Origin of the sequence: Pelotomaculum terephthalicicum JT, assembly GCF_022410535.1 — a bacterium.
Lineage (GTDB): Bacteria > Bacillota > Desulfotomaculia > Desulfotomaculales > Pelotomaculaceae > Pelotomaculum_D > Pelotomaculum_D terephthalicicum.
The window spans coordinates 1-230,686 of record NZ_JAKNBL010000001.1 but is presented as its reverse complement, the minus strand read 5'-3'; the positions used below and the strand labels follow the sequence as shown (position 1 = coordinate 230,686).

General features: G+C 47.8%; 211 protein-coding genes, 1 tRNA gene, 3 pseudogenes and 2 riboswitches (1 of these 217 cut by a window edge). Of the genes and pseudogenes, 174 read left to right on the top strand and 41 right to left on the bottom strand.

Annotation, left to right across the window (positions count from 1 at the left end; all coding sequences use genetic code 11):
• From L9W92_RS01070 to miaB, 37 genes and pseudogenes are all read left to right on the top strand, one after another.
• Positions 1 to 980: the 3' portion of a class I SAM-dependent methyltransferase gene (locus tag L9W92_RS01070; protein ID WP_240081912.1), read on the top strand. The gene continues 412 nt to the left of window position 1, outside the view; only the last 980 of its 1,392 coding nucleotides appear in the window; its start codon lies off the left edge, out of view; it ends in the stop codon at positions 978 to 980.
• 59 nt (positions 981 to 1,039) lie between these two features.
• Positions 1,040 to 3,610 (top strand): sulfatase-like hydrolase/transferase, encoded by a 2,571-nt coding sequence (locus L9W92_RS01065; RefSeq protein WP_240081911.1) that lies wholly within the window; start codon positions 1,040 to 1,042, stop codon positions 3,608 to 3,610.
• Positions 3,611 to 3,655: 45 nt separating this feature from the next.
• Positions 3,656 to 4,477 (top strand): ABC transporter permease, encoded by an 822-nt coding sequence (locus L9W92_RS01060; protein ID WP_240081910.1) that lies wholly within the window; start codon positions 3,656 to 3,658, stop codon positions 4,475 to 4,477.
• Complete coding sequence (locus L9W92_RS01055; protein ID WP_240081909.1) at positions 4,467 to 5,864, top strand: ABC transporter ATP-binding protein; 1,398 nt, start codon at positions 4,467 to 4,469, stop codon at positions 5,862 to 5,864. Before L9W92_RS01060 ends, L9W92_RS01055 begins: the two co-directional genes overlap by 11 nt.
• 124 nt (positions 5,865 to 5,988) lie before the next feature.
• Positions 5,989 to 6,768 (top strand): class I SAM-dependent methyltransferase, encoded by a 780-nt coding sequence (locus L9W92_RS01050; protein ID WP_240081908.1) that lies wholly within the window; start codon positions 5,989 to 5,991, stop codon positions 6,766 to 6,768.
• 72 nt (positions 6,769 to 6,840) lie between these two features.
• Positions 6,841 to 8,085, top strand: coding sequence for a class I SAM-dependent methyltransferase (locus L9W92_RS01045; protein WP_240081907.1), 1,245 nt, complete (start codon positions 6,841 to 6,843; stop codon positions 8,083 to 8,085).
• 13 nt (positions 8,086 to 8,098) lie between these two features.
• The gene (locus tag L9W92_RS01040) at positions 8,099 to 9,658 is read left to right on the top strand and encodes a glycosyltransferase family 4 protein (RefSeq protein ID WP_240081906.1); all 1,560 of its coding nucleotides are present in this window, start codon (positions 8,099 to 8,101) and stop codon (positions 9,656 to 9,658) included.
• 4 nt (positions 9,659 to 9,662) lie between these two features.
• Positions 9,663 to 10,562 carry a glycosyltransferase family 2 protein gene (locus tag L9W92_RS01035; protein WP_240081905.1) on the top strand — a complete coding sequence of 300 codons (900 nt, stop codon included), beginning with the start codon at positions 9,663 to 9,665 and terminating at the stop codon, positions 10,560 to 10,562.
• Positions 10,559 to 11,713, top strand: a complete 1,155-nt coding sequence (locus L9W92_RS01030; RefSeq protein ID WP_240081904.1) for a glycosyltransferase family 4 protein — start codon at positions 10,559 to 10,561, stop codon at positions 11,711 to 11,713. The genes L9W92_RS01035 and L9W92_RS01030 overlap by 4 nt, the downstream gene beginning before the upstream one ends.
• Before the next feature lie 37 nt (positions 11,714 to 11,750).
• On the top strand, positions 11,751 to 12,680 hold the full coding sequence (locus tag L9W92_RS01025) for a glycosyltransferase family 2 protein (protein WP_240081903.1): 930 nt from the start codon (positions 11,751 to 11,753) through the stop codon (positions 12,678 to 12,680).
• On the top strand, positions 12,667 to 13,608 hold the full coding sequence (locus L9W92_RS01020; protein ID WP_240081902.1) for a GDP-L-fucose synthase family protein: 942 nt from the start codon (positions 12,667 to 12,669) through the stop codon (positions 13,606 to 13,608). Before L9W92_RS01025 ends, L9W92_RS01020 begins: the two co-directional genes overlap by 14 nt.
• A gap of 30 nt (positions 13,609 to 13,638) precedes the next feature.
• The gene (gene gmd / locus L9W92_RS01015) at positions 13,639 to 14,619 is read left to right on the top strand and encodes a GDP-mannose 4,6-dehydratase (protein ID WP_240081901.1); all 981 of its coding nucleotides are present in this window, start codon (positions 13,639 to 13,641) and stop codon (positions 14,617 to 14,619) included.
• The gene (locus L9W92_RS01010; RefSeq protein WP_240081900.1) at positions 14,607 to 15,566 is read left to right on the top strand and encodes a GDP-mannose 4,6-dehydratase; all 960 of its coding nucleotides are present in this window, start codon (positions 14,607 to 14,609) and stop codon (positions 15,564 to 15,566) included. The genes gmd and L9W92_RS01010 overlap by 13 nt, the downstream gene beginning before the upstream one ends.
• A gap of 5 nt (positions 15,567 to 15,571) precedes the next feature.
• Entirely contained in the window at positions 15,572 to 16,276 is a 705-nt protein-coding gene (locus L9W92_RS01005) for a glycosyltransferase family 2 protein (RefSeq protein ID WP_240081899.1), read from the top strand.
• 39 nt (positions 16,277 to 16,315) lie between these two features.
• Positions 16,316 to 17,626 carry a protoporphyrinogen/coproporphyrinogen oxidase gene (locus L9W92_RS01000; protein WP_240081898.1) on the top strand — a complete coding sequence of 437 codons (1,311 nt, stop codon included), beginning with the start codon at positions 16,316 to 16,318 and terminating at the stop codon, positions 17,624 to 17,626.
• A gap of 67 nt (positions 17,627 to 17,693) precedes the next feature.
• Positions 17,694 to 18,674 carry a GDP-mannose 4,6-dehydratase gene (locus tag L9W92_RS00995; RefSeq protein WP_240081897.1) on the top strand — a complete coding sequence of 327 codons (981 nt, stop codon included), beginning with the start codon at positions 17,694 to 17,696 and terminating at the stop codon, positions 18,672 to 18,674.
• Between the two features lie 13 nt (positions 18,675 to 18,687).
• A complete protein-coding gene (locus tag L9W92_RS00990; RefSeq protein WP_240081896.1) occupies positions 18,688 to 19,587 on the top strand; it encodes an NAD-dependent epimerase/dehydratase family protein in 900 nt (299 codons plus the stop codon).
• The gene (locus L9W92_RS00985; RefSeq protein WP_240081895.1) at positions 19,581 to 20,909 is read left to right on the top strand and encodes an HAD-IIIA family hydrolase; all 1,329 of its coding nucleotides are present in this window, start codon (positions 19,581 to 19,583) and stop codon (positions 20,907 to 20,909) included. The genes L9W92_RS00990 and L9W92_RS00985 overlap by 7 nt, the downstream gene beginning before the upstream one ends.
• Before the next feature lie 55 nt (positions 20,910 to 20,964).
• On the top strand, positions 20,965 to 21,924 hold the full coding sequence (locus tag L9W92_RS00980; protein ID WP_312038044.1) for a GHMP family kinase ATP-binding protein: 960 nt from the start codon (positions 20,965 to 20,967) through the stop codon (positions 21,922 to 21,924).
• Between the two features lie 17 nt (positions 21,925 to 21,941).
• Complete coding sequence (locus tag L9W92_RS00975) at positions 21,942 to 22,538, top strand: D-sedoheptulose-7-phosphate isomerase (RefSeq protein ID WP_240081893.1); 597 nt, start codon at positions 21,942 to 21,944, stop codon at positions 22,536 to 22,538.
• Complete coding sequence (locus L9W92_RS00970; protein WP_240081892.1) at positions 22,528 to 23,571, top strand: lysylphosphatidylglycerol synthase transmembrane domain-containing protein; 1,044 nt, start codon at positions 22,528 to 22,530, stop codon at positions 23,569 to 23,571. Before L9W92_RS00975 ends, L9W92_RS00970 begins: the two co-directional genes overlap by 11 nt.
• A 48-nt stretch (positions 23,572 to 23,619) precedes the next feature.
• Complete coding sequence (locus tag L9W92_RS00965; protein WP_240081891.1) at positions 23,620 to 25,842, top strand: hypothetical protein; 2,223 nt, start codon at positions 23,620 to 23,622, stop codon at positions 25,840 to 25,842.
• A gap of 354 nt (positions 25,843 to 26,196) precedes the next feature.
• The gene (locus tag L9W92_RS00960) at positions 26,197 to 27,297 is read left to right on the top strand and encodes a glycosyltransferase family 4 protein (RefSeq protein WP_240081890.1); all 1,101 of its coding nucleotides are present in this window, start codon (positions 26,197 to 26,199) and stop codon (positions 27,295 to 27,297) included.
• Between the two features lie 20 nt (positions 27,298 to 27,317).
• Positions 27,318 to 28,445, top strand: coding sequence for a glycosyltransferase family 4 protein (locus tag L9W92_RS00955; protein WP_240081889.1), 1,128 nt, complete (start codon positions 27,318 to 27,320; stop codon positions 28,443 to 28,445).
• A 34-nt stretch (positions 28,446 to 28,479) separates the two neighbouring features.
• On the top strand, positions 28,480 to 29,622 hold the full coding sequence (locus L9W92_RS00950; RefSeq protein ID WP_240081888.1) for a glycosyltransferase family 4 protein: 1,143 nt from the start codon (positions 28,480 to 28,482) through the stop codon (positions 29,620 to 29,622).
• A gap of 58 nt (positions 29,623 to 29,680) precedes the next feature.
• The gene (locus tag L9W92_RS00945; protein WP_240081887.1) at positions 29,681 to 31,099 is read left to right on the top strand and encodes a sugar transferase; all 1,419 of its coding nucleotides are present in this window, start codon (positions 29,681 to 29,683) and stop codon (positions 31,097 to 31,099) included.
• Positions 31,100 to 31,255: 156 nt separating this feature from the next.
• Positions 31,256 to 31,489 carry a DUF433 domain-containing protein gene (locus L9W92_RS00940; RefSeq protein ID WP_240082155.1) on the top strand — a complete coding sequence of 78 codons (234 nt, stop codon included), beginning with the start codon at positions 31,256 to 31,258 and terminating at the stop codon, positions 31,487 to 31,489.
• Positions 31,486 to 31,839 carry a DUF5615 family PIN-like protein gene (locus L9W92_RS00935; protein WP_240081886.1) on the top strand — a complete coding sequence of 118 codons (354 nt, stop codon included), beginning with the start codon at positions 31,486 to 31,488 and terminating at the stop codon, positions 31,837 to 31,839. The genes L9W92_RS00940 and L9W92_RS00935 overlap by 4 nt, the downstream gene beginning before the upstream one ends.
• Before the next feature lie 150 nt (positions 31,840 to 31,989).
• On the top strand, positions 31,990 to 32,511 hold the full coding sequence (purE, locus tag L9W92_RS00930; protein WP_240081885.1) for a 5-(carboxyamino)imidazole ribonucleotide mutase: 522 nt from the start codon (positions 31,990 to 31,992) through the stop codon (positions 32,509 to 32,511).
• Between the two features lie 32 nt (positions 32,512 to 32,543).
• Positions 32,544 to 33,839, top strand: coding sequence for an adenylosuccinate lyase (gene purB / locus L9W92_RS00925; RefSeq protein ID WP_240081884.1), 1,296 nt, complete (start codon positions 32,544 to 32,546; stop codon positions 33,837 to 33,839).
• A 28-nt stretch (positions 33,840 to 33,867) separates the two neighbouring features.
• A complete protein-coding gene (locus tag L9W92_RS00920) occupies positions 33,868 to 35,166 on the top strand; it encodes a phosphoribosylaminoimidazolesuccinocarboxamide synthase (RefSeq protein ID WP_240081883.1) in 1,299 nt (432 codons plus the stop codon).
• Between the two features lie 151 nt (positions 35,167 to 35,317).
• Positions 35,318 to 36,751, top strand: a complete 1,434-nt coding sequence (gene purF, locus L9W92_RS00915) for an amidophosphoribosyltransferase (RefSeq protein WP_240081882.1) — start codon at positions 35,318 to 35,320, stop codon at positions 36,749 to 36,751.
• Between the two features lie 38 nt (positions 36,752 to 36,789).
• Positions 36,790 to 37,833 (top strand): phosphoribosylformylglycinamidine cyclo-ligase, encoded by a 1,044-nt coding sequence (purM, locus tag L9W92_RS00910; RefSeq protein ID WP_240081881.1) that lies wholly within the window; start codon positions 36,790 to 36,792, stop codon positions 37,831 to 37,833.
• 12 nt (positions 37,834 to 37,845) lie between these two features.
• Complete coding sequence (purN, locus tag L9W92_RS00905; protein ID WP_240081880.1) at positions 37,846 to 38,463, top strand: phosphoribosylglycinamide formyltransferase; 618 nt, start codon at positions 37,846 to 37,848, stop codon at positions 38,461 to 38,463.
• Between the two features lie 86 nt (positions 38,464 to 38,549).
• Positions 38,550 to 39,125, top strand: a pseudogene (purH, locus tag L9W92_RS00900) (bifunctional phosphoribosylaminoimidazolecarboxamide formyltransferase/IMP cyclohydrolase); the annotation flags it as partial.
• Positions 39,126 to 39,147: 22 nt separating this feature from the next.
• A complete protein-coding gene (gene purD / locus L9W92_RS00895) occupies positions 39,148 to 40,407 on the top strand; it encodes a phosphoribosylamine--glycine ligase (protein ID WP_240081879.1) in 1,260 nt (419 codons plus the stop codon).
• 128 nt (positions 40,408 to 40,535) lie between these two features.
• On the top strand, positions 40,536 to 41,885 hold the full coding sequence (gene miaB / locus L9W92_RS00890) for a tRNA (N6-isopentenyl adenosine(37)-C2)-methylthiotransferase MiaB (protein WP_240081878.1): 1,350 nt from the start codon (positions 40,536 to 40,538) through the stop codon (positions 41,883 to 41,885).
• On the opposite strand, the gene L9W92_RS00885 is transcribed toward miaB, so the two are convergent.
• Positions 41,874 to 42,077: a TOBE domain-containing protein gene (locus L9W92_RS00885; RefSeq protein ID WP_240081877.1), complete on the bottom strand. Its 204-nt coding sequence runs from the start codon at positions 42,075 to 42,077 to the stop codon at positions 41,874 to 41,876. The genes miaB and L9W92_RS00885 overlap by 12 nt on opposite strands.
• A 107-nt stretch (positions 42,078 to 42,184) precedes the next feature.
• Here L9W92_RS00885 and mobB point away from each other — a divergent pair, with 107 nt between their 5' ends.
• Both mobB and L9W92_RS00875 read left to right on the top strand, forming a co-directional pair.
• A complete protein-coding gene (gene mobB / locus L9W92_RS00880; RefSeq protein ID WP_240081876.1) occupies positions 42,185 to 42,688 on the top strand; it encodes a molybdopterin-guanine dinucleotide biosynthesis protein B in 504 nt (167 codons plus the stop codon).
• 808 nt (positions 42,689 to 43,496) lie between these two features.
• Entirely contained in the window at positions 43,497 to 45,560 is a 2,064-nt protein-coding gene (locus L9W92_RS00875) for a molybdopterin-containing oxidoreductase family protein (RefSeq protein WP_240081875.1), read from the top strand.
• Between the two features lie 181 nt (positions 45,561 to 45,741).
• Here the strand turns inward: L9W92_RS00875 and L9W92_RS00870 are convergent, their stop codons facing one another.
• Entirely contained in the window at positions 45,742 to 46,377 is a 636-nt protein-coding gene (locus L9W92_RS00870) for a TetR/AcrR family transcriptional regulator (protein WP_240081874.1), read from the bottom strand.
• A gap of 246 nt (positions 46,378 to 46,623) precedes the next feature.
• Here L9W92_RS00870 and L9W92_RS00865 point away from each other — a divergent pair, with 246 nt between their 5' ends.
• The 3 genes from L9W92_RS00865 to fdhD are packed head-to-tail and all read left to right on the top strand — an operon-like array spanning position 46,624 to position 49,737.
• Positions 46,624 to 47,655, top strand: a complete 1,032-nt coding sequence (locus L9W92_RS00865) for a molybdopterin-binding protein (RefSeq protein ID WP_240081873.1) — start codon at positions 46,624 to 46,626, stop codon at positions 47,653 to 47,655.
• 22 nt (positions 47,656 to 47,677) lie between these two features.
• Positions 47,678 to 48,901 (top strand): molybdopterin molybdotransferase MoeA, encoded by a 1,224-nt coding sequence (locus L9W92_RS00860; protein WP_240081872.1) that lies wholly within the window; start codon positions 47,678 to 47,680, stop codon positions 48,899 to 48,901.
• A 20-nt stretch (positions 48,902 to 48,921) separates the two neighbouring features.
• The gene (fdhD, locus tag L9W92_RS00855) at positions 48,922 to 49,737 is read left to right on the top strand and encodes a formate dehydrogenase accessory sulfurtransferase FdhD (RefSeq protein ID WP_240081871.1); all 816 of its coding nucleotides are present in this window, start codon (positions 48,922 to 48,924) and stop codon (positions 49,735 to 49,737) included.
• A gap of 12 nt (positions 49,738 to 49,749) precedes the next feature.
• On the opposite strand, the gene L9W92_RS00850 is transcribed toward fdhD, so the two are convergent.
• Positions 49,750 to 50,706, bottom strand: coding sequence for a substrate-binding domain-containing protein (locus tag L9W92_RS00850; RefSeq protein ID WP_240081870.1), 957 nt, complete (start codon positions 50,704 to 50,706; stop codon positions 49,750 to 49,752).
• Between the two features lie 394 nt (positions 50,707 to 51,100).
• Here L9W92_RS00850 and L9W92_RS00845 point away from each other — a divergent pair, with 394 nt between their 5' ends.
• The 7 genes from L9W92_RS00845 (at position 51,101) to L9W92_RS00815 (ending at position 56,449) form a co-directional block, all read left to right on the top strand.
• Positions 51,101 to 51,265, top strand: coding sequence for a hypothetical protein (locus tag L9W92_RS00845; RefSeq protein ID WP_240081869.1), 165 nt, complete (start codon positions 51,101 to 51,103; stop codon positions 51,263 to 51,265).
• Between the two features lie 269 nt (positions 51,266 to 51,534).
• Complete coding sequence (gene modA, locus L9W92_RS00840; RefSeq protein WP_240081868.1) at positions 51,535 to 52,302, top strand: molybdate ABC transporter substrate-binding protein; 768 nt, start codon at positions 51,535 to 51,537, stop codon at positions 52,300 to 52,302.
• 15 nt (positions 52,303 to 52,317) lie between these two features.
• Complete coding sequence (modB, locus tag L9W92_RS00835; RefSeq protein ID WP_240081867.1) at positions 52,318 to 52,989, top strand: molybdate ABC transporter permease subunit; 672 nt, start codon at positions 52,318 to 52,320, stop codon at positions 52,987 to 52,989.
• Between the two features lie 18 nt (positions 52,990 to 53,007).
• Positions 53,008 to 53,676: an ATP-binding cassette domain-containing protein gene (locus tag L9W92_RS00830; protein ID WP_240081866.1), complete on the top strand. Its 669-nt coding sequence runs from the start codon at positions 53,008 to 53,010 to the stop codon at positions 53,674 to 53,676.
• Between the two features lie 42 nt (positions 53,677 to 53,718).
• Positions 53,719 to 54,534, top strand: coding sequence for a molybdate ABC transporter substrate-binding protein (gene modA / locus L9W92_RS00825; RefSeq protein WP_240081865.1), 816 nt, complete (start codon positions 53,719 to 53,721; stop codon positions 54,532 to 54,534).
• A 25-nt stretch (positions 54,535 to 54,559) separates the two neighbouring features.
• Positions 54,560 to 55,354: an ABC transporter permease gene (locus tag L9W92_RS00820; RefSeq protein ID WP_240081864.1), complete on the top strand. Its 795-nt coding sequence runs from the start codon at positions 54,560 to 54,562 to the stop codon at positions 55,352 to 55,354.
• The gene (locus L9W92_RS00815) at positions 55,355 to 56,449 is read left to right on the top strand and encodes an ABC transporter ATP-binding protein (protein ID WP_240081863.1); all 1,095 of its coding nucleotides are present in this window, start codon (positions 55,355 to 55,357) and stop codon (positions 56,447 to 56,449) included. It begins immediately after the preceding gene.
• Between the two features lie 58 nt (positions 56,450 to 56,507).
• On the opposite strand, the gene L9W92_RS00810 is transcribed toward L9W92_RS00815, so the two are convergent.
• Positions 56,508 to 56,987, bottom strand: coding sequence for a DUF2179 domain-containing protein (locus L9W92_RS00810; RefSeq protein ID WP_240081862.1), 480 nt, complete (start codon positions 56,985 to 56,987; stop codon positions 56,508 to 56,510).
• 405 nt (positions 56,988 to 57,392) lie between these two features.
• On the opposite strand from L9W92_RS00810, the gene mutS reads away from it, so the two are divergent.
• The 8 genes and pseudogenes from mutS to L9W92_RS00770 form a co-directional block, all read left to right on the top strand.
• Entirely contained in the window at positions 57,393 to 60,002 is a 2,610-nt protein-coding gene (mutS, locus tag L9W92_RS00805) for a DNA mismatch repair protein MutS (protein WP_240082154.1), read from the top strand.
• A 57-nt stretch (positions 60,003 to 60,059) separates the two neighbouring features.
• Complete coding sequence (locus L9W92_RS00800) at positions 60,060 to 61,736, top strand: hydantoinase/oxoprolinase family protein (protein WP_240081861.1); 1,677 nt, start codon at positions 60,060 to 60,062, stop codon at positions 61,734 to 61,736.
• Positions 61,737 to 61,738: 2 nt separating this feature from the next.
• Positions 61,739 to 63,106, top strand: coding sequence for a histone deacetylase family protein (locus L9W92_RS00795; RefSeq protein ID WP_240081860.1), 1,368 nt, complete (start codon positions 61,739 to 61,741; stop codon positions 63,104 to 63,106).
• A 184-nt stretch (positions 63,107 to 63,290) separates the two neighbouring features.
• Positions 63,291 to 65,168 carry a DNA mismatch repair endonuclease MutL gene (mutL, locus tag L9W92_RS00790; protein WP_240081859.1) on the top strand — a complete coding sequence of 626 codons (1,878 nt, stop codon included), beginning with the start codon at positions 63,291 to 63,293 and terminating at the stop codon, positions 65,166 to 65,168.
• 4 nt (positions 65,169 to 65,172) lie between these two features.
• Positions 65,173 to 65,970 carry a class I SAM-dependent methyltransferase gene (locus L9W92_RS00785; protein WP_240081858.1) on the top strand — a complete coding sequence of 266 codons (798 nt, stop codon included), beginning with the start codon at positions 65,173 to 65,175 and terminating at the stop codon, positions 65,968 to 65,970.
• Position 65,971: 1 nt separating this feature from the next.
• Entirely contained in the window at positions 65,972 to 66,925 is a 954-nt protein-coding gene (miaA, locus tag L9W92_RS00780; protein ID WP_240081857.1) for a tRNA (adenosine(37)-N6)-dimethylallyltransferase MiaA, read from the top strand.
• Between the two features lie 45 nt (positions 66,926 to 66,970).
• On the top strand, positions 66,971 to 67,216 hold the full coding sequence (gene hfq, locus L9W92_RS00775; RefSeq protein WP_240081856.1) for an RNA chaperone Hfq: 246 nt from the start codon (positions 66,971 to 66,973) through the stop codon (positions 67,214 to 67,216).
• 204 nt (positions 67,217 to 67,420) lie between these two features.
• Positions 67,421 to 67,906, top strand: a pseudogene (locus L9W92_RS00770) (AAA family ATPase); the annotation flags it as partial.
• A 1,233-nt stretch (positions 67,907 to 69,139) separates the two neighbouring features.
• Here L9W92_RS00770 and L9W92_RS00765 read toward each other — a convergent pair.
• The 3 genes from L9W92_RS00765 to L9W92_RS00755 all read right to left on the bottom strand — a co-directional run bounded on the left by L9W92_RS00765 (position 69,140) and on the right by L9W92_RS00755 (position 72,542).
• Positions 69,140 to 70,657, bottom strand: a complete 1,518-nt coding sequence (locus L9W92_RS00765; RefSeq protein WP_240081855.1) for a multicopper oxidase domain-containing protein — start codon at positions 70,655 to 70,657, stop codon at positions 69,140 to 69,142.
• A 159-nt stretch (positions 70,658 to 70,816) separates the two neighbouring features.
• The gene (locus L9W92_RS00760) at positions 70,817 to 71,272 is read right to left on the bottom strand and encodes a ParB/RepB/Spo0J family partition protein (RefSeq protein ID WP_240081854.1); all 456 of its coding nucleotides are present in this window, start codon (positions 71,270 to 71,272) and stop codon (positions 70,817 to 70,819) included.
• 85 nt (positions 71,273 to 71,357) lie between these two features.
• Complete coding sequence (locus L9W92_RS00755) at positions 71,358 to 72,542, bottom strand: MFS transporter (protein ID WP_502687922.1); 1,185 nt, start codon at positions 72,540 to 72,542, stop codon at positions 71,358 to 71,360.
• A 132-nt stretch (positions 72,543 to 72,674) separates the two neighbouring features.
• On the opposite strand from L9W92_RS00755, the gene L9W92_RS00750 reads away from it, so the two are divergent.
• The gene (locus tag L9W92_RS00750; protein WP_240081853.1) at positions 72,675 to 72,845 is read left to right on the top strand and encodes a hypothetical protein; all 171 of its coding nucleotides are present in this window, start codon (positions 72,675 to 72,677) and stop codon (positions 72,843 to 72,845) included.
• A gap of 140 nt (positions 72,846 to 72,985) precedes the next feature.
• On the opposite strand, the gene L9W92_RS00745 is transcribed toward L9W92_RS00750, so the two are convergent.
• Together L9W92_RS00745 and L9W92_RS00740 are read right to left on the bottom strand one after the other, a co-directional pair.
• Positions 72,986 to 73,375 carry a type II toxin-antitoxin system VapC family toxin gene (locus L9W92_RS00745; protein ID WP_240081852.1) on the bottom strand — a complete coding sequence of 130 codons (390 nt, stop codon included), beginning with the start codon at positions 73,373 to 73,375 and terminating at the stop codon, positions 72,986 to 72,988.
• Entirely contained in the window at positions 73,365 to 73,640 is a 276-nt protein-coding gene (locus tag L9W92_RS00740) for a YlcI/YnfO family protein (protein WP_240081851.1), read from the bottom strand. The genes L9W92_RS00745 and L9W92_RS00740 overlap by 11 nt, the downstream gene beginning before the upstream one ends.
• Before the next feature lie 158 nt (positions 73,641 to 73,798).
• Between L9W92_RS00740 and L9W92_RS19255 the strand changes: the two genes are divergently transcribed.
• The 13 genes from L9W92_RS19255 to L9W92_RS00675 all read left to right on the top strand — a co-directional run bounded on the left by L9W92_RS19255 (position 73,799) and on the right by L9W92_RS00675 (position 88,793).
• A complete protein-coding gene (locus tag L9W92_RS19255; RefSeq protein WP_376741764.1) occupies positions 73,799 to 74,032 on the top strand; it encodes an NAD(P)-binding protein in 234 nt (77 codons plus the stop codon).
• 22 nt (positions 74,033 to 74,054) lie between these two features.
• Positions 74,055 to 75,797 carry a histidine kinase N-terminal 7TM domain-containing protein gene (locus L9W92_RS00730; RefSeq protein WP_312038043.1) on the top strand — a complete coding sequence of 581 codons (1,743 nt, stop codon included), beginning with the start codon at positions 74,055 to 74,057 and terminating at the stop codon, positions 75,795 to 75,797.
• Positions 75,769 to 76,440, top strand: coding sequence for a response regulator transcription factor (locus tag L9W92_RS00725; protein ID WP_240081849.1), 672 nt, complete (start codon positions 75,769 to 75,771; stop codon positions 76,438 to 76,440). Before L9W92_RS00730 ends, L9W92_RS00725 begins: the two co-directional genes overlap by 29 nt.
• 237 nt (positions 76,441 to 76,677) lie before the next feature.
• Positions 76,678 to 77,247 carry a sigma-70 family RNA polymerase sigma factor gene (locus L9W92_RS00720; protein ID WP_240081848.1) on the top strand — a complete coding sequence of 190 codons (570 nt, stop codon included), beginning with the start codon at positions 76,678 to 76,680 and terminating at the stop codon, positions 77,245 to 77,247.
• Between the two features lie 3 nt (positions 77,248 to 77,250).
• Positions 77,251 to 77,649 carry a hypothetical protein gene (locus tag L9W92_RS00715; RefSeq protein ID WP_240081847.1) on the top strand — a complete coding sequence of 133 codons (399 nt, stop codon included), beginning with the start codon at positions 77,251 to 77,253 and terminating at the stop codon, positions 77,647 to 77,649.
• Positions 77,650 to 77,653: 4 nt separating this feature from the next.
• Positions 77,654 to 78,763: an ABC transporter substrate-binding protein gene (locus L9W92_RS00710; RefSeq protein WP_240081846.1), complete on the top strand. Its 1,110-nt coding sequence runs from the start codon at positions 77,654 to 77,656 to the stop codon at positions 78,761 to 78,763.
• 34 nt (positions 78,764 to 78,797) lie between these two features.
• Positions 78,798 to 79,742, top strand: a complete 945-nt coding sequence (locus L9W92_RS00705; RefSeq protein ID WP_240081845.1) for an ABC transporter substrate-binding protein — start codon at positions 78,798 to 78,800, stop codon at positions 79,740 to 79,742.
• Positions 79,739 to 81,040: a dicarboxylate/amino acid:cation symporter gene (locus tag L9W92_RS00700; protein WP_240081844.1), complete on the top strand. Its 1,302-nt coding sequence runs from the start codon at positions 79,739 to 79,741 to the stop codon at positions 81,038 to 81,040. The genes L9W92_RS00705 and L9W92_RS00700 overlap by 4 nt, the downstream gene beginning before the upstream one ends.
• 30 nt (positions 81,041 to 81,070) lie before the next feature.
• Positions 81,071 to 82,462, top strand: a complete 1,392-nt coding sequence (locus tag L9W92_RS00695; RefSeq protein WP_240081843.1) for an NHLP bacteriocin system secretion protein — start codon at positions 81,071 to 81,073, stop codon at positions 82,460 to 82,462.
• Positions 82,463 to 82,488: 26 nt separating this feature from the next.
• Positions 82,489 to 84,654, top strand: a complete 2,166-nt coding sequence (locus L9W92_RS00690; protein WP_240081842.1) for an NHLP family bacteriocin export ABC transporter peptidase/permease/ATPase subunit — start codon at positions 82,489 to 82,491, stop codon at positions 84,652 to 84,654.
• Between the two features lie 28 nt (positions 84,655 to 84,682).
• Positions 84,683 to 87,394 carry an NHLP bacteriocin export ABC transporter permease/ATPase subunit gene (locus L9W92_RS00685; protein WP_312038042.1) on the top strand — a complete coding sequence of 904 codons (2,712 nt, stop codon included), beginning with the start codon at positions 84,683 to 84,685 and terminating at the stop codon, positions 87,392 to 87,394.
• A gap of 31 nt (positions 87,395 to 87,425) precedes the next feature.
• Complete coding sequence (locus tag L9W92_RS00680) at positions 87,426 to 88,502, top strand: DUF7005 family protein (RefSeq protein ID WP_240081841.1); 1,077 nt, start codon at positions 87,426 to 87,428, stop codon at positions 88,500 to 88,502.
• A gap of 69 nt (positions 88,503 to 88,571) precedes the next feature.
• Positions 88,572 to 88,793 carry a Nif11-like leader peptide family natural product precursor gene (locus L9W92_RS00675; RefSeq protein ID WP_240081840.1) on the top strand — a complete coding sequence of 74 codons (222 nt, stop codon included), beginning with the start codon at positions 88,572 to 88,574 and terminating at the stop codon, positions 88,791 to 88,793.
• A 103-nt stretch (positions 88,794 to 88,896) separates the two neighbouring features.
• Here the strand turns inward: L9W92_RS00675 and nlpM are convergent, their stop codons facing one another.
• Positions 88,897 to 90,288: a nif11-like peptide radical SAM maturase gene (nlpM, locus tag L9W92_RS00670; RefSeq protein WP_240081839.1), complete on the bottom strand. Its 1,392-nt coding sequence runs from the start codon at positions 90,286 to 90,288 to the stop codon at positions 88,897 to 88,899.
• A gap of 228 nt (positions 90,289 to 90,516) precedes the next feature.
• On the opposite strand from nlpM, the gene L9W92_RS00665 reads away from it, so the two are divergent.
• A complete protein-coding gene (locus tag L9W92_RS00665; RefSeq protein WP_240081838.1) occupies positions 90,517 to 92,616 on the top strand; it encodes a RiPP maturation radical SAM C-methyltransferase in 2,100 nt (699 codons plus the stop codon).
• Positions 92,617 to 92,814: 198 nt separating this feature from the next.
• On the opposite strand, the gene L9W92_RS00660 is transcribed toward L9W92_RS00665, so the two are convergent.
• On the bottom strand, positions 92,815 to 93,150 hold the full coding sequence (locus L9W92_RS00660; protein WP_240081837.1) for a nucleotidyltransferase domain-containing protein: 336 nt from the start codon (positions 93,148 to 93,150) through the stop codon (positions 92,815 to 92,817).
• Positions 93,126 to 93,509, bottom strand: a complete 384-nt coding sequence (locus L9W92_RS00655; RefSeq protein WP_240081836.1) for a HEPN domain-containing protein — start codon at positions 93,507 to 93,509, stop codon at positions 93,126 to 93,128. The genes L9W92_RS00660 and L9W92_RS00655 overlap by 25 nt, the downstream gene beginning before the upstream one ends.
• Before the next feature lie 169 nt (positions 93,510 to 93,678).
• Between L9W92_RS00655 and L9W92_RS00650 the strand changes: the two genes are divergently transcribed.
• From L9W92_RS00650 to L9W92_RS00630, 5 genes and pseudogenes are all read left to right on the top strand, one after another.
• Positions 93,679 to 93,903, top strand: a complete 225-nt coding sequence (locus L9W92_RS00650; protein ID WP_240081835.1) for a hypothetical protein — start codon at positions 93,679 to 93,681, stop codon at positions 93,901 to 93,903.
• Between the two features lie 13 nt (positions 93,904 to 93,916).
• A complete protein-coding gene (locus L9W92_RS00645) occupies positions 93,917 to 95,614 on the top strand; it encodes a recombinase family protein (protein ID WP_312038041.1) in 1,698 nt (565 codons plus the stop codon).
• Positions 95,586 to 95,984, top strand: a pseudogene (locus L9W92_RS00640) (stage V sporulation protein K); the annotation flags it as partial. The gene L9W92_RS00645 and the pseudogene L9W92_RS00640, both read left to right, overlap by 29 nt.
• 1 nt (position 95,985) lies before the next feature.
• A complete protein-coding gene (locus tag L9W92_RS00635) occupies positions 95,986 to 97,233 on the top strand; it encodes a methionine gamma-lyase family protein (protein ID WP_240081834.1) in 1,248 nt (415 codons plus the stop codon).
• A 120-nt stretch (positions 97,234 to 97,353) separates the two neighbouring features.
• Positions 97,354 to 98,304: a selenium metabolism-associated LysR family transcriptional regulator gene (locus L9W92_RS00630; protein ID WP_240081833.1), complete on the top strand. Its 951-nt coding sequence runs from the start codon at positions 97,354 to 97,356 to the stop codon at positions 98,302 to 98,304.
• A gap of 26 nt (positions 98,305 to 98,330) precedes the next feature.
• Here the strand turns inward: L9W92_RS00630 and lexA are convergent, their stop codons facing one another.
• Complete coding sequence (gene lexA, locus L9W92_RS00625; protein WP_240081832.1) at positions 98,331 to 98,942, bottom strand: transcriptional repressor LexA; 612 nt, start codon at positions 98,940 to 98,942, stop codon at positions 98,331 to 98,333.
• A gap of 508 nt (positions 98,943 to 99,450) precedes the next feature.
• Between lexA and L9W92_RS00620 the strand changes: the two genes are divergently transcribed.
• The 11 genes from L9W92_RS00620 (at position 99,451) to L9W92_RS00570 (ending at position 108,816) form a co-directional block, all read left to right on the top strand.
• Positions 99,451 to 100,293, top strand: coding sequence for a fumarate hydratase (locus tag L9W92_RS00620; RefSeq protein WP_240082150.1), 843 nt, complete (start codon positions 99,451 to 99,453; stop codon positions 100,291 to 100,293).
• 134 nt (positions 100,294 to 100,427) lie between these two features.
• Positions 100,428 to 101,000, top strand: coding sequence for a Fe-S-containing hydro-lyase (locus L9W92_RS00615; RefSeq protein ID WP_240081831.1), 573 nt, complete (start codon positions 100,428 to 100,430; stop codon positions 100,998 to 101,000).
• Between the two features lie 394 nt (positions 101,001 to 101,394).
• On the top strand, positions 101,395 to 102,927 hold the full coding sequence (locus L9W92_RS00610) for an acyl-CoA carboxylase subunit beta (RefSeq protein WP_240081830.1): 1,533 nt from the start codon (positions 101,395 to 101,397) through the stop codon (positions 102,925 to 102,927).
• Between the two features lie 30 nt (positions 102,928 to 102,957).
• Positions 102,958 to 103,173, top strand: coding sequence for a hypothetical protein (locus tag L9W92_RS00605; RefSeq protein WP_240081829.1), 216 nt, complete (start codon positions 102,958 to 102,960; stop codon positions 103,171 to 103,173).
• Positions 103,170 to 103,580 (top strand): biotin/lipoyl-containing protein, encoded by a 411-nt coding sequence (locus L9W92_RS19105; protein WP_240081828.1) that lies wholly within the window; start codon positions 103,170 to 103,172, stop codon positions 103,578 to 103,580. The genes L9W92_RS00605 and L9W92_RS19105 overlap by 4 nt, the downstream gene beginning before the upstream one ends.
• A gap of 45 nt (positions 103,581 to 103,625) precedes the next feature.
• The gene (locus L9W92_RS00595; RefSeq protein WP_240081827.1) at positions 103,626 to 105,014 is read left to right on the top strand and encodes a pyruvate carboxylase subunit B; all 1,389 of its coding nucleotides are present in this window, start codon (positions 103,626 to 103,628) and stop codon (positions 105,012 to 105,014) included.
• 141 nt (positions 105,015 to 105,155) lie between these two features.
• Positions 105,156 to 106,247, top strand: a complete 1,092-nt coding sequence (locus tag L9W92_RS00590; RefSeq protein ID WP_240081826.1) for a ferredoxin oxidoreductase — start codon at positions 105,156 to 105,158, stop codon at positions 106,245 to 106,247.
• Between the two features lie 64 nt (positions 106,248 to 106,311).
• A complete protein-coding gene (locus tag L9W92_RS00585) occupies positions 106,312 to 107,097 on the top strand; it encodes a thiamine pyrophosphate-dependent enzyme (protein ID WP_248285791.1) in 786 nt (261 codons plus the stop codon).
• Complete coding sequence (locus L9W92_RS00580) at positions 107,090 to 107,656, top strand: 2-oxoacid:ferredoxin oxidoreductase subunit gamma family protein (protein ID WP_240081825.1); 567 nt, start codon at positions 107,090 to 107,092, stop codon at positions 107,654 to 107,656. The genes L9W92_RS00585 and L9W92_RS00580 overlap by 8 nt, the downstream gene beginning before the upstream one ends.
• Positions 107,657 to 107,672: 16 nt before the next feature.
• Positions 107,673 to 107,921: a 4Fe-4S binding protein gene (locus L9W92_RS00575; RefSeq protein ID WP_240081824.1), complete on the top strand. Its 249-nt coding sequence runs from the start codon at positions 107,673 to 107,675 to the stop codon at positions 107,919 to 107,921.
• Between the two features lie 220 nt (positions 107,922 to 108,141).
• Positions 108,142 to 108,816: a zinc dependent phospholipase C family protein gene (locus tag L9W92_RS00570; protein WP_240081823.1), complete on the top strand. Its 675-nt coding sequence runs from the start codon at positions 108,142 to 108,144 to the stop codon at positions 108,814 to 108,816.
• A 29-nt stretch (positions 108,817 to 108,845) separates the two neighbouring features.
• Here the strand turns inward: L9W92_RS00570 and L9W92_RS00565 are convergent, their stop codons facing one another.
• The 7 genes from L9W92_RS00565 to L9W92_RS00535 all read right to left on the bottom strand — a co-directional run bounded on the left by L9W92_RS00565 (position 108,846) and on the right by L9W92_RS00535 (position 119,086).
• Entirely contained in the window at positions 108,846 to 110,951 is a 2,106-nt protein-coding gene (locus L9W92_RS00565; RefSeq protein ID WP_240081822.1) for an acetate--CoA ligase family protein, read from the bottom strand.
• A gap of 268 nt (positions 110,952 to 111,219) precedes the next feature.
• Positions 111,220 to 112,956 (bottom strand): VWA domain-containing protein, encoded by a 1,737-nt coding sequence (locus L9W92_RS00560; RefSeq protein WP_240081821.1) that lies wholly within the window; start codon positions 112,954 to 112,956, stop codon positions 111,220 to 111,222.
• Between the two features lie 2 nt (positions 112,957 to 112,958).
• On the bottom strand, positions 112,959 to 114,263 hold the full coding sequence (locus L9W92_RS00555) for an AAA family ATPase (protein WP_240081820.1): 1,305 nt from the start codon (positions 114,261 to 114,263) through the stop codon (positions 112,959 to 112,961).
• Positions 114,256 to 115,059 carry a selenium-dependent molybdenum cofactor biosynthesis protein YqeB gene (gene yqeB, locus L9W92_RS00550; protein ID WP_240081819.1) on the bottom strand — a complete coding sequence of 268 codons (804 nt, stop codon included), beginning with the start codon at positions 115,057 to 115,059 and terminating at the stop codon, positions 114,256 to 114,258. The genes L9W92_RS00555 and yqeB overlap by 8 nt, the downstream gene beginning before the upstream one ends.
• A gap of 66 nt (positions 115,060 to 115,125) precedes the next feature.
• A complete protein-coding gene (locus L9W92_RS00545) occupies positions 115,126 to 116,151 on the bottom strand; it encodes a molybdopterin-binding protein (protein WP_240081818.1) in 1,026 nt (341 codons plus the stop codon).
• A gap of 109 nt (positions 116,152 to 116,260) precedes the next feature.
• The gene (yqeC, locus tag L9W92_RS00540) at positions 116,261 to 117,022 is read right to left on the bottom strand and encodes a selenium cofactor biosynthesis protein YqeC (protein ID WP_240081817.1); all 762 of its coding nucleotides are present in this window, start codon (positions 117,020 to 117,022) and stop codon (positions 116,261 to 116,263) included.
• Positions 117,023 to 117,145: 123 nt separating this feature from the next.
• Positions 117,146 to 119,086 carry a XylR N-terminal domain-containing protein gene (locus L9W92_RS00535; RefSeq protein ID WP_240081816.1) on the bottom strand — a complete coding sequence of 647 codons (1,941 nt, stop codon included), beginning with the start codon at positions 119,084 to 119,086 and terminating at the stop codon, positions 117,146 to 117,148.
• 284 nt (positions 119,087 to 119,370) lie between these two features.
• On the opposite strand from L9W92_RS00535, the gene L9W92_RS00530 reads away from it, so the two are divergent.
• From L9W92_RS00530 to L9W92_RS00450, 17 genes are all read left to right on the top strand, one after another.
• Entirely contained in the window at positions 119,371 to 119,649 is a 279-nt protein-coding gene (locus L9W92_RS00530) for a hypothetical protein (protein WP_240081815.1), read from the top strand.
• Positions 119,639 to 120,703 (top strand): phenylacetate--CoA ligase family protein, encoded by a 1,065-nt coding sequence (locus tag L9W92_RS00525; protein ID WP_240081814.1) that lies wholly within the window; start codon positions 119,639 to 119,641, stop codon positions 120,701 to 120,703. Before L9W92_RS00530 ends, L9W92_RS00525 begins: the two co-directional genes overlap by 11 nt.
• 15 nt (positions 120,704 to 120,718) lie before the next feature.
• The gene (locus L9W92_RS00520) at positions 120,719 to 120,904 is read left to right on the top strand and encodes a hypothetical protein (protein WP_240081813.1); all 186 of its coding nucleotides are present in this window, start codon (positions 120,719 to 120,721) and stop codon (positions 120,902 to 120,904) included.
• A gap of 179 nt (positions 120,905 to 121,083) precedes the next feature.
• The gene (locus L9W92_RS00515) at positions 121,084 to 121,953 is read left to right on the top strand and encodes an FAD binding domain-containing protein (protein WP_240081812.1); all 870 of its coding nucleotides are present in this window, start codon (positions 121,084 to 121,086) and stop codon (positions 121,951 to 121,953) included.
• A 21-nt stretch (positions 121,954 to 121,974) separates the two neighbouring features.
• Positions 121,975 to 122,469: a (2Fe-2S)-binding protein gene (locus L9W92_RS00510; RefSeq protein ID WP_240081811.1), complete on the top strand. Its 495-nt coding sequence runs from the start codon at positions 121,975 to 121,977 to the stop codon at positions 122,467 to 122,469.
• A gap of 15 nt (positions 122,470 to 122,484) precedes the next feature.
• Positions 122,485 to 124,854 carry a 4-hydroxybenzoyl-CoA reductase subunit alpha gene (gene hcrA / locus L9W92_RS00505; RefSeq protein ID WP_240081810.1) on the top strand — a complete coding sequence of 790 codons (2,370 nt, stop codon included), beginning with the start codon at positions 122,485 to 122,487 and terminating at the stop codon, positions 124,852 to 124,854.
• A gap of 302 nt (positions 124,855 to 125,156) precedes the next feature.
• Positions 125,157 to 126,578: a non-oxidative hydroxyarylic acid decarboxylases subunit C gene (locus tag L9W92_RS00500; RefSeq protein WP_240081809.1), complete on the top strand. Its 1,422-nt coding sequence runs from the start codon at positions 125,157 to 125,159 to the stop codon at positions 126,576 to 126,578.
• A 55-nt stretch (positions 126,579 to 126,633) separates the two neighbouring features.
• Positions 126,634 to 126,861 (top strand): non-oxidative hydroxyarylic acid decarboxylases subunit D, encoded by a 228-nt coding sequence (locus L9W92_RS00495; protein ID WP_240081808.1) that lies wholly within the window; start codon positions 126,634 to 126,636, stop codon positions 126,859 to 126,861.
• A 193-nt stretch (positions 126,862 to 127,054) separates the two neighbouring features.
• Positions 127,055 to 127,615, top strand: a complete 561-nt coding sequence (locus L9W92_RS00490) for a UbiX family flavin prenyltransferase (RefSeq protein ID WP_240081807.1) — start codon at positions 127,055 to 127,057, stop codon at positions 127,613 to 127,615.
• Between the two features lie 103 nt (positions 127,616 to 127,718).
• Positions 127,719 to 127,916: a hypothetical protein gene (locus L9W92_RS00485; RefSeq protein ID WP_240081806.1), complete on the top strand. Its 198-nt coding sequence runs from the start codon at positions 127,719 to 127,721 to the stop codon at positions 127,914 to 127,916.
• Between the two features lie 167 nt (positions 127,917 to 128,083).
• Entirely contained in the window at positions 128,084 to 129,202 is a 1,119-nt protein-coding gene (locus tag L9W92_RS00480; protein ID WP_240081805.1) for an XdhC family protein, read from the top strand.
• Between the two features lie 195 nt (positions 129,203 to 129,397).
• Positions 129,398 to 129,985, top strand: a complete 588-nt coding sequence (mocA, locus tag L9W92_RS00475) for a molybdenum cofactor cytidylyltransferase (RefSeq protein ID WP_240081804.1) — start codon at positions 129,398 to 129,400, stop codon at positions 129,983 to 129,985.
• A 52-nt stretch (positions 129,986 to 130,037) separates the two neighbouring features.
• A complete protein-coding gene (locus tag L9W92_RS00470) occupies positions 130,038 to 130,877 on the top strand; it encodes an amidohydrolase family protein (RefSeq protein WP_248285774.1) in 840 nt (279 codons plus the stop codon).
• Positions 130,878 to 131,156: 279 nt separating this feature from the next.
• On the top strand, positions 131,157 to 132,419 hold the full coding sequence (locus tag L9W92_RS00465) for an NAD(P)-dependent malic enzyme (RefSeq protein ID WP_446676299.1): 1,263 nt from the start codon (positions 131,157 to 131,159) through the stop codon (positions 132,417 to 132,419).
• Between the two features lie 133 nt (positions 132,420 to 132,552).
• Positions 132,553 to 133,131 carry a UbiX family flavin prenyltransferase gene (locus L9W92_RS00460; protein WP_240081802.1) on the top strand — a complete coding sequence of 193 codons (579 nt, stop codon included), beginning with the start codon at positions 132,553 to 132,555 and terminating at the stop codon, positions 133,129 to 133,131.
• A gap of 183 nt (positions 133,132 to 133,314) precedes the next feature.
• Positions 133,315 to 134,481 carry a 2-hydroxyacyl-CoA dehydratase subunit D gene (locus L9W92_RS00455; RefSeq protein WP_240081801.1) on the top strand — a complete coding sequence of 389 codons (1,167 nt, stop codon included), beginning with the start codon at positions 133,315 to 133,317 and terminating at the stop codon, positions 134,479 to 134,481.
• On the top strand, positions 134,482 to 135,690 hold the full coding sequence (locus tag L9W92_RS00450; RefSeq protein ID WP_240081800.1) for a 2-hydroxyacyl-CoA dehydratase subunit D: 1,209 nt from the start codon (positions 134,482 to 134,484) through the stop codon (positions 135,688 to 135,690).
• A 158-nt stretch (positions 135,691 to 135,848) separates the two neighbouring features.
• Here the strand turns inward: L9W92_RS00450 and L9W92_RS18730 are convergent, their stop codons facing one another.
• Positions 135,849 to 135,971, bottom strand: a complete 123-nt coding sequence (locus L9W92_RS18730; RefSeq protein ID WP_282442257.1) for a hypothetical protein — start codon at positions 135,969 to 135,971, stop codon at positions 135,849 to 135,851.
• Positions 135,972 to 136,398: 427 nt separating this feature from the next.
• On the opposite strand from L9W92_RS18730, the gene iorA reads away from it, so the two are divergent.
• The 3 genes from iorA (at position 136,399) to L9W92_RS00435 (ending at position 139,489) form a co-directional block, all read left to right on the top strand.
• Entirely contained in the window at positions 136,399 to 138,144 is a 1,746-nt protein-coding gene (iorA, locus tag L9W92_RS00445; RefSeq protein WP_240081799.1) for an indolepyruvate ferredoxin oxidoreductase subunit alpha, read from the top strand.
• A gap of 13 nt (positions 138,145 to 138,157) precedes the next feature.
• On the top strand, positions 138,158 to 138,748 hold the full coding sequence (locus L9W92_RS00440) for an indolepyruvate oxidoreductase subunit beta (RefSeq protein WP_240081798.1): 591 nt from the start codon (positions 138,158 to 138,160) through the stop codon (positions 138,746 to 138,748).
• A 186-nt stretch (positions 138,749 to 138,934) separates the two neighbouring features.
• On the top strand, positions 138,935 to 139,489 hold the full coding sequence (locus tag L9W92_RS00435) for a gamma carbonic anhydrase family protein (protein ID WP_240081797.1): 555 nt from the start codon (positions 138,935 to 138,937) through the stop codon (positions 139,487 to 139,489).
• Here L9W92_RS00435 and L9W92_RS00430 read toward each other — a convergent pair.
• Both L9W92_RS00430 and L9W92_RS00425 read right to left on the bottom strand, forming a co-directional pair.
• Entirely contained in the window at positions 139,486 to 140,160 is a 675-nt protein-coding gene (locus L9W92_RS00430; RefSeq protein WP_240081796.1) for a response regulator, read from the bottom strand. The genes L9W92_RS00435 and L9W92_RS00430 overlap by 4 nt on opposite strands.
• A gap of 12 nt (positions 140,161 to 140,172) precedes the next feature.
• Positions 140,173 to 141,855: a GAF domain-containing sensor histidine kinase gene (locus tag L9W92_RS00425; RefSeq protein ID WP_240081795.1), complete on the bottom strand. Its 1,683-nt coding sequence runs from the start codon at positions 141,853 to 141,855 to the stop codon at positions 140,173 to 140,175.
• 403 nt (positions 141,856 to 142,258) lie between these two features.
• Here L9W92_RS00425 and L9W92_RS00420 point away from each other — a divergent pair, with 403 nt between their 5' ends.
• The 18 genes from L9W92_RS00420 to L9W92_RS00335 all read left to right on the top strand — a co-directional run bounded on the left by L9W92_RS00420 (position 142,259) and on the right by L9W92_RS00335 (position 163,450).
• Positions 142,259 to 143,020, top strand: a complete 762-nt coding sequence (locus L9W92_RS00420) for an SDR family NAD(P)-dependent oxidoreductase (protein WP_240081794.1) — start codon at positions 142,259 to 142,261, stop codon at positions 143,018 to 143,020.
• A gap of 59 nt (positions 143,021 to 143,079) precedes the next feature.
• Entirely contained in the window at positions 143,080 to 144,234 is a 1,155-nt protein-coding gene (locus tag L9W92_RS00415) for a thiolase C-terminal domain-containing protein (RefSeq protein ID WP_240081793.1), read from the top strand.
• A 5-nt stretch (positions 144,235 to 144,239) separates the two neighbouring features.
• A complete protein-coding gene (locus L9W92_RS00410; protein ID WP_240081792.1) occupies positions 144,240 to 144,650 on the top strand; it encodes a Zn-ribbon domain-containing OB-fold protein in 411 nt (136 codons plus the stop codon).
• Between the two features lie 165 nt (positions 144,651 to 144,815).
• Positions 144,816 to 145,958: a 6-oxocyclohex-1-ene-1-carbonyl-CoA hydratase gene (oah, locus tag L9W92_RS00405; protein WP_312038050.1), complete on the top strand. Its 1,143-nt coding sequence runs from the start codon at positions 144,816 to 144,818 to the stop codon at positions 145,956 to 145,958.
• A gap of 102 nt (positions 145,959 to 146,060) precedes the next feature.
• The gene (locus L9W92_RS00400) at positions 146,061 to 146,825 is read left to right on the top strand and encodes an enoyl-CoA hydratase/isomerase family protein (RefSeq protein ID WP_240081790.1); all 765 of its coding nucleotides are present in this window, start codon (positions 146,061 to 146,063) and stop codon (positions 146,823 to 146,825) included.
• A 90-nt stretch (positions 146,826 to 146,915) separates the two neighbouring features.
• Positions 146,916 to 147,983 (top strand): 6-hydroxycyclohex-1-ene-1-carbonyl-CoA dehydrogenase, encoded by a 1,068-nt coding sequence (gene had / locus L9W92_RS00395; RefSeq protein WP_240081789.1) that lies wholly within the window; start codon positions 146,916 to 146,918, stop codon positions 147,981 to 147,983.
• Between the two features lie 255 nt (positions 147,984 to 148,238).
• Positions 148,239 to 149,399, top strand: coding sequence for a glutaryl-CoA dehydrogenase Acd (acd, locus tag L9W92_RS00390; protein WP_248285773.1), 1,161 nt, complete (start codon positions 148,239 to 148,241; stop codon positions 149,397 to 149,399).
• Positions 149,400 to 149,445: 46 nt separating this feature from the next.
• Entirely contained in the window at positions 149,446 to 150,993 is a 1,548-nt protein-coding gene (locus L9W92_RS00385) for an acyl-CoA carboxylase subunit beta (protein ID WP_240081788.1), read from the top strand.
• A 199-nt stretch (positions 150,994 to 151,192) separates the two neighbouring features.
• Positions 151,193 to 153,331 (top strand): sigma-54-dependent Fis family transcriptional regulator, encoded by a 2,139-nt coding sequence (locus tag L9W92_RS00380; protein WP_240081787.1) that lies wholly within the window; start codon positions 151,193 to 151,195, stop codon positions 153,329 to 153,331.
• 225 nt (positions 153,332 to 153,556) lie between these two features.
• Positions 153,557 to 154,315, top strand: coding sequence for an electron transfer flavoprotein subunit beta/FixA family protein (locus tag L9W92_RS00375; RefSeq protein ID WP_240081786.1), 759 nt, complete (start codon positions 153,557 to 153,559; stop codon positions 154,313 to 154,315).
• Positions 154,316 to 154,330: 15 nt separating this feature from the next.
• A complete protein-coding gene (locus tag L9W92_RS00370) occupies positions 154,331 to 155,314 on the top strand; it encodes an electron transfer flavoprotein subunit alpha/FixB family protein (RefSeq protein ID WP_240081785.1) in 984 nt (327 codons plus the stop codon).
• Between the two features lie 170 nt (positions 155,315 to 155,484).
• Positions 155,485 to 156,669 (top strand): acetyl-CoA C-acetyltransferase, encoded by a 1,185-nt coding sequence (locus L9W92_RS00365; RefSeq protein ID WP_240081784.1) that lies wholly within the window; start codon positions 155,485 to 155,487, stop codon positions 156,667 to 156,669.
• 95 nt (positions 156,670 to 156,764) lie between these two features.
• Entirely contained in the window at positions 156,765 to 157,613 is an 849-nt protein-coding gene (locus L9W92_RS00360) for a 3-hydroxybutyryl-CoA dehydrogenase (RefSeq protein ID WP_240081783.1), read from the top strand.
• A gap of 18 nt (positions 157,614 to 157,631) precedes the next feature.
• Entirely contained in the window at positions 157,632 to 158,414 is a 783-nt protein-coding gene (locus tag L9W92_RS00355) for an enoyl-CoA hydratase-related protein (protein WP_240081782.1), read from the top strand.
• Between the two features lie 121 nt (positions 158,415 to 158,535).
• Positions 158,536 to 159,693: an acyl-CoA dehydrogenase family protein gene (locus L9W92_RS00350; RefSeq protein WP_240081781.1), complete on the top strand. Its 1,158-nt coding sequence runs from the start codon at positions 158,536 to 158,538 to the stop codon at positions 159,691 to 159,693.
• 413 nt (positions 159,694 to 160,106) lie between these two features.
• Positions 160,107 to 160,991, top strand: a complete 885-nt coding sequence (locus L9W92_RS00345) for an AAA family ATPase (RefSeq protein ID WP_240081780.1) — start codon at positions 160,107 to 160,109, stop codon at positions 160,989 to 160,991.
• A 6-nt stretch (positions 160,992 to 160,997) separates the two neighbouring features.
• The gene (locus tag L9W92_RS00340; protein ID WP_240081779.1) at positions 160,998 to 162,200 is read left to right on the top strand and encodes a vWA domain-containing protein; all 1,203 of its coding nucleotides are present in this window, start codon (positions 160,998 to 161,000) and stop codon (positions 162,198 to 162,200) included.
• Between the two features lie 35 nt (positions 162,201 to 162,235).
• Positions 162,236 to 163,450, top strand: a complete 1,215-nt coding sequence (locus L9W92_RS00335) for a vWA domain-containing protein (protein ID WP_240081778.1) — start codon at positions 162,236 to 162,238, stop codon at positions 163,448 to 163,450.
• 11 nt (positions 163,451 to 163,461) lie between these two features.
• On the opposite strand, the gene L9W92_RS00330 is transcribed toward L9W92_RS00335, so the two are convergent.
• Positions 163,462 to 164,148, bottom strand: a complete 687-nt coding sequence (locus L9W92_RS00330) for a protein-L-isoaspartate(D-aspartate) O-methyltransferase (RefSeq protein WP_240081777.1) — start codon at positions 164,146 to 164,148, stop codon at positions 163,462 to 163,464.
• Positions 164,149 to 164,233: 85 nt separating this feature from the next.
• Positions 164,234 to 165,319: a GNAT family N-acetyltransferase gene (locus L9W92_RS00325; RefSeq protein ID WP_240081776.1), complete on the bottom strand. Its 1,086-nt coding sequence runs from the start codon at positions 165,317 to 165,319 to the stop codon at positions 164,234 to 164,236.
• A gap of 285 nt (positions 165,320 to 165,604) precedes the next feature.
• Here L9W92_RS00325 and L9W92_RS00320 point away from each other — a divergent pair, with 285 nt between their 5' ends.
• From L9W92_RS00320 to L9W92_RS00300, 5 genes are read left to right on the top strand one after another with little or no spacing between them, the layout of a single operon-like run.
• Positions 165,605 to 166,588 (top strand): HlyD family secretion protein, encoded by a 984-nt coding sequence (locus L9W92_RS00320; RefSeq protein ID WP_240081775.1) that lies wholly within the window; start codon positions 165,605 to 165,607, stop codon positions 166,586 to 166,588.
• A 29-nt stretch (positions 166,589 to 166,617) separates the two neighbouring features.
• Positions 166,618 to 167,496, top strand: a complete 879-nt coding sequence (locus tag L9W92_RS00315) for an ABC transporter ATP-binding protein (protein ID WP_240082146.1) — start codon at positions 166,618 to 166,620, stop codon at positions 167,494 to 167,496.
• Positions 167,496 to 168,413: an ABC transporter ATP-binding protein gene (locus L9W92_RS00310; RefSeq protein ID WP_240081774.1), complete on the top strand. Its 918-nt coding sequence runs from the start codon at positions 167,496 to 167,498 to the stop codon at positions 168,411 to 168,413. The genes L9W92_RS00315 and L9W92_RS00310 overlap by 1 nt, the downstream gene beginning before the upstream one ends.
• Positions 168,414 to 169,523, top strand: coding sequence for an ABC transporter permease (locus tag L9W92_RS00305; protein ID WP_240081773.1), 1,110 nt, complete (start codon positions 168,414 to 168,416; stop codon positions 169,521 to 169,523).
• Positions 169,524 to 169,548: 25 nt separating this feature from the next.
• Complete coding sequence (locus L9W92_RS00300) at positions 169,549 to 170,112, top strand: TetR/AcrR family transcriptional regulator (protein WP_240081772.1); 564 nt, start codon at positions 169,549 to 169,551, stop codon at positions 170,110 to 170,112.
• Positions 170,113 to 170,119: 7 nt separating this feature from the next.
• On the opposite strand, the gene L9W92_RS00295 is transcribed toward L9W92_RS00300, so the two are convergent.
• Positions 170,120 to 171,445 carry a DUF2225 domain-containing protein gene (locus L9W92_RS00295; protein ID WP_240082145.1) on the bottom strand — a complete coding sequence of 442 codons (1,326 nt, stop codon included), beginning with the start codon at positions 171,443 to 171,445 and terminating at the stop codon, positions 170,120 to 170,122.
• A 477-nt stretch (positions 171,446 to 171,922) separates the two neighbouring features.
• Complete coding sequence (locus L9W92_RS00290; RefSeq protein WP_240081771.1) at positions 171,923 to 172,159, bottom strand: hypothetical protein; 237 nt, start codon at positions 172,157 to 172,159, stop codon at positions 171,923 to 171,925.
• Positions 172,160 to 172,196: 37 nt separating this feature from the next.
• A riboswitch (cyclic di-GMP riboswitch) is annotated at positions 172,197 to 172,280 on the bottom strand.
• Positions 172,281 to 172,602: 322 nt separating this feature from the next.
• Here L9W92_RS00290 and L9W92_RS00285 point away from each other — a divergent pair.
• Positions 172,603 to 172,677: transfer RNA gene (locus L9W92_RS00285), tRNA-Thr, on the top strand.
• A 267-nt stretch (positions 172,678 to 172,944) separates the two neighbouring features.
• Positions 172,945 to 173,238 (top strand): hypothetical protein, encoded by a 294-nt coding sequence (locus L9W92_RS00280; RefSeq protein WP_240081770.1) that lies wholly within the window; start codon positions 172,945 to 172,947, stop codon positions 173,236 to 173,238.
• Positions 173,239 to 173,436: 198 nt separating this feature from the next.
• Here L9W92_RS00280 and L9W92_RS00275 read toward each other — a convergent pair whose 3' ends face one another.
• Entirely contained in the window at positions 173,437 to 173,967 is a 531-nt protein-coding gene (locus L9W92_RS00275; RefSeq protein ID WP_240081769.1) for a hypothetical protein, read from the bottom strand.
• A 636-nt stretch (positions 173,968 to 174,603) separates the two neighbouring features.
• On the opposite strand from L9W92_RS00275, the gene L9W92_RS00270 reads away from it, so the two are divergent.
• A complete protein-coding gene (locus tag L9W92_RS00270) occupies positions 174,604 to 174,753 on the top strand; it encodes a hypothetical protein (RefSeq protein ID WP_240081768.1) in 150 nt (49 codons plus the stop codon).
• 290 nt (positions 174,754 to 175,043) lie between these two features.
• Positions 175,044 to 176,393 carry an aminotransferase class V-fold PLP-dependent enzyme gene (locus L9W92_RS00265; RefSeq protein WP_240081767.1) on the top strand — a complete coding sequence of 450 codons (1,350 nt, stop codon included), beginning with the start codon at positions 175,044 to 175,046 and terminating at the stop codon, positions 176,391 to 176,393.
• A gap of 315 nt (positions 176,394 to 176,708) precedes the next feature.
• On the opposite strand, the gene L9W92_RS00260 is transcribed toward L9W92_RS00265, so the two are convergent.
• A complete protein-coding gene (locus tag L9W92_RS00260; RefSeq protein WP_240081766.1) occupies positions 176,709 to 176,963 on the bottom strand; it encodes an AbrB/MazE/SpoVT family DNA-binding domain-containing protein in 255 nt (84 codons plus the stop codon).
• Positions 176,964 to 177,245: 282 nt separating this feature from the next.
• Here L9W92_RS00260 and L9W92_RS00255 point away from each other — a divergent pair, with 282 nt between their 5' ends.
• The 6 genes from L9W92_RS00255 to L9W92_RS00230 all read left to right on the top strand — a co-directional run bounded on the left by L9W92_RS00255 (position 177,246) and on the right by L9W92_RS00230 (position 181,567).
• The gene (locus L9W92_RS00255) at positions 177,246 to 177,671 is read left to right on the top strand and encodes a ribonuclease HI family protein (RefSeq protein WP_240081765.1); all 426 of its coding nucleotides are present in this window, start codon (positions 177,246 to 177,248) and stop codon (positions 177,669 to 177,671) included.
• Between the two features lie 122 nt (positions 177,672 to 177,793).
• Positions 177,794 to 178,174, top strand: coding sequence for a zinc-ribbon domain-containing protein (locus L9W92_RS00250; protein WP_240081764.1), 381 nt, complete (start codon positions 177,794 to 177,796; stop codon positions 178,172 to 178,174).
• A 64-nt stretch (positions 178,175 to 178,238) separates the two neighbouring features.
• Positions 178,239 to 178,610, top strand: a complete 372-nt coding sequence (locus L9W92_RS00245) for a DUF2512 family protein (protein WP_240081763.1) — start codon at positions 178,239 to 178,241, stop codon at positions 178,608 to 178,610.
• A 59-nt stretch (positions 178,611 to 178,669) separates the two neighbouring features.
• Positions 178,670 to 178,839, top strand: a riboswitch (cyclic di-AMP (ydaO/yuaA leader).
• Complete coding sequence (locus tag L9W92_RS00240; RefSeq protein ID WP_240081762.1) at positions 178,840 to 179,646, top strand: cell wall hydrolase; 807 nt, start codon at positions 178,840 to 178,842, stop codon at positions 179,644 to 179,646.
• 215 nt (positions 179,647 to 179,861) lie between these two features.
• Positions 179,862 to 180,494, top strand: coding sequence for a 5' nucleotidase, NT5C type (locus L9W92_RS00235; protein ID WP_240081761.1), 633 nt, complete (start codon positions 179,862 to 179,864; stop codon positions 180,492 to 180,494).
• Positions 180,491 to 181,567: a tetratricopeptide repeat protein gene (locus L9W92_RS00230; protein WP_240081760.1), complete on the top strand. Its 1,077-nt coding sequence runs from the start codon at positions 180,491 to 180,493 to the stop codon at positions 181,565 to 181,567. The genes L9W92_RS00235 and L9W92_RS00230 overlap by 4 nt, the downstream gene beginning before the upstream one ends.
• Before the next feature lie 23 nt (positions 181,568 to 181,590).
• Here the strand turns inward: L9W92_RS00230 and L9W92_RS00225 are convergent, their stop codons facing one another.
• Positions 181,591 to 181,788 carry a hypothetical protein gene (locus L9W92_RS00225; RefSeq protein WP_240081759.1) on the bottom strand — a complete coding sequence of 66 codons (198 nt, stop codon included), beginning with the start codon at positions 181,786 to 181,788 and terminating at the stop codon, positions 181,591 to 181,593.
• A 101-nt stretch (positions 181,789 to 181,889) separates the two neighbouring features.
• Between L9W92_RS00225 and L9W92_RS00220 the strand changes: the two genes are divergently transcribed.
• The 3 genes from L9W92_RS00220 to L9W92_RS00210 all read left to right on the top strand — a co-directional run bounded on the left by L9W92_RS00220 (position 181,890) and on the right by L9W92_RS00210 (position 183,291).
• Positions 181,890 to 182,177 carry a TIGR04076 family protein gene (locus L9W92_RS00220; protein WP_240081758.1) on the top strand — a complete coding sequence of 96 codons (288 nt, stop codon included), beginning with the start codon at positions 181,890 to 181,892 and terminating at the stop codon, positions 182,175 to 182,177.
• A 115-nt stretch (positions 182,178 to 182,292) separates the two neighbouring features.
• Positions 182,293 to 182,544, top strand: coding sequence for an FmdB family zinc ribbon protein (locus L9W92_RS00215; RefSeq protein WP_240081757.1), 252 nt, complete (start codon positions 182,293 to 182,295; stop codon positions 182,542 to 182,544).
• 102 nt (positions 182,545 to 182,646) lie between these two features.
• Positions 182,647 to 183,291, top strand: a complete 645-nt coding sequence (locus tag L9W92_RS00210) for a redox-sensing transcriptional repressor Rex (RefSeq protein ID WP_240081756.1) — start codon at positions 182,647 to 182,649, stop codon at positions 183,289 to 183,291.
• A gap of 4 nt (positions 183,292 to 183,295) precedes the next feature.
• On the opposite strand, the gene L9W92_RS00205 is transcribed toward L9W92_RS00210, so the two are convergent.
• From L9W92_RS00205 to L9W92_RS00195, 3 genes are all read right to left on the bottom strand, one after another.
• Complete coding sequence (locus L9W92_RS00205; protein ID WP_240081755.1) at positions 183,296 to 184,261, bottom strand: patatin-like phospholipase family protein; 966 nt, start codon at positions 184,259 to 184,261, stop codon at positions 183,296 to 183,298.
• A 184-nt stretch (positions 184,262 to 184,445) separates the two neighbouring features.
• Positions 184,446 to 185,099 (bottom strand): response regulator, encoded by a 654-nt coding sequence (locus L9W92_RS00200; protein ID WP_240081754.1) that lies wholly within the window; start codon positions 185,097 to 185,099, stop codon positions 184,446 to 184,448.
• A 34-nt stretch (positions 185,100 to 185,133) separates the two neighbouring features.
• Entirely contained in the window at positions 185,134 to 186,324 is a 1,191-nt protein-coding gene (locus L9W92_RS00195; protein ID WP_240081753.1) for a sensor histidine kinase, read from the bottom strand.
• Between the two features lie 104 nt (positions 186,325 to 186,428).
• On the opposite strand from L9W92_RS00195, the gene L9W92_RS00190 reads away from it, so the two are divergent.
• The 10 genes from L9W92_RS00190 to L9W92_RS00145 all read left to right on the top strand — a co-directional run bounded on the left by L9W92_RS00190 (position 186,429) and on the right by L9W92_RS00145 (position 194,984).
• The gene (locus L9W92_RS00190) at positions 186,429 to 186,617 is read left to right on the top strand and encodes a ferredoxin (RefSeq protein WP_240081752.1); all 189 of its coding nucleotides are present in this window, start codon (positions 186,429 to 186,431) and stop codon (positions 186,615 to 186,617) included.
• A 341-nt stretch (positions 186,618 to 186,958) separates the two neighbouring features.
• Positions 186,959 to 187,339, top strand: a complete 381-nt coding sequence (speD, locus tag L9W92_RS00185) for an adenosylmethionine decarboxylase (protein WP_240081751.1) — start codon at positions 186,959 to 186,961, stop codon at positions 187,337 to 187,339.
• Between the two features lie 187 nt (positions 187,340 to 187,526).
• Entirely contained in the window at positions 187,527 to 188,306 is a 780-nt protein-coding gene (locus L9W92_RS00180) for a polyprenyl synthetase family protein (RefSeq protein ID WP_240081750.1), read from the top strand.
• A gap of 16 nt (positions 188,307 to 188,322) precedes the next feature.
• The gene (locus L9W92_RS00175) at positions 188,323 to 189,051 is read left to right on the top strand and encodes a demethylmenaquinone methyltransferase (protein ID WP_240081749.1); all 729 of its coding nucleotides are present in this window, start codon (positions 188,323 to 188,325) and stop codon (positions 189,049 to 189,051) included.
• Positions 189,041 to 190,492, top strand: a complete 1,452-nt coding sequence (locus L9W92_RS00170; protein ID WP_240082144.1) for a menaquinone biosynthesis decarboxylase — start codon at positions 189,041 to 189,043, stop codon at positions 190,490 to 190,492. The genes L9W92_RS00175 and L9W92_RS00170 overlap by 11 nt, the downstream gene beginning before the upstream one ends.
• Entirely contained in the window at positions 190,482 to 191,351 is an 870-nt protein-coding gene (locus L9W92_RS00165; RefSeq protein WP_240081748.1) for a UbiA-like polyprenyltransferase, read from the top strand. The genes L9W92_RS00170 and L9W92_RS00165 overlap by 11 nt, the downstream gene beginning before the upstream one ends.
• A 62-nt stretch (positions 191,352 to 191,413) precedes the next feature.
• Positions 191,414 to 192,514, top strand: a complete 1,101-nt coding sequence (gene mqnE, locus L9W92_RS00160) for an aminofutalosine synthase MqnE (RefSeq protein WP_240081747.1) — start codon at positions 191,414 to 191,416, stop codon at positions 192,512 to 192,514.
• On the top strand, positions 192,515 to 193,363 hold the full coding sequence (locus tag L9W92_RS00155) for a menaquinone biosynthetic enzyme MqnA/MqnD family protein (protein ID WP_240081746.1): 849 nt from the start codon (positions 192,515 to 192,517) through the stop codon (positions 193,361 to 193,363). It begins immediately after the preceding gene.
• Positions 193,347 to 194,426 carry a cyclic dehypoxanthinyl futalosine synthase gene (gene mqnC / locus L9W92_RS00150; RefSeq protein WP_240081745.1) on the top strand — a complete coding sequence of 360 codons (1,080 nt, stop codon included), beginning with the start codon at positions 193,347 to 193,349 and terminating at the stop codon, positions 194,424 to 194,426. Before L9W92_RS00155 ends, mqnC begins: the two co-directional genes overlap by 17 nt.
• A gap of 30 nt (positions 194,427 to 194,456) precedes the next feature.
• Positions 194,457 to 194,984 (top strand): coiled-coil domain-containing protein, encoded by a 528-nt coding sequence (locus tag L9W92_RS00145; protein WP_240081744.1) that lies wholly within the window; start codon positions 194,457 to 194,459, stop codon positions 194,982 to 194,984.
• A gap of 48 nt (positions 194,985 to 195,032) precedes the next feature.
• Here L9W92_RS00145 and L9W92_RS00140 read toward each other — a convergent pair whose 3' ends face one another.
• Positions 195,033 to 195,695: a L,D-transpeptidase family protein gene (locus L9W92_RS00140; protein WP_240081743.1), complete on the bottom strand. Its 663-nt coding sequence runs from the start codon at positions 195,693 to 195,695 to the stop codon at positions 195,033 to 195,035.
• 220 nt (positions 195,696 to 195,915) lie between these two features.
• Here L9W92_RS00140 and L9W92_RS00135 point away from each other — a divergent pair, with 220 nt between their 5' ends.
• From L9W92_RS00135 to L9W92_RS00115, 5 genes are all read left to right on the top strand, one after another.
• Positions 195,916 to 196,710: a hypothetical protein gene (locus L9W92_RS00135; protein WP_240081742.1), complete on the top strand. Its 795-nt coding sequence runs from the start codon at positions 195,916 to 195,918 to the stop codon at positions 196,708 to 196,710.
• A 3-nt stretch (positions 196,711 to 196,713) separates the two neighbouring features.
• Positions 196,714 to 197,925, top strand: coding sequence for a BREX system ATP-binding domain-containing protein (locus L9W92_RS00130; RefSeq protein WP_240081741.1), 1,212 nt, complete (start codon positions 196,714 to 196,716; stop codon positions 197,923 to 197,925).
• Entirely contained in the window at positions 197,882 to 199,141 is a 1,260-nt protein-coding gene (locus L9W92_RS00125; RefSeq protein ID WP_240081740.1) for a BREX system ATP-binding domain-containing protein, read from the top strand. The genes L9W92_RS00130 and L9W92_RS00125 overlap by 44 nt, the downstream gene beginning before the upstream one ends.
• Positions 199,142 to 199,151: 10 nt before the next feature.
• The gene (locus tag L9W92_RS00120) at positions 199,152 to 201,755 is read left to right on the top strand and encodes a DEAD/DEAH box helicase (protein ID WP_240081739.1); all 2,604 of its coding nucleotides are present in this window, start codon (positions 199,152 to 199,154) and stop codon (positions 201,753 to 201,755) included.
• A 228-nt stretch (positions 201,756 to 201,983) separates the two neighbouring features.
• Complete coding sequence (locus L9W92_RS00115; protein ID WP_240081738.1) at positions 201,984 to 203,360, top strand: citrate/2-methylcitrate synthase; 1,377 nt, start codon at positions 201,984 to 201,986, stop codon at positions 203,358 to 203,360.
• Positions 203,361 to 203,607: 247 nt separating this feature from the next.
• Here the strand turns inward: L9W92_RS00115 and purQ are convergent, their stop codons facing one another.
• Positions 203,608 to 204,390 (bottom strand): phosphoribosylformylglycinamidine synthase I, encoded by a 783-nt coding sequence (gene purQ / locus L9W92_RS00110; RefSeq protein ID WP_240081737.1) that lies wholly within the window; start codon positions 204,388 to 204,390, stop codon positions 203,608 to 203,610.
• The gene (locus L9W92_RS00105; RefSeq protein WP_240081736.1) at positions 204,387 to 207,227 is read right to left on the bottom strand and encodes a phosphoribosylformylglycinamidine synthase subunit PurS; all 2,841 of its coding nucleotides are present in this window, start codon (positions 207,225 to 207,227) and stop codon (positions 204,387 to 204,389) included. Before L9W92_RS00105 ends, purQ begins: the two co-directional genes overlap by 4 nt.
• 485 nt (positions 207,228 to 207,712) lie before the next feature.
• Here L9W92_RS00105 and selA point away from each other — a divergent pair, with 485 nt between their 5' ends.
• The 6 genes from selA (at position 207,713) to L9W92_RS00075 (ending at position 214,999) form a co-directional block, all read left to right on the top strand.
• On the top strand, positions 207,713 to 209,128 hold the full coding sequence (gene selA, locus L9W92_RS00100) for an L-seryl-tRNA(Sec) selenium transferase (RefSeq protein ID WP_240081735.1): 1,416 nt from the start codon (positions 207,713 to 207,715) through the stop codon (positions 209,126 to 209,128).
• A gap of 1 nt (position 209,129) precedes the next feature.
• Positions 209,130 to 211,049, top strand: a complete 1,920-nt coding sequence (gene selB, locus L9W92_RS00095; protein ID WP_240081734.1) for a selenocysteine-specific translation elongation factor — start codon at positions 209,130 to 209,132, stop codon at positions 211,047 to 211,049.
• Positions 211,050 to 211,256: 207 nt separating this feature from the next.
• A complete protein-coding gene (locus tag L9W92_RS00090; protein ID WP_240081733.1) occupies positions 211,257 to 211,994 on the top strand; it encodes a WecB/TagA/CpsF family glycosyltransferase in 738 nt (245 codons plus the stop codon).
• Positions 211,995 to 212,046: 52 nt separating this feature from the next.
• Entirely contained in the window at positions 212,047 to 213,144 is a 1,098-nt protein-coding gene (gene csaB, locus L9W92_RS00085; RefSeq protein WP_240081732.1) for a polysaccharide pyruvyl transferase CsaB, read from the top strand.
• Between the two features lie 92 nt (positions 213,145 to 213,236).
• A complete protein-coding gene (locus L9W92_RS00080) occupies positions 213,237 to 213,644 on the top strand; it encodes a hypothetical protein (RefSeq protein ID WP_240081731.1) in 408 nt (135 codons plus the stop codon).
• A gap of 86 nt (positions 213,645 to 213,730) precedes the next feature.
• Complete coding sequence (locus L9W92_RS00075) at positions 213,731 to 214,999, top strand: LCP family protein (RefSeq protein ID WP_240081730.1); 1,269 nt, start codon at positions 213,731 to 213,733, stop codon at positions 214,997 to 214,999.
• 136 nt (positions 215,000 to 215,135) lie between these two features.
• On the opposite strand, the gene L9W92_RS00070 is transcribed toward L9W92_RS00075, so the two are convergent.
• From L9W92_RS00070 to L9W92_RS00060, 3 genes are all read right to left on the bottom strand, one after another.
• The gene (locus L9W92_RS00070; RefSeq protein ID WP_240081729.1) at positions 215,136 to 215,618 is read right to left on the bottom strand and encodes a DUF4330 domain-containing protein; all 483 of its coding nucleotides are present in this window, start codon (positions 215,616 to 215,618) and stop codon (positions 215,136 to 215,138) included.
• The gene (locus L9W92_RS00065; RefSeq protein WP_240081728.1) at positions 215,611 to 217,203 is read right to left on the bottom strand and encodes an O-antigen ligase family protein; all 1,593 of its coding nucleotides are present in this window, start codon (positions 217,201 to 217,203) and stop codon (positions 215,611 to 215,613) included. Before L9W92_RS00065 ends, L9W92_RS00070 begins: the two co-directional genes overlap by 8 nt.
• Before the next feature lie 132 nt (positions 217,204 to 217,335).
• Entirely contained in the window at positions 217,336 to 218,535 is a 1,200-nt protein-coding gene (locus tag L9W92_RS00060; RefSeq protein WP_240081727.1) for a glycosyltransferase, read from the bottom strand.
• Between the two features lie 282 nt (positions 218,536 to 218,817).
• Between L9W92_RS00060 and murJ the strand changes: the two genes are divergently transcribed.
• The 8 genes from murJ to galU all read left to right on the top strand — a co-directional run bounded on the left by murJ (position 218,818) and on the right by galU (position 229,082).
• Positions 218,818 to 220,395: a murein biosynthesis integral membrane protein MurJ gene (gene murJ, locus L9W92_RS00055; RefSeq protein WP_240081726.1), complete on the top strand. Its 1,578-nt coding sequence runs from the start codon at positions 218,818 to 218,820 to the stop codon at positions 220,393 to 220,395.
• Positions 220,392 to 221,345, top strand: coding sequence for a polysaccharide deacetylase family protein (locus L9W92_RS00050; RefSeq protein WP_240081725.1), 954 nt, complete (start codon positions 220,392 to 220,394; stop codon positions 221,343 to 221,345). The genes murJ and L9W92_RS00050 overlap by 4 nt, the downstream gene beginning before the upstream one ends.
• A gap of 388 nt (positions 221,346 to 221,733) precedes the next feature.
• A complete protein-coding gene (locus tag L9W92_RS00045; protein ID WP_240081724.1) occupies positions 221,734 to 223,962 on the top strand; it encodes an S-layer homology domain-containing protein in 2,229 nt (742 codons plus the stop codon).
• Position 223,963: 1 nt separating this feature from the next.
• Positions 223,964 to 225,091 (top strand): glycosyltransferase, encoded by a 1,128-nt coding sequence (locus L9W92_RS00040; RefSeq protein ID WP_240081723.1) that lies wholly within the window; start codon positions 223,964 to 223,966, stop codon positions 225,089 to 225,091.
• A gap of 116 nt (positions 225,092 to 225,207) precedes the next feature.
• Complete coding sequence (locus L9W92_RS00035; RefSeq protein WP_240081722.1) at positions 225,208 to 226,356, top strand: glycosyltransferase family 4 protein; 1,149 nt, start codon at positions 225,208 to 225,210, stop codon at positions 226,354 to 226,356.
• 90 nt (positions 226,357 to 226,446) lie between these two features.
• Positions 226,447 to 226,881, top strand: coding sequence for a 3-hydroxyacyl-ACP dehydratase FabZ (gene fabZ / locus L9W92_RS00030; RefSeq protein ID WP_240081721.1), 435 nt, complete (start codon positions 226,447 to 226,449; stop codon positions 226,879 to 226,881).
• A gap of 203 nt (positions 226,882 to 227,084) precedes the next feature.
• The gene (locus L9W92_RS00025) at positions 227,085 to 228,179 is read left to right on the top strand and encodes an MraY family glycosyltransferase (RefSeq protein ID WP_376741763.1); all 1,095 of its coding nucleotides are present in this window, start codon (positions 227,085 to 227,087) and stop codon (positions 228,177 to 228,179) included.
• Positions 228,180 to 228,212: 33 nt separating this feature from the next.
• Entirely contained in the window at positions 228,213 to 229,082 is an 870-nt protein-coding gene (galU, locus tag L9W92_RS00020) for a UTP--glucose-1-phosphate uridylyltransferase GalU (RefSeq protein ID WP_240081720.1), read from the top strand.
• A 20-nt stretch (positions 229,083 to 229,102) separates the two neighbouring features.
• Here the strand turns inward: galU and L9W92_RS00015 are convergent, their stop codons facing one another.
• Complete coding sequence (locus L9W92_RS00015) at positions 229,103 to 229,243, bottom strand: hypothetical protein (protein ID WP_240081719.1); 141 nt, start codon at positions 229,241 to 229,243, stop codon at positions 229,103 to 229,105.
• 118 nt (positions 229,244 to 229,361) lie between these two features.
• Here L9W92_RS00015 and L9W92_RS00010 point away from each other — a divergent pair, with 118 nt between their 5' ends.
• The gene (locus L9W92_RS00010) at positions 229,362 to 230,099 is read left to right on the top strand and encodes a YetF domain-containing protein (RefSeq protein ID WP_240081718.1); all 738 of its coding nucleotides are present in this window, start codon (positions 229,362 to 229,364) and stop codon (positions 230,097 to 230,099) included.
• Between the two features lie 5 nt (positions 230,100 to 230,104).
• On the opposite strand, the gene L9W92_RS00005 is transcribed toward L9W92_RS00010, so the two are convergent.
• Positions 230,105 to 230,686 (bottom strand): ABC transporter permease (locus L9W92_RS00005; protein WP_240081717.1); only part of this gene is annotated, 582 nt, incomplete at its 5' end.

Genomic DNA, 230,686 nt, shown 5'->3' with positions numbered 1-230,686 from the left:
ATACACTCTCGTTTGAAAAGTATCGTGAAGGAGAACCTTGGGTAGCTTATAGACAGTTTTGCCAGCACTTTTTAGGGCCGCTCGCATTAATGAGCTATACCGATGTCCGGTTGAACCAATTACTAAGAATATATATAGATGGAATTCCTGTTGATTTAACTAGTATCTTGCTTCCTTTTAAAACCTGGTTAAATTTTTCCTTGTTGTCAAACATCCATCTTCATGCCGCAACCCAGAAAAAATATGAAGATAAACCCGTCAGGGCTGCAAACAAAAAAATGAGCCGGATTGGGTTGCAAGCCATAATTGACAACTTGGAATCTACTGTAAAGAAATTGCAGTGGAAACCGCAAGGTACTGAATGGGGAGAATATTACAGCGATACCAACTATACTGAAGAAGCCGGTAATCATAAAAAACAATTCATAATCGAATGTCTGGAATTAATTAACCCAAAGAATGTTTGGGATATGGGGGCCAATACCGGCCTGTATAGCAGGCTTGCCAGCGATAGAGGCATACCTACTATATCATTTGATATAGATCCGGCTGCCATTGAAAAGAATTACCTTACATGTGTGAAAAACAAAGAACAAAATATGCTTCCTCTTCTACTGGACTTAACGAATCCAAGCCCTAGCATCGGGTGGGGAAATACAGAAAGAATGTCCATGTTACAGCGCGGGCCGGCCGATATGATTTTTGCTCTCGCACTAATTCACCACTTGGCTATTTCTAATAACGTTCCGTTAAATAAAATTGTCGAGCTTTTTAGTAAACTATGCAATTTTCTTATTATTGAGTTTGTTCCCAAAAGCGATTCTCAAGTGCAAAGACTGTTAGCGACGAGAGAAGATATTTTTACGGATTATACGCAGCAATTTTTCGAAGATGAATTTAAGGAATATTTTACGATAAACCGGTTTGCCAAAATTAAGGACTCTGAGAGAGTACTATATTTATTTCAGAGGAAAGTATAGCAAGGGATGAAAAATATCATATAAACAAAATTAGCTGGAAAGGAAAAACGCTTCTAAAAATGAATATTGAATTTCGGGAAAAACTTATTACAACCTTGTGTGCGGCGTCATTGTTTTCCCTAACACTCTTATTTTTTGGGCCATTATATTTATATTTTACTAATATATTAGAGTTTCCTTATCTTTTATCTGATGTTTGGTATTTGTTTGCATCTATTTCTTTGCTTAGCATATTGGTAATCTCAGTAGTTTTATTGCCCTTAAAACCTTCCGTACACTGTAAGGTTGTTTCATTATTATTTGCTATTGCGGTTTTATTGTGGATTCAAGGGAATATACTTGTTTGTAAATATGGAGTATTGGACGGTAAGGAAATCAATTGGAGTGTTTATAAAGTTTATGGATTTATTGATATAGCAGTATGGTTGTTTTTTATTATTATAGCATTTTTCAAAAATATATTAGTTTACAATACAATTAAGAAAGTAAGTTTGATTTTAATTCTAGTACAAATAATTGCAGTTTCTTTTGTCTACTTTAAAGCTCCCACTCAGCCTGAGTGGAAAATGTATTCTATTAATAATGAATCGAAATATTCTTTTTCTAAAGAAAAAAATGTAATAATTCTTATTCTCGATGGTTTTCAAACAGATGTATTTTATGAATTAATTAACGAACATCCAGAATATCAGGATGATTTTAAGGGATTTACATATTTTCGCAACACGGTTGGAGGGTTCCCAACTACTTATCCATCAGTACCCTTGATTTTAACAGGTTGCTATTATGATAATACTGTTCCTATGCAGGAATTTATAAAAGACGCATATTCTTCAGCTTCGATTCCATTAATCTTAAAACAGAACGATTATCAAGTAGATTTATATCCACAGATTATGCAACCAATTTATTGTAATGAAAATATTGCATCGAATTTAGTAAATACATCAAGATTAATTAATAGGAAAAATGTAATAACTAGTATGTATAATTTAGTACTGTTCAGATATGTACCTCATTTTGCAAAAAAATATTTTTCCTTAGAAGGAGACTTGGAAGGAGATTTAGAGGGTGGCGATAGCTCAGTTCAGAAAGATTTAGATTTTGCGAATAAGATGATATCTCAATCTAATGCTGACAGTGAAAAATGCACATTTAAGTTTATTCACTTGCGGGGTACGCATCCTCCGTTTAAACTCAACGAGAATTTAGAATGGGAAGAATCAGAATATGGTTATATCGGGTATAAGAAACAAGCACGGGCTGCATTGGAAATAACAAGGAAATTTTTAACGGCTTTAAATTACATTGGAGTATACGATAATTCCATGATATTTATTGTGGGAGATCATGGAATAGGTTTGAGTGATAATATTCAAGCGGTTGAACATACCAAAGACAAGAAAGTAGTAAATGTTACTTCTTCTGTTACTATTGCGTCAGGGATTCCATTGATATTAATGAAACCATTTGGCTCTATGACAGATATGAAGATATCTGACGCTCCTGTATCCTTGTCGGATATACCAAAAACAGTAATTTCAGAACTTGGATTAAAGAATGATCTTCCGGGTTGTTCTATGTTGGAAATTAAAGAATCTGATTCTCGGGAACGACGATTTTTATTCTATAAGTGGGAAAGTGAGTATTGGAATAAAGAATATCTTCCTGCGATGGATGAGTATATAGTTAATGGTTTTAGTTGGTTAAACCAATCATGGCAGCCAACATATAGAAGATTTACTTCAGAGGGAATTGTTGATATTAAACCACCCGTTTATGAATATGGCTCGCAGATTCAATTTGGGAATGGAGGAAATGCCGAACAGTACCAAGGGCAGGGATGGAGCGGACCCGAAGGGGGGTTCACCTGGACAGATGGAAAAAACGCTACGCTTGTAATACCGGTAAACCAGCCGCAAACCGACCTTACCTTAAGTGCCTCGTTATTTCCTTTCATTGCAGGCGAAGCTATTAAACAGAAAGTTTATATTAATGTAAATGGCAAAAGGTTAGGTGAATGGGATGTTGCGGCTGATGGTGAGTATAAAATTAAGATACCTAAGGAATATATTAAGAATTCCTTATCGGAAGTAAGTTTTGAGATGCCAGGAGCAGTGTCTCCGCAGGAATTAAACATAAGTAACGATGCACGTAGTCTTGGAGTCGCAATGCGATCAATTATACTATCCCAACAGCAAATTTACGAATACGGCTCACAGATTCAATTTGGGAATGGAGGAAATGCCGAACAATATCAAGGGCAGGGATGGAGCGGACCCGAAGGGGGGTTCACCTGGACAGACGGAAAAAGCGCTTCGCTTGTAATACCAGTAAACCAGCCGCAAGCTGATCTTACCTTAAGTGCTTCTTTATCTCCTTTTATTGCGGGTGAAGTTATTAAGCAAAATGTTTATATTAATGTGAATAGTAAGAGGTTAGGTGAATGGGATGTTGCGGTTGATGGTGAGTATAGAATTAAGATACCCAAGGAGTATATAACTAAATCTTCGCTGGATATATGTTTTGAGTTGCAGGACGCAGTTGCTCCATCAGAATTGAATATAAGTGACGATACACGTATCCTTGGCATTGCAATGAAATCAATTGAGGTGCTGGAAAAAAATTAAGGATGACGTTCGCTATGGGTTCTATTATATGAGAGGTTTAAATATATGAATTTTAAGCAATTAATGAACCCTATTTTTATATTTTGGAATCTATGGAGGCAAAGAGAATTAATAGTTCAATTAACTAAACGTGATATAATAGGTCGCTATAAAGGATCGTGCTTTGGCATTTTATGGTCCTTTATTACCCCGATTTTTATGCTTATTGTATATACGTTTGTATTTAGCGTAGTTTTTAAGGCAAAATGGGGTGTCGGCAGCGATAGTAAGGTAGAATTTGCTATGGTCTTATTTTGTGGGTTAAATGCCTATAATATTTTTTCAGAATGTATAAACCGGGCACCCGGATTAATTTTAAATAATGCTAACTTTGTTAAGAAGGTAGTATTTCCCCTGGAAATACTACCGATTGTTGTGATTGGTTCAGCGCTAATTAATGGATGCATTGGTTTTTTGGTCTTAATGGCCGGGGTAGTATTTTTTATGGGTATATTAAACTGGACGGTTTTATTTTTACCCCTGGTGCTCTTGCCATTGTTGCTTCTTACTCTGGGATTATCATGGTTTCTAGCTTCACTTGGGGTGTTTTTAAGAGATATTGGACAAGTTGTTACTGTTTTAATTAGCGCTTTGCTTTTTGCAAGTCCTATCTTTTATCCGATAACCGCAATTCCTGAAGAATTGCAAAAATTATTTTATTTAAACCCTATTAGTTATATCGTTCAAGACTTGCGTCGTATCTTCATTTGGGGGCAGATGCCGGATTGGGACTGGTTATTGGCGGGTATTACGATAGGAATTTTTGTTACCGCATTAGGTCACGCTTGGTTTCAGAAAACGCGGGGAGGTTTTGCGGATGTTCTGTGACGCAGGCGATGTTTTGATCTCGGTCAAGGGTGTAGGTAAACGATACTATTTATACGAACATCCGCAGGATCGTTTAAAAGATCATTTATTATGGCGATTTGGTAAAAGTTACGGTAGGGAATTCTGGGCGCTTCGAGAAATGTCATTTGATGTGCGGCGCGGGGAAACGATAGGTATCATTGGACGTAACGGGAGTGGTAAAAGCACAATTCTCCAGATTATAGCAGGTATTTTGAAGCCTACCATGGGTGAGGTGCAAATTAACGGTAGAGTTGCGGCATTGTTGGAGTTAGGAAGTGGTTTTAATCCGGAGTTTACCGGGCGCGAAAATGTTTTTCTTAACGGAGCTATTTTAGGCATCTCACATGAAGAAATGGAAAAGAGATTCGATGAGATTGTCTCTTTTGCAGATATTGGAGATTTTATAGACCAGCCGGTGAAGTTATATTCGAGCGGGATGTTTGTTCGTCTGGCATTTGCCGTAACGACCAGTATTGACGCTGATGTATTACTGGTTGATGAAGCTCTGGCGGTTGGTGATGTATTCTTTCGGCAGAAATGTTACAGGCGTTTAGAAGAACTGCGTAAGCGCGGTGTGGCTATAGTTCTGGTTTCACATGCAATGATGGATGTAGAGCAGTTTTGCCAAAGGGCATTATTGCTTGACCGAGGTAATGTTATATTTAGAGGAAGTTCATCCGAAGCCGTAAAACGATATTATTTGATTCGACAAGAGGAGCGAGTTAAAGAGCTTGATTTTGAATATACTACAGAAACAAAAATAAGAAAAAATGATAAATTTGACATACAAAATTTTCACTTTTCTAATGAAGATTTTTGGCCGTCCAGTGAAGCATTTTTTGATCTTTCACAAGTAGCTGAAGTTTCCAATGGGTGGGCTCGTTGTACTGGTGTGGCACTGTGCAATAGTAAAGGTGAGTCTTGTAGAATTTTTCAACAAGGTGAGCAGGCAAGTTTTTTCTATGAGTTTGAGGTTCTTCAGGATATCGAGGTACCGATTGGAGGATTAGTAATTTATAATGAAAAAAATGTGATTATACATGGAAAAAGTACTCTAGAATACAATACAAAAGTTCCGTCTTCTGTAACATGTGGAAGCAAGTTTCGTTTGAGACAGGATATTTCTCTGGAATTAGCAACAGGAGAGTATACATTTGAAATAGGTTTGGCAACTATAGGTGCTGTAGATTATGATTACCGTACTGATTTTGTATATCAGGATTTGAATTCAAGAATCACCAGAGTATGTCATCTTCCTGCAGCAGGTTCTTTTTCTATAATATTCCCAGAAAAAAGGGAATCGGTACAACTTCTTCATCATGGCTTATGTAACTTATCAGGTGATTGTAAGGCTTACTTGATTTGAATATACAATTAATATTATTTGTTTTTAAATGTGAGTTATGAAATAGAGGCTGAGTTTAATGTGCAAAGACATATGTTTAAAACAACACCTATTGAGTACTAAAGAAATATTGGATGGGTACCAAGTGGTCAGTAAATTATACCCGCATATCCCGCCTATGACGATGTGGCGAGCTTGGGAATATGCTGCCTATAAACATTATAACTTAACCGAACCAGTTTTAGATATTGGATGTGGTGATGGGCAATTTTTTCGGTTGGTATGGCCGGAAATACGGGATGTTATCGGTGTAGATATTGAACCAGGGGTTGTGAAAGCAGCTAAAGAAACGGGTTTTTACCGTGATGTTTATATTATTCCCGCTCATGATATGCCATTTGCTCCAGGGAGTTTCGCATCAGTATTTGCCAATTGCTCTCTAGAGCATATGGACCACTTACCTGAAGTACTTGAATGTATTGCTCGAGTGTTGCATTCAGGTGGTACATTTCTACTTAGTGTGGCGACGGATAAATTTCTTGAATGGGCATCATTGCCTTTACTTATTAGTTGTGTGGGAGTTCCTGAACGGGCAGTATTTCTACAAGATGAGTATATATCTTTTCATCATTTGGTGAATCCGTTATCACCTCAGAAATGGGTGGGACAACTAGAATCTGCTGGTTTTGAGGTATTGGAATATATGCCCATATTACCTGAGTTAAATGGTCGCATCTTTTTATTTATTGATAATTTATGGCATGTTAAGTTAGGTATGAAAGAAATAGGAGGATTTCTAGAAGAATATTTCGCAACCTTACCAAATTTTCCGATAGCCTTTGGTGAAATAATGCATGGTTTGTTAAATGCAGAAAAGATTTGGCAAATAGGTTGCGGTGCTGTATTTTATGTACGAAAGACATAGCTAGTTAGTATTAATTAAGAGGTTATATCCTCATATAGGTTAATAATAGATTTAAAATTTGGTGAGTATTTAATGCCTAAGTTCATTAATATAACTAAATGCTGGTGTGGTTCCGAAAAAATCATATCTTTTTCTGAACATTATTTAATATGTGAAAATTGTCGTACCCTGATAGCCAGTCCGCGGCTCTCGGATGAGTTCTATAATTCAGGAAAAAATAAACCAAATTTCTATGGGAAAGATTATTGGACAAGTTACATAGAAAAAGATTATGGCTTACCAGATATATATGAACGATCCAGATCCGATCTCAGCGATAGATGTTTGTACTGGCTTAAATATATATTAAAATATAAATTACCACCCGCAAGAACGCTTGAGTTAGGCTGTGCTCACGGTGGATTAGTTCATTTAATGAAATTAGTAGGATATGATTCTTGTGGAACCGAAATGAGTCCCTGGATTTGTGATTATGCATCGGTAACTTTTAATATTTCCATGGAATGCGGTTGTATTGAAGACTTATCAATTGCGCCAAAGAGCCTAGATATTATTATTTTGATGGATGTATTGGAGCATATGACTGATCCCGAAGGGAGTTTAAATGTCATAGCAAGAGTTTTGAAAGATGATGGGATTTTTGTTATACAAACTCCATGCTTCAGAAATATAAAGCAGACATATAGATATTTGAAAGAAACTAATAATGTTTTCTTAAGAATGTTGAGGGAAAAGGAACATTTGTATCTGTTCAATATTAAATCCATTGAGCAGATATTAAGAGAAGTTGGTTTTAAATACATTTACTTTGAACCACAATATTTCCCTTACGATATGTTTTTATTTGCCAGTAAGACTAAACCTGTTAAACATTCAGAGGATGATATTACTGAGTTATTATTAAAGACGCCTGATGGTCGTTCTGTTCTCGCGATGATAGATCTTTTTAATCAGAAAAACAGTTTGTTATCAAAACTAGAGGAAAGCGAAAAAGACCGCGGGGAACGGTTGAAACTAATCAATGAGCTAGGCAAGAAGTTGGAAGAGAGCGAGGCGGACCGTGAAGCCCGATTGATAGTAATTAATAAGTTGAGTAAGAAGCTGGAAGAGAGCGAGGAAGACCGTGAGGCTCGATTGAAAGTAATTAATGAATTGAGCAAGAAACTGCGAGAGAGCGAAATGATACAAAAGGAGCAAATGAAAGATATTAGGGGACTTGAACAAAAACTAAACGAAAACAAAGAGTTAATAAATAAGTTAAACATGGAGCTAGACCAAATAAAAAAACATTGGATATATCGTTTTATAAAAAGGTAGGAGAATCGCTATAATGAAAGTTGCAGTTGATGTTACCCCTATCCTGCCTGGTGGTGAAGGGGGAGGGGCTAAACAGTTGGTTCTTGAGCTTTTAAAGGGCCTAGGTATGCGTCAAGGTAGTGAAAAATACATTCTTTTAACTTCAGACAAAAACCACAATGTATTTGCTGAGTTTGAGAAATTAGGTATGAAGCGCATTTGCATCGTTAGAACAGAAATTAATACAAAACCATCAATATGGAATAGAATCCTCAACAGATTTAAAAGGGAGTTTTATACTTACCGCTTTCCTGGTATTTTGAAACGGGAAGGGGTTTCTTTACTATTTTGTCCAATGACCGCTCCTAGTTTTTGCGAAGCAGGCATTCCGACTGTTAGTTTAGTATACGATTTGCAACATGTATTTTACCCCTATTTTTTTACTGAGGAAGAATTGGCTCATAGAAACAATTTTTATAATCAACTAGAAAATAAAGCGGATTTTATAATTTGTATTTCGTCCTTCACCAGAGATACTGTCATTGAAAAATTGCAGATACCTCCCGAAAGGGTAATTTCGATCCCGATCTGTGTTCATAATCGTTTAAATCGACCAGGTAAGGATATTATGTTAGATACACTAAGAAAATATAAACTTCAAGAAATGAAATATTTCATTTACCCTGCTAATTTCTGGCCTCATAAAAATCATAAAATGCTACTCACTGCCTTTAATATATTTTCGCATAATTGCGCAGAACATGATTTTCATTTGGTGTTTACTGGTGCAACTATCGATGACAATGCAAGAGTTATTGAAGATGCAGTAAAGCAAATGGCTATAGCGGATAAGGTACATCTTCTTGGTTATCTTTCGGAAGAGGAGTTGGCCTCAATATGGTCTGGTGCTTACTCTCTGATATTCCCAAGTCTATTTGAAGGCTTCGGTATACCGCTCCTTGAAGCCATGTTTTTTGAAAAGCCCATATTATGTAGCAATTCTACGAGTCTGCCGGAGGTTGGTGGAGATGCTGTTATTTATTTTGATCCCAGACGGCCAGATGAAATTGCAGCGGCCATGGAGTCTATTTTAATTGATAAAAGATTATATGATACACTTGTTCTAAAAGGAAAAGAGCGAATTGAAAAATTTAGCTTTGAACATATGGTTGATAATTATATGTCTGTTTTTAATGATGTATCACTAGTGGATAATAAAAAAGACTATTATGATATCCATGGTATTTATGGTGATGGCTGGGCGGGTAAAGCCATACTTATCTCTTTTGGAGCTTCAAATTCCCTAAGATTGATGGATTTGGAATTGTTTATGCCTGATTGGCATCCTAAACTCAATGGTAATATTATTGTTAAATTTAATGGAAATAATTTAAAGAAGTATTGCATAAACAGAGGGGAGACAATTAAAATACAAAAAGAACTTCCCCAAAAAGGAGGTTCAATGCAATTAGATATTTCAAGCGTATTTATACCAGATAATGGAGATGTTCGCGCACTGACTTTAATGGTCAATAATTTAGTTATTAAAGATAAAGAGGATTTTAATAATATAATTTATAACCATGGGGAATAAACTGATGTTCAATTCAATTTTTACCATAATAACTCCATCATTTAATCAAGGACAATACATTGAACGAACAATTAAGAGTGTATTGTCACAAGGTATCTCTGAGTTAGAATACTTAATTTTTGATGGCGGAAGTAAAGATGAAACAGTGAGTGTACTTAAATCATTTGGTAACTCTATTAGCTGGGTTTCAGAAAAAGATTTCGGACAGGCTGATGCTGTAAATAAAGGATTGAAAATTGCGCGAGGAGAGATTATAGGCTGGCTTAATTCTGATGATATTTATTACCCTAATGTACTGAGTACAGTGATAGATATTTTTAAAAACAAAGAGATAGATGTAGTTTATGGAATGGCTGATCATATCGATGAAAACGAAAATATAATTGAACCTTATTATACCCAACATTGGGATTATGAAATACTAAAAAATGTATGCTTTATTTGTCAACCGGCGGTGTTTTTCCGCCGTTCAATAATAGAGAAGTATGGAATGCTAAATGATAAACTGCGCTATTGTATGGATTATGAGTACTGGCTTAGAATTGGCAAGGACAAGCCTTTTTATTATTTGCAAGAAAAAATAGCCGGTTCCAGACTATATCCAGAGACAAAAACATTAGGTTCTAAAGTTGCTGTACATGAAGAGATATTACTGATGTTTAAAGAAATATTTCACTATATTCCGAGTAGATGGATTTATAACTATGTTCATGCTTTATTGGATAATTCCGGCTTCAAGAGAGATCTACCCAGGGAAAATCTTATTTATGTAAACAAAATGATTCGGCTTTGTTTGATGAATTTCTTAAAATTTAAGCACTATATCCCTATGTCAGATATAAAATTAATGACTGGTTGGTATACCAATGCGCTAAAAAGATCTAGGGAGACTAGAACAGTATGAGAATCGGATTTGATGTAAGCCAAACCGCTGAAAACAAGGCCGGCTGTGGTTTTCTGGCTGATCAATTAATCAGATATTTATTAAAACATGATCGGGATAATGAATATTTGTTATACCCAACTTTCTATTCATACAGGCATCACAATTATAAGAAAGCAACAAGTGTTGATGTTCCTAACTGTAATGTGAGCTTTAGAAATCTTTCTTTCAGGGAAATGGTTAATGAATGGGATACAACAGCGGACGATCGAACACAATGGTTAGGACATCCTGATATTATCCATTCAAATAATTTCTCATGCAAAAAGGATCACAGCGCCAGAATTGTTTATACTTTATATGATGTAGCTCCGCTTGTTTATCCTCAATTTACTACTGAGGAAAATAGAATTGTATGTTTTAACGGTCTTTTTGAAGCAAGTCTATATGCTGATCATTGTATTGCCATTTCAGAATATACAAAGGCATCGTTTCTACATTTCTTTCCACATTATCCCGAAGACAGGATAACGATAATACCGTTGGGAGTACGAGAAAACATTGTTGCCATTACTGATCGTGAAATAATAAAAAAACGTTTGGAACGTTTTAACCTGCCCGAGGAGTTCTGGCTTGGTGTTGGTACTTTAGAGCCGAGAAAAAACTATTCGCTTCTTATCGACTCTTATATGGAAATAAAAGATAACCGTCCGCTGGTTATAGCTGGAGGTAAAGGCTGGCTTGAATCTGATATAATAAATAAATTGAATAAATTTGATAATAAAGAAAAGGTCAAGTTTTTAGGTTATGTTTCGGATGATGAGTTGTCAGCGTTATATTCAACTTGTTTTGCTTTCGTTTATCCTTCATATTATGAGGGTTTCGGTTTGCCTATATTGGAGGCAATGCATTGTGGAGCTACAGTAATTACCAGTAAGACAAGCAGTTTGCCTGAAGTAGGTGGAGATGCGGTTTTATATATAGACCCGGACTCAAAAGAAAGTCTGATAGAAAAAATGTACATGCTAATAACAAATTCCAAAATAAAAGACCTGTTAAAAAGTAAGGCACGAGAACGAGCAGCTATGTTTTCATGGGATGATGCTGCTAAAATTACAATAGATGTTTACGGTAAAGTGATAGAAAACAGGGCATGGATGGAAGATAAATAAGTTACTATATTTCTAATGGAGATGTAAAAAAATAGACATGTTTAACAAACACTTAGATTATCTTCCTTTGGTAACAATAGTGACACCTTCCTTAAACCAGGGTAGATTTATCAAGGACACAATTGAAAGTGTACTTGAACAGAACTACTCAAAGATTGAGTATATAATTATAGATGGTGGCTCTACGGATAACACAATAAGTATTCTTAGAGAATATGACGATCGAATAAAATGGATATCTGAAAAAGATAAAGGACAGACCGAGGCTATTAATAAAGGTTGGAGAATGGGTAAAGGGCAAATATTGGCATGGCTTAACTCCGATGATATTTATTTGCCCGGTGCTATAACCCATGCCGTAGATTATTTAAATAGTAATCAAAATGTAATTATGGTATATGGTGAAGGTTGGCACATAAAGGAAAATGGAGAAATTATTGATAGGTATCCTTCCGAGCCATTTAATTTAATGCGATTGGCTGAGACTTGTTATATCTGTCAGCCTACTGTGTTTTTTCGTAAGGAATTACTTGATAAAATAGGTTACTTGAATGAAGATCTCAATTACTGTATGGATTATGATTTTTGGATTAGAACTGCTAAAAAGTATTCGATAGGCTATACTAACAAATATTTAGCTAAAAGTAGGCTTTATGCTGAAACAAAAACTCTTGGACATCAAGTTGAAGTCTGTAAAGAAGTAATGGATACAATGCATAATCATTTTGGTTCTGTTGCATTGCCTTGGATACATTCATACTGTATTGCATTAATAGGGAAGAATTGTCAAAGTAATACCATTGGTGAATTACGCTATATCCTTTTTTTTGCATATTTATTTCTCATTAATTATTTAAAATACAATAAAAAGCTAACTAGGAGTGTATTTTCTTACTGTAGTAATATGATAAGGAAGTATTTTGCTAGTCTATGGAATAGAGGAGGAAATTTCCATGTCTTTTTTTAAAAACAAAAGAGTAGTTGTAACCGGTGGTAACGGATTTTTGGGATCATTTGTCGTGGACAATTTAAAAAAAAGAGGTTGTGATAAAATATATGTCCCCCGTAGTAAAGAATTTAATTTAGTTGAGGGGGAATATGTAAAAAATCTTTATAAAGTTTTTAAGCCGGATATAGTAATTCATTTAGCAGCTGTTGTAGGGGGAATTGGTGCGAATAGTAAGAATCCAGGTAAGTTTTTTTATGATAATTTAATGATGGGAGTGCAACTTATGGAACAAGCACGCCTTTCAGGTATAGAAAAATTTGTAGCTATAGGTACAATTTGTTCTTATCCAAAATATACATCTATTCCCTTCAAAGAAGTAGATCTTTGGAATGGTTACCCCGAAGAAACTAATGCACCATATGGACTTGCTAAGAAAATGATGCTCGTTCAGGCACAGGCTTATCGTCAGCAGTATGGGTTTAATTCGATTTATTTATTACCTGTTAACTTATACGGTCCCGGGGATAATTTTGATCCAGAAACATCGCATGTTATTCCGGCTCTGCTAAAGAAATGTTTTGATGCTATAAGAAATAATGATAATGAGATTGTTATTTGGGGAACGGGAAAAGCAACAAGAGAGTTCTTGTACGTAGAGGATTGTGCTGAAGGAATAGTTCTTGCAACTGAAAAATACAACAAGCCTGAACCGATAAATATAGGCGCCGGTTTTGAAATATCAATTAAAGAACTTGTCGAGCTTATTGTTGAATTGACCGGCTTTAATGGAAAGATAACCTGGGATACCATAAAACCTGACGGCCAGCCAAGGAGATGCCTTGATACAACAAAAGCCGAGAGAGAATTTGGATTTAAGGCGAATACGAAATTTGAAGAAGGATTAAAAAGAACAATTGAGTGGTATAAAGAGAACTACTTAAGTTAGTTATAAGAATAATTAGGGGGGAGTAAACAGTTGTCTAAGAAAGCGCTTATTACCGGTATTACGGGCCAGGACGGCGCCTATTTATCTCGTTTTCTTTTAGAAAAAGGTTATAATGTTTATGGTGCCTTTCGCCGCACAAGTATAATAAATCTTGATAGACTTGAAAGTTTGGGTATAAAAGATCAATTGGAACTTATTCCGATGGACTTAACTGACCAGGGGAATATAGTTAGAGTATTGCAGAAGGTGAAGCCTGATGAAATATATAACCTGGCTGCCCAGAGTTTTGTCGCAGTATCTTTTGAACAACCTGTGACTACAGGAGAAATTACAGGTCTTGGAACGGCTAACCTTTTAGAAGCGATAAGGGCAGTAAATCCAGAAATAAAATTTTATCAGGCGTCAACCAGTGAAATGTTTGGTAAAGTACAAACCATACCTCAAAATGAGGAAACACCTTTTTATCCACGCAGTCCGTATTCAGTTGCTAAACTTTATGCACACTGGATGACAGTTAATTATCGTGAAGCGTATGGTATATTTACATGTTCCGGGATACTCTTTAACCATGAATCACCTTTGCGTGGTTTAGAGTTTGTGACCAGAAAGATTACACATAGTGTTGCCAGAATTAAACTAGGTCTTGAGGGGGAACTCCGTCTCGGCAATATGGAAGCAAAACGGGACTGGGGTTATGCACCGGAGTTTGTAAAGGCTATGTGGCTGATGCTCCAGCACAGTAAACCCGATAATTATGTTGTTGCCACCGGTGAAACACATAGTGTTAAGGAATTCGTGGAAGAAGCTTTCTCTCATGTCGGACTTGATTGGCATGATTATGTAGTAGTTGATCCGTCTTTTTACCGCCCAGCCGAAGTTGAACTTTTAGTGGGTGATTATACTAAAGCCAGGGAAAAATTAGGGTGGCAACCGAAAACTACTTTCAGGGAATTGGTAAAGCTTATGGTAGAGGCGGATATGGAAAGGGTTGGCCGTGAATGCGCGCATTAGTCACTGGGGCTACTGGCTTTGTGGGTCGCTATATGGCAAGGTTGTTACTTAATCATGGTTATAATGTATGTGGAACTTACTATCATGTGCCTTTAAGTTGTAGTGATCTAATCGGAGTGCATTTGGAAAAGATAGACATTACCGATAAATCATCGGTGAAACGCATAATAAGTAATTTCATGCCTGATGAAATTTATCACCTTGCGGGTGTTGCTGTCACAAGTGGTGTAAATAAAGAAATATATTACACGACTAATTTCGGTGGTACCATTATCTTGCTAGATGTTGTACATGAAGTAGTCCCGAATTGTAGGGTTCTCGTGGTAGGTTCATCGATTTCTTATGGCCAGGTACCTAAGGAATGTCAACCTATACAAGAGGATCAAGAACTGCGACCTATTAATCATTATGCTGCTTCTAAAGCAGCTGCCGATATGGCAGCTTGTGCTTATGCTGCTGAAGAGCTACATGTGGTGAGGGCGAGACCATTTAATCATACCGGTCCGGGGCAGAGTACAGGTTTTGTATGCTCCCGTCTGGCAAAACTGGTGGCAGAGGTAGCATTAGGTAAGAAAGACCCGGTTATTGAGGTGGGAAACATAGAATCCGCCAGGGATTTTACTGATGTGCGTGATGTTGTTAAGGCATACTATCTATTACTGTTGAAAGGTCGAGCCGGAGAAGCTTACAATGTTTGTAAACAAAAAGCGTATTCAATAAAAGAGATAATTTCTATCTTGACTAACTTTGCTGGAGTGGACATCCAAATTAAACATAATCAAGAATTGCTACGCAAATCGGATATACCAATACTTTTAGGAAGTCGAAAAAAAATCTTAGCAGATACGTGCTGGGAACCAGATATCTTATTTGAAAAAACGTTGTTTGATATATTTAGTTACTGGAAACAAGTTATGAGTTGTGGCGGTACAAAAAGAAAAGAGTGATATTTATGAATGAACCTATAACATTAGTAATTCTTGTTCATAATGAGGCGGATGTCATAGAGCGTGTTATTCGAGATTTTATGGATAAGGTAATAAATAAAATACCTGATTCGGAATTTATTGTAGCTGAAGATGGTAGTACTGATGGCACAAAAGAAATACTGGCACGATTAGTTGAAGAATATCCTTCTTTAAAATGGGTCGAAGGTAAAGAGAGATTGGGCTATGTGCGTGCCTATAAAAGAGCAATGAGCCTCGCCAAAAACAAATTAATTCTTTTTTGTGATTCGGGAGGTAAACATGATCCAAATGACTTTTGGAAGATGTATCCTCTTATGAATAAATATGATATGGTAATTGGATATAAGGTGAAGCGAAGAGATCCATTTTATCGCATTATTATAACGAAGATGTTTAATTTTTTAATTAATACATATTTTGGGGTATCTTTTAGAGATATTGATTGCCCATTACGTTTAATTAAAAAAAGCGCCTATGATAATATAGCAAAGGATGAATGGTTAGAAAAATTTCTTGTAAATTATGAACTAGTGATTCGTATGGTCTATGCAGGATATAGGGTTACGGAAGTTCCTGTAATACATTTTAATAGAGAAAGTGGGTCTTCACGTGGCTTACCATTAAACAAAATACCAAGAGTAATTTTAAGTACAATTAGTATAATGCCAAAGATAAAGAAGAAAATTTAGTAGATCTAATAACCCCGGTATTAGACGAGGAGGTTCTTAATGCAACGATTAGCTATTCTTGGAGGAGGTCTGGCTGGTCTATCATTAGCTTATTTCTTAACAAAAAACATGAAGGATATATATTTAGATATTTTTGAAAAGGAATCTGTGGTTGGTGGCTTATGTCGCAGTTTTAAGACAAGTAATATTTATTGGGATATTGGGCCACATATAATATTTTCAAAAAATAAAGAAATTCTGAGCTTGATGGTTGAATTATTAGGAGACAATGTTTTGAGGGTGAAACGATCAAATCAAATATTTTATAATAAAAAGTTTATTAAATACCCCTTTGAAAACAACCTTCATCAACTTCCAGAAGAAGACTGTGAATATTGTTTAAATACATTTCTTAATAACTCTTATAAGAATTACAGTCCTCACAATATGTTGGCATTTTTTTTAAAAACATTTGGTGAGGGTATTACAAGCTGTTATCTGGAACCATACAATAAAAAAATATGGGAATTTAATCCGGTTTTTATGAATACATTAATGGTTGAAAGGATTCCCTCCCCCCCACCTGAGGATATTATTGCAGGTGCAAGAAGAAATGCAAAAGAAGGTTATGTACACCAATTATATTTTTATTACCCAAAGAATGGTGGTATTGCTTCTCTTATTAATAATATATGTGATCTCATCCCAAAGGAAAGAGCAAAGTTTTTTACTAACTCTGAAGTCGTTGGCATTAATCAGAATAATGAAGGGAATTGGCAAATATCATTATCTACAGGAGAAAATTATACCAATTATAATAAGATAGTATCTACGATTCCAATGACTGAATTAATTAGAGTTCTTCCGAATGTTCCTCAGGAAGTAACAGTAGCTTCAAATGCTTTGATGAATAATTCAATTGCAGTTATTTTTTTAAAAGTAAGTTCAGACAACATTGGTAACAATTTTAGTATTACAATTCCGGATAAAGATGTATTAGCACATAGAATAAGCAAATTAGATTTTTTAGGACCAATAAATAGTAACGAAACAAACTTATTAGTTGAAGTAACATTTAGGGATAAAGATATTATAAGTGAAATGAGTGATGAAAAATTATTAGAGTTGATTGACCTGGATTTAAAACGCATTGGATTACTCAATGAATCAACAATAATATTAGATGCAGAGATAAGGCGAGTTCCTTATGCCTATGTAATATATGATCTTAATTATCAAAATAATACTGATATAATAAAGAAGTATCTTAAGTTGTTAGGTATTACTATTCATGGCAGGTTTGGTACCTTCGAATACTTGAATATGGATCAAGTAATTGCCAATAGTAAAGAGCTTTCTGAACAGTTATAATTCATGTTTTAGTGATGATAAAGTATATTTATGTTTTATTGAATTTTTAATAATTGAGAGGTGGACTATGAGAAAACGAATATTAATAACTGGTGTAACGGGATTTGTCGGTAGTTGGCTGGCAGAATTATTAGTAAATAAGAATGAAAGTGAGATTTTTGGCGTGAGGCGAGTAAATTCACGATTAAGAAATATTAAGCACTTAAATAATATAAAACTCTTAGTCGGGGATTTAACAGATATTGTCTCAATGATTGAACTAATGAAGGAGGTTAAACCTGATCAAATATATCATCTTGGTGCTTTATCATGGGTAACTCCTTCGTGGTCACAGCCTGTTTCCTACATGTATACTAACGCTATCGGAACTATCAATCTCTTTGAAGCGATGCGTCTTACTAATGTAAAGGCAAGAGTTCTCGTTAGTTGCACACCTGAGGAGTTTGGTGATGTTAGACCTGAAAAGCTGCCAATAACAGAAAAAACTGAGATTCACCCGGTTAATCCTTATGCGGCTAGTAAGGTAGCACAGGACGCTGTGTGTATGTCATATGCTGCTTCATATGGTTTTGAGATAATTAGGACTCGTGCTTTTAATCATGAGGGACCGAGGCGTGATATCCACGGAGCACTTGCCAGTTTTGCCTATCAAATCGCCTGTATAGAAGCCAGTCTACAGGAACCTGTAATTAAAGTGGGTAATTTAAGTGCGAAACGTTCTTTTACTGATGTACGGGATTGTGTAAATGCATATTATACTGCGATGGAAAAATGTGTTCCCGGAGAGTTATATCTAATCGGAACTGAAAGGGTCCATACAATTAAAGAATGTCTTGAGATGTTAATAAAGCTTTCCAGTAATAAGGATATTAAATATGAAATTGAGCCCGCCCGTGTAAGACCCACGGAGCTACATTATCTGATCGGTGATTGTAAGAAGTTTCGTGATGCTACTGGTTGGGAACCTAAGATACCATTTGAAGAGACACTTGTTTCTATCCTGGACTATTGGCGCGGATTTGTTAGGGATAGGAATAATGTTATCTAAAAGAGGGATTTAAATGATAAAAAAAATTCTTGTTACTGGTTGTTCAGGTTTCATTGGACAGGCTCTTTGTATAGATTTAATTAATTCTGGCTTTCGGGTTATAGGGTATGGCAAAACACCTCCAAGATTTGATCAAATAGAATTTATCCATGGGGATATTTTAGACTGTGATGTGCTAAAATCTGCCGCTAAGGAAGTTGATGCAATTATTCATCTTGCTGCGGTTACAGCACATAATGAGATAGTTAATTACCCCCTTAAAACGCTAAATGTTAATTTGCAAGGAACCGTTAACATAGCTGAGGCCTTTCTCTTATCTGAAGCTAAGGTACTTATTTATTCATCAACAGGTAAGGTATATGGTTATCCATCATATTTACCTTATAATGAGGAGCACCCAACGCGACCAAGTACTATCCTTGGTAAAACCAAGCTTTTATCAGAAAATGTTCTTGAATTCTGTTCTTTCCTGGAGCCAAATAAGTCTGTGAATGTGTTGAGGATTTTTCAGGTATATGGAAAAGGGCAACGTGCTAATTTTTTAATTCCTACGATATTGTCACAACTTAACAAGACAAGCATAACGCTTGGGGATATTGATGCAAAAAGAGATTATATTTTTCTTGATGATGTGGTGGAAGCGTTCAATGCTGTTTTGAAAAAAGCCATACCAGGATTTAATTTGTATAACTTAGGCTCAGGTAAGTCTTATAGCGCGAAAGAGATAGTATACATTATTTCTAAGATCATTAACTCACCGATAGAAATTGAGGTTGATTTATCGCGTTTTCGTAAAGGAGAATATGATGATGAACGAACTGACACCGGGAAGCTGGAACGGCTTGGCTGGCAATGTCGTACATCTATTGAAATGGGCCTACGTTATCTTCTGACAGACGAGGGTAGGTGTTAATAGTGACTCTGAAAGCTGTCATTTTAGCGGGTGGCAGGGGAACTCGTTTATCATCAATGACAAAAGATATTATACCAAAAGTATTGGTTCAGGTTGCAGGCAAACCAGTAATCGTCAGGCAAATGGAATTGTTAACTAAACACGGGGTAAAAGAAATTATTGTAACCACCGGATATCTTTCAGAAGTATTATTCAACTACCTAGGGAACGATTTTCACGGTACCAAAATTGTGTATGCCAAAGAGGAGCAACCATTAGGGACAGCTGGTGGTCTTTCAGCATTAAAAGGGCAGCTTGATGATGATTTTTTTCTTCTTTATGGTGATGTCGTCTGTGATATGAATCTAACCCGTTTGATGGAGTATCACCGAAATCGAAAAGGTTCTGGTACCTTGGTTGTGCATCCAAATGATCATCCCTTTGACTCTGATTTGATTGCTACAGACCACCAGGGAAGGATATGTAAATTTCTACCTGAGACCGAAAGAGGGGATGGTTGGTATCGCAATCTGGTTAACGCAGCAGTTTACGTGTTTTCCCCAAAAATATTCAATTACATATTAGATAATGTTAAACAGGATTTTGTTAAAGATGTGTTCCCCCGAGTAATTGCCGATGGTCAATTACTATGGGCTTATGAGACAACCGAATACCTTAAAGACATGGGTACCTATGAGAGATTGGCTCGTGTTGAGATTGATTATAACTACAGAATACCTGAGCTCTTGCGTTTAAGCAATTATAGACCGGCTGTATTTATTGATAGAGACGGAGTTTTGAATCGCGAGGTTGACAATCTGTGTTGCGCTGAAGATTTAGAGCTTATTCCTGGGGTGGCTCTAGCTATCCGTCATCTAAATAAGGCTGGTTATTTAGTTATTATTGTAACAAATCAGCCCATGATCGCAAAAGGTTTTCTCAATGAAGAGGAATTGGCACGTATTCATGCTAAACTTGAAACCTTGCTGGGTTACCAAGGGGCATTTATTGACAAAATTTACTACTGTCCACATCACCCTGAAAAAGGGCATTATGGTGAAGTTACTCATTTAAAGATTGATTGCGAATGCCGCAAGCCAAAAGCAGGCATGTTTTTCAAAGCATTTAAAGAATTTTCTATTGATAAATCAAAATCATTAATGATTGGTGATTCATGGCGTGACGCTGCAGCCGCTCAAGCTGCAGGTTTGCGGTTTTATGGTGTCAGAAGCGGTTGGGGATGTCGTAACATGCCTCAGGAACTTAAACCACTAGAAATATTTGAGGATCTTGCTAGCGCAGTCGATCACTTAATTGAATCTTGTTCGTCGAGGAGGCTATAAGATGATTATCACATGTGCTCCCTTTCGAATTAGCTTTACCGGAGGGGGGTCTGATTTGGCTGCTTATTATGAAAGACGTAAAGGGGCCGTTCTTTCTACAACAATAGATAAGTATGTATATGTTTCAGTGCATCCCTATTTTAATAGAAAAAAAACTGTATGTAAGTACTCAAAAACGGAAATTGTAGACGATATTGCATCAATTAAGCACCCTGTTTTTAGGGTGGTACTGGAAAAGTTATGGCCATCAGGAGGAATAGAAGTTACATCAAATGCCGATATCCCAAGTGGTACGGGTCTGGGATCGTCCAGTTCTTTCACAGTTGCTTTATTGAATTCAATATATTCATATCGAGGTACTTTTACGTCTAAAGGGCGTCTTGCCAGAGAAGCATGCAGCATTGAAATTAAAGAATTAAAAGAACCAATTGGCAAACAGGATCAGTATGCCGCAGCCTATGGGGGCCTTAATGTAATAGAGTTTAATCCAGATGGATCAGTTAATGTCCAGCCACTTATGCTAAGCAAGGAAATAGTATCAAGACTCCAGGAAAACCTACTTATGTTTTATACATATGACCAGAGGGACGCGCGAAGTATTCTTGCTGAGCAAAAGGAAGAGACAAGAAAAGAAGATAAGTTTAAAATATTATCAAAAATGGTTGATTTGGTATATGAAGCCCGGGATTCATTACTTATGGGAGATTTAAATTCCTTTGGCTTATGTCTCCATAAGGGTTGGCAATATAAATGTCAGCTTTCAGACAAGATTTCCAATCCGACGATTCAAAAATATTATGAGAGAGCTTTAGAATATGGAGCTATAGGAGGTAAGTTGCTTGGAGCGGGAGGTGGAGGTTTCCTGTTGTTCTACTGCGAAAAAGAAAACCAGAACAATTTGCGTAAAGCTCTTTTTGATCTACCTGAGTTACCCTTTCGATTTGATTGGCAGGGTGCTAAAATAATTTACGTCGGTGATAAATATGTTGAAGAAGGGTTTTTTGAGATAAGTTAAAACTTGGGGTGGTATCAATGAATTATATTATATCAATTAATCAATATCTAAATGAACTAATAAAAATCATTCAAAGCTTAGATACAAAATCTCTTGATTGTTTCTTAAGCATTTTGAACAATGCCAGGCATAAAGGGAATACCATATATGTTTTTGGTAATGGTGGTTCTGGCGCTACGGCATCACATATGACAGGGGACTTTAATAAAGGAGTAAGTTATGGCCATAAGATAAGATTTAAAATGATCTGTCTTAATGATAATATACCTACAATGCTTGCATATGGTAATGACGTCAACTTTTCTGATATATTCGTGGAACAATTGCGGAATTTTGTTAAAAAAGATGATGTAGTAATCGGTATTTCTGGATCGGGTAATTCTGAAAATGTGATAAAAGGAATTGATTTAGCTAATAAAGTTGGTGCTATTACTGTTGGTTTATGTGGTTATTCGGGGGGGCTACTAAAGGATAAAGTTACCCTGGCGATTTATATAAATGTTAATGATATGCAAAAGGTTGAGGACTTACATATGATAATTGTACATTTAGCTATGCAAATACTATCAAAAGATAAAAGTTTTTCTTGTGGAGGATACGAATTTGAGTTGTGAAAAAATAGTGGTTATGGAAGAGGTGCTTGAAAAGAAATACCGTAAAAACTATCTTGTTTCTTTGGTGGGTATACTGATAAGCGCACTGTTAATAGTCTTTGCTATAAAAAAAGTAGATTTAAGTATAACTTGGATTTATATAAAAAAAGCTGACTATTATTATTTTTTATTAGCCGTAGTTGTTTATGTTATTGGTTTTATTCCCCGGGGATTACGATGGAAGCTCATGCTAAAACCTATAAAAATAATTCCTATGTCTGTAATTACAAGTAGTATTTTAATTGGTTATATGGCAAATAACATTTTACCAGCTAGATTGGGAGAATTAATTCGTGCATATACATTGGGTAAATATGAAAATATATCAAAAACAATGGCTATTGCTTCAATAGGAATAGAAAGAATATTTGATGGGTTGGTGATAGTTGGTATTTTAATTGTAACTATATTGTATCACCCATTTGATGGAGAACAATCTCTAATCATTAACAAAGTAAGATATGTATCTTTAATTATCTTTTTATCGGCATTAATATTTATATTAATTGGCCGGTTATTTTGTAATTATCTAAAGAGAGGCTTTCAAAAAAATAACCTTTTGACCAGCAGCAACTTAAAAAGATGTTTAATGAATAATATCATTAATATAATTGAATCTCTGAAGTTTATTAGATTCGATACTTATTTACTGATAATAATTCTTTTGAGTGTGATCGTTTGGATTTTTGATGGTTTAACATTTTATATAATGCTAAAAGCTATGGGATTATACTGGGATCCGGTAATGGCATTTTTTTGTATGGCATTCGTAAATCTTGGACTTATCGTCCCATCTGCCCCCGGTTATTTTGGTGTTTATCATGGCCTTGTTATTATTTCATTAAGCTTTTTTGGGATTACTACAGAACAAGCTCTAGCTTATGGAAGTATAGTTCATATAGGACAATATTTTAGTATAATGTTTATTGGTATTATAGCATTGAATTTTCTTAAGAGAAAATTGATTGTTACAATATCTCTAAAAGCTAACTAATGTACTATTAATTATGTTGTTGGTTTATGTGCCTCGGGGAGGATTATTATGAGTAATTTTATTCTTATTGTTACATATTTAACAATATGTTTAATTTGTTTAGTTTCGGGTTTTGGTGTTACAATATTGTTATGGCCTAAGAAGTGGTATGATGAAATGATAATTGTATGTCCGATAATAGGGGCAGGTTTGCTTATCATATTAACGACAGCTCTAAATTGCTTAGGCCTACCAGTTCGTATATTTAGTTTAAAACTAATTATTTTATTGGCAGGATTTGGTTTATGTTTATTACTTCTTAAGCCATGTAGAGAAAGTCTAGTAGCTTTTTATAAGAATAAAAGATTAATTTATACATTTTTGCCGGTCATAATTAGCTTTATTTCTGGCTTATTTGTTATGCTTCCATTGTTTCTATATAAAGGATTTAATCCATACAACGATACTTTTACATATATCGCTATTGCGGATTATGTGTTAGATAATGGTTTTTTGAAACATATTCAAATTGATAATTTGCATCCCGTATTAAGTCAGGTATTACTTTATCAAAAAAACCTATTTAGAATGGGCGCTCAGTATTATTTGTCTTTAATGACAGCTATCTTTAATTGTAATTTATCGATTAGTGTTTATATGCCTGTAGCCGCATCATTTATTTTCTTATTTAGTATATCTATCTGGATATTTTGTAAAATTGGTTTGGGATTAATAAATATAATATCATTAGTGGCCATTATTTTTACTTCAATTCATCTCAGTTTTCCTATAGGACATATCCTTATAGGATTTTTTCCGCAGACTATTGGTATGGCATTTTCTATAGTAGTATTGTCGATTTGGATTAGAAATGATATAGAAAAAAAGTTAACAATTTATTTATTAATAGGTATATTAATTGCTGCATTAATAATAAGCTATTCCGAAATTAGTCCATTTGTTTTTGTTGCTTCTTTTGTTGTAATTATTTGTAGGGTAATAAAAGGCAAGCAAAATATAACAAATGCAATAATAAATTATTTTATTCCAATTAGTATAGGGTCAGTTTTGAGTCACCTTTTTTTCTATGGTATGTGCAAAAATTTAAATATGCTAAGTCAGGTTGTAGTTGGGTGGGATGTTAAATATACGTTATGGGACTATGTATTAATGTTTTACTCATTCGTTCCGTTAAATTATGGGAAACCTGTGGAAGCACTAATGCATCCTTTTGTGAATATTGCATTAAACTTTACAGCTTCTTTTTTTGTATTTATCCTGTTGAAAGAATTTCTATTTGCTGCTGAATTTAAAAATATATTGACAAGATTAGGTAAAATATTAATACCATTCATGGTAGTTTTAATATATTTTATGTTTTTTAAGCAAAATCCATGGAACCAGTTGGAAATGGGACAAAGTTGGAGTATTTATAAAACAATTCAATATGGATTTTTTCTTTTTCCACCGATGTTTGCAGTTGCTTGGCATAAAGCGATATATCATAGATCGAAAATTATCAAATACCTTACTGTACTTTCTTCGTGTATTTATATGGTAGCTGGAATAGGAATAAATATAGGTTATGCACATACTACTGCTAATATAATGGCAAAATATACAGGAAATTATGAAAATCCTTTTTTTGAATACTTCAAATTAAAGGAAGAAGTTATGAAATTGAATAATAGTATGCCGATTAATTTAGAAATACCCAGTACGGCTCAAAAACATAGGCAACTGGTAGCATATTTTTTAAAAGAAATACCTTTAAAAGCTGATTGGCGTGGAGATTCGTATATATATAACTATTTAGACAAAAATGATAATGAACTATTAAAAAATAGACCTAGTTTGGTTTATCAACCTAATGGTGGAGATAAAGTCATAGCAGCTAACATGGCGTTTATAAATTTGGAAGGTGTAATATGGAATTATAATAAGGATTGGTATAATCTTGAACAAGATGATTCGGGTAGCTGGTGTTGGTCATCTGGTGAAAGCTCAATTAGAATAGATAATCAAGGTGAATTTGTTAGTATCGATTTATTATGTATGGTTGCCTCTGACAGACCAGGATATAAGGAAATTGATATTTATACTGATAAGGGAGAAAAAATCGCTAACTTGAATGTTGAAGTTGGCGGATGGAGACCATTTAATCTTACTTTAAAGGTTCCTAGCGATATAATTGATTTAAGATTCAAATATAATGCTCAGGCAGTTCGATTTAGAAATGATCCACGAGAATTAGCTTTCGCTATAAAAAATTTAAAAATAACTAATAAGTAAAGATATATTTTATAATTAATTGGAATAACTAAATTTTTAGCCCATGTAAGTATGAATTAAAATCTGAACAAAATTCGTTGTCAATTCGAGGGGTTTTTCAGGGGTCAAATTAAAATTTATACCCGCCTAATTTTACCTGGATGATTCCTGGAGCATTTTATAAAGCTCTTGGTCTACTTTGTAAAAATAGAGAAGGTATTGAGTTTGATTTATTCGAGTATAGGTAAAATAAAAAATACAATAATTGATCAACAAATACAATTACTATTTTTTAAAAAAGATCTGTATTTAGGAATATAGAGTTTATAAGGATTAGAAATTATGCATATATTTTATGACGCACGACCTCTTTCAATGAATAAAGCTGGAATAGGTAAATATGCAGAATCATTATTAGAAAATGTAGTTAAAAAATCAAACATAAATGTTTTACTTTGTTCTAATAAAAAAGTTGTATTTGACAAAGAAATATATGTTGAAATTATCAATTCAAGAAACTTATTAGGGAAAGTCAATTCAAATTTATGGTTTCAGTTGATACTACCATCAATTATTAAAAAATATAGGATTGATTTGTTCCATGGAACTATGTCTATAACACCCATTCTATCTGATGTACCATCGGTGGTAACTATATATGATTTAGTTTTAGAGATTTTTCCAAAAACAATGCATTGGAAGAATTGGTTACCTCTAAAAATCTTAATGAAAAATTCGGCCAACAAGGCATCCAGAATTATAGCCATATCCGAAAACACTAAAAAAGATATAATAAAATATTTTGGTATCTCTCCAGATAAAATAAAAGTAATTTATCTTGGCGTTGATAAAAATTTTTCTTCTCAAAAAAATAAAAATGATGAAAATATACTTATTAGATATAATCTATTACCAGGTTATATTTTAACAGTAGGCACACTGGAGCCAAGAAAAAATTTAATTCGTCTCCTTAATGCATATAAAATGATCGTGGTGAGTGAAGATTCAATTCCAAAATTGGTTATAGTTGGTGGACAGGGTTGGCTTAAGGAAGATATTAATAAGGTAATAGATACCCTAGGGTTAACAGAAAAAGTTGTATTGACCGGATATGTTTCGGATTCGGATTTACCTGCTTTATACCGCAACGCAAGCGTATTTGTGTACCCTTCATTGTATGAGGGCTTTGGTCTTCCTCCTTTGGAAGCGATGGCCTGCGGAACGCCTGTGATTTCATCTAATGTTTCATCAATTCCGGAAGTAGTAGGAGATGCTGGTCTCTTAATAGATCCCTATCGCCCTGAGGAAGTTGCAAGAGCGATTACCTTGGTTTTAAAAGATAATGGGTTAAGGGTACGATTGAATCGTACCGGACTGAATCGTGCTGGCTTATTTACTTGGGATAAAACAGCGCGAGAAACAATTAAATTATATCAAGAAGTGATTGAAGAAAATAATCATCGAAGGAACAAATGATAAATGTCCGAGGTGGAACATTGCGTATAGGTATTAATGCTTTGCAGCTTACAGCTAGAAATTCAGGTATAGGACAGTATATCTATAACATGATTTCTTCTTTAATTTCATTGAACATTAATGAATATTATCTATATCTAAGCCGTGGGAATGCACGTCCGGAATGGTTGGGACAGCGAGGTGTGGATATTAAAGAAATACCTTTTTGCAAGGAACAGGTTATTCTTAGAAATTTGTACGAACTTTTTTATTTGGGTCAAGATTTAAGTAGGGATGACTTGTCGGTCTATTGGTCACCGGATACGAAGATCCCATTATTAATTCCTAAAAACATTCCTTTTGTTGTTACAGTCCATGATCTGGCCATAATAAAGGAACCGGAAACTTACAAGTACTCAAGGGTTGTATACTGGCGCAGGCTATTTCAACATGCAATTCAAAAATCCTCTTATGTAGTGGCAATATCACAGACTACCCGAAACGATCTAATCGAATTGATGGATGTTTCCCCTGAAAAAATTAAGGTTGTATATAACGGTGTAAGTGCTCAATTTAAACCTGTAGAGAATACTAATATTTTGATGCGAGTTGCAAAAAAATATTGCCTCCCTGAAAAATTTTTATTGTTTGTAGGCCTATTTTCTCCACGTAAGAACATTGCTGGTATTTTGAGGGCTTTTTCCATTCTTAAAAATGAATACCAGATTCCACACCGCCTGGTAATGGTTGGGGAGAAAGGCTGGCGGTATCGGGCGGATCTTGAGCTTGTACAATCATTTGGTCTGGAAAAGCAAGTTTTTTTCCCTGGTTTTGTTGAAGACGAAGATTTGCCGGCGGTTTATAATCTCGCGGATGTTTTTGTTTTTCCTTCACTTTATGAGGGTTTCGGGTTGCCTGTATTGGAAGCCATGGCTTGCGGCATACCTGTGGTTACATCAAATATATCTGCTCTTCCTGAAGTGGTAGGTAAGGCAGGTATTCTTGTGAATCCGCATGAACCTGAAGAGATTGCAACAGGAATACACCGCTTAATATCCAATAAAAAGCTTTCATCTGAATTAGCTAAGGCTGGGTTAAAGAGGTCCAGGCATTTTCTTTGGGAAAATGCGGCCAGGGAATTACTGAAGGTGTTTCGTGAAATAGCGTAAAATGATATTTGCCTCGAAGAGTTAGGTGATATTTATGAACCCGGTCAAAGTGTTACTAATTGTTACTCTTTCCGAGTTGGGTGGTGCGCAGAAAGTAGTTTACCATATCGCGGCAGGGCTGGAGCGCGACTTGTTTGATGTAACCTTGGCCTGCGCGCCGGGTGGAGAATTGGTTAGATGGATGCGGCAACTGCCGCAAAACGTAAGAGTTGTTGAAATACCGGAACTTAAACGCAATATTTCACCTATTTTTGATTTCATGGCCCTTTACCGGCTTTACCAGCTAATCCGGCGGGAAAGATTTGATATTGTCCACTGCCACAGTTCCAAGGCCGGCATCTTAGGCAGATTGGCCGCCTGGTTAGCCGGCGTGCCGAAGATTTATTTCACCGCGCACGGGTGGGGGATAAACGAGTACCAGAGCCGGTCCGTCCGTTGCTGCTACAAATGGGCGGAGCGGCTGGCCGGAGCGGTCAGCACCAAGGTTGTCTGTGTATCTGAAAGCGACTTGGCCAAGGGCTGGAGTTTAAGGCTCGCGGCTGCCGATAAGTTTACGGTCATTTATAACGGTCTGCCTGAACCCCAAAAACGGGAAGGGGTTTTACGTTCTGAACTTAATATTGATGAAAAGAACATTGTTATTGGGACGGTAGCCCGCCTTGCGCCTCAGAAAGCCCCGCTGTTTTTACTGGAATTGGCCAGGCAAATGATCTCTTGTCCTGACAAAAGTTCGAGTGAGGGACAAATCTATTTTATTATTATCGGCGACGGTCCGTTGAGGTCTGAGTGTGGGGCTTTCATTGATGGCAAGGGTCTGAAAGGGCGTGTGTTTTTATTGGGCACAAGAGAAGAAGCGGCGGAATTAATATGGGATTTCGATATTTTCGTCCTGTTTTCCAGATGGGAAGGCCTACCTTTGACCATAATCGAGGCGATGCGGGCGGGATGTCCGGTTGTGGCCAACGCGGTGGGCGGTGTGGGCGAGTTGGTAGTAGACGGAGAAACGGGTTATTTGATCAATGAGCTTGACATAAAAGCGGCGGAAAAGGCTCTCCGCCAGTTGGTTTCCAGTAGAGACAAGCGTCTCTCGATGGGAGAAAAGGGACGGCAAAGAGCCGCTAATTTGTTCAGTATAAATGAGATGAGAAAAAAGTACATAGAACTATATCTATCATGAGTTCGGGTAGAAATGCTATAATGAGAATAATTTATCGGTAGTTAAAAGGAAAATGGAAATGCAAAAGGATAAAATACTTTTTCTTACAGGACTTGCGCTGGTTGATCTTGTCCTGATTAATCTGGGTTACCTGCTGGCATTCTTAATTAAATTCCGTGGGCATATTCCGGAATACAACCTGACTTCCTATCTTACCACCTGGCCTTGGCTTACTGCAACCGCGCTTGTCCTTTTTTATTTCTACAAGCTATATGGCAGTTACCGGTGGCGCTGGGCTGAGGTTTTTGCTTCATTGATTTGTGTTGTGTTCTTTCAAGCCTTGGCCGGTATGGCTTTATCCTTCCTTTTTCGTGGTTTCACCTTCCCGCGTTCGGTCCTGTTGGCCGCGCCGTTTATTCAATTGGCACTACTCAGCCTCTGGAGAAGAGCGGCCTGGCATCTGGAAAGGGGTTTGCAGGGCACCAGAAGGGTTGTCGTGGTAGGACAACCTTTGGAAGCAGTCGCCTTGGCTGAAAAATTGGAATCAGCGGCGGGCGGGGTGATCAAGGTGTCCGGTCTTGTTCTTGGGGCTCAGCCTGATTCTGACTATCCGGTATCAGATGGCCATGAGTTGAGAGAGGAAGGCGGCGAATGTTTTTCCTTTGCTGTGAACCGCTGGCCGATGCTGGGGGGGCTGCCGGAATTTTGCCAATGCCTTGACGCCGTGGAACCCGATCAGGTTTTTATCTGTTCGAATCTCTCCCAGGAACATAAAGCCAGGGTTATTGACGCCTGCGTGGCGAAAGACATAAAGGTGTTCCTGGTACCTGATTTATACGAGATTATGTTAACCCAGGCTAGGCTGGACCAGGTTGACGACGTGCCCATATTTGCCGTGGGCTGTTTGAAGATACCGGAAGGATCCATGATTTTGAAAAGGTTGATTGACATCAGTCTTTCCTTTATTGCGCTGGTGGCTGCCGCACCCCTATGCATCCTGGTGGGTATCGCTGTTAAATTGGACTCTCCGGGGCCTGTTTTGTACCGGCAGAAGCGTCTTACCATGCAGGAAAAACCTTTTTACCTTTTCAAGTTTCGCACCATGGTGGTAAATGCTGAACGGGAGAGCGGGCCGGTGCTGGCGTTGGAGAATGATCCGCGGGTTACCAGGGTGGGCCGCTTGCTGCGGGCGGCCCGGATCGACGAGATCCCGCAGCTGTTGAATGTTCTGAAGGGTGATATGAGCATCGTGGGACCGCGGCCGGAAAGACCTTTTTTCGTCAACGAGTTGGTGAAACAGACGCCGGAATATGTCTACCGGATGAATGTAAAGTCGGGTATCACCGGCCTGGCTCAGATTGCCGGGCGGTACAGCACAAGCCCGGAGAATAAATTAAAATATGACTTGCTTTACACCAAATCGTACTCACTGGCCAGGGATCTGGCTATTTTGCTGCAGACTGTAAAAGTAATACTGATGAAAGACAGGGCTTCTTGATGTCTCTCATGGCTGAAGTATGATTAAATTTGCTCTGATGAAAAGGAAATATACACTTTGAATGCATTCTGCTATAATTATTATTAAGCTAATGTTTATATGACGACAATTCTGGCATGATAAATTGCAAATCGTTTTTAGAGCGGGGGTGTTTTGATGATCGACCGTATATTAATAGACCCGGCTATTTGTCATGGTCAGGCCTGTGTCAAAGGTACCCGTATCCCCGTACATCAGATTATTAAGATGTTGGCCAATGGGGATACCATTGAAGTACTATTAGGTGAATATCCATCTCTTGAAAGAGAAGATATTCTTGCCTGTCTTTATTACGCTGCCTTGCTTGCCGAAGAAAGCTTTTCACCCATTGAGGCTACGAACAGAATATGAATATCTATGTGGATGAAAATATTCCCTTAGTGACTGTTCAAGCATTACGGAGAATTGGACATAACGTTTTTGATAACCGGGGAACATCAAAAGAAGGCATGTCTGATGAGAAACTATGGAGAGTCGTCCAGCGTCGTAAGTGTTTATTTATCACCACAGACAGAGGATTTGCAGGTTATCGGTATGAACAACATTATGGTATTTTAATAGTGTGTCTACGACAGCCTAACAAACAAAAAATTCATGAGCGCGTAATGATATCTATTAATCAATTTGCTGTTGATGAGTGGCCGGGGCAATTGGTTATGATGAGGGATAATGTGAAAAGCGTGTGGTCAGGTGAGCGGTAACATATTGACATTTTTCGTAGTGATTTGTTAATATAAGTTTAAGTTCAGGTTAGTTTTAAGCCCGTCATTTGCGAACGGGCGTTATTACTTTTTTCGACCGCGTTTTTATTTTCACAAGAATAGTCTTAAGAATATTAAGGGGTAACGCGTATGCCGGAAACATTAGTCGGAATTGTTATGGGCAGTGACTCCGACCTGCCTGTTATGAAGGATGCAGCCGCTGTTCTGGACGAACTGGGTGTTGCCAGCGAGGTTGTGATATCTTCCGCCCACCGGGTGCCGGACAAAACGGCGGATTACGCCCGGACGGCCGCGGAGCGGGGGCTGGCGGTGATTATCGCCGGCGCGGGCGGGGCCGCCCACCTGCCGGGAGTTATTGCCGCGCACACTCCTTTGCCGGTGATCGGTGTGCCGGTTAAATCGGGCGCGTTGAACGGGGTTGACGCTCTTTACGCCATCGTCCAGATGCCTTCCGGGGTGCCGGTGGCGACTGTGGGCATCAACGGCGCGAAAAACGCCGGGATCCTGGCGGCGCAGATTATCGGCGCCACCAACCCTGATGTTCGCCTGCGCGTGGCTGCTTACAAAGAAAAACTCGCCCGCCAGGTCAAGGAGAAAGACGCGCTTTTAGCTGAGCTGGGAATAGAGGAATACCTGAAGAGGTTAGGGTAGGTTACTCCTAATAAATTATGGGGGCTGTTAGAATGATTGAACGTTACACGCTGCCGGAAATGGCGCGGATATGGTCGGAAGAAAATAAGTTCCGCAAGTGGCTCGACGTGGAGATTTATGCCTGTGAGGCTATGGCTGAACTGGGGCAGATTCCCGCGGAAGCGCTGGCGGAAATCAAGGATAAGGCTGATTTCAACGTGCAGCGCATCGCGGAGATCGAAGCCGTGGTGGATCACGACATGATTGCTTTTACCACCAACGTGGGCGAGTATGTCGGCGAGGCGTCCAAGTACATCCACCTGGGGCTGACTTCCTCGGACGTGCTGGACACGTCCATGGCCGTTCTGATGAAAGAAGCGGGCCTGCATATCGTGGGCAGGCTGAAGCAACTGCGGGAAGCGCTGCTGGAAAAAGCCAGGGAGCACCGGAACACGATCATGATCGGGCGCACGCACGGCATCCACGCCGAGCCGATTACTTTCGGCCTGAAGATGCTGCTCTGGGTGGCCGAAACTGACCGCAACATCCAGCGGATGGAGCGGGCGGTGGAGAATATCAGCGTGGGCAAGATCTCCGGCGCGGTCGGGACGTACGCCAACATCAGCCCGCGGGTGGAGGAGCATGTCTGCGCCCGCCTGGGCCTGCGGCCGGCCATGGTGTCCACCCAGGTGCTGCAGCGGGACCGCCACGCGGAGTACCTGACCACCATCGCGGTGATCGGCAGCTCCCTGGACAAGTTCGCCACCGAACTGCGCAGCCTCCAGCGCACCGACATCCTGGAAGTGGAGGAATTTTTCAAAAAGGGCCAAAAGGGCTCCTCGGCCATGCCGCACAAGCGCAACCCGATCACCGGGGAGCGCGTCTCCGGGCTGGCCCGCCTCCTGCGCGGCAACGCGCTGGCGGCCATGGAAAACGTGCCGCTCTGGAACGAGCGGGATATCTCCCACTCTTCGGTGGAGCGGGTGATTGTTCCCGACAGCACCATCACGCTGGACTACATGCTGGTGAAGCTCACCGGCATCATCACCAACCTGCTGGTCTATCCGGAAAACATGCTGCGCAATGTCGAGCGCACGCACGGGCTGATCTTTTCCCAGCGTGTCCTGCTGGCCCTGGTGGAAGAAAAGGGCGTCAGCCGGGAGCGCGCCTACGAGCTGGTGCAGCGCAACGCCATGCAGTCCTGGCGCACCGGGGCGAGTTTCCGCGATTTGCTGCTGAAAGACGGCGAAGTAACCGCCCTGCTCACTGAAAAGGAGATAGACGAACTGTTCGACTATAACTACCACTTGAAGCATGTGGATGATGTCTATCGGCGGTTTGGTTTGTGAGAATATATACTTGGGGTGAATGATTCCGATGAGTGAAAGGACTGTGATTGATTTATCCAAACTGCGCCAGCCGGACTACAACGGTTCGGTGCAGGAGCTGTATTTTTTGGAAGAGCATCCGGAGTGGATGGTTTGCAAGACCATGCCGGGCGGTTCGGTGTTTGATGTCGGCACTATTTTTTCCATTCCGCACAGCGACATCTGCCGGACGGCGTTAAGGCACAAAATATATTCCCTGCTGGAAACGCCTGAGGAATGGGAAAACATATACGGGCATATCTGCCGGAAGTATGCGCAGGACAAGGAATTCCTGGCATTTTTATGTGAAGGCCCGCTGGAGGATTTCCGGCTGAACGGGGCGGACACGCACCACCTGGGCATGATTGACCAGAATACCGGTGCAGTGTACGCTAAATCATTTCCCCCGCATCCGAGCCAGTATGTTTTAGTCAAGAAGTATAAAATTATCAAGCCAGGGCGCGTTTCGTACAACGATAATCATTTATGGGACTACAGCGGGTATTACGGCGCGGACAAGTATGTCGTCCCTCTGGAAAATATCGTGCGTATCGGCGTTACCTCGGGATCTTCCATTTATAGAAATTACGTGAATATGAACGGTGAAGAGAGAAAAAATTATCTTAAAGAGCTTGGGCTGCAGGAAGAGCTGGTGCCCTGGACGCTGTTCGCAAAACCGGTGGTGGACTTTACCACCAAGTATGAGCCCGAGGACAGGAGTTTGAAATTGCAGGAAGCCCTGCATATCAGCGGAAGCAACGGCAAAAGCCTGTTGGATATCATTAAAATGTGTATTCTGGGCGGGATTTTGGTGGCGGAATTCTTTAACAAACTCGGCTTGTTCTTATGGGATCTCAAGTGGGAAATCGCGCGGGACGGCGGCAAGCTGGTTTTCGTCGACACCATTGACACCGACTCGATCAGGGTGACCACTAAAGCGAATTATAATAATAAGTATTACTTTGTCAACTTTAATAAACAGTCTATGAGGGATTATTATAAGATTATGCATTCCGGCTGGTTCGAGGCCACGAAATCGGCGAAAGCGGCGGCCTTGAAGTCCGGCAGGTCTTTCCTCGAGCATTTGCGGGCCGGGCAGGCGGAAGGCTATTATCCGGGAACGCCGCAAGTCGACCGGAAATTTATCGATATTCAAGAAGATAAATTCAACACTTTGATCGCCTATATTTATGGCCAGGCCACGCTTGACCGCACTATTGAAAAGTATAATGAGATAGGCTTGAAAGAAATCGGCTACTACGACGCGAACGGTGTGTTGGGCGAGTATGACAAGCTGAACGGAATGTAGAGCAGGAGTCAGAATTCAGGAGTCAGGAGTCAGGGAACTGGGAGACAGGAGCCAAAAGACAGGAGACAGGGAACAGAGGGCAGGAGTCAGAGCCGGGAATGGGAGAATGCTCCCGACTCCTGAATACTTGAATATTATGGGGGAGAGGAAAATGGAGGGATACAAGAACGACCCGGGTGAAGCCCTGGAAGGGGATAAACCCAGGGAAGAGTGCGGCATCTTCGGTATCTACGGCCCCGGCCTGGACGTGGCCAGGCTCACTTACTACGGCTTGTATGCCCTGCAGCACCGGGGGCAGGAAAGCGCCGGCATAGCCGTGGCCGACGGGAGGAAGATTCATCTGCAAAAAGACATGGGCCTGGTTTCCGAAGTGTTCAACCATGAAAAACTGAACAATTTCCAGGGACATTTGGCCATTGGACATGTGCGCTATTCCACCACCGGCACCAACAGCCCGCTTAACGCCCAGCCGTTCGTTTTTCATTCTTCGAGAGGCATGCTCGGGCTGGCCCACAACGGCAACCTGACCAATACGACCGAGCTCCGCTCCCTGTTGTATTCCGCCGGGTCGGTGTTTCAATCCACCACCGACAGCGAAACCATTGTCAACCTGATCGCCAGGTACAGCCAGGACAGCCTTGTCGATGCCATAAAGAAGAGCATGGCCGACATCAAGGGCGCGTATTCACTGTTGATCCTTACCGAGAAAAAACTGATTGGCGTCCGCGACCCGAACGGCATCCGGCCTTTGTGCCTGGGCCGGCGCGGCAACGCGTATGTACTGGCGTCCGAGTCCTGTGCCCTGGATACTGTCGGAGCGGAGATGATCCGGGACGTGAAGCCCGGTGAAATCATCGTTGTTGACGAGAACGGCCTGAGCAGCCACATGGCCTTTCAGGACGGCAAAAGGGCGCACTGTATCTTTGAGTACATCTACTTTGCCCGGGCCGACAGCTGTATGGACAGGTTCAATATCAACAAGGTGCGCCGGGATATGGGCCGCCAGCTTGCCAGGGAGTATCCGGTCGAGGCCGACATGGTCATTCCCGTACCCGATTCAGGTATCGCCGCCGCCAGGGGTTTCGCAGCCGAATCGGGTATTCCTTTTGAAGAGGGCCTGATGAAAAACCGGTACATCGGGCGCACCTTCATTCAGCCCAGCCAGAGCATCCGTGACCTGGGGGTGAGGCTCAAGCTGAATCCCATCCGGGACGTGCTGGACGGCAAGCGGGTGGTCATGGTGGACGACTCAATCGTCCGGGGCACTACCAGCGGCAAAATTGTCAACATGCTGCGGGAGTGCGGCGTGAAAGTAGTCCACTTCTGCATCAGTTCGCCGCCGGTGATCAAGCCTTGTTTTTACGGTATAGACATCTCGAAAGAGGATGAATTGATTGCCTGCCGGAAGCCCCTGCGCGGGATCAGGGAGTTTATCGGCGCCGACGGTCTTCATTACCTGAGCCTGGAAGGACTGCTGAATGTTTTCGGAGAGAAAAGGGGAAATTTTTGCACCGGCTGTTTCAGCGGCGACTACCCCGTGGAAATCCCGAAGACTTGTGAGCGGGACAAGTTTATTCTTGAATGAACATAGATTATTTCTGAACTTAATTTAGGAGGTTTTTTATGGCTGAGCAGAAGACAGGCCTGACCTACGCGGACGCGGGGGTGGATATCAAAGCCGGCGACGAGGCGGTGCGCCTGATGCGCGGCGCCGTGCGGAGCACTTTCCGGCCGGAGGTGCTGGCCGACATCGGCAGCTTCGGCGGCCTGTTTGCCTTGAATACCGCCAAGTACCGCGAGCCGGTGCTCGTCTCCGGTACGGACGGGGTCGGCACGAAGCTCAGGGTGGCCATGCTGACCGGCCGGCACAACACCATCGGCATCGACGCGGTGGCCATGTGTGTCAACGATATCCTGGCCCAGGGCGCCGAGCCGCTTTTCTTTCTGGACTACCTGGCTGTCGGCCGGCTGGTGCCGGAGAAGGTGGCGGACATCGTGGCCGGGGTGGCGGAGGGCTGCCGGCAGGCCGGCTGCTCCCTGATCGGGGGGGAGACGGCGGAAATGCCCGGGTTTTACGGACCGGAAGAGTATGACGTGGCGGGGTTCGCGGTGGGAGTGGTTGAGCGCGGCAGGATCATTGACGGCCGCGGCATTGTCCCCGGCGACAAGCTGATCGGCATCCCTTCGTCGGGTCTGCACAGCAACGGGTACTCGCTGGCGCGGAAGGCGCTGCTAGACATTGCCGGTCATGGTGTGGATACCCGGCTGGAAGCGCTGGGCCGCACTGTCGGTGAAGAAATGCTGGAGCCCACCAGGATTTACGCGCGCGCGGTTTTGCCTTTACTGGAACGTTTCGGGGTCAAGGGGCTGGCGCACATTACCGGGGGCGGGCTTACTGAGAATATCCCCCGGATTTTGCCAGGCGGCACGGCGGTGCGGATCAGGATGGGCGCCTGGCCGGCGCCTCCGGTGTTTGAGCTGATTGAGACAGCCGGCGGGGTGGAGAAAGTGGAAATGCTGCGCACCTTCAACATGGGCGTGGGCATGGTGGCCGTCGTTTCCGAAGGAGAGGCCGGCGCGGTGATGGATGACCTGGCGGCCCGGGGAGAGAAGAGTTATTTGATTGGCGAAGTGGTGGAGGGTGAAGGTGGAGTAAGGTATATTTGAGGAGGGAGAAATTTGGGCAAGTTGCGCCTGGGTGTGCTGGCCTCCGGGCGGGGGTCCAATCTTCAGGCTATCATGGACGCGGCCGCCGCCGGCAGGATAGACGCGGAGGTGGCGGTCGTAATAAGTGACCACAGCGATGCGTACGCCCTGGAACGGGCGCGGCAGCGAGGCATTCCGGCCGAGTTCGTCGATCTGAAAAGTTACGGCTCAAAGGAAGAGTACGAAAAAGTAATCGTTGAGCTATTGCAGAGGCACGGGGTTGAACTGGTGTGCCTGGCCGGCTACATGCGCGTTGTCGGCGCTGTAATGCTTAATGCTTTTCCGGATAAAATCCTGAACATTCACCCGGCGCTGTTGCCTGCTTTCCAGGGGCTGCACGGGCAGGAGCAGGCTTGGGCGTACGGGGTGAAATTCAGCGGCTGCACTGTTCACTTTGTGGACGAGGGCGTCGACACCGGCCCGATTATCATTCAGGCGGTGGTGCCGGTGCTGGACGACGACACGGCTGACACGCTGGCCGCCCGCATCCTTGAGCAGGAGCACGTGATCTACCCGGAGGCTATTCAACGGTACGCCGAAGGCCGGCTGAAGATTGCGGGCAGGAAAGTATTCACGAAAGAGATTAAGTAGCAAAAACATTCTTTTGTCTTAAAATATTCTGAATTCTGACTCTTGAATTCTGATTACCTAAATTTTTAATCACAGGAGGACCTAATATGCCTGTTAGACGAGCATTGGTTAGCGTTTCCGATAAAGCCGGGGTGGTTGATTTCGCCCGGGGGCTGGCGGACCTGGGAATAGAAATCGTGTCGACCGGGGGCACGTTGAAAACACTCCGGGAGGCGGGCGTCCCGGTTACATATATTTCCGACGTTACTGGCTTCCCGGAAATCCTTGACGGACGGGTGAAGACACTGCACCCCAACGTGCACGGCGGCATCCTGGCCTTGCGTAACGAGGATCACCTCGGCCAGCTGAAAAAGCACGGGATTGCTCCGATCGACCTGGTGGCGGTAAATCTCTACCCCTTCCGTGAAACTGTCGCCAAGCCCGGCGTCACCCTGGAAGAAGCGATTGAAAATATTGATATCGGCGGTCCGACCATGGTCCGCTCGGCGGCTAAAAACTACCGGCATGTTTTAATCGTGGTCAACCCGGAACGCTATGGCGAAGTCCTCAACGCCCTGCGCCGGGGCGAGCCCGGCGCGGATTTGAGAATGGCTCTGGCCCTGGAGGCGTTTTCCCATACGGCTGCTTATGACGCCGCTATTACCGCTTACCTGGAAGGGCTGGGGGCAAAGGAGTGAAAATGATATGAAAGTACTGGTCGTCGGCGGCGGCGGGCGCGAGCACGTCCTGGTCTGGAAGCTCAGGCAGAGCCCGCGTGTCTCGGAAATATACTGTGCGCCGGGGAACGCCGGCATTGCCCGCCAGGCCGCTTGCGTGAATATTGGCGCCGAGGATATTCCGTCCCTGCTGGCTTTTGCCCGGGAAAAGGCCATTGACCTGACTCTGGTGGGCCCGGAGGCGCCCTTGACCGCCGGGATTGTGGACCAGTTCCAGGCGGCCGGCTTGAAAATATTCGGACCGTCCCGGGCTGCGGCGGAAATTGAGGGCAGCAAGGTTTTCGCCAAGGATATTATGGCGAAGTACAACATACCGACCGCCGGCTACGCTGTTTTTACGGACCCGGCTGAAGCCGCCGCTTATATCGAAAAAGCCGGTGTGCCGTGTGTGCTTAAAGCGGACGGGCTGGCTGCCGGCAAGGGTGTTATTATCGCTAATGACCTGCGGACGGCCCGGTCCGCCGTGCGCTCAATCATGGTGGACCGGGATTTCGGGGAGGCGGGCGCGCGGCTGGTGGTGGAGGAGTGCCTGACCGGCGAGGAAGTCAGCATTCTCGCTTTTACGGACGGCGAGACGGTTGTACCGATGGTTTCCTCACAGGACCACAAGCGGGCCTTCGACAACGATGAGGGGCCGAACACCGGCGGCATGGGAGCCTACGCCCCGGCGCCGGTCTATACGCCGGAAGTGGCTAAGCGCTCCATGGAAGAGATCCTTGTGCCGATGATCCGCGCGCTTAAAGCCGAGGGGCGGACCTACCGGGGAGTTATCTACGCCGGGTTGATGGTTAGCGATGGAAAGCCGAAGGTGCTCGAATTCAACGTCCGCTTCGGCGACCCGGAGGCACAGCCGGTGCTGAGCCTGCTGGAAACCGACCTGGTGGAGATCATGGAAGCCGTGTTGGAAAACCGCCTGGCTCAGATCGAAATCAAGTGGAAACCCCAGGCCTCAGTCTGCGTGGTGCTAGCCTCCGGCGGCTATCCCGGCTCTTACGAAAAGGGGAAGGCTATTGGCGGGCTTGATGTAGTGCCGGACGATATCATGGTATTTCACGCCGGGACGGCGGAAAAAGACGGGCGGATCGTCACCTCCGGGGGCAGGGTGCTGGGCGTGACCGCCACCGGTCCGGATATTCCCGCGGCTATAAGCAAGGCTTATGAAGCTGTGGAGAAGATCTGGTTTGACGGCATGCACTGCCGGCGTGACATCGGCCGCAAGGCGCTGTAAGTAAATGGGGTCAGGCTTTACTTTGTGAGATTCTAGAATCTCACAAAGTAAAGCCTGACCCCGTTTATTGCTGTTAAATGTCCGCGTCATGGGTTATAATTTAAAAGAATCAAGCAAGGAGATAAGCAATGGCCGAATTCTATCACCCGCAAACATATCATATAATTACTTTTGGCTGCCAGATGAATGAGCACGACTCGGAAGTGCTGGCCGGCATGCTGGAAAGCATGGGTTTTACTCAGGCTGACGAGGTTGACGGCGCAGACATCGTGCTTTTAAATACCTGCTGCGTCCGGGAAACCGCTGAGAACAAAGTCTTTTCGCTGCTGGGGCGCCTGCGGCGCCTGAAGAAAGAAAAACCTGGCATGATTATCGGTGTGAGCGGCTGCATGTCCCAGCAGGAAGGCATGGCTGCGAAAATAAGGCGTGGTTTTCCGCATGTCGACCTGATTCTTGGAACAGGCGGCGCCCACGAACTTCCTGATTTGATCGGGAGAGTGATCGGGCGCGGGAGCCCTGTTTTGGCAGTCCGGCCCGGTATTGGCGGGATTGCGGAAAATCTCCCGGTGAAAAGAAAAGAAGGCGTTCGCGCCTGGGTGGCGATAATGTACGGTTGCGATAATTTTTGCACGTATTGCATTGTCCCTTATGTGCGCGGGCGGGAGCGGAGCCGCCGTCCGGAGGATATCCTGAAAGAAGTTGCCGGACTGGGACGGGAAGGCTGCAGAGAAGTGGTCTTGCTTGGCCAGAATGTCAATTCCTACGGCAAAGACCTTGAGCGAGCGATGGACTTTGCCGGTTTGCTGGAAAAATTGGATAAGCATGGCGGGGAAAACGGTATTTGCCGGATACGCTATATGACCTCCCACCCGCGTGACTTTTCCGACCGGCTTATCGAAACGATCGCCGCGTCGGATACGGTGTGCGAGCATTTCCACCTGCCTGTGCAGGCGGGGAGCGACCGCGTATTGAAGAAGATGAACCGGGGGTACACCAGGGAAAGGTATCTGGAGCTTGTGGGGAAAATAAAAGCTCTTATTCCACACGCCGCTATCACCACGGACATCATGGTCGGGTTTCCCGGCGAGGATGAAAATGACTTTAACGATACGCTTGAGCTTGTCCGGCGGGCCAGGTTTGATAGTGCGTACACCTTTATCTACAACACCCGGCCGGGCACTCCGGCGGCGTCCCTGGAGGGGCAGGTCCCGGAGGAAGTGAAAAAGGCGCGCATTCAGACATTGATCAAACTGCAGAACAAGATCAGCCTGGAAAGAAACCGGGAAGAAGTGGGGCGGGAGCAGGCGGTGCTGGTTGAGGGAGAAAGCAAAACCGGGCCGGGCCTGCTGGCCGGGAAGAACAGGGGCAATAAAACGGTTGTCTTCCCGGGTGGCAGGGAACTCATCGGCCGCACCGTCCGGGTGCAAATTACCGAGTCGCATTTAGCCCACCTGACAGGCCGGCCATTATTTCATTAGCATTACTGAACTGGCCTTGATGACGGCTGTGATTTCATCACCCGCTTTAATGCCAAGTTTTTTTACCGAGTCGGCGGTAATGTTGGCGCACATTTCCTGCCCGCCGACATCAAGCGTTACTTCCGCTGAAATGTCATTTGACTTGACGTTCTTGACATGGGCTGTTAATTGATTGCGTGCGCTGAGATCCATGGATAAAACCCTCCTTTTTTGTATTATTCTGGTCAAAAAAGGATCTATTTATGCAAACGGGCATCAAAATCAAAGCAATTTTCGACTGTTGAATAGGAGCGATATACATGGAAACGTCTATCCCGGTAATCGGCCTGGCCGGTTACTCTAATTCCGGCAAGACAACCTTTCTGGAAAAGCTGATCGCTGAACTGAAACGCCGCGGCTACCGGGTGGGAATTATTAAACACACGCATCACCCGGTGGAATTTGATCAGCCGGCTAAGGATACCTGGCGGCACGCCCGGGCCGGCGCGGACGTTGTTGCCCTGGCGGCGCCGGGCGGCGTGTCCCTGATCAAAAAATTTGACCATGAACCCGTTGCGGAGAAAGTAATTTCTATGATTGACGGGGTAGATGTGATTGTAATCGAAGGATACAAGAAAGGTAAATGGCCCAAGATAGAAATTTTTCAGCAGGGAGTAACTGAACGGCCGGTAATCCCCGCGGAGGAACTTCTTGCCGTGGTGAGCAACGTGCCGCAAAGTGCCGGGGTTCCGTGCTTTGGATTGAACGACGCAGTGGGAACAGCCGATTTGATTGAACGGGTGATTATAAAGAAAGAAATATAGGTTGCCGGGCCGATAGGGTATAAAAACATAAATCACTTCATTTGAGGCAATATAAATTATGGAAGATGTTCCGATGTTTGTATTGCCTTTTTTGTCTTTTTATCATACAGTGTGTGACTTTCATACATAGTTCGGATGAATCTCTGATGAATATCCTGCCGTAAAGATAGGGTTTCTCTTGCATGCAAGTTCGGAGGTTGATTGGCATAAGAATTACATATAACCCGGTAAAACTGGCAAGGAGGGATTGCCTGCAAATATTGAATCAATAGCTCTATAGCCAAGGCCACGGCAGTGGCGTCAATACCTGAAGGACAAGATTACTTCTTAAGGAACGGTAATTCATGTTTAATCGCAGTTGTAGGCGGTCAATCAATGGTTGACAATACTGATTAATATATGAAAGAAGCCTTACGTTGACAAAGTATAATTGCTACCTATCTATTGACAATCCAAATGGTTAATGTTATACTTCAACCGATTAATTAATGTTCATTAATTAATCAATTTGCGACTAACTCTCCTTTATCCGTCCATACCGGATCATGCAGTTTTTTATCCACTGATACAAAAGTAATAGCAGCAGGAACCGGCTGAAAATAGTAGGTGTTCAAAGGGGGTGCGGCATTAAACAAAGCCGTTTCACTATTGTTCAGGTATCAGTAGAGGCGCTGCGAGTGAATGCTACTCGCTAAAGGGTGTTTAATGTGACGTCGATAAATTTGGATTTCGTAAAGGTGGTAAAATTTTGCTGGTGAGTTAGTGGTCGTTTATTCAAATCGAATAATAAATCTTGGAGGTTAAGAAAATGCAAAAGATTCAAACTGACTGTGCCTTGTGCATTAACTGCTGCGGCATTGATTGCTACGTGGAAGATGGCAAGTTGGTCAAGGTCGAGGGCACACCCGATCACTGGCTGAACAAAGGTGAAATATGCGCCAAGGCCAAATTTCTAGTGGAAGGAACATATTCCCCGAACCGCTTGAAATACCCCATGAAGAAAGTCAACGGGAAATTCGAGAGAATTTCATGGGATCAGGCAACGACTGAAATTGCTAATAAATTAGCAGAACTGAAGGAAAAATACGGCGCCCACACCCTGGCTACCTGGACCGGTTCAGTTGGTGTCGAGCACTTCGAAATGGCTGCATTTAACCAGCGCTTTGCCAAAGCTTACGGCTCGCCGAACTTCTTTAACCCGGAAGGAATTTGTTTCCGCACCCGGATCCTGGCCCGCCAGATTACCTTTGGCCGCTACCCGGTGGAACAGCCCCGCAATGCCAAATTGATTATTCTCTGGGGACACAACCCTGAGGATAGTTACTTCCCGATTGGCAAGGACATCCGGGAAAGACTCGAGAAGGGTGAGTTAGAACTAGTCGTTATTGACGTGCGCAAGATTCCGCTGGCAAAACAAGCCCTCTATCTGCAGCCCCGCCCGGGCACCGACTGCGCCATCGCCCTGGCCATGATGAATACCATTATTACTGAAGACCTTTATGACCATGAATTCGTTGAAAAATGGTGCGAAGGTTTTGATAAACTGACAGAGCATGTCAAGAAATATACACCGGAAAGAGCTGAGGAAATCAGCGGCGTGTCGGCCGCGGACATCAGGCGGGTTGCGCGGATGTTCGCAAATACCAAAGAAGCCGCCATTTTGGAAGGCGTGGGCCACCTGAACCAGTATCAAAACGGCCTCCAGACTGAAAGAGCTTTTAACATCTTAATCGCCATTTGCGGCAAAGTCGACCGCCCTGGCGGATGGGTGACCTGCCCGCAAATCCGCCTGGCCGACCTGCGTGTGCCGATTGAGGAGAAAAACCTTGGATACGATGAATACCCGGTATTCCACCAGTTCAACAAACGCACTCCCCCATACGGTTCCGCATCAATGATGACAGAGGCAATGATCTCTGAAAAGCCGTATCCGATCAAGGCCTTCATCAGCTCGGGCAGCAACCCGGCTCTGACCTTCCCGGATAGCAACCGCTTCTTAGAGGCTTTAAAGCATCTAGAGTTATTTGTAAGCATCGACCCGTACATGACCGAAACCAGCCAATTGGCCGACTATGCGCTACCTGCCTGCACCTTCCTGGAAGAGACGGGCATCGGCGGCTTCCCCTATGCCATCTCGCACTGCGTGCCCTATATCATGCTGCGCAAGAAAGTCATCGAGCCGCTTTACGAGAGCAAACCGATCTGGTGGATCTGGAGCCAATTTGGTCATAAGATTGGCTTGGGCGAATATTTCCCATGGAAGACAGACGAAGAGGTTGCGGAGCACATGTTCTCAACAACCGGTGTTACTTATCAGCAGTTGGTCGATAACCCGGCGGGCATGTATTTCGGCGAGATCGAATATGAGCTCTTTAACAGAGTCGGCTTTGCCACTAACAGTCGTAAAGTAGAACTATACTCCAAAGAGATGGAAAGGTTGGGCGCGGATCCCATGCCCGAGCACGTCGAGCCGGAACAAAGCTATGTTGCCAATCCTGAGTTGGCCAATCTATATCCGGAAACACTGCTCACCGGCGCCAGGAATCAGGAATACATCGGCGCCCAGATGCATGACGTACCCGGACTGCGGGCGTTAATGGGCGAGCCCTACGCAATGATCCACCCGGTCACCGCCAAGAAATATGACATCATCGACGGTGAAATGATGGGTGTGGAAACACAGCGCGGCCGGATCAAGATCAAAGCCAGAGTAACCGAAGATATCAGACCGGGCGCAGTGTCCATCCCGCACGGCTGGCCACAGGCCAACGTCAACCTCCTGCTTGACTCCAGGGTTAGAGACAGAGTGTCCGGCTATATTACCATGAGAGGAAATGCCTGCCGCCTCGTCAAAATAGATCCAAGCAGATAAGGCAGAAGGATAACACAGTTTCTTTCTTTTTAGACCTGAGACCTTTACTTGCAACTAATAACGCCAGCACCATTCCTAAGTTGTTAGAGATAAGTAGCATACAAGCAAATCCCCCACAAAACCCAAGATTTTGTGGGGGACAAAATTTTACAGGTTGACTAATTGTCCAAGGTTTTAAGAATCAGGCATTCCTTTTGGGCGGATTCGCATCGTCGGCCTTAATGCCCCTGTAAGCGAAGTTAAACATGATATCACTGACTTCGTCCACGGATAATCTTCCTTTCATCGAGAACCAGACGCTGCTCCGGACAATTATGGATGCGATGAGATAGCCGGCAACCTTAACATCCGTGGTGGCAAAGTAGCCGGCGTCAATACCCCGTTGGATGACTTTATGCAGGATGCTGTCGTAGATGTCGCGCAGCCTGATGATTTCTTTCCGGTGCTCGCGGGATAAATATTTCATTCCTGTGTCGGATATCATTACGTTTGACTGTTTCAGACTGGCCAGGAAGCCGAAATGGCTCTTAATCAGTGACCGTAACTGTTCAACCGGGTTTATTTCTTGATCTTTTTCCAGGTATAGAATGGAGGAAACGCCCTGTTCGGTGATGCTCCTGATTACCTCGTACAGGATGTCTTCTTTGTTTTTAAAATAATTGTAAAAGTTGGCGGGTCTGCAGTTGCAGGCGTTGGCAATGTCTTTCATGCTTGTGTTGTGATATCCTTTTTGCCAGAAGAGCACTCCCGCCTTTTCAAGAATCCAGCTTTTCTTAATTGAAGTCTGCATTTCTTTACGTTGTTTTGTCCGGATCAACTTTCTGTCAAGCTCCCTTCATGCACTCTTAATATGGGACGTGGGTGAATTGTCGGTAATTAATTAGGATGGGCAGAAAGATAATATCACATAACCCGGATATTGTCAAAGCGCGGGCGAGAAGGGCGCTGCGGATGCCATACGGAGATAAATTGCATATTTGAAAGATTGGTGTTCCGTTTGATGAGCACAGAGCGATTATCAGATTTGCGCCGTGAAAATCAAGAAAATCTAGGAGGTTATTACATGCTGAAGGTGCCTGTAGCCGAATCGGTGGGCATGGTTCTCTGCCACGATATTACCAGAATTATCCCCGGACGCAAAAAAGAACGGGCCTTCCGGAAGGGTCAGCTCATTACGTCCGGAGATATTCCTAAACTCCTGGACTTGGGTAAAGCGCACATTTATGTTTGGGAACCGGCAAACGATTTAGTCCACGAAGACGAAGCGGCCCTGCGTCTGGCCAGGCTTGCCGCAGGGCCGGGCCTGATCTGGAATGAGCCCAGTCAGGGCAAGGTAAGCCTGCGGGCCGCCCACGACGGCCTTCTGAAAGTGCGGGGCGGCCGGTTGAACCGCCTCAACAGCCTGGACGGGGTGGTCCTGGCGACTGCGCACAACAACCGGGTGGTCTTTAAAGGGCAAATTGTCGCCGGCACCAGGGTGATCCCGCTGACGATCCAGCGTCATATCCTGGAGGAAGCGGACGAAATCTGCTCCGGGCCGGAGCCGTTGCTGTCTGTAAAATCTTTTCAGCCGCTTCGGGTTGGGATTGTAACTACCGGCAGCGAGGTTTACACGGGGCGCATCGAGGACGGCTTTTACAGTGTTGTCCGGGAAAAAGCCGAGTCCTTCGGCGCACTGATGCACGGCCATGTGATCGTGCCCGATGACCCGAACTGGATCGCCGCGGAAATACGCAGGATGATCGGTGAAGGTGTAGAATTAGTAATAGTAACCGGAGGCATGTCGGTAGACCCGGATGACGTTACCCCCACCGGGATCAAGGCTGCCGGGGCCGATGTCGTCTCTTACGGGGCGCCGGTGCTCCCGGGCTCCATGTTTATGCTGGCTTATCTGGGGGATGTGCCGGTGTGCGGCCTGCCGGGCTGCGTGATGTTTAACAAAACTACCGTTTTTGACCTTGTCCTGCCGCGTGTTTTCGCCGGTGAGCGGTTGAGCAAGGCAGATATTGTCGCCCTGGGACAGGGCGGGCTCTGTGAAGAATGCGAGGTTTGCCGCTATCCGGCGTGTTCATTCGGCAAGGCGGCAGAAATCTAATAGTAAGGGCGGGAGAAGTAGAGTGCTTGAAAATGTGGAATTGGAAAAGGCGCGGGAGTTGATCTTGAGCCGTGTCACGCTTTTGCCGGGGGAGACTGTTCCCCTGCTGCAGGCGTTGGGCTGTGTTATTTCGGAAGACATATATGCGGACCATGACCTGCCCCAATACCCGCAGGCTGCGGTAGACGGCTATGCCGTGCCCGCGGAAGGCGGGAGCGACCACACGCGCTTTGAGGTGAAAGAACGCCTCCTGCCGGGTGAAACTCCCCGCTCGGAGATCGGCCCCGGCCAAACTGTCGCAGTTGTTACGGGCGGTCCTTTACCTGCCGGCGCGGCGGCGGTTATTCCGCAAGAGGCTGCTGAACCGGAGGGCGAATACATTACTTTTCGAGGAAAGATCCCGCCTGGCGGCAACATTAAAGTGCAGGGAGAGGACTTTCACGCTGGAGATCGGTTTGCCCGCCAAGGCACCGTCCTTAATCCCGGGTTGGCCGGCGTGCTGGCGGCTTATGGGAAAACGGAGGTGGACGTGTTCAGGCGCCCGCGAGTCGCTATTTTAGGTTTGGGACCGGATATCGTTTCCTGCAGTGAAACACCGCGGCCGGGCCAGATGCGGGACAGCAACGGCTTGCTCCTGGCCGCGCTGGTGACGCGCGACGGAGGGCGGGTGACCAGCGTTGAATTGGCCGGCGCTGAAAGCTCCACGGAAATAAGACAACGGCTGGAGAAGCTGCTTCAGATGTCCGACCTCGTGCTCACTACCGGCGGGACGGCTTACGGGGTTGGTGATCAGGCTGTTTCCGTATTTAAACAAAGTGGAGCGGACTTGTTGTACTGGGGCCTCAAAGTAAAACCGGGCGGTCACGGCAGCGCTGCCGTCCGCGAAAACAAGCTGATCATTTCACTTTCCGGAAATCCGTCGGCGTGCGCGGTGGGGTATTACTTGCTGGCGGTGCCGGTTTTGCGCGCTTTGCAGGGGCTTGACCCCGGCCAAGTTCGCCTTGCGGCGGTTTGCGCCGATGCTTTTCCCAAAAGAGGCGGCCCCCGCCGTTTTCTGCAGGCAGTCGCGTTCTGCGGTCAAGCGGGATGGGAAGCGACCATATTGCCCGGCCAAAAATCCAGCATGATGCGGGCTTTAACCAGGGATTGCAACGCGTTGATTGATCTTCCGGCGGGGCACCCGCCTGTTGAAAGAGGCGCGAAGGTATCCATTATCCTTCTTAAACCTGCCCTAATCGGGAAATAAAATGAGATAAGCTGATCGAAATGATGAAAGGAGCTGAGCGCGAAGTGACTCAAAAGCAGCTTTATCAAGATCGTGAGATAATCGCTTATAAGCATGGTGAAGTAAAACCAGGCAGCGCCTCAATTGTTGAGGAGATACCGCTTACAATATATGTAAACGATGTTGAGCTGGCTACTTTAGTCTGTTCGTCGGGTGGGCACAAGGAACTGGCGGTAGGTTTCATGCTTAGTGAAGGAATGATTCAAAATCATGAGGAGATAAAGGATATTACCCTTAATGAAAGTGACGGGCTGCTGTGGATAGAAACCGCTTCCCCAGTGAAGCAGGTCGACAGTTTTTTGAAGCGGCAAATTACCAGCTGCTGTGGCAAGGGACGGGCGTCCCTCTACTTCGTCAATGATGTTTGTAACTTGCAGCCGGTGCAGTCATCAAAACAGTTCGCCGCCTCCCACCTGTTGAAAATGATCGGCGCGCTGGAGGAGGGCTCCGCTACTTTCCGCAAAACCGGCGGCGTGCATAGCGCGGCTTTGGCCGATAATACAGGGTTGCTGGCCATGTACGAGGATATCGGCCGCCATAACGCCGTGGACAAGGTTTTAGGCTATGCCGTTCTGAACCGTTTAGCGCCGGACGACAAGTTTTTGCTGCTGAGCGGGCGTGTGTCCTCGGAGATTTTAATTAAAGCCGGCCACAGCCATATACCCCTTGTGTTGTCACGCTCCGCCCCCACCTGCCTGGCAGTGGATTTGGCCGATCAGTTCGGCATCGCTTTGGTAGGATTTGCGCGCGGCGACGCAATGAGTGTATACAGCCACCCCGAGAAAGTGATTATGTAAAAGGGTGGCTGGTTATGTCTCAGCGATTATTCTCCCTGTTTCAGTCAAATCATAATCACCCAGTCCCCCAATCTCCGTTTTAAATTCACTGGATTGGAGTATTTCAAGCACCGCCTGAAACAGGGGTTTTTCCAAGTATTCTTTTTTTATAGCCAATTCGTAACGCTCTTTTTGCAGTGGGACAAAATCAATATTACGAACCTGAAAGGACGCCTTTTGGTTTCCTAAAGCCACATCGGCCTCTCCCCGGCCGACGGTGCTGGCCACGGCGAGGTGGGAAAACTCTTCTCTTTCATAACCGGAAATCAATCGCCTGTCCACACCCAATTTGTGCAGCCGTTCATCCAGCAGGACTCGCGTGCCGCTCCCTTTTTCCCGGTTTATAAAACGGAGGCCGGGTTGGGTCAAGTCGTTCCAGTCCATTATTTTTTTAGGGTTTTCCTTGGCCACGTAGAATCCCTGCATCCGGCAGGCCAAATGAATGATTATCATCGGGATGCCGGGGAGCAGGCGGCGCACATACGGAATGTTATATGTCCCGGTGTCTTCGTCCCAAAGATGAATCGCGGTCATATGAGCTTTCCCCTGGTAAACGGCTGATAGGCCGTCAAAACTGCCGATGTATGACCGGAAGGTGCGGGTTCCGTGCGGGTGCTGCTCAATATGGAGGGCCAGTATATCCAATAGAATATCCTGACCGCAGATCACCACCCCTTGGGAACATGGAGTTATCTGCGCTTTCATCTGCAAAGGATGAGACTCGTTTAACTGCAGGGTGTTTGAGTACGGCCGTTCCATTTTCTTGCCCTGATTTTTGTAGGTCTCAACGTCACGTATGTCAACCCGGTATTTGCGGCCTATCCGGTAGGCCGCGAGATCTCCCCGCTTGATTAATTCGTAAACCGTATTCTTGGCAATCTTCAGTATGCTTGCGACTTCTTCGGGAGTTAAAGAAGATTCTTCTCTCACACATGTTCCTCCCTTCACCAATTATGAATATTATTATATCCCATTTTTTTGTTTTTGGTAATCATCTTTGGGTATCTTTGTGGTATCTGATTAAGTTGGCAGGATAAATTGAGCAGTCTGATTGGTCATGGGACTCTGGACGGGTATTGTCAAGGATTTCTTAAAGGAGCCCATCTGTTTTTTCTTCTTCTTGTATTGACATTACACCGGGTGTGTGCTTATTATAAAGGCATGTCATCTTGAATTAATTAATGTTCGTTTATCATGTTGTTCATGGGTTTTATAGTTTATTTTTATGATATTTGATTTTGTTTTGTGTTTTATGAGAAATTGAAACAGGCTGCTGTTTTAAGCCTGGGACCTGAACTGGGGCCCGAACTAAGAGTAATATTGAATGGAGCCGGACAGAGAATTGGTAGAAGCAAGACAGCGCAAAGAAATGCAGACTTCAATTAAGAGCGGCATCTGGTTATCGGTGAAAGGAAGATTATCCGTGGACGAAGTCAGTGGTATCATGTTTAACTTTGCTTACAATAGCATTAGGGCCGGCCGACGATGATATCATATATTATGTAGGTTTTCATGAAGGCTCTTTAGTAGAGAACAAAAAACAATAATACGTAATTCAACTATATATATATTGACAACTATAGCAAGTTGTTTTATTATTTTTAGTACAATTATATATAGTTATGTCAAGTGCTGCGATTATTGACAGTATTGCAATTATTGCAAAGAGAGGGGATGTCCTACAGGGATGCGATAAGGAGGATGATAGCTTTTACTATGTAGCCTGAAAAATGTATCAATTGGGGAGAGAAGGAAGTAATGAAAAAAATATTTGTTTTTTTGACACTAATGCTGTTTGTCGTGGGGGCCGTTGCGGGCTGCGGAGGCGCCAAGGAGAAGGTAGAATTAACTGTTTCGGCAGCGGCCAGCCTGCAGGACGTCACGGGAGAATTAAAGGAAATTTATGAAAAGCAACATTCCGGCGTGACAATTACCTATAATCTAGCCTCTTCCGGGGCCCTGCAGCAGCAAATTGAACAAGGCGCCCCGGCCGACTTGTTTATATCCGCCGGCAAGTCCCAAATGGACGCCCTGGCTGGAAAAGGTCTGATAGTGGACTCTTCCCGCAAAGACCTGCTGGGCAACGAACTGGTGCTGGTGGCCGGGAAAGACAGCGCGCTCACGGGATTCGAGGGCTTGACCGACGCCAGCGTTAAAAGGATAAGTACTGGTGATCCTGATACTGTGCCCGCCGGCCAATATGCCAAAGAAACATTGACCAGCCTCAAGCTCTGGGACCAGCTTCAGCCCAAGATGGTTCCGGCCAAAGATGTACGCCAGGTGCTTACCTATGTGGAAACCGGCGATGTGGAGGCGGGCCTCGTTTACCGCACCGATGCTGCCATTAGCAAGGACGTTAAAATCGTGGCGGCTGCCCCGGCCGGCTCCAACAAGCCCATTGTTTACCCCATGGCCGTGATCAAGAGCACCAAGAACCAGAAGGAAGCAGAGGCGTTTGCCGCTTTCCTGCAGAGTGACGACGCAGTAAAGGTGTTCGAAAAATATGGCTTTAAAGTACTCAAGTAGTGCTATGGAGTTGAGATGTTCGCACAATTAACTGACTGGTACCCGGTGCTCCTTTCTGTCCGGGTGGCAGTCATCGCAACAGTGGTTGTTACCTGTCTCGGCTTGCCTGTGTCCCGGTTGCTGGCGCGGGGAGAGTTTTTCGGCAAAGACGTGCTGGAAGCGGTGATTACCTTGCCGCTCGTGCTGCCGCCTTCTGTCGTAGGCTATGGACTGCTCATTTTGATTGGTAAAAACGGCTTGCTGGGCAAAATGCTGGCTGAACTGGGTGTTACCTTGATATTCACCTGGTGGGCGGCCGTCATTGCTTCCACCGTGGTGGCTTTCCCGCTGATGTACCAGAGCGCCAAGGCAGCTTTTAAGAGCGTGGATATCAACTTTGAAAAAGCGGCCAGGACTCTGGGGGCCAGTGAACTGAGGATTTTTTTTACGATTACGCTGCCCCTGGCCTGGCCGGGCATTCTCGCGGGTCTGGTGCTGACCTTCGCCCGCGCGCTGGGTGAATTTGGCGCCACTTTGATGGTGGCGGGCAATATTCCCGGACAGACTCAGACTATTCCACTGGCTATTTATTTTGCCGTGGGAGCGGGGAAAAATGAAATGGCCAGAACGCTGGTCGCCGTTATTACAGTGTTTAGCTTTATAGTTATCTATTGGGTAAATCGTTGGGCAAAAAAGCATCAAAATTAATATTTGGTGATAAAAATAATGCTGGAAGTCAGGATTTCTAAAAAACTGTGGCACTTTAACCTGGAATTGGAAGTAAAAATTGATAATCAAATCCTGGTGCTGTGGGGTCCCTCCGGCGCCGGCAAGACTACAACTTTACATTGTCTGGCCGGCTTGCTGAAACCAAGCGACGGATTTATCAAGCTCAACGCTCAGGTTCTTTTTTCTTCTGACGAAAAGATCGATGTTCCCACCCGTCTGAGAAATGTCGGCTATCTTTTTCAGAATTACGCACTTTTCCCCCACATGACTGTGCGGCAAAATGTTTTATACGGACTGCGGGGGAAAAGGCGGGCGGGCACCAGTGGTGTGGATGCTGTTGAACTGCTGAATTCCTTTGGCGTGGGGCATCTCATTGAGCGATATCCCGGCCAGCTTTCCGGCGGGGAGAGGCAGCGGGTGGCCCTGGCCAGGGCGCTGGTTGTCCAGCCGCAGCTGCTCTTGCTGGATGAGCCGTTCAGCGCTCTTGATAAAAGCACTAGGGAGAGCTTAAGGCAAGAAGTGAAAAAGCTGCACCGGCAGTGGAAGATACCCTTTGTTTTGGTTTCCCATGACGAGGAGGACGCCCAATTTCTTGGTGATTTAATCGTTTCGCTGGAAAACGGGCGGTTTAGGGGCGATTCCCTGCAGGCAGTTTCAGTGCAATAGCCCCATTAAACAAGGGGCGTTGTTATGAGGAGATGACTGGTTTTGAAGAAAAAGCACAGGCAAATTTTAAAGATCGGGTTTTTGACGCTGTTGGTGTTGCTCTTGATTGCCGGGTGCGGCAAATCTTCCAGCCAGCCGGCGGGAGAGTCAAATACTCCGCCGGCGCAGGGGAAAGCGCCGTTATTCGCCTATGTCGGCGCCAACCTGAAAGATCCGGTCAGTGAGTTGGCGCAAGTTTATGAGCAAAGAACTGGAGTCAAGGTCGAGCTGACTTTTAATAACGCGGGGTCATTGCTGAACCAACTGGAAACGACGAAAAAGGGTGATATCTACATGCCGGGAGGCATGCCTTTTGTGGAGACGGCGAAACAAAAAGGCTGCATAGCCGAGATGGTTGGGCCGATTGCCTACCACACTCCGGTAATCATTACGCCGAAAGGCAATCCGGCTAAAATCAGCAAAGTGCAGGATCTGGCCCGGCCCGGCTTGAAGTTGGTTATTCCTGATAAAGAGGCTACCGCCATTGGTAAAACTGTTTTTAAAACATTTGACAAGCTGGGCATTACCGGGGAGATCGAGAAAAACGCACTGACTTATGTAGAGACGCCCGCAAAGGTTATCGCCACGCTGGGGATGGGCCAGGGAGACGCGGGTATTGTGGAATACAGCAACACATACCAAAACCTGGATAAGCTGGATGTGGTGGAAATCGATCCTTCGGTAAATATTGTTGATCAAATTCCCTGCACCATGCTTAGTTATAGTGATCAGCAAGAGCAGGCAAAAAATTTTCTTGAATTTATGAAAGAGGAAGGTCCGGCGGTTTTCAAAAAATACGGTTTTAAAACGGAAGCTTAATAGGGCAAAAGTCAGGTAATTTTATATGTTAACTACTCGTATAAATATTTTTCAGGGAGTTTTCTGGCTGATTTTTATCCTGATTACAATATTTTTGGTGGTGCTGGTCGGCGGCCTGTTGTTTTACGGGAAATGGGCCGCTTTTGTTTCCGTAATTCATCACCCGGAATTTCATTTCGCGGTCGTATTTACTCTGTGGACGTCACTTCTCGCCACTGCTTTGGCAGCCGTCGTCGCCGTTCCATGCGGTTTTATTCTATCCCGCTATAGTTTTCCGGGGAAAGTTTTAATCGACACATTGATGGACATACCAATCGTATTGCCGCCCCTGGTCAGCGGAATCGCCTTATTGATTCTGTTCGGCCCTGTTTTGGGGGATGCGCTTGCCCGCCTCGGCATGGACATTGTGTTTTCCACCCGTGGAGTTGTGGTTGCTCAGTGGTTTATCGCCACTCCTTTTGCCATCAGAACATTTAAACAAGCTTTTGACTCAATTGATCCCAGAATGGAGAATGTGGCGCGCACGCTTGGCTACTCCCCCGCGGGTGTGTTCGTGCGGGTGACCGTGCCGCTGGCAAAGGGGGGCATCCTGGGCGGGCTGACGATGGCATGGGCCAGGGCGCTGGGTGAATTCGGGGCGACCGCCATGCTGGCCGGCATAACCCGGCTGAAGACGGAAACTCTATCGGTGGCAATTTTTTTAAATATGTCCATCGGCGATATCCAGTTTGCCATGGCGACCGCAGTCATAATGCTGCTGGTGGCGCTGCTCCTGATGATTGCTTTCAAAGTTTTTGCCGGAACGGGGGTGCGTTTATAAATGAACCAGGACCTGCTTGAGGCATGTGCCCTGACCGTCAATGTCGGCAAATTTTCCCTCAAAAATATCGGGTTTTCAATGGGGCCGGATGATTATGTCGTTATTTTAGGGCCGACCGGCTGCGGCAAAACGGTTCTTCTTGAGTCGATTGCCGGGCTCCGGCTGCTGAACGGCGGAGCTTTGTTCTTAAGCGGCAAAGAAATCACTCATTTGCCGCCGGAGCGCAGACGTCTCGGGTTTGCCTACCAGGACAGCCTGTTGTATCCGTTCCTGACTGTCCAAGAAAACATTTTATTCGGCGCGAGGGCCAGGGGGCTGAAAGAAGCTCCTGAAATGAGGCGGCGGATGGCATACCTGGCTGAGACAATGAATATCACGCATCTTCTCGGCCGTTACCCGCGATTTTTGAGCGGGGGAGAAAGACAACGTGTTTCGCTGGCCAGGGCAATTTTGACCAAGCCTCCTTTGCTGCTGCTGGATGAGCCGCTTTCTTCACTTGACCGGCAGACCCGCCATGCCACGCAGGAACTGCTGAGGGAGATTCATCTTGCGGAAGGTATTGGAATCATTCACGTGACTCATGATTTTTCTGAGGCGCTGCAGTTGGGCAGCCATATGCTCATGCTGCATAATGGCCAGGTCGAGCAGGCCGGCAAGCCGCGGGATATCTTTTTTCACCCGGCTACCGAGTTTGCGGCGAAATTTTTGCATGGCGAGAACCTGATTCCGGGTAAAGTCGTCGGGCGGGAGGGTAAGCTGTGGTTTGAGCATGGCGGGGATATTCTCCTGGGGCCGCTGCCGGAATGCTGCCTGCCGAAAGGTTTAAGCCCCGCAGGCAATTCTTTAACTATGTTCATCAGGGCCGGCAGTATCCGCCTGAGCCGGGCCGGCGAGGCGCCTGCCGCAAACAGTTGGTCAGCGTTAATCAGTGATGTGATTATCAATTCAACACATGTCGATGTTTACTGTCACGGAAATGGCAGCAGTTGGCAATCCAGCTTGTCCCTGGCCGAGTGGCAGGGACTTGATTTGAGCAGGGGCGAACGGGTAAGACTATCGGTTGACCCGGAATATCTTCATGTTATTCCTCAATAAATAAGCCGCATTAGAGGCGAATCCGACAGGGCGACTTACGGCGACTTACCTGGGTGTTTTAAGGCCTGCGCCGGGGGAAGACTCCTCCGTGGATGGAGCGGATATCGGATATATTAAAGAAGGTATCCGGCTCAACCTCATCTATAGTTTTTAGGATATTGGCAAGGTTTTTCCTTTTTGCGGTGACGATCAGCACTCTCCGCATACCTGACCTGCCTTCTCCGGCAATTTTGGTGACACCGTAGTTTTCCTTCCTCAGCCGGGCAATCATTTCGCCGCTGGATGACATTGTCGGAAACACATGAATGATCACGTAGCCAAAGGCCATTTTTTCCTCAATAAAAGCCCCCACGATGTTCCCGGTGGCAAACCCTCCCGAGTAAGCGATTATTTTCAGGGGATCACTTATGCCGCCGGATATAACCGTACCTAAAACCAGCACAAAAACGGCCACCTCGAAAAATCCAATGACTGCCGCTGTTAAATAATAACCTCTTGTCAGCATCAAAAGCCGAAAGACATCAAGTGAGACATCCACTACTCTGGCGGCGAAAATTAAAAAATAGCCGTAAACGGGGTTTGTAAAGATGGTTTCCAGAATTTCCTCACCCTTCGATAAATATTTCGGTGATGCTCTTGTCGGTTTCCTATTGACAAGGCATTTTAATCATTTTTCCCTTAAACAAGAAGTCCAATACTTCGTTATACGGGGATTACGCTAAATTATGAGTTGCTTATTCTCTGGTTGGCATAATACCGTTGACGTCAAGTCATATGGATAGGCGTGGAATTTAATGATATTAATGCTATAATTAACTGTGCGGATGAACAAATTTGGCGGTGTATCGAATGCTCAATAGGAACGTCCGGGTGATCTAACTTTGTTCTGCGCAGGTATGTGTTATAATTAACGGCAGGAGGGATTCCGGTGAGTTATACGCCGATGATCAGGCAATACCTTGAGATCAAGAAACAATACCCCGATGCCGTTCTTTTTTTCCGCCTGGGCGATTTCTATGAAATGTTTTTTGAGGACGCGCACCTTGCTTCACGCGAGTTGGAGATAACCCTGACCGGCCGGGACGGGGGTGCCGGCGAGCGTGTTCCCATGTGCGGTGTCCCGTATCATGCCGCTGAAGGTTATATTGCCAAGCTGATCGATAAAGGGCACCGGGTAGCCATCTGCGAGCAGGTCGAAGACCCGTCTGCCGCCAAAGGTATCGTGCGGCGGGAAGTCACCCGGGTGATTACGCCCGGCACGGTCATGGAGAGCCAGCTTCTTGAGGATAAAAATAATAACTACCTGGTATGCGTGGCCCCGGTGCTGGAAGGATTCGGCCTCGCTGTTGCGGACATCAGCACGGGCACCTTTATGATTGCTTCATTTTCCGGTGTAAAGGCCCGGCTGGCGTTAACCGAGGAACTCGCCCGGCTCAGGCCGGCGGAAGTGATTGTTCCCCGGTCCCAGAGAGAGGTTCTTGCGGAAGACATGCGATTGATCGGCATGCCTGTTGTTAGCGGCTTCCGGGAAGACGCTTTTTCCCCGGTGCTGGCCGGACAGGCACTGGAAGCGCAATTTGGCCCGTCTTTTCGCGATCAGTGCGGGATATCCGACTTGGATTACCTGACGCCGGCGGCCGGCGCCCTGCTTATTTACCTGAAAGAAACGCAAAAAAGGGAACTATCTCACCTGAATAGATTTCAATTTTACCAGCCGGGCCGGTTCATGGTGCTGGACGCGGCCACCAGGCGCAATTTGGAGCTGACCAGGTCCATCGCGGACGGCTCCCGGCGAAACACCTTGCTTCATGTGCTGGATCACACTGTCACCGCCATGGGCGGCCGGTTGATGAAAAACTGGATCGAGCGGCCCCTCCTGGACAGCGATGAAATAGAGGCGCGGCTGGAGGCTGTCGCGGAACTGGCTGAAGAAGTTTTTTTGCGCCATGACTTGCGGGAAGGGCTAAAAAATATTTACGACCTGGAAAGGCTGTCCGGCCGGATATCTTTCGGCACGGCAAATGCCAGGGATCTGGTGGCCTTGAAAAAATCCCTGGCGCAGCTGCCGCAGATAAAGTCCTTGTTGGAGCAGGCAGATGCTTCCCTGCTGCGGGCAACCGGCAACGCCGTGGACTTGCTGGACGACGCCAGGACGCTTCTGGAGTCGGCTATAGAAGATGACCCGCCTTTGTCGCTGCGGGACGGCGGGATTATTAAAACCGGGTTTGACCCGGAGGTGGACCGGCTGCGTTTTGCCGGCCGGGACGGGAAATCGCTGCTGGCCGGTTTGGAAGAGCGGGAGCGGGCGCGTTCCGGCATTAAATCGCTAAAAGTCGGCTACAACAGGGTGTTCGGCTACTACATCGAGGTCACCAAATCCCACCTGCCGCTGGTTCCGGAGGATTATCAGCGCAGACAGACGCTGGCCAACGCCGAGCGGTTCATCACCCCGGAACTGAAGGAATATGAGGATATGATCCTGGGCGCTGAGGAACGGCTGGTGCAGTTGGAATACCATCTCTTTAACGAGATAAGGGAAAAGATATCCGCCATGAGCAGCCGCATCCAGACTACCGCCGGGGCGGTCGCCGGGACCGACGTCTTGCTGTCGCTGGGTGAGACCGCTGTCATGGATAATTATACCCGGCCGGTGATCAACAATGAGGGCAAAATTACGATCAGGGACGGACGTCATCCTGTACTGGAGAACGTGCTCGGACCCGGTCAGTTTGTTCCCAACGATACTGTCATGGACGACCTTGACAGCCGCCTGTTTCTCATCACCGGCCCGAACATGGCCGGAAAAAGCACTTACATGCGTCAGGTGGCCCTGATCGTCTTAATGGCCCAGATTGGCAGTTTCGTTCCGGCTTCGTTTGCCGGGACTTGCCTGGTGGACCGGATCTTTACCAGGGTGGGGGCTGCGGACGACCTGTCCGGCGGGCAGAGCACTTTCATGGTGGAGATGAACGAGTGCCGCGCCATTGTGACGGGCGCGACAAAGAGAAGCCTGATCATCATGGATGAGGTGGGGCGCGGCACCAGCACTTACGACGGCATCAGCATCGCCCGGGCGCTGGTGGAATATATTCACCGGCGGGTGGGTGCGAAAACTTTGTTTTCAACGCACTACCACGAGCTGACCGATCTTGATAATTTGCCGGGTATCGTCAATTATAACGTGGCTGTGGATGAGAGAGGGGAAGATATTGTTTTTTTGCGCAAGGTTGTGCCGGGAAAAGCCGACCGCAGTTACGGCATTCACGTGGCCAGGCTGGCCGGTTTGCCCGGTGAGATTATCCGCCGCTCGGCTGAAGTACTGGAAAGTTTGGAATCGGTAAAAGAACCGGCCCGGCAGGTGGCTGCCGCCGCGGAACCCGCGGAGAGCCTTGCCCCGGAGGAACATCCGGTTTTGCAGGAAGTGCGGCGTCTGGACGTGCTGCGGATGACGCCGCTTGAAGCCATTAACAAGCTTTGCCAATTGCAGAACGAGCTTAAGGAGTCAGGAGTCAGAATCAGGAATCAGGAGCAAGAAGTCAGGAATCAGGATTAGTAGTTAAATGAGAGAATGGTTTATCTGTAACGACTAAAGCTTGCAGGGGGGAGAACAATGTTTGTTGGTGTTGATGTGGGCGGAACTTATACCGACGCGGTGCTCCTTGATCATGAAGCTGTTCGCGCCACTGCCAAAATACCGACCAGGGCGGATTTGCTTGAGTCCGTTCTGGAAGCGCTCGATATTGTGCTGAAAGATGTGGACAACAAGGACCTGAAAAGGATCGTCATCAGCACGACAGTAATCACCAACCTCATCGCCGGGCGCAAGTACGATAAGGTGGCCCTTTTATTAATCCCCGGACCCGGTCTGAGTCACCGGTATTATGATTTCAAAACGAAGACAATCATCCTGACCGGCGCGATTGATTACCGCGGCCGGGAAATCGTGCCTTTGGACGAAAAGGAAATCGTGGCGGCGCTCTCGGAACTGGCTGCGGAGGGCTATAAAAAGGTGGGGGTGGCCGGTAAATTTTCACCCCGGAACAGTGCCCACGAGAAGCAGGTGGCGGCGATTATTCAAGAAAAATATCCGGATTGGCAGGTGGAATTGGGATTCCGCGCCGGTCCCCAGCTGAACTTCCCCAGGCGTGCGGCGACAACTTACCTGACCTGCGCCACCAGGGAGCCGTACCGTAATTTCGTCAACTCCGTCCGCCAAGCGCTGGAGAAGAGAAAGATAAGTGCCGAGGTGTTTATCTTGAAGGCGGACGGCGGCACGATGCCGCTGGATAAGTCCGTAGAACAGCCGGTGGAAACCATCTTTTCGGGTCCGGCGGCGAGCACGCTGGGAGTGCAGGCGCTGACTCCCCCCGACGAAACTGAGGTGGTCGTCGATATCGGCGGCACCACCACGGATATCGCCTTGATTCTGAACGGGCAGCCGCTGCTGTCGGCAAAGGGCGCCCGGGTTAACGAACAGCTGACCCAGGTGCATACCCTGGCCGTTAGATCGGTGCCTGTCGGCGGCGACAGCCTGCTGGAGCTTGCGGGGGATGAAATTGTTTTTCGCCCGGAAAGACTTGGGCCGGCTTATTGCATGGGCGGGCCGGCGCCGACGCCTACCGACGCGCTCAGAGTGCTTGGCCTGACCGCGCTGGGTGAGGAGGCCAAGGCCGAGGTAGCCATGGAGAAGCTTGGGGCGCCTCTCGGCTTGTCCGCCGCCGAGACAGCCGGGCGGGTAATCGATTTGATTGCGGACAGCATCACGGCGGAGGTGGAAAAAATGTTCCTGGAATGGGAACAGGAGCCTGCTTACCGTATTTGGGAACTGCTGCAGAAAAGAAAGGTGCGTCCCTCCATTGTCGCCGGCGTGGGCGGCGGAGCGGACGGCTTGATTCCCCAAATTGCCGCCAAACTGGGATGCGACCCGGTCATCCCTCCATACGCCCCGGTTGCGAACGCCGTGGGGGCGGCGGTGGCCAGGCCCACCCTTCAGGTGAGTCTGCGGGCTGACACCGAGCAAGGATATTACCAGATTCGGGAAGAAGGTTTTCAGGGTAAGATCGACAAGCGGTCATTCAACGAGCAAAAAGCGCTGGCGCTGGCCAGGGAAAAACTGCTCGAAAGAGCCGCCGATTACGGCTTGGCGGTAACGCCGGACGAGATCGAGGTAACTTACCGGGAAGTGTTCAATATGATCAGGGGCTGGGATACCTCCGGCCGCTTGTATGATTTTACTGTCCAGACTCCCAGGGGGATAACCTGCCGGATTGAGAAGGGGGGTAAATGAGTATGTCTAATGCCAGTGAAAAACCGACCGGTTTGATTTTTTTCCCGGCCTTTGACTGGGCTATTTCTCCCACCCACCCGGAAAGGGAGGAGCGTTTGCTTTACACCCGCGACCAAATTTTTGAGGAAGGGATAATGGATCTCCCGCAGGTATCGGAATATACTCCCGTCCTGGCAACCACCCATGATATTGCCATGACGCATTTCTGCGTGCCGCGCGTGGAGGACCAAGTCACCGAGGCGCACCTGATCGCGGCCGGCGCGGCCATTTTATTGGCCGACGAGATTGTTTCCGGCCAGATCAAAAACGGCTTTGCCCTGGTCAGGCCCCCCGGCCATCACTCCATGCGGGTGGTGCACGGCAACCGCGGTTTTTGCAACATCAACAACGAAGCGATCATGGTGAATTACCTGCGGCGGCGCAAGGGGATTAAGCGCGTGGCCATTATTGATTCGGATGTCCACCATGGCGACGGCACCCAGGACATCTTCTGGCACGATCCGGACGTTCTGTTTATCTCTTTCCACCAGGACGGACGCACCATCTTTCCGGGCACGGGGTTTACCAACGAACTGGGCGGCCCCGGGGCTTACGCCCGCACCATCAATATTCCGCTGCCCCCCGGAGCGACAGATGAGAGCCTGCTGTACATTGTTGACAACCTGATCCTGCCGGTTCTCAGTGACTTCAAGCCGGATTTCATCGTGAACTCGGCCGGCCAGGACAATCATTTCACCGACCCGCTCGGCAGCATGCGCTTTACCGCCCAGGGGTACGCCAGGCTGACCGAGAAATTGCGGCCGGACCTGGCCGTGCTGGAAGGCGGCTATGCCATTGAAACGGCATTGCCATACGTGAATATGGGGATCATTCTGGCGCTGGCGGGGCTTGACTACTCCGCAGTGCTTGAGCCCGACTACCAGAAGTTCAGGGAAAGCGCTGATTTAGCCGGACAGGTCCGCCGAATGGTCGACCAGCTATTGCAGCGGTGGGCTAAGCGTGACCAGGTATCGATCAGTCAAAGCGATATGACCGGCAACTATTTTCAACATACGAAAAGGATATATTACGATACTGATAACATTCAGGAAAACCAGCTTGAGAAGCTCAGACTTTGCGACAACTGCCCAGGCTATCTGTCAATTGAAACTAAAGCGAACCACGGCTACGGGCAGACCGGCGGAAAGGCCTTGTGCCTGTCAATTCCCATTGACGCCTGTGCCTCCTGCCGGACAGAGGCCGCGGATTTATATGAAAAGGCAAAAAAGGCAAGGACATACTCGTATGTATATTTGCAAGATAAGTCAGCCGATCTTTTCCTGGGTTACGATACCGCTAACGGCAAGGAGTGGCGTTCGGAAGGTAGCTAAGTTTGATTGGTTGCAAATATTGTACCTTACCTTATAAGAGAGTGCTAAGAGGCTTTGCTTGTAAAATGAGGCTCAACAGCCGGATAATTGCCGATTGTTGAGCCTTAACAATATCCAGGCAGCACCAAAGAATAAATCACCGCTTCCAGGGTTTTTCTTTTGGATCGCGCCGGCGCGTGTTATAATGAACAGCAGGTACATAAAAATGCCTGTGTTGCTAAGTTCTAGACTTTACCCGGGGCAAATAATGTCCGGGATAGAATGGCGGGGTGCGGTATTGGCGGGCATAGTTATCCTGGATGAATTCACAGCCGGCCAGATTGCTGCCGGTGAAGTGGTTGAGCGGCCGGTGTCGGCAGTGAAAGAACTGGTGGAAAACGCCCTGGATGCGGGCGCTACCAGGATCGCCGTTGATCTTGCGGAAGGCGGCCTGTCTCGGATCACTGTTTCAGACAACGGTTGCGGGATGTCCGGGGAAGATGTCCGGCTGGCTTTCCTGCGCCATGCCACCAGCAAGATTAGAAGCGCCGCTGATTTGCGCCGGGTGAACACGCTCGGCTTCCGCGGGGAGGCGCTGCCCAGTATTGCGGCGGTCGCCAGAGTGGCCATGACCACCCGCGTGCCTGGCTCGGTGGCGGGGACGCGCGCTGAGTTACAGGGGGGGGCACTTGCCGCTGTGAGTCCGGCCGGGTGCGCGCCGGGCACTACTGTTGAAGTTAATGACTTGTTCTATAATACGCCGGCCAGGCGCAAAGCGATGAAAAGCCCTGCCGCTGAAGGCGCGTTGTGCGGGGAGTTGGTATCTAAGATGGCCCTGGCCAGGCCTGGTGTCCGTTTTGAACTGTTGACCCAGGGCAGGCGTGTTTTTTATACACCCGGCACCGGCAGGCTGATTGACGCCGTGACAGCCGTTTACGGTCCGGGGCAGGCCAAGGAAATGATTGCGGTGAGTGCGGCGGATGGGGACCTGGGCATCGACGGTTATGCCGGGAAGCCATCACTAAGCCGCAGCACGCGCAGTCACCTGACCGTTATTATCAATGGCCGTTACGTGCGCTGCCCGGCTGTCGCCGCGGCGGTTGAAAACGCTTACCGCGGCCTGCTGTTCCCGGGACGCAGGCCGGTGGCTGTCCTGTCTTTAATTGTGGCGCCGGAACAGCTGGATGTGAATGTGCACCCGGCAAAATCGGAAGTGCGCCTCTTGGAGGAAAAGAGGGTTGCCGCCCTGGTTGCCGGAGCGCTGAGGAGCGTGCTGCGCGGGGACTCGGTTATTCCTTCCGCAATTGCTGAACGAACTAATCCGTACCATTACAAAGAGCCGGTCAAAACTGCTTTCGAGCAGGTGCCGGCGATATTTCCGCCGGAGGCAAGACGTGAGCGGCCGGTTGCCGGGCCGGAGCCAACGGAGCCGTTTGAAATAGTTGCAAAAAAAGGTAGCGAGGTTGTAAACAACCGGCTCGAAAAATCCGTTTTGCCGCTGGAACGAAAAAAATTTCCTATTCTTCACCCGCTGGCCCAATTGCTCCCGACGTATATTCTAGCAGGGGGGGAAGACGGTCTTTATATCATTGACCAGCACGCCGCCCACGAGAGGGTTCTCTACGAGGAATGCCTGGCCGGTCAGGGCAATTATCCCAGTCAGCTGCTTCTTGTTCCGGAAACGCTGGAGCTTGAATACGGCGAAACCTCGATTATCGTTGAATTGCTGCCCCGGTTTAGCGAAGCAGGCTTTGTCATTGAACATTTCGGCGGCAAAACGTTCTTGCTCAGGGGAGCGCCGTCCTACCTGCCGGCAGGCCGGGGGAAGGAGCTATTCCTGGACATGGTTGATTTCCTCAAGGAAAAAGGTTTTGTTCCGGAGCAAGCTGAATTTTTAAAACGGCTTGCTTCCTCGATTGCTTGCAAGGGAGCGATAAAAGCCGGGGAAAAAATGCCGTTTAGCGCTATGGAAGCTTTACTGGAAAGGTTGGCCCGGGCGGAGAATCCATTTACTTGCCCGCACGGCAGACCCACGATTATCCATCTTTCCAACCGTGATCTGGAAACCCGTTTCAAGAGGTAGCGTAATGAAACCGCTTAGATTTGCTGTCACGACATCGCATAAGCAGACGTCAGATTTGGTGGACGGCGCCAAACAGATCGCCGGGGAATTGGCAGCGCGGTACGTGGAAAGAAACAAGCGGTCTCTGGGGACTCTGTCGGAGGACCTCGGTGTGGCGGGCATGTTGGTGGTTGCATCCAAAAAAATATCATTTGTGTCCCGCGCGGGGGAATTTTTTTTCCACCCGGGTCTGGCCGGGTTGCGTATAAATGAACTAAAAAATGGGAAAACTGACCAGATGATTGACGCCATGTCCATCGACGCGGGCGACAGTGTTTTGGATTGTACACTGGGTCTGGGGACAGATGCCGTTGTAGCCAGTTATGCTGTCGGCAACAACGGCCGGGTAGTCGGATTGGAAAATTCGCCGGTTATAGCGTATCTGGTGAAATCCGGTCTTGCTTCTTACCCGGAAGCTGATGGAGACACTGCCGCCGCCATGCGCAGAGTGGAGGTGGTTCAGGCGGATCACCGTGATTACCTGCGGAAGCTGCCGGCAGGCAGTTTCGATGTGGTGTATTTTGATCCCATGTTCCGCCTGCCCGGGCGGCGGTCGCCGGCTATAAACGCCTTGCGCGTCCTGGCTGATTCCGAACCGCTTGGCCGGGAAACAATCAACCTCGCTGTAAAAATAGCGAACAAGCGGGTGGTGGTCAAAGAAAGGCGGGACAGCGCGGAATTCGGGCGCTTGGGCTTTGAAAAAATACACGGGGGGAGGTATGCCCCAGTAGTATACGGGGTAATAAACTGTCAAGGTCTATAATATGTGTGAGAAAAAGAATTATTTGCCGCCCCTGCTGGTGATTGCCGGGCCGACGGCGACGGGGAAAAGCGAAATGGCGGTAGATGTGGCCGGAGCAATCGGCGGTGAAGTCGTGTCGGCGGACTCCATGCTGGTTTACCGGCAGATGGATATCGGCACCGCGAAACCGACGAGAGAGGCAATGCGCGGTATAACACACCACCTGATTGATATAGTAAATCCCGATGAAGAATACAGCGTGGCGGTTTACCAAAAGCAAGCCAGGGAGATAATCGCGGATATCCGGGCCAGGGGCGGAGTACCTGTGCTGGCCGGCGGCACCGGGCTATATATCAGATCAGTCATTGACCGCTACGATTTTACCGGTGCGTGCCGCGATGAATCGTTGCGGCTGAAGCTGTTAAATGAAGCCCGGGACAATGGTTTCGAGTCGCTTCACCAGCGGCTGGCTGAAGTCGACAGGCAATCGGCGGTTAAACTGCACCCCAGGGATGTGCGGCGGGTAATTCGTGCGCTAGAAGTATATTACCTCACAGGGAAGCCGCTTTCCAGCTACCGTAAACTGGAAAAACGCGCCGACCCATTATATAATTTGGTTTTTATTGGTTTAACAATGGCCAGGGAGAAACTCTACCGGCGGATTGAGCAAAGAGTGGAAGCAATGATTGAAGCGGGACTGGTGGGTGAAGTGCAAAGGCTTCTTAACGCCGGATATAGTCCCGGGCTTACTTCAATGCAAGGATTGGGCTATAAGGAAATAATTGCCCATCTGACAGGGGAAGTTTCTTTACCGGAGGCGGTTGCACTGTTAAAGAGGAATACCAGGCGTTTCGCCAAAAGACAACTGACCTGGTTCCGGCGTGACGAACGGATCAAGTGGCTGGAGATAAATCCTGCAGAGGGATTGCAGACGGCCGCAAAAGAAATTATCAGTAATATTGAAGGAGTATTTTAAGATTTATAGAAACTTAAAAGAAAATTTCCAACGGAGGGATCTCCTATGACCAAACCACAAATTAATCTACAAGACGCTTTTTTAAACCAGTGCCGGAAGGAGAATATCCCCGTTACCATTTTCCTCGTCAATGGTTTTCAGCTAAAAGGCATGGTAAGGGGCTTTGATAACTTTACAGTAATCCTGGAAAGCGACGGGAAGCAGAAAATGGTTTATAAACATGCCATCTCCACGGTTGAACCCTTTAAACCTGTTAATACAACTTTTACGGAAACAAAGAGCGCTTATTAAAATTTACCTGGACTGAACACAACGACCCCTCTGCCGAGGGGCTTGCTTTTTTGGTCGTAATAGTCCGGCTCGGGCGTATAATGTTAATGATAAAGCCCGAGAGGTGGCTGAAGCACGGTGAAGGTAATAAAAAAATGGGACATCCGGGAACTTGGAGGGGGCGGAGGGCAAGGCGGCCGGAACAAGAAAAGGAACGTCCTGACCCTGCAGACTGCCGCCAAGTCTGCTCATGCCGGGGATGAACAATGCCTTCGTCAAAACACCGGAGATGTTATGCAGGAATTGTATAACCTGGTTGGCCTGCAAGAAGTGAAAAAGTTAATAGAAGAAATTTATGCGTTTGTGGAGATCCAAAGGCGGAGACAAAAAGAAAAGCTGGCTGCGGAGCCTCTTGCGCTGCATATGATTTTCAAGGGCAACCCCGGCACGGGCAAAACCACTGTGGCCAGAATACTGGGCAAGCTGTTCAAAGAGATTGGCGTGTTGCCCAAAGGGCATCTTGTTGAAGTGGAAAGGGCCGACCTGGTGGGTGAGTTTATTGGTCATACCGCCCTGAAAACAAGAGAGCAGATCAAAAAGGCGCTGGGAGGCATCTTGTTTGTAGACGAGGCATATGCGTTGGCCAGGGGCGGTGAAAAGGACTTCGGCAAAGAGGCCATCGACACCATGGTCAACACGATGGCAAACAATACTATGTACTTTATGGCCATGATATACCAAGACCTCAGAAGACTTTCGAAACTATGACAGATGCCCTTGCTAACAGGGTGGACGAGTTTGAACAACTGTATAAAGTTGAGAATATGACAATCCAAGAAATTGCAGAGCGGGCTGGTGTGGATTGGTGGGCAATAAACATCTGTGCTCAGACACATGGACCGAGCTTTGGGCCGCTTCATGGACATCATGGTAGTGATTACTACAAGAGACAAATCACACGGTATTTTAGGAAAGATTATTGACGCGATAATTTCAAGAAGTTACTCATATTCCTGCTCCCATTCGCATCATCACCGTCACCATCGTAGTTCATGGTCTTAAAGTTTAATAAAACCAGTATGAAAAAAGCAAGCTCGCAAGCATCAGCCAGAGAGCTTGTTATTGAAACAACCTGTCTGGAGATTTAGATGGAGCACGAAAGGATACCTAAAATCTTAAATACTATAGCTTTTACGATATATGGAATAATACCGCAACAACCAGTAATAAAGCTAACCAGCAGTGAGAACGGGAAAACGGCTTCTGCCTAATCGCGAATGTTGCCAGTATTACTACAACCAACAATCCCAACCAGCTTATTACTCCAGTCAGCATGTCAATTCTCAAAAATTTGCCCCAATGCCAACTGCCCCTCCCAATAAGTGCGAGTATCCCGTGGGTAGTTAAGACTACTAAGCTGGTTATGGCAAGTGAATGGTGATAACGAGCAAAATATATTGCTACAGAACTTGATCGTTTTAAACGGCGAACAAAGTAGGGAACTAGAGTGCTGGCAAAAAGGAGGAAGCCGACCCAACCAAACAACTCGGTTATATTAATCACCTCATTTAACAGTACCTTTTTATAAATTTTACCATAAGTCCCTACGCAAAAACAGTGCACAGATAATAAAAGCGTGGTGGGGTTATATTGACTATATCTTTAGGAAATGCAGAGCTTTACTTTGCCACAAAAGTCCTTCATAATGACGAATGGGTTCAGGCTGATGCTTCTCAAAAACAATGTGCTTTAAACGCTGCCACAGAGCAGCTTGCCTCCTAAAAAGGAGCTGTTTCAAAAGTCGCTTTAGTGGATTAAAGTGGGCATAAAACACCTCGTTCCACTATGCAAGTGGAGCGAGGTGTTAGAATTAATAGCTATTTTAACATGTTCAGTAAGGGCTGATTTTCAAAAATATGACTTTTAAAACAGGCCCTTGGTTGGTTAATCATCATTGTCGTCGACTTCATAGACGTTATTATCTATTGGAGGAGCGTCTATTTGCATCAAGATTAGTTGACCACCGGGATAGGTACCATCATTAGTCACCTTGTAATCATCATGGTTATGGGCAGGATAAAATTGTGGAAAGAAATTGTCCTCCCCTTGTGTTCCAGCACAAATATTTAAATAATTGACCACATTAGGTGTTGGACAATTGACAGGTTCCGTAGGAATGTCAAAGATCGGAGAGCGGTCGACAAGCTCCGGATGGGTGATGGCAAAATTCTGCAGTTCCACCATTTGCGAGCAAAGAGACGGAAAACCGTCCTGGCCTTTAATGATATATTTTTGGTATTGAGGACGCTTATCATCGGCAACTAGAAGCAGGTCATAAGATTCACCGGAACCGATAGCGACAGTAAAGTTTTCATTCTTTATTCCATGCAATTCATGAATATTATCGCAATCCTCCTCTGCAAACAAGGCGGCAATCTTCAGAAATGGACTGGGGTGAGTATCCTTGCCAACGACTGTGAAGTGCCAACCATGAATATGCCATGGAACAACCTGATAGCCCAGGTTCATCATTCTAAGAAGAAATTTGTCACCTGTTTTTACGTGAACGTAAGATTCATAATTTATTTGAGTAAGATTAGGATTGGCTGTTGGTGGTGCAGTCAGTGGATGCGGTAATAAGGTATCTGGGAAAGCACGGCCGTTAACCAGCCAGAAGTTTGGTTTATAATTTACGGCGTTAAAATTCGGGTCATTTGTCAGGACCGCAGTATGCCATGTCTCGTCGATATCGGACAAGAGCATTACCCATTCGCTGTCGAAATACGTATTAATGTCATCGTAAGCAAAGTTCCGATTCGTGGCACTCCTTGGAATTTGAGGCTGTCTTTCCCCATGGAGGAGCCAATCACCTTTTCTGTTTTGCCTAATGCCTGCCATCCTTAGACTTTTTACGGACGGATAAATTATTAGGGCACCATACATACCCATTTGAACGTGTTCAGAAGCTTCAATATGGCAGTGATAAAAATAGGTTCCAGGATGATCCGGCTCAAAGTAATACGTAGCTACCGGCGGAGCATAATCCGGAACCTGTTCTGGAGGCAGCATACTCCATATAGGAACGCCAAAAGAAGTCTCTGGGAAACCATCCAACTGGGTAGCCACGTGGGCTCCATGCATATGAACAGTGTGGAAATCCAAAAGGTCAGGGCGTTCATTCATACCCAAATTAATTAACGTTACATAGATTCGGTCTTGCACTTCGCCCCAAATTAATGGAGACGGAATGGTGGCAGTACCTTTCATCGCTTGTAAAGCCGGCCAGTTATCTGAGTTTTGCCAATTAAGAACCGGATTTATGACCTTGTTGTCAACTTTATAAAGCCCTCCAACGAAACCAAAAACATAAACTTTTCGGCGAGTATCTGTACAGACATCCGGTTCAAGCGGAAGTTCAACAAAACCGTCTGTTGCCAGCAGCACATAATGTCTTATAGCCAACGCATATTCACTCCTTTTATGCATTACCATGATATCCTAATACTATATTTTATGTTAATAAATAAAAATTGTTCTTGAACCTATACAGCATAACAGGAGTAATAAGTCCTCATGTTCTTAGTTGTAAAATTTCTACACACTAAACCTCGAATTTTTTCATCAGCTCGATAAACACTTTTTTCCTGTAATTTGGAATATATCTTGAATTGGTTTGAAGATATTATATAGAGACAGACCGAGGGTATTTGGGAAGGGGTATATCCTCTCCTGCCGTCCGCAAAGGTGGGTCAACCAGACCACAAAGGGGTCACTCCCTGCGCAAGACTTGAGAAAGCCCGTACAGGGTATGTGGAATGGTGATAGTAATTTGCCGTTCCAGTAGTTGGCATACTCCCTGTATCCCTTGAAGATGAAACCGACGTGGTGCTCCATGGGGAGTATGTAGGCCGGGAGTTGCTTCACACCATGCCGGTACGCTTTCTCAAGGCGATGATGGCCGTCAATAAGGCTGTAGCCCCGTGCCAACTCGATGTATTCATCATTAGGGCCGTTCTCTTTACGCCAATCAGATACGGCAACACAGACTTGCAGCAACTCATTCTTGTGTTTAGCCACACAGCATCTTACCATATTTCGGGCAGAAAGGGCATGCCTTAGAATGAATTCATGTGCATAGCACAAATTCATTCTAAGGAGGTCGTCATCTAGCTCTTTTCCTGTAAAATCCAAACATTAGTATCGTAGCGATTAACGCCATTGCCGAACCGAAGTAAAAAGGAGCTCGATTGTCAACCTTGTCATATAATACACCAGCTATAACGCTTGCAGGAAGCAGCGTAATACCGATAAGTGAATTGTATATACCAAGACCCGTACCTCTCTTTCCTTTATCTATAATATCTGTAACCAATGCTTTCTGCACACCATCTGTTGCTGCACTATAAAGTCCATATAATGCAAAAAGCAGAATTATTACCACCTTATCGTTTGTCCTTCCAAACCCGAAGTATATGATAGAATAAAGTAAATATCCGAAGATAATAAGTCTTTCGCGGCCAATTCTATCGGAAAGCATACCAGCAGGGATAGCAAAAATTACCGAGACAGAATTGAATATCAGGTATACAAGAGGCAAAAATAAGGCTTGTATACCGATGTCACTGGCTTTTACTAACAGTAGGGCATCAGTTGAGTTGCCCAGGGTAAATATGAACGCAATCCCCAGGAAAATATAGTATCTGATTGGAAATTCCTTAAGCTTAATTTCCCCAAGAAATTCAGCTTTGCTCTTCTTAGCCTCCCTGACAAAAAGAATTATAACAAGTAATCCCATTATGCCCGGTACTGCTGAAAACAGGAATACCTTGCGATAATCACCCGGAAACACTGCCAAGACTGCTACGGCCAGTAGCGGTCCCATTATTGCTCCGCTGTTGTCCATAGCTTTATGAAAGCCAAAACCTCTACCTTTATTACACTCACTTGATGATCCGGCTATAAGGCTGTCTCTGGGTGCAGTTCTTATTCCCTTTCCAACCCTCTCGGCAAATCTGATTGTTAGAACCTGCAAGGGCGAAGTTACTATTGAAAATAATGGAGATAAAAGAGCTGTAATTGCATAGCCTATAACCATAAAAGGTTTGTTTTTACCGATTTTATCACTCCACCAGCCTGACAAAGCCTTAAGAATCGACGCTGTACTCTCTGCAACACCCTCAATAAGAGAGAGCTCTATCTTTGATGCTCCTATAGATAGCAAAAAAAGCGGCATAATAGCATAGATCATTTTTGTTGTTGTATCAGTTAAAAAGCTGGTTATACCTGTAAAAAATATGTTCCATTCAAGGCCTAAAATCATTTTCTGCTTTTCCTTGTCGACACTCACATCTATTCCCCCTATAAGTGCCATTTTAATACTATTTTGGACGCCGCGATCAGAATAGTTCTTTAAATTCACGATCATACTTTGCCTGTCTCATTTGAATGCCTCCCGTTAATAATTATAGGGGCATTCCTAATGTCTATCAAACCTGGGCAAGGTCAAATGGAAGGACAGGCCGTAGCGCGTGCTAAAGGAAAGCATATGGGCAGGCCAAAGTGTAAGGTACCATCGAATTTCCAGGAGATATGCAAAGAGCGGAGGGAAGGAAAAATGACCGCTATGGAAGCCATGCGTAGATGGGGATGAAGAAGACGAGCTTTTATAAGGCTGTGAAGGGTAAAGCATAGCTTTAAGAGGTACAATGGCTTGACTCCGGTGTCCAGGTGATGGTCAAGCGTAGCAGCATGGACGTGACTTTATCGATTTATAGTAAAGTATATTTAATGTTAAGAATGTTCAATGATACTTAAATCTTTCATGGGAAAGTGACGTACATTTTTAGTAACTAAAGTAAGTGAATAATCGACAGCGGTTGCAGCGATAAGGGCATCGGATATGCTAAGGGTAATCCCCTTTTTTTGAAAATCCCGCTTGTACAGACCGGCCCTTTTTGCTGTCCTATAATCGATGGCACAGTAATTCATGGCTTCAAAAAATACTTCAACCTTAGACATTTCTTGAGGGCGGACACCCGAAAATATTTCTGACACCACTATGGGGCATACAAAGAGAGAGCCTTCTTGTGATAATTTGTCAAGAAAAACAATAGCCTCCTGCCGGCCCCGAAACAAATCTATGAGGATGGTAGTGTCCAAAAGAAAGCCGTTACTCTCCAAAGAGCTCTCTCCTCCTGGTTTCAGATTCCTCTCTCAGTTTTCTTACCCAGTTAGAAATGTCTTCCGTGGTTTTAAATTCAGGATAGTTTTTATCGTTAAAAACACCTGCCACGTTATGTATAGCTTTTCTTTGTTTTACTCTGTTTAACTCTTTTCGTGTGGCATCAACGATAAATTTACTTCTATTGCCATTGCCAATATATTTTTCCAAATCGGCTAAAAGAATGGTGGGGAATCTAATAGGTGTCATTTTTGTATTTTCCATTTTTATCACCTCGTATATACATAATTAATTATTAGTATATACACAGCTTGATTCTTTTGCAAGACTACTGTTTATATTTTTTGTAACTGCCTTTGTAACTACCTTAATGATAGAATAATACTCCTCTGGTTTACGCATTATTAATATAGGGTGGTAGCATGAGGATTTGTATTATTGGTGCGGGTATATCTGGGTTATCCTGTGCCCTGACGTTGGAAAAATACGGCATTATTCCCGACATATATGAGCAGTATCCGAAAACAAGTGCGAAACAGCCTTTTACTTTGAGGAAATCTTGGGATTTTGACGGAGTTCGTGGCCGGTTTGTTTTAAAGTTGGTATTTTTATGTTATTATAAGGCTGTTAAGTGGCAAGAGGGCTTAGAAAATTAGGATATTGGTTAGGGGAGAGAGTGTGCACTACCAATATAATCCTTACATATGGCCACTGATAGTATCTGCCTGCGCCTCAATGTCCCTGGGAATATTTGCGCTGCCAAGGCGCCGGGACGTTAAAGGCGCTAAAAGCTTTATGCGCAGTATGTTTGTGGTAACGATATGGTCCGCAGGAAATACCCTGGAAATGGCGAGCCTCGATTTTTCCACCAAACTTTTCTGGGCCAATATGCAGTATTTTGCCTACTGTTATTCCCCTGTAACCTTGCTGGCCTTATGCATGGAATTTACCGGTTATGACCGGTGGGTTAAAAATAAAAAAGTATTATGGTTCGCAGTTCTGCCGACAATCATCATTCTGCTGGTATGGACAGACCCGTTGCATGGTTTGATCAGGTATGATATGCATATGGATTACAGCGGTTCATTTCCGGTCATTGCTAAAAAATACGGCCCGTTATTTTTTATTCACGCGCTGTACTCTCATTTTTTGAATATTTTCGCCTGGATACTGCTTGTCAGGGCAGTCTTTTTTAAGAGTACCGTTTATAGAAAACAGGCCGCCGCCCTGCTTTTGGGGATAAGTTTGATCATAATCCCGAATATACTTTACATTTCAGGCCGGAGCCCGGTGCAAAGGTTCGATCTGACGCCAGTGTTCTTTGGGCCGGCCGGTCTGATTGTGGCCTGGGCTATTTTCCGCTACAAGCTGTTTGATGTCGTTCCGGTAGCCCGGGCTACCGTGATTGAGACAATGAATGCCGGAGTTATGGTCTTAGATTTGCGGAACCGGGTCTTGGATACCAATCCCGCTTTTGCCGAAATGGTCGGGATGAGTGCTTCGGCGGCCTCAACCAGGCAGGTAGAGGAAGTTTGCAAAAAAATCCCTGAACTGCTTTATATCTGCACAGAAAAAAATGTTGCACCGAGCGAGTTCTCCGGAAGTGTAAACGGACATTCGAAGGTTTATGAGGCCTGGCTTTCTCCGCTTACTGATAACAGGGGAGTATTGATCGGCCGGCTTGTGGTTGCCTATGACATAACAGAGAAAAAGCTGGCTCAACAGGAGTACCTGAAACAGCAGTGGAAGCTTGCCGTCACCGAGGAGAGGGAACGGCTGGCCAGGGATCTGCACGACAATTTAGGTCAGGTGCTGGGCTTCATCAATTTTCAGGCCGAGGGCATCAGGCAAGAGCTCCTGAACGCGGAGGTAGAGATTGCCGCGACTGAACTCGGCAAATTGGTTGAGGTTACCCAAGCGGCACATAATGAGATCAGGAAATATATCCGCCAGGCCAGGAACGCGGAGTCTATAGATGAGAATTTTGTTGCGGCTCTCTCCAAAGATATATCCGGTTTTGAGAAACAGACCGGGCTCAGGGTAAAACTGAATATTCCTTTTGGCTTTACAGGGGAAGGGCTTAAACCGCAGGTCCGTATTAATGTATTGAACATTGTGAAAGAAGCCTTGAATAATGTCAGGAAGCATGCCGGCGCCGGCAAGGTAAAGGTGTCCTTTGCCCTCGCGCGGGAGCAGTTATGCGCTGCCGTAGAGGACGACGGCAAGGGCTTTGATATCCAAAAACCTGTTAAAGATATGAGGAACAAATTCGGTTTAAATATCATGCGGGAGCGGGCTTTGGAAATCGGCGCGCAGCTCGAGATCAAATCAATTGAAGGGAAAGGAAGCCGGATTGCTTTGTGTGTACCGGTGGGTGAGGGGGAAAGCGGAAATGCCGGGGAAAGTGATGCTGGTAGATGATCACGCTTTATTCATGGAAGGTCTTCAATACCTGCTTAAAACGCATGGGGTCAATGTTGTCGGTGCCGTGAAAAATGGCAGGGACGCCCTGGCCCAGGCCCGGCGGCTGAAGCCGGATATTATTTTAATGGATATTAGAATGCCTGAGTGCAGCGGGTTGGATGTGTTAAAGCTGATCAAGGCCGAAATGCCGGATATCAGGATCGTTATGCTGACGACCTCCGATGAGAATGAGGACCTTTTTGACGCGATCAAGTATGGGGCTTCCGGCTATCTTTTGAAAAACACCAGCGCCAAAGAGCTTGTGAATATGCTGTTCGATTTGAAAAAAGGAGGGGTTCCTTTATCTCCCGGCCTTGCTGTCAGGCTTTTAAAAGAATTCAGCCGCAGCGCCCCCTCTGCTGATAATTTTTCTCAGCAGACGATTGGGGACACCCAGAAAAGGCGGCTCACCGAACGGCAGTTGAAGGTGCTGGAAATGGTAGCCGGGGGAATGACCTATAAAGAAACGGGTGGGGCTCTAGGTCTCACTGAACGGACCATAAAGTATCATATGGGCAGAATCATCGAACTGTTGCAACTGGAAAACCGGGCCCAGGTGATTGCCTATGCGGCCCAGATGGGGCTTATCGAGGGTAAGTAAATATAAATAGAATATACCGATTATCCTACAGGCAAAAAAGTACAGTCTCTAATTTTCAGAGACTGTACTTTTTTGCCTGTAGGACTGTACTTTAGTCCATTGTAACTAAGAAGTAATTGCCAATAAAATAAAAAAGAGTCGAAATCACTACTTTTAAAGAAATACATCGCAAAGATTTTAGAGATTTTGTAATGTAATGCCGCACGCGGCGTATTAACAGATAAGGAGCCTTATGAAATGAATCCGATGCATAACGTAGCTTTGCCGAACGAGCAGGATCTGGTGGACCGATCCGTGCACGATCCGGCTGCCTTTGCGGATGTTTACGACTATTACCTTCCCCGCATATACAAGTATATCCGCTACCGCATCGGCGACCCGCATGAAGCCGAAGATCTGACCAGCAAGGTCTTTGAGCTTGTCGTGGCCAAAATTGGGAGTTACCAAAAGGACAAGGCGCCTTTCAGCCGCTGGATATTTGCCATTGCCCACAACAAGCTGACCGACTACATACGCGCACAGAAGAGAAACCGGTTAGTGTCGATTGAACTTATGGACCAGATCGCGTGTGCCGGCGATAGCCCGGTGGACACCCTGATCCGCAGGGAAAAGCTGGACAAGCTGCTGAAGGCCATGACAAAGCTCGGCGGCCGGGAGAGGGATCTCATCAGCCTTAAATTCGCCGCGGGCCTGACCAATGGAACAATATCGGAAATCACCGGCCTGACTAAGAGCAATGTGGCTGTAATTATATACAGGGCCGTGAAAAGGTTGAGGTCCGAGTTGAGCGCCGAGGGGTGGGATTAAATAATGAATGAGCAAGAACTTGCCGAACGTTTCAGCCTCGACGCGGACAGGATCATTCGGAATCCGTCGGAAGAGATAATCCCTGCCGGGCCGGTGCCGGAAGAATATATAAAGGACCTTGATTTGGCCAGATTCATGGTGTCGGCGGTCCTGACCGGCCAGTGCGGAATACGGGAGGAACTCCGGCGATCCTTGCTGGACAGGCTGGCCGGCCGCGCCGGAGGGCTTGGGGACAGCGGTGAGCTGGATGATGATCAGCTGGATATGGTAGCGGCCGGAATCGGCAGCGAGGCACAGGGCGATAGCGCCGCGGTATTCGGCTGCCGCCGGAGCGCATCTGACATAAAGGGCAGCATCTGCCCGGACTGCGGGCGGCCCAGGGGCTTGCACCCGAAAGGATGAATCGATGAAAAAAATCGTTTTTATGGCGTTTGTACTGGTCCTGCTTTTGCCGGTCCTGGCCACAGGCTGCCTGGGGACAAAAAACAAGGGGGACATCGCCATAGGCGTGGCTTGGCCTTTTGCGTCCAACAACAGCATGTTCAGAGAGGGAGTTGAGCTGGCCGCCAAGGAGATTAACCAGGGCGGCGGCATCAAAGGCCGTAATATTAAATTGGTGATGAAGGACGATGAGGCCTCGGTGGCGGCAGGAATGGCCGTGGCTCAGTCATTTGCCGGGGAGCGGCAGGTGGCGGCGGTAATCGGGCACAGGAATTCCTTTGTTTCCATTCCCGCCTCCAGAATATACGAAGAAGCGGGACTTGTTATGCTTTCCCCGGCTTCCACCGCGCCGGAACTGACCAGCAAGGGTTACCGGTTTGTATTCCGCAGTCTGCCCAGCGATGATGAAATAGCCAAAAAGATGGCTGCTTTTTGTTCTCAGCAGGGTCATAAACGGATGGTTATTTATTACTCCGAGGATTCTTACGGGATGGGCCTGGCTAATTCATTCGAAGACCAGGCCAAAGAAGCCGGCCTAAAAGTGGTTGACCGTATTTCATACTACGGCGACCTGAAAGATCTGGAAAGGCTGCGCAATAAGTGGCAGGCGCTGGACTACGACGGCATATTTATTGCCGCCGCCATGCCGGCGGGCGCTGAATTCATAGCCGACGGGGGCCGGGTGGGTATCTCCGTCCCGTATTACGCGGGCAACGCCATGGACTCTCCCCAGTTATATGAGATAGGCGGCAAGGCGGCGGAGGGAACCGTGGTGGGCACTATTTTTAATCCGGACGAGAACCGGGAGGAAGTAAGAAAGTTTGTGGAAGCTTTTACCAAAGAATACAATGAGCCGCCCGGCGCATATGCCGCCCAGGGCTACGATGCCGTTAAGCTGCTGGCGGCGGCCATCGGGCAGGCCGGTGACGCGGATGCCGCGGCCCTGGCCGCTTCTCTGCGGGAATTGAAAAATTGGCCGGGAGTGTCCGGCTATCATTCCTTCGACCAGTACGGCAATGACGTGGGAGATCTTGTGGTGATCAAGGTCCTGCGGGACGGAGAGCTTCAGTTATAAAAAAGCGGCTGACAGCCTGAACCCGGGGGTAATAATGTTCAAGGTCAGGACAACCTGTTTTATCCTTCTCGCCGTCTTCTGCCTGGCGGCTGTCTCCGTGGCGGGGTGCGGCCAAACCGCTCCCGGGGACGGCCCAAAAAATCTCAGGGACACTGAAGAGGTTTCCGCGAAAACGGCTGTGCAGCCGCCGGCCGTTAAAAATTTGACTGAGCGTGAACTTTCGTTGCTGCCGCCGGACATCAGGCGCATTAAAGAAAAGGGCAGGCTCACGGTGGCCATGTTCCGGCAGGACCGGCCCCCCTTTTTTTATAACGACGACAGCGGGCGGTTGGCGGGAATCGATGCCGCGCTGGCCCGGGACATAGCCCGGTGGCTGGAGGTGGACGTGGTTTTTGACCGCCAGGCCGGGTCCTTCGACGAGGTTGTCGACCGGGTGGCTTCCGGCCAGGCCGATTTAGCCGTTTCTAAATTGAGCGTAACGCTTTCACGTGCCCAAAAAGTCCGCTATACCCAGCCCTATACGGTTTTCAAGCAGGCCTTGCTGGTAAACCGCATGGCCCTGGCGGCTTTGGAAGCAAAGCACCCGGACGGGGAGCCGCTGGACCTGATTATTAATGCCGCGCAGAAAATAGGGGTGCGTGAGAACACTTCATACGTGGAGTATGGCAGGAATCTATTCCCGCATGCTGAAATCATATCCTTCACTGAGTTGGAGGAGCTAATTGCAGCCGTACAGGAAGGAACAGTGCCGGCGGCTTTTTACGACGAGTTTGAGCTAAGAAACGCGATTGATAAAAATCCAAGTCTTTCTATTTACGCCAAGCTGTTTGTGATCAAGGACCGCGTCGATCCCATCGCCATGGCGGTGGCGCCGGAGGACGGGCAACTCCTGGCCTGGCTAAACCTGTACCTGGATATTATGAAACAGGATCTGCAAATTGACCAGCAACTGGCCGAATACAGCGGAGGGGCCAAATGAGGCAGCCAGATGGAAAGAGGTCCGGGATCAGTTGGGATTGCCTGAAAAACCCATGGGTGATTATACTCGGCATGGCTTCCGGCATTATGACCGGGCTGTTTAACAAAGACATGGCTCTCAAAGCAGCCCCCCTGGGTGATGCCTACCTGTCTTTTTTAAGCATGTGCGTTATTCCCATCATGATCACGGCTGTCATTACCAGTTTCGGCCGGCTGTTCAGGGCCAGGGAAGTAAGTTTCCTTTTAAGACGCATAATTGTTGTTTTCCTGCTGGGATTGCTGATCACCAGCTTCGTCGGTATCTTCGCGGCGGTTGCCGGCAAGCCCGGCCGGCTGGAACACCAGTCCCAGGACAGGCTGGGGAAGGTGCTGATGCAGTATGAGAGGGACAATTCCGGTGAAAACGACGGTGAAAAGGATTCCTTCGGGCTCGACGAATTCTTGAAAATGATCATTCCGGCCAATATTTTCAATGCCCTTTACGAGGGGAAAAACCTGCAGATCCTGTTTTTTTCCATTATCTTGGGGCTGACGCTGGGAATATTGCCCTCGGAAAAAGCCGGTTATCTGCTGGACATCACTGAGGTGATTTTTAAAGCCTTTGAAAAGATTATTGTACTGGCTATGTATGTTCTCCCCCTGGGGCTGTTCTGCATGCTGGCCGGCCAGATCGCCCAGGCCGGCGTTGAGATTCTTAAGGCCATGACCAAATTTGTGGTGATTATCCATGTTACCGGTCTTGCCCTGGTTTTGCTGGGGTCCGCGGTGATTTCCAGAGCCGCCGGGAAGCCGTTTCTACAGACATTCAGGGACCTTAGGGAACCTCTCATCATAGCCTTCGGCACTTGCAGCAGCTATGCCGCCATGCCGTCGGTGTTCAGCAAACTGAGGGATAATTTCGGACTGAACCAAAACCTGATCAAGCTGGTGGTGCCGCTGAGCATTGTCATCTGCCGGTTCAGCATGGTGGTGGTCTTCACCATCGGCGCGGTATTCATGGCCCAGCTTTACGATATGCAGGCCGGCTTTAGCCAATACTTTTTCATATTGCTTGTTTCAGTATTGGCCGCCGTGGCCGGCGCGGGAGCGCCCGGCGTGGTGGCCCTTTCCATGATTGCCATTGTCCTGACCCCCCTGGGTCTGCCTGCCGGGGCGGCTATTGTGCTGCTGCTGGCCGTAAACGCCATCATCGACCCAATGCTTACCATTATCAATATTCATTTAACCTGTGCCGCTACCATTTTAATAGCGCGGGAAAGACAGGGGACAAGGAGAACGCCGGTTGCGGGGTCAATGTAAAACCCCGGTGTTTTGAGAGGAGGTTCGCGGTTGAGCGGAGGAATTTTTCGCAAGGTGTCGCTGGAGAGGCTTTCGTCTCCGGAGCAGCTCGACCAGCTGTTTTCGGTAACCACTCCGCGGGCATGGTATGCCCTGATCGCTATTGGCTGTATCCTGGCCACGTCCCTCTTATGGGGCATCCTGGGCAGAGTGCCGCTCAAGGTTAACGGGCAGGGCATTATTATTAAGAGTTTCGGAATGTACAATATAGCTCATCCCGCGGGCGGGCAGATTTCTGATTTAAGAGTTTCGGTGGGTGATGTAGTGAAAAGGGGCGACGTGGTGGCAAGGATCGAGCAGCCTGATCTGGTTACGCAGATCAACGACCTGAAGGCCGGGCTTGAGCGTCTGAAAAAGCTTGAAGTATCAGATGCCAACCCGAACGAAGGAGACCTGGGGTCGGACCTGTCCGATCTGTACGACTTGATTAGAAGAATTAAAGAGGCCAGGTCGTCTTTGCCGTACGAAGAGGCCAACTATAAAAGCGCGGTATCGGGAAGACAATATGAAATAGAGAGCGCTAAGATCAGCCTGGAGCAGGCCCGGGTCAACGAAAAAAATAAGCAGGACTATGTAGATAAGCTTGACAATCTGTATAAAAACGGCGCGGTTACCGAAATTGAGTTGACTAATGCCAGAAAGGACCTGGAGCTGGCCCGCCTGGAGGTCCGGACGGCGGAGGAGGAGCTGGCCAAGCTGTCGGCTGGAGAGTGGCAGGAAACTATCATTACCTATAAAGAAAAACTGCAGCAGGCGCAGCTTAACGTGCAGCTCCTGGAGGAGCAGTTCGTCACCACAAAGGCGATGAAGATAGTTGAAACCGAAAAGAAAATCAGTCAACTGCAGGACGACCTCAATTTGAAGACGGAAGTTGTTTCGCGGGTCGACGGCCGGGTACTGGAGGTACAGGCCAGGAAAGGAGACATGATTGCGCCGGGGGCGAATCTGGTCAGCCTGGAGCGTATGGGAAATACGATTAATTTGGAAGTGGTTCTTTATGTTAAGGCCGAAGAGGGCAAAAATATCAAGCCGGGCATGGAGGCCCAGATCAGCCCCAGCACGGTTAAAAAGGAAGAATACGGATTTATGCTGGGCAGGGTGGTTTCGGTTTCCGAATACCCCGCCACCGCCCAGGGAATGATGACTTCCCTGGGAAGCCGGGAACTTGTGTCCAGGCTGTCCGAAGAGGGCTCCCCGCTGGAGGTGCATATTGACGTAATTACAGACGAGAGCACCGTGAGCGGCTATAAGTGGTCTTCATCAAAGGGGCCGCCGCTGAAAATAAACAGCGGCACATTTTGTGCCGGTACAGTGTCAGTAAGTGAGCGGCGGCCGATCAGCATGGTGGTACCAATGGCTAAGAAAGCCCTCTCAATTTACTGATTGGCTGGCGGACGGGGGTATTGGTGATGAAGGAAAAACGGCAACAACGGGTCAAGGTGCCCACCGTGCTGCAGATGGAGGCGGTGGAGTGCGGGGTTGCTTCCCTGGCCATGATCCTGGCGTACTGGGGGAGATACATACCTCTTGAAGAGCTTCGCCTGGACTGCGGGGTTTCCCGCGACGGCAGCAAGGCCAGCAACGTGCTGAAGGCGGCCAGAAAATACGGGCTGGAAGCAAAGGGGTACCGGCAAGAGCCCGATTCCGTAAAAAAAATGGAGTTTCCCCTGATCATTCACTGGAATTTCAATCACTTTCTGGTGCTGGAGGGGTTTCAAAACGGGAAGGTGTTTCTTAACGATCCCGCAATGGGGCCAAGAACAGTTTCGGAAGAGGAATTCGACCAGTCCTTTACCGGGGTGGTAATGGCCTTCAACCCTGGTCCGGATTTCATAAAAGGCGGAGAAAAGCCCAGTATGGTAACCGCCTTAAAGAAAAGGCTGAAGGGGTCGGAAATCGCCCTTACCTACGTTATCCTGGTTGGGCTGGCTCTGGTTATGCCCGGCCTGCTTATTCCGGTGTTTTCCAAAATATTCGTTGATGACATATTGCTGGCCAACAGGCAAACCTGGCTGGTCCCCCTCCTGCTGGGCATGAGCCTGACAGGTCTGCTGCGGGGGATTCTGACCTGGATGCAAAAATATTACCTCTTAAAGCTTCAGACCAAAATTGCCCTGACCACCTCGGGGCAGTTTCTATGGCATGTGCTCCGCCTGCCGGTGGAGTTCTTCAGCCAGCGTTATGCGGGCGATATCAGCTCCCGCATGCAGAGCAACGACAAAGTGGCCATGCTGCTGTCCGGCCAGTTGGCCACTAATGCCCTTAACCTGATCATGATTGTTTTTTACTTCGTCCTGATGGTTCAGTACAGCCTGCCGCTGTCGCTGGTGGGGGTGGCCGTGGCCATTGTTAACATACTCTACCTGAGATATGTGTCGGCAAAGAGGGTGGACCTGAACCGGAAGCTCCAGCAGGACCGCGGAAAGATTATCGGCGCGGCCATGTCGGGACTGCAGGTTATTGAAACCCTGAAAGCCACCGGGTCTGAATCAGATTTTTTCGCCAAGTGGTCGGGGTACCAGGCCAAGGCGTTAAACGCGGAACAGCAGATGGGTGTTACCAACCAGTACCTTTCGGCCATTCCTGTATTCCTGTCCGCTTTGACCAACGCAGTGGTTCTGATTATAGGCGGCTTCATAATTTTAAACGGGGGATTGACCATAGGCGGACTGGTGGCCTTTCAAAGCCTGATGGCCAGCTTTATGACGCCTGTTATCGGACTGGTGGGATTGGGCGTGCAATTACAGGAGATGAATGCTGATATGTGCCGCCTGGACGATGTGCTGAAATACCCGGTTGATGAGCAGGCCCGGGCAGATATTCAAGAAGATACTCCGGATGGGACCTACCGGAAGCTTGCCGGATATGTCGAGCTTCGGAAGGTAAGCTTTGGCTACAGCCCGCTGGAGCCGCCCCTGATAGAAGACTTTAACCTGCTGTTAAAGCCGGGGCAGAGGGTGGCCCTGGTGGGGGGGTCGGGCAGCGGCAAGTCCACAGTGGCCAAAATGATCACAGGCTTGTTTAAACCGTGGTCCGGGGCGATATTATTCGACGGGCAGGCCAGGCAAGATATCCCCCGGGTGGTGCTTACCAGTTCACTGGCCATGGTTGACCAGGACATTTCCATGTTTCAGGGAACAATCCGGGACAATATTACCCTTTGGGACGAAACCATTGCTGAGCTTGACCTTGTCCGTGCGGCAAAGGACGCCTGCATTCACGATGATATTACCTGCAGGCCGGGCGGCTACGACAGCATGCTGAGCGAAGGGGGAAGCAATTTTAGCGGCGGGCAGAGGCAGAGGCTGGAAATCGCCCGCGCCCTGGCCGGCAACCCGTCCATCCTGGTAATGGATGAGGCCACCAGCGCCCTGGACCCCCTGACCGAGAAACTGGTGGACGAGAGCATCAGGCGCAGGGGCTGCACCTGTGTGATTGTGGCCCACCGCCTCAGCACCATCCGGGATTGCGATGAAATTATAGTCTTGGACAGAGGGAAAATTGTGCAGCGCGGCAGCCACGAAGAGCTGATGCAAACAGGCGGATATTATGCCGAGCTCATCAGTACAGCCTAGGAGACTGTTGAAGGGGGGAAGTGATCCTGTGACCGTACCGGAAGTGTTTCAAAAAGAAGGAAAGGCAATTGCGGTGGAGGGAAACAAGCCCTTTCTAATGACCGATCCAGGGTATTTATGGATGGTAGAGCGTGGAAAGGTGACCGTGTTTACCGTCTTTGCTTCTGGCGGTGAGGCGGTTGGCGCGAGGGACTTTCTTTTTGAAGCGGGGCCGGGAGATATACTTTTGGGTGTCAGGCCCGAGGGCGATGAGCAAGCATTGTGCCTGATGGCGACAGGTCTTACCGGCACTAATATGCTGCAACTGAGCTGGGCAAGGTTTTTGGAGGCCGCTGCCCACCCGGACCAAAGGGATGTTTTTATAAGCGCCGTCAGCCGCTGGGCCGGGTCCCTTGCTGAAAGTACCGCTGCAGCCATGCCGTCCGGCATTGTGTGGTCCGGCGGGATGTTTTGGGTCGGAGAGACCGGTGCTGAAGGATCCCTGACGGGCCTTGCCGAATTTCACAGCCGCGCCGTCAGGGCGGCCCTGGACCGCCGCCGGGAAAGGGAGCGGGCGGATAATCGGCGCTTTCACGACAAGTCTAAGAATGACCGGCGTTTGATGGAAAGTGCCCTGCGCCGGCTGCTGGCCGCAGTGCAGCCGGGAATAGCGGCTCCGGTCGGGGAGGAATTTTCCGGCGATGACCTCCTTGACGCCTGCCGGCTGGTAGGTCATTCGTTGAAACTAAAAATAGTGCCGCCTCCGCAGGACAGAAAGGAATCTTCAAAGGACCCGCTGGGGGATATAGCCTACGCGTCTCGCGTACGGCTGCGCAAGGTGCTTTTAAAAGAGGAGTGGTGGAAGCAGGACAACGGCCCCCTGCTGGCTTACCTGGAGGACGACAGCCGGCCGGTGGCGCTGATTCCCCTGTCACCGGGACTGTACGAGATCCATGATCCGGCCCGTCAAATAAAGGTCCGGGTCGATTTTGAGACAGCCCGCCAGGTTAAGCCCTTTGCCTTCACCTTCTACCGCCCTTTTCCGGATAAGGCCATGAAGCTGTCCGACGTTCTGGTATTCGGACGGGAAAACTGCTGGCGGCAGGACTTTGCAATGGTGTCCTTAATGGGGATTTTGGGCGGACTGCTGGGCATAGTCGTGCCTGTCGCCACGGGAATAGTGTTTGATACCGTTATTCCCGGGGGAGAAAAGGTCCAGCTCATACATGTCGCCTTTTTCCTGGCAGCCAGCGCCGTTGCCGCAATGTTTTTTCAGCTGATCAGGTCTTTTGCCATGCAGCGCATATTGGGAAAAATGGACGGTTCCATTCAGGCTGCGATCTGGGACCGGGTCCTGAGCCTGCCGGTGCCTTTTTTCAGAGATTACACTTCCGGGGAGCTGGCCATGCGGGCCATGGCCATTACCCAGATCCGGACAATTGTGTCGGAAACCATGGTAGCGACAATTCTCACCAGCATATTTTCGTTCTTTAACTTAATCCTTCTTTTTTACTATAATGTTAAGCTGGCCGTCCTGGCCGTCTGTTTACTGGCTTTGGCAATTGCCGTTACGTACTCTTTAGGGCGTATCATGACCGGGTATGAGCGGCAGGTGGTTGATATCTCAAACAGAATCTCCGGATTGGTTTTGCAGTTTTTCGGGGGAGTGGCCAAATTTCGCGTGGCCGGCGCCGAAAGCAGGGCTTTTTACCAATGGTCCGGGGAATTCAGCCGGCAGAGGAAAATTACCTTCAATAAAGAGATTATCGGCAGTTGGTTGGAGACATTCAATGCAGTTTTTCCGGTGGTCGCTTCCATGGTTATATTTTATAACGTGGCCGCTTCCACAGCCAGCACCTTGGCCCCCGGTCAATTCATCGCTTTTAATGCGGCGTTCACCAGCTTTTTTGTGGCCATGATTGAGTTGTCGCAAATACTGGTGGAGATATTCAGGGTGGTTCCCCTCTTTGAGCGGGCCGGTCCCATATTGGAGGCAATGCCGGAGTACGACGAAGCGAAGGTCGATCCGGGTGAACTTTCCGGTTCCATTGAGGTCAGCCACCTTAATTTCCGCTACAAGGAGGACGGCCCGCTGATCCTCAACGACGTGTCCCTGCATATAAAAGAGGGGGAATACGTCGGGCTGGTGGGGACCTCGGGCAGCGGCAAGTCCACCCTTTTCAGGGTTGTGCTGGGTTTTGAAAAACCTGAAGCGGGCCGGATATACTACAGCGGGCATGACATTGAGAAAGTGGACATACGCGAACTGCGCCGGCAGCTGGGAGTTGTTCTCCAGAACGGGAAGCTTCTGGCGGGGGATATATTCACCAATATAGTGGGGTCCAATCCCAACTTGACCATTGATGACGCCTGGGAAACGGCAAAAATGGTCGGGCTGGACAGAGACATAAAAGAGATGCCCATGGGCATGCACACCATCCTCAGCGAGGGGGCGACCACCCTGTCCGGCGGCCAGCGGCAGCGGCTGCTGATCGCCCGCGCCATTGTCAACAGGCCTAAAATAATATATTTTGACGAGGCTACCAGCGCCCTGGACAACAAGACTCAGGCCATAGTCAGCCAGAGTCTGGACGAGCTGAAGGCTACCAGAGTCGTAATTGCCCACCGATTGAGCACCATTGTCAATTGTGACCGGATCATCGTCATGGATAAAGGGAGAATTATTGAAGACGGGCCATATGAAGAGTTAATGAATATGAACGGAGTGTTTGCCGATCTGGCCAGGCGGCAGCTGGCGTAAGTCGGCCGTTGACAGTAGAGGAGTGTGGGCATTGCCAGAACAATTGTCGTTTCTCAAAGAGAATCATTTCAATCATACCCATGTTAAACCGTGGCGGGAGATTCCTTTGACGGATGAACTCTTTGTGGCGGATTGGGAGGAGTATATAAAGGATATTCCCCGGCTGGGCGCCCTGGCCGTACTGCAAAAAAAACTGGTGCAGCTTAATTTTCCGGTTGAAGCAGGCATGAGTAAAAACTCCGATTATCAGCTGGCCACCAGGAGAGGGATGGACGCCCTCTCGATGCCGGGAGCGACAGGGGTTGAACTGGAAGAACCCGATCATCTGGAAGTATATCTTTGCCGCACAATTGCCGGCAGAATACCAGTAATCCAGGTAGGAAACAGAAACGATTTTGAGGCCCTGGTACGTGTGTTTCTCTACAAGAACGAGCCTGTATCGATACCGCCGTCCATGGGGGCGTGTATGATTAAAGGCTATAACAATTGGGCCAGGGTAAAAAAGTATAAGGAAAAATGGCATAGTGACAACGGTTATGAAGAAAACATGGACTTTTTGTGGGAATTGGAATTTGCAAAGATGAAATCTCAGCCGGAATTATACCGGGACACTTTTATAATATTGAGCGACATGGAATACAGTAATGTTCCCGCCGGGATGCTGGGCATTGCCGGGGATGAGTGGCGGCGGTTATCCCTGGTCATTCGCCGGGAGCATGAAGCCACGCACTACTGCACGCTGCGTTTTTTCGGCTCGGCCCGCGACCATTTGCTGGACGAGCTGATTGCCGATTACATGGGTATCGTTGCTGCCGTGGGCAGGTACATAGCACACTGGTTTCTCTGCTTCATGGGCCTGGAAAATTATCCTGCTTTTCGTTCAGGCGGAAGGCTGGTTAATTACTTAAAAAACAAGGAATTATCCGGCGCGGCTTTTGAGGCGTTAAAGTCTTATATTAAAAATGCGGCCCAGAATCTGGAAACCTACAGTGAAAAGTATGTCCCGGGAGTTTATCAGGGTGAGGGAAAATATAGAATGTTGCTGGCCATGTCTAAGATGAATTTAATTGAGCTGGCATCCGAGGGCATAAAGGAAAAATTACTATAAAACGTTTTAATATGTAATACCTTAAAGGGTCCGACGTATTAACTTTTGAAAAGTAAAGGAGGTGATAAAATGAGTGTTGAATCGGCAAAGAAGTTTATTGAAAAAGTCAAGACAGATGAGGCGTTTGCCCAAAAGGTAAAGGAATGTAAAGATTCTGAGGCCCGCCTGGCGTTCGCGAAGGCATCGGGTTTTGATTTTACGGCTGAAGAGATTAAGGGGGTCCAAACGGAGTTAAGTGATGACGAACTGGATGCTGTGGCCGGTGGTGGCTGCTTATTAATGTTTGGTTAAAATTTGAGTTGTAGTTAAGCATTAACATTTCTAAAAATCTGACTTAAATAGCAATCCCGTACCACTTTGATAGTGATACGGGATTGCTTTTTGAATCATCTTTCTAAAAATCAAGCGGGCATGGCTTGGGAGTGAATATATGGTTTTCGATAAGGAAAGTCCGGTCCTCAGGCGACAGGCGGCAAATAACGGCCGCCGCCAGCTCAAGTTCCCGGCATCTCAGCCGGCACAGGTCCTCTGACGGCAATGCCGCCGATCCGGTGGAACCCGCGTGATCATGCTTGCAGCCACCCGCGCAGTAATATCTGGCAAAGCAGGGGGCGCAAACTGCATTGTCTGTCGTAGGGCTTTTTTGATATACTTCTCTGTTCAGGTCTTTGGCGAAGATACTGCCCAATTTATACTCGTCCCTACCCACGAAACGGTGGCACAAATACACATCCCCGGCACAGGAAACACCTGCAACCCTTAGGCCGGCATCACAGGCATAAAGTCTTTTGCGATTATGAAGCAGGGAAATCAGCCCTTGATATAATCCGCTCCTAGTCATGAGGCTCCGCAACGCCGCGGCATCTCTGCTTCGGGTAAGGCGTATCCATGTTTCCGACTCTTGTTCCAACTCCCGCAGGAGATGCCAAGTGTCCCGCGCCGGGTTTGTTTTGCCCGGTTCTGCTGCAAAAAGGGATTTAGAGGCCGGCGTAATGGTTATTTCCGCAAAACCGATTTTTTGCAGCGCTTCTTTGACGAGTTGGGGACCGGTATCCCCGACGATTACGGCGTGGGCGGAGGCTTCGGGCAATACTGCGAGCAGCTTTTTTATTTTGGGCACGGTGGAATCATAAGATCCTTCGCCGTTTGCGTAGGGCCGCTGAGCGTCTTGCACCGCCTTGGGGCCGTCAAAACTGACGGCAACGGATAGCCCGTGTTCTTTTATGAAGGTGATTTTTTCGTCATCCAAAAGGGTGGCATTGGTGATAACCTCAAAATCGACCTCCTTTTCCGCCTCCGGAACTCTTTTTTCGGCGTAATCCACGACTGCTTTCATCAGAGGGAATTTTAGCAAAGGTTCCCCTCCCAAGAAGCAGATGTGCAGTTTTTTCATTTTACCCGATTGCTCCAGCAGCCAGTCCACGGCCTGAAAGGCGGTCTTTTCATCCATGCTGCCTCCGGCGCCGTATTTCCCGCCGTCTCCATAACAGTATGTGCACTTAAGATTACAAGATTGGGTCAGGAAGAGCATCATTTTGACAAGGGAAAAGGATTCTCTTCTTGCGGTTTTTCTGCTTTTCTCTCCTGCCTCAAAAATTAATTCGAGCCTTTTAAGGTCTGCTTCCAGGCCGGCAGTCAATGACACTTTTGGCTCAGTGACAATCATGTTAAGGGTTTGGGCGTCTATCTCTTCTACAGAGCTTGCGCGCATGTTTTCAATATTTATCATATAGTGGTTGCCCTGATGATTAAATAAGTGAAACGGCATTATATCGTTTTTGTCCATAATATCGTCCTCTCTTTTTCGGTTATATATTTTTTATACGTTTAAGTATAAAGTTCATTACAGAAAGGGTGTAATGCTTTCTTTTATTTGTCGTATTAACTTAAAGAAACGATGGTAAAATTGAATTTTACCATCGAGCAAAAGGCAATCTTCATAGCCAGGAATGTGATAATGTTTTCCTGCCGGAAGATGGTTTGAAGGACGAGAGCTGATGAGGAGGTAAAAAGTTTGACTTGCGGAGTAAGCAGCCCTGCCGGCAATTTGGCCGGAGAAAACTTTCGGTTGCCCCTGGCGCCTGCGGACGTTTGCCTGGTATGCATGCCCTACTGTGATCCGGAACTGCCCTCACTGGCCCTGGGGTTGCTGCAGGCCGTGCTGATGGAAGGGGGCATCGAGGCCAGGAGCATTTACGCCAACCTCCTCTTCTGCGAGGAACTCGGGGTGGCATTATACGAGCGAAACCACCCGGGGGATAGTCACCTGCCGCTGGCCGAATGGTCATTTGCCGCCACAGCTTTTCCGGAGTTCCAGCCTGATGAAAATCATTTTGTCGGTGAAATCCACGCCAGAATAGGCGGGTTGCGCAAGCAGAGCCTGGAGGAGTGCCGCGCCGAGCTGCGTTTCATTCGTCTGCAGGCGGAAAGGTTTACCACCCGCCTGGCGGCGCAAATTCTCAAACTGTCTCCGCGTATCGTCGGCTGCACCTCAAGCTTGTTTCAGAGAGTGCCATCCTTGGCCTTGCTCAGGAAGATACGTGAGCTTAACCCGGATGTTATCACCATAATGGGAGGGGCGGACTGTGAAACAGTCATGGGACGCGCGACTCACCAGCATTTCCCGTGGGTCGATTTTGTAGTCTCCGGAGAGGGCGAAGATCTCATATTGCCGCTTGCTAAAAGCATATTTGAATTCGGCCGCCGGATTCCTCCCGAAGCTTTGCCCGAGGGTGTATTTGCCCCCCCGCACCGGCAGTTCGGCTACCCGGGAGCAAAGCAGAACGGGGATGAGGGGCTCCCGCGTGCCGTGGCTGGTTCCTTTGAACGTCAGATAACCCCCGTCTATCAAGATTACTTTGACACGCTCAGATCCCTGCCCGCAATGGGCAAAATTGTCCGCCCAGGCCTGCCAATCCAGGCTTCCCGGGGCTGCTGGCACGGTAAGTGTAAATTTTGCGGACTCAATACGCCGCGCATTCCCTACCGTTCGCGCCCGGCCGCGGGGGTTCTGGCCGAGCTGGAAGAGCTCAGCCGCCGTTACGGGGTTGAGCATTTCGAGTTTCTTGACAACATCCTGGATATGAGATACTTTCGCGATCTGATTCCCGAGCTTATCCGCCGCGGTGCTCCCTACAAGATGTTCTACGAAATTCGCTCGAATTTGTCCAAAAAGCACTTCAAAATGATGCGCGAAGCCGGTATCGCCTGGTGCCAGCCGGGCATAGAAAGCCTGCACAGTGAGGCGCTGAAAGCGATGAACAAGGGGGTGGCCGCCTGGCAAAACATCCAGACGCTAAAATGGTGCCGCCAGTTTGGGATCAATGTCAGTTGGGGGATTTTGCACGACTTCCCGGGCGATCAGGATCGCTGGTACCAGGAGATGGCTGAATTAGTACCCCTTCTGACACATTTGAATCCGCCCTGTACAATACACAATGTCCAGTACCAGCGGAACAGTCACTACTTCGACCGGGCGGCTGACTATTCCCTGAAATTGACTGCCATACCTTTACAAACCCTTATTTATCCATTAAATCCAGGCGCGATTAACGACCTTTCCTACACGTTTGAGGATGAGTTTAAAAATGACCCGTTAATGGCTGTCTTATTTGACCGCTCCGGGTTACGGAACCTGCAAAGGGCTGTTTTTCAGTGGTCTGTGGCATCCATTAGTCAGAACAAGCCGGTGCTAAGCATGAAGGTAGACGACGAGCAAGTTATTGTGCGTGACAACCGTCCGGTTGCAGTCGCCCCTTCTTTCCGCCTTGATGGCGCGCAACGGGAGCTGTATCTGGCCTGCGACCGGGCAGAGGATGAGACACAGGTGCGCGAGATGCTCCTGGGTAAAGGGTTCAGCAGTTCGGACGTTGATGCCGCGCTCCGGACTCTTTTGGACAGCAAGCTGTTAGTTCGCGTTGATCAGCGATTGTTGGCCCTGGCGGTTGAAGAGCCGTATTTGGAATACCTTTCAGAAGACCAGAATCCATATGGATGGATCAGTGCTGATTGCGGATCAATGCTTGGAAGGCCAATTGAATTCATGAAATCTTATATAAAGGACATGGCCGGCAAAGGATTGCTGGACAGCCGCTACTTACCTGCGGATTGCTGAGTTAATGGATACTTGAGGCTTTACTAGCCGGGCCCCGGCAGGCGCGGCAAAAATATAAAAGAATACACTTTAGAAGGTAAAAGGCCATAAACCCAGTTTGGGGATTGTGGCCTTTTGTAATGCTTAGATTTAATGCGCAACCCAAAATCTAAAGCAGGTGTGGTTCGGAAAACACCAGCCTAAGTGCTGGTGTAATGATTATATCGTGATAGTTTCAGGCTCAGTTAGCACTTCATAAATGAAGCTGGCTTTATCTTTTTGCCCCTGGCTAATTTCATCCGGCGCATAACCTCGAACATCAATAGGTTCCATTACTTCTGCCAGGGCGTCGCCAAGTATCTCCCATCTTTTCCATTGTGGCATTCCGGCGAAAACAGGGGAAACGACAATGAGATCGATGTCACTATAGGGTCTAGCTGTACCTTTAGTCTGGGAGCCAAATAAATATGCTTTTTGGAGAGGTACTCCCTTTTTCTCAAGAACTAACAAGTACGATTTGACAATATTGGCTATTTTATTTGTTGCTTTAGGCATTTGACCACATCCTTTGAACTTTTCAGGTAAGCTTCTGTAACTGAAGCCGGATAATCATTTATGGTTCTTTTGAGTTCTTCAGGGTACCTGGTAACGACCCCGGCCAGGCTCAAACGTGTGACGAACCTGACTTGAGCATCGGTGAGTTTGGAATCACCAATTTTCATCAGGTTGATAAGGTTATGTGTTTTAGGCGGGGCTTTGCCTGTTTTTTCAACGACCAATGCTTTCAATGCTTTTTCGACGGCAAGGTGGCACATAAAAATAGAATAGATATATCTTCCGGCACGATACATGCTTTCTGCCGTATCTAAATCATATTGAGACTGGTCAAGCCATTCAGCAGTCTTGGAGCGCATACAGTTATTTCCACCTTTCTATTTTAATTTTATCATTGTATTTATTTGAAATCAATGGTTGCGAAAACCGGTGGAACTCAGGGATTTTTTATTCATGTAGCAATGTTCAATAACTAACGAGAATAGGACAACCCTGTTCTCTAATAATTTGTATTGGGGGGATTGACTAATGGCAAACCGGAGAAAAAGCCAACAATTTGAGGTCGTTGTGGTCTACGATGAAAATGGGCCGACTTTCGATGAGCTGTTACATTCCCCAGAGGTAATGGCATTGTTCGAGGGACTCCTGATAACAAAAAAACTGCTCAAACCGGAATTTAGGAGCAAACAACCAAAACAGGTTTTTTCCAAAAGCGGCCTCTATGATATAATCGATGTAAATAATGAATTATAGAGGTAGATAACAAATGATGACTGTTATCGGTGGTAAAAACTATACACGTAATGAATTGTTAGCCTTGATCGGTAAGATCGAGGCTATTGTATATGCCAGGGTTTCCACCGCTGACCAGGCAAAACACGGTTACTCCCTAGAATCTCAAGTGGAACGTTGTGTAGAGTTAGCAAAGAAAAAATTTGGATATAATGAAGGCCGGGTTATGGTTATAACAGAACCTGGGGAGTCGGGTGACAACCCTGACCGGCCTGGGATGAATCATGCTCTTTTTCTGCTTGAAAATGGGGTAGGCAAAAAAATTATTATGCTTCACCCGGACCGGATGAGCCGCTTTCTTAAATTACAAAATGTGATTGCCGACAGAATATGGGGGTCTGGTTGTGATATTGAATTTGTGGAGACTCCGGAAGTAGATCCGAATAACCCGGAATCGATGCTTTTCTTTAATTTGCAGGGTTCTATCGCCCAATATAATAAGGCTAAGATTCTCGCAAATTCAAGGCGTGGCCGCATGACAAAGGCCAAAAACGGAAAAATCCCGGGACTCCGAAGGCTATACGGTTATACTTTTGACAAAGAGCTGGACACACTTGTGATAAACCCTACTGAGAGCGAAATATACCTGCTGATGGTTGATTGGTATTTAAACGGTGATAATGGGAAGGAAATGACCTGTTCCGGCATTGCCAGGGAATTAGCTACAAGAGGTGTGCCTGCTCCCGGGGGTGGGGACAAATGGCATCAAGCTGTAGTAAGTAGAATACTCCGCCGTGAATGTTATACGGGTAAATTCTATTATGGCAGAAGCGAAGTAAAACAAACAAACGGTAAAAAGATTCAAGTTCCAAAACCGAAAGAAGAATGGATTTGCATTTCTATTCCTAAAATCATAGATGAGGATACTTACCAAGCTCTGCAAGAGAAAATGACAGGCCGGGAAAAGAGGGCCCGCGGCCGGCAATCGGATAATTACCTCGTAAAAGGGATCGCTCGCTGCGGCCGTTGTGGGTCTGCTATCATTGCCGGGCCCCCTACGACCTTGAAGGGCGGTAGAAAGCTCCGGTATTATACTTGCTGCCAGAAGACCAGAAAATCTTTTAAGGTAGGAACGGGTGAAAAGGTGAATGTTTGTTACGGTCGGTCCTGGAGACAAGATGTCGTGGACGAATACGTCTGGAGTTTTCTTGAAAGCCACTTAAACGACCCCGATGCCATCATTGCCGATATTATAAAGCAGCAGCAGGATATTAAAAAAATCGACGAACTAAACAAAAAGAAGATGGGGCTGGAGAAAACGATTTCGGAAAAAAGGGAAGAAGAAGGAAGATGCCTTAGCCTCTACATAAAAGGCTTAATTAAATCTGAAGAACGGCTTGAAAGTATGGTCCGGCCAATTCAGGAACAAATCCAACACTTACAAGAAGAAGTGTTCTATGCTGACCAATCACTACAGGCAGCCAAGACTAAATATAATGAACTGCAAGCGATAAAAGATTCTATAAATGAGTATAGGGATATCCTGGAATCAGAGAAAATGGAGTTCGAAACAAAAAGAGCTTTTGTTCGTATGTTTATAAGTAAAGTGACTTTAAAAGAGAATCAGATAGAGATTGTGGCGAAGTGGAAGCCAGATATTAAAATAGAAAAGGCTTTAAACAATCAACATAGTATAGTGCATTATAGTCAAGAGCATGGAGGACTACCGTGACAGCCTGATTCTTATCCTGGCTGGCTATCAGGATGAAATGGACTGGTTTGTGGAAACAAACCCCGGCCTGCGTTCGCGCTTTCCCATTCATATATCTTTTCCCGACTACAGCAACCGGGAACTGCTCGCCATCGCCGACCTGATGCTGCAGCAAAGGCAGTATGTCCTGTCCGGCGGGGCCAGGGACGAATTGCGATTTTTTATTGAAAAGGAGCATAAACTGCACGAACACAGCGGCAACGCCCGCATGGTAAGAAACCTGATTGAAAGGGCGATCCGCCGTCAGGCTGTTCGCCTGATGAAAAAAAACTGCGAGTTGAGCCGCGTCGACCTGATGTCGATTGTCAGAGAGGACCTGGGGGGGAATTGAAGTGGCATGCAATAACCAAGATCTGGAAAGGTTGTCCGCCGAGGTGGACTGTGAAGTGCAACCGGTTTACCGCTTGATCGAAGACATCGCGTTACAAAATCATGTCAAGGTGCTGGAGGCATTCCGGCGGGTGCGAATTGGCGAATTCCATTTGAAAGGATCAACCGGCTACGGCTATGGAGATCAGGGGAGGGCCGCGCTTGAAGAAGTTTACGCGGCTGTTTTCCGGGCGGAGGCGGCGTTGGTCAGGGGGCAGTTTGTATCGGGTACTCATGCCATTGCCGCATGTCTTTACGGTACTTTGCGGCCGGGAGATGAACTTCTTTCAGTTCAGGGCGAGCCGTATGACACGCTTGGTGAGATGATTGGCGTCAGGGGGGAGTCGAGCGGTTCGCTGCGGGAGTTTGGCGTGACCTACAAACAAGTTGAGCTGTTGCCTGGAGGCGGGATTAATTACCCCGCCGTCGAAAAGGCGATGAAAGACAATACAAAAATGGTTATGCTTCAGCGTTCCAGGGGCTACCAGTGGGGACCCTCATTAGGAATCAGTAAGATGAAAAAGTTAATTGGTTTCATCAAGCGAAAAAAACCGGACGTGGTTGTTTTTGTCGACAACTGCTATGGTGAATTTGTAGAAAATGAGGAACCGGTGGAAGCGGGCGCCGATTTGGTGGCCGGATCGCTGATTAAAAATCCCGGGGGGGGTATAGCTCCCACCGGAGGGTACATAGTGGGAAGGCAAAAGTATGTAGATGCCGCCGCCAACCGTTGGAGCGCGCCGGGAATCGGGGCGGAAGTCGGGCCGTCTCAGGAATCCCAGCGTTTGCTGTTTCAGGGTTTGTTTCTGGCGCCGCACATTGTCGCGGAGGCGCTCAAAGGCATGGTGTTCGCCGCAAGGTTTTTTGACAGGCTGGGATTCGCGGTCATGCCGGAATATAACGAGGAGCGCAGTGATATTGTACAAGCTATTGGCCTTGGCGCGCCGGAGCGAATGGTGGCCTTTTGCCGTGGCCTGCAGGGGGCTTCTCCGGTGGATTCACACGTCCGGCCGGAGCCGAACGCGATGCCCGGCTACGGGGACCCGGTGATAATGGCCGCAGGCACTTTTATTCAAGGCGCCTCGTTGGAATTGAGCGCGGACGGCCCGATCCGGCCGCCTTATGCTGTTTACCTCCAGGGAGGACTTTCCAAAGAATACGTCAGGCTGGCCGTGCTGAGCGCCGCCAGGGAGGTTCTCAAGCTGGGTTGAATAAGCGTAGATATCGGGGGTGGTTCTATTTTAGGGAATTTTGAGAAAGTTTAAATAAATAAGAAGGTTTTTTAAAATTACTAGCGAAACTTTATAATGAATGTATGATTATTTTCGTTTATGTTGTCGATTGGCGGTGATGAATCGGTGAATTTTAAGCAATTGGAATCATTCCTGTGGGTAGCCGAACTGCAGAGCTTTACCAAAGCTGCCCGCCAGTTGTTCATGAGTCAGCCGGCTGTCAGCTTCCAAATCAAAGCGCTTGAGGAGGACCTTGAGGTAATATTGTTCAAGCGCGGTGACAAGAAAATGGTTCTAACGGACGCCGGGCAGCTTCTGTACCAGGAAGCGAGGCAAATGTTCCGGCATTATCAAAAAATCAAGGCTGGCATGGACGATCTGAAAGGGCTGAAAACTGGACACCTGATCGTAGGCGCCGGCACCATTCCGGGGGAGTACTTGCTTCCGTTGCTTATTGGGGATTTTAAAAAAAAGTATCCGGGTATTCAAATTACCCTCAAAGTATCGGGAAGCGGGCAGGTTGAGCGTTGGGTCCGGGAGCGGGAGATAGATCTGGGTTTCACCGGCGTTTTGGCGGAAAGTCAAGATATTGAATGCCGCCCGTGGTTGCAGGACGAGCTCTCATTAATTGTGCCGCCCGCACATCCTTGGGTAAACTTAGGCGCTGTTAAGGTTTCAGATTTAAAGAGTGAAACGATGATTTTTCGTGAAAAAGGGTCGGGCACCCGCCGGACTATTGAAGAAAAGCTGGCTGAGCATAACATAGTTTTGGAACAAATACCCCAGGGGATTGAATTGGGAAGCTCAAGAGCTGTAATTACGGCGGTTGAAGCAGGTCTGGGAGTCAGTATCGTATCAAAGTACGCGGTCAGGGAATCGCTGGAACTGGGACGGGTGAGGGAAGTACGAATAGATGACTTTGACTTTAATCGTTATCTTTACCAGATCCGGCACAGGCAGAATATGGCCGGATTCGCCATTGACGCTTTTACCGATTTCGTCAATAAAGATGAAGTTTGCAAAGTTTTTGACTTTAAAAAAACACCGTGAATGTCACGGTGTTTTTAGCGGGCAGATCAATGTATTTTTCGCAGCAAGCCTATGACTTTACCGAGCACCTGTACATCTCTCGCGTAAATGGGTGTAAGCAATTTGTTCTCAGGCTGGAGTCTGATCCGGTCATTCTCTTTGAAGAAACGTTTGACAGTGGCTTCCTCATCTAACAAGGCCACAACTATTTCACCGTTGTCGGCGACATGCTGCTGTCTTACCACAACCATATCCCCATCCAGGATACCGGCTTCGACCATGCTGTCACCTTTTACCGTGAGCATGAAAAATTCACCGTTTCCCGTAAAAAAAGAAGGGAGCGGGAAGGTTTCTTCCCTGTTCTCAGTGGCCAGCAGCGGTACCCCGGCGGCAACCCGCCCCAGCAGAGGGACGCTGATTAATTCTATGTTGTTTTCTTTGTCGCCGCCCAGCACTTCCATCGCCCTGGGTTTAGTAGCGTCACGCCTGAGATAGCCTTTTCCCTCCAACCTCTTTAAGTAACCGTGTACTGTAGAGCTTGAACTTAAACCTACGGCCTGTCCAATCTCCCTTACCGAGGGTGGGTATCCTTTTTCCCGAATAGTTTTTTTTATGAATGCCAGGACGAGTTCTTCTTTTGAGCTGAGACTATTACTCATCTTATCACCAGCCTTTGATATAATGCTTGTAACCACTCAGGAGCCAGAAGTCAGGAGCGGGATGAAAGATTGTAAGATAAAATGATTAATGAATTCTGAATGCCTGAATAGTAATAAATGTTAATAGTATTATACCATAAAAATGTAAAAATAAAAACATAGGTTCGATATTTGTTAAAGATAGCGATAAATAATTTGGCTGTTACCCAACTGATGATTGTTGCTCGAAGGTTTCAGACGATGTGCGGCAGCGGCGCGTTCTGAAGCCTTTCTTTGTTCTGATAACCGCAATATAGGTGGCGGCGATGCTTATCACATTAATTTGTAAACAACTTACCCCTATGGTAAAATTTTAACGATTAACAGTTAACGGTCATAAAGGTGCGATTATGTTTGAGGAGGAAAAACCTTCTGTTTTCAAAATATGCTTTGCTCTAGCCGCCGGTTTCGGGCGGCGGGGATAAATCCCCGGCCGCGGTGAAGTAAAGATTTGTGAGGAGGTTTTAACATTAAGATTATTCATGCTGCTGAAATAGTTGAGACGGTTGCCGGGCTATGCCAGGAAGCCAATTTTAACCTGGGGCCTGATATGCTGGAAGGATTGCAAAAGGCTTTAAAACAGGAAGTCTCTATTAATGGAAAAGAAATTATACAACAGCTGCTGGCGAATGCTGAAATTGCCCGTGAAGAGAAAATTCCGATATGTCAGGACACCGGTTTTGCTGTTGTTTTTGTTGAATTGGGTCAGGATGTGCGTATTGTCGGCGGTGATTTTTACAGTGCGATCAATGAAGGTGTGAGAAAGGGCTATACGGAAGGCTATTTAAGAAAGTCGATTGTAAACCACCCGTTGGAGCGGGAGAATACCGGCGACAACACGCCGGCCGTGATTCATACGAAGATTGTTTCCGGAGAAAATATCCGGTTGATTGTCGCTCCCAAAGGCGGCGGAAGCGAAAATATGAGCGCCGTTAAAATGCTGAAGCCGTCTGAAGGAGTACATGGTTTAAAAAAGTTTGTGGTAGAGGTGGTTCATGCCGCCGGCCCAAATCCCTGTCCGCCGATTGTTGTTGGCGTGGGCGCCGGCGGCACCTTTGAAAAGGCGGCCCAATTGGCTAAAGAGGCATTGCTGAGAAATTTGGGAGAAGAAAGCAAATATCCCGGTATCGCAAAATTAGAAAAAGAGTTGCTGGATGAAATCAATCGCCTCGGTATCGGTCCGCAGGGTTTTGGCGGGAAGATAACCGCCCTGGCGGTTCACATCGAGGTTTATCCCACCCACATAGCCAGCCTGCCGGTAGCTGTAAACATTAACTGCCACGCGGCGCGGCACAAGGAAGCGGTGCTGTAAAAATAGTAGGAGTCTCAGGAGTTAGGAGATAGGATTCTGAAGTCGGAATAAAGGAATGGTCTATTGTCTTAAAATATTCTGACTCCTGACTCCTGAATACTTGAATGAATTACCTTGGACAGGTGGTGAGCTAAATGGACCGGATCAGCCTTACTACTCCGTTATCCGGCAATGTGGTGGAAAATCTCCGGAGCGGCCAGCGAGTTTCGTTGAACGGGATCATTTATACCGGACGTGACGCGGCGCATAAGAGATTAGTTGAATATATAGAGCAAGGGAAAAAGTTGCCTTTCGATTTAGAAGGGCAGGTTATTTATTATGTGGGACCGTCGCCGGCCAGGCCGGGCATGGTTATCGGGGCGGCCGGGCCGACTACGAGCGGGCGAATGGATTTGTACGCGCCAAAATTATACGCGCTGGGCCTTAAAGCAACAATAGGCAAAGGCCGCAGATCTCCCGACGTGATCAGGGCGATGAGAAAGTACAAAGGCATCTACCTGGCGGCGGTAGGAGGAGCCGCCGCACTGATAGCCAGGTCCATCAAAGAGGCCAGGGTGATCGCTTACCCCGAACTTGGACCGGAAGCGGTGCACGAGCTGCTTGTGGAAGATTTTCCGGCAATTGTTATTAATGATACACTGGGTGGGGACCTGTACGATGAAAGTATCAAGCTCTATTCAGAGCATAGAGAGGACGGCCGCATTTAGTACAATATTAATACCGGAAAGATAAATTAGTATTTTTATAATATTCAGTATGGAAAAGCGCATTATTGGGAGATATGTATACATGTATTATAAAAGATAATACCATGATAGATAGTTGTTTGAAAGTATACAGTATAATATCAGGTCTTGGAGGAAATGAAAACTTTATTGAAGAATTGTACTTAATATAATATTTATATAAAATGATCGCGGATGAATTTCATGGAATATATCGTGGCTTGATTATGTTTACCGGCAAACAGCTTAGGATATCCTAAAGGAGTAAAATATAACAAATATAGGCTAAGTTTTTTATAAATTATTTGATATACAAGAAAAAATAAGATTTAACAAGACTGACGCCTGTGTCTGTAAACTGGAGGTATTTTATTTAATGCATGATAAATTGAAGCATCTGAATGAACTCAGACAGTTAGTGGAAGCGGGGGGTGGCCGGAAACGCATCGATAAGCAGCATGAGGCCGGAAAAAAGACGGCGCGGGAACGGATTGCGGCCTTGCTTGATCCCGGCAGCTTCAGGGAAATTGACATGTTTGCGTCATCTGATGATGATTTTACCAATATGGATAATCCGGGTGAAGGCGTGGTAGCCGGGCATGGTATTATTGACGGCCGGAAAGTATATGTCTACGCTCAGGATTTTACCGTAACCGGGGGATCGCTTGGGCGGGTGCACGCGGCTAAGATATGCAAAGTGCTTGATCTGGCCATGAAGGTCGGCGCTCCGGTGATTGGCCTGAATGACTCGGGCGGCGCCCGGATTCAGGAAGGTGTTGACGCCTTGAACGGCTATGGCGAGATTTTTTTTCGCAACACCATGGCGTCCGGCGTCATCCCTCAAATATCGGTAATACTTGGCCCCTGCGCCGGAGGCGCGGTTTATTCCCCCGCTTTAACCGATTTTATCTTTATGGTTTCCGGGATCAGTCAGATGTTTATCACCGGCCCGCAAGTGATCAAGGCGGTGACCGGTGAAAAGGTAAGCATGGAAACGCTGGGCGGCGCCGCCACACACAGCAAAGTCAGCGGGGTGGCTCATTTTATCACCGGCAGCGAAGATGATTGTATGCTGACCATCCGCGCGCTGCTGAGTTATCTGCCTGCCAATAATCTGGATGAAGCTCCTGTATATGCTCCTGTGGAGCCGGCAAATGATAGAGAGACAATGCTGGAGATAATTCCGGACGACCCGAATAAAAGCTACGACATTCGCGATGTCATCCGCGGGGTAGTTGACAATAGCCAGTTCCTGGAGGTTCATCCGTATTTCGCGCAAAACGGTGTCGTCGGCTTCGCCCGCTTTGCAGGCCGGCCGGTAGGCGTGGCGGCCAACCAGCCCGCGGTGATGGCCGGCAGCCTGGATATTAACGTGTCCGATAAGATTGCCCGTTTTGTCCGCTTTTGCGACGCTTTTAACATTCCCGTGGTAACATTCATGGATGTGCCCGGTTTTTTACCGGGCGTTGATCAGGAATACGGCGGGGTAATCCGGCACGGAGCGAAAATAATCTATGCGTATGCCGAGGCTACAGTGCCCAAAATTACTATTATTGTCCGGAAGGCTTACGGCGGCGCTTATATTGCCATGTGCTGCAGTGCTTTGCGCGCTGACGCGGTATATGCCTGGCCGAGCGCGGAAATAGCGGTCATGGGTCCTGAAGGCGCTGTTAACATAATTAATAATAAAGAAATCGCAGCAGCGGAAAACCCGGTGGAAACGCGGCAGAAACTGGTTGCCGATTACCGGTCCCGCTTTGCCAACCCGTATATTGCCTGCGGCAGGGGCTTTGTAACGGATGTTATCGACCCGCGTGACACCCGCGCCACGATTATTGACGCGTTGCAGAGCTTTTCCACCAAGCGGGAGTCAAGACCGAGAAAGAAGCACGGTAATATCCCTTGTTAGCAGAGCATCATGAGGGGAGGGGATGGCTGGATGCCGGAAATGCGCGACGGCCGTATAAAACCGGAAGTACTGGCGGCTATTACCGCGGCGCTTGCATTTTATGGATATTCTGCGGATAAAGGTTACCGGATCGCCAGCGCGCGAAAAATGAGCGATGCCTGGAAGAAGGCCGGGATTATTGAAAATATGTTGGCCCGGGAAATGAATTCGGTTTTGAAAGGAACTGTTTTAGGAGGAAGTCTGTGAAAAAATTTCGAGTTACAGTAAATGGTCAAGTCTATGAAGTAGAAATTGAAGAAGTCGGCGGGTCCGCCAACTCGCCTGCTCAAGCCGCGGCTTCCGTGCCGCCGCGTACTCCGGAGGCGGCGCCGCTTGTTTCGGCGTCCGCGCCAAAACTTGTGCCGGGCGTCCGGAACGCTTTATCCCTGTCGCTGGGTGACGCCGGTACCGTAGCTGCTCCGATGCCCGGCATGATTAACGATGTTAAGGTGAAAGCAGGCGATCAGGTTAAACCCGGCGATGTGCTGGTTGTCTTGGAGGCTATGAAAATGGAAAATTTAATCAAAGCCGACATCGCGGGCACAGTCAAGGAAGTAAGGGTTGTTAAAGGCCAGGCCGTTAACGGCGGAGACCCGCTGGTAGTGATTGCTTAAGCAGGATAGTATTATTATGATGACAATTTTTGGAGGGAGAAATAAATGACAAAGATCAGGATTACCGACACAACGCTGCGTGACGGCCACCAGTCCCTGCTGGCCACCCGGATGAAAACAGAACACATGCTGCCCATCCTGGAGAAACACGACGCGGTCGGCTTTCATTCCCTTGAGATGTGGGGCGGCGCTACCTTCGACACCTGCATGCGCTTTTGCGGCGACGACCCCTGGGAAAGACTCAAAGAAATCAGACGGCGGGTCAAAACCCCGCTGCAGATGCTCCTGAGAGGCCAGAACGTTGTAGGCTACCGCAATTACGCCGACGATGTGCTGACAGAATTCATCAAAAAAGCGGTAGCCGATGGCATGGACATTTTCCGCATCTTCGACGCTTTAAACGATACCAGGAACATGGAGAAAGCCGTGGAAGTGGTCATCGCCGAGGGCGCGCACGCCCAGGCCACCGTGGTTTACACCATCAGCCCGGTGCACAACACCGAATATTACGTGGAATTAGCTAAAACTCTCGAAAAAATGGGCGCCCATTCTATTTGCATCAAAGACATGGCCGGCATTCTCGCTCCCTACCCCGCGTACGAAATCATCAAAGCCATGAAAGACGCGGGGATTAAAATACCCATTCAGCTGCACTGCCACTACACCAGCGGTATGGGTGCGATGACCTACTTGAAAGCCATGGAAGCCGGAGTGGATATCATCGACTGCGCCATATCGTCCATGGCGCTCCAGACATCGCAGCCCGCCATTGAAACAATGTGCGCCTCCCTGGCGGGGACCGGATACGATCCCGGCTTCGATTTAAAAATACTTACCGAGATCGCCGAGTACTGGAAAGGAATCCGTGAACAGTACGCCGAATTCGACGTGGCCTCAAAAAGCGTAGATACCAACGTGATGATCTACCAGATACCCGGCGGCATGATGTCCAACTTTATCTCCCAGCTCAGCCAGCAGAACGCCCTGCACCGCCTGCCGGAAGTATTGGAAGAACTGCCGCGCGTCCGCGAAGACTTCGGTTACCCGCCGCTGGTTACCCCGACCAGCCAGATTGTCGGCACGCAGGCCGTAATGAACGTGCTGCTGGGCCGCTACAAAGTGAACACAAGTGAAACGATTCAGTATATGCGTGGTTATTACGGCCGGTCCCCGGCGCCGATCAACGAAGAAGTGCGCAAAATGATCATCGGCGACGAACAGCCGATCACCTGCCGGCCGGCCGACATGCTGGAGCCCGAGTTGCCGGCGGCAAAGGAACTATGCGCGGCATTCATGGAGAAGGAAGAAGATATCGTATCCTGCGCGATTTACCCGCAGGTTGCTCCTAAATTCCTTGAGGAGAGAATGGCCGGCAAGCTAAAGGTTGACCATGAGCTTGCCAAGCAAGGTGGGGGAGCGGCCTATCCGGTGTAAAGACAGCTTGCCGGATATGACCGGCGGAAACATTCACGTGCCGGAGAATAATTGCCTTTTGCCCAAATCTCCGACATGTGATAAGATAATATATGTGTCATGTCATATTATGATGTATTAAGCGCAAGGAGGTATTCTTAGATGTCGGAAAAACCGATCAAAGGGGAGAAAAGAGTCTTCCTGACCGGCAATGAAGTTGTAGCCTGGGCCGCGGTTGCGGCTGAGGCCGACATCATGTTCGGTTATCCAATAACTCCCCAGAACGAAATCATGCACTACTGGACCCGTATGGCGCCAAGATTTAACAAAAGATTCCTCCAGACAGAAGATGAAATTTCTGCTGGTTTTACAACGAATGGAGGAGTGCTGGCAGGTCTCAAGGCATTTACGGCTACTGCCGGTCCCGGCAACACGTTAATGCAGGAACCAATTTCAATGGCAGAGATGATGCGCCTGCCGGTTGTTACCATTGTCCAGCAGCGGGGCGGCCCGTCCTCGGCCACCGTTATTTACAGCCAGCAGGAAGTTACCCTGACCACCCATGGCGGCAACGGGGAAGGAATGCGGGTTGTTTATTCCACTGCCAGCCATCAGGAGCTTTATGACTATACGATTAAAGCTTTCAACACAGCCTGGAAATATCGTTTCCCCACCTTTGTGCTGGGTGACGGCTATCAGGCAAAAATGCGCGAACCGCTTACCATCTATGATCCGGAGGAACGTGGAATTGAAGTAGTGCCATCCTACAAGTTCATCGGGGGAGCCGGGAAGCCGGGCGTTGACAGGCCGCCGGTCCAGTTGCGGAATATTTACAATATGGAAGAAGAACTGCTGGAAGTGCTTGAAGAGCAGTTTGCCGAATTTGGAAAGATTTCTCCCGATGTAGCCGAGTGCGAATATTTCGGTTGTGAAGACGCGGAAATCGTGGTTACGGCTCACGGAGTGGTAGCCCGGGGAGCCAAGAGCGCGGTCAAAGAACTCAGGGAGCATGGACTGAAGGTAGGTTATTTCCGTCCTATTACGCTCAGGCCGCTGGCAGTAAAGGAACTCCGTGATATATTTAGCAAGGCCAAGAAAGTGCTGGTTGCCGAATCAGCTAACGGACAGCTTGACCAGTTGTTAAAATACGCGGCTTACGGCCTTACCACTGAGATGGTCTCACTATTCAAACCGGGTGTGGGAATTAATTCCGAAGATATTTACGATAAAGTTAAGACAATGCTGGAAAACTAGGGAAAGACCATTGTTAAGTACGTATGAGAACGTAAAGGAGGAAAAAATTTTGATCAAACCTTCTATGCCGAAATCCTGGCGGGTTGATACCAAGCCGCACAAATTTTGTCCCGGCTGTGGGCATGGTTTGGTGTTGAAAGCCCTCGGACAAGCCATTGATGAACTGGATATCCAGGACCGGGTGGTTTTTGGCTGTGATATCGGGTGTTCGCTGCTGGCCTGGGATTTCTTTAATGTTGATACAGTCCAGACTCACCACGGCCGGACCAATCCGGTAATGACCGGCATTAAGCGGGCTAACCCGGACCTTATCTGTATCGGCTACATGGGTGACGGAGGCGGCTACGCCATAGGTTCCCAGCACCTGGTAAACGCCGCTACCAGGAACGAAAAGATTACCGTAATTCTGGTCAACAACGCCCAGTACGGCATGACTGGCGGCCAGATGGCCCCGACGACGCTGCCCGGCATGAAAACAGAGACCACCCCGTATGGCCGCGATGTGGATTCGACCGGCTACCCGTGCCAGGGTCCGGAAATGGTGGCGGCCATTACCAGGGAAGGCGCTTATGTCGCCCGTGCAACCGTGGTCAAACCGGTCCCGTTAAAAAATTATATTAAGAAAGCCATTCAAAACCAGATGGAAGGGAACGGTTTTTCCTTTGTTGAATGTTTGTCTGCTTGTCCAACTAACTGGCGAACCAATAATGTTGAAACGATAAATTTTGTGGAAAATGAAATGACGAAGTATTATCATGTCGGTGAAATAAAAGTGCCGCCTCCCAAGGAACCGCTCAAAGTCAAGACATGGACCAAGATACCGGCAATGGAGGTACAAAAAAATGGCTAATGCTATAAAGATAGTCATGGCGGGCGAAGGTGGCCAGGGCGTGCAGTCGGTGGCTGAAATTATCGCGGAAGCCGCAAACGAAGAAGGTAAAGAATGTCTTTATATTCCCAACTTTGGGGTTGAGCAGCGCGGCGGCGTGTCGGTGGCCTATGTGCAAATCAGTGACGAAGCCATCGGCGCTCCCAAGTTTAATACGGGCGATATTGTTGTCGCTTTAAGCGACCGGGCGCTGTACAGGACCAAACAGTATGTGGGACCCCAGACGATTTTCGTATATGATACCAGCATCAATGTGCCGAAGGAAGATCTCCCCGCTAACGCGGCGAGAATTCTCGGCATCCCGGCTGTGGAGATTTCCAAGAATGAACTGCACCCGCGGGTTTTTAACATTATTATTATGGGTGCCGTGGTTGGCGCGACGTCTGTTATTTCCAGAGAGGACGCCAAGCGGGCTATTGAACATAAACTGGGGGCGAAGTTTGAGAAGCAGCCGAAACTGCGCGACCAGAACTTCAGCGCGATAGATCGCGGCATTGAGCTTGTAACTAAGGCAGGATAAGGAGGTTTAATAATATATGTCGGTGGAATTTGAAGGTATTACCCAGGAATACGAAAAAGGCAACTTTACTCTCTTCCCCGGCCTTTGCAAGGGTTGTGGTCTCTGCATTGCCAAGTGCCCGAGCGAAGCTTTATCCTGGTCCGATGTCCTCGGGGTTTATGGCACGCCCGCTGTTGTAGCGAATGAGAAATGCATTACTTGCGGCGTCTGTGAACTGGCCTGTCCGGACTGCGCGATAACAGTAGTCAGAAAAAAGAAGAAATAAATCAAGTGGCGCCGGGTAAACAGAAGATTATTCTAAGGTCTTTCCGAAGGGGAAAGGCCTTTTTTATAAAGCGGCGATTTTAAGAACATGGGCTGCGTTGTATGCCTAAATGTCACTGAGAATGCAATTTGTCCCTTTGGTTGCGATGCTGAAAACGGGATAGAAATCGATTAAAAGGATCATGTTATAAATGCAACCAAATGAAAGGGGGTTTCTTGACATGGGTTCTCTTTCATGGAATGCGGCCAAGATCGTCCTTGCCGCCGGAACACCGATTCAGCATCTTGTTTCCGGCAAAAGTGAGACCCACCTTTTATGCAACCGGCAGGCGGTGCTTATCCTGCAAAAAGACGGCTATGAAGCGCATGCGCAGGTTTTAAGCAATTACCTGGAAATGATCAATCGGGGGGCAATCTGGGCCGACAGGGGCTGGAAAAATTTCGCTCATTACCTTGATCCCGCTTTTGGCCCCTGGCCTGACGCGCGGACGGAGTGCCGGGCTTTTTTTGAGAAGGCTTTGTGCCACTGGCAGCGGAAGAATAAAAAGAAAGCGTTTTTTTTCCTCGGCGCGGCGGCACATCTCGTTCAGGATATGTGTGTGCCGCACCATGCCAAGGGAAGTGCATTTTGCGGCCATAAGGAATATGAAAAATGGGCTCAAGAAAACCGCATGGATTTTATCGTTTATTCAGGCGGCACATACCACAACGCGTCAACTCCGGCCGGCTGGGTTGAAGCCAACGCAATAATTGCCAGGCACTATTTCCCCTATGTCTCAAATATTAATTCAGAAACGTCCTACAAGCTGGCAACAAGCGTGCTTTTACCGGCAGCGCAGCGTTCAACGGCGGGCTTCTTTTCTTTCTTTTTAGAATACGCGAATAATCCACGTTAATTAAACGTGATCAGCAAACTGATTTTTCACTATCTCAGGGTGATCCTGGCATCCAGCGCCACAACCCTGTCGGCATACGCCAACAGCGGGTTGATATCCATCTCGGATATGGACGGGTTCGCCAGCGCCAGCTGTGCCAGCCTTGTCAGACAACGAGTCAAAACATCAAGGTTCACAGCGGTGGCGCCCCGGGCCCCGGCCAGTATTTTGCTGACTTTTGTTTCTCTGATCATATCGATGGTTTCTTCTTCGCTCAGAGGAGGTATTCTTAATGAAATGTCATTCATTATCTCGGTGAAAACGCCTCCGGCGCCGAAAGCCAGAACGGGACCGAATTGCGGATCTCTTTTGCAGCCGAGGAGCAGCTCGGTTCCTTTATCCAGATATTCTTGAATGAGCACTCCTTCTATTTGGGCCCCTGTATGCTTGAGTTCTATTTCCCTGCGCATGCTCGTGAAAGCATCTTCAAACTGCCGGACGTTCCCGATATTCAACCGCACACCGCCGGCGTCTGATTTGTGAATGATGTCCGGGCTTAAAACCTTCATGGCAACCGGATAGCCGATTTTTTCCGCAAGCGAAACGGCCTCCTCGATATTTTTAGCCTTTCCCCGGCGGGCTACGGGGATACCGTAAGATTCCAGGATTTCGAAAACATCGGTTTGAGACAGGCTTCCTGCAGTTTTGCCGGAGAGTATCTTTTCAACTTGGGCTTGTCCGGGGTTAACGGGCAGTGATACCGGTTGGCGCTCTTTTTTCTTGATAACGTGGTGATACCGGTACAGGGCGGAGAGCGCCCTGGCAGCCCGGTCAATCGAGTAGAAATATACAACATTGTTTTCTTTTTCAAATTCCCTGGCATATTCCTGGAAACGCTGACCGTAAGTCCAGGTGACCACCGGCTTGTCCGGGTTTTTGCCGGCGACCTCCCTAATCAGTTCGGTAGTGTCCAGGAAGTCACCCTCCTTGTCCAGGAATGAACCGGTTATGCAAATCACTGCATCCATTTGCGGGTCTGCTATGAAGGCTTCCAGGATGCGGCGGTAGGATTCATGAAAACCGTGGAACATGCCGGCCGGCCACATATCCACCGGGTTGCTGCAGTGCGCCCACGCGGGAAACAGTTCACTAAGCTGAGCTTCTGTATTACTGCTCATCTTGGCTATCTCCAGGCCATAACGGGAGCACGCGTCAACGGCGATGATGGCGGCGCCGCCGGAAATGGAGACTACGCCCACTCTGTTCCCTTTGATGCCGTTAAAAGTGGTGAAAACTTTGTTAAGGTCAATCATCTCCTCAACATCCTCAACGCGCAGGAGACCGCATTGTTTGAAGGCAGTATCAAAGATCCTGTCTTCGCCGGCCAGGGCGCCGGTATGTGAGCTGGTGATTATGGCGCCGCCGGGGCTGGCCCCCGTCTTATAAATAATGACCGGTTTAAGAGCGACGGCGTCTTTGGCCGCCTGCATGAACTGCGGCCCGTCCCGCAGGCTTTCCATATGCAGATTTATTACCTTGAGGCGGGGATCCCGGACTATGTGGCCCAACAACTCGGAGAATTCTATATCAGTAGTATTGCCGGTGTCAATTAATAGCCCTATGCCGCTGAATATCTGCGGCGCCCCTACCACAAAAACCCCCGACTGGCAAAGGATTCCCGCTGCCGCGGCGGGATTCATGAACCGTATGAAGGATGTGCAAAAGCGGTTGAAGTTGTTTACGATGCCCAGCGTGTTCGGACCTAATACCCGCACCCCGTATTTGGCCGCGGTTTTGAGGATTTCTTTCTGCATTAACTTGCCCCGTTCGTCACCATCGAAAAACCCCTGGGCAACGATGATTACAAGCTTGACCTTTTTTGCGCAGCACTGGCCGAAAAGCTCCGGAACCGTGTCTCGGGGCGCGCAAATTACCGCCACATCGGGTATCTCCGGCACGTCCAGCAAGGAAGTATAGGCACGGTGACCCAAAATCGTGCCTCCTTTAGGATTGACCGGATATATCTTTCCTTGGTAGCCCCTTTCAAGCATAACTTCCAATGGATTGTTGCTTCCTTTGCCCGAACGGCTGGTCACACCTACCAGCGCCACGGATTCCGGATCCGTTAATTTTTTATAGTCATTTTCAGACAGCATTAAAAGATGACCTCCATGATTATTTAAAAAGCATAAAATAAATTTACACTTAAAAATATATATCGTAAAGACCTTTTTAATAAATAAAAAGAGAAAAGTTGAGGTATTTAAACTATATAATTTCCATATAGTTTTTTTTGCTAATATTTTGGATTATGCGACGGTAGAATTTTCTTGACAACCTGATGCTAGGTCATAAAGATGATGAAATAGCGGGACCTATTGCGGAAGAAATAGCGAGATCCTTTGGTAAACCCTATCTAATAATCTATCTTTGACCAAGTGCCGCCAGAATATCCTGCAGTATTTTACTTGATGACAGCACGTATTTCTTATCGCAGTAATCGATTAAGATATTATTGTTTTCAATAATATCAATCAGGAATACAAGAAGATTAAATCTATATTCTTTTTTGTACTTTACAAACTGCTCAGCAGTATCTTTGCTGAAATACCCAAATCCGTCGGTAAAAAAAAATACATCAGAACTTCTGTGCTTTTTGTGTTTTTTAATAATTTCCATCGCTTTTTGAATGGGCTTATCAAAATTTGTCCCGCCGTAGTAAGACGATGTTAATAACTTAAAAAAGCCCGTAAAATCAGGTTTTCTTGGTAGTAATAAAATATAATCAATTTCACTGCTAAAATTAATTAGACAAAAATAACGCCGTTTGCGCAGGGCGCCCAAAGCTATGGTTAACACGATAGCCTTTAGTATTTCAAGATTTTCCCCTTGCATGCTTCCGGAGGTATCAAGGCAAACGATTACTCCTCCTTTGCCACGGTAGTCCTTGGCTTCATATTCGTAAGTAAATAATTTATTTTCCAAATAATTATTATAAAATAAATCTATGAGATCATCGTCTAAATATAATAAATCCAAAGGTACAATATTAGCAAGATCATTGGACAATCGTATCTTCACTTTACATTCAAAAGATGACTTTGCCACCTTTTCCCGTTTCTTTTCTTTAATATCTTGCAAATTGCCAACACATCTTATGATTTCTAGTATTTCCGGATGTTTTTTGATAATTTCTGCAATATATGTGCATAAATTGGGGTTTGTTTCTATCAGTTTACCAAAAGATAAATCCCAATAATTATTTAATCTAAGATTTCTTAAGCTATCATAAATCTCTTTTCTTTTAATAAAATCATCTTTTATTTTTAAAGAAGCATACTCGATTATTTTTTCAAAACTTTTTAATGTAAAATTTTTTTGCTGATGGTTGTATTCTTCTATTTTGGCTAAAACGCTGAATGATTTACTGGATAATGTCTGAGCGCTGTCCCCGGGTTCTCTGTCGCCAGCAGCCTTTGATCCTTTCTTTTGTTGAAAGGCCAACTCCTTCAAATATTCCGCTAATTGATTGAGCTTACAAAACATGTTTAACCGCTTGGCCATGTCGTACTTACTGCTTGTATTTATGTTATTTATTTCTTCAAGACTCTTACTTATATAATTATCAATGCTAGTTACTAAATTATTCCGCATCGCATCCAACTGGCTTTGCCCGGAACCGGAATTAGTATTCGCGGAGGAATTTCCCGGCTCTTGTCGGCTTTTATCATTCTGATTATTGTTTGCTGGCTTGTTGATTGCATTTGTATAGCTGTCAAGCATATCTATATTTTCGTATATTTCTTCTAACTTATTATCCTCGTAGCTGTCAAGCTCATCAATATAACCAACGATTTCTTTAATAAAAAAATAGCTGTTTTGCTCGTTTAATGTGGTGAATCTTTTTATATCTCTAATAGGGAAAGTGTTGGAAATATTTTTTAAAGTTTGATACTTAATTCGGTCACTTAACGTTAGTTCCTTCGGGTTAAGATCTTTTAAAGAATAATATTCTTTGAAAAGAATATTATATAGGCTAAATAACATATCCTGGTCGAAAAGTCCTGCTTTTTGCGGATCTATATCTTTGTTTAACTTGTATTTACGTTCCAAATAAGAAAAATACATTCGATCATATTCATCATGTTCAATAAATATCATTATTAATTATCACCCTCGGATAAGGATGTAGATATTTTGTCATCAAGCTTTTCGAGCTCATTATAGTAAATCTTGAAATTATCAAGCCTTTCCGAAATATTTGACTCAACCTTTTTCTTGAATAAATTAGTTATTTTTAAATACTCTTTGTTGTTTGAGCAGTTGGCGAGCTCTAACTCGAGCTGGTTTTTAATTTTATTTAACTTATATATATATTCTTTAATCAAACCATGCTGAATATAAAGTTTCTTTTTTTGATTTTCTTTTAAATAGCTGTTACATTTAATGTAATCCCCATAGAGAGCCCTGGTATTGGATATTAAATCCTTAATCACATTGTCGAAGGCATCTGAAATATTCATTGAAATACTTGATAATATATTATTAAATATACTTTCTACTATGATTGAATCCAGGTTTTTTTTTAAAAGATTATAGTCCTCCGGTTGCTCCCAGGCCATGAAAGGGACAATAAATAAGTCTTCAACTTTTATTGAGTTCCTGTTGTTAATAAGAGCGCTGACCTTAAGTACTTTTACAATATTTTTAAATTTCCGGTCAGATATATAATAATTATTCTCCTGGCAAAATTCCCTTATTTTATAAAGAACATTTATTACTTCCGGCCCAAGCTGAATTTTTTGCGATTCACCGAATACGTATTCAAGGTCATTCAAATCAAGCATGAAATCGTAATTAAAACTTTCCTTGATTTTGGCCGGGTCATCTTCCACCAGCAGCATGCTTGTAAAATTTTTAAAATCTTTTATTGGTTCACTAATGTATTTAATGGTAAATCTGTCGTATAGGGCCTGCAGGTCATCCATTTCTTCATCATCTGGAACTTCGTTGGAAGCGCCAAATAAGGAAATCAGGGGAACTTTAATAATTTCTATATCATTTACATAAACCTTTTCGTTTGCAATCATTAATAGACTGTTTAGTATTGAACTGTTCCCTTTAAAAATTTCATCCAGGAAACCAATTTCAACGTCGGCCAGCTTGTTGTCAATTTTTCTAGCAAACCGATCATTTTTTAATCCAGATAAGGATACAGGTCCAAACATTTCTTCCGGTGTTGTATACTTAGTCAGGAGGTACTTAAAAATTTTAACATTCTTTATGAGTGAAGAAAAAACATTAATAATTGCAGATTTGGCAATTCCTGTTTTGCCCAAGATAAACATGTTTTGTCTGGAGAAAACTGTTAGGATCATTAAGGAAATTAATTCCTCCCTTTCTAGAAAAACACTATTCAAAGCATCCTCAATGTATATTATTTTTTTTAAAACAGAAGTTTTAACCATTGTCTTTACCCCGTAAGAATAAATATGCTTCCAGCACGCCGCCGGCTATCGCCCGGGCTTTATCGGAAATGGTAAAACAATTTTCGCGCTGGTTGCGTGGGTCAATATCCCCCACCTTCATGCCAGGTGTTACTTTTAAATTACTGTACAGCATACCCCTAAGAACCCCGGAGATCGTTGCATAAAGCGGCATGTCGTCAACAGTCGCTACAATTTCCCCTTTTTGCACACTATCCCCGATTTCCCTGACAGCGTGGAAAGTGCCGCTTCCCGGAGAGCGGAGGACTCGCTCTTCCCGGTAGCCGCCAATTTCACCAGGTATCCCTGTATTTGGCTCAGCTTGACCCTCTAAAATTACTCTCCCCAAGCTGTGACCTCTTTGGGTTTCCACCACGGCGTGAACATCCACCCCGGCAGTAAAACCCGGCCCCAGACCAATTACTATTGGAGCGTCATTAATGGTTGTTCCTATATTTCTTTTGGCGATTGTTGCGTCAATAGCTGCTGTTGGACGAAGTGCTTTAAGAGGGTATTGAGACGGATCAGCAATGATTGGTATTTTCCCGGCTTCCAACAATTTAGCAATATCGCCCGCTGTAACGGCTAATTCGGCCGTTATATCCTCCACCGTGAATTTGCCTCTGAATACCGCTTCAGCGAAGGAAACCGTGCGTCTGATAACCATTGGTTCGGGCAATTCAATCATAACTACGGGGAAGCCGCTTCTCACAAGCCTGTGAGCTGCTCCGCTGGCTAGGTCGCCAGCTCCCCTGATCACGATCAGGTTTTTATCCATGTCCTTTCCACCCCCAAGCGAAAAATTAATTTTCGTTCTCCAAAATGGTGCTCTTATAATTGAATACTAAACTGATTTTCCAAAGGAGCAGGAGGGAAAGCTACAGTGCGGGCAGTCAAGACAAAGGCCTCCGTGCCCCATTCTTGTTATTTCTCTCCTGGTTACCCGCTCGCCAGCGAGAATACGCGGGAGGATGAGGTCAAAGATGGTTGCCTTGGAATACATCACACAGGCAGGCAGGCCTAGGATAGGAGTGGCGCCAAGGTACGCCAGAATAAACATCGCTCCGGGAAAAACAGGCGCGCCGTAAGTGACAATTTCAGCGCCGGTGGCCCGGATACCGCTGGGGGTAACATCATCGGGGTCAACAGACATCCCCCCGGTGATAATGACCATATCAGCGCCCTTTTTAATAAAGTCCATGATACTTTTTGTTATACGGGTGGTTTCGTCAGGTAAAATCACGTGGAACGGAACGGGGCAGTCAAAGCGAGAAAGTTTTTCCTTTACAACTGGGCTGAATTTGTCCACAATCCGGCCGTGATAAACCTCATTACCGGTAGTAATAAGACCCGTGCGAAATGATTGTATTTCCTTTACTTCCAGCAACGGGCCCCGTTCTTTACATACCTGCTCCACCAGCTCAATTTTTTCTCTTTTAACAACCAGCGGGATAACCTTAGTGGCCGCTATCATGTCTCCCTTTTCTACAATCAGGTTGGTGTGGCGTGTTGACAGGGCGACCTCTTCAATGTCGTTAACTAGGCACACACCCTGCACATCTACTTTGAGCAGTCCGGTAACAGAGGCGATGAATCTTACCTTACCTTCACCGGGTTCGGTAAATGTGGTGCCCTCACCACCGGAAGCCCCGGCGATCCTTTGGGCGGCCTCATTTTCATGAAGAAATTCAGCGCCGCATTCCCAGATATAGATTTGATCTTTGCCTAGCTTTAACAGTTCGGGCACGTCCTCTGCTCTGATTATATGCCCTTTCTTGAAAGCAGCGCCTTTGAATTTTCCCGGTATCACCATCGTGATGTCATGACACAGAACCATACCAACAGCTTCCTTGGTATCCACTTTTTGCATTGTTTCTCCGCCTTTCTGTCATATTTCACGTTAGTCAGAGATAGTGATCAGTTGTTTTGGGACACCCCCAGGCGGGATGCTTCTCCGGCGGCCAGAATCACACCTGCGATTAAAATGCCAACACCTCTATAACCGGATCGGCAGCCTGCGCGGCCCCGACTGCCACCCGCTTTGCCCCTCCCCGCCCAAGCAAGCCGGCGACTTCACGGGCATTGTTTAGAGCAATAGTTGATTCAACTTTATTTATAAAAGGGAGCCAGCGGCGACTTTCCTGTGAGATATCTTTGCCATAGCCCTGGCTGTGCAGAAGCACTCTGGCAACTGCCTGTCCGGTTACTAACTCACCAATATTCATAGAGGCAAGGCTGGCAATTATTTCAGGCCGGTGGGTATATTCCCTGTTCAGGGGCTTGCCCAGGCAATCAATTCCTACCACAGGCACAACTAATGTCGCTGTATCCGGCATAACCGGCTCGCCTTCCCGGGGTGCCTTAAAAGGCTTGTGTGCGGCCCCGTCTGCTTCCACAATAATTAAGTCAACGCCTGTGCCGGGTAATTCGGCAATAAAATCTTTATCCAGGCCTTTAAGTTTATTTTCCCGGTCTAACCCTACCCCGGCCACTACCAGGGGAAAGGAAGCTAAGTTACTTTTTATCTCAGACAGAAGGTGTTCTGGAGAAGATTCAATGATCAGCTTCAGCATCTGCTCTTGCTCAGGGGCGAAAATCCGTGTCGTAGTGGTTAGCAGCACCTTCCACCCCTGTTTTATCGCTTCTTGCCCGATGGCAAACGTGGTGGTAGTTTTTCCACCTGCCCCGGCAAGGGCAACAACGTCACCCTTTTTTATTGAAAAAGCTTCAATAAACTTCATAAGTAAACCTCTTTCTGCATTTGCGGCGCCAATTATTTGTTGATCCTGCCGATCTGGCCAACCCATGTGTTAGCCCAGTGGCGTACGGACTAAGCTTTAATATATTTGTTTAAAGCAAGTCTATTACTCACTAGCTCTGCTAACGCACCATATTTTTAAGGCCATTTGTAAATCAAATCTCTTATCCGGTTCTTTCAGAGTAAAGCCACCTATTTCACATATCTTCCTAATCCGGTATTTGAAGCCGCTTGGCGTGACAGCCGCAGCCTTGGCTGCCTCTTTAATATTGCTGTCATGACTGAAATAAAGATGAAGGGTCTCTGTCAGTTGAGTGTGGTGCCTGGCGTCGTATTCCAGCAGCTTGCCGAGCTGTTTCTGCATATAAGACAGAAGGTCCTGCTGGTTGGAGTTGTGTATGAGCAGGCCATAAGTACCCAGACTGTCAAAGGAAAGCACAGTATTGTTTTGGTTTAGCCCTTTTATTACTGTTAATGCTTTCTGGGCTTCCTGGTAGGATTGCGCGAAATCCGAGGGTGCATAGCAAATACCCCCAATACCAATCGAAACGGTTATTTTGGGTTTCGAGAAACGCCGGCTAACTTTTGTCTGGATAGCTTGCGCCAGATCAGTACCGGTACAGGTTGCATTTGCTTCCAGCGCGGTGATTACGATAGTGTTATTGCCTTTTGCCGTAACCAGGCCATGAAGGTTACAGGCATTAAGCGCCAGGTTAACCGTTTCGCAAAGATGGCTCTTGAATTGGAGAAGCTGCCTTTCATCCAGCATGAAATTGTCAATTAATCGTGAAAAGTTATCCACATTAATGAGCAGAACACAGTGGAACTGGCTGAGATTATAGCCGAGGTGGCTTGCTCTTTCAATAATCAAGCTTTCGGAGCTAAAGTTACCCGAGATTAAATCGTCAACAAAATCACCTTTAAGACGGTTTTCTGTTTCAGCCACAGCCCGGGTTTGCATCATCTTGAGGGCGAAAACCGTGGCTGCGCGCTCCAAGGTCATCTGAGCCAGCCCGGTGAACTTCCCTGAGGTTTTGAAAACGCTAACATAGCCCAGGATATCCTGGCCGGTTACGATCGGGGAAATAAGTCTGGCGAATGGTTTATTGGTTGATTCCGGAGGGAGCAGTACCGGTCTTTTTTCCTGGCTCAACGTGACGGCCAGATGGCGGTGGCGACAATTGTTAAAGATATCCCTGGCTGAGCATACTTGAGCCGGCAAGTTCTTTTCTGTTGACATTGTGGGCAAAGAATGAGCGACTGGCCGGAAGAACTGGTCTTCCACAAGGATCGCTCCACCAATGATCCGGCCCACGGTACTGGCAATAGTCGACAGATCGTCTCCGTTTAAGATCATCTTGTTTATCTGCTCGTAGTTGGCTATAGATTGTTTTAGTATTTCATTTTGCTCACGGATCTTGTCGTAGGTCTGCTCTAAGGCTTCACTCAGGTTGGTTTCCTGATAGTAGCGCAGGTCGGGAAGAATTTCATCACCCCACTGGGTTAGCGTTTTCCCGATATAACGGCAGTGCGGGTCGCCCTTGGCAGTGCAGGATACTTCCTTGATGATTACCCGTTCACCAAAAAAAGCCGACATAATACCACTGGCGTAACCCGCCAGTGACCAGCATACCGGTTCTGTGGCAGGGCCGAAATGTTTGAGGTGATGCTCTGCTTCGTAAGAATCATGCCATATGCCTTCGCAAAGCCAGTTGCTTTTGCCTCCGTTGTTTTGGATCTCCAAAGGGGTGACACGGGCCATACCGACAAATGTGTGGGAAAGTACACCTAACTGATAGCTTTCAGCTTTATCGCTCAAGGGAAAATCACGCATGGAGTTTGCGGCATCGTGGTAACCGGCGGAAAAACCGTAGCGAATTAAAAGCCCCTTGGCTTGTTCTGTACCCAAGGTACAGATAATGTCTTTGCGCAGATTGCCGAGCGCGTCGGTATTAAGAATCAGCACCCGGTTATTTTTGATGTAATTTTTTCCTGCCTCGGATTGCAATCTTAATAGTTTGTCAAAATGTATATCCTGAATAATCAACCACACCCCCTTAGAAACGTGTCCAGTCTTCAGCCAGTTAACGTTAATTATTGTTCTTAGATTAGTCATTATAGGCTAATCCTGGTTTTATGTACATAAATATACCATATTGAACTGCTAACAAAAACCATTAAGCTGGATAGTATTCTACTGAATATTCTGTCTTGTTGGATAGTTGAAATAGTTCTGACTTGTGTGATAATTTTTATGTCAGTAAATCAATGGGCAGGATTCTTCAGTATACATGCTTATTGATAAAAAAATCATGGAGGTGGCTAATTATTGTGTTACAAAGCGTAGACACTTACTGGAACCCATTCATGGAGACTATGCCGTTAGACAAGCTGAAGGAAATGCAGTTGACGAAATTCAAAAAGATTTTTAAGTGGGGCTATGAACATTCGAGACTTTACCGGGGCATGTATGAAGAAGCCGGCTTAAGGCCAGATGATATTAAAACCTGGGACGATGTCTTGAAGGTACCGATGCTGGAAAAGGACAAATACCGCAAGGCTCAGGCTAAGCAACCATGGCCTTATGGCGATGCCCTGTGTGCCGCTTGAAGAAGTCACAGAATACCACCAGACCAGCGGCACCACGGGACAGCCGATATATGTACCGGATACCTGGCAGGACTGGGAATGGTGGACTGAGAGTTGGTGCTACATTCTGTGGGCGCAGGGTTTCAGGGAAACCGACAGGGTATTTTTGCCGTTCGGTTATAACAATTTTATCGCCTACTGGGCCGGCCATTATGCCTGTGAGAAGATCGGCGCTGAAGTTGTCTCAGGCGCATTGCTGAACACTGAAGAAAGATTATTGAAAATGAAAGACCTCAGGGTCACCGCTTTTATGGCTACGCCTACTTATGTGCTTGGTTTGGCGGATGGCGCTCGGAAAAAGCTTAATATGGATCCGAAGGAATGGGGAATCAAGAGAATCCTGTGCGCCGGAGAGCCGGGTGCGAGTATTCCTACCACCAAGAAAAGGATGGAGGATGCGTGGGGCTGTGATGTATTCGACCATATCGGCGCGACCGAAATCGGCGCCTGGGGATTTGAATGTACTTCTAAGCCGGGTGGCATGCATATTAACGAAGGTTTATTCCTGATCGAACTGCTGGATCTGGAAACCGGACAGCCTGTCGAAGAGCCAGGCAAGCTTGGGAAAGTTGTCATTACTGCTTTTGACAAGATGGCCCAGCCCTGCATCCGCTATGACAGTAAAGACGTGGCCATGTGGGGTGAGCCCTGCCAGTGCGGCCGCACCTTCCGCGTGCTGAAAGGCGGGATCCAGGGCCGGATCGACCATATCACCAAGGTTAAGGGTGTCCTGTTTAGTCCTGTTGCGGTGGAAGAAGTAGTACGCAGCATGCCTCAACTGGGTGATGAGTATGAATTGATTGTCGATAAAGTTGGAGATATCGACCGGATTACCTTAAAGTATGAACTGGCTCCCGGCTGTGAGGGCCAGGAAAAAGAAACAGAAACCGAACTGGCCAGATTGTTGAGACTGAAGACCAACCTGAACTATGAATATGAAAGTCATCCTTATGAGTCCTTGCCCAGGTACCAAGTAAAAGCCAAGCGCTTTAAAGACCTCAGAAATAATCATTAAAAAGGGGTGATATAAATGGCAGCACAAGTTAACCTCCGCGAAATAGCCAATGCAATTTCGAACATCATGCAAGAAGTTGACAAGTTAAAAGAAATGGGTAGCGGCATTAAATGTGTTGAAATGAATGTTGTGAGAATGTCTGCGATGATCAAAATGTTGGAACTTGATATTACTGATGTTGCCGATGTGTTAGGCGCTTAGTTTGGCCTTCCTTAAAACGCTTGACGGATCTCGGTGCTATAACATGCGACTAAAGTAATTGTTGCAGTCGTATAGGGATCCGTCAAACCTTCTTTTAAAAAGTGCAAATGACAATTTTGAGAAGCGGGTGCAAAAAATTATATTGCGGTTAATGCAAAACGAAAAAGAGGAGGTTTGCTATGTACCTACCGGATTTTGAGTATTATGCACCTACAAGCTTGTGGGAAGCGTGCGGGCTTCTAGCGCAATTCGGCCCCAGGGTAAAAGTAATCGCGGGTGGGACTGACGTCTTACCCAAAATGAAACAAGATATCCTGGCGCCGGAGGTACTGGTATCACTTAAAAACCTCAGCCAGTTGACTGATATTTTTTATAAAAAAGGAAAAGGAATGGTTATCGGAGCCCGGGCTACTCACAATAACCTGGTTAATTCACCAGCCCTACAGGAAAAGTATCTTTCAATTTGTGAGGCCGCCCACCACATGGCCAATAACCAGATCAGAAATACGGGAACGGTGGGGGGCAATATTGTGAACGCCGTACCCTCCGCAGACCTGCCTCCCATCCTGATTGCCCTTGGCGCTGTGGTAAAGCTGTTCGGAACCGATGGGGAAAGGACTGTTTTACTGGAAGAGTTTTTTACCGGACCGGGTAAGACTGTGCTCAAACAAAACGAAATCCTAACCGAAATTGTTATCCCCGATCAATCCTTTACCGGCAGTACCTATATAAAATTCGGGCTGCGCCGCTCAGGCGCCCTGGCAGTAGTTGGGGTGGCCGTCGCAGTTTCTATGCAAGGGGATATTTGTAAAGAGGCCCGGATTGTCCTGGGTGCTGTGGCCCCTGTACCCATGCGGGCTAAGAAAGCAGAAGAATTGTTAAAGGGCAAAGCAGTTACCCAAGAACTGCTGGAAGAGATCGGTGTGTGTGCTGCCGGTGAAAGTAAGCCCATCTCTGATATTCGCGGCTCGGCCGAATACCGGAAGGATATGGTGCGGGTTTTTACTAAGCGTGCCCTATCGAAAGCAATTAAAGAAGGACACTGCTAAGAGAAGGGGGGAACAAAATTTATGAAGGCGATTACAGACAAAAATGGCGTAAAGCGTTATCTGATCACTCTGAACGTCAATGAGGACGGCTACACTAGAGTTGTTAAAGCTAATACCACCTTGGCTAATGTCCTGCGTGATGAACTGGACTTGACCGGGACTAAAAAAGGCTGTGAGTTAGGCGACTGCGGGTCATGCACTGTCCTGCTGGACGGTAAGCCGGTAGACTCCTGCCTGGTACTGGCGGTAGAGGCGGACGGTTGTGATATTGTCACCATCGAGGGACTGGCGCAGAATGAAAAATTGGATAAGCTGCAGGAATCCTTTGTGAAAAACGCGGCGGTGCAGTGCGGCTACTGCACGCCGGGCATGATTATGTCCGCCAAGGCTTTGCTTACTCGCAAACCCCGCCCCAGCGAAGAAGAAGTGCGCGAAGCAATTGCCGGCAACCTGTGCCGCTGCACAGGCTATGTCAATATTGTCAAGGCCGTGTTGGCCGCGGCTAACGAGCAGTAAAGGAGGTGAAAAAATATGGAGGAAAAAACAAGGACATCCTACACAGAATACAAACCAGAGGAGATAAGCGAGTTTAAGATAAAGGATGAGAAATACTCGGTTATAGGTAAAAGTGTACCCAAGATGGACGGGCGTGTTAAGGTTACCGGCCAGGCGAAATACACCGGAGACCTGAAGTTTCCAAATATGCTGGTGGGGAAAATCCTTCACAGCCCGTATGCTCACGCCAAAATTTTGAGCATAGACACATCAGCGGCGGAAAAACTCCCGGGGGTTAAGGCTGTCATTACCCATAAGGACGTGCCCAGCCTGAAGTACGGGATCAGCCCGGCGCGCTGGGATGAGAACATTTTCTGCATTGACAAGGTCCGCTATGTGGGTGATAAAGTGGCTGCCGTGGCCGCTATTGATGAGGATACAGTTTATAAGGCATTAAAGTTAATTAAAGTGGAATATGAGGAATTGCCGGCTGTATTTGACCCGATTGAGGCTATGAAAGAGGGCGCGCCGCAGGTACACGACGAGTACCCCGGCAATATAAACACGGAAATTCACCAGAATTTCGGCGATGTGGAGCAAGCGTTTAAGGACGCTTATTACGTGCGCACCGACCGCTTTGTGGGGAACCGCACCTACCATGCTCCGATTGAGCCCCACTCGGCCATATCGATCTGGGAAGACGGTAAGCTGACTGTTTATTGCAGCACGCAGTCGCCACACTATTTTCAATATTATATCGCCCGGGAGTTCGGCATGAAAATGGGCGATGTGCGGGTGCTCAAGACCTTTGTGGGAGGCGGCTTCGGGGGTAAGCTGGAGCCGACCGCTCTGGAGTTCGCCGGGGCTGTTTTAGCCAGGATGACTGGCCGCCCGGTCAAGATGTTTTACGACCGCGCCGAGATGTTCACTCATAACCGGGGACGCCATAAGGTGGTTATGGAGATCACTACAGGCGTGGATAAAAACGGTAAGATCCTCGGTGTGCACGCCAACTTCGTTCAGGACGGCGGTGCTTATACCAGCCTCGGTATTGCCACTGCTTACTATGCCGGGGCCATGCTGACCCTGACCTATGACTTTGTCAACTATAAATTTGATATGACCAGGGTTTATACCAATCTGCCGGCCTGCGGCGCCCAGCGGGGACACGGGGCGCCCCAGCCCAGGTATGCTTTTGAGTGTCACCTGGATCACGTCGCTGAGCATCTGGGGATTGATCCCATTGAACTGCGTTTGCGGAATGCCCGCCGGCCGAATACAATTACCCCCAATGAATTCGGTGTCCAATCCTGCGAAATGAAGGCCTGCCTGGAAAAAGCGCGGGAGATTTCAGGCTGGCAAGATAAGAAAGGCAAACTGCCCAAGGGCAGGGGGATTGGGATTGCCACAGGCAGTTTTGTTACCGGCGCCGGCTACCCAATTTACAGGACAGATCTACCCCACGCTTCAGCCATGATTAAGGTGCATGAGGACGGCACCGCCGCCACCCTTTATACCGGGGCTACTGATATCGGGCAGGGTTCCGACACCATCCTTTGCCAGATGGCCGCGGAGGCGATGGGGTTCACTTATGACAATATGAAGATAGTAACCGCTGATACTGAAACTACTCCTCATGATTTTGGCGCCTACGCCAGCCGCCAGACCCTCATGTCCGGCTCTGCTGTAAAACAGGCCGGTGAAGAGGTCAAGGCGCAGGTTTTGGAAATGGCTTCGGTCTTGATGGAAGTGGACGTTGATAACCTGGACTGCCGGGATGCAGTAGTATATTGCAAGTCAAACCCTGAAATCAGGAAGACTTTTGGAGAAGTCGCGAGAACGTTCTTTGTTAAAAGAGGCCCGCTGGTCGGGCGTGGAGTTTATGCCCCGCCCAAGCTCGGCGGCAAATTCAAGGGAGCTCCGGTAGGAACTTCGCCGGCCTACAGCTTCGCAGCGCAAATCAGCGAGGTTGAGATCGATGAGGAGACCGGGGAAATCAATGTTAAAGAAGTTTGGGATGTCCACGACTGTGGCATGGTGATTAACCCGGCGCTGCTTCACGCTCAGGTACACGGCGCTCTCTATATGGGTATGGGCGAGACAGTGTGGGAAGAGGTTGTGTTTGACAATAAAGGAAAGCTCCTCAACGGCAACCTGGGAGAGTACCGGATGCCGACGTCGTTAGATATGCCTAAGATTGTATCGGAACTTGTGGAAAGCAGTGAGCCGGCGGGGCCATGGGGCGTTAAGGAAGTTGGCGAAGGCGCTACCATCCCCACTATGGGTTGCTTTTCCAACGCTATTTACGACGCCATGGGTGTGCGTGTGAGTAGCTTGCCACTAAGTTACGAAAAGGTATGGCGCGCTTTAAAGGAAAAGCGGGAAAAGGAAGGCATCCAAAAATAGAGAGCCTATAAGTGGCGGCATGCCGCCACTTATACAAGAAGAGCCACATATCCAATGAAAAGGCCGAGTATTAGCCAAGTTATTCTATTCTAGTCGCTTAAAAAACGGCATAGAAGTTTGTTTCCAAAAGAGCATAGCCTCCCTAATCGTCATTTATACTGATTTATAAATTTCCATTAATTATCCCCTGGGAGGAATTACCTTGTTTTGAGAAAGGAGGGGAGAGAACAGATTGACCCGGGAAATTATTTTAGAAACCAGTGTTGCTGATAATCCAAAATTCAATTAAGGGGGGTATTATATTGTATCGTGACTTACGCTCGTTTTTAACCAAACTGGAAGAAGAAGGACAGCTCGTTCATATTACTGATGAAATTTTACCGGAACCGACTATCCGGGAAATTGGCCGCGCAGCCTGCGATTTGCCAAACGGCCCGGCAGTGATGATTGAAAATATTAAAGGTCACCCGGGTAAGCGGGTGGTATTAAACGTCCATGGTTCTTGGGCTAACCATGCTTTAATGTTGGGTATGGATAAAACTGCCACAGTTAAGGAACAGTTTTTTAATCTGCTCGAAAAATGGGATAGGTATCCCGGTGAAGTTAAATATGTTGGCAAGCCGGCTTGTCAGGAAGTTGTAATTAAAGATAACATCAACATTGATGAGATGTTGCCGATGTTCCGGATTAACGCTTATGACGCCGGTTGCTTCTTTTCAAAAGCATCGGTTGTTACCAAAGACCTTTTTGATCCGGACAGCCTTGAAACAGAAAACGTAGGAACGTACAGGTTGCAGGTGCAAGGCAAAGATATCATTGGCATCCAGGCTTTACCTTTCCATGATATTGCCAGACATGTTACCAAAGCGGAAGAAATGAATAAGCCATTGCCTATCGCTATTTGTTTAGGTGTTGATCCGGCGCTCACATTTATGGCCAGTACACCGATCAATTACGATCAATCAGAGTACAAGTACGCTGCAGCAATTAACGGTATACCTTGTGAAATCGCTAAAGCTCTGACAAGTAATCTTGATATCCCGGCAAATGCCGAGTACGTGATTGAAGGCGAAATTATCCCACGTCAGCGGTTCGCGGAAGGGCCATTTGGAGAATTCCCAGGCAGTTATTCAGGCACTCGCCTCCAGACGCGGATTAAAGTGAAATGTATCACCCATCGTAAAGATCCTATTTTCGAGAACCTCTTCATGGGGCGTCCCTGGACTGAAATCGACTACCTGTTAGCGCTTAATACCTGTGTACCGCTTTACAAGCAGTTGAAAGAGACCATGCCCGAAATAGTCGCAGTCAATGCTATGTATCAGCATGGCTTAACCGCTATTGTTTCCACTGCTAACCGTTTTGGCGGCTATGCCAAGTCTGTTGCTTTCCGTTTGGCTTCTACACCGCATGGCATTTCCTACTGTAAAAACATCATCTTAGTTGGTCCGGACGTCGATCCGTTTAACTTGGAACAGGTCATGTGGTCCTTATCTGCCAGGGTGCGTCCCGACAAAGACGTTATTGTCATTCCTTACACACCTGGCATGCCGCTTGATCCCACCTCGGAACCGCCCGGCATGGGAGGTAAATTTATTATTGACGCAACCAACCCGGCTCCTCCAGATCTGATTTTGCGCGAAACAAGGCTAATTGATAATCCTAATTCAAAAGGTTTCGAGAAAATAATTTCTGATCTCCAAAAAAAGGCTTCAGTTAAGTAGTTTCATAAATTATATCTCAGATTATTATCGGGATTAATTAAAGGAGGATAAATGCATGAAGTGTGTGCGTTGTTTACACGATACCGCAGCGAAATTTGCTGAAGCTCCCGATGGCAGTGGCGCTTGGGAGATGTATGTTTGCAGCCGTTGTAACTTTACGTGGCGTAACACAGAAGAGGATGAAGTAATTAATCCAGAAAAGCGCGATCCGTATTTTCAACTCAAAGGAAACATAGAAGATCTTCAAGTTCTGGTGCCCGTTCCTCCGCTAAAAAAGAGCTAGTTCTTTCCTAATTGCATTAGTCAATGCACAGATAATGTATACGTTTTATAGAAAACAGTGGGGTATCACCTTGTCGCCCTTTTTAAACTAACATCCCGGGTGAGACCCCACTGAATGTAAATTTTGCCCTGACAAAATCAGGTTTTTTATGGTTATTTAAGCGGACAGAAAGATAGAACTGGAGGGATTACTGTTGACCAGAATAGTAGTGGCAATATCAGGTGCCACCGGAGCAATATACGGCATCAAGCTTCTTCAGGAATTTAATAAAGCAGCTATAGAAACGCAATTAATCATAAGTAACTCAGCCCAAAAAACAATTGAACTGGAAACTGATTATTTATTGGATGATATCGGGAAAATGGCCAGCCATCAGTTTTCTAATAGTGATATTGCTGCCCCACCGGCAAGCGGCTCCTTTTTACATCAGGGAATGGTAATCGCTCCTTGTAGTATGAAAACTCTTTCCGCGATAGCCAACGGATATGCAGATAACTTAATTAACCGTGCCGCTGATGTAGTAATTAAAGAAAGACGCAAGCTGGTCCTGCTGGTGCGTGAAACCCCGTTAAGCCCGATCCACCTGGAAAATATGCTTAAATTGTCCAGACTCGGAGTAATAATCATGCCTCCGGTACCTTCCTTTTATCACCGTCCGAGGACAATAGAGGATATTATCAAGCAAATGATAGGCCGGATATTTGATCAATTGGGAATCGAAAATTCCCTGCTCAATAGATGGCCTATTAAATAATCTATTTAGCAGATGACCCGGCTGGGATAAAACCATCATACTAAAAAAAGCTAACTGAATATTCAAATTTCTCAACTTTATGAAAAAAGAAGGTGCGTTAAACGTGTATAAAATTATCTGTCCGCATTGCTGCCGGGAAAGCTTTTCGGCGTCCAAGAAGAGATGGTTGAGCAATCCGGCCTGCCCTTACTGTGGTAACAGTATGCATGATTCTACAGCGTTGGAAGGCGAATATGGGTTCGGTGTATTGGATAATGAAACTACTAGCCGCGCTATTTCTGCCGATAAGCAAGGGGAATAGGTATCCAAGGGGAATATTGCACTTCAGTCTTAATGCCTGTCCGGGTATGAAGGTTGAGGATGTTGACCCATGTCACAGGGTGTGAGCATTTTACAATTTCTGGTAAGGATCCGGGAATAGCGGCGGGGTATTGAAAGTATATCTTTCTTATGGAGGAGGTTTTCGGCATGGATTCGGAATTAATAAAAACATTGCTTTCTCTCAGAGAAGCTGGTGAAGATGCAGCTCTGGCAACAGTTATCCGGGTAACGGGCTCCACCCCGCGGAATGCCGGTGCTAAGATGCTGGTACTCAAGGACGGACGGGTTTACGGGACCATCGGCGGCGGATGCGGGGAAGCTGAAGTTAAAAGAGAGGCCCTTGACGTACTGAATCTTAAAGTTTCAAAAAAACACAGGCTGGATCTGACAAACGACGTTGCCGCCGGGGAGGGTATGGTCTGCGGAGGTACAATGGAAGTCTTTATTGATTTCCTCAGTTGCGAGGATAACGAGTCCAGGCTGGTTCTATTGGCCTATCTTGCCTCTTTGCAAAAAAAAGAACCTCTCCTACTGGTAACAATAACTGACATTGATGAAGGAAAAAAGCAGCTTTTAGGACGGAAAATGGCCTTTTTACCGGCAGACAATGAGGCCGGGGAATTGGGGGCATTAGAAATAACAGAACAAGCCCGCATTCTTGCCGGACAGTTCCGGACGGCGAGGGAACCCGGGCTGATCACTCTTACCGCCGAAGCAACGCAAAACAAGATAGAAAAACTAGAGTTGTTATTTGAGCAGGGTATTGTGACACCTCAAATATTAATTTTAGGAGGGGGGCATATTGCCGGGCCGCTGGTAAAAATGGCCGCCATACTTGGTTATAATACCACTGTTGTTGATGATCGGCCCTCTTTTGCCAACATGGCTCGCTTTCCTGAAGCAGGACAAGTAATCTGCACTGGTTTCGAATACTATTTAAAAACCCTGGAAACTGGTGATGACACCTTTATTGTGATTATAACCAGGGGACACACGCATGACCTGGGGTGCCTCCGTGAAGTGATCAACAAGCCCGTAGCATACATTGGCATGATCGGCAGCCGCAGAAAAATAATGGGAGTTATGACACAACTAGAATCAGAAGGAATTTCTATTGAGCGATTGAAAGAGGTTTTTGCGCCAATTGGCCTGGATATAGGCGCTGAGACGCCGGAAGAGATCGCCTTAAGCATCCTCGCTGAGATTGTTAATGTATGGCGCGAAGGGAAGTTAATTAAAAACAAATTTTTTAAAGTAAAAAACTGAATACTTCTACGTATTACTATTATATTTAAATACTGATATGGTTCCGTTTTACAATCTGAAAGATGAGAAGCCACAATACCATAGGGTATGTTTCTAATCTCGAAGCTTTTAAATGTTGACAGAAAACATTGTAAATATTAAAATTTCTGTAAATGCATGTACTAAAAAATGTTTAAGAAATGAGGTTTTGGCATTTTGATTGCGGGGGTGGTGCTGGCTGCTGGTGCATCGTCCCGTTTGGGTGTACCAAAACAACTGCTTGCCTATCGAGGAAGACCGATAATCGCTCATGTCGTTGAAAACCTGCTAATGTCGCAGTTGGATGAGGTTGTTGTTATCCTAGGCAGCCGGGCTGAACAGGTGATGGAGGTGCTGGCTGGATATTCTATCAGGATTATAAATAACCATGAATTTGCCGCTGGTCAAAGCACCTCGCTGAAGGCCGGTATAATGTCGCTAAGTAGCGCCACGCGGGCTGCGTTGTTTGCCTTGGGAGACCAGCCGCTGGTGAGCGTGCAGACAATTAATCTGCTTATCCACTATTACTGGTTAACAGGGGGAATTGTAGCTCCTTATTTTAAAGGTAAAAGGGGAAACCCGGTTTTATTTGACAGGGATTTTTTTGGAGAGATGTCCTTCCTTTCGGGTGACGTTGGCGCAAGGGAAGTTATCCGCAGACATTCTAAAAGCCTGGTTAGGGTGGATGTTGAGGACAGCGGGGTTGTTTTTGACGTGGATACATGGGGTGATTATCATGATTTGGTAACTGGTTGGGAAAGATGATGCGTATGATACTGATTATTTCTGCTTAATAATCATCGAAGGGGGCGTGAAATTGTCTGCGCCTGTGATAGATTTTCATATTCATCCGGTTTATTACGAGAAGTACACCCCGTCGGCGGAGGAGTTTGTAAAAAATAATCATAACGTGGAGGATTGGCCGGCTTTTGTAAAAAAATATAGTGACGCTGATGAGTTTACCTCGTATCTGACTGACAACGGAGTGGATTTCGGAATTGTGCTGGCGGAGTTGAGTCCGATAACCACCGGGATTTGCACTAATGAATACGTGTCTGAATTTTGCCGGGGGCGGGACCGCCTGATTCCGTTTGCCTGTGTTAATCCTTACATGGTAAACGATGCCGGCGGGGAAGTGGAGAGGCTGGTCAAAGAAATGGGTTTCCGGGGGTTAAAGCTTTACCCTACCTATAATTATTTTTACCCGAATGAATCGCTGGTTTACCCAATCTATGCCAAGGCTGAGGAGCTTGGCATACCGGTGATGCTGCACACGGGTTCTTCAGTTTTTCAAGGGGCCAGGCTTAAATACGGTGACCCGCTGTTTTTTGATGATGTGGCGATTGACTTCCCCGCTCTTACCTTGCTGATGACCCATTGCGGACGGGGCTTGTGGTACAATAAGGCCTACTTTCTTTCCCGCCTGCATAAAAACCTTTATATGGAAGTGACCGGATTGCCCCCACAGAAACTGCTGGAGTATTTTCCCGAATTGGAGCGCAATGCCGATAAGGTGATATTCGGTTCGGACTGGCCCGCCGTGGCCAGCATCAAGTCCAACATTGAAGCTGTCAGGGCGCTCCCTTTAAAGGAAGAAACCAAGGAAAAAATCCTGGGCGGGAACGCCGCCCGGCTGCTAAAGATGACAGAATGGTGATAAACTATGACCTTTGAAATATAAATTAGCGGTGATTTTGACCTAATTCAAAGAGCGAGTGAGCCTGAGGATATAAATAGCAATCCCGTATCACTTTGATAGTGATACGGGATCTCTTTTTGAATCATTATGGGATTAGCGTTTTGCTGGTTGCCTTTTGACACAGGTAGGAGTCTTCAGGGCAGCCCCTACTATTTTGTTTACAATAAACTGTCTGTGATGGTATATTGATTAATGTTGATTGAATATAGTTAATTGGGCAAAACCGGGAGGTTAAGGATGATAATAAAAGCTAAACCGATGTCGGTGTTAAAAGAGGAAGCGGTGCGGCTGCATAAGAAAAACCGGGGTAAAATATCTGTGGAAAGCAAGGTGCCGGTAAAAGACGAGTATGACCTTTCCCTTGCTTATACGCCGGGTGTGGCGGAACCGTGCCGGTTGATTCACGAGAAAAGGGATTTGGTTTATGAATATACGGGAAAAGGCAATCTAGTAGCGGTGGTTACCGACGGTACCGCCGTGCTCGGGCTGGGGAATCTCGGCCCGGAAGCGGCTCTGCCGGTAATGGAAGGGAAAGCCGTGCTGTTTAAAAAGTTTGCCGGTGTTGACGCTTTTCCCATTTGCGTCGGTACAACCGATGCCGCTCAGATCGTCGAGTTTGTGAAATTGCTCGCGCCTGCCTTCGGCGGCGTCAACCTGGAGGATATCGCCGCTCCGGCTTGCTTTGAAGTCGAACAAAGGCTGAAGGCTGAAACAGACATACCGATTTTTCACGATGACCAGCATGGCACGGCGGTGGTAGTGACTGCCGGCTTAATTAACGCGCTCAAGCTGGTAGGCAAAAAGCCCGAACAGATAACAGTGGTGATTAATGGCGCCGGCGCTGCGGCGATAGCCGTTGCCCGCCTGCTGCACAGCCTGGGTGTGCCGGTGATAAAAATGTGCGACAGCAAAGGGGCGATTTATCCCGGCCGCCGGGACGGGATGAATAAGCACAAGGAAGAAATTGCTTTGCTGGCGAACCGGCAGGGCAGTTCCGGCGCACTGGCCGATCTGCTGGCGGGCGCTGATGTATTTATTGGGTTGTCGAAAGGCGGGCAGCTGAATAGTCCGATGGTTTCCACCATGAGCTCCGGTCCCATAATATTTGCGCTGGCTAATCCGGAGCCGGAAATTTATCCGGAAGAGGCTTTGGCTGCGGGCGCTGCCGTTGTGGCTACCGGCCGGTCGGATTTTTTTAACCAGGTTAACAATGTCCTCGCTTTTCCCGGTATATTCAGGGGCGCCCTGGATGTGCGCGCCAGTGACATCAATGAAGCGATGAAGGTTGCCGCGGCGCGGGCGATTGCCGGCACGGTGGCGGAAGAAGAGCTGTGCCGCGAATATATTATTCCCAAACCGTTTGACTCGCGGGTTGCGCCGGCAGTGGCAGAGGCGGTGGCAAGGGCGGCGCATAACAGCGGAGTATCCAGGGTGGATATGGACCCTGTGGATGTGGCTGAAAGAACCAGGATGCTGTTGAAACTGCAGAACAACGTCTGATTAACAAGGAAAGGCAAGAGGGGACAGCAGGAGGCAAGGGGGACGGTTCTCTTTGTCTCACCCTTTCTTTGGTGAGACAAAGAGAACCGTCCCCCTTGCCTCCCCGGTATGGATAATAATGGGGGTGTTATGCATGGCGGCGCGGAAAATAATCGTCGCGATCACCGGCGCCACTGGTGCGATATATGGTATTAGACTGCTGGAGGCTCTTAAAGAATGTCCGGATGTGGAAACTCACCTTATCTTGAGCAACTGGGCGGAGAAAACCATCGCGTTGGAGACGAACCGTTCGGTTGAGGCAGTTCGCCAAATGGCTTGCCGCAGCTACGATCTGCTGGACATGAAAGCGCCGGTAGCCAGTGGATCGTTTCCGGTCGGCGGTATGATCGTTATTCCTTGCAGCATGAAAACGTTGGCGGCGATAGCCCATGGCCTGGCTGAAAATCTCATAATCCGGGCTGCCGACGTAATGCTGAAGGAACGGAAAAAGTTAATTCTGGTTCCGCGGGAGACCCCCTTAAGCACGATTCATATTGAAAATATGCTGACGGTAACTAAGGCCGGGGCGTGCCTGATTCCGCCCATGCCGGCATTTTACAACCATCCGGCCACCATTGATGATCTGGTCAATCACCTGATCGGGCGGGTAATGGACCAGCTTGATTTGCCTCATAACCTGTCGCGGCGCTGGTGCGGAATTAGCACTTTTTAACTAAAGCCATGGCTCATTTGTGTTATTGCTTGAAGTATAGTAGAATATTATTAAGAAGTAATTTACCTGATTAATTAGATGGTATCCTTGCAACTAAATATATTTTGTAAGTTGTTCTTTTTTTAGCCAGGTTTGGGAAATCGCTCACATGATTTCTCTTTGTCCTGGAATAGGAGGGGTGATATGCCCGCCCGCAAGCATGCGAAAAAAATTTATGAACATTTTAACAAAATAGTCGCCGACCCCGTACTTCAGATAAAACGATTAAAAAAAACCGGCTCGTTTAGAATTATCGGCTGGGTTCCCACAGATGTTCCGGAAGAACTGATTCACGCCGCCGGCGCTCTCCCTATTGGCATCGTTGCTTTAGAGAGGCAAGCCGTTTCACTTTCCACGCCACATATGCAAGTCTGGTCTTGTTCCCTGATGCGATGTGCCCTGGGTATGGCCTTGGAAGGCTCATTTGATTTATTGAACGGCCTGATCATCCCGGTTATTTGTGATACCACGCGAATGGTGACAGGTATTTGGAAACAGGTAAAGCCTTATGCGTTTATGGATAACTTTTTATTGCCTAAACAGGTTGACCGGCCAAGCGCGAAAGATTATTTAATTGGAGAAATGGGCCGCTTAAAGGCGCGTCTTGAGCAATTTATGGATCGCACGATTACCGCGAGTGAGCTCTGCGCCAGTATCAGACTATACAACCATAACCGGTCGGTAATGCGTAAACTGTTTTCCCTGCACACTGAGCATCCTGAACTTTTAAGCAACAGGAATATGTACAACATTATTAAATCATCAATGTTGATGCCAAAGGAACTGCACACGAATATGATTGCGGAGCTGTGGCAGGAACTCGAAAAGAAAGTTGATGACAACAAGTCCGCCGGTAAAAAATGCCATGTGCGTTTGCTGCTGTCGGGCAAGGTCTGGGAACCTCCCGTAATCATGGATATCTTTGATGGTTTAGATATTGTTTCGGCAGGCGACGATTTTTGCACGGGTTACCGTTATATTGCAAACGATGTGCCTGAAACCGGAGAACCGCTAAGAGCATTGGCGGAACGCCAGTTTAACCGCCTTCCTATCGCCGCTTTCGCCGGTAAGAGTGGGGATAGGGCAAAGAGCATAATAAAAATGGTTGAGGAAACACATGCTCATGGAGTGCTTTTTGTGCACTTGAAGTATTGCGAACCTGAAAATTTTGATTACCCGATGCTCCGCGACGATTTATCTGCCTACGGCATTCCGAATTGTCGTATTGAAACTGAAATTGACAGCTTGCCTGGGGAGAATTATTTTGAGCAGATTAAGGCGTTTATTGATAGTATAGGTGGAGTGGTATAAGTGGTCGTAAGTCCTTCTTTCAAGACAACCAGCTTATTTAAGCAAATGATGGCCGAGTATCATGAGCGGGGTGTCGCCGCCAAGGAAAAAGGCATCCCTGTGGCCTGGGTAACAGCTACTTTTCCGGTGGAAATAATTTATGCCGCCGGCTTATTTCCGTATTACCCGGAAAATTTCGGCGCCCGCATCGCGGCTAAAAAAGTCGCCGATCGTATATCCGCGGCCGCGGAGGAAAAGGGCTATTTCCCCGACCTCTGCGCTTACGCCCGGTGCGGGATTGGAAACGCTTTTTCTGTTGAACGTCCGGCTGGTGAGGTCTTGAAGCCGGACGTGGTTTTTTGCTCCAACGCCCAATGCGGCAGTTTGCAGAAGTGGTTCGAAGCGGCAGGCAGGTATTATCAGGTGCCGTTTTTTCTGATTGACACGCCTCTTATTGAGAATACGCCGACTACTTTGATCAAGCGGTACATTGTTGAACAATTGCATGAATTACTGGATTTTCTTGAGCTTTATACGGGGAATACGTTTAACTTCAGCCGTTTGGCTGAAGTTATATCCTTATCTAACGAAGCCTGCCGCTTGTGGAATGAAATTCTTAATATGGCGGCGTTAAAGCCCGCTCCTTTCGGCTATTTTGACGCTTGTTACCACCTGGCGCCCATCGTTGCCTGGAGGGGTACGAAATGGGCTGTTGATTACTACAAGGAACTGAAAAAAGAGTTGGAAGAAAGGCTGGATAACAATGTTTACGTTATCTCTGACGAGCGGTATAAGCTTTACTTTGACCATATCCCGGTGTGGCCGAGATTGCGCTGGTTCTCAAATCTGCTGATGGAAAGAAAAGCGCTGGCGGTTGCTTCTCAATATACCCACTCATGGGCATGGCGGTTTGATCTGAACAGGCCACTGGAAAGTCTTGTGAAAAATTATACGGAAGTGTTTATCAACAGGGGTTATGAGTACCGGCTCCAGCAAAAAATCATTTTAATGAAAGAGTTCAAGGTCGATGGATTTATCTTGTTTTCTAACCGCAGCTGCAAGCCGAAAGCGCTGGGTCTATATGACAAGTACCAGATTATCAGTGACCGCACCGGGTTGCCCGGGGTTATTTTTGAAGCGGATATGTCGGATGAGCGTTATTTTGATGAGGAATACATCAAGAAACTTTTTGCTGAGTTTTTTGACCGGCTTGAGCATAATTCGAATTGAGCGCGGTTGAGAGGATATAATTGCAACGGCTCGGTAATTACTCTGATTCCCGGAATAGGGGTTTTTTCTTTTTTTGTCCTTTTTTAGCACATGATGCTGATTCAAGAGAGAGGGGTGGGGATTGCCGGGTTACGGCGCAGGATGGATATGAAATTGTATTAAGTGATATAAATTTGGTTTTGGTTCAGGATGTGCCCGGCAGGATTATGCCTTTCCAGGCAGAAGTATAGAGATGGACAAAATAAAGGCGCATAGGCGGCTATGCCGCCAATTTTTTCCATGAAATGAAATCCTCCCCCGGCATTTGTAGAATTGGTCCGTGCCGGCCGGCCTGGCCGCAGGACGGGGGCGGGGTGGTATGATTATCAAAAGCAGGAAGGAGGTGGCCAAAGCGAACAACGGAGATAGGTCTTTCATTGTTGCGTATGGTCAAACCCCTATCACTTGGCAAGCCGGCAGGTTTTTTAGCTGATTTTTGATCATGGTTGTTCGCACCTTCTCAAGATGAGGTGTATGGCTTTATTTAAGAATAAATGTGTATAGTAATTACTCAGGAGTCAGAGCAGGTATGAGAGAATACGATTTAAATAAATCATTGCCATTTTCAGCCATCTGATGGTGAAGCGAAGCTTCATGGGGGTCTGACTGCTGAATTGCGAATGCCTGAATAGTAACGTGGTATCAATACTTGGTAGAGGTGGTTGTCTGATGAAAAAAATAATGTCCGGAAATGAAGCTTTTGCCTATGGCACCTACCTGGCTGGGATAAAAGTAGGCGCCGGTTATCCCGGTACGCCTAGTACCGAGGTTTTAGAAAATTATTCGCGTTATCCCGGCGCGTACGCGGAATGGTCGCCAAATGAGAAAGTAGCGATGGACGTGGGGATCGGGGCGGCTTTAGCGGGGAAACGCGCGCTGGTAACCATGAAACATGTTGGATTAAATGTGGCGGCGGATTCCCTGTTTACCGTGTCCTATACCGGGACGAACGGCGCCCTGGTTATCGTCAACGCCGACGATCCAAGCATGCACAGTTCACAAAATGAGCAAGACAACAGGCACTACGCCAAAGCTTCCAAGGTAGTCATGCTCGAGCCGGCGGATTCTGAAGAAGCCAAGCGTTTTGTTAAAATCGCCGTCGATATAAGTGAGATGTTCGATACACCGGTTATTTTGCGGTCAACTACCAGGCTGTCGCATTCCAAGTGTGTCGTTGAATTGGAAGATGAGCCGGCTGATGTCGCAGTGGAGCCGGCCGCTTACGAGCGTAACGCGTCCAAGTATGTAATGGTGCCGATGAACGCCCGCCAACGCCGCCTGGTAGTGGAGGAAAGGCTGAAAAAACTGGCGGAGTACGCCGAAACAACGCCTATCAATTATATTGAGCCGGGCAGCGGCGATATCGGTGTTATTGCCGCGGGAGTGAACTACCAGTATGCCAAAGAAGTTTTTCCGGAAGCGACCTTTTTAAAACTGGGGATGGTATACCCCTTGCCCGAGCGGTTGATCCGCGATCTCGCGGGGCGGGTGAAGCAAGTTGTCGTGGTGGAGGAACTGGACCCTTTCATCGAAGAGCATGTGCGGCTGCTTGGCATTCCGGTCAAGGGAAGAGAAGTGTTTCCCGGCATAGCCGAATTCAGCCAGGGAAGAATTAGAAAGCACGCGGCAGCCACGGGGCTTGTGCCCAAGGAAGCCGATACCCCGATATTTCAGACTTCGCAATTGCCGGTAAGGCCGCCGATGCTTTGCCCCGGTTGCGCCCACCGGCCGGTATTTTACGCTTTGCAGCGCCTCCGCGTGGCGGTAATGGGCGATATCGGGTGCTACACCCTGGGCGCCGCGCCTCCGCTTGGCTCCATGCATTCCTGCATCTGTATGGGCGCCAGCATCGGCAACGTGCATGGCGTTGACCGGGCTGGAGTAAAAGACCGCACCGCGGCGGTTATCGGTGACTCAACCTTTTTTCACAGCGGTATCGCGCCGCTGATTAATTTGATCAGCAATGGCGGCAACAGCACGGTCATTGTCGTTGACAACCGGATCACGGCCATGACCGGTCACCAGCCGCACCCCGGCACCGGCTGGACGATGATGGGCAAAGAGGTGCCCAATGTCAGTATCGATGCCCTGGCGCGCGCAGTTGGATTTAAAAAGGTGGACGTGATCAATCCTTATGATTTCAAACTTGTTATGGATACTATCCGGGAGCATACGAGTTCGGACGAACCTTCGCTGATTGTTTCACAATATCCCTGTGTGCTCAATATCAAGGAAAAGAAACCGGCTCCGGCAGTAGACCTGGATGCCTGCAACGAGTGCGGCAACTGCCTCCGTATCGCGTGTTCACCGATGACCAAGGTGGACGGCGGGGTAAGGATTGACCCCGCTCTCTGCATCGGCTGCGGTTTCTGTGCCAGTGTGTGCAACCAGGGCGCCATTAAGGTTCCTAATTGAGGAGGTATGCAGCATGAAAAATAAATACGACTTCCTGTTTGCCGGGGTCGGCGGCCAGGGGACTATCCTGGCCAGTGATATACTCTGCGAAATTGGCCTGCGTTGCGGTTATGATGTTAAAAAATCCGAAGTGCACGGAATGTCGCAGCGGGGCGGAGCGGTGGAAAGTCATGTCCGCTGGGGAGAGAAAGTTTATTCACCGCTAATTGAGGAAGGGAAAACTGATTTCCTGCTGGCGTTCGAAATGCTTGAAGCCGCCAGATGGCCCCATTATACAGCGGCAAATACGGTCGCCATAATCAACCGCCACCAGATCTTGCCGCCGAGTGTCAACCTCGGACAGGCCCAATACCCGGAGGAAAAGGAGATTGAAAGTATTCTTGCCGGCACCGGAGCGAAGGTTGTCTGGGTAGACGGAGCGGCAAAGGCGCTGGAATTGGGAAACGCCGCTCTCGGCGGGGTGGTTTTGCTTGGCGCCCTTTCCATATATTTAGACGAGCCTGTTGAGGTGTGGGAAAAAACGATAGCCGAACTTGTTCCGGCTAAATTTAAAGAACTGAATATCAAAGCTTTTCAAGCAGGCAGGGAATTAATGCAAAAATAGGCGGCTATTTAAGTTATCTCACCTGAGTTGACGGCGCTTGCCCGGCGGCTGGTACGCGAGCCCGCGGGCAGGTGCTTTCACCTGGGTAAGCGACCTTTGGGCATACATAAACGGCGATTTTAAGGCCTAATTCAAGGAGCGAGTGAGTCCGGGGATTAGTGATGGATCAAGGGAGGGTATAAAAAAATGGCGTTTTATGAGTTTGAGGGAAAAAAGCCTGTTGTTGACGAGAGTAGCTATGTGCACCCGGAGGCCACGATCATTGGCGACGTTACGATTGGAGAAGGCTGCTATATCGGTCCGGGGGCAAGAATCCGGGGGGACTGGGGGTCTGTCGTAATAGGTCCCGGCTCTAATGTGCAGGAAAATTGCGTTATCCATGTGCTTCCCGGGGAAACCGCCATACTTGGTCCCCGAAGCCATATCGGTCATAGCGCTATTCTGCACACTCCCAGGCTGGGAGAGCATGTGCTGGTCGGCATGGGTGCGGTAATTATGGATTTTGCCACTATCGGGGATGGATGTTGTATCGGGGCCGGCGCCGTGATCACCGCGAAGACGAATATACCGCCCGGCAAGCTGGTGGTTGGCGCGCCGGCTAAAGCCGTGGCGGACATTAAAGATGAAATGCGGAAATCGCTTGAAGAAGCAACTGGCTATTACCTGGCGTTGCCGCCCCGCTGTCACCAGTCTTTAAAGCAGGTATCGCCTGAGGATTGCCGGGCGGCTCGGGACTCCTAAGTATTAAATTTTTTTCTTTGCTTGATATTTTCCGAAATTGCCTGGGAACGGCTTTTTACACCCATCTTGCGGTAGATGCTGCGGAGGTGGGTTTTTACCGTGTCCACAGCCAAGTGGGTTTTTGCCGATATTTCCTTGTTTGACAAACCCTGGCTTAGGTATTTAAGAATTTCACCTTCCCTGGGAGTAAGATTCTTGTTATCATCTCTTGCTGGTAAACTGGAATGGTTGAAAGAACTTTGGGCGATCCGGGCGTAGTCGTTAACCAGTTGATCAATCAAGGACGGGTCAATGACCATTTCGCCGCGGAAGGCCTGGTGAATACTTTCCACGAGCTTTTCTTGCGACGCCTGCTTCAGCATATATCCGGTAGCCCCGGCTTGCAGGGAAAGCCTGACCGACTCCGCGTCTTCAAATATGGTAAGCATAATTATTTTTATTCCGGGTACAAGGGAGGTAATTTCACGAGTGGCTTCAATGCCATTCATTTTTTGCATTTTTATGTCCATAAGAATAACATCGGGAACATGGCGTGTAACGAATTCCAACGCTTCTTCAGCGTTCGAACAGCAGCCGATAATATCAATATCCTGTCTTGGCCCCAGCATTGCGACCAGACCTTCGCGGATCATGGGGTGATCATCAACAATCAGCAGCTTGATATTGGACAATGTAAAACCCCCTTAGTTGGCAAGCGGAGTAGGTACGTAGACTGTAACAGTCGTACCCCAACCGAGCTGGGAGTCTATTTTAAAGGTTCCCCCTAACAAGGTGAGCCGCTCCTGGATATTGGCCAGACCCAGGTGGCCGTACAAGTCATCCCGGCTGGGAGGAGTTAAGTTGAAACCGATGCCGTTGTCCTTAACCACAAGCACAGTGTTATTCTCATCGTTAGCCAGGGTAACATGGACCCTGGTGGCCTGAGAATGTTTGATTACGTTTGCCAGGAGTTCCTGCACGATGCGGTACAGCGTTAACTCAAAATTAGCCGGCAGCGATTGTTTTTGGTTTTTCATGACCAGTTCAAAATCTATCTGGCTCTCTTCCTGCAACGTGCGGATAAGCGCCCGGAGCGCGGGGCCGAGCCCGTAGGTGTCGAGCATCACCGGCCTTAGATTGTAAACTATCCTGCGTATTTCCTGAATTTGCTGTCCAAGCAAGTCTTGTATTTTGAATAGTTCGTTTTTATTGTTATCGTCGGCGCTGGTGGATATGGCGAGCAACTGGACCCGGTACCAGATTCCCAGCAAGGCCTGGATGGCCCCGTCGTGGATCTCCGACGCGACTCTTTTACGCTCGTCTTCCTGCGCGCAAATCAATTTTTCCAAAAGCTGCTGCAGCAGCTTTTCTTTTTTGGCCAGGGTATCCACGAGCCTGGTATTTTCCATGGCAATCGAAGTTTCTTTGGCGATTGCGGAAAATATGGCCACCTCCTCATGGTCGAACTGCTTATCCTGGGCCGGCCGGTCCACTTGCATAATCCCGAGCATATTGTTCTTTGAAATGAGCGGAATCAGGAGCACTCTCGCGTAAGAAAAATTTTTGATAATTTCCGGTGGAAAACCTTTTTCAATATTGTCCGGGGTCAACATCACCGGCTGTTGATCACGCATCGCTTTGATAAAGGCCGGGTATGGGGCAAGACCTTTTTGCGCCCTGAATTTCTTTTTGAGTTTTTTATCGAAGCTACCCACGCCGACAGCCGGTATAATCGTCTGATCGGTTTCGTTAAATAAGAAAATGGCACAGCGGGCGTGAAAAAGATCGGCAGTAATTTGAGACACTATATGCAGAATTTGGTTTAAATTCAACGATGAACTGATGGTGCCTACTGTTTCCAGCAAGATGGACAATTTCCTTAAATTTCGGTCTTTTTGCCTGCCGAAAACAGAATCTTGAATGATATTGATGATATGAATGCCAAGCGAGGTAGCTTTGTTTAGATAATTTTGCGCTGTTGCGGGTGAGGCGCTGAAAACGCCGATTTCCATTTTGCTGGCGGGGTCGCAGGCCCGCAGAATGACAGGGATTGTGGTGAAAGAAGAAGGCTGTAAAGAAGCCATTCTTTCCGCCGGATTGTGGCTCGCGCCGAATTGTTCCATATACTTTTTGTAAAAATTACCTGTCGCCGGCTGTTTCTCACACAAACCTTTTCTGGAAACTTGCAGGCAAGCGGTTTGTTTGTTGTTGATGTACAAAATTAGTCCTGCGTGCGTAAATTCAAACGAATCGACAGAAAAGCTTAAAGCTTCCTTTATGGCGGGACATGTTTTTTTAATGTTGTTGAAGCTGGAATTAATTTTGCATACCATGAGCAATTCGGGATGTTCCACATTGCTTTCGGCCATGCTTAATCTAATCACCACCGTGCGGCAGATTCCAAAAATTAAGCCTGTTCCGCCATATTTCATTATAAATAATTTGACGTTCTATTAAAAATCCCTTCAAAATAATTTGTCCAATTATCATACACTGTATGTTTTATGGACAGAATAGATAATTCATAACCGCTTGAGATTCTTTTGATATTTTAAATTTAAAGGCGTAAAGAGTCAACTGCTGTTTGGATTTAAAGATATTTTTGCGCCTTTAAGTGAAAAAAAATATATTTAATATACTTAGTGAATATTAGTACAAAGTTGCAATTAGCGTATAATAAGTTTATAATTCAATTAGTGTTACATAGGGCCTGATAAAATATAAAAAGGAAGCAGGTCAAGTTATATTTTTGCATTTTTTAAAAATTATGAAAAGGGGGGCCGTTTAGCTTTGATTTTTAAAGGTGTACTTAAAGGAAAGGTAGCAATTGTTACCGGGGCGAGAATGGGTATCGGTGAAGCAATTTCAGTAGGTTTGGCACAAGCGGGAGCAGACTTGATGCTAATAAGCCGCCGTATTAGTGAAGAAGATGAGGTTGTTAAGAGCTGTAGGGCGGAAGGCGTCAAAGTGGAAGTCATGCAAGTTGACGTAGCGAACCGCGAGCAAGTGGATGCGATGGTCGCTAGCACCCTGGAAAAGTTGGGCAAGGTTAACATCCTGTTCAATAACGCGGGAGTCAGCAAACCTGGAATGCTCTGGAATATAACTGATGATCAGTGGGACATGGTAGTGGATGTCAACCTCAAGGGAACATTTAACTGCATCGCCGCCGTGGCCAAGCCAATGATGGAACAAAAGAGCGGGGCGATTATTAATGTCACATCATCAGCCGGTCTGCTGGGCACAATCGGACAAGTTAACTATACGGCAGCGAAGGGTGGAGTTTTGGCTTTGACGAAGTCATGCGCCAAGGAACTCGCGCCTTATCAAATTACTGTTAATAATATTGCTCCGATGGCTGAAACAGACATGACCAGAAAGATTATGACGGACCCCAAAATAGCTCCGACCTATCTAGCGCGCATTCCGATGAAACGTTTTTGCAAGCCTGATGAAATTGTGCCATGTATTGTTTTTCTGGCTTCGGACGGCGCACGCTATATCACCGGGCAAACAATTTGTATTGACGGCGGTATGGTCATGCCTTCATAATATAGCTAACTTATTGTTTATCAATAACGGTTAGGAACTTTTTATCGGGAGGGTAAAATATGCCAAAGGACGTGGCTGTAATCGGTGTCGGCCAAAGCGCTTTTGTGCGCGGCTATCAGGGCTCAATTAGAGAACTGGCCTTTGAAGCCTTTAGAGAGGCCATGCAGGATGCAGCAATCAGTGTTAAGGACGTTGGAGCGTCGGTAGTTTGCTCCGCGCCTGAGTATGACAAGCAGCGCACTCCGTCAGGGTTGATTGCCGAGTATCTCGGACTTAACCCGCAGCCTACTTTTATCGTGGAGAATGTTTGCTCTTCAAGCACATCCGGCATAAGAGTAGCTTATGGCTTAATTAAGTCCGGACTGCACGATGTAGTGGTTGTTCTGGGATTCCAGAAAATGTCCGAGATCAGTTCCGCCGACTCTCAGGAGCGGATGGGCCGCGGCGCGGACATTATGTTTGAATCACCGTTCGGCACCTTGATGCCCGCTTATTACGCCATGCATGCCAGGGGACACTTCGCCAAGTATGGCACCACGGAAGAGGATCTGGCGCTAATCAGGGTTAAAGCGGCAAGTTACGGTGTGCTTAATGAGAAAGCGGTCTACCGTAAAGCAGTGACTCTGGAGCAGGCGATGGAAGCCGGCCCGGTTTGCAGTCCGCTGAAAGTTTTTGACTGCTGTGCCAACGCGGACGGCGCGTCGTGTGTGATTATGGCCAGCGCGGATAAGGCAAAAGAGATTTGCAAAGAGCCGGTATATATTTTAGGGCTGGGAGCGGCGACCGCGCCGATGAACGTCACCGGCCGGACTACTTTTGCCGGTCTTGATTGCGCCAAGCTGGCTGCTGACGAAGCTTATGAAATGGCCGGCGTAGGCCCGCAGGATATTGATGTGGCTGAAGTCCATGACTGCTTTACCATCGCTGAGATGATGGCTTATGAAATGCTGGGCTTCGCCGAACCCGGCAAGGGGCCGGAACTAATCCGCAATCGTGAAACCTACAAAGATGGTAAAATACCTGTTAACGTGGACGGCGGCTTGTTGTCGAAAGGTCACCCGATCGGCGCGACCGGCGGTTCGCAGGTGCGCACCATAGTGCTTCAGCTGCGCAACAAAGCAGGCGCGATTCAGGTGCCTGGCGCGGAAATAGGTTTGGTTCATAATATCGGCGGCGTTGGTATTTATGGAAACGTTATTATTTTCGGGAGGTAAGGATAATGGGATTTGAGCGGTTCGGAAGTAAAAGTTTCACGTCTCAAGCCAAGGTAGCGGAATTTGTTGACTACCTGGACAAGGGCGAAGTGGCATACACAAAGTGCCGGACCTGTTCCCAGGCTTATTTCCCCCCGCGGGCTGACTGCGCTAATTGCCTGGGTAATGACATGGAGTGGGTAGCGATTAAGGGTAACGGCACAATAGTGACCTTTACGCATACGATGTACGCGCCCACCGGCTTCGAGGCCGAAGCCCCCTATACTATTGTTGTGGCGGAGTTCGGTGACATTAAAGTTTTAGGACGTATGAACAAGAGCGTGCCTGTTGAATCGTTATCAGTAGGTATGGCTGTGAAAGTGGAAGTTGTCAAGTTGCCTGACGGACAAGTTACCTACGAGTTTCTACCGGCTTAGGGGATAACTGGGCGATGGTATTTCAATTGGCCTAGGCTGGTAGGAGAATATCCTCACATGTTAAGGGGGTGGTTTTTAAAACAAGTTACTGCCACCTTTGATGAGCGGTTTTAGTTGTGAGTTTATATTGTGATAACTTGCTCTATATTTATTAAAAACAGGAGGATGAATATGGATATTTATAAGTGGCCCCGTGAGGAAGGTATTAAGAACCACGATCTTTTCGGCGAAGAGCATTTTGGGACAATGGATCAGGCCCCGTGTGTAGTATATGACAAGAGACCCCTCTTAGACCCGAAGGGCAACGAGGTTAAGGGCCTGTATAACGTTTGGCTGACTCTTAACAACCCGAAGCAGTTCAACTCTTATACCACTGATATGGTGAAGGGCGTCATCGCCGGTTTCCACCGTGCTTCGATGGACCGTGACGTAGTAGCGGTTATCTTCACTGCTGTCGGTGACAAGGCGTTCTGCACCGGCGGCAACACCGTGGAATACGCTCACTATTACAGCATGAAGCCCCATGAGTACGCCCTCTATATGGACCTGTTCAACGGCATGGTTGATGCGATTTATATGTGCAAAAAGCCGGTTATCTGCCGGGCGAACGGAATGCGCGTAGCAGGCGGCCAGGAAATCGGTATGGCCACCGACATTACTATTTCTTCCGACCTGGCCATTTACGGACAGGCTGGTCCCCGTCACGGCTCAGCTCCGGCCGGCGGTTCCACTGACTACATCATGTGGTACCTGGGCGCTGAAAAAGGCATGTGGAACTGCATTTCCTGCGAAATGTGGAGCTCCTACAAGATGCAATATAACGGCATGATCTCCAAGGCTATACCCGTTCTCAAGAAAGACGGCAAGTTTATCAGAAACCCGCAGGTCATTACCGACAAGGTCGTTGAAGACGGCGCTATTGTATACGGCGAGATGAAGACTGGTGACGCTGCTAAGGAAGCTAAAGCCATTATTAAAGAATGTGAAACTGATTTCACCTTGCTTGACGCAGAAGTTAACAAACTTTGCTGGACCTTTGCCAACCTTATGCCGCAGTGCCTGATGTTCTCCATCGACGGCATTCGCCAGAAGAAAAAATTCTTCTGGGATATGTCCAAGCTGCCTAACAGACACTGGCTGGCTGCCAACATGAACGCTGAAGCTTACCTCGGCTTCAATGCCTTCAGTAACAAGAAGCTCACCGGCGGCGTAGATGTCTGCGACTTCCTCGAATATCGTCGTATTTGCGCCGAAGCCAAACCGTATACCCAAGAGCTGCTTGATGCCGTATTGCCGAAGCGTGTTTAATAGTAAGTTAATATCTTAAACCAAGATCTGAGGAAATTTATTATAACTGAAGCGAAGGGGTGGCTAACGCCCCTTCGCTTGTAACGGGAAGGAGGTTTACTCTTGAGCTACGAATTTGTGAAGGTAAAAAACGAGGGCGGTATTGTAAATATCACCCTTGACAAGGCTCCGCTGAATGTCCTGAATATCGCCATGATGGAAGAGTTAATCCTCGCCTTCAAATGGGCGCAGCAGGAAGAAGGGCAAATAATTCTTCTGGACGCGGCCGGCAAGGCGTTTTCAGCGGGAGTGGATGTAGGCGACCATACACCGGACAAGGTTGACGCGATGATCGATGTTTTCGACCGGTTGCTGCTGACCATGTACGAGATGGAAAAGCCGATTGTCTGCGCAGTGAACGGGGCGGCCCTCGGCGGCGGCTGCGAACTGGTCATTTTCAGCGACGTGGTTATCGCTTCGGAAAAAGCGAAGCTCGGCCAGCCGGAAATAGCGGTGGGAGTGTTCCCGCCGATCGCCTGTTACGTAATGCCGCATATTTTGTCCTGGCCCAGGGCGTTGGAACTGCTGCTAAGCGGTGAAGTGATCGGAGCGGCGAGAGCTGAGCATATCGGGCTGGTTAACGCGGTGCTGCCGGCGGAAAACTTCGCCGCAGGGGTACAGGAGTATATCAAGAAATTTCTTGCCAACAGCGGGTTTGTGCTGGCAAAAACCAAAAAAGCGGCGCGTGCCGGCCTGAACAAAGGTTTTGCTGAAGGCTTGAAAGAAATTGACAGAATATACTTGCAAGAATTGATGCCTTCGCATGATGCCAAGGAAGGCTTGACTGCTTTTATGGAAAAACGCAAGCCGGTCTGGACGGGGAAATAAAGAACCGTTGAGAACGCGGGGTTGATTTGATTTTAAATTATTTATTTTTTGGTTAGTCATTTATTTAAATTAAAAGGAGGTAAAACGATAATGGATGTACCGACCAAGATTAATACTTGGCAGATGGTTGAGCCCGGAAAGCTGGAAAAGACAACTATCGATGTGCCGGAACTGAAGCCCGGTGAAGCCCTGGTTAAGATTGCCGGTTGCGGTGTTTGTCACACTGACGTCGGCTACTTTTATGATGGTGTTCCGACAGTGACCAAGCCGCCCCTAACGCTCGGCCACGAGATTGCCGGAACTGTTGTTGCCGGTGAGGCAAGTTTAATCGGCAAGGAAGTTATCGTGCCGGCGGTTATGCCTTGCGAAAACTGCGCCATCTGCGCTGCCGGCCACGGCAACCGCTGCCTGAAGCAGGCGATGCCCGGCAACAGCCTGGGAATTTACGGCGGCTTTTCAGATTACATCCCGGTTCCCGCCGGTGACCTGTGCCTAGTTGAAGACAAGAAAGACTTTTCCTTGGAAACACTGTCCGTTGTTGCCGACGCGATTACCTCTCCGTATCAGGCTGCCATAAAGGCTGGCGTTAAAGAGGGAGACGTTGCGATCGTTATTGGCGGCACCGGCGGAATCGGTGTATACATGACTCAGATTGTCGCCGCGTTAGGCGCCAAAGAAGTTATCGTAATTGCCAGAAATAAAGAAAAATTAGAGCGTGCTCTTAGTTTCGGCGCGACACACACGATCAGCACCCTGGACAAAGACGCTAAGGCGGTTTCCGGTGATTTCAGGGCTTATTCAAAAGAAAAGAAACTGCCTAACTGGGGGCTGAAAATTTTTGAGTGCACCGGGTCGAAAGCCGGCCAGGAAATCGCCCTGGGCCTGCTTACATTCCTCAGCAAATTGATGATAGTCGGTTTTGGCATGGTTAAAACCGAGTACATGCTGTCGAGATTGATGGCGTTTGAAGCTGATATCATGGGTACCTGGGGCTGCCTGCCGCAATACTATAAGCCAGTGCTGAACATGGTGCTTGAAGGCAAAATCCAGGTTAAGCCTTTTGTGGATATCAGGCCGATGAGCACGATCTTAAAGGCATTTGAGGAAGCGCACAGCGGAAAGTTAGTGCAGCGTATTGTGCTGACCCCGGATTTCTAGAATGACCATCCCCCGGCCTTACTGCAATTTTGCATTAATACTGCATTGCTGCAGTTATTAGCTTAAGGTTATGGCTTTAAGATAATGGCCGGGGGTTTATTTGATTTGGTGGATGCATTATTGCATTGTTTGCATTTGCAATTTCGCAATTAATGTCGTATAGAGGCATGTACTCCCCTGGCAAGGATTTTGCAATAAACATATTTTGTGCATGTTATTTTTTTAACATGCGCTAAGCTAAAACGGAGGGGAGGTTTGACAATTAATTTTGATTTAACCGAAGAATTGCAAGACATAAGAAAAGTGGCCAGGGATTTCGCAGTTAAAGAAATACAGCCGACTGTGGACGAGGATGACAAAGCCCACCGGTTCCGCCGGGATTTGGTGCAAAAAATGGCCGACTTGGGCTTCTTTGGTTGTGTCATACCTGAGGAGTATGGTGGGAACGAAATGGGTTGGCTGGCTGCCACCATTATCGCTGAAGAAATATCACGGGTACATGCTTCGTTGCGTTTGCCGTTCAACATGAACCCCAATGGCCCGGGATGCACTATCCTGAGATACGGAACGGAGGAACAAAAGATAAAATATCTGCCCGGCCTGGTTGACGGCAGCTTGCTGGGGATGTTCGCCATTACCGAGCCCGACTCCGGTTCAGACGTGGGTTCAATGAGGACAAAAGCAATTAAGGATGGCGACAGCTATATTGTTAACGGTAATAAGATGTGGATTTCCAACGCCACCGTCTGTGATATGGGATTGCTTTACGCTTATACGGATCCGGCCAAGAAAATTAAAGGCATGACAGCTTTTGTCATTGACATGAATACGCCAGGGATCACAATTGAGCCGATCACGGATAAGCTTGGCACCTGGGGCGCGCCGGTTGGTTCGATTACGTTTGAAAACTGCCGTATTCCGGCATCAGCATTGCTCGGTCAAGAGGGGCAGGGCTTTAAGATCTGTATGGAACAGCTGAACGACACCCGCTTGGGCTGCCAGGCCGGCGGTCTCGGTTTGGCGCAGGCTTGCCTGGACGCGGCCTTGAAGTATGCTAATGAGCGGCAGCAGTTTGGCGTGCCGATTGGCAAATTCCAGATGGTCACCGACATGATCGCCCAGATGGCGACTGAGGTTGATGCAGCCAGGTTCTTGGTGTACCGTGCCGCTTTCCTGAAAGATCGAGGCAGGCCTTGTACTATGGAAACTTCCATGGGCAAGTACTATGTTGGTGAAGTAGTAAACAAATGCGCTGATTACGCCATGAAAATTTACGGTTCCTATGGTTACTCCGAGGAATACCCGGTTGCCCGTTATTATCGTGATGCCAAGTCGTATCAGATTGTTGAAGGCACCAGCAACATTCAAAAACTAATCATTGGTGAAACAATGCTTGGCTATCGCAAGCGTATATAGTATTATTATCAAGGTAATGGATTATTAAATATAAGGGGGTTTTCAAATGCACGAAAATTTATACGAGGAACTTGCCCAGAATAGAAAAAGAATTAAAGCCATGGGCGGCGAAAAAGCCGTTGCGAAACAGCACAAAGACGGCAAGTTGACGGCACGAGAAAGAATCGAGTATTTCTTTGACCCGGGTACTTTCACGGAAATCGGCATGTACCTCAAACACAGGGCAACTCATTTCGGCCTGGAAGGCAAAGAAATTCCGGCTGAAGGCGTTATTTGCGGCTATGGCAAGGTGAACGGCCGGATGGTTATGGTCGGCGCCGAGGATTTCACCTCCATGGCAGGTACGTTCGGCGAATACCACGGCAAGAAATTTGCTGCAGCTATCGAAATGGCCAAGGATATGGGCATTCCCTTCGTCGGCATGAATGACTCTGGCGGCGCCAGGTTGCAGGAAGGTATCGACACGCTGCAGGCTTATGCGTGGCTGTTTAAGTCCCAAAACCTGGCATCAGGCATTATCCCGCAAATTGCCACCCTGATGGGTCCGTGCATGGGCGGCCAAGCGTACCACCCGGTTATGCAGGACTTTGTCTTCCAGTGCCGTAATACCGGATTTATGGGCATTGCCGGTCCCCCATTCGTAAAAACCCAGTTGGGCATAGACATCGATCTGCCGACGCTGTCCGGCTGGCAGGCGCACGCCGTCAAGTCGGGCTGCACCCATGTCGTGGTGGAAGACGATAAAGACTGCATGGACAAGGTGAAGGATCTGCTTACGTTCCTGCCGCAGAACAACAAAGAAAAGTCAGCGCGTATCGCGTGCGACGACGACCCGATGAGATTGGCGCCGGAACTCGATGAAGTAATGCCGGAAAACAGAAATATGCCCTATGACATGCACAAGGTTATTTACAATATCGTTGACAACGGCTATTTCTTTGAAATTCATGAAGAATTTGCGAAGAACGTCATTGTCGGCTTCGGCCGGTTTAACGGGAGAGCGACAGGCATCGTCGCCAGCCAGCCCAACTGGATGGGCGGCGTAATCAACTGCGACGCCGCTGACAAGGTGGCCCGGTTTGTCCGGTTCTGCGACCTGTTCAATATTCCTCTCGTGAACATTCACGACACCCCGGCGTTCATGATCGGCCCGGAGGAAGACTGGAAGGGCATCCTGAGACACGGCGCCAAAATGCTGTATGCTTATATCGACGCCACAGTGCCGAAGGTAACAATAATCATGGGTAAATCATTTGCCGGCGCCTACCTTGGCATGTGCTGCAAGGATACGGGCGCGGACATCGTGTTCAGCTGGCCGCAGGCCACAGTGACCATCGTCGGCGCGGAAACAGCGGCGAGCGTTATTTTCGCCAAGGAAATTAAGAATTCAGAGAACCCGAAGGAAACAGCGGCACAGAAGATTAAAGAGTACAAAGACCTCTATCAGAACCCGTACAGCGCTGCCAGCCGCGGCTACATCGACGATGTGATTATGCCGAACGAAACCAGGAGAAACATCTGCCTGGCTCTCGACATGCTGGAGAACAAGACTGTGGCCAGGCCGTACAGGAAATACTCCAATATCAACTTGTAAAAAAACAATTCATTAATTAATCGTATCAGGAGTGATTTCTGAAGACAAGCCGGTGACGCGGCTAATGGGTTTAAACCATAAAACCGCGCCACCGACAGGCCATTAACAAAAAGTAAATATTAGGCTTCGCCCGCCGGCGGAGCCTGTCTATCGGAAAGTAACACTATTATGACTGGGAGTGAGGCGGTGACAAGATTTTATGCTAGCTGATCTGATTAAGAAGCCGCCGCTGACCCTCTGTCCGGATCAGACAATCGGGGATGTTTTACGCTTATGGCAGGAGCATCCCATTGGAGTTGTCGGCATCGTTGATGAGCAAGGCCGTCTGCTCGGAGTGGTAGGCAGCGGGCTGACCTTTCGTGACGGGACGCCAATCTCACTGGACACAAAAGTGGCTGAAGTAATGGATAAAAATTTTATCAGCATGAGTCCGGATGTATACCAGGAAGAGGCCTGGACGGCTCCCAGTGAGGTAATCGCTATCGTTGACGCTGACGGAAAGCTGCAAGGAATCAGTACAAAGTATGACCTGGCCACTTCTCTTTATCCTTATACCAAGTTTATCAGCCGGGAGCTTGATGCCGTACTTAACGCTGCCCATACAGGGATCATTTCAATAAACAAAGACGGGATTATTACAACATTCAACCCCGCTGCCGAGAAGATCACCCGAAGAGCCAGGAGTGAGGCTGTCGGCAAGTTTCTGGCTGATGTCGTTATACCAACCGGCCTGCTGGAAATTCTGGAGACCGGTGAGACTAAGTTCGGCCAAAGGCTTCCGGTTAAGTATTCGGTAGGCACAAGAATATACGTCAGCAACCGCAGCCCTATTATCGAAGATGGCAAGGTTATTGGAGCAGTAGGCATTTTTCAGGACATTTCCGAGATTGAGTTTATATCTCATGAATTGGAATCTGTTAAAGAACTGAATAAGGAACTAAAAGCCTTGATTGAATCTTCATACGACGGCATTTTAATTGCCAGATGTGATGGTGTTGTTTCTCAGGTAAATGAGGCATATACCAGGATGACCGGCCTCAAGGCCAAAGATATCGTGGGCCGGCCTTTTCAGAAACTGGTGGAAGACGGTCATTACGCCTCATCAATTGTAGATGCTGTCTTGAAGAAAAAAAAGGCTGTCACCAATTTGCAAACTTCACCGATGGGGAACAGGCTTCTGATCACCGGCAACCCGGTGGCGAACGAACGTGGTGAAATTGTGCGGGTCGTAATCAACGTGCGGGATCTTACCGAGTTCGAAAAGCTAAGACAGGAACTGCATGACAGTAAAAATCTGAACCGCCGTTATCAGGCGGAATTATGCAACAGAAACGAGCAGCGGAATAAAGAACAGGTCTTGACCAGCAGTTCGCCGAAAATGCAAAGTGTTATTGACCTTTGCACCAGGGTGGCCCAGGTGGACTCAACAGTGCTGCTGATTGGTGATTCCGGCGTGGGCAAGGAAGTGCTGGCTAAGCATATTCATAGTCAAAGTGCCCGCAAGCAAGGACCGTTTATCACAATTAACTGCGGCGCAATTCCGGAGACGTTATTGGAGTCGGAGCTTTTCGGCTACGAGCGCGGGGCTTTTACCGGCGCGGGAAAAGACGGGAAGCAGGGGATATTTGAAATGGCTCATAACGGTACCCTGCTCTTGGATGAAATTGGCGATTTGCCGCTGTCGCTGCAGGTTAAATTATTAAGGGTGCTGCAGGATAGAGAGATCATCAGAGTCGGGGGGACAAAAACGCGCAGTGTGGATGTGCGCATTTTGGCCGCGACAAACCGGAACTTGGCAGACATGGTTCAACAGGGCTCTTTCAGGGAAGACTTGTTTTTCCGCCTGAATGTTGTTCCGGTGCAGATTCCGCCTTTAAGGGACCGCCGTTCAGACATTGTTCCGCTGTTAAATTTCTTTTGTGAAAAATATTATAAGAAATACGGCATCCGGAAGCAGTTTTCCCCTGAAGTTCTCAAGATATTTTATGAATACCACTGGCCCGGCAATATCAGGGAACTGGAGAATATTGTTGAGAGAATGGTGGTAACCGAACCCGAAACGATTATTACCCCCAAGCACTTGCCGGAAAGCCTGCGCTACATAATGCATAATACTTCAGCGAAAGTAATGGTGCAGGGAGTGCTTCCCTTTAAAGAGGCGCTCCTGGAAATGGAGAGCCAGTTGATCAATGAGGCGCTGAATTTATACGGGAGCACTTATAAGGCGGCGAAAGTGCTGGGGATTGACCAGTCTACTGTGATCAGAAAACTACAAAAAATAAAGCAGTTTAAAAACAGCCGTCAAGAGCAGTCAAGCAGTTTCAGTGTAATTAAATAAGGTCAATTCGTCAGATTTAATTAATACGGGAGGTGTTGTCCATTATATAACTGGTTGAGTTGTTTGAAATGAAGTTAAGTGAATTATGAAGTTGATACTAAAAAAGGGAAAGGAAAAGGTTTTTGCGGCATGATTTGATACGCTATTATGGAAGGCGTGAGGTGCTATGCCGCCTCCCGAGTAGTCGGCGGGAGTGGGACGTAGGTCCCGGAACCGGAGAATGGAATGAATATTGCAGTTCTCTTGAAACAAACCTTTGACACAGAAGCAAAAATCGAGATCGCGGGCGGCGCAATCAACAAAAAGGGCGTTGGCCTGATTATCAACCCCTACGACGAGTATGCTGTGGAAGAAGCGCTCAAGCTGAAGGAAAAGAATGGCGGCGAGGTAACTATTATATCTGCCGGGGCGGATACCCCGGACGCGATGCGTCAAGCGCTGGCTATGGGAGCGGACAAAGCTATCAGTGTGGAAGATCCCGCCCTTGCCGGCGGCGACGAGTATACCACAGCCGTTGTGTTGGCTAAAGCGGTAAGCACTATCCCGTACGATCTGGTCCTGGCCGGGTGGCGTGAAGGTTCCGCCCAGGTAGCGGTACGGGTTGCCGAGGAACTTGGCCTGCCGCATATTAATGTAGTGACCAAATTGGATATTGACGGCGGTAAAGCCACAGCCACCAGAGACATCGAAGGCGGCAACGAGATTGTGGAAGTGCCGGTGCCCGCTGTGATTACTGCTCAGAAGGGCTTGAACGAGCCGCGCTACCCGTCAATGAAGGGTATTATGCAGGCTAAGAAAAAGCCCATCCAGAAACTCTCCCTGGGCGACCTGGGACTGAGTGCCGATCAAGTAGCGGCCAAAGTTAAAGTACAATCTTACTTCCTTCCCAGCGCTAAAGCCGCGGGCAAAATCATTGGCGGTGAAGCGCCCCAAGCTGCCGCCGAACTGGCGCGGCTGTTGCGGGAAGAAGCAAACGCTATCTAAGGGAGGGGAAAAATAATGGCAAAAGGAATACTTGTATTTGCAGAAGTAAAAGATGGTAAAGTGAAAAACGTGGCTTTCGAGATGTTAAGCGCCGGCCGTAAAATAGCTGGTCAGACCGGTGATGAGCTTGCCGCCGTCCTGATTGGTAAAGGCGTGGCAGGTTTGGCAGGCTCGCTTGCCGAATACGGAGCCGACAAGATTTACGTGGCCGAAGATGATAAGTTAGCACAATATACCACAGACGCTTATAGCAAAGTTTTGGCCGACCTGATCAAAGAAACGGATCCCGCCACAGTGCTGCTCGGCTGCACCGTGCTGGGCCGCGACCTGGCTGCCAAAACAGCGCAGAAGGTTAAAGCCGGCCTGCTGTCCGACTGCATCGCGATAGATGTTGAAGGCGGCGGCTTGGTATTCACCCGTCCCGTATATTCCGGCAAAGCTTTGTTAAAAGCCGGCGTTCCCGAATCCAGCCCGGCAATGGCCACTATCCGCCCCAACGTGCTGACTGCCGAACCGGCAGCGGGCAAAGGCGAAGTGGTTAACTACGCTGTGAACCTGGATGCCTCCGACCTGCGCCAGGTAATTAAAGATGTCATTCTGCAGGTTTCCTCCAGGCCGGAACTCACCGAGGCAAACGTGATCGTGTCCGGCGGACGCGGCGTGAAAGGTCCGGAAGGCTTTAAGGTTCTGGAAGACCTGGCCGACGTGCTCGGCGGGGCTGTCGGCGCCTCACGCGCTTGTGTCGACGCCGGTTGGATCGGGCAAAACCTCCAGGTCGGACAGACCGGCAAGGTTGTGTCCCCCACTCTTTATTTCGCCTGCGGCATCTCCGGCGCCATCCAGCATATGGCCGGGATGAGCTCTTCCAAGTGCATCGTGGCGATTAATAAAGATGAAGAAGCCGCTATCTTTAAAGCGGCTGACTATGGTATTGTCGGCGACCTCTTTGAAGTAGTGCCTATCTTGACCGAGGAAATCAAGAAAGTTATAGCCAAATAAGAATTAGTTTCACATATGTGAATGCTGCTGGAACACTTCTCAAGCAGAAACTTTTGACAGAACCCTCAATGGATTGAGTTCCCCAGGGGTCTCTTGGGGAGGGTTCCAGCAAACTTTTTGTTTATTTACGTATCAGGCAGGATGCCGTTTTTAGAGAAAGGATGTGCCAAATGAAGGAAGTTGTTATCGTCAGCGCGGTGCGCACCGCGGTGGGTAAGTATGGCGGTTCGCTGCAGAATACTCCTGCTGTCGAACTGGGCGCCTTGGTGATTAAGGAAGCAATCAAGAGGGCCGGGATTACTGTCGAGCAAGTCGAAGAAGTGATCATGGGCAATGTTTTGACCGCAGGCCTCGGTCAAAACCCCGCGCGCCAGGCCTCTTTGAAAGCCGGTCTGCCTATTGAAACACCGGCTTATACAATGGGCATCGTCTGCGGTTCCGGGATGAAGTCAATTATGCTGGCCGCCCAGCAAATTATGTCCGAGCAGGCTGACATAGTCGTGGCCGGCGGCATGGAAAACATGAGCGCCGCCCCCTACGTGCTGGACAAGGCCAGGTGGGGCTACCGCATGTTCGACAGCACTCTTACCGACGAGATGGTCAAAGACGGCCTGTGGTGTGCTTTTAACGATATCCACATGGGCATGACTGCCGAAAACCTCTCGGTAAAATATGGAATATCCAGGGAAGACCAGGACCAATTGGCTGTTGACAGCCATAACAAGGCCATTGCGGCCATTGATTCCGGAAGATTTAAAGACGAAATTGTCCCGGTGCCTATTCCCCAGAAAAAGGGCGATCCCGTGTATTTTGACACGGACGAATTACCGCGCCGGGGCGCCACAGTAGAAGCCCTGGCCAAGCTGCCCGCCGTTTTCAAAAAAGGCGGCACCGTTACCGCCGGGAACGCCTCCGGGATCAATGACGCCGCTGCCGCGACAGTGGTGATGTCCGCTGAAAAAGCGAAAGAACTGGGACTAAAACCCATGGCTGTGATCAAATCCTTTGCCACCGCGGGCGTGGACCCCGCCTATATGGGCACCGGGCCAATTCCCGCCAGCAAGAAGGCGATGGCCAAGGCCGGACTTACCGTGGCCGACTTTGACGTGATCGAAGCTAACGAGGCGTTTGCATCGCAGGCCCTAACCTGCATCCGTGCTCTGGATCTGCCGATGGACAAGGTGAATTTTAACGGCGGCGCTATCGCCATCGGCCACCCAATCGGCGCCAGCGGTGCGCGAATCCTGACGACCCTGCTTTACGAGTTAAAGAAGCGGAACGGACGTTACGGCCTTGCCACCATGTGCATCGGCGGCGGCCAGGGCGTGGCGATGACCGTGGAAAATATTAAATAAATTGTCCGGTTGAGATTAACCATGGAAAGAAATTAAACCCTCATTGTTGTTATAAGGCCATGATCCGATGGATGAGGGTTTGGAAGGAGTATCATATGGAAATTAAGAAAATTATGGTTATCGGCGCCGGCCAGATGGGTTCAGGCATTGCTCAGGTATCGATCGCTGCCGGTTATGATGTGGTTCTTAATGATATCAATGACACGTTTGTTAACAAAGGCATTGGTTTGATAGACAAAAACCTGTCAAAGGATGTCAGCAAAGGGCGTCTTGATGAAGCGGCCAAAGCAGCCTTAATGGCAAAAATTACCCCGTCCATCAGCCTGCAGGACGCGAAGGACGTCGACTTGGTGATTGAGGCGGCTATTGAGAATATGGGAATCAAAGGCAAGATCTTTAAGGAACTTGATGAAGTATGCAAGCCTGAAGCGATTCTTGCTACAAACACCTCCTCGCTGCCCATCACCGAAGTAGCTGCTGTTACTAAACGGCCGGACAAAGTGATTGGTATGCACTTTATGAATCCTGTTCCCGTGATGAAGTTGGTAGAAGTCATCCGGGGCCTGGCAACATCCGATGAAACTTATGAGCTCGTTAAGACTGCCAGCGAAAAAATGGGTAAGGTTCCTGCGGAAGTGAACGACGCTCCCGGTTTTGCGGTAAACCGCATTCTCATACCGATGATCAATGAAGCGATATACTGTCTCCATGAAGGCGTCGCTTCGCCGGAAGCGATTGACCAGGTGATGAAGCTGGGCGCGAACCACCCGATGGGCCCGCTTGCTCTCGGTGACCTGATTGGCCTGGACACCTGCCTGTCAATCATGGAAGTATTATACCGCGGCCTCGGCGATCCCAAGTACCGCCCGTGCCCGCTCCTGCGCAAATACGTGGCTGCCGGCTGGCTTGGCCGTAAGACTGGCAGAGGGTTTTACCAGTACTAACGCGACGGGGGTGTAAAAATGGCGTGGAATAATATTCTGGTGGATTTTGATAACGAGATTGCGGTGGTGAGCATCAACCGTCCCAAAGCACTGAACGCGCTCGATCATCAGACCATCGCGGAGTTGGGCGAAGCCATGGCTGAATTAGCCGCCAATCAGTCGGTAAAGGTAATTATTTTAACCGGCGCCGGTGAAAAAGCTTTTGTAGCGGGCGCCGACATCGCCTACATGTTATCCCTGACTCCCATGCAGGCACAGGAATTCAGCCGTCATGGCCAAAAAGTATTCAGCCAGATTGAGAACATGCCGAAACCGGTGATAGCCGCGGTAAACGGCTTTGCCCTTGGCGGCGGCTGCGAACTGAGCATGGCCTGCGACATCCGCGTGGCCTCCGAGAAGGCCAAGTTCGGCCAGCCGGAAGTAAGTCTCGGTATCATGGCCGGCTTCGGCGGCACTCAGCGCCTGGCGCGGCTGGTGAACCCCGGTGTCGCCAAAGAGATACTCTTTACCGGCGATATTTACGATGCTCAGGCTGCGCTGAGGTTTGGCCTGGTCAGCAAGGTTGTGCCGGCCGATGAGTTGATGGATGTCTGCAAGAAGATGGCTAAACGCATTGCCTCAATGGGTCCGGTCGGCGTAAGGTTTACCAAAGAAGCTATTAACCAGGGCCTGGATATGGATCAGGAAAAGGCCTTTAATATTGAAGCCGACCTTTTCGGCGTGATTTTCTCAACTGCCGACCAAAAAGAAGGTATGAGCGCCTTTTTAGAGAAACGTAAAGTGGAGTTTAAAGGCGAGTAGTTTATGCTGTTTTTGCAGCTAAATAATCCAGATGTTTTTGGTGGTTTCTGCCCGTGAATAGCTAATGGGCTATAGAAATCACCATTTGCACCAATATAATTTAATACTAGGAGGGAATAGAATGGATTTTGGGTTGACAGAAGAACAAAAAATGGTACAGGATATGGCCCGCAACTTTGCGGAAAAGGAAATCGCTCCTTACGTTGAAGAGGATGAAAAGAACCATTACTATCGCAGAGAGATTTTAACCAAAATGGGTGAACTGGGCCTGCTGGGCTGGAGCATTCCGGAAGAATACGGCGGAAACGGCATGGGCTGGATGGAAGGCGTTATCGCCCTGTATGAAATAGCCAAGGTCCATACATCCTGGAGACTTTCCATCAGCGGCAACTGCTGGGGTCCGGCCATGACCATTAATGAATACGGCACCGAAGAACAAAAACAGAAATGGATCCCCAAACTGCTGGATGGAACATGGGCGGGAAGCTTTGCCATCACCGAGCCCAACACAGGTTCCGACGTGGCCAGCATGAAGTGCTTTGCCGAAGATAAGGGCGACCACTGGCTGATCAACGGCACCAAGACTTGGATTTCCGGCGGGCACACTTCCGATATCGGACTGCTCTATGCTGTCACTGAAAAAGGCAAAGGTGTTAAAGGGATGTCCTGCTTCGTTATTGACTATAACAACACCCCCGGCGTTCAAAGAATTCCTATGGAAGACAAAGTCGGTATGTATGCTGCTCCGACCTCGGAACTGATTTTCGAGGATGCAGTGGTTCCCAAAGAAAATCTGTTGGGCGGATTAAACAAAGGCTTCTTCATTTGCATGTGGCAGCTTAACAACACCCGCATGGGTTGTGCCGTTGGCGGCGCGGCTCTTTCCAGGGCGTGCCTGGATGGCTGCATTCAATATGCCAACGACCGCTTCCAGTTCGGCGTGCCGATCGGCAAACACCAGATGGTTCAGCAGCAGATTGCTGAAATGATCTTGGAAGATGAGGCGGCCAAGCAACTCGTTTACCGCGCCGCGTGGTTAAAAGACAACAAATTACCCAGCCAGAAGGCGACTTCCACCGCCAAGCTGGCAGGCTGCCTGGCATCTGTGCATGCCGCCAACCTGGCCATGAAAATCTACGGCTCATACGGGTATTCCAATGAGTATCCTTGCGGCAGATGGCTCCGCGACTGCAAACAGTTCGAGACCCTGGAGGGAACCTCCAACATGCATATGCAGATCATCGCCAACATTGAGCTTGGTTTCGCGCCCGACCGCTAGAATCAAAAGGGTTCTTAACGGCTAACCAGTAGGACCGAAATCACACTAGTCATAATATAGCGGCCACCCTTTTTATGATTGCCGGTTTAGTATTCACAGCTAGCGGCAGTCATAAGAAAGTGGCCTTTTTATTTGCGCATAGCGCTTGTATCTGATTCATTTACATGATAATCTAAAAACGATATAATGTTCGTAAATAATCAGGATGCAAAAGAGAGAATCTTTATTATGCCCGAATATTCTGAAATCCGTCTGCGGAATTCTAAATACATGGGCAACCAATATTGATAGCTAAGATAATTTTATGATAAATTGTTATTGTTGGCGGCGCGGTAATATTAGTTGCCTTGCGGCCAGTAAAAGAATAGTATAAAAAGAAAAAGAGTATGTTAAATTTATGGGGGGGGGAATATATGCAAAAAAAATTGCAAGAATTCAGAGGTACGGCGAATTATATTGCCTCTGAAGATCTAATGAACAGTGTAAACGTATCCAGGGCGCTCGGCAGGCCTTTATTAATTAAAGGGGAACCGGGCACCGGCAAGACCATGCTGGCCCGGAGCATATCCGAGGGATTGGGTCAACAGCTCATTATCTGGAATATTAAATCAACAACCAAGGCTCAGGACGGCCTGTATATCTATGATACGGTTCAAAGGCTCTATGACAGCCAGTTCGGGGAACACGACGTTTCCGACATCAGCCGGTATATCCGGTTAGGGAAATTAGGCGAGGCGTTTGAATCCGATGAACCGGTTGTGCTGCTGATAGATGAGATCGACAAGGCCGACCTGGAATTTCCGAACGACTTGCTCTGGGAATTGGACATGATGAGCTTTTTTATCCCCGAAACCGGGGTGACAATCACGGCAAAACACCGGCCGGCTGTGATTATTACCAGCAACGCCGAGAAAGAACTGCCGGACGCGTTTTTGAGAAGGTGTATTTTTCATTACATTTCTTTCCCGGATCCGGAGATGATGAAGGAAATCGTTAGAGTGCATCATCCCGACCTGGAAGACCGGTTGATTGGTGAAGCGATGGAAGCGTTTTACTGGATCAGGAGCCTGAGCGGGCTGCAAAAGAAGCCGAGCACCAGTGAGCTGATTGACTGGGTGCAGGCTCTGGCCGTGGGCGGGATTAGCCTGGATAAGATTCGCAAGGAAATACCCCTTTTGGGAGTTTTAATCAAGAAGAACCAGGACTTCGATATTATCTTGAAGAGACTGAGCACCCATGGGGGCGGCCAGGGCTCTTCAAAAACAAAACCAAGCATTCAAACCATATGGAGGGGATGATACCCCTTGTTTGTTAACTTTTTTTATGAACTGAAAAGAACCGGGGTGCCGGTTTCCCTGACAGAGTGGATGACTTTGATGGAAGCTTTGAGCAAGGGGCTCGCTTTTTCCAGTTTGAGCGGGTTTTACCACCTGGCCAGAGCGGTGCTGGTTAAAAGTGAATCCCATTTCGACAGTTACGACATTGCTTTCCAGAACTACTTTAAGGGTATTGAAACGCCGGTGGATGTGCTGGAGCAGGCTATGGAATGGCTAAAGGACGCTTTGCCGCCGTACATGATATCACCGGAAGAACGCAAGCTTTTTCAAGAGTGGGATTTGGATAAATTGCGCCGCGAACTGGACGAAAGGTTAAGAACACAGGACGGACAGCACCACGGAGGCTCCAAGTGGATCGGCACGGGCGGGCGTTCGCCGTTCGGTTATGGCGGCTATCATCCGGCCGGGGTGCGCATCGGCGGCGAGTCGCTCAATCACTCGGCCGTTAAAGTGGCTGCTGAAAGGCGCTACCGGGGATACCGCGGCGATGAAACTCTCGGGGTCAGGCAGTTTGAAGTGGCGTTGCGCAAACTTCGCCAACTTACCAGCCGCACTGAGGGCGAAAAAGACGTGCTGGATCTGGACGGCACTATCGACGCTACCTGCCGGAACGCCGGCAGGCTGGAACTGGTTTGGGACCGCTCCCGCAAGAACACCATGAAAGTTGTTGTGGTGATGGACTCGGGAGGATCAATGGATCCTTACATTGACCTATGCAGCCAGCTGTTTTCAGCGGTTAACCGGTCAACCCATTTTAAAGATTTAAAATTTTATTATTTCCATAACTGCATTTATGCGAACATCTATACCCACCCGGCGTGTGTTTCCCGGTATGCAGTCAATACCTACGATTTTATGCGCGATCTTGACCCGGAATACCGGTTAATCATTGTAGGTGACGCCAGCATGGCGCCCAGCGAGTTGACCATGGTCGGCGGAGCTATTGACTGGGCGGAAATGGATAACGAGCCGGGGCTGCTTTGGCTGGAAAGGATAACCAGGCACTTTCCGCATGCTGTGTGGCTGAATCCGATTCCAGTCCAGTGGTGGGAGCCGCGTTTGTATTATGGAGCATACACCATCAGTTTAGTCAGAAAACTGTTTCCCATGTTTGAGCTGACCCTGGACGGGTTGGAGCAGGCGATAAAGAGTCTTAAAGCAAGGTTCTGATGAAAATTAATCGAACATTACGGTGGTGATGCTCCGTGTTTGTTAATTTTTTTTATGAACTGAAAAGGGCCGGAGTGCCGGTTTCCCTAACAGAGTGGATCACCCTGATGGAAGCGCTGAGCAAGGGGCTGGCCTTTTCCAGTTTGAGAGGGTTCTATTATCTGGCCCGGGCGGTGCTGGTGAAGAGCGAAGTCCATTTTGACAATTACGACATGGCGTTCCAAAATTACTTTCAGGGTGTCGAAACAGCCGAAAAGGTTCTTGAACAAGCTTTGGGATGGTTGGAAGAAGAACAGCCGCCTTTGTTGATATCGCTGGAGGAGGAGGAGAAGGAGCTATTCCGTGATTGGGATGTAAAAAAGCTGCGCCAGACATTGGATGAAAAGTTGAAAACGCAGGACGAGAAACGCCTGGGCGGCTCCAGCCTGGCCGGCACGGGCGGCGGTTCGCGGCTCGGACATAGCGGTTTCAATCCCAAAGGTGGAGTACGCCTTGGCGGTGCTTCCGGCGGCAGCTCGGCTGTTAAGGTGGCGGGCGGGCGGCATTACCGGGGATACCGCAGCGATGTAATCATTGGAGTAAGACAATTTGAGGCCGCTTTGCGTATTCTCAGCCAGTTGACTACCCGTCATGAAGGTCTAAAGAGCGAGTTGGATTTAAACGGCACCGTTAATGCCACCTGCCGGAATGCCGGCAGGCTGAAGCTTGTCTGGGACCGCCCGCGCAAGAACAAAATGAAAGTAGTGCTATTGATGGATTCCGGCGGGTCGATGGATCCTTACATCGACCTTTGCAGCAAGTTGTTCAGCGCGGTCAAGCGCTCAACTCACTTAAAAGATTTAAAAGTTTATTATTTTCATAACTGCGTTTATCAAGATATTTACTTAAGGCCGGCCTGTGTTTGGAGCAATGCCGTAAAAACATATGATGTGCTGCTGCATAACCTCGATCCGGATTACCGGCTGATCATAGTCGGTGACGCCAGCATGGCTCCGGGTGAATTGACCATGGCAAACGGGGCTATTGACTGGGAATCTGTGAATAACGAGTCCGGGCTGGTCTGGCTGGAGCGTTTGGTTAGGCATTTCAAACACGCTGTTTGGCTCAACCCGATACCGGCACAAGGGTGGGATGAGCGTATGAATTACCGTGCGCATACCATAAATATGGTTCGTGAATTGTTTCCCATGTTCGAGTTGTCGTTGAGCGGGCTGCAGCAGGCGGTAAAACGGCTCAAGGTCTGTGTTTGATTATATTGTTGTCAAGGTTTGTTTCCGTTCCAGCCTTCTTCACCAACAAGCGGAACGAAACGCACTCCACCCAAGTTTTCCCGGTCGAAGCTGCCGTCTGGTTTTTTCTCCAGACGCAGCAACTCCTGGTGATGTCTATCCCCTACCGGAACCACCAGACAACCGCCGGCTTTCAGTTGGTTGCCCAGGGATTCAGGAATAACCGGCGCTCCCGCCGCCACCAAGATCCCGTCAAAGGGTGCTTTTCCGGTCCAGCCTTTTGAACCGTCACCTATGCGGACAATTATATTCTCGTACTTTAAAGTCTGAAAACGTGATTGAGCTTGTCCGGCCAGGTTTTTATGGCGCTCAATAGTATATACTTTGGACACGATGCGCGACAATACTGCCGCCGCGTATCCGGATCCGGTGCCAATTTCCAAAACTGCATCCGCCGGGTCCGGCCTCAGGGCCTCAGCCATTAAGGCGACTATATACGGCTGGCTGATAGTTTGTCCTTCATCGATGGGAAGCGCACAATCAGCATAAGCATAGGCCTGTAGTTGTTCAGAAACGAAAAGGTGACGTGGTACCTCAAGCATGCTCGACAGGACAGCTTCATTGGAAATGCCGTAGGGAATAAGCTGCTTTTCCACCATTCGCCTCCGTTCCTCCGCCCGGTCACCGGCAATGTTGTGGCTGTTTTGCGGGAAATCCATAATGATTCTCCTTTGTAACGAATATTGATTCGGATAATGACTTAAATATTTCCACCCGGCAGAATTAATAATACTAGGGATAATCTTAATAATCAATTGAGCTTAATTCATCGGTTTGAGCTTGATAAACGCGATAAGTCCTCTCGTTTTGATTATTCCCCAGGCGCTTAATAATATGGTTCATCATCAGGTTGTTTTCGGCAACCTGAGATAATTCAATTGTGGATATCCCTTTGCCGCGGGCCCGCCGGATAAATTCCAGGATGAGTGCCGCTTCCAGCCCTTTTAAACGGTGCTCGGGCAGGACAGCCAGGACTGCCAGCCGTAAGCTGGGCCGGCTGAATAACGCGGGCAAGGATTGTTTAATTATTGGATAAATAGCTAAACAAATGCCCGCGGGTTCTCCGTTTATTTCGGCTATCAAAACCATGCCCCGTTCACAAGCTCCATGAAGTTTTCGCCAGATTGCCGAGCCCTCACTTGCGGAAAGGGGGACGAAACCCCACCCATTGTTCATTGAACCGTTATGAATGTGAGAAAATATTTTACCTTCGTTGTCTATGTCATTAAAATTCACTTCTCTTAAGCGCAGATTTTTAATCCTGCCGGCGGCACGATTTGCCACCTGGAGCAATTTATCCGGCAATGGCCTTCGCAAATTGTAGAAATATGCGAAAAGGTTTATCTCATTTTTAAAACCGCACCCGGTGAGAAGGTTTGCGTAATAAGGAGGATTATAGGGCATGCCGGGATGGTGATGCCCCGTGAAGCCTTCCACCAACAATCCTAAACGTTCATGAGGGGTCAAGTCCACCGGGCCGATTACACGGGACATGCCGTTGTCAGATAACCAGCGCGTTGCCGTTTTAACCAGTGCCGCAGTTACCGTCTGATCGTTCAGCGATTCAAAATAACCAAAAAACCCGGTTTTTTTGACAGGGTAAGCCTTATGTATGCTTGCGGCAATCCTCCCCACCGGGTGTCCGTTCCTTACCGCCAGAAATGGTTGGGCTGTAACCCTGCTAAATAGAGGATCCATAAACTCACAGCTTAAGTGTTTCAGCGGTGGGTAAGAAGGAGCACTGAAAAAGCCACGGTATATCACCCGGGGGAAGGTGTTAAACACCCTCATTTCATCCGGTTCTGAAATCGCGATTACTTCAACAGTCAAAACAGCACCCCCGTGTTTTTGTTAACAGGTTATGCGGTTCTGTGTGACATTGGAACAAATAATTCAGGAGACTTAGAGGAGTGTGAACGGTTCAACTTTTTTACCTTTTTCAAAAATTATTTCTGATTTGTAAGCGTTTTAAATTAAATATAAATTATTGTTGTCAGACAGCCGGACAAGTGGTATATTGAGTACGGGTAAACTAAAATAGTAGTGATAGTTTACCTGTTTTTGAGCAATTTATTTTACCAATTGATTGATTTTTTAGTGAAACGGGGGCAAGGCATGAGAAGGAAAATCACCATAGGGCTTTTGGTAGCTTTGCTTAGCGCCGGCGCTTATTGGGGATACGCCAGGTATGGCAAAAAGCAGCCGGAAGGCCTCCAGGCAAGCGGTACTATTGAGGCGACCAAAGTACAATTATGCGCTAGAGTATCCGGAACCCTCCAAAATATTGCGCTTAATGCCGGCGATCCCGTGCAAAAGGGTCAGCTTGTGGCAGTAGTTGTCCGCAATGACTTGATTGCGCAAAAGGAGAGAGACGCCCTTGGCGTTTTGAAAGCTGAAGCGCAATTGGCTGATTTGACTTCAGGCGCCAGGTGGCAAGAAATAAAAGACGCTGAAATTGCTGTCAACACCGCGCGGACTAATTATGACAAAGCTGATAAAGATTACGGCAGGGCTTTGGCCTTGTTTCAGGCGAGCGCCATTTCCCAATCCGAGATGGATAACGCGGAAACAGCTTTACAGCAAGCTAAAAACCAGGTGGAATCGGCTGAATCAAAGCTTAGCTTGTTAAAGGCCGGCAACCGGCCGGAGCAGATTGAGGCGGCCCGGGCTGAACTTGAGAGAAGCAATGCAATCCTGAAGGCTTCAGAAGCGGCCTTGGAAGATACCCGTGTGCTCAGCCCGGTTGACGGAGTCATATTAACAAAAAATTTTGAAGAGGGTGAATTTATTCAGGCCGGCGCTTCAGTGGCTACCGCTGTCAACCTCGATGATATGTGGATAAAAATTTATTTGCCCACTGATGACCTGCCCAAAATTAAATTAGGTCAGCAGGTTGCTTTCACTGTGAGCGGAAGTGAGGCAAAATATGGGGGAATCATTGAAGAAATTGCCACAAGCGGAGAATATACGCCAAAAACAATTCAGACTAAGAAAGAACGCACCAATATTGTTTACGAGGTTAGAATTAAAATTAATAATGAAAATGGTATATTGAAACCCGGTATGCCTGCTGATGTCATCATTGATGAGGCGAGGTGACGATGATGGATAAAATGAACATTAATAACATAATTGAAACAGAATCGTTAACCAAGGTGTTCGGCGGCCTGGCGGCAGTTAATGAAGTTACTTTAAAAATTGACCGGGGCGATATTTTCGGTCTGGTTGGCCCGGACGGCGCCGGAAAAACTACCCTGCTGCGCATGCTTTGCGGCTTAATCACTCCTTCCCGCGGCAGGATCAGCAGGAACAGCGACAGTTTCGGCTATATGCCTCAAAAATTCAGCCTTTACGGTGATTTGACGATTGCGGAAAATATCAATTTTTTTGGCGCTCTGTACAAAATCGACAGCAAGACAATCCGCCGGCGGGCTGACGAAATACTGGAAATAACCGGTTTAGCCGGTTTTAAATCACGGTTTGCCGACGACCTCTCCGGAGGAATGAAACAAAAACTGGCTCTGACCTGCGCCCTTCTGGCCAAGCCTGCTTTGTTGGTCCTTGATGAGCCGACCTACGGCGTTGACCCGGAATCGCGCAAAGAATTCTGGAAAATTCTATACCAGCTGAATAAAGAAGGAGTCACGATTGTCGTTTCTACGCCATACATGGATGAAGCGGAACTCTGTAAAACAGTTGCTTTAATAAGCAGGGGGATAATTATGTCGACCGGTGATCCCGGCAGTTTGAAAAAGAGTTTCCCGTATGGAATCCTGGAACTGAAGGCAGATGCGCGGGATTTGGATTTTATCAACGACCTCCCGGAAGTGGTTGACGGCGATTTCTACGGCGATAAGTACCATGTGGCTGTATATGAAGTTGAACAGGCAAAAGCCGCCATCATTAATTTGCTTGCAGAAAAGAAGGTGGCCATTCACCACCTGAGACATATACCGCCCTCGATGGAGGATGTCTTCGTAGCCGTGACAAAAGAAGAGGTGGTTTAATGGAATACGTGGTAACCACCTGTGAACTTACCAGAACATTTGGTTCTTTTACCGCTGTCGATAGAATTAATATTAACATCAGGCCGGGTGAAATATACGGCTTTTTAGGACCTAACGGTTCCGGAAAGACGACCACGATGAGAATGCTGTGCGGGCTGTTGGAGCCCACTTCGGGCTCCGGTTCCGTGCTTGGATATGACCTTGCCCGGGAATCAGAAAAAATCAAGCAAAAGATCGGCTATATGTCTCAGAAATTCAGCCTGTACGACGACTTGACCGTTTATGAAAACCTGGTGTTCTACGCGGGAATGTACAGTATCCCATATCACGAGCGCAAAAAAAGGGTTGCTGAAATGATCGAGATGGCCTGGCTGGCCGGCAGGGAGAAGGATTTGCCCGCCAATTTGAGCGGCGGATTAAAACAACGGCTGGCCCTTGGATGCGCGATCATATCCCGCCCGTCCATATTGTTTCTGGACGAGCCTACCAGCGGAGTCAGCCCGACCAGCAGGCGGATGTTTTTTAAAATTATCCAGAAGCTCGCTAATGAAGGAACAACAGTTATGGTTACCACTCATTTTATGGATGAAGCGGAAAGGTGCCACAATATCGCCTTTATTTCCGGGGGAAGACTGATTGCCAACGACACGCCGGACAACTTGAAAAATAATGTAATTGAAGGATGTATGGTCGAAGTGGACCTGCCTGACGCCATGGAGCGGATTGAGGAGCTGGAGTCGCTTCCTTATGTGAAAGAATGCTCCATCCATGGGCCGCTGCTGCATGTGCTGCTTGATTCTGAAGGAAATGTCGCGGTATTTGACCGCTATACAGGGGTAAAAGCCAGGGAGATCACCCCTTCCCTGGAGGATGTGTTCATCTCCCTGGCCAAGCTGCAAAGAAAGCAGGAATCTTAAATGAGCAGAATACTGGCAATTTTGCAGAAAGAATTCTTACAGATGAAAAGGGACCGGTTGACCCTCGGCATGGTTTTCATGCTCCCCCTGGTGCAGTTGCTGCTCTTTGGTTACGCCATTCAAACCGAAGTGAAGCATATATCCACCGTTGTTTTCGACCAGTCCATGTCCATTGAAAGCAGGGACCTCCTGGATTCTTTCAGTTCTTCGGGATACTTTGATATTACCGGCACAGCAAAAGGCTATGCGGAAATAACAAAAATGATTGACAGCGGCAAAGCCAAGGCGGGAATTATTTTCCCGCCCGATTTCGCGGAAAAGCTGAGAAAGGGTGAGACGGCGCCGGTGCAGGTGTTGGTGGACGCCAGTGACAGCATGGTGTCAAATTCTGCTATTGCCGTGGCCAACTCAATCGGGCTTTTGAAATCACAAAAAATCATTATGCAAAAAACAGGCGTGCAAAGCCTTCCTTATGATATCAGGGTGCGCCCCTGGTATAACCCTGACGGCATCACCGCGTATTATATGGTTCCCGCTATTCTTGGCATTATTGTGACCATGACTATGGTGATGATGACCTCCATGGGGATAGTCCGGGAACGTGAAAAGGGCACCCTGGAACAGCTCATGGTCACACCTGTAAAATCATATGAGTTAATGATCGGCAAGGTGATTCCATATATCGCGCTCGGCTACCTGCAGATCACCGTCGCCCTGCTGGTGGGTGGAGTTGTATTTGGGGTGCCCATACGCGGCAGTATATTGCAGCTTTATTTGTTAACACTATTTTTTATTACAGCGTCACTGGGAATCGGCATCTTTATTTCGAATATAGCCAGAAACCAGATGCAGGCTTTTCAAATGTCTTTCTTCGTTTTCCTACCGAGCATCATGCTGTCCGGTTTCATGTTTCCCCGGGAGGCCATGCCCTCAATAATCCAATACATTGGAAATATATTTCCCCTGACCTTTTACCTGACGATTATCAGGGGAATCGTATTAAAAGGAATCGGCTTTCCGTACTTAATTCCCCAGGTTATGTCACTGCTCGTTTTCTCGGTGATTATGATGACGCTGAGTATTATCAAGTTTAAGAAGAAAATTGCATGAAAAATGCGTCCGGGTGGTGTATGGAATGGATTACAAGCAAAGGATCTTGCATGCCTTAAAAGAACTGGCCGCGCAGCGAGGATTCTCCGGCGCCACAATGGATGAGTTGGCAGCGCGAGCCGGAGTAAGTAAAAGGACTATTTACCGTTATTTTAATAGTAAAGAAGAGATAATTGACGCATTGCTGGATGATATTTTAAGTATTTATGAACAAAAAATACTGCAGATGTTGGATTCTTGCGAGAACCCGGTGGAAAAAATGTCAAATATTATAAAAATAGTTCCGCAGATAACCCAAATAATTACCCCGGCGGCTCTTCATGATCTGCACAGGCATTACCCTCATCTCTGGGAAAAAATCGAACGGTTTCGCGCAGAACGAATCCAACAGTTATTTGATGATCTTCTCTTAAGCGATGAATACCGTTGTTTTAAACCCATAAATCCGAAAATATTCACCACAGCATTGATGGCCAGTATCAGGTCGGTGGTTAACCCGGCTTTTATAATAGAAAATAACTTATCCGTGGAAGAAACAATTCAGACCTTATTTACAATTTTTTTATCCGGTATTGTAATGAAGGAATAAACAGGTATCATTCGGAAACGTCTTCATTTAGTTTTTTCTGTTCTTTTCCCTCGCGTAATTTTTGCCGTACATCGGACCATAGTTCCCTGGTCTGGTTAATTACCATTGGAAACATTGATTTTGACGGGTGTCTCAGGACACGGTCCAGCCATTTGGCCGCTTCTCTGTAATTGCCCGAATTCATATTTAACACGCCCAACAAGTATGCCGTATTTATTTCCGACCTGACATTGGAAAAATCCTCACTTTCAAAAGCTATTGAAAGGCTAGTCAAGGCTTTTTCAATATACTTTCGCTCTTGAACTTTTTCATGTTTAAACCTGTAGAGCCAGGCAATTTTTAAAAACAGCATACCCATCAGGGATTTTTTAACAGGTCTGCCCTGGAGGCTGTAGATAGCCAACAGAAAAGTTTCTATGGCTTCTTCCAGAGTACGAACTCCACTATAGTCCTTTAATTTATTCTCTTGCCAGAATGTCATCAGGCGCGATTTTATTTCTTCCGACTGCTCTTTTTTCAGGCGCATGCCAAGTATTTCTTCGTTAAAGGTGAAACCGCAAATGGGACATACAATCATTTCATAAAAAAGCGGATTAATATTTTTGTAGTACTGACAGAAATCATAATCCATTTTCGTAGTTTGAACGTATTTTGACAGAGCTTTCGGTGATTCGAATTTTGAATTGCAAATTGGACAAACAACTTTTTTATTATATAACATTTCTCTCAGGTCAGTATCTTTTTTTACTCTTGGCTTTTCATCTTCCTCCGCAGAATGCTCGACTTCATATAAATGCTGTTCCAATACTCCTGCGAAACCGCTTTCCTCCCTCTCTTCCATACCGGCTCTATCTGCTTTAATGCTATATTCTTTTTTTTCTTCGGCTAGCTGTTCTTGTTGTTCGTCAGTAGCCTGTCCGGGTGTGTTGCCGGCGCTCTGCTTTTGGTCATTGTTCTGAGTAGACAGCTTGCGGTTGGTTTCAATTAATATTTTATTTCGGATATTTGATTGCCGGAGTCTTTTGCTTAAAGTTTCAATAATGGTCACCGCCGCTTTGGGGTTGTTGTCTAGAAACTCCAAAAAATCTTTCCGTTCCAGACTAAAAACTATTGATTTTTCTAATGTCCTTGCGCAGGCCGAGCGATATCCGCCGTCTAGCAGACTCATTTCTCCAAAAATATCTGATGGTTCAAGTGTTTGAATAGCCATTTCCTGCCCGGTGGACGATTTTGAATATATTAAAACCCTTCCTGATATGATTAGGTATAAGCTTGAACCTTGATCTCCCTCAGAAAATATATCTGTGTTTTCTTCAAAACGTTCCAGATGCATTTTTTTAACCAGGTCTTGCAAAGGACAGTTTAAGTTTTGAAAAAAAGATATTTTTTTCAAAATGCTTTCAAGAGCATCCATATAATGTTTTTCACCCGCCTTTGAAATTTCAATTAATATTTTATACTACTAAAATGGTATTTGAAAGGAATTTTTAATTATGATGAAGGCATATATTTCTCTAAACTGAAAAAGCGGGTATATTTATTTCTTATTATATGGATTTTATTGACTTTTTTAGATATTTAAAAAGATTTAAGTGCTTCTGTAAAGGAAATACGATTTAGAAGCAAAAAAAAATTCCCTGTTGTTATGGAAAAAAGGGAATGGTGGGGTAAAACCCCGCAGATGGGTGATTATATTAAAGGAGGTATTAAAAATAATTATAATTATTTTTATTTGTCACACATGGGTAGCATATCCCAATTTTTTAGGACTTCAGTCCTAAAAATAACACATTTTAATAATATTATTAACTTATTTTATAATTGTTGCCTTTACTTCATTTTTTATCCAATCAGTTACTATAACTGTATGGTTTTGTTCACTAGCGCGGGAGAAAAACTTGTTACGTGAATCGTCAAAACCCATCAATAAATAAAGGGCAATGCCAACAGCAAGCATTGGACTGTAATATTTTACTAATATTAATAAAGTTAGTACTAATAAAATGATATTAAGAACGTTTAAGTAAAACATTTTTCCATAACGCATCCGCTAACCCTTCTTTGTGAAAGGAAATACCGGGGTTACTGGTAACCCGGCTATCATGGCAATATGCCTTAGACCCGTGGTTTTGCGTCCATAGTTTTCACTATGTTTGCTCTTTTCAGTTTGCGTCTTTTATATTATTATATAAAGCTGTCTAATATAAGGAAATATGAAAAAAGAACTATTGTTACGGGACTCTGGTCCTGTTTGGCAGTTAACATTCAGATAGCAATAAAATGTTTAAGTTTATAAATGGAATTTATGGGAAATTGCGTAGCAGATCATATTTTATAGCTCTCATTATTATAAGATAGTCAATTCATTAAGAAAGGGATTTGGATAAACTTGTGATTTGAGTAAAGTGAGATTTGAGTAAAGTTGACTTTAACCACTTGTTCAGATAAAATATTAGATACACTAGTTATTAACTGAGAAAGAACTAATTTGCTGATGTGGCTCAGGGGTAGAGCAGCGCACTCGTAATGCGCAGGTCGTGGGTTCAAATCCCACCATCAGCTCCAAATTATACAGCAATGGCAAGGGTTCCGAGGTTGGAAGTCCTTGCCATTAGCTATTAGAAGTCAAAAGTGTGCCAAACATTTTAAAATGAGACTTATCCATGCCTAACAGAACCGAGCAAAACCAAAAGACAGGTGCGCTCCCAACTAATATTTACTTGACTAAACAAAACGCTTTTAATCGTTACTTCAGCAGTTAATGGGCTCATTGATTCGTACCAGAAAATATGCCAGAATGAATAGATAATAAGAGTAGATGAGGTTTTATTTGTGAGTGATCTAATAAATAGGGTTGGTAAGTTTAAAATTCCGAGGGATTTAATTCGCGGCGATAACAATGAAGATTTGCTTAAGCTGTTTGCAAAAACCATAATCATGAGGGCTGAATATAAAATTTCTAAAGATGTAATTGAATATACAGCGCTGTCTCCTTTATTCAGGGTAAAGGAAGCGGCAGAAACAATTCCCGAGTATAGGGTAGAATGTAAAAATATATACTCCGACAATGAAAACGTTGATATTGAAATAATTGCTGAAGAAATAAAGCAGCGCTTTAACGCTTAAGTAAGACTGTAATAAGCCAGGTTTAATAAATTGGCCGTCCGGCAGGGCGGCTTTGGTTTTACCAAAAAAGCAGGCCAGTGAAACGCCGCAGGTATGAATGACGGGTAGCCGGGGGGAGGCTTGCTTGTACAATCTTTTTGTTGAGACGTCGTTTCCGTAACCAGTAATCTGCCGTTGTCAAATCGGAGACGACGTAATTTACTGCACAGTCTTTGTTTTAATCATATCGTCAATGTTTAGGGTGCCGAATATGGTTTTTACTTCAATGTCAAAGTAATTTGCGTTCTCAATAAAACTTTTTGTTTTGTAATTATAACTTCCGAAATAAACTGATGATTTATCTGGTGTTTTGGCTACTGCAAATGCGGAACTAATTTTAATCGTAGCTGGTGTTTCTGGTTTTATTTTAATGGTTCCACATGAAAAGACATTGTTAATTATTATCTTTTCACCTTTGTGCCGAGGTATTACATTTGATAAATCAATTGTGCCTCCACTAAAAGTTAAATTATATTTTTTAGCTGGATTTGTAACTTGAACGGTTTTACTGCTAAAAACAATATCATTATCGGATTCTAAACCGGGGCCATGAGTAAATAATGTGACTCCTAAAAAAACAACGATTATAGAAGTTGAGGCAACAAAGATCGGTATTTTGATTTTGAAAATATAAGGGGCTAAAATTAAAAATCCCAGCATTACCAACAGAATTCCATAAAAATAATTCAATTAACGCACCCCAATATTATTTAAAATAGAGTAAATGCCGCTATAGGAGCGGGTTGCCATCACCGTCGGTTGAGTATGGTGCTTGGCTTGCCAAACACAAGTTTATGAGGCTGTTAAATAGCGGTGAGGAAGTTTGCGCATAGATAATCGTGAACGCCGAATCCATGATGCTATACAAAAAATTTCCAGGACAAAAGGCTATCTGCCTTCTGTTCGGGAGATCCATTTTAAACTGAAAGGACAGGTGTGTAAGCCTGCCCTTTTGTCTTTCTCCACTTGGGTATATGGAGTTTAATTGTTGGTTTAAGCTTGCTATTTGAATTGCAACGTTTTAAATGCAGCCGCCACCACAAATGCCAATACCAAAGACAATCAGGATAAAGATTAAGAAGATGATAAACCCGAAATTACCAAAACCTGCGCCTTCAGCGATAACATCGGACATTAAAAAGAACCTCCTTAGTTTTGTTTTTTACACTATATGAAACAGGTGCTGAATGTGTGAATTATTGTGAATTATAAAGAAACAAATGGTTGGTTCAGCTAAAGAACTTGAAGAAATTGCTAAATAATATTTAAGGGTGTTTAACATCCTTATACGGGTAAGATAGATGTAGTTAAAGGGGGTGAAACAAAATGAAGAAAGCAAACCGAAAGAAAAAGGTGCCAACAATGGCGCCAGGATCTAAAGGTTTATTGGAAAAAGAAGCCAGTAAAGAAGAGATAAAAAAAGGCAATTTTACCAGGGTCACCAATCTTTCATTCGATGAAACAGAGCCCAGTTAAGAAAATAAAGTGATAACAGCCTCCCCGCAAGGAGGCTGTGTCTTCGATACTCTGCTCACCGTCGAGCAAGGTCCCAAAGAGAGTAAAGCCGGCAGTTACTTTTTAATCTAATATATCCATATTATTTCATAAAAATATCCACGGTATGTGACCATCCATATTAACAAATTATTCAGCCACCGCATATATTATAAAAGAGATGGAGTGATTCTTGAAGTATATCTCTATAACCACCGGTCCTAAATGAGTCGGTGGTTATAATTTTGAAAAAATAATCTGGAGGTATTTTCATGCCCCGATCTGTTTACCGGGAACTGGTTGTTGGAGTTAATATTAAAGTTCCACTTCTTAACGGCAGCTGGATTACTTCTATTAATTTGGATAATGCAGCCACCACACCGCCGTTTGTCTGCGCTTTGCAGGAAATTATCCAGTTTGCCCCTATGTATTCCTCCGTTCATCGCGGCGCAGGATATAAATCCCGGCTTTCAACTGAATTGTATGAAAATTCAAGATTAACAATCGCAAACTTTGTTAAGGCAGACCTTAATTATGATACTGTGATTTTCTTGAAGAATACTACGGAAGCAATAAATAAATTATCTCACCGGCTTTATTGCGATAATGAGAAAAGCGTGGTTTTGTCCACAGAAATGGAACACCACTCTAATGATCTTCCCTGGAGAAACAAGCATCATGTTGATTATATAGAAATAGACGATGATGGAAGGCTATGCCTTGATGACTTAGTCTGTAAATTGAATAAATATAAGAACGCTGTAAAATTAGTAGCGGTTACCGGAGCTTCCAATGTCACCGGATATGTCAATCCGATTTACGAAATAGCTGAAATAACCCATAAATATAATGCAAAAATACTTGTTGATGGAGCTCAGCTTGTACCTCATGCTCAAATAGACATGCAGCCTGTCAATTCTCCCGGTCATATTGATTATCTTGCATTTTCAGGACATAAAATGTATGCGCCGTTTGGGACGGGAGTACTGATAGGCCCTAAGGAAACTTTTATGAACGGCGCCCCTGAATATGCCGGAGGCGGCACTGTGCGGACTGTTACCCACACTGACGTGTTATGGGATGACCCGCCCCATAAAGAAGAAGCAGGGACGCCAAATATGATGGGAGCGCTCAGTCTGCAAGCGGCTGTAAAAACATTGAGTATGATCGGTATGCAAAACATTAGTAATTATGAATTAGACTTATGGAATTACACTATAAGTAACCTTAAAAAGATTCCCGGCCTGCAGCTTTATTGTGACACGAATCCCGATAAACCCCGCATAGGAATCGTTTCCTTCAATCTGGACGGGATCCATCATGCTTTGCTGGCTGACATTCTGGCCGGGGAAACCGGTATCTCAGTCCGCAGCGGGTGTTTTTGCGCCCAGCCATATGTGCGGAAGCTATTGAAGATCCAGGAAGAAAAAGAATCATGTATAAGAGGGCATCGCTCCCTCAGCCGTCCTCAAAGCCATCTTCTCAGCCGTCCGGGTATGGTCAGGATTAGCTTTGGGCTATATAATGACTTTGATGAAATTGATATTTTAATTCAGAAACTCCATCACATTGTAGACTATAAAGAATTCTATATTCAAAAAATACATGGCTGTATGATATGAAAAAGGAATAAACATAACAGATTATAGGATGTAACATACTTGTTTTCTAATACATAAATTGTTTTATAAATTTGGGGGGAGAGTGGTTATTTAAATGTCTTTTGTACAATTAGGCGGTTTCTGTGAAATATTATTTTTGGGGGTATTTGTTTTTTTTGCCATGGGTATAGGAAGGTTGCCTAATAATTTTGTCCAGTTAATAGCCTTGTTTATTCTAATAATTATCACGTGGCTGGTAATTCAGGAATAAAAAACCCCACTTAAAAATAGTGGGAAAAAAAAAGCTGCGAAGCACTGGAAATATACTTTCCGGCGTTACACCGCTTTAATATTATCAAATACTTCTTCAACGCATTTCCGGCAGACAATTTTACCCTGATAACTCTGAACTTCAGCAGTGGTGCCGCAGAAAGTACAGGTTGGCTCGTACTTCCTTAAGATTATCTTGTCGAATTCAGTGTAAATCTCAATCGGGTTTTTCTCGTCAATGCCCATAATGCGCCTAATTTCAGCAGGAATGACCACTCTGCCGAGGTCGTCTATTTTCCTGACCAATCCCGTTGCTTTCATTGCTACATGCCTCCCCTTTTTTCGACAAATTATTACATTGATATTATACCAGATGATACCATTGAAAGTAAATACTTTCTGTTAATAATTGTTTAAAAAATTATTCAGTTAATGTAAAGTTCATGTTCTGGATACGTCTGCCCTATCCGCCGTAATATTTGCAGCTATCATAACGTATAGCTGTAAACTTGCTTTGCAAGTGAATTTGTAGTATTCTTCAAGGGATCACCACGACCGGTAAAAACCGGTGGCAGATACCAGTAAAGTCAGGGGTGAATCTTTTTGAAATTATTTGTGAATATTGATGGCGGCAGCCGCGGTAATCCGGGGAATGCGGCTGCCGCGATGGTTATTACTGATGAGGCGGGTCAGGTGCTTGCCACAAAAAGCAAGTTCCTGGGGACTAAGTTAACCAATAATTATGCTGAGTGGAGCGCCTTGGAAGGGGCGGTTGCGGCGCTGATCCATTTGGCCCGGAGGCATGGAAAAATTGAGGCTGAAGTACGGTCGGACAGTGAATTAGTGGTGCGCCAGTTTAATCATCAGTACAAGATTAAAACTCCTGACCTCTTTGAGATAGCCGGACGGGTATGGGAAAATCTTGCGAAAAATCCGAATCTCAAAGTAACCCTGCACCATGTGCCCAGAGAAGAGAATAGGCTGGCCGATGCGGCGGTCAATCGTGAGCTTGATCATTATCATGCATAGTTAAACCTGTTTTTATTAAATCGTATGAAGAAATAAATTGTACCCGCAATAGAAAAAGAAGGAAAATAAGGGAGTTGTCTAGAATTACGTGTTTATACCATTAATAATGAGGAGGTGCCAATATGGAGATTTTTAAAAAGGTTAGCGAAAGCGCCAAGACAATCAGTGAAGGGGCTAAGACAATTAGTAAAAAATCAAGTGATCTTGTCGGTGCGGCCAAGCTAAAGTATGAGATAAGCAAGTTGGAAAAGGAGATGGAAAATAACTTTTCAGCCCTGGGTAATCTGGTTTATCTGCGGCATAAGGGCGAGGAAGGTATTGAGGAAGAGATAAAGCGTCTTCTAGACGCTACAAAGGCACTGGAGGATGATATCGCTGAATTCGAAGAGCAAATAACCAAACTTCTGCCGAAGTCGCTGATATGTTCCGAGTGCCAGACGGAGCTGCCCGCCGCCGCCAATTTTTGCTTTAATTGCGGGACTAAAGTAATTGATCATGACTAAACCGAGTGAGATAACCCCGCAGGGGTTATTTTTTTGAAAAAATATCAATTCCGGGAGGAATTTAATGTTTAAAAACAAACATTTTAACGCTATCTTGACAAAATTTCTTTTGAGCGTTACCGTGTTAGGGTTAATATTGCCGTTGGCGGCTAATACAACCACTTTGACGGCTGTGGTCGCGGCAGTGGTCTTAACTTTGGCGGCCTATATTATTGCTGATTTAATAGTTTTGCCGCTATATGGAAACCGCTTGGCTGCGGTATCTGACGCTGTTATCGCCCTGGCAGTGACTTGGGAGGTGACGCGGGTTGTGGAAAATGTCAATCCTCCGGTGCCGGGCCTGATGATTATCGCCCTCCTGATTGGGCTTGGCGAATGGTATTACCACGGCCGTTATCTGGCCAGATTATTATATCAGGGGAAGATTAAGCCTTAAGTGGATAAAAAAATGCTAATATTTGTGATATGGCCAGATATTCTAAGGACTGATATAATTGTGAAATAAAGCCGAATCCCCGGTAAACCGGGGTACGGGGGAAAAAATTTTTTGGGGTGAATCCTGATTAACCGTTGGACGGAAGGCGTAAATGACCGGCGGTGATCGAGGTAGGGTGCCCTCAACCCGAACCCTTCAGCTAACCCCGGAGGCGAAGGAGGGGTTTTTATTGCATTTTGTTTGTCGTATTCTGTCAGGTTTTTTATTGTTGTTGGGGGTGTATGCAGTACCGGCCGTCGCTGATGCCGCTATTCACAATGTATCGCCCGGAGAGAGCCTTTATTCTATCAGCGTGGATTACGGCGTCTCTTTGGATTCCCTGAAGGAGGCCAATGGAATTCAGGATTCTTTTATTTTCCCGGGGCAGCAGATTTATATTCCGGAAAGTGACTACGGCAGTGATAGTTCTAATTACAGCGTCACGGAGGGAGACAGCCTTTATTTGATTGCCCAAAGGTACGGGGTGAGCTATCAGGATATCATGCTGGCCAACGGCCTGAGCGATACCACGATTTGCGCGGGTATGGTTCTGGCAATTCCCGGGTCCTCCGGCGCCCCTGTAAGAAATACCGCGTCCGGAGTAAGCCGGGGAGGCTATTTCCAGAGGCCGTCGTCGGCGGAGGTCGACCTTTTGGCCCGTTTAATTACGGCTGAGGCTGACGGCGAATCGTATGCGGGAAAAGTCGCGGTTGGGGCTGTGGTGTTGAACCGGTTGTACAGCTCTGAATTTCCAAAAACGATAGAAGATATTATTTATCAATATGATAATGGTACCTACCAGTTCGAACCGGTCATGAACGGATGGATTGACAAACCGGCAAGTTACCAATCCATTCAGGCGGCTAAGGATGCGTTGAACGGGGAAGACCCGAGCAACGGAGCGCTTTATTTCTTTGCCGGGAGTAAGGTCAGTAATAGCTGGCTGTGGTCCAGGCCTGTGAGCGCGGTTATTGGAGATGTTGTTTTTACTTATTAACAACAGTGTTTTATCCTTATCAGTACTTTAATAGCTAACACCCATGCCAAATAAGGTCTGTTTTACGGGCCTTATTTTTTTGTTTGCGACTGGCCGGCAGTCAATAATTCTGATGGTTTTTACTTCTTGCACCGCAATTGACAATTTGCGATAGTTTGACATATACTGATTTTACTACAAATAATATGGAAACCCACACTTGAAGGGGGATATTAATGCGAGTCGGGGTGGATATTGATGGCGTTTTGGCAGACAGCCTGCCTTTATGGGTTCGGGAACTTAATCGTTTTTTTAATAAAAACAAGCAAGTCGAAGAGGTTCATCTCTATGATATTATCCAGACGTTTAATATTACGCCTGTTGAATTAAAAGCATTTATTGAACAAAGAGGCCGGTTTTTGATGTCCGCCCCCTGTCCGGTAAAAGACGCCGCGCATTATCTTAGCAGGATCAAAAAATATCATAATATTTATATCATCACGGCCAGAAAAGAAGTGTACAGGCGGGAAACACAGGCTTGGCTGCAGCAGTATGGTATGCTTTATGACGAGCTGTTGCTTATCGGCAGCTACGAGAAAGATGATACTTGCCTGAAAATCGGGCTGGACGTAATGGTGGAGGACACGCTTGAGGTTGGTTTAAAGTTAAGCGCGGTGGGAATACCGGTCATACTGATTGATGCTCCATACAACCGGGGAGATTTACCGGAGCTCATTCACCGCAGATATTCATGGCTCGAAATTTACAAGACCCTGGTTACAGAATCACAACAGCCGGCGGCTTCTTGTTTTAATAAAAATGATTATATAAAGGCGGTTGTTCCGCCTGCCGGCACAGCTTTAACTTGAGCCGGCTGCAGGTGATTCTTGAAGCCGTAAATACAGCTGGCAGGGGGGTGATTCCATTGAATGAAATGGCAGATGCAATCAGGCTGTATTACCACGGGGAAATATTCGAGTCGAAAAGAATATTAAAAAAGATCATAAATAAGGAGCCTGAGAATATCGGCGCATTAATCAGGTATGCTGCGATCCTGGAGGAACTCGGGAGGAAGGAAATTGCCGGGAAAATTTACCTGAAGCTTGCCGGTCTCTACCAGAAAGATACATGCTATGAGGATTGTCTGGAAGCATTGGAAAAAGCTTCGTCCACTGTGCCGCAAGTCGAACTGGCGCCGTTAAAGGGTACATGCCTTTATCATATGGGCCGTTTCGAGGAGGCCTTAAGTTGTTTCAGCATTGCTTCGAAAAGCATCCAAAATTTATTCCATACGGGCAAGATCTATTTTGCTTTAAAACAATACGATAACGCTTTGAAAATTTTCCGTGAAATAATGTCCGGGGCAACTAATAACGATGATATTTTTCTGGCCTGTTATTGGGTTGGTAAATCTTTGTATGCTTTAGGAAAATTCAGCGAGGCAATTTCATGCCTTCAGAGTTATGTTTCCGTTTATCAGGATAAAACACAGGCCCTTCTTGAGCTTGCTATCTGTTTCCTTGAGTCGGGTAGTTTGGAAGAAGCTGAAAGACACCTCCTGAAATATAAAGAACTTGACGGTAACATCGATTTAGCCAACCTGTATTTAGGTATCTTGAATTACCGCAAGGGGAGTTATGAACAAGCAGTTGAATACTTGAATGAAACTTCATCGAGCGAGCAGTCCATGCACTGGAAAGGTCTGGCATATTATGAGCTCGGTTTATATGAAGAAGCCGTGGCGTGTTTTTATGAGGCGGCGAAAAAGACGGCCAATCCACTCTATTTCAAAATGATGGGAAGCTCCCATTTAAAACTAGGCAATTATTTTGAGGCGAAAATTTGCCTTGAAAAAGCTTTAGATGCTGATCCTGCGGATGAAGAACTGAGCAAACTGATCGCAGTTACCGGCCATTACTTGGGAAAAGGCGAACTTATCTAAAAAACTGCAATAATAAATACCTGTTATGATAAAAGAGGTTTTTTTCTTCCCTTATTTTTGTTGTGGTCGTAGATCTCAAACTTCCCTGAAAAATTTTCTAAATTATATTCAATTAATGGAGCAGCCTTGTTTAAACGCTCCATCTGTTTAACGCGCATCTTGCTGACAGCGTTACCGTATTCGTTTCTTCTTCTGTCAACGTGGCTTTTGTGTTTGCTCATAAATTTATTATGTTCAACCGCTGGAAGTTCATGCATCCGGTATAACCACAGTTTCGAAGCTGGATTAGCGAAGTAAAGAGACACGGCAAACGAGAGAATACGTGTCGAAAGGAGCGGCCATGTACAAATATAAAATAATCGCAACTATTATTGAAATACGGGGTGACGGCAAGTGCTCATACGGGCATAAGGTGGGCGACAGCTTTGAATTTACGGCGGTATCACCGGCCGGGCTGTGTCAGTTTGCCTATGACTCGTTGCGATCCGCTGTAGCCGCGCTGCTTTACGGCGGCCAGTTCCCCTGGATGCAGAACAGCGAGGTGACTACCTGGGCATGTCCTGATCCGGAGAGGCCGGTAATTTTTGAACTGAAGAGAGTGCCGGTTTAAGGATGGAAGAAGTAACTTACCTGTTGCTGCCGTAAAAGTGACGGTTGAACGTAGGATTTTTACATTAATTGTCGAATACTATACCCCTATATAAATAATAAAGAGGTGAACTGATATGCCAATATTTGAGTACAAGTGTGGTGCATGTGAAAAAGTATTTGAGATTCTCCAACTGGCCGGTCAGGAAAAGGGAGTTAAGTGCCCTGATTGCGGCGGTTCCGATTTGAAGAAACTCATCTCGGCTCCTTTTCTGCCTAGTTCTGTTGGAAGACCGGCCAACGATGATTTGGGAAGGTGCTGCGGCAGCAATCCAGGTGAAAAGGGATGCGCAGCCGCTGGTTCCTGTTGCGGGCAGGAGCTCCAATAATGTTTTTTTGGGAAACGCCCAGGCCGGCCCACACGGCCTGTTCTATTTTATTAAAGATGAAATTGTTTATTATTGTTTGTTTGGACGGGGAGGTGTGTCTAAGTGAAGACGCTAAGAGTTCCGGAAGCCACTATAACGCGGTTGTCTGTATATTCAAGATTTTTGGAATATTTGGACCGCAGGGGCATAGTAACTGTTTCATCAAGGGAAATAGCCCAGGGTGTTGGTGTGGGTCCCGCTCAAGTACGGAAAGATCTGGCGTATTTCGGCGAATTTGGAACGCGCGGTGTAGGTTACAATGTCAAAGACCTGATGCGTTATACTTTAAAGATTCTTGGTCTTGATGAACCTTGGCCGCTTGTGCTGGTGGGCGCGGGAAACCTTGGCTTTGCCCTTTGTACCTATAAAGGTTTTAATGAGCGTGGCTTCTCAATAATCGGTGTTTTTGACAACGACCCGAACAAGATAGGTAAAAAAATTGTTGACCTTGAGGTTTATCATCTTGACAAGATGGCAGAAGTAATTGCCCGTCATAATGTTAAAGTCGGCATTATTGCTGTACCGTCCCAGGCCGCGCAAGAAGTAACCGATCTGATGGTGAAAAACGGGTTGCTGGCCATTTTGAATTATGCGCCGGTCGCGCTTAATGTCCCTGAAAATATTGAAATGCGAAATGTTGATATGGCGACGAAGCTTGAGATACTAACTTGTAATCTGAGCAAAAAGGATTTTAACCAGGCTACATAAGTTGTTAGTCCGTTGTAAAATAAAGCGCCCTGATTGTCTCAAAATCCCAGCCTTCATAGAAATTGACAGCGGCTTGAACTCCGGCCCGGTAAAGCTTCTCTTTGAGCTGTAAGCTCATTTCAAAATCAGTGGTCTTTACCCCCATAGAAGGAATAGATATTGTCCGGACACGACTTTTAGGATCCAGTTCGTGGATTTGGTCGTGTGCTTCCAGCATTGTCGATACAATGGCCTTAAGCAGATCGAATGGGTTGTTTACCCGTGGGAATAATGGTCCTTCAGATTCGATGATTTTGAAACCGAAAGTAGGCCAGGGAGGAGTCTCATCACTGTCAAAAATCCATACCGGAAAGTTGCTCAGCACTCCCCCGTCAATAATAAAGCTTGATATAGTCTGTTTGCCGGGTATGGTGTAGGGAAGCTTGCATGGTTTATAAAAAAAGGGTAAGCCGGAACTCATTCTTACCGCCTTGCTGACTTCCAGATTGTCAGGATTAATAGCATAGTCCTTAATATCATGAGGCAGCTTTAGAAGCTTGCGCCTGGTCACATCGGTAGCTATAATTACCAGCTTATAGCGAAATTTGGGGTCGTTTTCGTATTCTTTTATGACAAGATCTTTAAATGTGCGGATCCCTTTGGCGGCAAGTTTTTTCTTGACCCAGTTTTCCAGGTACTTACCCGCGTACAGGCCGTTTTTAAACCACAAACTCAGCGCCGGCCCGATGCAGGGGACCCTGTGTAGCCAATATTTGTCTTTTAGCATGCTGAAATCAAGGTCGTCAATCAACGAGCATATTTCAGCGGCGGAATACCCCGCCGCTACTAACGAAGCGATAATTGCGCCGGCGGAAGTACCTGCCACGTTTACCCAGGTATAACCCCTGCGTTCGGCTTCGGAAAGGGCGCCGAGTATGCCGAATACTTTAATTCCGCCGCCTTCAAAAACAGCGTCAGCGCGCATTGTCATGGCCCAATCACTCCTGATAGAATCATCTTATGGAGAAAAGACAAAACTGACACACAACTGACCCACAAATAAGCTTATGCCAATTTCTTCACATGTACGGGCAAGAAAAAAGGCTTCCCCTTATGGGAGCCTTTATAACCCGATACCGCCCGGCTACAGTCTTATTTGTTTATCAGCAGCAGTCCTACAGATCTACAATTTTGTTTTTCACGGCGAGAAGAGCGGCTTGTGTCCGATCGATCACACCAAGCTTTTGAAAAATATTTGTCAGGTGATTTTTTACGGTTTTTTCGCTGATGTATAATTTTTGGGCAATGTTCCGGTTGCTTTCTCCATGCGCGACCAGACGAAGCACGTCCACCTCCCGCCTGGTTAAGCCCTGAGGCAGGGCGTCCTGGGCGTGACGGGAGGACAAACGGCTGAACTCGGCAAATATCTTAGTGGTCATGGACGGAGGAATAAAAGACTCGCCTCGCGCTACTCCCACAATGGTTTGCACCAGTACATCCGAGCGGATGTCTTTAAGAACATAGCCTGAAGCACCGGCTTTGATCAGTTCAAAGAGGTACTCTTCCTGGTCGTGAATGGTTAAGGCGATTATGCCAATCTCGGGGTATTTGTTTTTGATAATCCGGGTGGCTTCGATTCCGTTGACCTTTGGCATGGTAATATCCATAAGAATGACATCAGGCTTGATTTTTATAGCCTGTTCTATGGCTTGCTGACCGTCTTCCGCCTCACCTACCACCTCGATGGCTTCTTCTGTGGACAATATTTTACGCAGTCCCTCGCGGATGAGTGTATGATCATCTGTTATTAAAACCTTTATCCTCTTCAAATTTCGTTTCCCTCCGTTTTAAGTTAAAAGTTTTTCAGTTATAGTCCACGGGAACCGAAATGCCTATTGATGTGCCTTTACCGGGAGCGGTAGAAATGTCAAATCCTCCTTTGAGAAGTTGGACTCTTTCCCGTATTCCGATTAGGCCGTACCCGTCGCGTTCCCCGTCCGCCATGACTTTACTCAGGTCAAAACCTATGCCGTCGTCTTTAATGTGAATGTTAACCTTGTCGGGGAGCATTTCCATTTTCACTAATGCGTTTTTTGCCCGGGCGTGTTTTTTTATATTGTTTACCGCTTCCTGGATTATTCTGAAAAGAGCGACTTCAACAGAACTCTCCAGCCGTTTCTGCTGCCCGATAAAAAGAAATTCAACTTGTACGTCAAATTGATCATTATAATCGGAAAGATACCTTTTTATCGCGGGAGCCAGTCCGAGGTCGTCCAGCACCATCGGCCTCAAATCAAATATTATTTTACGGACATCCGTCAAACTCGAACGGACTAACTCCTGTAGCGCAAACAGCTCGCCGCGGACTCTTTCGGGCTGCAAATCCAGCAATTTCTGACAATATTCCGCTCTCATGACTATATTAGCCATGGATTGCGCCGGACCGTCGTGGATCTCCCTGGCGACCCGCTTGCGTTCTTCTTCTTGAGCTCTAATAATGCTCATAGCCATCTGCTGCGCCTGGTGAACCTCGCCGATTTTAGAGCCAAGCTCCTGCAGTCCCCCACCCAGGTAGTTCAAGACCACACCCACTTGGGAGACTAGTTTTTCAGCCCGGTCAACGGTAGTACTGAGCCTGCGCAGGCTTGCCTCCAGATGATCCCTCCTGTACCGCAGGAGTTTTTCTTTTTCTTGCATTTTGATTAGTTCCACTTGCAGCTGATATGCCTGATCGTAAGCGTCCTTAATATCTTTTTCGGTAAATCTCTGTAAATCTTTACTAACCTCCATCAGTCTGGTCCGGGCTTTTTTTTCAATAACGGCTTTATGGTCAACCTGTTTAATAATATCCGCCACTTCATTTTTAACTTCGTTGAGTTCCTGGCTTACCCTGATTAATTCAATACGGGAATTTTCAGCTATGTCGTAAATTTGATTTTTACTTCTTTCGATAGCTTCAAGAGTGTCTTTGACAATGCGATCAAGGGCATTTATGTCAAACACGGTGTTCACCTCGTAGCCCCTTTTTTTTAAATGTTCTTTTTTATTCTCCATTTTCCTCCCTCGTTGAGAAAAATAATGAAAATTGAAAAGCTTTTACATAATTTGTTTACATTGTGCTACACTATACTTGATTAAAAAACAAGGGGTGATTTTGCTTGCGAGTTGATGTAGATCAGGAATTATGTATCAGTTGCGGTACGTGTATAGATCTCTGCCCGGATGTTTTCAAATGGAATGAGGACAACAAGGCCAGTTGTGTTACTGCTGAAATACCGGTTGATTTGGAGGAGCAGGCGCACGAGGCTGCCGAAAACTGTCCTACTGAAGCGATCACTGATATTTAATCAGGAGTCAGGAGTCAGAATGAGAGAATGGCTTATCGCTACAAGATATTCTGAATTCTGACTCCTGAATTCTGAATACCTAAAATAGATCATTGACACTTTTTTACCGCTTAGTCCGTATATTATTAGAGATCCGGACATTGTTACCAGTTAAATTTAGGCATATTTTACCTTAAGCCATTAACTCAGGACATGAAATGTGATTATGACTGTAAAACTCAAAATTTTGTTGACAAGATAAGATATTATGCTAAAATTGAGTTTGATTGGAATTAGCCAACCTGTCTTTGATAAGGGGGTTTGTTAATTCCAAAAATATTGTCCAAGAGGGAGGCAGATAAATGAAACAATTGGGCCGCCATGTATTGGCTGAGATTTGTGGGTGCGATTTTAACATTCTTAATGATATCGACAAGGTTGAAGAAATCTTGGTGAATGCGGCGCTGGAAGCCGGCGCCGAAGTCAGGGAATGTGTGTTCCATAAATTCAGCCCTCAGGGAGTAAGCGGTGTGGTGGTTATTTCCGAATCGCACCTGGCTATCCATACCTGGCCGGAACTAGGTTACGCGGCGGTAGACGTGTTCACTTGCGGTGAAAAAGTAAATCCCTGGGATGCATGCAACTACCTGAACGACCACTTTTGCGCGAAACATATGACGGCAAAAGAACTAAAACGTGGAGTCATCCCGGAAGCTTACCTGAAGGAAGCTGTAAATCTTTAGGAGGGATATTTATTAGTACCAAGAGCAATAAAAATTAGCAGGCCTTGCAATAGTGGATATTGCAGGGCCTGCTAATTTTTGCTGCCATCTTAATCAGATAAAATTAGGAATGGCTGACGCGAGGGGAGGAAATTGTGAGACTATACCGAATTATATATCAAGGCAAGTAAAGGAGGAGCCTCACTAAATGTTGAGAACCATTTTAGATCCGATAAAAGAAGACCTGGAAAACGCATCTTGTTTGTTTAGAGAAGAGTTTCCTCCGATTATCGGCCGGGCGGGAGATTTAGCCGGCCTGGAACATTTATCTGTCGATAAGGCAATTAGACCGGCGCTGGTGATCCTGTCTTCCCGGATTTACGGCGGTAATCCTGAAAAAACGGCTGTTCTGGCCGTTGTTTTTCAGTTTATTTATCTGGCTTCGAAGGTACAGGACAGTTTTGCTGAGTTTGAACAACCGGTCTCGGCTAGTGAGGATTGCGTCCATTGTGAGGAAAACCGTTTTTCTGTTTTACTGGGAGATTACCTTTACAGCAAATCTGCTTTTATTTTGCTTGAGTCAGGCATTACCGGGATGCTTCGTGTGCTGGCCGAAATTGTTCGTCAGGTTCATGAGGGTCTAATCCTGAAAAATAAAATCACCGGGTTCAACCCGGCCTCAAAAGCCTTCCACGATATTATTCGCAAGGTGACTGCCGAGCTTTTTGCCGGCTGCTGTCTTCTGGGAGCCCGCCTGGCCGGCGCTGCCGAAGAAGACCAGGAAATCATGCGCCGCTTCGGCCAAAACTTCGGCATGGCTTTTGGACTGTCGGAGTTAGGTGCCGCTGTGGAGCAAACAACATTTTACGCGGATAAAGCTCGGGAATGCCTTTTGCTGGCGCCGGCCCGGCCGGAAAAGGTTGTATTGGAGCAACTGGTTAATATGTTATCCAGGGGCGAAACGAATATGCGGCGCATGGTGGGATAATGTATTGGAGGGCTATATGCGGCCAGACCAGTATCGTAGTAAAGAAGAGTATGTACACGCGGTTTTTTCATCAATTGCCCACAGGTACGACTTTCTTAATACCGCGTTGAGTTTTAACCGGGACAAGTATTGGCGGAAATTTGCAGTGAAACTCACTGGTTTGACGCCGGGCGGCGAGGGCCTGGATGTTTGCTGCGGGACGGGTATGCTAACCCTGGAACTGGCAAAAGCGGCCGGCTTAAAAGGTCGTGTGGTCGGCGTGGATTTTTGCGCGGACATGCTGGCGAAAGCTGTTGTAAATATAGGAGGCACTCCTTATCGGGAAGTAATTGAACTGGTTGAAGGAAATGCTCTCAGCCTGCCGTTTCCGGAGAATACCTTTGACTGCGCCACCATCGGTTTTGCCTTGCGTAATGTGCCCGATATCAGGAAAACTATCGATGAAATGCGGCGGGTGGTAAAACCCGGGGGAAAGGTTGTTTCTCTTGAGTTTGCCAAACCTGGCATACCGGTGTTCAAGCAGATCTATTATTTTTACTTGAACTGCGTTATACCTGTGCTGGGCAGACTGGGAGCAGGACTAAGCGGGCCTTACAAATGGCTGCCGGAATCGTTGAAAATGTTTCCTCACCAGTCGGAGATCAGGGATATCTTTACCGACGCCGGTCTGACCGGCGCCTGCTATTATGAGCTTACCGGCGGTATTGTAGCCGTGCATGTGGGAGAGAAGCGACATGGCTTATAAAGATTTGCGCGCTTTTATGGCGGACTTGGAAAAACGCGATCTCTTAAAAAGAATAAAGGCGGAAGCAGACCCGGTGCTGGAGATTACCGAGATCAGTGACCGCATGGTCAAGTCGGGCGGGCCGGCTTTATATTTTGAAAATGTCCGGGGGTATAAGTTGCCGGTGGCCACCAATCTCTTCGGTACGCTGGAGCGGATGAAGCTTGCTCTCGGGGTGGACGACCTGGAACAGATCGGTAGGGACCTGATGGCTTTTATCCAGCCGTCGGAGTTGCCGGCTACCTTTATGGACAGGCTGAAGACGCTGCCCAAGCTGGCGCAGTTGGCTTCTTTTATTCCGAAGAAGGTAAGCGACGGTCCTTGTAAGGAAGTGGTGGTCAAGGACAATCCTTCACTGGCGGGATTGCCTGTTTTGAAGTGTTGGCCGGAAGACGGGGGACCATATATTACCTTGCCCCTGGTTATTACTAAAGATCCCCGTACAGGGCAGCGCAACGTCGGGATGTACCGGATGCAAGTGTATGATGAACGCACTACCGGGATGCACTGGCACATTCACAAAGACGCCGCGGGGCATTGCCGTAATCAAAAAGTGGGCGGCGGGACTGAAAAAATGCCTGTGGCTGTCGCCCTGGGCGCTGATCCGGCGGTAATCTACGCAGCCACCGCTCCTCTGCCTGCCGGTATTGATGAAATGCTGTTTGCCGGTTTCTTGCGCAAGGAACCTGTCCAGCTGGTGAAATGCGAAACAGTTGATCTTGAGGTGCCGGCATATGCCGAGGTTATTCTTGAGGGGTATGTCGACCCCTTGGAAAAGAGGCTGGAAGGTCCTTTCGGCGATCACACCGGTTACTACTCACTGGCCGACCAGTACCCGGTTTTTCACCTGACCTGTGTGACCAGCCGGAAAGATCCCGTATACCCGGCAACTATAGTCGGACGGCCGCCGATGGAAGACGCTTATATCGGCAAGGCTACCGAACGCATCTTTCTGCCATTGCTCAGGCTGCTGGTTCCTGAGTTGGTGGACATGAACCTGCCGCCAGAAGGGGTTTTCCATAACTGCGTCATTATATCTATTGAAAAGCGCTACCCGGGACAGGCCAAAAAAGTAATGTCGGCGTTGTGGGGTTTTGGTTTAATGATGCTGGCCAAGCTGATTATTGTAGTTGATGCGAGGGTGGATGTGCAGAATATTTCCGAAGTGATGTGGCGGGTGTTTAACAATATTGACGCCAAGCGCGACGTGGTGATCGCCGAAGGCCCGCTGGATGCTCTGGACCATGCGTCCCCACTGCCCCACCTGGGCGCAAAAATGGGCATTGACGCCACGACAAAATGGCCCTCGGAAGGGCATTTGCGCGAATGGCCGGGTGACGTTGTAATGAGTGAGGAAGTGAAAAACCTGGTTGACGGCAAATGGAGGGAGTATGGTTTTTAAGAAGCTGATAGTTTTTCTGGAAATGATCAGGTTTGAACACACTGTGTTCGCCTTGCCTTTCGCCTATATTGGGGCTTTGCTGACGGAGAAAAAAATACCGGCCGCGCATGACCTGCTCTGGATCACCATGGCCATGGTGGGGGCCCGCACGGCTGCGATGTCCCTCAACCGGCTTATCGACCGGCGCCTTGATGCCCGGAATCCCCGCACCGCCGGCCGGGCCTTGCCCAGGGGACTTCTGCGGGAAGGAGAAGTCTGGTTTTATGTTTTGGTTTCCTTTTTGCTTTTATTCTATTCTGCATACCAACTAACCCCGCTGGCTTTCCGCCTTGCTCCGGCGGCAGTCCTGGTGCTGTTTACCTATTCGTATACCAAGCGTTTCACCTGGACATGCCACCTGGTGCTCGGGCTGGTGCTGGGAATGGCCCCGCTGGGCAGTTGGATCGCCATTACCGGCCAATTTCATCCGGCGCCGTTCCTGTTGGGAGCGGGAGTGCTTTTTTGGGTCGCCGGCTTTGATATTATTTATGCCTGCGATGATTACGAGTTTGACCTTAAAGAAGGTCTTTATTCCATCCCGGCCCGGTTCGGCATTAAGCGGGCACTTAACGTTTCCGCTGTTTTTCACGCCATCGCGCCGTTGTTTTTCCTGGCCGCGGGCTTGCTATTAAACCTTGGTGTCCTTTACCTGGCCGGGGTGGCGGTTTCTGTAGGGATACTTTTTTACCAGCATACTTTAGTGCGACCTGATGATTTGTCGCGGGCCGGCGTAGCTTTTTTTAATTTAAACGGCACTTTAAGTGTGGTCATGTTTGTTTTTACCTTATTTGATATTTTTTTCCCTTTGCGGATCTTTTAAGGTTAAGATGCAGCGGAGTCATGGCTATCATGCGTTGGTAAAGAAAGAAAGGAATAGCGGTAATGGAACTTGTTCTTGACGGTGAATTGGCTGATTTGGAGAGGAAAATTCTAGCCGGTGAAAGGTTAAGCCGTGCAGACGGCGTTCGTCTTTATCAAGCCAAAGACCTCTTGGCGGTAGGCCGTCTTGCCGATCTGGTCCGGCGTAGAAAAAACGGGGACAAGGCCTATTTTATCGTCAACCGGCATATTAATCATACCAATGTTTGCGAAAATCTTTGCAAGTTATGCGCTTTTGGGCTTGAAGCCGGCCATCCCCGGGCGTATACTCTCAGCCTTGATGAAATCGAAGCTAAAGCGCTGGCTTCGGCAGGAGAGCGAATTTCTGAAATACATATTGTCGGCGGTCTCAACCCGGATTTAAAAATGGATTATTATGTAGAGATGTTGCGGCGCATCCGGCGGGCGCTGCCAGACGTTATGATCCAGTCGTTTACCGCGGTGGAGGTTGATTATCTGGCGCGGGTGCACAACATGCCGGTAGAGGAAGTGCTGGCCGTTTTACGCGAAGCCGGACTTGACTCGCTGCCGGGCGGCGGGGCGGAGATTTTTTCGCCGCGGGTGCGTAAGTTGATTTGCCCCAGGAAAATCAGCGGCGAGCGCTGGCTGGAAGTGCATCTGGCCGCGCACAAGTTGGGAATGCGTACCAACGCCACTATGTTGTACGGTCATGTGGAGACAGCTGAGGAGAGAGTCGATCACTTAGTCAGATTGCGCGAGGCGCAGGACATCTCGGGTGGGTTTTTGACCTTCATTCCACTTGCTTTCCACCCGCAAAACACCGGCCTGGAACCGCAATCGGTCTCCGGAACCACCGGTTTCGATGACTTGAAGGCATTGGCTGTGGCCAGGCTGATGCTGGATAACTTTGATCATATCAAAGCTTTCTGGATAATGATTGGGCCAAAATTAGCCCAGGTTTCCCTGACCTTCGGGGTCGACGATCTGGACGGAACCGTGGTGGAGGAGAAGATCGCCCACGACGCAGGTGCGGCAACCGGCCAGTTTATGTCTAAAGCTGAGCTTGTAAAGATGATTAGAGCGGCGGGGCGTAAACCGGTAGAGCGTGATACCCTGTATAACGTTATTGAGGAGGTTTTTTAGGTGTCCAGATTACGCCTCGGGCAGTTGGACTATATTAATTGCCTACCGGTTTACCATGCCCTTGAAGAGGGGTTGCTGCCGCTGGAAGCTGAACTGGTAAAGGGGCCGCCCACTGTATTAAACCGACTTTTTTTGAGCGGCCGGTTGGATGTCACCCCGCTGTCTTCAATTGAGTACGCCCGAAACGAAGATAAATGCATAATCCTGCCCGATTTGTCCATAAGCGCCGACGGCCGGGTGATGAGCATCCTGCTTTTCAGTAAGGTGCCGGTGACAGAACTGGAAGGAAAGAAAGTGTGTCTTACCGATTCTTCCGCGACCGGGGTTGTTCTCTTAAAAGTGCTCTTTGACCATTATTACCATGTGGACGTGGATTTTGAAACTAGCGCTCCTGAACTTAACACCATGATGGAAAGAGCGGACGGGGCGCTGTTGATCGGGGACAACGCCATGCAGGCTCACCAGCATGTGAAAGAACGGCACATGCCTTACTATGTGACTGACCTCGGCGAGACATGGAAGCAATTTAGCGGCGCTAAAATGGTTTACGCGGTATGGGTGGTGCGCAAAGCTTACGCCGGCTCCGATGCGGCGGCTGTTGACTGCCTCAGTAACGCTCTGGTCAACGCAAAAAAGATCGGGTACAGCCAATTTACCGCCGTGGCTGCCAAGGCTCAGCGGCGGAGCGGATTGCCGCTGCCCGTGGTTGAGGATTATTTTCAAACGATCAAGCACGAATTTAGCGAAGACGACAGAAAGGCACTGCTTTCTTTTTATGATTACGCCTATAAGAGTGGATTGATTGAGGATAGAGTCAAGCTGCGGGTCTGGGGTGAAACCGGTGCTTAATTTAGATGACCTCTTGAACGAGGCTGTCCAGGGAAGACGGCTCTCCTTGGAAGAGGGTGTCGCTTTACTCGCCTCGCCTGATTTATTGTCGATAGGCCGCGCGGCCAGCCTGGTGCGCAGGCGAATGCACCCGGGCGATAGAATTACGTTTATTATTGACCGGAATATCAACTACACTAACATATGCTGTTGCCGGTGCCGCTTCTGTGCCTTTTGGCAGGAAGAAAGCGATCCGGAAGCTTATATAATCAGTAAGGAGACGCTTTTTAAAAAAATTGAGGAAACTATAGCCGCCGGCGGTACGGCAGTAATGATCCAGGGTGGGCTTCACCCGAAGCTGCGCTTGGAATACTACCTGGACATGCTCCGGTCGGTTAAAGAGCGATACGCTATTCACATCCACTCTTTCTCCCCGCCGGAAGTAGCGCATATGGCGGGGATTTCCGGTTTGTCCCTGCGCAAGGTCCTGTTAGAATTACAGAAGGCCGGGTTGGATTCCCTGCCGGGCGGCGGCGCCGAAATTCTGGATAACCGGGTGCGCCGCCTGATCAGCCCGGAGAAGATTACCTGGGAGGAGTGGATGGCGGTAATGGCGGAGGCCCATCAAATTGGGATGAAATCGACCGCCACCATGGTGTTCGGTCATGTGGAAACTCTGGAGGAAAGGGTAAAGCATATGATCCGGGTGCGGGAGCAGCAGGACCGCACCGGTGGCTTCACCGCTTTTATTCCCTGGAGCTTCCAGCCCAAAAACACCAAGCTTGGCGGTGAAACCGCCACCGGGGCGGATTATTTGAAAACCCTTGCCGTGTCCAGGCTGGTGCTGGACAATGTGCCCAATATCCAGGTCTCCTGGGTGACTCAAGGCGCCAAACTGGCCCAGGTGGCCCTGGCTTTCGGCGCCAACGACTTCGGGAGCGTCATGTTGGAAGAAAACGTTGTCCGTGCCGCCGGGGTAAACTACCGGGTTCCTGCGGAAGAAATCATCCGCTGTATTAGAGATGCCGGTTTTACACCGGCACAGCGGAATACGGGTTATGAGATCATCAAAGAATTGTCTTAATCTTGTAATAGAGTGAAAGGAGCACTTGTAATGGGGAATGAAAAATTTCAAGAACTGGTGCTGGAACAGTTGCAGGTACTGACTGAAGGCCAGGCCAAACTGGACGCCAAGGTAGACGGTTTAGATGCCAGGCTTGGCGGTCTGGAAACCAAGGTAGACGGTTTAGATGCCAGGCTTGGCGGTCTGGAAACCAAGGTAGACGGTTTAGATGCCAGGCTTGGCGGTCTGGAAACCAAAGTAGATGGCTTGGACGCCAGGCTTGGCGGTCTGGAAACCAAAGTAGATGGCTTGGACGCCAGGCTTGGCGGTCTGGAAACCAAAGTAGATGGCTTGGACGCCAGGCTTGGCGGTCTGGAAACCAAAGTAGACGGCTTGGACGCCAGGCTTGGCAATATCGAAACAGACGTGCAGCAATTAAAGACGGGCCAGGATATAATGCAAAAAGATATTGACGGCATCAAAAACGAACTGAGTTATGTTTGGGGCGATATTAAGAAAATTGATAACCGGCTGTCTTCCCAGGAAGAAGAACTGGTCATACTGAAGCGGTTAAAATAATTCTATCCGTTGATGAGTGCCATGGAGGTTGTATCCAGCCGGTTTGCGTTAAAATCCGAGCAGCGTATAGACTTTGTCATCAACAATATTTTGCCCGGTAAGACCGTTGTCCGCCCGGAATTTTTTCACAGCTTCTTCAGTTCCCTGGCCCCAAAAGCCATCAGGCTTCCACTTGAGATAGCCAAGTCTTTTCAGCGCCCGCTGTACTTCCAAAACATCCGGACCTTGGTTTCCAAATTTTAAAACAGCAGGAAGTGTGCCCGGGGCGCCGAATGGTGTCCCAATAATTGTTACAGGTGTGCCATGGCTGACAAAAGGAAAAATTTCCTCAACGTGAGCGTTATGCATCCTGATGCAGCCGTGGCTGGCAAAACTGCCGATGCTGTGCGGAGCGTTGGTGCCATGGATGCCATATTGCCCGTATGGTATATTGAGTCCAAGCCAGCGTGTGCCCATGACATCAGGCGGGTTGGTGTCCTGTGAGGCGATTTTCCAGTTGCCGACCGGAGTTGGTGTTTCGTATTTACCCATGGCAACTGGAAACTGGCGAAAAGATACCCCATTGTCGAAGAGGGTCAGGGTTAACCTGTCCATATCGATAATAATACTGGTTTTTTCCGGTATTGGGTTTGCCGCCCAAGATATTTTTATCCCTACCCCCGTGAAAAAAACGGCTAAAAAAACTGCGGCGGCGTAATAGAAATATTTCATTAATAGAGCTTTTCCCCCGTTTATTTTTATATCTATTGTCTCATATACCGGTCCTTATTATTCCGGCCGGGCTTCTTAAAATGAGGTATTTGGTTATAAAACTGGATTGATTGGTGTCTCAGCGAAGCTTGTGAATATATCAAATTAAAAGAAGGATAATGCTCTTCTTATGAAGAAAAATAGTATATTCTGTCTTACGCAGGAGGTGTCTGAGCAATAAATGCCGATGAACATAGATGACTTTCTGGATTATTCGCTGCAGGAAGACTTTAAAAACCTGAATAACACTCACCGCAGTATGGTAAACGCAGTCAGACGCGTCAAGACTGCTGCTGATCAGGGCAACCTTGACGCGTTGCAGCAGGCGCTGGCCCGCTATGAGGAGTTGGTGGATAAGCAAAAAGAGTCTTTACAAGGGTTTAAAGATAAATTTCCTTCTTTTGATCTGCAATCTTACTTGCTGGAAGAGTTCCACGCGGGTTTTCTTGGCGCGTTGGCTGAAGAGGGCTTGTCTGTAGAGGCGGAATATCCGGTTTATGAAGTGTTGCCATTTAAAGTCCGGGTGCTGCCTGAAAAAGAAATGATCACCATAGACGACAGAGTTTACCGCAACCTCCGGCCGGGTGTCGTGGCCAGACATTTAAAGAAGGAGATCGACAAGTTAAACGCGGCCTCCTTTGATGTGCAGCGTTTTCTTCAGACTCTCGCCAATGCTTACGACACAGAGATGGCCAGGCAGGTTGCCAAGACAAAAATTTTTCTTTGCGAGCAGGAAGTGCTGTTGAAAGATGTCTATGATAATCTTACACCCATGCCGCAACAAAAGCGCGACTACCCGGTGCAGCTTTTTGCCTTCAGCCTGCACCGGGTGCTGAAAAGCGGCCAGATGAACGCGCCGGACGGCCGGCGGCTCTGGCTCGGCAACGTTCGCAACCGGAGACAGGCTTTGGTAGTGCTGGACGCTCAGAAGCAACCCCAGCGTTACGGTGTGATAAAGTTTTACCGGGAGGGATAAACTGTGGAACCGGCTGTCAAGGAATCTGCCCTCGAAAGCCTGCGGCGCGGCGAGCCGCCTTTGGATAGAGAAGCGCTGGAAGCGATCACGGTGGGCAGACAGGATGGTATCTGGAATTTCTGGCAGGCTCGCTACCTGGAAGACTATATAGCCGATGGGGGCAGCAAAATTAAGTTCTTCATCGGCAAGCCGGGTTCGGGTAAGACCCACGCTCTTCTTTTGATGATGGAAGAAGCCCGCCGCCTGGGCTATGTAACAGTTTATTTAGATGCCCGCCAAGTGCGTTTAAATAAGTTTGACTCTATCTATCAGGCTGTGTTCGAGGAAGTGGACATGCAGGCGGTGGTTGCCGTCTATTGCGGTACGGTATTGGAAAGGCTGGGCTGTCAGGCGGGGCAAATTTCCTCCGGACAGGGCATGGGTAACGACGGGCATACGGCTAATGCGCTGCGGCTTGAAGTTCAAGAAAACCTGGACACATTGTACCATAACCGTAAAATAAACAATAACTTCGCCATGGCCTTCACGCAGCTCTGCTCCGACTATCTTGGTCTGCGTTATTTGCATACGGAGCAAAGAGACATTTTGACGGGCTGGCTCAAGGGCAGGTCTTTGCCGGCAAAAGTTTTAAAGCCGTTAAGGATTTTCACCAAAATAGATAAATACAACGCCCGAAATATGATGGCTTCTTTTCTTGCCCTGTTACGTCTTTGCGGTTACCGGGGCTTGTGCCTGGCGGTGGACAACTTGAACGCTTTATTAGAACGGGGTCCGTTAGGGCGGGCGCTTTACGGGAAGTCGGCGCGCAATGAAGTCTACGAAAGCCTGCGCCAGTTAGTGGACGACTTTGCCGGTTTTGAAGGAGCTTTTTTCGTTTTCGCCGGCCGGCCGGAATTGATTCAGGATGAAAAAACCGGTTTTAAGTCATACGAGGCGCTCTGGATGCGCATTCAGAACGAGGTTGCCGGTTTGCGCCCGAACAAGTTTGCCGACTTGTTCAATCAAGACAGCCTTATAAAAGAGATTTTCACTGTCGAGACTTGTCTGGAACTGCAGGAAAGGTTGAACGATTTCTTTGCTCTTGATTCCAGGCTTCAGCGGGAGGACTTGCGCTGCCTGGTTGATACGGTGAGCATGTTTTCGCCGGTGCGACGGGTTATAGAGGCCATAGTTGGCGAATACGGCGCGGGAGGTGACCGTGGTGGAGCAATTTGACGCGAGGAAAACCATTGAGTGCCTGCGTTCAGGCGTTTCTTCCGGTCATTTAAGCGCTATTTTTTCATATGGCCGGGAAGCTGCCCTGGAGCGCGTAGGTCGCGAACTCACTCGCGTGCAGTCCGGCGCCGGTGTTATATCGTTAGTGGTCAAAGGAAACTTCGGCAACGGCAAGACGCACTTTCTTAATATCATTGCACGGAAGGCGGAAGAAATGAATTTTGCTGTCAGCTTCGTACCGCTTTCCAAAGAGACTCCATTTGACAAAATGGACCGCCTTTACCGCCGGGCGGCCGCTAATTTGCTCCTCCCGGGGTATACCCAGCCGGGCTTCGCGCCCTTGTTGGAAGGACTGAAGCGGGACAGGATGAAAGCGGAGGAGGTCTTGAAATATGCCGGACACAACCTCCACCCGAAAATTGAGGCAGTGTTGAGGAATTACCTGGAAAGTGACAGCGATATGTATAACCAGCATGTCCTGCTCGGTGATCTGGCGGGTGATTTTATTCCCGTTACGCAGTTAAGATCGATTAACCGGATGAATTTTGGGAACACCTTGTCCATATCACGCTTTACTGTTAAAGAAAACACGTTTGATTACTTTCGCTTTCTCGCATATTTGATCCGTGCTGGCGGTTGTGCCGGCTGGGTTATTTTGTTTGACGAATTCGAACAGTTGATGTACCTCGGCATTATGGCGCGCGCCAACGCTTATTTAAACGCCGCCCGCTTCATGTCGCCTTCTTTTGGGATGACCGCCGCTTACACTGTTTTTTCTGCCTCATCCAATCTCTGGTCGGAATTAATCTGGAGGCAGAAAAACAGCGATTACGACACTGTGCCGCAAAAGCTGGCGGCTAAGGAGAGGCAGCATGAAATTCCCACGGTGAGGGAGGTCTTAGGCAGCTTTTTGAAAGACAACCTCTTTCTGGATAAGCTCTCCACCTTTGATGTCAACCGCATGCTGTGGTCGGTCCGTGAATATCACGCGCAGGCCTATGACTGGCCGGCGCCGGTTGACATTGACCGGGTTGCCGCCAGCCTGGCGGGGGATAAACCACTGCGCACCGCGATCAGGTCTATGGTTGAATATCTGGATCTCCAGTATCTTTACGATGAGCAGCCGGATATCAAGGCGGGAATGCCTGAAGAAATCCTGCCAGTCAAGCCGGCAGGTGATGAAGATAAGCTAGAACCGGCCATACCGGAAGGTTAAGACGTATTTATTGGCGGGAGATGTCTACTTGGGCGCTGCTGGAATAATTTCCGAATTCAACAATGCGCTTGCTGAAGAAGTAGCTTATTTGCAGCGTGAGGGGGGACGCCCCCTGCTGATTATCGATGGGGTCTTGGTCGACCGCGGAGAGAATGGATTTTTATACATCTTTGAGCTGGAAATAGAGGCGTTTCTTCTTGATGGCACGCCGGTGCGTGTGGAAACCGGCCTGCGCGAGACACGGGGTGAAGTAATATCCATACGGGGTTCTGAGTTGACGCTGGCGCTGCATGAAAATATCGGTGACTTTGTAGAACGGGCTGATGTTTTCTGTGAGCCATGGTTTTTATTATCCGTTTTACAGGAGCGGCTGGACGAGACGCCGGAAAGAAACCTGGAGATGGCCATGCAGGTGATGGAGAAGGTGCCTGCCTTCCCCCGCCGGTTTATTCCTCCTGCCAAGGCAGCTATGGCTCAGGAAGATGCCGTGCGCCTGGCCGGGAGCAGGGATGTCACGTTTATCTGGGGTCCTCCGGGCACTGGCAAGACTGAGACCGTCGCTCGCATAGCGGACCTTTTTTTCAAGCAGGGCTGGCGGGTGCTGGTTGTTTCACATGCCAATATAGCCGTGGACGGCGCGGTATTACGCATAGCAGCGAGGCTGAAGCAGCCTGCGGCATCCGGCTTGATTGCACGTTACGGCTGGGCCAGGCTGCCGGTGCTGCGGCAAAGCGGCCTCCTGGCTTTCAGCCAGGCTGCCGCCCGCTGCCCGGACCAGTGGGTCCGGCGAAAAAAACTGGATGCCGAACGCAGCGCTTTACTGGCCGACTTGCGCGCTGGCCGGAAGCCCGGCAGCCGGCTCAGTGAAGTGGATCGTCAATTGCGTGAATTGAGCAAAGCGCTGAAAGAAGCGGCAGTCTCGGTGGCCGGCGCGGCCCGTGTACTTGGCTGTACCCTGGCTACGGCTGCGTTAGATCCGGTGATCTATCAAGGTCACTTTGACGCTGTATTGCTTGATGAGGCCAGCATGGCTTACGTCCCGCAGGTTTTTTTTGCCGCTTCCCTGGCCCGCAAGAAAATGGTGGTGAGCGGTGATTTCCGCCAACTGGCGCCAATTGCCCTGGCTGGCACGGAAGGGGTTAAACGCTGGTTAAGACGGGACATTTTCGAGCAAACCGGAATTGCCGAGGCCTTTGATGCGGGAAACCTACCTGATGTCGCTGTTTTGCGTCTCCAGCGGCGGATGCATCCGGCTGTAGCCGGTTTTGTCAACGACACTGTGTACGGCGGCCAGCTTTACAATGCCCCGGAGACAACCCGGCGGGCCGATTTGGCCGCGGCGGCTCCCTGCCCGGGGGCGGCTCTGACGCTGGTTGATGTAAGTGACCTGAATGCCCTTTGCTACCGGCACGCTCTTTCCCGTTTCAATCCTTTTTCCGCTTTCCTGGCCCTGACCCTGGCCAAGCAGATCAGGCTAAACGGCCTTACAGTAGGCTTGCTCACACCTTACGCGGCCCAGGCCAGACTCTTGAATGCGCTGGCAGCCGGCCTGCTTGGGGCAGCCGGCGCCCGTTCTGAGGCGGCAGGTTTGGTAGCCGCCACCATCCACCGCTTTCAAGGCGCGGAACAGGATGCGGTAGTGCTGGACCTGGTGGATGCTTTTCCCCAGCGCGCTCCCGGCGGTCTCCTGGCCCGGCGGGAAGGAAATGCCGGAAAACGGCTGTTGAATGTGGCCGTCACCAGGGCTAGGGGCAAGCTTTTCGTGCTGGCCCACCGGGTATTTCTGGAGAGCCGGCTGGCCGGCGACTCCGCAGTGCTGGAACTATTTCGTTTTATCGGACAAAATGGCCGGGTCATTAAAAGCAGGGAACTTCTCAGTGAACTGCCTGACCATATTGGCGGAGAGAACCTGGCGCTCGACTGGTATGCTGAGCGCTGGCCGGCTATGAAGGCCTGGCAGACTGATATGAGACAGGCTGCGGTGGTCCAAATGGATTGGCCGGTTGCCGCCGGCCCGCCGGAGCGGCTCGTGGCCGGCGCGCTGCGGGAGGCGCTGGCCGGCGGTGCCCGTGTTTCAATGCGCGCCGGGTTGCCGTCAACCTTTCCCCCGGATTTGCGGCCCTATACCGTGAAACGCTCTGCCGTTTGGAGCCCGGTTACTGCAACTGCCGGGAATTGCTTGTGGTACGGCTGCCCCTGGCCGGGCGACGGCCGGGTGGACCGCTTCAGTGTACGGGTGAGTGGCGAGAGGGTGTGCCGTACGTTAATGTACCTTTTAGAGATGGAACTGAGGAAGGGATTCTTCCAGGGGCGTTATGCCGGATTGAAAGCATATGTGGAGAACCGGCTTACTTGTTCCTTCTGCGGTAACCCGCTGACCGTGCGCGCAGGAACGACCGGCGGCTATTTCCTCGGCTGCACCGCCTACCCGCGCTGTGAGCAGCCGGTTCAAAAGCTGACACTGGAAATACTGGATGATTACCTTGCCGCTGCCGGGCTGACTTGTCCGGCCGGTCACCTCTTAAAGGCAGTCAATGCAGCGCGCGGGCCGCTGGTTGTCTGCTCGCACAGTCCAGCCTGCCGTTGTGTCTTTCAGGTGAAAGACTTGCTGTAAAAAGAGTAACTACTTTGTAGTCAGTATTCGGGAACCAAGAGTTATTATCCTAAGATACGATATTCTGACTCCTACTCCCTGAATACCTGCCGGATTGTATTATGTATATATTATTTAATAATATAGTGTTCCATTTCACAATTATGTATAATTAAGTATACCTATCGGAAGTGGGTTTTGATTGCCCGATGGCTCTAACGCTATTTATATTTAGTGGAGGATGATGCTATGAAGAATTTTCAACTGGAAGATTTTGAAGAACAATTCCTTAATCAGTTAAGTAACATAACTGAAAAAAACAACTTGATCAATCCCGATTTATTTAGCAAATACAACGTAAAACGCGGGCTCCGTGATCAAGATGGCAAGGGTGTGCTTGTCGGCCTGACAGAGATCGGTGAAGTACATGCCTATATAATTGACGAAAATGAGACTATACCTGTTCCTGGCAGATTAATTTACAGGGGGATCGATATAAGCGACATAGTGGATGGTTTTCTTAAAGACGGCCGCTTTGGTTTTGAAGAGACTTGTTATTTGTTGCTTTTTGGCGAACTCCCCGACGAAAAAACTCTTGCTGGTTTCGAGCAGCTTCTTGCCGAATACCGAAAGCTGCCGGATGATTTTGTCCGCGACATGATTTTGAAAGCGCCGAGCAAGGACATGATGAACGTTTTGGCTAGGAGCGTACTCGCCTTATATAGCTTTGATGATAATGCCGATGACACTTCCATTAATAATGTATTGAAACAATGCATCAGGCTGATTGCCTGTTTCCCGCTGCTTGCGGTTTATGGCTATCAGGCTTATTCTCATTACCATGGAAACAATAGCCTTTATATACACAGTCCGAGACCGGATTTCAGCACCGCCGAAAATGTCCTGCACATGCTTAGGCCGGACAGTAAATTTACAAGACTCGAGGCCACCCTGCTCGATCTTGCTCTGGTGCTTCATGCGGAGCATGGCGGGGGTAATAATTCATCCTTTGTGACGCATGTCGTGACATCATCCGGTTCGGACACGTACTCGGCAATTGCCGCCGCGCTGGGATCGCTTAAAGGGCCCAGGCATGGAGGCGCCAACATTAAGGTTTACCAAATGTTTGAGGATATGAAGCAGAACATAAGGGATTTCGGTGATGATGAAGGAATTGAAAACTATCTTGTTAAGTTAGTGAATAAGCAAGCCTTTGATCGTTCGGGTCTAATCTATGGCATAGGACATGCTGTTTATTCGATATCTGATCCAAGAACCGTTATTTTCAAGGAGCATATTGCCCGGCTTGCCAAGGAGAAGGGCTTGGAAGACGAATATAATCTCTATTTAAAAGTTGAAGAGAAGGCCCCTGAAATAATCGGGGAATACCGTAAGATGTATAAGGGGGTAAGTGCGAATGTTGATTTTTATTCAGGCTTTGTTTATAGAATGCTAGATATTCCCATCGAATTATTCACTCCTATATTTGCTGTTTCCAGGATAGCCGGCTGGAGCGCCCATCGGATTGAAGAAATCGTTAATTCCGGAAAAATCATCAGGCCGGCGTACAAGAGCGTCTCCAAGCGGCGTAAATACATCCCGATGGACGGGCGGAAGGGTGTTTAATCTAGCATAACCTTTTATTCGCTTCCCTTTTATGCTGAAGAATTGGATTGAAAGAACGGAAAAAACGTTTTGAGTTCGGCAGATTTTTTAACAAAAATTATTAAAAAAAGAACTGTCTTCCGAATTAAACGGGAGCCAGTTCTTTTTTGCCCTGTTTACTCTATATTGTCCAGTATTGGAACTTGGCTATTCTGCCGGCATGTTTTCACGCCGGTACTAGTTCTGTGCCTATATTTAGCGATTAATATTACATCTGCCGGGCATACTCCACAGCATTTTTAAAGACAGCCAGGCCATGAGGCACGGTATCTCCCGGCATTCTGCGCCAGTTCGGGTGCTGGGTTTTTTCCACGTACCGCTCCGGGTGGGGCATCATGCCCATTATTCTGCCCGTTGAGTCGCAAATCCCCGCGATGGCGTTTAACGAGCCGTTCGGGTTGGCCGGGTAAAGCGCGGTCGGCCTGCCGTCGGCGCCGGCGTACCGGAATACCACCTGGCCGCCGTTTTTTATTTTGGCAATAACAGACGGGTCCGCATAAAACTTGCCTTCGCCATGGGCTACCTGAATTTCTATCAGCGAACCCTCCATCCCGCGGGTAAAAACGCAGTGGCTGGGTTCAACCAGCAGCCTGATCCAGCGGCATTCAAAGTGCCCGCTGTCATTGGCCGTCAGGGTGGCTTCAATGTTACCCAGGTGCTGGTCCGGGAGCAGTCCGGTGCGCACCAGCACCTGAAATCCGTTGCATATGCCGAGCATTAGTTTACCGGAGTCGACAAACTCGTTTAATTGCTCTTTCAGGAAGGAAGTTAGCTCCACCGCTAGGACTTTACCCGAGTGGACATCGTCACCGTAGGAAAAGCCGCCTGGCAAGGCCAGGATTTGATAATCAGCCAACCGCGCTTCTTTGCTTCTTAGCTGGTTGACATGCACCATTTGGCTTTCCGCCCCGGCTTTGGCAAAGGCGTAAAAGATTTCCTCGTCGCAGTTGATCCCGTCCGTTCTTAAAACACATACACGCGGCTTTTTCACTGCCGGAACACCTCCTTCATCGGCTGCCGCCAGGCTGCTTTCAGCCTGTCCAGCCTGGTCTCGAAAAGGGTTTTTCCTGATTGTTCGGCTGCAATAACTTTACTGTCTGTTGTTTTGCCGATTACCTGGCAGGGAATGCCGCCAAAAATATCAGTCGGCTTGCTGCCGGCTGGGATTTCCGCCAGGAAGCAGCCTGCCGTTTCGTTGAACAGGAAGCTTTCGGCTGATTCATCCTCCGGTATGATTATCTGAACACCCATGTCGCCGCCGAAGCACATCTCGGCCAGCGCCGCCGCCGCGCCGCCTTCGCTGATGTCGTGGCAGGCCAGGACTTTTCCTGATTTTACAGCCCCGTAAACGGCCTCAAAAACCTGCATCAGCGCGGTGGGGCTGAGCTTCGGCAGGTTGTTGCCGATATAACCGAGCAAGTCGTAGTAGACAGATCCGGCCATTTCAGCGGTATTCCGGTATCCTGCCAAGACGATTTGCGCGCCGGTTTTTTTAAAATCGGCCGACACTGTCCGGGACACGTCCGGTATCCGCCCGAACGCTGAAATACATAATATCGGAGGGATTTTAATCACCGTCCCGTCTTTGCCCCGGTAAGTGCTGGACAGGCTGTCCTTGCCGGAAATGAACGGCATCCCTGTGCCGCGGACGAAGTCCACACAGGCGTCGACGGCCAGGTCCAGGGCGCCCAGCAGTTCCTCGTCGGGGAAAGGCCAGATGAAATTATCCATGAGAACCAGATCACGCGGGTTGACGCCGGAGGCTATCGCGTTGGATACCGCCTCGGCGGCTGCCCACAGGCTTCCATGGTAAGGGTCAATCATGTTCAGCACGGGGTTCAGGCCGTGGGAGATCACCATCCCGTATGGTTTTCCTAGGATAGGCGCCATGATGGCCGCGTCGTTCGGCCCGTCTCCGTTTATGCCGGAAAAGGGAGGGAGGGCGCTGGTGCCCTGAACGCCGTGGTCGTACAGTCTGACAATCGGTTCTTTGGAACAGACGTTAAGGTGTCCCATTACCCGGCAGAACAGGTCTTCCCAGTCTGCCTTTGGAACAGCCTGCGGCTCTGCAAAGCGGGCCGGACGCCAGGCTGCTTCCATCACCCGCTGGGGCAGCCCGTTGTGCAGGAATTCCATTTCCAGATTCATTACCACCTGGCCTTCGTACGTGGCGGAGAAACACTTGTCTCCGGTAAATTCGCCGAGGACGGTGGCTTCGACATTGTAACCCCGGCATATTTCCATGAGCCGCCCGGCATGTTCCGGGGCAACCGCAAGCACCATCCGCTCCTGGCTTTCCGACTCCATGATTTCCCACGGGGACAGGCCGGGGTATTTCAGCGGCGCCCGGTCGAGGGCAACCCTGGCGCCTACTGCCGCGCCCATTTCTCCGACGGCGGAAGCGAACCCGCCGGCGCCGCAGTCGGTGATGGCCCTGATCAAGCCCTCGTCACGGGCTATCAGAATGGCGTCGAACGTACGCTTTTCTTCAATGGGATGGCCGATTTGCACGGCGCTGGAATTTACATCGATGGTCCGGTCGGTCATTTCCCCGCTGGAGAAAGTGGCGCCGTGAATGCCGTCCCGCCCGGTGCGGCCGCCCAGCGCAATCACCAGGTCTCCGGCCCGGGGCCGGCCTTTGCGGCATAACTCCGCCGGCAGGATCCCGTAGGCCCCTACGATAACCGACGGCTTGGCGCGGAAATCCCGGTGAAAGTGCACCGAGCCGTTATTTGTGGGAATACCCATTCTATTGCCGTAATCACGCACCCCGGCGACCACCCGGCGCAATAAGTAATGCGGGTGGAGACAGCCGGCCGGAATATCTTCGTCGGGCGTGTCGGGCCTGGCAAAGCAGAACATATCGGTTGAAGCCAGTGTTTTCGCGCCGCGTCCGGTACCCACGATGTCGCGGAATACGCCGCCGCTGCCGGTCATGGCGCCGCCGTATGGCTCAATGGCCGATGGGGAATTGTGGGTTTCCACTTTGCCGCAAATAGCCTGACCGTCATAAAATTCCATTACACCGGAGTTGTCCACGAATGCCGACAGCACCAGCGGGTGTTTGCTCTCCTCAGTGGCTTTTTTCAACCGTTGCAAGAGCGGGGTTTTCTCTTTGCCGTCAACGATCAACCTGGCTTTGAATGTTTTGTGCCCGCAGTGTTCGGACCAGGTCTGAGCGATTGTTTCTATTTCACAATCAGTGGGGTCCCTGCCGATGCGCTGGAAGTATTCTTTAATAACCTGCATTTCCTCCAGGTTTAAGAATAACTTGTCACGGCTCAATTCAATCAGCTCGGGGTCGCTCATTCGTCTAACCGGAATCACTTCCGTGCGGCCTGGCCTGCCCTGAATAATCAAGGTTTTTGGTTTTTCTTTCACAACATACTCTACCGTGGCGTTAACCAGCAGGCTGGAGGTGATTCTTTCAATATCTTCACCGGTGATGTTTTCACCGTAAAAACCATACTCCCAACTGGAGTCGGCCGCCAATAACCCGGCTACGCCCAGGTCGGCCGCGGATTTCATAATGGAAGCGGCCTCCGGGTTCATTACTCCGGGCTTGTAAGCTACTTCCAGTACAATGGCGGCATCGTTAATCACCGGGCTGTTAACTGAAAAATCCTGGAAAATACTTTCTGCCAGCAGTCTTTCCGCCAGCAGGGCAGCATCACTGGCGCCAATGCCTTCAAAACGGAAAACGCGGGCGGTTCTGACTTTTTGCACCGTGTTAATACCTAAAGCGTGACTTATTTCGTACCGGACTTCCTCTCCCTTGCTGTCGGGGATGCCAGCCTTGGTGATTACCCGCACCTCTTGAATCATCATTTTTTACCTCCTATCCAAGTGGTCGCAACTATTAATACGGCAATTTATCACAATTTCCTGCCCGGGAAGTAAAAATAAATAACAAGTACTCAGAAGTCAGGAGTCAGAATAAATAGAATGGTTTATCGTCTGGAATTATCTGAGTCTAACTTCTGAATTTCTGATTACCTGAACAGTAACAATAAATAAATAAAGCGATCACATAATCGGAGCGCTTTCTTTTATCATTATTGGGTTAATATACAAGCATTCAGTAAGCAGACATTCAGAGTGGTGCCGGACGGATTACAGTTTTTATTCTGACTCCTGACTCCTAATCATTATATTATAACCGCTGGTATCTTTACAGAGGGTGTTAATGCCATGGGGATATAAGTTGTGCCATTTGTGGAAAGGCGGGCTGGGATCCGATACTTGCTTTTGGTGTATAACTGCCATATAATTGTAAGGTTAAGAAGATAATATTCTCGTTTTTTGGGGGCTGTATGAGTAAAAAATCATGGGAACAGGGCGTGCGGTTGTTGCCTTCGGTTGATGAAACGCTCAGGGACGATAGAGTGGCGGAACTGCTGGCCGTATATCCCAGGAGCATGGTGGTTGAGGCTGTACGTGATTCTTTGGCCGGTGAGCGCCGGCGGCTCCTGGATGGTGACCCGGCTGAAGAAGATATGGATGAAAACAGTTGTCTGGATTTGATTGTGTTAAGAACAACTGAAGCTGTCCGTAAAAGGGCATGTTCCAATCTGCAACCGGTAATCAACGCCACCGGGGTAGTCCTGCACACAAACCTGGGACGGGCCCTTTTAAGCGAAAACGCCAGGCGGGCCGTTTACGAGATAGCCTCCAGTTACTCCAACCTGGAACTGGAATTGACTACCGGCCGGCGCGGGTCGCGCTACGCGCCGCTGGAGCCGGTTCTGACTTCCCTGACCGGGGCGGAGGCCGCCCTGGTGGTGAACAATAACGCCGCGGCGGTTCTTCTTGCGCTGAGCACACTGGCTAAAGAGCGCGAGGTCGTGGTATCCAGAGGCCAGTTAGTAGAGATCGGGGGTTCTTTCCGTATTCCGGAGGTAATGGCCCAGAGCGGCGCAAGACTGGTGGAGGTCGGCGCCACCAATAAAACTTATCCCGATGATTACCGGAAGGCGATTAACGAACAAACGGCGCTGCTGCTTCATGTCCATACCAGCAACTACCGGATCATTGGCTTTACCAGGGAAACCACGATAAATGAGCTGGTGGAGATTGGCCGTGCCTATTCCCTGCCGGTGATGTCCGATCTCGGCAGTGGCTCTCTGCTTGATTTGAGCCGCTTCGGCCTGCCGGGAGAACCTACCGTGCGGGAGGTAGTGGCCGCGGGACCGGATGTGATTACCTTCAGTGGAGACAAGTTGCTGGGCGGCCCGCAGGCCGGCGTAATTGCGGGAAAACGCCGTTATATTGATAAGATGAGAAAGCATCCCCTGCTAAGGGCGATCCGGGTCGACAAGATGACTGTGGCGGCCTTGGAGGCTACCTTGCGGGAATACCTGGATGAGGAGCTTATTGTTGAAAAAATGCCGACTTTGCAGATGCTTGCGGCTGGTTCAAGCCAATTGACAGAAAAAGCGGAGAGTTTGGCCGGCCTTGTGCGAGGCGCCGTGGAAAACAAGGCGGAAGTTGAGGTCGGCAAGGGGTTTTCCGTGGTGGGCGGCGGCTCCTTCCCGTCAGCTGAACTGCCTACCGCGATTGTGAAGATTAATTCCCGCGCGACTTCTGCCGGCGACTTGCAGTCAGCCCTGATGCGGGGAAAACCGGCGGTAATGAGCCGGGTGCAAGACGGCAGCTTGATTCTGGATGTCCGTACCGTGCGTGATCATGAATTGCCGGCGCTGGCGGCGGCGATAGGAAAGGTGATTTAAAATGAAACACCTGATTATCGGGACTGCCGGTCACGTCGATCATGGTAAAACAGCCTTGGTTAAAGCTATGACTGGTGTTGACACTGACCGGCTGAAAGAAGAAAAAGAGCGGGGTATCTCGATTGAGCTCGGTTTTACCGCCTTGAAGCTGCCGGGCGGACGCAAGGCCGGCATTGTTGATGTGCCCGGGCATGAGCGCTTTATCAAGAATATGCTGGCCGGGGCCGGCGGCTTTGACCTGGTGCTTCTGGTGATTGCCGCTGATGAAGGAGTAATGCCCCAGACCCGTGAACATCTGGATATCATCCAGTTGCTTCAGGTAAAAAAGGGTGTTGTTGTGCTGACCAAAGCCGACCTGGTGGATGAGGAATGGCTTGGTTTGGTAAAAGAAGAAGTGCAGGATTTTTTAAAGGGCACGGTTTTAGAGGATGCTCCTTTGGTAACAGTTTCTGCTGTGACCGGTCAAGGCATCGGCGGCTTGCTTGAGCTGCTGGACCGTGTGGCGGAGGAAACTCCGGCTAAAACCGTAGCCGGCCCGCCAAGGCTGCCCGTGGACCGGGTGTTTTCCGTCACGGGTTTCGGTACAGTGGTGACAGGAACGCTGGTAGCGGGTGAAATCCGGGTTGGTGATTCAGTGGAAGTACAGCCGCAAGGACTGATCGCCCGGGTGCGGTCTCTCCAGTCACATGGTGAAAAAGTCGATTTTGCCTGGGCCGGACAGCGGGTGGCGGCCAACCTGGCCGGTCTGGAGGTCGAACAAATCAGCCGCGGGAGCGTGGTGGCGGGTGTAAACAGTCTTACCCCGTCATACCGGCTGGACGTGCATTTATTATTGCTCAAAAGCGCCGTCAGGCCGCTGAAAAACCGGGCTCCGGTTCGTTTTCATCTTGGGTCCGGTGAAATCCTGGGGCGGGTCGTGTTGCTGGACCGGGAAGAACTCGAACCAGGAGCGATAGCTTATACCCAGATTGAGCTGCAAGAAAAGACGGCCGCGGTCAAGGGGGACCGGTTTGTGCTCCGGTCTTATTCACCTATGCTGACTATCGGCGGCGGGATTGTCATTGACCCGGCGCCGGGGCGCAAGCACAAGCGCTTTCGCAGCGAAGTGCTGAAGGCTCTGGAAACCCGGGAGCGGGGTACGCCGGCCGAGATTTTAGAAGAATATTTGCGGAGCAATCCCGGATTGCCTGAATTGATGGACGCGGCGGCAGGGACAGGGTTCCAAGTGTCCGAGACCGATAAATTGGCACGAGAGCTTGCCCTTCAGGACAAGGTTAAGATAGTGCCCGGCGACGGGAAAGTCTACCTGGCGCTGATTGAAGTATACCGGCGTCTGGCCGGTGAGCTGCAGCAAATGCTGGAATCCTACCACCGCGAGTTTCCCCTGCGGGAAGGGTATCCTAAAGAAGAACTTCGTTCCCGGAAATTTCCCGCGCTGAATAATAAAGTTTTTCAATTTCTGCTGGCTGCCCTGGAAAATGATCAACTGGTCCGCTGCACGGCTCAGGCGGTTGCCAGTCCGTCCTTCGTTTCTGGCTCAGAGCCGAAAATGAGTTTGATAATTGACCGGATCAGGAAGGAATTGGCCGAAGCCTGCTTTCAGCCCCCGGCATGGAGCGAACTGACCGCCACGGCGGGCTTGAGCGAGAACGCTGGTTTGGAACTGCTGCAGTATTTCTTGAGAACCGGTGAACTAAAAAAAGTGGGCGAAAATCTTTATTTTCTTGATGAAACTCTCAGTATGGTCAGACAGAAGGTTGTTGGCTTTTTGCGTGAAAATGGTGAGATTACGGTACGTGAGCTGCGCGATCTTTTACAGACGAGCCGCAAATATGCCCTGCCCTTGCTCGAGTACTTCGACAAGGAGCGGATTACCCGGCGGGTCGGCGACAAACGGCTGCCCGGCAAAGCATTGGGCTGATCAAGGTACTTACTGATGCCTGGAGGTTAATTGAATACTATGTTAAAATAGTAAAAAGCAACGTTGATAACGTTAAAAAGATAAATGCTCAGGGGGCAGGAATCAGGAATGTGAGAACGGTTCGTCATCATTAGGTATGATCATTGTGACTGCCGGATATTAAATTAAAGAAAGTTTAAAGAAATTAGAAAAAGGAATTCAACAGGTATGAAGGTCGACCTGCTTGGGATAAATATAGACGCCTTAGATCTTGAAGAAACGGTAAGACGGATTGCGGAATATATTCGTCACGGACTGCCGCGCCGGGTGGTGACGATTAATCCTGAATTTTTATATCGTGCGCGGGCTGACCGGGAACTGTGCAAACTGGCCGGGCGCGCCGATTTGGTAACCCCGGATGGAGTTGGAATTGTTTGGGCCTGCCGGGTAGCCGGGAGTCCGGTGCCGGAACGGGTCACCGGTATTGACTTGATGATGCGCCTGGTCGAACAGGCGGCTGTGGAGGGGTGGAGTATCTTTTTGCTCGGCGCGGCTCCGGGAGTCGCGGAGGAGGCAGCCGCCAGGTTGAGTCTGGATTACCCGGGCTTAAGAGTCGCCGGTGTCCACCATGGATATTTTAAAGATAATGAAGAAGCCGAAGTAGCCGGGATAGTAAGGGAATCCCGCCCCGACCTGCTTTTCGTGGCGCTTGGGGCGCCGAAACAAGAGTGGTGGATAGATAGAAATCTCCAGGAAACCGGAGCGGTTGTTGCCGTTGGGGTGGGGGGCAGCTTTGATGTTGTGGCCGGAAAAGTGCGCCGCGCGCCGCGGTGGATCCGCCGCTTGCATTTGGAGTGGCTGTTCCGCCTGGTAAAAGATCCTTCACGCTGGCGCCGCCAGGCCGTCCTGCCTTTGTTCGCCTGGCTGGTGCTCAGGGAGTACCGATTTAAAAGGCGGACGCGGTGACATCTGTCTGACGTTTGAAGATTAATTAACTGGTTTTCCTGGGGGAGCATTTATGCCCAAAGTGGTAATTTCAGGGTATTATGGTTTTCATAACAGTGGTGACGAGGCGATCCTGCATGCTATGTTACAGGCTCTCAGAGGTGTAATGCCCGGCCTGGAAGTTACCGTATTATCCCGGGAACCGGGTTACACCACCCGGGAATTTGATGTCCGCTCCGTTTCGCGCAACAATCCCTGGCAGGTTTTTCAAGCCATTAAGGCGGCGGACATGTTAATCAGCGGCGGCGGCGGGCTTTTGCAGGATGTGACCAGTCCCCGCAGCATAATTTATTATTTAGGCGTTGTCGCAATGGCTGTGCTTATCGGCAAGCCCGTTTTCTTTTACGCCCAGGGTATCGGGCCTGTGCACACCGCTTTAGGCAGGACGGCGGTGCGGCTTGTGGTTAATCATGTTAACGCTGTCACCGTACGTGATGCCGATTCAAAAAGTGAACTTGTTTCTCTGGGTGTTAAACGCCCGCATGTGCAGGTGACTGCCGATCCTGTCCTTGGTCTGGAGCCGCTTCTGATTGACGTTGAAAAAGGGCGTAAGATTCTTGCCTCCCTCGGCGTGGGCGGCGGTCCCGTAGCCGGTTTGTCCGTAATACCGTGGAAGGGTCTGAGCCGTTATAAGGAAGTGGTGGCCAGAGCGGCCGACGATTTGACGGCGCAAGGATGGCAGGTGCTGCTGATCCCGATGCATAACCCGGTAGACATTGAGACATGCCGGGAGGTGGCCGCCCTGATGCGTGGAAAACCTCCTTTCATGCTTGGCTCCGGAACAAAATACAAGGAATTGCTGTCTATTGCCGCCAACCTTGATCTGGCGGTGGGTATGAGGCTTCATTTTCTGATATTCAGCGCGATTTTCGGCGTTCCGGTAGTTGGTATTTCCTATGACCCGAAAGTGAACCGTTTTCTACAGTCGCTCGGGTTGCCAACTGGTTTAAGTCCCGAATGCCTCGAATATAACGAGCTGTCCTTGAGAATAAAGCATGCTGTGCGCAACCGTGAAAAAATAAGCGCGGATCTTCAAGAACGGGTGGCTCTCTTGCGTAAGCAGGCTTTAAAAAATGCCTCGCTGGCTGTCGAACTTATTCGGCCTGATTAACGTCTATATAATAAAGGCGGTATAAGTTGTCTTGATATGGGAGGAATTGGGCCGGCTTGTGTCGAATTCTGCAACAGGAGGGTTTGATTGTCATGAATAAATTTAAGACGGTTTTTATCGTTTTGCTTGCTGTTATAGTAATTTCTGTTCTGGGTTATGCCGCTTTTGCCGGCGCTGACGATGAACCGGGCGGAAGCAGCGACCCGCTGGTCACTCAAAGCTATGTCGACCAGTATATGCAGTGGAAAATAGTTGATTTAAAAACAGGTCAGATTTTGCAGGGCCATGCCGGGACGGAGCTTATCACCAGGCGGGGACAGGCGGTTGTAGTCGATGCAACCGGCAACGGCATTCCGGATGTCACCGGGGGTGCGGATATTCATGCCGGCAGCGCGGCGCCGCTTAATCACCTGCTGGTAGTGCCCAGGGACGACGGGCGCGGCGTGAAAGCCCAGTCGCCGGCTGTGGTGATGTACCGGGGCGGGGCGACGGTGCGGTAGCTTTGAGAAATGTTGAACCCTTGTCAGGATTTAAACAATTAGACAGATAACAGCTTAGTAAAGTGTTATTCCAATGGGGTGAGTTGATGAGGATAACCAGGCGGCGAAAATTAAGAAGGAAAACGCCTTTTGTGGTTATTTGCCTGTTGTTGTTGACGGTGCTGGCCGGCTGCGGCATGCTGCTGAAAGATATGTTTCCATTTGAAACTCCGGATATAGATATACCTAATATATTTGAACCTACTCCCGAAAGGCTAAACGTGCTGCTGCTGGGTATAGACGCCAGGAAGGGCGAAACCATGGCCCGCACCGACACGTTAATCCTGGCCAGCGTCGACCAGAAGAGCAAGCAGGTGGCCTTGCTCTCCATCCCGCGGGATACCAGGGTGAACATTCCAGGCTATGGTATGGATAAGATCAACAGCGCTTCTGTCTACGGCGGGCCGGAGCTTACCACGAAGGTTGTCTCGCAGTTGCTTGGCACATCGATAAAATATTATGTGCTTGTCAATTTCAGCGGTTTTAAAGATATCGTGGACGCCCTGGGAGGCATAACCTATGATGTTGAACAAGATATGGATAAATCTGGCGAAGGGATTCACCTGAAGAAGGGCGTACAGCACCTTGACGGTGACAAGGCGCTGCAGTACGTGCGTTTCCGGGATTACCCGCTGGCGGATATCGAGCGTACCCAGCACCAGCAGAAGTTTTTAATGGCGCTGGGCAGAGAAATGCTTCAGGCCAGCACCATTCCCAAGTTGCCCAGACTGGTCACTGAAATCAACCGTTATGTAAAAACCAACTTGCCTGCGACGGATTTATTAAAACTGGCTTCGTCGGCTTCAAAGAACATGGAGAACGGCAATTTTGTCGCCCAGACTCTGCCCGGGCGGCTGCTGGATATCAATGGAGGGAGTTACTGGGGAGTGGATCCTGCTGAAGCCAGGCAGGTGCTGGCAAAACTCTTCAAAGGGGAAACAGAGACCAATGTCGTGCTGACTACCCCGCTGAGCGGCCAGTACGGCGGCTCAAGCGGTTCTAAGGCAACTTCCCAGAAATCAAGTGAAACAGCAGCCACTGCCGACCAGACGAAACAGCAGCCCGGCACCCAAACGCAGCAAGACCAGAACGGGACCAAGCAGACTGGCGGGCAGACGACTACTGACAAGTCAGGTAAAACCGGCGCAAAAAGCAGCAATACCAGTGGTTCCACCGGCAGCAAGATCACTATTACGCCTGGAGATACCGGTAGCGCCGGCACAGGAACATCCCGTAAACCAGATGCTTCTTCTGACGCCACCCAGAGCAAAGAAGGAGTCAACCCCGGCATACCGGGGGCGAAGGCAAAAACTTAAAGCTTCATAAATTAACTGAGAAATTAGCCGAAAGCTAAATGAAAGCTAACTGCCCGAAAAGAAAAAAAGGACTTCTCTTTAAATTCTCTTTAAATGAGAAGCCTTTTTTTCTTTTTTTTATTTCATTTTGTCTTTGCTATTGGTTTAGTATAGTCGCGCCATAAATAGTTCCGTTTACAGAAAATACATTGCTTTTAACGTTTATTTGCGCGCCGATTTTGATTTCTTTGTTGCCGATCATAATAGTGTTGTCTGTTACGACGGCCGGTGACTCTATAGTGATGATCACGTCATATTTTTCCGGCACATCAGCCAGCACAACCCTGCCGTCAAGCGTAGGCACGGCCTCTTGATACGGAAAAACCTCTTTCTTAACGACATTTCCCAGCGGAATGTTGGTTTGTACGTCTCGCACGGCTTGTCCTTCTTTAATGCTCTCTGCCGTAGGAATGCGCACTTTCTCAACATAAACCTTAAATTCGATATGACCGTTTTGTAAAGCCAGCGCCCGGTTCACAAATGCTAGCTTGTACACGCCGGCCGCGAATAGGGCAAGGATTAGGCCGATGATAATAATATCCACAAAATTAAATTTTACGTTATCCTTTTTTTTATGCATTCTGCTCATTCCTTTCAGAGCTGATCTGTTGTGCCGTAAGTTTTTCCAGCACAAGAACGATTGCTATCAGCAACCAAAGCAAAATTCCCAGCTTGTAATACCAGAGAAAATAATCCACTAGCGAGTGGAATAAAAACCCCGCCAGCGCTCCCATTACTCCCGCGTTCAGGCTTCTTGCGCCGGCGCTGCCTGCCGCGCTTAGTTTAAGCCCGAGGCGGAATATGCCTACAAACAGCCAGCCAAAAACCACCAAGCCAAGTATACCAAACTCGCTGATAATCTGTAAATACAAGTTATGCGAGTGGGGAACCACGTTGGAATTAATCATATGCGTGTAGTACACTCGGGCAAAGGCTTTTCTCCCCAGCCCGACCCCGGTTTCCCAGTGAGTTTTAAGCAGGGACAGGGTTGACTGCCAGGTATCCAAACGGTACAAGTTGGATGTATCTTTAGTTGAAGTGATTGTAGACAACCGGTTGATAATCGTGGCGGGGAGGGCGGAATAGACGAATATCCCCGCCACGGCCAATAATTGCACAAGCAGCTTGTTTTTAAACAGCGTGAAGAAAACCAGGGCGCCCACAAACGCCAGCCAACCGCCTCTGGAATAAGTCAGGAGCAGGCAGAAGACGGCGGTAGCCGCTGTCGAAATGAAGAAAATTCGCAGGCCGGCTTTTTTAGCGCCGAAAGCCGCTCCCAAGGATAGGGTCGACAGCAGGATCATATATTGAGCCAAGAGGTTTGGATTGTCAAAAACAGCGTAAGCCCTGTTTTTTATTTCCGGGTTCTGGGTAATGTCGACCCATTCTTTCTTTAGCTCAATGGCATTTACCCCGGTATAAAACTGGTAGATGGCGTAGCATGCTGTAATCAGGCCGGCAACGGCCAGGCAGGTGATTAAGTTGTCCAGCTTTTCCCGGCTGTCAATAGTATTCACGATCACAAACAAATAAATCAGACCGGTGACGGGGATGAAGAATTCTCCGGCGCTGTCCCAAAATGAAACTGAAGTGACGGTGGCATAGAACATTACCCCAAAATACAACAGCAGGGGTATGAATAAAGGCGACAGGTAGAAGTGGAAGTGAGGGCGTTTGGCTGCTTTAATAATGAGGGATAGGAAAGTCACCAGCGCCAGCGCCAAAAGCGCTTTCAGCGGCGCGAAAGGCAGCAGCAGGGCGGCGGCGTACAAGCCGTACTCTGTTTTGTAAAGCGTTCCGACTGTCAGCAGAACGGCTGCGAGCACGATTAGCGACTGCTTAAATGGCAGCAAGAAAAAGGACAACGCGGTCAAGGCGGCCAGTGCGAACAAAGCGGCGTAAATGATCTCCCGCTGCCGCGCTTCAATTCTCGCCGGTATTTTTAAGCGATTTTCCACTGTGCCGGTTATTTTGCGCAGCAGTGTGAATGTGCCGCTTTCTCCGGTCATGTTGTGGTTCAGCAGCCGCCCTATATAACTATCTTGGTAAGATGCGCGCAGGAAGCGCGTTAAACGACCGGTAAGACTGAGGTCAAATCCTTTTGCCCACATGGCCGCGTTTTTATTTAATGCCCTTTTCCCCAGCGTAATAATGTAGCTTTGCATGAGCGTATACATCCGACCTTTTTGATAATGTAATAACTATAATGGCATTCAGAAGTCAGGAGTCATAATTCGGAATTTTTAAAGACGATATAGCGTTCTCTTATTCTGACTTCTGGTTTCCGGCTCTTTAAATTATGAGGAGTTTGCAAAAGTAACTTCGCAGGTGGTGAGTAAAACGTCAGCCAGCTCTTTAACCCGCGCCGGCCAGGAGTGTTTTTCCATCATGGCGATTTGACGCCGGGCCCTGGCCGGATCATGCTCTTTGAGCGCCTTGTCGGCTTCGGCGGCGAAATCCTCTCTGTCTGAAACATATACAAAATCGCGGAAATCGCCAACAGCCGGGAGAGCCGTTGATATTACCGGTTTGCCGGTGGACAGGTACTCATATAGCTTAAGCGGGTCTGAAGCCAGCGAATGTTCATCTTCTGTCCGGGGCAGCAGGAGCGCCGCCGCGTGTTGCATGTACCCGGGCAGCACGGCGTAAGGTTTGCTCTTCAGCCAGTAAACATTAGTTTTGCTGAGCAATTCTCGCCACAGGCTGGCATCAGCCGCGCCTTCATAGTAATGTCCTATCAGTGCCAGCGAATACCCCGGCCTGTCGTCTGCCAGTTTGATTAACAGCTTCAAATCGATCCAGGAGTTGATCGAGCCGGTATACATTAAGACCGGCTGAGGCATGCCCGCTATTTCCTGTTCCGGCGGGAATTTGTCCCCTGCGAAATGTTCCACGTTTACACCGTTTTTAACAACATGCACATCCCGGTGATAAAGAGTGGAATACTTGCCGGCCAGTTCCGGAGACACGGCGATTACCGCGCTGCTGTTGGCCATCATGTATTGGTAAAATGATTTGTTGCCGGCCAGCACGCGTGGATTGTTTTTTATTTCCGGGAAGGCGAAAGAGTCATCTAAGATATGGAAAACCAGGTATTTAGGTTTTAATTTTTTGATAAACTGGGTTTGCGTATAACTCCAGGATGAAATATACACCAGCGTTTGCTCACGCCAGGCATGTCCGTATAAACGTCCCAGTATGCGGTCAAATTCAGCGGCCGTCAAGCTGTCCGCGTATTTCCTCAATCCAAGGGATACCGGCGCAAAGCCGAGAGGCGGCGTGTATACTGTGACACCGCCGTGGACTGCCTGCCCCCAGCGGATGTTGCGCAGCAAGTAGACAGGATGAGCAAGCGCGCCCCTGAGACCGCGGGGAGGCTCTATGTACAGACTGTCCGCCTCCGTGCATGCGGCGGTCAAAAACCGCACCGAGTCGTTTATTTCGCTGTAATTCCATGGATTCATTCCCATAAATACAACCGCCCGGATTTTCCTCAACTATTTGCCCCCCGTCATGCCGGCGTTAAGAATCTACTAAAAACAGCGCAGGCTTTAGATTATTTTATAACATGAAGGCGAAAGACTCAATGATCAACATTTTCATTTACTGTCTAGCGCATCTATGTAAAATGTGTTATGATCATGTCGGATTTTTCGAATAGACGGCGGTGCATCAAGGCTGGCGTCTTTACTTTTATGCGGCGATATTGCTTAACTTAATTTCTTAAATTTGTGTAGGGGCTGAGCGATAAGCAAAATGTTCAGAGGGGGCGGTTGGCCTTGTCATTCGTTACCGGGGCGGTAGCCCGGGCTGCCATTGTACTCGTCCTGTTTAACGTTGCGTCCAAGTTGACGGCGCTGGTGCGTGAAATGGTGATTGCCCGGCAGTTTGGCACGACTGCTGTCATGGACGCCTACCTGGTGGCTTTTTCGCTTCCTTCTGTTTTGTTTTATCTTTTCACCGGCGCGTTGGCGACCGTTGTTGTCCCTATCTACTCTGAATACGCCGCCGCCGGCCGGGAGCGTGAAGCATGGGGTTTGTTCGGCACTTTTTTTCATGTGCTGCTGCTGCTGCTGGCCGTGGCTACCGCTTTGGGCTTGCTCTTGGCTCCCTGGCTGGTCAAACTGCTGGCGCCTGACTTTCCCGGGGATACGCTCAGCCTGGCCGCATCATTAACCAGGTGGATGTTCCCGTTCTTGATCTTCAGCGGGCTATCCGCCTTGTTCAGCGGCCTGCTCAATGCCAGGAACATTTTCGCGATCACCGCCCTGAACGGGCCTTTATCCAACCTTGCGGTGATCATTGCCGTCCTGGTCTTGAGCAGCCAATGGGGCATATACGGGATGGCGCTGGGAGTGCTGGCCGGCGGGGCGGCGGGGATGGTTGTGCAATTGCCGGCCTTGCGCCGGGCGGGATTTAGCTTCCGTCCGGGAGTGGCTTTAAACCACCCGGACTTGAAAAGAATTTTTAAACTGGTGCTGCCGATAACCCTGGGATTTTCGATTAGTGAAACTTATATTTTAATCGACCGCTATTTGGCTTCCGGTTTAGCCGAAGGAAGCATTTCAGCGTTAAACTATGCCAACAGGCTGATTCAAATGCCGCTGGGCCTTTTTGTCACCGCCGTGGGGACGGCGGTGTTTCCCGCCTTAACCCGCCGGGCCGCCGGAAAAGACTTGCGGGGTTTGGGGGAAGGGGTGCTCCGTTCGCTGCGGTTGGTTGTATTGGTCTGTGTCCCGTCGGCGGTTGTATTGCTAATGCTGCGGGAGCCGCTGGTAACGCTTTTTTTTAAACGGGGTGTTTTCGATGACCGTGCCACTTATATGACTGCCGCCGCCCTGTTTTTTTACTCCTTTGGCCTGATCGGCCAAGCCGGTGAATTTATCCTGACGCGAGGCTTTTTTTCTCTGCAGGATACCCGTACTCCGATGATCCTCAGCGCCGTGGCCGTGCTGGTCAACCTCGGGTTCAGCCTCGCTTTGATTGGTTCCCTGCAGCACGGCGGCCTCGCCCTGGCCAACTCCATCGCCGCGCTGGTTAATATGATCCTGTTGACCTTTTTCTTGAACCGCCGCTTGGGCGGTATGTGGACGCCGGAGATGTGGCGGTTTATCTTGTATGTCATACTCGCTTCTCTAGCAATGGGTGGCGCCGTCGAGGCCATGACCCGTTGGATAGGCCTGCCGGCCTTGTCCGGCACGTTCGCGCTGGCAGGGCAGATGGTTCTGGTCGCGGCGGCCGGCCTGGCAGTTTATCTGGCTGCGCTTACGGTTTTGCGTATTGAGGAGACCCGTCAGCTTTGGGATTTTATCAAACATTACTTATCGCATAAGCGGCCGGGGGGTATGAAAGATTGAAGAAGGAAGCGATTGCAGCAAAGCTGCGCTGGCTGATTGCCGGCATAGTGCTGATATGCGTGGTATTTGCGGCCTGGATGGCGGTTTTGGCCGGTTTGACCAACCGTGCCCAACGTATTCCGGTGTTAATTTACCACAATATATCAGCGGAAAATATCACTGACCGCAGCAGGAATCTGACTTCCGGGGCAAGTTTCGCGGCGGAAATGGAATTTCTGCACAACAACGGCTATCAGGTGATTCCGCTGAAAAAGCTAATCAGTCATATGCAATACGGTGAAAAATTGCCGGAAAAAGCGCTCGTGATAACCTTCGACGACGGGTATGAAGGTGATTATAAAGTGGCATATCCTATTTTAAAAAAGTACAACATGCCGGCCACCATTTTTTTGATTGCCAACAGGGACCAGTATTTTGGGCCGGACGCGCCTCCCATGCTCACCTGGGAAGAGATGAGGGAGATGGAAGGGAGCGGCTTGATCGATATCCAGGCGCATACGTATAGCTTGCACTGCCCGGTATATACCGGCAAGGAGCGGACATCCCTGAAGCCGGCGACGGTTGCCGGGGCCTATCGGCCGGAACTTGGACGCCGTGAAACAAAGAAGGAATTTGCCGACAAGCTGTATGAAGATTTTTTGCTGGCGCGCACCACGATCGAAGCCAACCTGCAGAAGCAGGTCGATACCATGGCCTGGCCGTTCGGGGCTTATAATTGCACATCCCTGCGCATGGCCCGCAAGGCCGGATTCAAGTATTTTGCCACGACCCGGAGAGGTATGAACGAGTATGCCGACAGCGTTCAGGTTATCCGCAGGATTAGTGAGGACGACAATATCTCCCTGGACCAGTTTGCGAAGTTCATTGAACCGGATTATTCTTATTTCAGGCAGCTTAGGCAAGTGACCTTCAGGTACTTGAACCGCTTGACAGAGCTTTTCGTTTTATGAAGCTGGTAATAATAAGAGGAGTCAGGAGTCAGACAATGAAGCTTCGCTTCATTGTCTGACTGATAAAAATGGTTAAGATTTTTTAGGACAGAATGAGAGCGGTTTATCTTCTTAATATATTCTGAATACTGACTCCTAAATACTGTAAATATGTCAAGAGCCGGGAGTCGAAAGCCAGACGTAAGGAGTAAGAAGTCGGAACTGAGAATGAGAGGCAGGTTTATCGTTTGAGGTTTTCTGGATTCTGAATACTGGAATAATAACGATGGAGGTAAATACTTACAGATAAGATACTATTGTCTGAATGGCAGGAAATGCACCAGTTTTGTAGAATTTAGATATGTTGTAGTTTTTGGCCAAATTGTTTAAACTCAGGGGGTTTACACAGATGAAGATGATCATGAGGGTAACCTTGTCGTTATTGACCGTTGCCATTCTTTTTTGCCTGGTGACCGCGAGTGCCGATGCCGGCGTGTTGCCGGTGCGGGGTTCTTTTTTTAGCGTGCAAAGCCGGCAGATGGAAACGGTCGGTGAAGGGGTGGCCCTGATTGATTACTCGCTGGACCTGCAGGGCGACCCGGTCAGGATGGCGGTTTTGCAGGTTGATTTAAAAAACCCTTACGTAAAAATAGAAGGTTTGATCGGTTCGGACGGGACGCTGGAGAGTACCCAGCAGGTAAGTAAAATGGCCGAGCGCAGCGGGGCGGTGGCGGCGATAAACGCCGGCTTTTTCATTATGGCCCAGGGCAAGCCGCTGGGTATGATTGTCAAGGATGGGAAACTGGTGTCCAGCCCGATTATTCGCGATGACATGCCGGTTTTTGCCCTGGGCATGGACGGGCGCCCGCTGATGGACTTTTTTCAGTTTAACGGGGAAGTGAAGGCCGGCAACGGGGCTGTGTTTCCTCTTTTCGGCGTGAACAAGCCGCTTTACAACATGGAGTACGGCGGGCTTTCAGATACCGACCATCTCACCCTGTACGACCGGAACTGGGGACAATACAGCCGCGGCGGCAATGATGAACTGCCGGGTGCGGTGGAAATTGTGGTGGAAAACAATGTCGCGACGAAACAGGTTGTGGCCGGCGCGCCGCTGCCGATTCCCGCTAACGGTTATATTCTCTGGGGCCATGGCGCGGCCGCGGATTTTATGTCTGAAAACATGCCGGTCGGCTCGCGGGTTAAAGTCAGTTATCAAACGACCCCGGCTTTTGAAAAAATAGAAGTTTCTACGGGCAGCAACAGCTTTTTGGTGCAGGGGGGAAAGGTGGCCGCGTTTCAGGAAGAGTTGAAAGGCAACAATTCCCGCACCGCAGTCGCGTCTTCTGACAGCGGGAGGTTTCTCTATCTGGTCGCGGTGGAAAAAAGCAGTCGGAGCAGGGGTTTGGAACAGGAAGAACTGGCTGAGTTGCTGGTGGCCATGGGTGTGGAAACGGCTTTGAATCTGGACGGCGGCGGCTCGACCACCATGGTGGCGAAACATCTTGGTGACACCGACATATCCAACATTGTTCAACCTAAAGAAGGATGGCAAAGACCGGTAACCGACGGCTTGGGAATATTTAACACGGCCCCGCCCGGGGAGCCGGCGGGATTGATTATTAATGGTCCGGATGTGGTGTTGGCCGGGACTGACAGCAGCTATACCGTGAAAGGCTATGACACGCACTTTTATCCGTGGCAGCCGCAAAATCTTAGCTGGCGCGCCAATGGCGGAGGAAATGCTGTCAATGGTATTTTCAGCGCCGGCAGCGGCGGCGATGTGGTGATTGAGGTCACCTCCGGCACGGTTAAAGGAACAAAAAAAGTGCATGTAATAGGCAGTGATGAGATCAAGGCTTTGCAGGTTGAGCCTGCGGTTATCAAAGCCGGCAGCGGCCAACCGGTGACATTGACCTTTAGCATTCTGACCCGGGACGGTCAGGTGCTGCCGCTGGAAGCCCGTTATGTAACCGTCCACGCCAGTACCGGTACGGTAAACAACGGTATATTTTACCCGGGGAAAGACGACGGCAAAGGTGTACTGGCGGCAAGCTACCAGGGTTTGACTGTACAGGTGCCAATTCGCGCGGCAAGTTTATTCAAAGACACGGTAGACAACTGGGCCGAGGAACAAATCAACGAATTAGCTGAGTCCGGTATTATCAAGGGCTACGAAGACGGTACCTATCGTCCGGCGGAACCGGTTACCCGCGCTCAAATCGTCGCCTTGCTGGCGCGGCTGCAGCAGTGGCCGCCGGGTGAAGAGCAGCCGAACTTTAAAGACAAAGTGCCTGACTGGGCGCGGGATGCCGTTGCCGCCGCCGTGGCGCGCGGTGTGGTGAGCGGGTACGCGGATCGAACATTTCAGCCTGACCGGCCGGTAACCAGGGCTGAGGTGTCTGTCATTCTCGATCATGCCATTAATTTTGCAGGCAAGGAGACAGGGTTGGATTTCAAGGATGCCGGAATTGTTCCCGATTGGGCGAGGGCGTCAATGGCGAGGGTTGTTTCAGCGGGAATTATCAGAGGTTACGAAGATGGCTCCTTAAAACCCGGGGCCAATCTTACCAGGGCGGAGATAGCTGTTTTAATTACACGGCTGATTGAGCTAAACTATGTGAAGGTGGAACAATGATGTGGCGCCGGTAACAGTGTTAATAACACTGATGAGTCTGGAGATAGGCGGTGCGGAAACACATGCTGTAGTTTTGGCGCGCCATTTGAAAGAGATGGGATACCGGGTGATCATGGCTTCCAGCGGCGGTGTTTTTGAAAAAACAATCGCCGGCAGCGGGATCAGGCATTACCGGTTGCCGCTTGATAATTCCAGGCTCCATTCCTTATATCGTTCCGTAGCCGCGATTAAATCAATAATCGCGGCTGAAAATGTCGCGCTGGTTCATGCGCATGCCCGTATTCCGGCTTTTGTTTCTGATTTGGCCAGACGCCTTACGGGGATTCATATGGTCACTACCGCCCACGCTATGTTCACGGCAGGCTTTCCTTTAAGATATTTTTCCATGTGGGGGGAGAAGACTATTGCCGTCAGTTCGGACGTGAAAGAACACATGATCAAGTATTTTGGTCTGGCGGAGGCGGATATTGTGTTAATCCCCAATGGAATAGATGTTGAAGCTTTTAATCCGGCTTTGCCGGTGGGGAAAATTGCGGGTGAGCTAAAGGGCGGCTCAGATAAAAAGTTGATTGTTTATGTCAGTAGACTTGACGAATTGCTGGCTCCAGTGGCGGTGAACCTTATTGAGGCCTGCGGCAGGCTTTATGGTGAATTTCCGTTTATTAGCCTGTTGATCGTGGGAGACGGGAAACGCGCCGGGGAAGTGGCGGACAGGGCGAAGGATGTTAATGCCGGAAAAGGAGTGGAGTTGGTCAGGCTGTTGGGCGCCCGCACCGACGTAAACTTGATCATGGCGGCTGCCGACTTGATCGTTGGGGTAAGCAGGGTGGCGCTGGAAGCAATGGCCAGCGGCAAGAATGTCATTTTAGCCGGTGGGGAAGGCTATGGAGGGTTGATTCAGGAAGGTAGTCTGCCTTTGTTTATCAATGATAATTTTACCGGGCGTCAGTTTAATAATAAAGCCACCGTTCAGGATTTTGAGAATAACGTTCGAGAATTCTTGCAGTTGCCCCCGGAAGCCCAAAAGCGTATGGGCTCATTATTGCGGGAATTTATTGTGGAGAATTACAGCAGTGCGCGAATGGCAAGAGAAACAGCCAAGGTTTATGAGAAAGTGCTGAACAAATAGTTCAGGAGTCAGAATTCAGGAGTCAGTATTCAGAATATAGTAATCAGTAATCAGAATATTTAAGGCCATAAACTTTCTTTTATTCTGTCTTCTGACTACTGAGGATGAGGTGTCAGTTGCTCAGGGTACTGCACATTATCAGTGATACAAATATTGGTGGGGCCGGCCGGCATCTATTGACCTTCCTGGAGCATTACGACCGTGCAAAGCTGGCGGTCTACGTGCTCTGCCCGCCAGCGTCTTTGCTGCTGGAGCAGTGCGCTGCACTGGGTGTCAAAACATACACCAGTTCCTATTTAGCCGGAGACCGGTCTTTTGGCGGGCGCGGCCTGTCCGGCCTGATCCGTGAAGTAGGCGCCATTGCCCGGAATTGCCGGATAGACATTGTACATACACACGCTTCCTTTTCGGGACGAATGGCGGCCAAAGCAGCCGGAGTTCCCCGCATAGTCTACACAAAACACCGGATGGACTGGGAAACCTCCCGGGGCTGGTTTAAAAAACGGGTCGTAGCTTTTTTAAACCGCTTGACCAGCCACAAGGTGATCGCTGTCAGCCTGGCGGTAAAAGAAGATCTTTTGTTAAATGGTGTGCCGGAAGAGAGAATTGCGTTGATTTATAACAGTGTTGATATAAAAAAGCTAAGGGGGCAGGCCGGGCCGGAAAAACTGAAATTTATTCCGGGTGTTGGAGACAGCCGGGTAGTAGGCATGGTAGCCCGTCTGGAACCGGAAAAGGGCCACCGTTATTTTCTGGAGGCGGCACGCGCGGTGCTGGCTAAGCTGGAGAACGTTTATTTTATCGTGGTGGGGACCGGCTCTCTTCTTAATAGCTTAAAGGAGACCGCGAAGATTTTAGGGATTGGTGAGCGTGTGCTTTTTACCGGCTATCAGGACGATATTGCCAGGTTCATTGCCGCGATGGATGTGATGGTGGTACCTTCGCTCACGGAGGCTTTCGGCATTAGCATGATTGAAGGCATGTGTCTGGGCAAGCCGTGTGTGGCCAGTGCCGTGGGCGGACTGGTGGAGATAGCCGGTCAGGACGGGCGGGCTGCTTTCCTTGTCCCGCCGGGTGACGGGGAAGCCATTGCGGAAAAGGTTATTTTCCTTTTGGAAAATCCTGACTTGGCGGCGGCAATGGGGCTGCGGGCCGCGGAAGAAGTGGAAAAAAGGTTTTCCGCTGAGAAAATGGCGGATGAAATCACCAGTCTTTATTACGAAATGATAACAGGTAATAAGTTACAATACAGTATTCGGGAATAAGAATGAGAGAACGATTTATCTTCTTGAATTATTCTGAATTCTGACTCCTGAATTCTGAATACTTGAATTGTATTTGAGGAGGTATTTCTTTTGCTTGATATTAATCAGATTCAGGAAATATTGCCGCACCGTTACCCATTTTTATTGATTGACCGGATAGTTTCATTGGAAGAAGGTAAAAAAGCCGTGGGGATCAAGAATGTTACTGCCAATGAACCTTATTTCCGGGGGCACTACCCCGGTTTTCCGGTAATGCCGGGGGTGCTGATTGTTGAGGCCATGGCGCAGGTAGGGGCGGTGGCAATATTAAAACTGCCCGAATACAGGGGGAAAATAGCTCTTTTTGCCGGCATAGACAAGGCTCGTTTCCGCCGCCAGGTTGTTCCGGGTGATCAGCTGCGCATTGAGGTAGAGGTGCTAAAGCTGCGCAGTACGGTTGGTAAAAGCTACGCGGTTGCTTATGTGGAGGAAGAGATTGCCGCGGAAGCTGAACTGATGTTTATGGTGCAAAAAAACAAGGGTTAATTTAGCGAAATTAAATGCAATAAGGCGTAAGAGGAAATAATACAGCGTCTTAAAAAAAGAAGTATGCAAAAACATACATAAATATACAATAATCATTTAATTAGCTTGTTTACTATTATTTTTACTAATTGTCGTATTAATGCTTAATCGGATAAAATATTTATAGTGTTGTGCTTTGGACTTGCCTTACTGGAGGGATTTTTGTGCAACTACCGGTAACGGCTATTCTTCTGGCTTTGGGAATAGCTCTTTTGGTTACCCCGCTGGTCAGGAAGTGGGCTTTTAAATGGGGGGCCTTAGACCGTCCCGATCGAAGAAAAGTGCATGAGCGGCTGATGCCCAGGCTGGGCGGGCTGGCTGTTTATCTGAGCTTTGTGGCGGCAGTGCTGCTTACCCAAGAAGTAACCCCACAAACCATGGGGTTGATTGTCGGTGGCTCGTTAATTGTCTTGCTTGGCTTAATCGACGATACCAGGGGGGTATCACCCCGGGTCAAGCTGGCGGGACAGATAGTGGCTGCTTTTGCGGTGATACCTTTCGGTCTTGAAGTTAAATTTATAACCAATCCGTTTTCTGCGGAAATGATTGCCCTGGGGTTGTTCAGTATACCTGTTACTGTGTTATGGCTGGTATCAGTGACCAATGCTGTTAATTTGATCGACGGGCTGGACGGACTCGCCGGGGGTACCACCTTTATCGCCCTGCTGACTCTGGCGGCGGTCGTATGGATTGAAGTTACCCGGGCCGAGATCAGTTCACCCGGCCAGAGGGGAGCTGTTGTCCTGGCCTTGATCCTGGCCGGCGCGATATTTGGTTTTTTGCGCTATAATTTCTACCCGGCGCGGATATTCCTGGGGGACACAGGCTCAATGTTCCTGGGTTACAGCGTGGCCGTTTTGGCAATAATGGGACTGGCTAAGGGTGCTACCTTTATTTCCGTAATAATTCCGGTGGTAATTCTGGGGATCCCCCTGCTTGATACGGTTTTCGCCGTTGTCAGGAGGTATTGCGGACACAGGCCTATTCTTCAGCCGGACAAGGAGCACCTGCACCACCGGCTGCTGGAGATGGGGCTAAGCCATCGCCAGGCGGTGCTGTGTATTTATGCGGTAAACATTATCCTTGGCTTGAGCGCAATTTTGCTGACGCTGCTTACGCCAAAACAGGCTGTACTGTTGTTAGCGGCGCTTTCTACCATTATCTTAATCGCGGCGAACAAGATAGGCGTTACCGGGATAGGGAAGCCAGGCTCTTATTTGCCGTCATCCGGAAAGCAGCAACGGTCCTCCCGGATGTAGACGGGGGAAGTTATGAGGGAGAGAGGTATGCAGATGAAAGTGAGAAAGGCTGTTATCCCTGCGGCGGGCCTGGGTGTCCGCTTTTTGCCCGCTACCAAGGCGCAGCCCAAAGAGATGCTGCCGATAGTTGATAAACCGACAATCCAGTACATAATTGAAGAAGCGATTGCATCCGGGATCGAAGATATACTGATTATTACAGGCAGGAATAAACGGGCTATTGAAGACCACTTTGACAAGTCACTGGAACTGGAGTATCAGTTAAAAGAAAAAGGGAAGTTCGATCTTTTGCAAATGGTGCAGGATATCAGCGAGCTTGTTGATATCTATTATGTGCGCCAAAAAGAGCCTTTAGGGCTCGGACACGCGATTTATTGCGCCCGCCAGTTTATCGGCGATGAGCCTTTCGCGGTGCTTTTGGGCGATGATATTATAAGAAGCCGGGTGCCATGTCTTAAACAGTTGATAGATCTATATGAGGATTTGCAATCCACAATTGTTGCGGTTCATGAAGTCCCCCGGGAAGATGTAAATAAGTACGGTATTATTGACGCGGTTCCGGAAAAAAACAAGGTGTTCAAACTGATTGATCTGGTTGAAAAACCGCCTGTGGAGAGCGCGCCGTCCCGGCTGGCGGTGATGGGCCGTTACATTATCAACCCGCGCATCTTCTCGATTCTGGCCGAAACCAAGCCGGGGGCCGGCGGGGAGATTCAGCTTACCGACGCGCTGAAGGTGTTATGCCGTGAGCAGCCAATGTACGGTCTGGCTTATGAAGGCCGCCGTTATGACGTGGGTGACAAGCTGGGCTATCTTCAGGCGACGGTGGAATTTGCCCTGGCGCGGCCCGACCTGGCGGAAGGGTTTAGGGAGTACTTGAAAACAGTGTTGGCCGGAGAATAATAAAACAAACCCCGCAAAGTTTACCTAACTGCGGGGTTTGTTTTATTTACTTCTTTCACCGAAGCCCCTTGCTTGCAGCCGGGGCTTTTAATTTGCCCAAGGTATTTCTCGAACATTTTTCTTCTTGTGCGAAGTTTTTTTAAGATTTTGTATTTCTCCATTTAATCCCACCCGCTATTATTATTCCCGATAATTTTGCAAGTCAAACCCTGCGTGTATAATCATCGTTATAACCGGTAAACTAATTTCTGTAGATTATATTGGAAGGGGCGCTAAATTATGAATGATTATCTGGAAATATTAATCAGATCACTAGGCGCTTTTGCCGGCGTTATTTTTATTACCAGATTGGTCGGCAAGTCACAGGTCGGGGGTTTGAATATAGCCGACTGGGTAAACGGTATTGTTATCGGTTCCATAGCCGCCAGCCTGGCCACTGATTTAAAAACACCGGCTGGACTCTATGCGTTCGCGCTGCTGATTTTTTTGGTTTTAACCATGGCTGCGGAATGGGTTGGGGTGAAGTACCGCCCCGTGCACAAGCTGTTAAGCGACGATCCGACAATAGTGGTGCATAACGGGGTAATCCTTGAGGGAAATATGCATAAAATGCGCTACACAGTAGATGATTTAACCTCACAGCTGCGCCAGAAGAACGTATTTAATATCGCGGATGTTGAATATGCTATTGCTGAACCGGACGGTGAATTAAGTGTGCTGTTGAAAAGCCGGGTTGCGCCGGTTACTCCCCAAGATCTCCAGATGCCGTCCAAATACAAAGGGGTGCCTTCTGAATTAGTGATAGACGGGGTGATTATCCGGCAAAATTTAAAGCAAAACAACCTGGAAGAGGATTGGCTGTTGGGGGAATTACAGAAACAGGGTATCCAGTCACTCCAAGAAGTGTTTTACGCCAGTCTGGATCAGGACGGTAATCTTTATGTTGATAAGAAGCAGGATAAAATGGCTTACACACAGGATATTACTGATAAACTGCCGGGGAAAATGCCGCAGTAATAAGTTTACTTTTCAAAACGCAGCGCCTCAATGGGGTCCAGCCCCGCCGCTTTCTTAGCGGGGTAATAGCCGAAGAAAATCCCGATTGCCGCTGAAAAGCCGGTGGAAAGAAGAATGGAAGAGAGCGTGATCGTAGTTTGCCACCCGGCGAACTGCGAGATGATTTTTGACCCGGATATCCCGATCAGTATTCCCGCCAGACCGCCAACCAGGCAAAGAGCGAGAGCCTCCACCAGGAACTGGTTGCGGATGTCGCTTTCAGTGGCCCCCACCGCCATGCGCAGGCCAATTTCCCTGGTTCTCTCCGTCACGGAAACCAGCATGATATTCATGATGCCGATGCCGCCCACCAGCAAAGATATGGCCGCCACACCGGCCAGAAACAGAGTCAGCACGGCTGAGGTGCTTTCCACTGTTTCCAGCAAAGAAGCCATGTTGCGCACGTTGAAATCGTCAGAGCTGGTTCCCGTCAGGCGGTGCCTTTGCCGCAAAAGATTCTCAATGCTGCTTTGGACATAGCTCATGCTTTCCTGGGAGTCGGTCTGCACGTTAATCATCCTGACGTAATTTACCCCGAGCATTCTTCT

Bases quoted from the DNA above. Each gene is read 5' to 3' on its own strand.
- L9W92_RS01065 (WP_240081911.1), top strand. From the start codon at position 1,040: ATGAATATTGAATTTCGGGAAAAACTTATTACAACCTTGTGTGCGGCG.
- L9W92_RS01060 (WP_240081910.1), top strand. From the start codon at position 3,656: ATGAATTTTAAGCAATTAATGAACCCTATTTTTATATTTTGGAATCTA.
- L9W92_RS01055 (WP_240081909.1), top strand. From the start codon at position 4,467: ATGTTCTGTGACGCAGGCGATGTTTTGATCTCGGTCAAGGGTGTAGGT.
- L9W92_RS01045 (WP_240081907.1), top strand. From the start codon at position 6,841: ATGCCTAAGTTCATTAATATAACTAAATGCTGGTGTGGTTCCGAAAAA.
- L9W92_RS01040 (WP_240081906.1), top strand. From the start codon at position 8,099: ATGAAAGTTGCAGTTGATGTTACCCCTATCCTGCCTGGTGGTGAAGGG.
- L9W92_RS01035 (WP_240081905.1), top strand. From the start codon at position 9,663: ATGTTCAATTCAATTTTTACCATAATAACTCCATCATTTAATCAAGGA.
- L9W92_RS01030 (WP_240081904.1), top strand. From the start codon at position 10,559: ATGAGAATCGGATTTGATGTAAGCCAAACCGCTGAAAACAAGGCCGGC.
- L9W92_RS01025 (WP_240081903.1), top strand. From the start codon at position 11,751: ATGTTTAACAAACACTTAGATTATCTTCCTTTGGTAACAATAGTGACA.
- L9W92_RS01020 (WP_240081902.1), top strand. From the start codon at position 12,667: ATGTCTTTTTTTAAAAACAAAAGAGTAGTTGTAACCGGTGGTAACGGA.
- L9W92_RS01010 (WP_240081900.1), top strand. From the start codon at position 14,607: ATGCGCGCATTAGTCACTGGGGCTACTGGCTTTGTGGGTCGCTATATG.
- L9W92_RS01005 (WP_240081899.1), top strand. From the start codon at position 15,572: ATGAATGAACCTATAACATTAGTAATTCTTGTTCATAATGAGGCGGAT.
- L9W92_RS01000 (WP_240081898.1), top strand. From the start codon at position 16,316: ATGCAACGATTAGCTATTCTTGGAGGAGGTCTGGCTGGTCTATCATTA.
- L9W92_RS00995 (WP_240081897.1), top strand. From the start codon at position 17,694: ATGAGAAAACGAATATTAATAACTGGTGTAACGGGATTTGTCGGTAGT.
- L9W92_RS00990 (WP_240081896.1), top strand. From the start codon at position 18,688: ATGATAAAAAAAATTCTTGTTACTGGTTGTTCAGGTTTCATTGGACAG.
- L9W92_RS00975 (WP_240081893.1), top strand. From the start codon at position 21,942: ATGAATTATATTATATCAATTAATCAATATCTAAATGAACTAATAAAA.
- L9W92_RS00965 (WP_240081891.1), top strand. From the start codon at position 23,620: ATGAGTAATTTTATTCTTATTGTTACATATTTAACAATATGTTTAATT.
- L9W92_RS00960 (WP_240081890.1), top strand. From the start codon at position 26,197: ATGAATAAAGCTGGAATAGGTAAATATGCAGAATCATTATTAGAAAAT.
- L9W92_RS00950 (WP_240081888.1), top strand. From the start codon at position 28,480: ATGAACCCGGTCAAAGTGTTACTAATTGTTACTCTTTCCGAGTTGGGT.
- L9W92_RS00945 (WP_240081887.1), top strand. From the start codon at position 29,681: ATGCAAAAGGATAAAATACTTTTTCTTACAGGACTTGCGCTGGTTGAT.
- L9W92_RS00940 (WP_240082155.1), top strand. From the start codon at position 31,256: ATGATCGACCGTATATTAATAGACCCGGCTATTTGTCATGGTCAGGCC.
- L9W92_RS00935 (WP_240081886.1), top strand. From the start codon at position 31,486: ATGAATATCTATGTGGATGAAAATATTCCCTTAGTGACTGTTCAAGCA.
- purE (WP_240081885.1), top strand. From the start codon at position 31,990: ATGCCGGAAACATTAGTCGGAATTGTTATGGGCAGTGACTCCGACCTG.
- purB (WP_240081884.1), top strand. From the start codon at position 32,544: ATGATTGAACGTTACACGCTGCCGGAAATGGCGCGGATATGGTCGGAA.
- L9W92_RS00920 (WP_240081883.1), top strand. From the start codon at position 33,868: ATGAGTGAAAGGACTGTGATTGATTTATCCAAACTGCGCCAGCCGGAC.
- purF (WP_240081882.1), top strand. From the start codon at position 35,318: ATGGAGGGATACAAGAACGACCCGGGTGAAGCCCTGGAAGGGGATAAA.
- purM (WP_240081881.1), top strand. From the start codon at position 36,790: ATGGCTGAGCAGAAGACAGGCCTGACCTACGCGGACGCGGGGGTGGAT.
- purD (WP_240081879.1), top strand. From the start codon at position 39,148: ATGAAAGTACTGGTCGTCGGCGGCGGCGGGCGCGAGCACGTCCTGGTC.
- miaB (WP_240081878.1), top strand. From the start codon at position 40,536: ATGGCCGAATTCTATCACCCGCAAACATATCATATAATTACTTTTGGC.
- L9W92_RS00885 (WP_240081877.1), bottom strand. From the start codon at position 42,077: ATGGATCTCAGCGCACGCAATCAATTAACAGCCCATGTCAAGAACGTC.
- mobB (WP_240081876.1), top strand. From the start codon at position 42,185: ATGGAAACGTCTATCCCGGTAATCGGCCTGGCCGGTTACTCTAATTCC.
- L9W92_RS00875 (WP_240081875.1), top strand. From the start codon at position 43,497: ATGCAAAAGATTCAAACTGACTGTGCCTTGTGCATTAACTGCTGCGGC.
- L9W92_RS00865 (WP_240081873.1), top strand. From the start codon at position 46,624: ATGCTGAAGGTGCCTGTAGCCGAATCGGTGGGCATGGTTCTCTGCCAC.
- fdhD (WP_240081871.1), top strand. From the start codon at position 48,922: ATGATGAAAGGAGCTGAGCGCGAAGTGACTCAAAAGCAGCTTTATCAA.
- L9W92_RS00845 (WP_240081869.1), top strand. From the start codon at position 51,101: ATGGAGCCGGACAGAGAATTGGTAGAAGCAAGACAGCGCAAAGAAATG.
- modA (WP_240081868.1), top strand. From the start codon at position 51,535: ATGAAAAAAATATTTGTTTTTTTGACACTAATGCTGTTTGTCGTGGGG.
- modB (WP_240081867.1), top strand. From the start codon at position 52,318: ATGTTCGCACAATTAACTGACTGGTACCCGGTGCTCCTTTCTGTCCGG.
- L9W92_RS00830 (WP_240081866.1), top strand. From the start codon at position 53,008: ATGCTGGAAGTCAGGATTTCTAAAAAACTGTGGCACTTTAACCTGGAA.
- L9W92_RS00820 (WP_240081864.1), top strand. From the start codon at position 54,560: ATGTTAACTACTCGTATAAATATTTTTCAGGGAGTTTTCTGGCTGATT.
- L9W92_RS00815 (WP_240081863.1), top strand. From the start codon at position 55,355: ATGAACCAGGACCTGCTTGAGGCATGTGCCCTGACCGTCAATGTCGGC.
- mutS (WP_240082154.1), top strand. From the start codon at position 57,393: ATGATCAGGCAATACCTTGAGATCAAGAAACAATACCCCGATGCCGTT.
- L9W92_RS00800 (WP_240081861.1), top strand. From the start codon at position 60,060: ATGTTTGTTGGTGTTGATGTGGGCGGAACTTATACCGACGCGGTGCTC.
- L9W92_RS00795 (WP_240081860.1), top strand. From the start codon at position 61,739: ATGTCTAATGCCAGTGAAAAACCGACCGGTTTGATTTTTTTCCCGGCC.
- mutL (WP_240081859.1), top strand. From the start codon at position 63,291: ATGAACAGCAGGTACATAAAAATGCCTGTGTTGCTAAGTTCTAGACTT.
- L9W92_RS00785 (WP_240081858.1), top strand. From the start codon at position 65,173: ATGAAACCGCTTAGATTTGCTGTCACGACATCGCATAAGCAGACGTCA.
- miaA (WP_240081857.1), top strand. From the start codon at position 65,972: ATGTGTGAGAAAAAGAATTATTTGCCGCCCCTGCTGGTGATTGCCGGG.
- hfq (WP_240081856.1), top strand. From the start codon at position 66,971: ATGACCAAACCACAAATTAATCTACAAGACGCTTTTTTAAACCAGTGC.
- L9W92_RS00750 (WP_240081853.1), top strand. From the start codon at position 72,675: ATGTCTATCAAACCTGGGCAAGGTCAAATGGAAGGACAGGCCGTAGCG.
- L9W92_RS00740 (WP_240081851.1), bottom strand. From the start codon at position 73,640: ATGGAAAATACAAAAATGACACCTATTAGATTCCCCACCATTCTTTTA.
- L9W92_RS19255 (WP_376741764.1), top strand. From the start codon at position 73,799: ATGAGGATTTGTATTATTGGTGCGGGTATATCTGGGTTATCCTGTGCC.
- L9W92_RS00725 (WP_240081849.1), top strand. From the start codon at position 75,769: ATGCCGGGGAAAGTGATGCTGGTAGATGATCACGCTTTATTCATGGAA.
- L9W92_RS00720 (WP_240081848.1), top strand. From the start codon at position 76,678: ATGAATCCGATGCATAACGTAGCTTTGCCGAACGAGCAGGATCTGGTG.
- L9W92_RS00715 (WP_240081847.1), top strand. From the start codon at position 77,251: ATGAATGAGCAAGAACTTGCCGAACGTTTCAGCCTCGACGCGGACAGG.
- L9W92_RS00710 (WP_240081846.1), top strand. From the start codon at position 77,654: ATGAAAAAAATCGTTTTTATGGCGTTTGTACTGGTCCTGCTTTTGCCG.
- L9W92_RS00705 (WP_240081845.1), top strand. From the start codon at position 78,798: ATGTTCAAGGTCAGGACAACCTGTTTTATCCTTCTCGCCGTCTTCTGC.
- L9W92_RS00700 (WP_240081844.1), top strand. From the start codon at position 79,739: ATGAGGCAGCCAGATGGAAAGAGGTCCGGGATCAGTTGGGATTGCCTG.
- L9W92_RS00690 (WP_240081842.1), top strand. From the start codon at position 82,489: ATGAAGGAAAAACGGCAACAACGGGTCAAGGTGCCCACCGTGCTGCAG.
- L9W92_RS00675 (WP_240081840.1), top strand. From the start codon at position 88,572: ATGAGTGTTGAATCGGCAAAGAAGTTTATTGAAAAAGTCAAGACAGAT.
- nlpM (WP_240081839.1), bottom strand. From the start codon at position 90,288: ATGGACAAAAACGATATAATGCCGTTTCACTTATTTAATCATCAGGGC.
- L9W92_RS00660 (WP_240081837.1), bottom strand. From the start codon at position 93,150: ATGCCTAAAGCAACAAATAAAATAGCCAATATTGTCAAATCGTACTTG.
- L9W92_RS00655 (WP_240081836.1), bottom strand. From the start codon at position 93,509: ATGCGCTCCAAGACTGCTGAATGGCTTGACCAGTCTCAATATGATTTA.
- L9W92_RS00650 (WP_240081835.1), top strand. From the start codon at position 93,679: ATGGCAAACCGGAGAAAAAGCCAACAATTTGAGGTCGTTGTGGTCTAC.
- L9W92_RS00645 (WP_312038041.1), top strand. From the start codon at position 93,917: ATGATGACTGTTATCGGTGGTAAAAACTATACACGTAATGAATTGTTA.
- L9W92_RS00630 (WP_240081833.1), top strand. From the start codon at position 97,354: ATGTTGTCGATTGGCGGTGATGAATCGGTGAATTTTAAGCAATTGGAA.
- lexA (WP_240081832.1), bottom strand. From the start codon at position 98,942: ATGAGTAATAGTCTCAGCTCAAAAGAAGAACTCGTCCTGGCATTCATA.
- L9W92_RS00615 (WP_240081831.1), top strand. From the start codon at position 100,428: ATGGACCGGATCAGCCTTACTACTCCGTTATCCGGCAATGTGGTGGAA.
- L9W92_RS00610 (WP_240081830.1), top strand. From the start codon at position 101,395: ATGCATGATAAATTGAAGCATCTGAATGAACTCAGACAGTTAGTGGAA.
- L9W92_RS00605 (WP_240081829.1), top strand. From the start codon at position 102,958: ATGCCGGAAATGCGCGACGGCCGTATAAAACCGGAAGTACTGGCGGCT.
- L9W92_RS00595 (WP_240081827.1), top strand. From the start codon at position 103,626: ATGACAAAGATCAGGATTACCGACACAACGCTGCGTGACGGCCACCAG.
- L9W92_RS00590 (WP_240081826.1), top strand. From the start codon at position 105,156: ATGTCGGAAAAACCGATCAAAGGGGAGAAAAGAGTCTTCCTGACCGGC.
- L9W92_RS00585 (WP_248285791.1), top strand. From the start codon at position 106,312: ATGCCGAAATCCTGGCGGGTTGATACCAAGCCGCACAAATTTTGTCCC.
- L9W92_RS00580 (WP_240081825.1), top strand. From the start codon at position 107,090: ATGGCTAATGCTATAAAGATAGTCATGGCGGGCGAAGGTGGCCAGGGC.
- L9W92_RS00575 (WP_240081824.1), top strand. From the start codon at position 107,673: ATGTCGGTGGAATTTGAAGGTATTACCCAGGAATACGAAAAAGGCAAC.
- L9W92_RS00570 (WP_240081823.1), top strand. From the start codon at position 108,142: ATGGGTTCTCTTTCATGGAATGCGGCCAAGATCGTCCTTGCCGCCGGA.
- L9W92_RS00565 (WP_240081822.1), bottom strand. From the start codon at position 110,951: ATGCTGTCTGAAAATGACTATAAAAAATTAACGGATCCGGAATCCGTG.
- L9W92_RS00560 (WP_240081821.1), bottom strand. From the start codon at position 112,956: ATGATATTTATTGAACATGATGAATATGATCGAATGTATTTTTCTTAT.
- L9W92_RS00555 (WP_240081820.1), bottom strand. From the start codon at position 114,263: ATGGTTAAAACTTCTGTTTTAAAAAAAATAATATACATTGAGGATGCT.
- yqeB (WP_240081819.1), bottom strand. From the start codon at position 115,059: ATGGATAAAAACCTGATCGTGATCAGGGGAGCTGGCGACCTAGCCAGC.
- L9W92_RS00545 (WP_240081818.1), bottom strand. From the start codon at position 116,151: ATGCAAAAAGTGGATACCAAGGAAGCTGTTGGTATGGTTCTGTGTCAT.
- yqeC (WP_240081817.1), bottom strand. From the start codon at position 117,022: ATGAAGTTTATTGAAGCTTTTTCAATAAAAAAGGGTGACGTTGTTGCC.
- L9W92_RS00520 (WP_240081813.1), top strand. From the start codon at position 120,719: ATGGCAGCACAAGTTAACCTCCGCGAAATAGCCAATGCAATTTCGAAC.
- L9W92_RS00515 (WP_240081812.1), top strand. From the start codon at position 121,084: ATGTACCTACCGGATTTTGAGTATTATGCACCTACAAGCTTGTGGGAA.
- L9W92_RS00510 (WP_240081811.1), top strand. From the start codon at position 121,975: ATGAAGGCGATTACAGACAAAAATGGCGTAAAGCGTTATCTGATCACT.
- hcrA (WP_240081810.1), top strand. From the start codon at position 122,485: ATGGAGGAAAAAACAAGGACATCCTACACAGAATACAAACCAGAGGAG.
- L9W92_RS00495 (WP_240081808.1), top strand. From the start codon at position 126,634: ATGAAGTGTGTGCGTTGTTTACACGATACCGCAGCGAAATTTGCTGAA.
- L9W92_RS00480 (WP_240081805.1), top strand. From the start codon at position 128,084: ATGGATTCGGAATTAATAAAAACATTGCTTTCTCTCAGAGAAGCTGGT.
- L9W92_RS00465 (WP_446676299.1), top strand. From the start codon at position 131,157: ATGATAATAAAAGCTAAACCGATGTCGGTGTTAAAAGAGGAAGCGGTG.
- L9W92_RS00460 (WP_240081802.1), top strand. From the start codon at position 132,553: ATGGCGGCGCGGAAAATAATCGTCGCGATCACCGGCGCCACTGGTGCG.
- L9W92_RS00455 (WP_240081801.1), top strand. From the start codon at position 133,315: ATGCCCGCCCGCAAGCATGCGAAAAAAATTTATGAACATTTTAACAAA.
- L9W92_RS18730 (WP_282442257.1), bottom strand. From the start codon at position 135,971: ATGGAAAAAATTGGCGGCATAGCCGCCTATGCGCCTTTATTTTGTCCA.
- iorA (WP_240081799.1), top strand. From the start codon at position 136,399: ATGAAAAAAATAATGTCCGGAAATGAAGCTTTTGCCTATGGCACCTAC.
- L9W92_RS00440 (WP_240081798.1), top strand. From the start codon at position 138,158: ATGAAAAATAAATACGACTTCCTGTTTGCCGGGGTCGGCGGCCAGGGG.
- L9W92_RS00435 (WP_240081797.1), top strand. From the start codon at position 138,935: ATGGCGTTTTATGAGTTTGAGGGAAAAAAGCCTGTTGTTGACGAGAGT.
- L9W92_RS00415 (WP_240081793.1), top strand. From the start codon at position 143,080: ATGCCAAAGGACGTGGCTGTAATCGGTGTCGGCCAAAGCGCTTTTGTG.
- L9W92_RS00410 (WP_240081792.1), top strand. From the start codon at position 144,240: ATGGGATTTGAGCGGTTCGGAAGTAAAAGTTTCACGTCTCAAGCCAAG.
- oah (WP_312038050.1), top strand. From the start codon at position 144,816: ATGAATATGGATATTTATAAGTGGCCCCGTGAGGAAGGTATTAAGAAC.
- had (WP_240081789.1), top strand. From the start codon at position 146,916: ATGGATGTACCGACCAAGATTAATACTTGGCAGATGGTTGAGCCCGGA.
- L9W92_RS00385 (WP_240081788.1), top strand. From the start codon at position 149,446: ATGCACGAAAATTTATACGAGGAACTTGCCCAGAATAGAAAAAGAATT.
- L9W92_RS00380 (WP_240081787.1), top strand. From the start codon at position 151,193: ATGCTAGCTGATCTGATTAAGAAGCCGCCGCTGACCCTCTGTCCGGAT.
- L9W92_RS00375 (WP_240081786.1), top strand. From the start codon at position 153,557: ATGAATATTGCAGTTCTCTTGAAACAAACCTTTGACACAGAAGCAAAA.
- L9W92_RS00370 (WP_240081785.1), top strand. From the start codon at position 154,331: ATGGCAAAAGGAATACTTGTATTTGCAGAAGTAAAAGATGGTAAAGTG.
- L9W92_RS00365 (WP_240081784.1), top strand. From the start codon at position 155,485: ATGAAGGAAGTTGTTATCGTCAGCGCGGTGCGCACCGCGGTGGGTAAG.
- L9W92_RS00360 (WP_240081783.1), top strand. From the start codon at position 156,765: ATGGAAATTAAGAAAATTATGGTTATCGGCGCCGGCCAGATGGGTTCA.
- L9W92_RS00355 (WP_240081782.1), top strand. From the start codon at position 157,632: ATGGCGTGGAATAATATTCTGGTGGATTTTGATAACGAGATTGCGGTG.
- L9W92_RS00350 (WP_240081781.1), top strand. From the start codon at position 158,536: ATGGATTTTGGGTTGACAGAAGAACAAAAAATGGTACAGGATATGGCC.
- L9W92_RS00345 (WP_240081780.1), top strand. From the start codon at position 160,107: ATGCAAAAAAAATTGCAAGAATTCAGAGGTACGGCGAATTATATTGCC.
- L9W92_RS00330 (WP_240081777.1), bottom strand. From the start codon at position 164,148: ATGGATTTCCCGCAAAACAGCCACAACATTGCCGGTGACCGGGCGGAG.
- L9W92_RS00320 (WP_240081775.1), top strand. From the start codon at position 165,605: ATGAGAAGGAAAATCACCATAGGGCTTTTGGTAGCTTTGCTTAGCGCC.
- L9W92_RS00310 (WP_240081774.1), top strand. From the start codon at position 167,496: ATGGAATACGTGGTAACCACCTGTGAACTTACCAGAACATTTGGTTCT.
- L9W92_RS00305 (WP_240081773.1), top strand. From the start codon at position 168,414: ATGAGCAGAATACTGGCAATTTTGCAGAAAGAATTCTTACAGATGAAA.
- L9W92_RS00300 (WP_240081772.1), top strand. From the start codon at position 169,549: ATGGATTACAAGCAAAGGATCTTGCATGCCTTAAAAGAACTGGCCGCG.
- L9W92_RS00295 (WP_240082145.1), bottom strand. From the start codon at position 171,445: ATGCATCTGGAACGTTTTGAAGAAAACACAGATATATTTTCTGAGGGA.
- L9W92_RS00290 (WP_240081771.1), bottom strand. From the start codon at position 172,159: ATGCGTTATGGAAAAATGTTTTACTTAAACGTTCTTAATATCATTTTA.
- L9W92_RS00270 (WP_240081768.1), top strand. From the start codon at position 174,604: ATGAAGAAAGCAAACCGAAAGAAAAAGGTGCCAACAATGGCGCCAGGA.
- L9W92_RS00265 (WP_240081767.1), top strand. From the start codon at position 175,044: ATGCCCCGATCTGTTTACCGGGAACTGGTTGTTGGAGTTAATATTAAA.
- L9W92_RS00260 (WP_240081766.1), bottom strand. From the start codon at position 176,963: ATGAAAGCAACGGGATTGGTCAGGAAAATAGACGACCTCGGCAGAGTG.
- L9W92_RS00250 (WP_240081764.1), top strand. From the start codon at position 177,794: ATGGAGATTTTTAAAAAGGTTAGCGAAAGCGCCAAGACAATCAGTGAA.
- L9W92_RS00245 (WP_240081763.1), top strand. From the start codon at position 178,239: ATGTTTAAAAACAAACATTTTAACGCTATCTTGACAAAATTTCTTTTG.
- L9W92_RS00235 (WP_240081761.1), top strand. From the start codon at position 179,862: ATGCGAGTCGGGGTGGATATTGATGGCGTTTTGGCAGACAGCCTGCCT.
- L9W92_RS00225 (WP_240081759.1), bottom strand. From the start codon at position 181,788: ATGAGCAAACACAAAAGCCACGTTGACAGAAGAAGAAACGAATACGGT.
- L9W92_RS00215 (WP_240081757.1), top strand. From the start codon at position 182,293: ATGCCAATATTTGAGTACAAGTGTGGTGCATGTGAAAAAGTATTTGAG.
- L9W92_RS00205 (WP_240081755.1), bottom strand. From the start codon at position 184,261: ATGACAATGCGCGCTGACGCTGTTTTTGAAGGCGGCGGAATTAAAGTA.
- L9W92_RS00195 (WP_240081753.1), bottom strand. From the start codon at position 186,324: ATGGAGAATAAAAAAGAACATTTAAAAAAAAGGGGCTACGAGGTGAAC.
- speD (WP_240081751.1), top strand. From the start codon at position 186,959: ATGAAACAATTGGGCCGCCATGTATTGGCTGAGATTTGTGGGTGCGAT.
- L9W92_RS00180 (WP_240081750.1), top strand. From the start codon at position 187,527: ATGTTGAGAACCATTTTAGATCCGATAAAAGAAGACCTGGAAAACGCA.
- L9W92_RS00175 (WP_240081749.1), top strand. From the start codon at position 188,323: ATGCGGCCAGACCAGTATCGTAGTAAAGAAGAGTATGTACACGCGGTT.
- L9W92_RS00170 (WP_240082144.1), top strand. From the start codon at position 189,041: ATGGCTTATAAAGATTTGCGCGCTTTTATGGCGGACTTGGAAAAACGC.
- L9W92_RS00165 (WP_240081748.1), top strand. From the start codon at position 190,482: ATGGTTTTTAAGAAGCTGATAGTTTTTCTGGAAATGATCAGGTTTGAA.
- mqnE (WP_240081747.1), top strand. From the start codon at position 191,414: ATGGAACTTGTTCTTGACGGTGAATTGGCTGATTTGGAGAGGAAAATT.
- L9W92_RS00145 (WP_240081744.1), top strand. From the start codon at position 194,457: ATGGGGAATGAAAAATTTCAAGAACTGGTGCTGGAACAGTTGCAGGTA.
- L9W92_RS00140 (WP_240081743.1), bottom strand. From the start codon at position 195,695: ATGAAATATTTCTATTACGCCGCCGCAGTTTTTTTAGCCGTTTTTTTC.
- L9W92_RS00135 (WP_240081742.1), top strand. From the start codon at position 195,916: ATGCCGATGAACATAGATGACTTTCTGGATTATTCGCTGCAGGAAGAC.
- L9W92_RS00115 (WP_240081738.1), top strand. From the start codon at position 201,984: ATGAAGAATTTTCAACTGGAAGATTTTGAAGAACAATTCCTTAATCAG.
- L9W92_RS00105 (WP_240081736.1), bottom strand. From the start codon at position 207,227: ATGATGATTCAAGAGGTGCGGGTAATCACCAAGGCTGGCATCCCCGAC.
- selA (WP_240081735.1), top strand. From the start codon at position 207,713: ATGAGTAAAAAATCATGGGAACAGGGCGTGCGGTTGTTGCCTTCGGTT.
- selB (WP_240081734.1), top strand. From the start codon at position 209,130: ATGAAACACCTGATTATCGGGACTGCCGGTCACGTCGATCATGGTAAA.
- L9W92_RS00090 (WP_240081733.1), top strand. From the start codon at position 211,257: ATGAAGGTCGACCTGCTTGGGATAAATATAGACGCCTTAGATCTTGAA.
- csaB (WP_240081732.1), top strand. From the start codon at position 212,047: ATGCCCAAAGTGGTAATTTCAGGGTATTATGGTTTTCATAACAGTGGT.
- L9W92_RS00080 (WP_240081731.1), top strand. From the start codon at position 213,237: ATGAATAAATTTAAGACGGTTTTTATCGTTTTGCTTGCTGTTATAGTA.
- L9W92_RS00075 (WP_240081730.1), top strand. From the start codon at position 213,731: ATGAGGATAACCAGGCGGCGAAAATTAAGAAGGAAAACGCCTTTTGTG.
- L9W92_RS00070 (WP_240081729.1), bottom strand. From the start codon at position 215,618: ATGCATAAAAAAAAGGATAACGTAAAATTTAATTTTGTGGATATTATT.
- L9W92_RS00065 (WP_240081728.1), bottom strand. From the start codon at position 217,203: ATGCAAAGCTACATTATTACGCTGGGGAAAAGGGCATTAAATAAAAAC.
- L9W92_RS00045 (WP_240081724.1), top strand. From the start codon at position 221,734: ATGAAGATGATCATGAGGGTAACCTTGTCGTTATTGACCGTTGCCATT.
- galU (WP_240081720.1), top strand. From the start codon at position 228,213: ATGAAAGTGAGAAAGGCTGTTATCCCTGCGGCGGGCCTGGGTGTCCGC.
- L9W92_RS00015 (WP_240081719.1), bottom strand. From the start codon at position 229,243: ATGGAGAAATACAAAATCTTAAAAAAACTTCGCACAAGAAGAAAAATG.
- L9W92_RS00010 (WP_240081718.1), top strand. From the start codon at position 229,362: ATGAATGATTATCTGGAAATATTAATCAGATCACTAGGCGCTTTTGCC.